Source organism: Priestia sp. FSL W8-0524 (genome assembly GCF_038005965.1).
Lineage (GTDB): Bacteria > Bacillota > Bacilli > Bacillales > Bacillaceae_H > Priestia > Priestia zanthoxyli.
On the sequence record NZ_JBBOUG010000001.1, the window covers coordinates 1,038,085 to 1,268,770 of the forward strand.

Genomic DNA, 230,686 nt, shown 5'->3' on the forward strand with positions numbered 1-230,686 from the left:
GGCATTTGGTGATTTTAAGGCTGTAGGATATACAAATAAACTTGATAATAAAGAACATGTGGCTCTTATCAAAGGTGATATCGATCATAATAGCCCCGTTCTCGTGCGTGTTCACTCCGAGTGTTTGACTGGAGATGTGTTTGGCTCTGAGCGCTGTGACTGCGGTCCTCAGCTTCACGCAGCTCTTACGCAAATTGAAGAAGAAGGACGCGGCATTCTGCTGTATATGCGTCAAGAGGGCAGAGGTATTGGCTTATTAAATAAGCTAAGAGCATATAAGCTGCAGGAAGAAGGATACGATACCGTAGAAGCGAATGAAAAACTCGGGTTTGCTGCGGATTTGCGAGAGTATGGAATCGGTGCTCAAATCTTAAAGGACCTTGGAGTCAAACAAATGAAGCTTTTAACGAACAATCCTCGCAAAATTACTGGGCTAAAAGGCTACGACCTTGAAGTGGTAGAGAGAGTGCCTCTTCAAATGCCGGCAGTGGATGCCAATAAAAAATACTTAGATACCAAAGCTAAAAAACTAGGTCATTTATTACATTTATAAGTTTACACTTTTTTTCGTTATAACAAATGAAGCTAATTCATGAAAAGAAATGTAAATAACTATATATTACTACTAGCAGGAGGAACAAGAGATGAATCATTTATATGAAGGAAATTTAGTTGGCACAGGATTAAAAATCGGAATCGTGGTAGGGCGTTTTAATGAATTTATTACAGGGCGTTTACTTAGTGGAGCAGAAGATGCGCTTAAACGTCACGGCGTAGCTGATGAAGATGTAGACGTGGCTTGGGTACCGGGCGCTTATGAAATTCCATTAATCGCTAAAAAATTAGCTGAATCTAAAAAATATGACGCGGTTATTACGCTAGGAACGGTTATTCGAGGAGCTACTCCACACTTTGATTTTGTATGTAATGAAGTAGCAAAAGGCGTTGCATCTCAAAGCTTACAAACAGGCGTACCAATTATCTTTGGTGTATTAACAACTGAAACAATTGAGCAAGCAATTGAACGTGCAGGAACAAAAGCAGGAAACAAAGGATGGGAAGCTGCAGCATCAGCTATCGAAATGGCCAACCTTTCAAAAATGATTGAAGGATAATAGAGGTCATTCCAGTTTTTGTAAGATAAAGAGTTAAAAGAGGCTGAAACAAAAGTATGGTAGTTGAAAGAAGATCCGAACGATGAATCGTTCGGATTTTTTCATGGTTAGGGTTACATTACAACATAGGTTTCCTGTATGTAGGCTTCTAACTGTTGAGTGGAGAGCAGGGCGAAGGCTCCTGTACGGAAAGCGAAGCCTTGCAGGGAAATCAACTGCAGTGCAGCAAGCGATCCATACTATCTCATGTATCCGATTTGTTCGCCTTTAGATTAGATTGATGTAGTATGTCTCAATCTCTTTTGAATAGCAGCTAGCTATGTATAATTTAGCTAAAACGTCTTACTCTAAGTAATAATTAGGTCGTAAAAGGGAGACGTCTATGCCTCATTATACTGCTTTTTTTGCATTGATTATTATCAGCACAGCCGTTTTGCTTACAGTCTTCATACGTAAAAAAGATAAAAAGCTAGTCGTTTTGCTTTTTTTTATCATTGGAATGGCTTATGTACTAGAGTATGTTGTATTTGTGTTGTTTGAAAGTTACGAGTACGATCCTGATTTTATGACCAATGAATATTTTGATAATTTGTTTGGGTCCTTAACTTCTCAAACGTTTGCTTTTCCAATCATGGCTATGGTGGTAGCTGCTTATCAATTAAAATTTCGCTATATTTTAATCATTTCGGCTATGTTTATGGGGATTGAAGAATTATTTTTACACTGGGATATTTATACACATCACTGGTGGAAAACAATTTATACAGGCGTTTTAATGACTATAGGCTTTAGTATTTCAAAGATTTGGTATGTATGGCTAACAGAACGGTATATGACATTTGTGCATTACGCTACATTTTTTCTGGGAATGCTCGCCATTACTTCTACTATTATGTTTCTGCTGTTAGCATACTTTCATAATAATTGGTTTTATACGGGATGGTTTGCGTCGGTTACTCATGATTCCGTAAATGCAACGATGATTTATGTTTGTATTGTTACGATTCTCCTCGTTTGGAGTGTAGTCAAAGAATTTTTTATTGGAGCTGGGATCATTATAGCGGGGCTGCGTATAGTAGATATTTTACTAATTCACTATGGGATTTTACTGGTATCTATTACCACTTCACTTGTTCTTTTTACGCTTTTACAAGCGGGTATATTCATTCTGAGCGTTATGCTTCAACATTTTATTATGAAAAATTGTTATGGGACGAGTAAAAAAGACGTTGCGTTTCCAGCGAAGAACTACTAAGATAATACGTAACTCAAATAGTTTAGTTCAATAATATTTGAAACAAAGAAAAATGAATTGACGGTTATGCGTATTATTTGTAAGATAGGAAAGCAAATAATAGAAAGCCGAAACAGGGGAGTGAAGGATTCGTGAAAGAGTCCTTTTTTGTAGAAAAGGTACTTAATAATAATGTATTAATTGCTAAACACCTTACCTATGATGAAGTTGTGCTAATTGGGAAAGGAATAGGGTTCAACAAGAAAAAAGGCGATGAAATCGATGCAAAAGCTGTGGAAAAAATGTTTTTGCTAAAGAGTGAAGAAGAGCAAGAACAGTACAAGCAGCTTTTAGCTCAGGTGGATGAAGATGTAATTGAAATGATGAATGATATTGTAACGCATATTCAAAAACGCGTTAATATCCCTTTGAATGAGCATATACACATTTCATTGACAGATCATATCGCCTTTGCGATAAAACGTTTTCAGCAGGGGATGGGTCTTAAAAATCCATTTTTACTTGAAACAAAAGCCTTATATCCAGAGGAATATACGATCGCATCTGAAGTGGTAGAGATCATTAGTCGTAAAATAGGCGTGCAGCTTCCGGTAGGAGAGATTGGTTTTATCGCGCTTCATATCCATAGTGCGCTGACTGAAAAAAACCTGTTAGAAGTGAATCAAGACTCGCAGCTTATTCAAACGATTATTAATGTGATTGAAGAATCGCTTCATCTGCAGGTAGACAAAGAATCTGTACACTATATGAGATTGATTCGTCATTTGCATTTTGCCATTGATCGAGTAAAAACAGGGGAAAAAATAGAAGAGCCAAAAAAAATTGCTTTGCTATTGAAAGAAGAATATCCTCTGTGTTACAATGTGTCTTGGAAAGTGATAAAAGTAATGCAGCAAGCGTTACATTTACCTGTGTATGAAGCAGAAGCAGTTTACTTAACGATGCATCTGCAGCGACTTATAACAAAAACGGATTTATAAAATCATTTCAATACGTGTTACTGATACGATCAGGCATGAGTGAGAAATGAAGCGATGTGTAATTGGATGAGTATATCCATTTGTCGTTTCTTTTTCCTCATGCCTTTTTTTGTTATAAGAAAGCGCAATCATTGAAGACTTCGCCTCATAACACCGGGAAATGTAATGAGTTTTCTAGTTAAAGAAAGCGTTTTATGAAAGCGCGTTAATGATTCACGTATCAAATAAATAGCTTGTTGCACACTAAATATATAAAAGGAGGTAAGCGCCATGTTTAAAAAACTTTTTGGAGTATTACAAAAAGTCGGAAAAGCGCTTATGCTACCGGTTGCGATTTTACCGGCAGCAGGGATTTTACTTGGAGTAGGGACAGCGCTTCAAAACCCTACATTGTTGGATGCAGTACCGGCACTTGGTGCAGACTGGGTTCAATTAGTTTCAAATGTTTTGTCGCAGGCGGGTCAAATCGTATTTGACAACTTATCGCTATTGTTTGCCGTTGGTGTTGCCGTTGGTTTAGCCGGTGGTGACGGTGTAGCAGGTATTGCTGCAATCGTAGGTTACTTAATTATGAACAAAACGATGAGCACAATCTTAGTGGCTACAGGACAACTAGATCCTGACAAAATGGGTGCTAATCCAGCTTACACTAGCATCTTAGGAATTCCTACGTTAGCTACGGGTGTATTCGGGGGTATCATAGTAGGTATTTTAGCTTCATCCATGTATAATCGTTATTTCAATATTGAATTACCATCTTACTTAGGGTTCTTTGCAGGAAAACGATTTGTACCAATTATTACTGGGGTATTTTCAATTCTTTTAGGTGTTATTATGATTTTCATTTGGCCGCCAATTCAAAGCGGATTAAATGCTTTCTCTACCAACATGATTGATGCAAACCCAACTTTATCAGCGTTTGTATTTGGATTAATTGAACGTTCATTAATTCCATTTGGACTTCATCACATCTTCTACTCTCCGTTCTGGTTTGAGTTTGGTGATTATGTCAATAAAGCAGGTCAACATATTCATGGTGACCAAAAGATTTTCTTTGCTCAATTAGCAGATGGCGTGCCTTTAACAGCAGGAACATTCCAAGTTGGTAAATTCCCGTTCATGATGTTCGGATTGCCAGCAGCCGCTCTTGCGATTTATCACGAAGCGCGTCCTGAAAACAAAAAATATGTAGCTGGTATCATGGGTTCAGCTGCTTTAACATCTTTCTTAACGGGTATTACAGAGCCGCTTGAGTTCTCGTTCTTATTCGTAGCACCAGTATTATTTGCGATTCACGCAGTATTTGCTGGTTTGTCGTTTATGGTTATGCAATTATTAAATGTTAAAATCGGTATGACATTCTCAGGTGGGGTTATCGATTACGTTCTATTTGGAGTTATGCAAAACCGCACAGCATGGTGGCTAGTTATTCCAGTAGGTTTAGTTCTAGCAGTTATCTACTACTTCGGTTTCCGCTTTGCAATCCGTAAATTTAACTTAAAAACACCGGGTCGTGAAGATAAAGAAGAAGGAGAAGAAGATGTAAAAGTAGAAGCAGCAGAGCTTCCGACAAATATTTTGGCTGCACTTGGCGGTAAAGAAAACATTACACATTTAGATGCTTGTATTACGCGTTTACGTGTTTCAGTAGATGATGTGGGTAACGTTGATAAAAACCGTTTGAAAAAACTTGGAGCAGCTGGTGTTCTTGAAGTTGGTAACAATATTCAAGCTATTTTCGGTCCGAAATCTGACACGTTAAAAGGTCAAATTCAAGACATTATGAATGGCAAAACACCGGTTGTCACAAAAGAAGAGACAAAAACAATTGAAAAACCTGTTGCAACATCTGAAGTAGGAAGCGATAATGGTAATGATATTGTTTCACCGATTGAGGGAGAATTGGTACCTTTATCGGAAGTACCAGATCAGGTATTTTCACAAAAATTAATGGGTGACGGTTTTGCGATTATTCCGAAAACAGGCACAGTAGTTGCACCAGTGGACGGAAAAATAGTAAACTTATTCCCGACGAAACATGCTTTAGGTATTGAATCAACGACTGGACGTGAAATTTTAATTCACGTTGGTATTGATACAGTTAATTTAAAAGGCGAAGGTTTTGAAGCTTTAGTTGCCCAAGGCGATGAAGTGAAAAAAGGACAGCCTCTATTGAAAATTGATTTAGACTTTGTAAAAGAAAATGCGCCATCGACGATTACGCCGATCATTTTCACGAATTTACAAGCTGATGAAAAAATTGATATCTTAAAGCAGGGCCAAGTTTCTCAACAAGAAGCAAATATTATTAACATTTCAAAGTAAAAAGGAGATTGATTTAACATGGCACAAAAAACATTTACAGTAACAGCAGACTCAGGAATTCACGCACGTCCAGCAACAACTTTAGTACAAGCAGCAAGCAAATTTGATTCTGACATCAACTTAGAATTCAACGGTAAAACTGTAAACTTAAAATCAATCATGGGCGTTATGTCTTTAGGTATTCAAAAAGGCGCTACAATCACTATCTCTGCAGAAGGTTCTGACGAAGCAGATGCACTTGCTGCTCTTGAAGATACAATGAGCAAAGAAGGATTAGGCGAATAATGACAAAGGAAATTCAAGGCATTGCCGCTTCTAGCGGCATTGCTATTGCTAAAGCATTTCGTCTAGAAAATCCAGAATTAACCGTTGAAAAAAAATCAGTAACTGAAGTTGAAGCAGAAGTAGCACGTCTAGAAGCTGCGCTAGAAAAATCAAAATCAGAACTTGAAATTATTAGAGAGCACGCTCGTAAAGAACTTGGAGATGACAAAGCAGAAATCTTTGAAGCTCACTTATTAGTTCTAAGCGATCCTGAACTTATTAATCCAATTAAAGATAAAATTACGAATGAAAATGTAAACGCTGAACATGCACTTGATGAAGTAGCGGCAATGTTTATTAATATGTTTGAGTCAATGGACAATGAATATATGAAAGAACGTGCTGCTGATATCCGTGACGTAACAAAACGTGTATTAGCTCATCTTTTAGGTGTAAACGTTTCAAATCCAAGCTTAATCTCAGAAGAAGTTGTCATTATCGCAGAAGATTTAACGCCGTCTGATACAGCACAGTTAAATCGTAAGTTCGTAAAAGGATTTACAACAGATATTGGCGGACGTACTTCTCACTCAGCAATTATGGCGCGTTCAATGGAGATCCCAGCTGTTGTAGGTACAAAAACAGTTATGGAAGACATTCAAAACGGCGTATTAGTAATTGTTGATGGTTTAGATGGCGAAGTTATCGTTGATCCAAGCGAAGAAACAGTAAAAGCTTACGAGAAAAAAGCCGCTGAGTATGCAGAACAAAAAGCTGAGTGGGCTAAGCTTGTAAATGAAAAAACGGTTTCAGCTGATGATCATCACGTTGAACTTGCAGCTAACATTGGTACACCAGAAGATGTAAAAGGCGTATTAGAAAACGGCGGCGAAGGCGTTGGCCTTTATCGTACAGAATTCTTATATATGGGCCGCGAAGATCTTCCGACGGAAGAAGAGCAGTTTACTTCTTATAAAACAGTTCTTGAACGTATGGAAGGCAAACCAGTGGTTGTTCGTACTCTTGACATCGGTGGAGACAAAGAGCTTCCTTATTTAAATCTACCAAAAGAAATGAACCCATTCTTAGGATTCCGTGCTATCCGCTTATGTCTAGAGATGCAAGACATGTTCCGTACACAGCTTCGTGCGCTTCTACGTGCAAGCGTATACGGTAATCTGAAAATTATGTTTCCTATGATTGCTACTGTTGATGAGTTCCGTCAAGCAAAAGCTATTCTTTTAGAAGAAAAAGCAAAACTTCAACAAGAAGGCGTACAAGTTTCGGAAGACATCGAAGTAGGGATGATGGTAGAGATTCCTTCTTCAGCGGTAATCGCAGATTTATTTGCTAAAGAAGTAGATTTCTTCTCTATCGGAACAAACGATTTAATTCAATATACGCTTGCTGCTGACCGCATGAATGAGCGCGTGTCTTATTTATACCAACCGTATAACCCAGCGATTCTTCGCTTAGTGAATATGGTAATCAAAGCGGCTCACAAAGAAGGTAAGTGGGTAGGCATGTGCGGAGAGATGGCAGGAGATGAGATTGCCATTCCAATTCTTTTAGGCTTAGGCTTAGATGAATTCTCAATGAGTGCAACGTCTATTCTGAAAGCTCGTTCTCAAATCCGTCAATTATCAAAAGCTGATATCGAACCTCGTTTAGATACAATTCTATCAATGTCTTCTACGGAAGAAGTTATTGAGTTCGTAAAATCAACTTTTCATATTGGATAATAAAAAGGTGTGATCATATATGATCACACCTTTTTTATCTTTTAAGAGAAAATAGTAGGCAAAAGCATATTTGCAAACAGCATTGTAAGAAGTGCTGCTACGATCATGCCAAGGCTAGAAAAAGTGCCTTCAATTTTTCCAAATTCAAAAGCTCTTGCTGTACCTGTCCCATGGGAAGCTACTCCTAAAAGAAGACCTCTTGCTAGAGAAGAATGCAGTGCGAGGAGCTTAATCAGTTTTGGAGCGACCATACATCCTACTACACCGGTTATAATCACAAACATAATGGTAATATTCGGATCTCCTCCTAGCGTCTGAGACACATTAACGGCAATAGGAATCGTAACCGATCTTGGAATCAAGCTATGAACCAGCGTTGATTGTAAATGAAACACTAATGCTAACAGCATGGAAGAAATCATGGCAGCAAACGTTCCGAGCCCTACGCTTAAGCTGATTTCAACACGATGTTTTTTGAGTAAATCAAAGTATTTAAACATAGGAACAGCAAAAGCAACAGTTGCTGGTCCAAGCATAAAGCTAATAGCACTGGCACCTTGCTTATAATGATCATAAGAGCCATTCGTTACTAATAAGATGCCAATTAAAAGAATGGGGGCTAGTAAAATAGGGGAAACTAGCATAGACTTATATTTTTTATAGAGCACTTTTGTGCCGACATAAACGAGCAGTGTAAGCGGAAGAGCAATCCATGTGAGTAATGTCATTTTAGCGAACCTTCCTTTCTTCTTGAAATATGTTCTGCAATGATTCCCGTTACAGACATCACAATAATCGTACTGATTGTGATAATAATCACAATCTGGATTCCAAAATGCATCAATACATCTCCATAATTGATGAGTCCAACGACGGCTGGTATGAAAAATAATAATAGTTCTCCCACTAACAGTGTTCCACCTTGTTCAACCCAGCTTAATTTAATTACTTTAAAGTACAGTAAGAAAAACAGTAAGAAAAATCCGATGATACTACCTGGCACTGGGAGGTCAAACCACTGTGAAATACTTTCTCCTATTAAAAACAGAGCCGTTAGTAATAAAATCTGTAAAATCACCATAATCAGTTTCATGATTAGCCTCCTTTATTTATGTTTTTATTCATTCATTCCTAGTTTGTTGAGACAATAATGGAGTCGTCTATGCTGAAAAGACGACTCCATCATGGGAAAAGAGAAACTATTTGGATTTTGCAAATGGGGATACAACTTAAGTAAATGAATGCTACACACTTATCTTACAAAAAAACGACTATAATATGAAATATATAATAACTATGATAACTATTCTTTTTAGTTATAGTCGCAAGAAATCTCTTTACAAATGCGTTGGTAACCTTTTCAAAAAAGCGTTTGTGAAATATAAGGTGTAATTATTTAATAAAAGGCAATCAAAAAAAGAAATTGTGACATGCCTACATCCATTCAATCTAAAGACGAACCAATGGGATAAATGATTTAGTATGAATGACTTGTTACACCGCCATGAAAAAAATCCGAACGAGTTTGATTCTTGATGGAGAATCAGGCTCGTTCGGATTTTTAATTAAACTACTTTTGTCTCAGCTTTGTTAAACTGTACTTTTAATATAATCAATAAAAGCCTGTGTAGCATAAGAGATATATCGATCTTTTTTAACGATTAAAGCAATTTCCCATGGAATAGCATTCTCGAGATTAATTACTTTCATATGCTCCAAATCAAGCTTTTCACATAATGAATAAGGGAAAAGAGCAATGCCGAGATTAGCAGCTACCAGCTCTCCAATGAAGTCCCACTGAGAGCTTTTAAAAGCAATATTAGGCGTAAATCCATTTTTTAAACATTCGTTATAGACCATTTCATGCATGGTGAAGTCTTCATGAAAGGAAATAAGAGTTTCGTCTTTTAACTCTTTTAATGAAATCGTAGAATGCTGAGCCAACGGATGAGATTTATGCACAACAAGCTGCAGCGTTTCTCGAGCTAAAGGAGTCGTAAAGAACATATTTTCATCAACTGGAAGTAAAACTACCCCCACGTCCACTTCTCCTTGTTCCACAAACTTTTGCATTCTTTTAGCGCCATATTCCACTAATTGAATATCAATCTCAGGGTATTGCTCTCGAAATGCTTTAATAATAGTAGGAAAAAACAATGTACCAATAATAGGGGGAATGCCTATTTTGATGGTTCCTCTTTTTAAATGCATTAAATCATAGAGGGAATCCGATAAATCTCGGAGAGAAGATAAAATGCTTTCAGCTTGCTCGTACACAATTATTCCTGCATCGGTAAGCTGCACTTGTTTGCCAGCGCGATCAAACAAAGGTGTGCCGAGCTCTTCTTCTAATGATTTAACCATTTTACTGAGAGAAGGTTGAGAAATATGCAGCGCTTCAGAAGCTCTTGTGAAATTTTTATGTTTAGCCACTTCTGTTAAGTAATGCAAATGGCGAACATCCATTTTGTATACCTCCGTGTTCATACATGCTAATTAATAAGATACACACATTCTACCACATTCACGATCAGCTCTATACCTTTCTTTCCTATCCAATAAAATGATCAGTAGAAGGGGGAGTGAATACAAAAGAAATTGCCAACAATATATATTTACACATTGTTTATTTTAGAAGTATAATATATAAATCAGTAGAACGGTTACATATCGATCACAGAATCAATCAATAAGGTGGTTAGAACGGTTGAGTAAAGCAGATGAAATAAGAGATATCGTTTATATTAATGGCCATGTAAATAAAAAATGCTTTATTACATATGGAATTGAATTTAAAGAGTTTTATCATTCCCTTCCTACGCCGCTTGCAAATATATTATTGTTAAAGCACGGTTTTGAAGACAGTGATTACCATTACCAAACCCATATGGACTATGTAGAAGAAGAACAAATTCATCTTTTAGCAGAGGATGATGTTTATAATTATGGCGATTTTTGTTGGATTGATTTTGAGGATATATCTTCGTTGGATTTGTTAGAACCTCAAGATATTGCAGCGCTGCTGTATTTAGGTCATTTAAAAAAACCGCTCAATTCGCCATTTAATAATAAACTCGGTAATCAATTTGTTTATTTAGCTCACGATGATGGATTTTATAACAAAATCTATTTTCGAGACGTGTATGATATGAAGCACATTTTAAGTCGAATCATTCCGTTAAAAATGTCAGCAATTAAGCAAAAAAGATTTGTATTTAGAAGGAAGAAGTTAGAATATCCGATTTTGCCGCTCGTGTTAGCAAATACGCTTCTTACTTTAACGAATGACGGTTTGTTTATTGATTTTGAACATATGGTTCAATCCCGTAAAGATATTAAAATTCCTTTGTATACAATCGGTGATTTTGACGATATGAATGAAATGTATAATGATCGGTTTGAGCACAAAGAGATGAGTAAATTGCAGGCGCATCTTGTTCTGACTCATAAAGAACTGGAGTGGAGCATTGAAGAAGTTCAATAATCTAAAAAGAAGTTGAGACATAACGTAATGAATCCAATCAACTGCTAGAAGGAACGAGACAGATAAAACTATATTCACCATCACAAAAAAACGAACCACTAATCAAACATGTTGATTAATGGTTCGTTTTTCACTTGGGCTAAAATGCTTTTGTCCCAGCCTCTTTTTGAATAGACGTATAAAATGGATTTTTCCATTCCATTAGTACGGCGTAGTTGTGTGAATCTTCATCTTCAATATAATTTGCTGCGAGGCCAATAGGCGTTCTGCCACAGCGCATCAAAAAGGTCATAACGGGGTCGTAGAGAGTTCCGGCTGATACAAGGTTCATATATTCAACGGGCGTGTACAAGGAAGACACTGGTGCGTATCCAGGGATGCGGCACCCGCCGAGCAGCCTTTCTAACTTGTAATGAATCACCACTTCATATAAAGACTGCAACAGCAGCTTCCCAAGCCCCATTGATCGATGCGAAGGAGTGACGCACACGTCCACTACATAAAGCGTATTACCAGAAGGGTCGTGCGTATGAATATATCCGCTTCCTGTTACTTCATCCCATGTGTGAGCCGCATTTCCTTCCACTGAAACAATCGCGCTTGTGATAGATCCGCATATTGTCCCGTCTATCTCCACACATAGCGCTCCATCCGGAAAAAGGGAAACATGGTTATTTAACTGATCTTTACTCCATAATAATTCAGAAGGGAAAGGAGGGGGAAAACTTTCTTCTTGAATCCGAATCAACTCATCAAAATCATTGGATGTATATGATCGTACCGTACATATTACAGGCTTATTTTGATGAAAGACAAAGCATTGCTTTTTATACACTGCTTTTTTGCCTCCTTTAAGAAATAATTTTCAGATAATTATACCATATGGAAAAAAGAAATTATTTCATATTTATTGAAGAATTTGACGAGAACGTGATAAAGTTAAAAAGATTCGAACTATTAGACGAGGTGAAAGAAATGGATGTTGAATTAAAAGGAAAAACAGCGCTTGTATTTGCAGCCAGCCAAGGGCTTGGCAAAGCGATTGCTGCTAGACTCGCAGAAGAAGGCGCAAACGTTATGATTGCAAGTCGTTCAGAAGAGAAACTAGCCCAAGTAGCAGAAGAGATTTCATACCTTGGAAGCGGACAAGTGTTACATAAAACGGCAGACGTTACAAAAACAGAGGACATTCAAGATGTTATTCAATATACAGTAGATACGTTTGGAACTATTGATATTTTAATTAATAATACAGGAGGTCCTAAAGCTGGGAACTTCCTTTCGTTAACAGATGATGATTGGAAGCAGGCATTTGAGTTAAATCTCCTCAGCTATATTCGTATTATTCGTGAGGTAGTGCCCTTTATGAAAAAGAGCGGAGGACGTATTGTCAATATTGCTTCTTCTTCCATTAAAGAGCCAATTGCTGGACTTATTCTGTCAAATACCTTCCGTACAGGAATCGTGGGACTTACGAAAACACTTGCTTCAGAACTAGCAGAGGACGGTATCTTAATTAACACGGTTGCGCCAGGAAGAATTGCAACAGACCGAGTGAAAGAGCTAGATACCATTCGTGCTGAAAAAATGGGAGTAGACGTTTTAGAAGTTGAAGAAGAGATGAGAAACCAAATTCCTCTTAAGCGCTACGGTCAGCCTGAAGAGTTTGCTAAAGCCGTTGCTTTCTTTGTTTCGGGAGCGAATTCATATATGACAGGCCAGTCGTTTCTAATCGACGGAGGCATGGTGAAATCCATTTAGTTACATAGAAAAACCCTGCAGCTGCAGGGTTTTTTGTTAAATCCAAGTTGTAACTTGATCTAATGGTAAACGATCGCTAGCATGTGCTTCTTTAGCTGCTTTTCCAACTGAAATAAGCATAACTGGAATGTATCGATCCTCAATTTTAAACTCTTCTACAAATTTTTGTGCGTTAAATCCGCCCATTGAACATGTGTCATATCCTTTTGCTTTTGCTGCAAGCATGAATGTCATAGATGCAAGCGAAGCATTTGTAAACGCGGCATCGCGGGCGAAAGCACCGTTTTTATAAGCGCCGTTAATTTGTCCTGACAAAATGTTTTTTACGTCTTCTGTCATGTGACCTGCTTCGACTAGTGGGTTGTAAACGTCATCTACATTTTTATTGGCTTCTAAATCACCTAACACAGCTACTACAGCGCCTGCTTCTGTAATTTGTTTTTGGTTGTAAGCAATTGGAAGTAGACGTTCTTTCGCATCTTGGTCTGTAATAACAACGAAATGCCAGTGCTGTAAGTTCCAAGCTGATGGTGACTTCACTGTTGCTTCTAAAAGTTCCGTTAATTCTTCTTTGCTTAATTTAGCTGAAGAGTCATATTCTCGAATCGATGTACGTTCATTTACCACATCAAAAAAATCTTTTGTCATAATAAAAACCTCCGTTAAAAGTATGTATTTCTTTAGTGAATCGATGCACATTTTATAATGATACACTATTGAAGTCAATTTATATGCTTCTAGTATACCCGCTCTTATGTGCTATCACTCACAAAAAAATGCATACACTTCTTACCATCGGTTTAACGTGATTGACGAGATGTAAGATAAGCTTCAATTCGATCACAGGCTTCACGCAGCGTGTTCATGGAATACGCATACGACAGGCGTACATATCCTTCACCGTGGGAAGAAAAAGCGCTGCCGGGTACTAGTGCAACACCCGCTTCTTTGACTAACTCCAGGGCAAAATCAAATGAATTACTGTGGAAGTTCTGGATAGAAGGGAAGATATAAAAAGCACCAGTCGGCTTTTCTACGTCAAATCCCATGTTTACTAGTCGGTCATACACATAATTCAGTCTTTGTTCGTATTCTTTTTTCATATCCACCGCATCGTTTTTACCTGCTGTCAGTGCCTCGAGTGCAGCTGCTTGAGAGACAGAAGAAGCACAGCTCACGTTGTATTGATGAACTTTTAAAATATGTTTGGCTAAATAAGAAGGAGCAAATAAAAGACCAATTCGCCAGCCCGTCATGGAGTGAGACTTTGATACTCCGTTAATAACAATTGTTTTCTCTCTCATAGATGAAATGGAGGCAATGGACTGATGTTTTTTATCAAAAACGAGCTCGCTGTATATTTCATCAGATAGTACAAAAATATTTTTATCGCTTAAAAGAGCGGAAATTTCTTCTAATTCTTGCTGTGACAACGTCACGCCTGTAGGATTAGACGGATAAGGTAAGATGACGCATCTTGTTTTAGAGGTCAAATGTTGTTCGATTAAATCCGCAGTTAGTCGAAATCCTGTTTCGGTTGTATCAATATGTACAGGTTTAGCCCCGTTTAACCGGATAAGCGGTTCGTATCCTGGATAAACAGGTCCAGGCAAGATAACTTCGGAATCTTCTTCTAAAATGGTGCGAAGAGCAATATCAATTGCTTGACTAGCTCCAATGGTCACAATTACTTCATCCGCTGGGTTATAGTGCAAGTCATATTTTTCTTTGACAAATTGAGCTGCTGCCTCGCGCAGTTCGATTGTTCCAGCATTGTGGGTATAAGAAGTTTGGTTACCATCAATTGCAGATTTTGCCGCTTCTTTTACATGCTGTGGTGTTAAGAAGTCAGGTTGTCCAATTGTGAGGGATAAAACATCTTGGTATTGTGAGACCATATTATAAAATGTACGTATTCCTGATAGTTCAATTTCTTTGACACGTTTATTGATTAAGTGCTCCATGGTTTCAAATCCTTCCGCGTATTTTCAACTCATTTTATCACAATGAAAATAGGTAAAAAACCACTATTTGCGCATTTTGCAAATAGTGGTTTTAAGTTAGGTGTTATATAGCTTATTATAAGCAGTTGTTAGTTCATAAAATTGTTCTTCATCTCTGTTATCTAACGCATCGTCGATAAGAGATTTCAAATGCTGTTTATTAAAGTTTGTACTCATAGTCGTTAAAATACGATCAGCTTCTTTTGCGTAATAGTGTTGGTAAGGTGTGTACTGAGATGAGTGAGGATAGTGATTCATATTTTTTCGATAAGAACTCATAACATAAACCTCCTTTTTTAAAATAAAACGCAGCTTCTATTACTTGAAATGTACCCTTTCTATATAGTTGTTAACCCTGTTTTTAACTGCGAATGTGCTAAGGTATGTGTTAGGAAATCAGAGGTTCCTTGCTTCACGTTCAATTCTAGATTCAAAAAAATAAGTGCATAAAAAGACCTGCATATATATGCAGGTCTTGTATATTAGTCAGTGTGTATTTGGCCTTCACGCCAATAAACGGGGGAAACGTAGCCAAAATCAACTTCATGATCGTCCAATGTGACAACGCAGTGATCAGAGCCTTCTTGTTCTTTAATATCTTGATATACAGCTTCTTCTACGTTTTCAATAATGGTCATTTCATTATCGTCATTAAAAAGAATGACGGAGCCTTTCATATTACGAACACCTTCTTTTAAGATTATTCATTCACTTTGTGTAGTATAAACCGTTTTGGCTGTAGAGTCCACAGCTATCTTCGATTTCTTGTTAAAAATTTGTGAACAGGCTTTTAGGAATGAATAAGAAACCCTCTAAATAGAAGAGTAACCGACTTGTCTATTCTTTCTTGAAGGGTAGCAGAGTCGGGTTGGTTAGTACACCAGTAGAGAAGGGTGCCAAAAAAATTAAGTATAGCAATAGAAGCCATTTCTTCGGCAGGGATATCGACTATAAGTTCACCTCGGTCTTGTCCTGTTTGAAAAACTTTTGTAAAATGAGCGCGCATTTTTTCAATTTGAAGAATTTCAGATTGTTGAAAGGAACTGTTGGTAATAGCAATATGAAACCAAGAACGGATTAGGTGAGGGTTCGCTTCTTCGTTTGATTGTGCTAGTAATAAAAACAGTTGTTTAACAATGGCAGCAGTTGATTCTTCAGTTTGAAGGAGCTGTTCTAATTTATAGGAGATACGGTTTGTGAAATTAATTCCAAGGTAGTGAAGAACTTCTTCTTTTGTTTTGAAGTAATTAAAAAATGTTCCCTTTGCTACACCCGCTTCATGCGTAATTTGAGACACAGTCGTTTTTTGATATCCCTGCTGTTGGAATAAAGAGATAGCTGCTTTTTGAATGCGTTTTTTTGTTTCTTCTTTTTGTAATCCTCTGTTCATAAATTACACCTCATTTGAATAGGAGTGGTCGTTTGACTCAAGTTCATAAGCTAGTATAGAGAAGTAAAGTAGAGCAAGTAAAAAACTGAGCAGAGGATAAGGCGAAAGGGATCAACGCTCATGTTTTTATATAGTATATAATATTCTGTTAATTCGTAAAACAATATTTTATGTATATGTTTTAGGGAAAAAGGATAATAAAATAAGAAAATTTTTCTTTACGGATATAAGAGGTGGTCACTATAATAGGAAATATGGACTATTAGATAAGCGGGTGAGATGAGAGGAGTAAGTGATATGAATCAAGATAAAGGAATACTGTTAGAAAGTGGTACAAACGAACTGGAAATTGTCGAATTTGAGATAGGAAATGTTTTATTTGGCATCAATGTAGTAAAAGTTAGAGAGATTATTAATCCTGTATCTATTACACCTGTTCCAAATGCGCATTCTTACATAGAAGGTATTATAGAGCTAAGAGGAGAAGTTCTTCCTGTCGTTGACATAGCAAAAGCGTTAAAAATGGAACCTTCAAATACGCCGGAAAAAGATAAGTTAATCGTCACAGAGTTCAATCAGCAAAAAATAGTCTTTCACACACACGCAGTAACGCAAATTCACCGTATTTCTTGGAAAGAAATTGAGAAGCCTTCAGATTTGTATCAAGGTTTGGAAACGCAGATTACTGGAGTGGTAAAATTAAACGGGCAAATGCTTCTGCTGTTAGACTTCGAAAAGTTGATTTCTGATGTGAACCCTGATGCGGGTATTAATCAGTCGAAAATAAAAAAGCTAGGGGCTAGAGAACGTTCTAATAAAAAGATTGTCGTGGCTGAAGACTCGCCGCTGCTGCGCCGAATGATTGAAGATACTCTTGCACAAGCAGGTTATGAGAACACGGAATTTTTCGAGAACGGTGAGGAAGCATGGAACTATCTAAGCTCAGTGATCGATGAAGGAGTGGAAATCAGTGATCAAGTCCAGCTGCTTATTACAGATATAGAAATGCCGCAAATGGATGGTCATCATTTAACTAAAAAAGTGAAAGAAAATCCTCAGCTTTCTATCCTTCCAGTTATTATTTTCTCTTCTCTTATCACAGAAGATTTACGTCACAAGGGAAAAATGGTAGGAGCGGAAGGACAAGTAAGTAAGCCGGAAATCGGAGAGCTTGTTGAGTTGATTGATCTCTATATTTTGTAGGAAGACAAAAAAGTGCCTGAAAGCAGATTGCTCCACTTCAGGCACTTTTTTTAAAAATAACTTTTACCCAGCGGTTTAAACACAGGTGCTTGCCGTTTTCTTGGAGTCGAAACAGGGCTTTTAGCCGGCTGTACGAGATGACCCGTATATTTAGATAATAAGCGCTTCGCATAAGATAATGACATAGTCGTTTTGGGATTTCGATACTGATGGTTTAAATGGCCGAGGTGTGATAACTCTTTGAAGTCTTCTTTCTTTGGAGGCATATGGAAAAAGTAGTCTCCAACTGATACAAGTACATCTGATTTTTGCTGACTTTTACCAGGGTTTGGCGAAAAGTGAAGTCCTTCTTTTTTTGCTTTTCCTTCTAAAATTAGTTGATCTAATGCAATTTTCTTTAACGTATATAACTGCTTAGGATCAGGAGCAGCTTTTGCGTGACGATTTACAGTGAAAATAGCTTGTGCAATCTCAGATACAGACGGGGTCAAAGAGCCTTGTCCATTTGCTTGAGACATACGTTCACTCCCTTTCTATCATATCAGCTGTTCAACCTATAAGGTGAAAGCTGATACGTTCATTATAGCGTGTCTTGTCCCATTTGAAAATAATTACACGAAGAAGTATTTTGGTAATTAATGAAATTTCCTATGTATAGGGTTTGTTTTGTTACGCTTCCTTATACAAGTAAAGTGGAACAGCACGCCATACTTTCTATTTTTAAAAAATGCTGCTCGCACAGTTAAACAATCATTGATTAGTAAATCCCGAACTATTGAGCCATTCGTCGAGAGGGTCGAATATAAACACCAGTACCATTTGGCACAATTTGAGCTAGCTCATTTACTTGGGCATTATACATACGAATGCATCCTTTGGATACGGCTTTTCCAATAGAACTTGGATCATTTGTTCCGTGAATGCCATATGACTTTTTAGACAAGCTTAGCCACATTGTACCAAAAGGCCCCCCGGGGTTTGGTTCCCGGTTAACGATAACAAAGTCTCCAGTAGGCGTTGCGCTCAGCATTTTTCCTGCTGCAATGGGATAGACTTTTTGTATGATATTATTTCTTCGTAATTCAAGCTGTTTTTCAGCAATAAACACGTGGATCGTGTAAGGAATGAGCTCTTTATCGGGGAGGTTTGGAATGATGATTACTTGCCCAGGCTTCAGCGCATGATGGCTTACAAAAGGATTAGCCATCCACAGGTCTTCAACCGGAATCCGGTAGTCACCTGAAACGCTTTGCCAGGTTTCACCGCGCTTTACTATATATCTCATTAACTTCGCTCCTTTGATATATGACTATGCTGTAACAGTATACGATTGAAAAAAGTAAAAGTGACTTTTGTGAGTATAAAGTTATTTTGAAAAAGGTGTTGAAATTACATTGACTTATAAGCATGGACTGATTGATATAGGTTCAAATACAATACGCCTTGTTATTTATGAATACAAAAAAGGCAGAGGATTTAAGCAAATTGAAAACGTGAAAGTAGCTGCACGGCTTCGAAATTATTTAGATAAAGAAGGAGTGTTAACGGCTAAAGGAATATATACCTTGCTTGATACGCTTAAAACGTTTGGAGTTATTATCAAGCATCAGCAACTGCCGCACGTTACCTGTGTGGCCACAGCTACCATCCGTCAAGCGGCTAATGCAAAAGAAGTTCTAGCGCTTGTAAAAAAAGAAACGGGCTTTTCTATTCAACTATTGTCTGAATATGAAGAAGCGTATTACGGCTTTGTTGCCGTTATTCATTCCACTTCGATCGAAGAAGCCATTACAATTGACATTGGCGGGGGAAGTACGGAAGTTACGTATTTTCGCAATCGAGAGTTAGTGCAGTACCACAGCTTTCCGTTCGGTGCCTTATCTCTACGTCTGCAGTTCGTCAAAGGCAATATTCCCACTGCAGAAGAAAAAGTAAAAATCCGCGATTTCGTGATCCGGTATTTCCATACTGTCCCGTGGCTTTTAAATCGCCAAGTTCCGATTGTAGCAATTGGAGGAAGTGCAAGAAGTATGGTGCAACTGCATCAAGGTTTTATCCACTATCCTCTGGCGGGGTTGCATCAATATGAAATGAATTTAGCTGATATATTGCATGTGAAATCTGCTATAGGCTCATTGTCTTATCACAATCTTCAAAAGCTAGACCGTTTGTCAAACGATCGTGCGGATACAATTTTGCCAGCGATTGAAGTATTTCAATCAGTATATGAAACAGTGAACGCGACTCGCTTCATCCTAAGCCGCAAAGGCTTGAGAGAAGGGGTGTTATTTAAAGAAGCATCTGATGCTAATATCCAGCCAATGTACCCCGATGTCATACAGCAAAGTTTTCAAGAAATAATGGAAGAGTTTGAAGTAAGTAAAGATTACGTCAAACAGCTTACGCGCACAGCTAGTATGATGTTTCAGCATCTTAGGGAGCAGGGACCGGTTGAGTTAAAAGAGGATGACTTAGCGCTTCTTATAAAAGCTGCGCAAGTGTATGATATAGGAAAGTATATTGATGCAGAATCAAGCAGCCAGCATACGTTTTATGTGCTTGCTAATCGTACAATAGATGGAATTTCACATAGAGAACGTTTAAAGCTGGCACTTGTTTCTTCATATAAAGGGAAGTCTTCTTTTAGGCAATATGTTGCTCCTTTTAAAAAGTGGTTAACAAAAGACGAACAAAAAAAAGTTCAGCTGCTCGGTGCACTTTTAAAAATAGCCGATGGCTTACATGCAACAAAGCGAAATGTTGTTCAACATATTGATGTGAAAAGCGATGAAAACACAGTGACGATTAAACTATTATGTACAAAAACCTTTCTTCCTGAACAATATCAGGCTGAAAAACAGAAAAAGCATCTAGAAAAAGTAGTAAAAAAAAATATTGTTCTTGAATTTACTAAGCTTTAGAATAACGCTGGATCGGTTAGAATATTCAGTATAGCTAACTAGATTAAATTCATTATCCTGGAAGGTGAGGCTAATGTTAGAAAGTAATCGCACTTATAAGCAAACCATACAAGTGGCTGATTCAGCTTATTACAATAATCGTGAATTGAGCTGGCTGGCCTTTAACAAGCGGGTGCTGGAAGAAGCTGTAGATACGAAAAACCCTTTGCTTGAGCGATTTAAATTTCTAGGGATTTTCAGTTCGAATCTGGATGAGTTTTTTATGATTCGGGTAGCGGGGTTAAAAGATCAGGTGAAGGCTGGATTTAACAAACCCGAAAACAAAGCAGGCTTAACTCCTACACAGCAGCTATTCTCTATCTCCAAACAAAACCACGAGCTTGTCAAGCAGCGGTATGATACGTATATTCACACACTTCTTCCCGAATTACAGAAATACGGTGTGGAAATCATTTCGGTTGAAAAGCTGGAGAAATCAAATCTAGATAAGCTTGAACAGTATTTTGACGAGCAAATCTTTCCCGTATTAACTCCTATGGCTATTGATACATACCGGCCGTTTCCTATGTTGATGAATAAAAGCTTGAACTTAGCAGTTGTCCTTTCAGAAAAGTTAAATGATGAGCAGCAAATTGCCGAGATAAAAAGAAGACTAGCCATCGTTCAAGTACCTTCGATGCTAACGCGCTATATTGAAATAGCTACGTCAGATTCTACCCGTCTATTTGTATTGCTAGAGGATGTGATTGCCTATTTTATTAAAAAGTTGTTTAAGGGATACTGCGTTTCTTCCGTTTCCCAATTTCGAATTACCCGCAACGCAGATATGACTATTCACGAAGAAGACGCTCAAGATTTATTAAAAGAGATTGAAGAAGAGTTGCGGAAGCGAAAATGGGGAGCGGCTGTTCGGCTTGAGATTAAGAGTCCATACGATCAGGGTGTACTAGCGTATTTAAAGTCAGTCCTTGAAATTGACGATGAAGATGTGTATGAGATCAAAGAACAGTTGGATTTAACCAGTTTATTTTCGTTTTATAGATTACTTAAATCTACGCATGAAGAGCTCGCTGAAAAAGCCTTTATTCCTAAGGTTACAACACAGTTACACCCGGATCAAAATGTTTTCGATCAAATGATTCAAAGAGACATTTTGCTTCACCATCCTTATGAATCGTTTAAGCCGGTGCTTGACTTTGTTAACTGTGCAGCAGACGATGAAAATGTGCTTGCTATTAAGCAAACGTTATATAGGGTAAGCGGAGATTCTCCCGTTATTAAAGCATTAAAACGAGCGGCTGCAAAAGGTAAACAAGTGACGGTACTAGTTGAACTAAAAGCAAGGTTTGATGAAGAGAATAATGTGCAATGGGCTAAAGAGTTAGAGCGGGCAGGATGCCACGTGATATATGGAATGACGCATTTAAAAACGCATGGTAAAATTACGCTCGTGGTGAGAAGAGAAGGAGAGCATATTAAGCGATTTGTTCATCTTGGTACTGGGAATTACAACGATGCGACGGCAAAGATCTATACGGATATAAGTCTTTTTACTGTCAACCAAAACATCGGGATAGATGCGGCCAATTGTTTTAATTACTTAAGTGGCTATACGCAAAAACCAGTATATCATCATTTATCCGTTGCACCATTTGATATAAGAAACGATTTTTTGCATCTCATTGATCAGGAAATACAGTATCACAGACGGTATGGCAATGGAAGAATCATTGGGAAAATGAACTCATTGACGGATAAAATTTTAATTATGAAGCTATATGAAGCTTCTATAGCGGGTGTGACAATCGAACTCATTGTTAGAGGAGCGTGCTGCTTGCGCCCTCAAATTCAAGGCGTTAGCGAGAATATAAGAGTAAGAAGCATTGTGGGACGATTTTTAGAACATAGCCGAATTTATTATTTTCATCATAATAAACAGGAAAAGTTTTTCTTTTCATCTGCAGATATGATGACAAGAAATATGGTGAAACGAGTAGAAATTTTATTTCCTATCTTGGATACACATTTGAAAAAAAAAGTGTGGAAGTGGCTTGAAGTTATGCTTGCTGATAATGTAAAAGCACGAGAACAAGATCAAGAAGGGAATTATCATTACGTCATAAAAAAAGAACATGAGCTCTCTATTAATAGCCAAGAGATCTTTTGTCAATATGCTCTTTGCGACGATCAAGAATAACACAAAAAAAGCCGAGTGCTCGGCTTTTTAGTCATGTTATTATCTAGGAATGGGACCAACAGGACCGTATCCAGGTCCATAGTATGTGTTATAAACAGGGGCACCGCCTCCATAGCCGGCACCGGGGTAGCCTCCTCCAGGAAATCCACCGCCGTAAAACGGAACGGGATAAGGATAAGGTGGTGGACAGCACCCAGGTCTGCCTCCGAAACCGCCAACAGCTAGTCCGCCAAGCAGCCCACCAGCTAAGCCAGCAACAAAAGGAAATCCAAAAAAGCGCTCGTCACCATTTGGAATATTACGATATCCTGTATAGGGATATTGATAGTACATAATTTAACCTCCTTGTCAGTTGTCTTTGTAGTGTATGGCTGAACGGAAGTTTTTGAGCCTGGTTTATTTCTTTAAGACTAGAATTAGGCGGTCATGATCAGCTAAAAAAAGACAAAAAACATAAAAACGCCCTGTAAGGGCGTTTTTATGTTGATTGCAAGGTGAAAAGCGTAATTTCAGGCGTAGCTAAAAAACGAAAAGGAATGCGCGTGGTTCCTAAGCCTCTATTCACATAAAGCTTCATTTTAGAATCTCCAACTTCGTACATTCCTTCAGGGTAAACCGTCCCAAAGGGCGGTGTAATCAAAGGACCGTAAAAAGGAATTTGAATTTGGCCTCCATGACTGTGGCCGGAGAGCTGAAGATCCACTGGAAAAGGAGCTGCTTTGACAGCAACGTCAGGTTCATGAATCATAGCAATAGAAAAGATATCCGGCTGTAATTGTCCTAGCGTTCCCTCATATTGTGGATTCCCAAGCATAATATCATCGAGTCCACAAATATGAATGTAGCTTTTATCGGGCATGGAAACCGTGTCAACTTCATTTACTAGAAGTCTAAATCCTGCGTCTTCAATGGCTTGTTTGTAGATATTTGTTCCATACCCTCCATGATCATGGTTTCCATATATTGCGTATTTTCCAAGAGGAGCCTGAAGCCTCTGTAAAATCGGGGGAATTCTTTCTGGATGCGGGTATTCATTAGGTACATCCATTAAATCTCCAGTAAATAATATAATAGTAGGCTTCAAATTATTTATGGTTACCATAAGCTGTTCTAGTTGTAATAAATCATAAGAGAGTCCAAGGTGAATATCACTAAATTGTAAAATTTTTATTCCGTTAAAGCTTTTCGGAATGTTTTTAGAAGTAATTGTATGACGAACAATTTGCAGACGTCTAGGCTCAATATATTTGGCATATGTATACCCAAAAGACGTGGTGAGCAAAGACCCTAACGAAATAGACGCTAGTCCTTTCAAAAAAGATCGTCTTGTATACGTCTTTTTCATGCAAAATCAACCTATTCCTTATAGTTTTCAAGTTTTCATTATAGCATTGTTTTTTTTATCATCACAACGAGAAGTCTGCTTTTAAGTTAAATAGATAAAAATTTCACTTTATTCAGAAAAAATAGTAAAATAATAGTTGTAAAACACTTATGTTTTGGGGAGGAAGATAAATTGAAGAACAAGGTCGTAATTGTTACTGGCGGTTCAAGTGGAATGGGAAAACATATGGCGAAGCGATTTGCAGAACAAGGTGCTCATGTGGTAATCACAGGTAGGTCAGCCGATCGATTACAAGAGACAGAAAAGGAAATTAAAACGTTTGATGGACAGGTACTTTCCGTGGTGATGGATGTACGCAATCCAGAAGATGTGGAACGAATGGTTCAAGAAACAGACAAGGCATTTGGACAAATTGATTTTTTAGTTAATAATGCTGCAGGGAATTTTATATGTGCAGCTGAAGACTTATCCGTTAACGGATGGAACAGCGTCATTAATATTGTATTAAATGGTACATTTTATTGCAGTTCCGCAGTAGGGAAATATTGGATCGATAAAGGTGCAAAAGGAGCCATTACAAACATTGTGGCTACATATGCGTGGAACGCAGGAGCAGGTGTTATTCATTCAGCTTGTGCCAAGTCAGGAGTTTTAACCATGACGCGCACGCTCGCAGTAGAGTGGGGAAAGAAATACGGTATACGGGTGAATGCGATTGCGCCGGGGCCGATCGAGCGAACAGGAGGAGCCGATAAGTTATTTGAGTCAGAAAAAATGAAAGCGCGTACATTGAATTCTGTACCATTAGGACGCCTTGGAACTCCTGAGGAAATAGCAGGATTAGCTAGTTTCTTATTCTCCGATGAAGCATCTTATATCAATGGGGAATGCATCACAATGGACGGGGGACAGTGGCTAAATCAGCATCCTTTTTAAGGTTGGATACGCACTAAAAAGTACAAAGCAAACCTAGAAGGACTAGCAAAATTATGCTATTCGTATTATACTAACGTAAAGTGAACAAGGAGAGGGGAGAGTTGAGTGGACCCGTTAGATGTATTAACAAACATAGAGAAAACTCTTCCGTATTATCAAGCAATTTTTAGTGCAGATGGACATAGAGTAATTGGCTATGAAGTGTTGGCGAGGTTTCAAAATGAAGGGGAAATTGAAAGTCTCGGCCCATTCTTTCATGATGATGCGATTCCGGATGAATATCGCATAGAAGTTGATTATGCTGTTTTAACACAAGCGCTCGAGCATATGTTGACCCAGGAAGAACAATTTTTAATTTTTATTAATCAGAACCCTAATTTATTAATGAACGATCATGGAGAATCCTTGCTAGAATTATTGCAACTTTTCGAAAATAAAGGATTATCGCTTGATCGAATTGTTCTCGAAATTACAGAACACAATTTTAGTGGAGATTTGGAATCGCTTCAACACTTACTAAAGTATTATCAAACATATGGTATTAAGATTGCAATTGATAATATAGGAAAAGAAAGTAGTAATCTAGACAGAATTGGGTTGCTGTCACCAGATATCTTAAAAGTAGATTTACATATTCTAAGACAAACGGACATGGCGCAGTCGTATCAAGACGTATTGTATTCTTTATCTCTTTTAGCAAGAAAAATGGGTGCTACGCTTCTATATGAAGATATAGAAGCCTCCTATCAGCTGCAGTATGCATGGAGAAACGGAGGCAGATATTTTCAAGGTTATTATTTACATAAGCCGGCTGCTGAACTTGTCGATCCGAACATCTTAAAGGATAAACTAAAGGAACGTTTCGAAATGTATATCGCTCATGAAAAGAAAAAGCTGCTTGCTGTTTACCAGCTGACGGAACGCTTTCAAGATAAAATGCAGCAGGTAATGACAAAGTGCAGAAAGCTAGAAACGTATGACGATATGCTGCCTGTTATTGCAGAAGAACTATCCAACGTGTGTTTTCGCCTTTACATCTGCGATGAAAATGGATTTCAAAAGTCTTCTAACTATGTAAAGAAAAACGAGGATTGGATTCTTGAGCCTGAATATGTAAAGAAAAATTGGAGCTGGCGCCCATATTTTCTTGAGAATATTATTCGAATGAGCTATGAAAAAAAAGGCATATTATCAGATTTGTATAATGATATTGAAACAGGTGAGAATATCCGGACTTTTTCGTATCCGATTGATAATATGCACTATATATTCCTTGATATTTCATATTCTTTTTTATATGAAAGAGACGTTTTGTAGAGAATATATAAGTTGAAGTTAAACCGGCAATCAGCAAAAGTGGTTGCCGGTTTTTTATGTTTTTTTAGAGGGGAACGACAGTCGGTTATAGAGATATGCATAGGCAGGGGAAATTTCGGAATTCTAATAAAAAAGAAGCGAAGGAGCTGAGTTAAGTTGAAGAAAATATGCTTACTTGTCTTTTTGATGATGATCTTGTACTCAGGAAAATCTGTTCATGCAGAAGTGTCAGGAGAGATTAGGCATGAAATCTTTATAAATTTGCAGGACGCTTATCAGGCTCAGCTAAGAGCTGCGTCTGCCCATGCTAATCAAGATGCTGCTCGTGAGCTGAAATTATTTTTAGATGATGAGTATGCATCCGTATTTTTTAATGAGGCTCTCTTACAAAAAGCTCAAGGATATGTCGGAGAGGGACCTGAATATTTAACACACTACATCCCTTTCTTTTCTTTCGATGAACAGACGAAGGTAGCTCTTCATTCCGACCAAAACAAAGCTTATGTCTATCAATTTTTTCCGGCTGTGCATAATGAACGAGTAAAATACCAAGATCATTATGAAATGATCACTTTAGTAAAAAAACAGGGGAAATGGAAGGTGCAAAAGCTTATATATAGTAAGAAACACTCAAAATAGCCGAGAAAAGCTTATTTTGAGTGTTTCTGTTACCCAATGTTCAGAAGCTTCTCAAGCGCTTGAAGGTCAAACCCTCTGATAATTTCCTGATCAACACGAATAGTCGGAGTGGAATAAGACTCTAACTCAGTAGTCATTCGTTTTCGAGCAGAAGCATCTTTAGATACGTCAAATTCTTTATAGGAAACGTGGTGATGCTGTAAAAACTGTTTAACAATTTCGCAAGGTGGGCAAGCTGGTTGTGTGTACAGCTCTATAGATCTCAATGAAAGCACCTCCCTATATCAAAATGAATGGTGTTAAAGTAGAATGAAGTTTTGGATGATACATAGTATATCGCTATGTTATTATAATAAAAAACGACATATATCGCTATAATAAGGCATTTTCTTATGAAAAATCACGTAAAGTACTTGTGTTTTTTTAGTATGTGGCATATAGTGAAATGGTGTCTTTTAAGTATTAGTTTAGATAAAGTACTTATTTGAATTGATATTGTAGAAAAGTCGAATGCGTAATGATGTAATAGGTGAAAGGAGAGATTATATGTCACAATTACAAGGTATTTTAACTCGTCTTGTGAATCTCCGTGAGCAAGCAAGTGGAAGTGAAGCGCCACAACGCTTCTTCGAAGTAGAGGGAAAAAGAATTTGCAGCGTGAAATATCATGCAAAAACTGAAACATACGAACTTGAAGTATATCAAGATGGTGAAAAGCCAGCTGTTTATCAATTTGATAACGTTGATATGATTGCAATTGAAATTTTTGAACTTATTCATTAAGGGATAAAGCAAAACGAATGCCGCAAAGGATTTTATACTTTGCGGCATTTTTTTGTTACTGCGTATGGAGTTTTTGCGGTGGCTTCTGTCCTATTTTCCCGAGAAATACCGACAAAGTGATAGCGGATTTTCTGATAAATGGAAGGAAAGGGTCGAATGCTGTAAAAAAAGCAAAATAAAAAATTCAGATAATTATGAACTTTCGTTGACACTTGTTTTAAAAAAATCTAGACTTAACATATAAGGGAGAACATCGAGTGTGTCTGCTTCTATTCCCTCTTAAAGGTTCGCATTTACGTAAGCAAGCTATTTTCATTTTGTAGCTTGTTCTTTTTCTCTTTACACACGTGGAAGTTATGAGAAATGGAAGGAGAATGTATAAATGATTGATATTGATCACAATCAGTTAAATCAAATTGAACTTCGAGATTTGCTTGTCACTTCTGATAAAGTTGCTCATGTTCAAGTGGGAAATAATTTAGAACATGCTTTGCTTGTGTTAACAAAGACTGGCTATACGTCCATTCCCGTATTAAATCCAAGGTTTCAGCTGCAGGGGTTCGTGAGCATGACTCTTATTTTAGATTCGATTTTAGGGTTAAAGCGCATTGAATTTGAACGATTAGAAACCATGAAAGTAGAAGAAGTTATGAATCAAAATGTTCCTCGTGTCTCCATGAAAAAATCCGTATTAAAAGTCATAAATGCCATGATTAACCATCCTTTTTTGTGCGTAGAGAATGAAGATGGTATTTTTGAAGGGATTTTAACGCGAAGAAATTTGTTAAAGTCATTAAGAAGGCAGTCCATCATTCTCCCGAAAGAGTCATTTCAATAATTTTTTTAAGAAATCGTGTTTCAGCCTATCTTTCTCCGTTTTTTTCTTATATGATAAAGGTAAAATGAAAGTAAAAAGAGGCTTGAAAGGAATAACTGAATGCAATTAATAGAATGTCGAATGCTCGTTGTATTAGCTCAAGAATTAAATATGAGAAAAGCTGCAGAGAGATTATTTGTATCGCAACCAGCTTTATCACAGAGGCTGCAAACCATTGAAAAAGCATGGGATACACAAATCTTCATTCGTTCGCAAAAAGGACTGTCATTAACGCCTGCTGGAGAAAAGATTGTTCAATTTGCAAAAGAAGTAGTAGAAAAAGAAGATCGGGTTCGCGAGGACTTGCATCATTTAGATAATGAAGTATATGGTACACTCAAATTAGCGGTGGCTTCGATTATTGGACAGCACTGGCTGCCGGCGGTGTTAAAACGCTATATGGATCGTTACCCACATGCTAAAATCTCTCTTGTAACCGGCTGGAGCAGTGAAATGCTTCGCTATCTGTACGAAGATGAGGTACATATTGGAATCATACGCGGAAATCCGGATTGGAAAGGCGTCAAAGAACATTTGTTTACAGATCCTCTTTACCTAGTTGATTCAGAAATTGAAAGGGCAGCGGAAGTAGTAAATACTCATCGACCATTTATTCAATTTAAAAGTGACTCAACGTATTATCAAGAAATTTTAGAATGGTGGCATCGAGAGTTTCATACTACACCGAAGCGTACGATTGTAGTGGATCAGATTGAGACGTGTAAACAAATGGCTTTAAATGGTCTTGGTTTCGCTATTTTACCATCGATTGCTATCAAAGAAGCTGGAAGCCATATTCATCGGACGCCGCTTCTAAAAGCAAATGGAGAGCCAATTACACGAGACACTTCTTTAGTTGGATATGAATCAGCGTTTAAACTGAAGCAAGTTCGAGCATTTGTTGATATTGTACGTGAATACGTAAGAGAAACGGTCTAAAGCGAGCTCAGGTGCTCGCTTTTTTTATTTGCAATCGTTATCTTTTTATTAAAACGATAATGATGCTTGTCATTGTGAAAGCATTTTGTTACATTAAATGAGACATTGCTTACTTAGGAGGAATACATAATGAAAATGATGGATGCTAATGAGATTATCTCATTTATTCAAAACAGTACAAAATCAACACCGGTAAAAGTTTACGTAAAAGGTGAAGTAGAAGGAATTGACTTTGGTTCATCTTCTAAAACATTTGTAACGGGCAACACAGGTGTAGTATTTGGTGAATGGAAAGACATCAAAGCTGCTATTGAAGCAAACGAAGGAAAAATTGAAGACTACGTAATTGAAAACGATCGCCGCAACTCTGCGATTCCTTTATTAGATATGAAAGGAATTAAAGCCCGTATTGAGCCAGGCGCTATTATTCGCGATCAAGTTGAAATCGGCGACAACGCTGTTATTATGATGGGTGCATCGATTAACATCGGTTCTGTAATCGGTGAAGGAACAATGATCGACATGAACGTAGTACTTGGTGGTCGTGCAACAGTAGGTAAAAATTGTCATATCGGCGCAGGTTCTGTATTAGCTGGTGTTATTGAGCCACCTTCTGCAAAACCAGTTGTAGTAGAAGATGATGTAGTAATCGGTGCTAATGCTGTTGTTCTTGAAGGGGTAACAGTAGGTAAAGGTGCCGTAGTTGCTGCAGGTGCAATTGTGGTCGAAGATGTAGCTCCTTATACAGTAGTAGCAGGTACGCCAGCACGCGTTATTAAAGAAATTGACGAAAAAACAAAGTCTAAAACAGAAATCAAGCAAGAATTGCGTCAATTAAACGAAGAATAAGAAAAACGATCAGTTTGCGCTTTTTCTTTGCTGAATTAATAGGTTTTAGCGATTGGGATACTGAATCCTTAAACGTATCATATGGACAAGTTGGAAGCGTGGGCAACCACGCTTTCTTCTTTATTTCGTGAGGAGGACATACACATGGCTGAAAATGAATTTGTGAAAATAAGAAGAGAGCTACATAAAATTCCTGAATTAGGGTTTCAAGAGGTGAAAACACAGCGTTTTTTGCTTGATTATATTAACACTCTTCCGCAAGAGCGCTTAGAAGTAAAGACGTGGAAAACGGGACTCTTTGTTAAAGTACATGGTACAAACCCAACTAAAACAATAGGCTACCGAGCAGATATTGACGGTCTTCCTATCACGGAAGAAACGAATTATTCTTTTCAATCACAGCATGAAGGACTCATGCATGCCTGCGGACATGATATGCATATGGCCATTGGGCTAGGCGTACTGACTTACTTTGCTCAGCATGAAATCAAAGATAACGTACTGTTCATCTTTCAGCCTGCAGAAGAAGGTCCAGGAGGAGCACAGCCAATGCTCCAAAGCGATATCATGAAAGAATGGCTTCCAGATTTCATCTTTGCCCTTCACGTAGCTCCTGAATATCCGGTTGGGTCGATTGCGCTGAAGGAAGGGTTACTATTTGCTAACACGTCTGAGCTATTTATTGATTTAAAAGGAAAAGGCGGGCATGCTGCTTATCCACATACAACAAATGATATGGTAGTCGCTGCATGTCAGCTCGTTTCACAGCTTCAAACGATTGTTGCTCGCAACGTTGATCCGCTAGACAGCGCTGTAATTACAGTAGGAAAAATTCAAGGGGGGACGGTTCAAAATATTATTGCGGAGCGAGCTCGCATAGAAGGAACCATTCGCACGCTATCTCCTGAATCAATGACGCGTGTTAAAGAACGAATTGAAGCGATTGTTAAAGGAGTAGAAGTAGGGTATCAGTGTGAAACAGCCATTGATTATGGATGTATGTATCATCAAGTATATAATCACCATGAAGTCACGCGAGAGTTTATGGAATTTGCCAAAGCGCAAACCGACGTGGATGTCATTGAGTGCAAAGAAGCAATGACAGGAGAAGATTTTGGCTATATGCTAAAAGATATTCCTGGATTTATGTTTTGGCTTGGCGTTCAGTCTGAATATGGGCTTCATCATGCAAAGCTGCAGCCTCATGAAGGCGCAATAGATACGGCGATTTCACTTATTACAAAATATTTTGAACATAAAGGCAATCAATAAATCGTATAATCATTTTTCCTTATGGCTAAATTAATACCATGAGGAGGTGGGCAACGATGGCACGAATTGGTGTAGAATACGGTTTAACAGATGTACAGGCTGCACTTCAGCAGCTCGGACATGAAGTGGTACAATTACGCAACGAAAGTGATGCACAAGGGTGCGATTGCTGTGTTGTAACAGGACAGGATTCAAACGTAATGGGGATTTCTGATGCAGTAACGCAAGGCTCAGTTATTACAGCTAGCGGATTAACGGCAGAAGAAATTTGTCAGCAAGTAGGCAACAAGGTACAAGGATAAAAGAAAGCCGAAGGAATAAATCCTTCGGCTATTTTTATGCATGCTGAGGCTGCTTGGCATCCTCAGGCTGCTTTTTATCAATATTTACTTGATGAGGGAACGGAATATCAATACCGTTTGCGTCAAATGCTTCTTTAAACTCTTTGCGAAGCTGACGTTCAACCCCCCACTGCTCACCGTTTTTAGCTTTGCCAACTACACGAAGCACAACGTCCGATGCGCCTAGACCTTGAACTCCTATCACGCTTGGTCCTTCTACAATGTTTTCATTTGTTGCAGCAACGCGCTCACATACTTTTTCTAGTACGGAAATTGCTTTGTCAATATCATCATCATACGAAATGCCAATATCAATCAACGCGCGCATATTGCCTCGGGAATGATTGCTTAAGCTTGTAATTTCACGGTTAGGCACATAGTGTAAAGTTCCATCAAATCCGCGAATTTGAGTAGTACGCAGACCTACTGATTCGACAATTCCTGAAAAACTTCCGGTTGTTACATAGTCGTCAACATCCAGCTGTTTTTCAAGAAGTAAAAAGAAACCTGTTACAACGTCGCTAACTAGTCCTTGAGCACCGAACCCGATTGCTAGACCCACAACTCCGGCACCGGCTAATAGAGCTGTCGCATGGATATTTACTGCTTCAAGCAGCATGACGACAAAAATAAAAATAAGTACATATGAAAACACATTAACGGTTAAACTTTTGAGTGTGAGCATGCGTCCGCGCGTAGTATTTTCGCGCTCGCTCATTTTTTCAAAGGAACGCTCAATAACTTTTTTACCAATTGCTCGTACAAGTAAAAATACAATGGTAATGGCAATAAGTTTTAACACAATAACTCCAGCATTGGTAAGAAGCTGTTCCCAGTTGATGTCTTGCATCTTAAACATTCGTTGTTCATCCTTCCTATGTTCTGTTTCAATATTAATAAGTGGGAATGTATTCTGTGGAAAAGATTTTGTAAGAGTATGAGCACATTTGTTTATTCCCGATATTAGACATGCTAAACTGAGAAGGTAAATAAATGCAACCCTTTTATAGCATTTTTTTGCTGAAGTCAGGGTTTAATTTGCCCTAAAGGCGGGCATAACAACTATGTTACCATTATAAGATGTTGTTTAAATTCATTCTTAATTAATATTGACTAAAAAAACAATATCCATTATAATGAAAACCGTTATAACAGTACATAAGTGAGAATGTTTTATACATTTTCTCATTTAATAATTATTTGGAGGGATCATGTATGCCAGAACGTATGGTAGGTAAACAAGCTCCACGCTTTGAAATGGAAGCTGTATTATCAAACAAAGAATTCGGTAAAGTTAGCTTAGAAGAAAATATTAAAAATGACAAATGGACAGTATTATTCTTCTATCCAATGGACTTTACATTTGTATGTCCAACAGAAATCACTGCACTTTCTGACCGTTATGATGAGTTTGAAGATCTTGACGCAGAAGTAATCGGTGTTTCTACAGACACAATCCATACACACTTAGCTTGGATCAACACTGATCGTAAAGATAATGGTTTAGGTGATCTTAAATATCCATTAGCAGCTGATACAAATCACGTTGTTTCTCGTGAGTACGGCGTTTTAATTGAAGAAGAAGGTGTAGCACTTCGCGGTTTATTCATCATCAGCCCAGAAGGCGAATTACAATATTCAGTTGTAAACCACAACAATATTGGCCGTGACGTTGATGAAACTTTACGTGTTCTTCAAGCGTTACAAACTGGCGGACTTTGCCCAGCTAACTGGAAACCAGGTCAAGCTACTTTAAACGCGTAAGCACAACGTTTAAAAGGTCTAACGTCCACGTTAGGCCTTTTTTTCATCGGATAATAAAGAACATATAGTCAATAATAGTGAAAACAAGGGAGGCTTTTATTCATGAAATTACGTCAGCCAATGCCTGAGTTAACGGGCGCTACAGAATGGTTAAACGGAGAGGTTACAAAAGAGCAGCTAATTGGCGAAAAGCCAACGCTTATTCATTTTTGGTCAGTAAGCTGTCATCTATGTAAAGAAGCAATGCCTCAAGTAAATGAATTTCGCGACCAATATAAAGAACAACTAAACGTAGTAGCCGTTCATATGCCGCGCTCTGAAGATGATTTAGACTTAACAAAAATTAAAGAAGTAGCAGCAGAACACGATATTACGCAGCCAATTTTTGTAGACAGTGAACATAAATTAACGGATGCATTTGAAAATCAATATGTACCGGCATATTATGTATTTGACAAAACAGGTCAGCTACGCCACTTCCAAGCTGGTGGAAGCGGTATGAAAATGCTTGAAAAGCGCGTGAATCGTGTATTAGGCGAGAACGAATAAATACAGGCAGTTGTAACAGGTGAAAAGCATTCGATGCTTAGTAGAACTTGCATCGAATGTTTTTCTTTTTTGTGTGTAGGAAGTAACTGATAAAGGAAATATAAAAATGTGGATTTTTTCTTGTGAGTTTACACCATACTAACACTAACAACATGATACGAAACTTACTATTGGAGGTAATTTACATATGAAATTAGGTATGATTGGCTTAGGGAAAATGGGAGCAAACTTAGTATTGAATTTACTAGATCATAACCATTCTGTGGTAGCATTCGATGTGAACAACGAAGCCGTACAGAAAGTATCAGAAAAGGGAGCAGAAGGCGCTTCTTCCATTCAAGAATTAGTAAGCAAATTAGAAAAACCACGCATTGCTTGGGTAATGGTTCCAGCCGGAGAGCTCACAGAAAAAGTAATTTCTGAGCTTCAAGAATTACTTGAAGAAGGAGATATGATTATCGAAGGCGGTAATTCTAAGTATAAAGATTCCGTACGACGTGCCGCAGCTTCTGCTGAAAAAGGAATTCACTACTTCGATGTTGGAACGAGCGGCGGAATGGAAGGTGCCCGAAACGGCGCTTGTATGATGATTGGCGGAGATAAAGAAGCATTTGCTACAATCGAACCTATTTTCCGCGACATCAACGTAGAAAACGGCTATCTTTATTCAGGTGCAGCAGGAAGCGGCCACTTCTTGAAAATGGTTCATAACGGAATTGAGTACGGCATGATGCAAGCAATTGCTGAAGGTTTTGATGTGTTAGAGAAAAGTGAATTTGACTATGACTACGAAGCTGTAGCCCGCGTATGGAACAATGGCTCTGTTATTCGCTCATGGTTAATCGAATTAATGGAACGTGCATTTTCAAAAGATGCAAAACTTGACAGTATTAAAGGAGTTATGCATTCTTCCGGTGAAGGGAAATGGACGGTTGAATCAGCTTTAGATTTACAAGTGCCAACGCCAGTTATTGCTTTATCTTTAATGATGCGCTATCGCTCACTTGAAGATGATACGTTTACAGGTAAAGTAGTTGCCGCTCTTCGCAATGAGTTCGGCGGACATGCAGTGGAAAAACAATAAAAAAAGAAGCTGGGACAAAAGTATTTTAGACGAAGTGAAAAACAAACCATTGATCAATATGTTTGATTAGTGGTTCGTTTTTTTGTTTGGGTGAATAGTTTCGTCTTTAGATGAAATTCATTTAGCTATATCCCAACCTCTTTTTTATGACTATTTACCTTTTTTTGAAAAAATATCTAAAAATTATGGTAATTTATTTCGGGAACCGATATATTTAAAGATATATTTAAATATGTTTGCCACATCTTAGCTAAGGGAAAGGACGGGGTATATGGGAACGTTTAAAAAACTAAAAGATTTTTATTTGCCGTACCGAATGTACTTTTTTTATTCTGCTATTTGCTTGTTATTTGTAACCTCCATCACTGTGATTTACCCGATTGTGCTGCAATATACGATTGATCATATCGTGTTAGGAAAACAATATCAGCTAGTCGATAATGTAGCATTTATTTTTATTGGACTGATGATCATCAAAGGAATCTTTACATATATTCAGCAATATTACGGCGACTTATTTGGAATTAAGTCCGTGTATACTCTTCGCAATAAACTTTACCGCAAACTTCAGTATTTACCGTTTTCTTATTATGACAATGCTAAAACAGGGGACTTGATGTCCAGGTTGACAGCTGATGTAGAAGGATTTCGTTTTTTTCTATCTTTTGGCTTCTCAGAATTAATTCGCTTCGTCATTTTACTTACTGCCAGCTTTTCCGTTATGTTCTATTACTCTATTTCACTCACTCTTGTCACAATCTGCCTGCTGCCTTTTTTGGGGGTAGCTGTTTATCGTTTTGATAAACGCGTTCATCCAGCGTTTCGCTTAATTCGCCAATCGTTTGGAGAACTTAATACAAATGTTCAAGAAAATATAAGCGGCATACAGACGGTCAAATCATTATCAAGAGAAAAATTTCAAACCTCTAAATTTAACGATTCCAACGGAGTTTATAAAAATCGAAACATTGAAACAGCGAATGTGTGGGCAACTTATTTCCCCTTAATGGAGTTTATAGGGAATTTATCTATTGTTGGTCTCCTTGCTTACGGAGGAGCGCTTGTTATGAACGGAAGCGTACGTCCTGGAGAGCTTGTTGCTTTCTTTAGCTTAACCTCTTATTTAATGTGGCCGATTATGAATCTAGGGTTTGTTATCAATATGTTTTCACAGTCTAAAGCTTCAGGTGAAAGGCTGCTAGAAATTTTAGAAGAAGAAGAAAAAGTCCATGAGAATGCCGGAAGTTTTTCTATTAATGGAACAGTCGAGTTTCAGCATGTTAGCTTATCCTATCCAAACGAGGATAAAAAATCGCTTGAGAACATATCGTTTTCTGCTTCTAAAGGGAAAGTAGTAGGTTTAATCGGTGCAACTGGAGCCGGCAAAACAAGCTTAACACAGCTGCTCACGAGGTTTTATGAACCGACTTCAGGACAGATCTTAGTTAACCATCGTCCGATTAAAGAGTATCCGCTCTCTGTTCTTCGGAAAGAAATTAGCTTTGTACTTCAAGAAACGTTTTTGTTCTCAAGCAGCATAGGAACCAACATCTCTTATGGCGTGCCGGGTATTTCTAGAGAAGACATTATTGATGCTGCAAAACGAGCGCAGGCGCATGATTTTATTATGGAGCTTCCAGATGGATATGATACGATGCTGGGAGAGAGAGGACTGGGGTTATCAGGCGGGCAAAAGCAGCGTATTGCAATTGCACGAGCGCTTATCTTAAATCCTAGTATTCTAGTATTAGATGATGCCACCAGTGCCGTTGATATGAAAACAGAAAGAGAAATTCTATTGGCTTTAAAAGAAGTGATGAAAAATCGTACGACGTTTATTATCGCGCACCGCCTTTCTTCTTTGCGACATGCCGATGAAATCTTGGTCTTACATGAAGGTCGTATAAAAGAGAGAGGAAGCCATGAAACGCTCATTCAAAAGCAAGGGATTTATAAAAACATTTACGACATTCAATATGAAAGCAGTACGTCGGTGATGAACGTATAACAAGGGAGGAATAGAATGGCAGGCGAAAAAAATAAAGTTGTGCGAGAGCGCTTTTATTATCAAACAGATCAAATCATTGATAAGACGTTTAACTGGAAGCAAATGGCCCGCTTGTTTCGTTATCTTCATCCATATCGAAAAAACTTGCTTCCTTTCTCGTTTCTTATGGTCATTATCACGACGGTCATTAGACTCGCTATTCCTATTTTGATAGGTGTCTATACGCTTGATCATGCTGTAAAAGATAAGAATAGCACGCTGCTCATGCAGTTAGTTTTCATCATTTTTAGCTTGTATATCCTATCTTATATTGCGAATGTCTTTCGGATTAAATGGATGAATCAACTCGGGCAGCACGTAATATATGATTTAAGAAAACATTTATTTACGCATGTTCAAGGGCTGTCGCACCGGTTTTTTGATACGCGTTCAGGAGGCTCTATTCTTGTAAGGATTATGAATGATATTAACTCTCTTCAAGATTTATTTACCAACGGGGTAGTTAACCTATTTATGGACCTCTTATTGTTAGTGGGAATTGTGGTTATATTATTTTCTCTCAGTCCTGCTTTGACATGTGCTGTTTTAGTCATTTTACCGATTATGTTTTTGATTTCTACAAAGCTGAGAAGAAGAATCCGCCGGTCATGGCAAGTTGTTCGTATGAAGCAGTCAGTATTAAATTCACATTTAAATGAGAGTATTCAAGGCATTCGCGTTACTCAATCATTTGCTCAAGAACAAGAAAATATGCTGTTTTTTGATCGCATAAACAGTGAAAATTACGAGAGCTGGAGGCAAGCTACTCGAAAAAATGCCATGTTTCGACCGTTTGTAGAACTCACAAATGCTGTCGGAACGGCCATTTTAATTTGGTTCGGTGCTGCACTTATTCAAGATGAGCGGCTAACAATTGGTATTTTTGTATCATTTGCTTTTTATCTCGGGATGTTTTGGGAACCGATTTCTCGTTTAGGGCAAGTGTACAATCAATTATTAATGGGAATGGCTTCATCCGAGCGCATTTTTGAATTTCTAGATGAAAAACCTCTCGTCGCAGATTTGGAAACCGCTACGTCTTTAGAGAATATGAAGGGGAAAGTTGAGTTCAAGCACGTCTCATTTTCTTATGATGGGAAGCGTAAAGCTCTAAACAACGTATCAATTGAAATAAAAGAAGGACAGACGGTTGCTTTAGTGGGGCATACTGGATCTGGAAAAACGTCCATTGCTAATTTAATCACACGTTTTTATGATGTGAACAAAGGGCAGATTTTAATTGATAATATGCCTATTCAAGATATTACGTTAGCGAGTTTACGAGCACAAATTAGTATTGTGCTGCAAGAAACCTTTATTTTTTCAGGAACCATCACGGAGAATATTCGGTTTGGAAAACCGGATGCTACCGATGATGAAGTGATTAAGGCCGCAGAAGCGGTAGGGGCTGCAGATTTTATAAAGCGTCTGAAAAAAGGCTATGATACGGAAGTAGAAGAGCGAGGAAACGTTTTATCGGTGGGAGAGCGTCAATTGATTTCATTTGCTCGAACGCTGTTGGCTGATCCTCGTATTATCATTTTAGATGAAGCGACAGCAAGCATCGATACAGAAACAGAAGTGAAGATTCAACAAGCGCTTAAAACGCTGTTAAATAACAGAACGGCCATCATGATTGCTCATCGGCTATCGACTATACGAGAAGCAGATAACATCATTGTGTTAGACCACGGAAGCATTATTGAAACAGGCAATCACGGGGAACTTATGCAGCAAAAAGGCGTATATTATTACCTTGTTCAAACCCATGCTACAGCTTAAAAAACAGAAGGAGCTGATCCTTCTGTTTTTCTATGAGAAATAGTAAAGACATATAAGCGTTGTTAACGGGAAAATGAGGTTGATACAAAAGAATTGTGGTAAAATAACGGTAGTTCAGATTTTTTCCTGTACATAATGGAGGAATTCAAATGAAAAAAGAATTTGCAGTCATCGGATTAGGTAGATTTGGTGGAAGTATTTGTAAAACATTAAGCGATCAAGGAATGGAAGTTCTAGCGATTGACATTGATGAAGAAAAGGTAAATGAGTATGCTAACGTTGCTTCGCATGCAGTAGTAGGCGATTCAATGGATGAAGGGGTTCTAAAAAGTTTAGGAATTCGTAATTTTGATCACGTTATCGTAGCTATTGGCGACAATATTCAGGCAAGTATTTTGACGACCCTTATACTAAAAGAGCTGGGCGTTGAAAAAATAACGGTAAAAGCGCAAAATGATTATCATGCCAAAGTATTATCAAAAATTGGCGCCAATTTTATCGTGCATCCCGAACGAGATATGGGACGAAGAATTGCCAATAACATGATTTCAAACAGCGTGCTGGATTATTTGGAGCTATCTGAAGAACACAGCATTGTCGAATTAGTAGCAAGCAAAAGAATGGCTGGCAATACGCTGATTGAGTTAGACATTCGTGCGAAATATGGTATTAACATTGTAGCCATTAAGCGTGATCGAGATATCATCGTTTCTCCTCAGGCGTCCGAAACGATACAAGAAGGAGACGTGTTAATTGTTATTGGAGCAGACGCAGATATCAACCGCTTCGAAAATAAATTTGCCAGTTCCTAATAAAAAAGAGCAGATGCAATCGCATCTGCTCTTTTTCTTTTATTAAACCTCCATAATGATTGGTAAAATCATTGGACGGCGCTTTGTTTTTTCGTAAAGGAATGGAGCCAATGTGTCTGTGATTTCATTTTTAATCTCAGACCATTGTGACGTACGACGTTCCATCACTTTGTTCAAGTGTTTTGTAATGAGGGACTGTGCATCATTAATTAAGTCGCCAGATTCGCGCATATAAACAAAACCGCGAGAGATAATGTCTGGACCAGCAGCGATCTTGAAGTCTTTCATATTGATGCTTACAACGACAATAACAAGTCCTTCTTCAGATAAAATACGGCGGTCACGAAGTACGATATTTCCAATGTCACCAATTCCGCTTCCGTCAATATATACAGAGCCTGAAGGGATTTTTCCAGCTACTGAAGCTTCACTGTCGCTTAAAGCTAGCACCTCTCCATTATCCATAATGAAGCAGTTTTCTTCAGGAACTCCACAGTCTGTTGCAAGTTTGATGTGCATCTTCTGCATGCGATACTCACCGTGAATTGGCATAAAGTATTTTGGTTTCATCAAACGAAGCATTAATTTTTGCTCTTCCTGTCCGCCGTGTCCAGAAGTATGGATATCGTTTAGAGCACCGTGAATAACCTCTGCTCCTGCACGGAATAGCATATCAATTGTTTTGCTAACACTTACTGTATTTCCTGGAATAGGTGAAGATGAGAACACAACCGTATCTCCAGGGATAATTTGAATTTGGCGGTGAGTACCGTTTGCAATTCTAGATAGCGCTGCCATCGGTTCACCTTGGCTGCCTGTACATAAAATAGTCACGCGGTTAGCTGGAATTCGGTTAATTTGAGAAGGCTCAATGAACGTATCTTTTGGACATGAAATATATCCAAGCTGTTGGCCAATCTCAATAGCTGCTTCCATACTGCGTCCGAATACAGCAACTTTGCGGTTATGCAATACGGCTGCTTCCACTACTTGCTGTAAGCGGTGAATATTTGAAGCAAACGTTGCAAAAATAATACGGCCGTCTACTTTACGGAAAATGTCATGAATGCTGTCACCTACGCGGCGCTCAGACATCGTAAAGTTAGGAATTTCACTGTTTGTACTGTCTGAAAGCAAGCATAGAACGCCTTCTTTACCGATTTCAGCCATTTTTGTTAAGTTAGCCGGTTCGCCCACTGGTGTAAAATCAAACTTGAAATCTCCTGTATGTACGATTTGTCCGTTTGGTGTTTTTACCACAATTCCGTAAGAATCAGGAATACTGTGAGTTGTACGGAAGAACGTTACCGATGTTTTACGGAATTTAATTACGTCATCTTCAGTAATTTCATGAAGCTGAGCTGTACGAAGCAACCCGTGCTCGTCTAATTTGTTGCGAAGAAGTCCAAGGGCTAATTTTCCTGCATAAATAGGAATGTTTAATTCTCTTAATAAGTAAGGAATTCCGCCGATGTGATCTTCATGACCATGTGTAACGAAAAGGCCGCGGATTTTATCTGCATTTTTTACCAAATAACTGTAGTCAGGAATAACATAGTCAATTCCTAAAAGCTCATCTTCAGGGAATTTAATTCCTGCATCAATAAGAATAATTTCATCTTGAAACTGTACGGCATACGTATTTTTACCAATTTCGCCTAGTCCACCCAGGGCGAAAACTGCCGTTTGATTATTTTTTACAAATTTCATTTTCATCATATCTCCAATACTTTAAAATCTTCATGCTGTTGTTCATATTCTAGATAGTCTCCAGTCACTGCTTGAACAAACTCAATATTAATTGAACGCGCTTTTAACTTTTGACGAACGTCACGCTCAGAATCTGCGTTCACATACACTGTTTTTGTATTTTCACGTACAGCTACTTCACTCATTTTTTCTTGAAAATAAACTTTAAAAATCATAACAAAAATCTCTCCTTAATTCCGAAATTCAAATAACTTATTTTATTATATTATAAAATGTGTATGTATTTCATGTATTTTCTAAAGAAACTTGCTTTCACTACATTTTAGTCATCTAAATATAACAAGTCAATTAATTATAGAATAATATTAATAGGAAACGGATACAAGACTATATTTTCCGGGCGTATAAAAAATAAGGGCTATTCCATTGTACGATGCAGACACACACTCTGCAAATTTTACAACAGAAAGCCCTAAAAAAATCGATTATGCCATCGTTTTTTTACGCAATAATTCATTCCAGCGTTTTAGCAGCCTTTTTCGAAAATCTTTTAACATGATTTTTCAGCTCCTTTGTTTTTTTGCGATACCTGCCTGTCTCTCTCTGTACTTTTATTATATGATGAAAAGGGAGAGGTTTCTCGTGGTTAAATATGGAAAAATTGTAAATAGGAACGTCCATTTATAGAGAAATCAGTGCTTGTTTGGTATAATTGGAAAGGCTTAACAAAGAGATAAAAAATTATAAAAAATAAGGTGATAAACGTGGAACGAAAGATTATTTTTTTTGATATTGATGGAACGTTATTGGATCATGATAAAAAACTGCCTGCTTCTACAAAAAAAGCTGTCCAGCTGTTAAAAGAGCAGGGGCATGAAGTGGCAATTGCAACTGGAAGGGCTCCTTTTATGTTTAAAGATCTGCGTGAAGAGTTGGATATTCAAACATATATTAGCTTTAATGGTCAGTACATTGTCTTAAATGGAGAAGTTCTTTACAAAAAGCCGTTAAATAAAGAAGAGCTTCAGGATTTAACGGCTTTTGCTGTTGAGCATGATCATCCTGTCGTATACATGGATCATGAAGATATGAAATCAAACATTGAATTTCATGATTATATCGAATCCAGCATCAGCACGCTGAAAATTGGATTTACCCACCCTCACCACGATCCTGCTTATTTCAAAGGGCGTGAAATTTATCAATCCCTCTTATTCTGTACAGCGGGAGAAGAAGCTCCTTATGAAGAAAAATTTAAGAAATTTGACTTTATTCGCTGGCATGAATTTTCAACTGATGTTCTCCCAAAAGGTGGATCAAAAGCGCGAGGAATTGAGACCATGATTGAAAAGCTTGGCTTTGATAAAAAAGATGTATATGCATTCGGAGACGGCTTAAACGATATCGAAATGCTTGAGTTTGTCGGAAATGGCGTAGCGATGGGAAATGCGGAAGAAGTCGTGAAAGAAGTGGCTGATCTTGTTACAAAAGATGTAGCAGAAGGTGGTATTCTCCACGGATTAGAGCTAGTAGGATTGTTAAAATAAGAAAAAACGCGAGCTCTAGCTCGCGTTTTTTAGCGTTCATATGGAAAAGCATTTTCAGGTTCTTGAAATGGGTTTTCTTTATTGATGTAATCATAAAACATAATTCCGTCTAAATGATCAATCTCGTGCTGAAATACGACAGCAGGAAGGCCTTTCAAACGAATTTTCACTTCTTCGCCTTCAAGCGTTGTGCCTTTTACTGTGATGCGTGCATATCGAGGAACAAATCCTGGGATATCTTGATCGACAGACAAGCAGCCTTCACCGCCTGTAAGATATGTCTTTTCAACTGAGTGGCTAATGATCTTAGGGTTAAATAATGCATAGCTGTATAGCTTGCCTTTTTCATCCGTAACGTGTACCCCAATCATTCGTTTTGATACATTAATTTGAGGAGCGGCAAGTCCGATACCAGATCGCAGTCCATATTTAGCAGCAATTTCAGGGTCTTGGCTGTTTTTTACATATTCTAATAAGCTATGTAAAATCTTTTTGTCTTCTTCAGAAGCAGGTAACGGTACTTCTTTTGCTACTTCTCGCAGCGTTGGGTGTCCGTCTTGGATAATATCGTTCATTGTAATCAACTTTCACATCTCCCTAGGCTATTTTATAGGTATAAAGTGTACCAAATCCGTATAAAAAAGTCATTACCTCGACCTTGACCACATAAATGTTTCTACTAATTATATGTATCAAACATTTGGAAAAACATGCATAAGAAAACATAAAAGCGGCAGTTAGCCGCTTTTATTGTATAATTACCAGCCGCCACAGCTGCAGCCGATAATAACTAATAAAATGAACAGTACGATTAATAACACGAAACCTTTATTAGAACCGCCGCAGCCATATCCACCATAACCCAACATAATGTAACCTCCCGTAGTTATCAATCCCAAGGTAAAAAGTAATAAACTCCCTTTTTTTTCACGATTGGGTTAGTATAATATATTAAAAGGTGGAAAAAGGGTGTAGATAAATTGCCAATTTCCTACAAAAATTGTATAATGACCCATGAATAAGGGAGGATTTACCAAATATGAAATGCGTCGGAAGATATATAGTTATTGGCATTGCTGCTATGTCACTAGCAGGCTGTGCAGAGGGCTCATCGCCTGAACTTGAGGTATATAATGGATTAGAAAAAGTGGTAGCACAAGAAAAGCAATTTGCTGATCAGCAAAAACCGTTAGCTGATTTAGAACAGCAAGAAAATGCGATATACGACCAAATTATTGAGCTAGGGATTAAAGATAAAAAGAAAATAAAAAATAAAGCACAAAAAGCGCAGCAGTTATTAGATGAGCGTGAAAATAAATTACAAAAAGAAGAAAAAAGCATCAGCGCTTCGCAAAAACAGTTTGAAGCGACAGAGCCAAAGATCCAAAAGCTAGAGGACGGCAAAGCAAAAGAAGAGGCGCTTGAACTATCTTCGTTAATGAAGAAGCGTTATAAGGCCTACCAGTCCTTACATGATGCCTATCTTCATTCCATTGAATTAGATCGTCAGCTATATACGCTCTTTGAAAAAGACAATGTGAAATTAGAGAATCTTGAAACACAAATCGCTTCGATCAATGCTACTTATAAAGAAGTTGAAAAGAAAAAAGAAACGTTTAACACACTAACAGCTGACTATAACAAAGCCAAAGAAGATTTTTATAACAAAACGAAGTTAAAGGTGAAAAATAGCGAGGATAAATAAGAAGGCCTGTGAAGTTTACAGGTCTTTTTTTTTGGCTGAAAAGGAAGGTTTTCTGAAATAAAGAAAGAGTTTCGACACGATTCAAGTAAAAATTACAAAAGGTTATTGTTTTAAAAAATCGTTTATTTGTGGCAAGATAGGAGATGTGCAGACGTAAAAAAAGAGAAGGTTATTATAAAACATATAATACAGTTTGTATCTGTGTAATAGTACAGCATGTCTTTTTTATGTGTTTTATTTCACAAACTAAAAAAGCGTAATTTCTTGATGTAAATGCATTGACGAACTGTTTTAGTGTATTGTAAACTAGGTAGCGTAGTAAGTGTTGTATTAATCATTTTTGCAAAATAATTAATACAGTTTAACGAAACGCTCGTTTCGCTTAAACTTTCCTTTTACGTAAATGTTTGCACAGAATTCGCTGGGGAATACATAGAAATGTTAAGGATTAGCGAATTCAAAAAGCTACTCGACAAAATATGACTTTTACTTGTCCATTTGGGACATTCTAAAAGCGTGTATGTTTGTTTGATTAGTAAAATGAATTTATACGGCTTAAATGAAAGGAAGAGGTGACTTAGATGGCTGCTAAAACTAAAAAGGCTATTATTGATGTATCAAAGCAACTTGATAAAATCGCTGAGCAGTACCAAACGTTCCAAATTCTTAATGAAGAGGGCGAAGTAGTAAATAAATCAGCGTTGCCAGATTTATCTGACGAAAAATTAAAAGAGTTAATGACTCGCATGGTATACACTCGTATTCTTGATCAACGTTCAATTTCATTGAACCGTCAAGGTCGTTTAGGTTTCTATGCACCAACTGCTGGGCAAGAAGCTTCTCAAATCGCTTCACATTTCGCATTAGAAAAAGAAGACTTCATTTTACCTGGGTACCGTGATGTGCCTCAGTTAATTTGGCATGGTCTTCCACTATATCAAGCGTTCTTATTCTCTCGTGGTCATTTCCACGGTAACCAAGCGCCAGAAGGTGTAGATGTACTTTCTCCACAAATCATCATCGGTGCACAAATCGTGCAAACTGCTGGTGTGGCACTAGGTCTTAAAAAGCGCGGTAAAAAAGCAGTAGCGATCACTTATACAGGTGACGGTGGAGCTTCACAAGGTGACTTCTACGAAGGTATGAACTTCGCAGGTGCATTCAAAGCTCCAGCAATCTTTGTTGTACAAAACAACCGCTTTGCAATTTCAACACCAGTTGAAAAGCAATCTGCAGCACGTACAATCGCTCAAAAAGCAGCGGCTGTTGGTATCCCAGGCGTTCAAGTAGACGGTATGGATGCACTAGCAGTATACGTTGCAGTAAGCGAAGCTCGTGAGCGTGCAGTAAACGGTGAAGGTCCAACTTTAATTGAAACATTAACTTACCGTTATGGTCCACATACAATGGCTGGTGACGATCCAACTCGTTATCGTACAGCTGAGCTTGACACTGAGTGGGAAAAGAAAGATCCACTTGTTCGCTTCCGTAAATTCTTAGAAGCTAAAGGCATCTGGAATGAAGAAGAAGAAAACAAAGTAATCGAGCAAGCTAAAGAAGATATCAAACAAGCTATTAAGAAGGCTGACGATTATCCAAAACAAAAAGTTACAGATTTAATGGAAATCATGTACGAAACTATGCCTTCAAACTTACAAGAGCAATATGAAATCTACAAAGAGAAGGAGTCGAAGTAAGCCATGGCGCAAATGACAATGATTCAAGCGATTACTGATGCGTTACGCACAGAAATGAAAAACGACGAAAACGTATTAGTTTTTGGTGAAGACGTTGGCGTAAACGGTGGAGTATTCCGTGCGACTGAAGGTCTTCAACAAGAATTCGGCGAAGATCGCGTATTCGATACGCCATTAGCTGAATCTGGTATCGGTGGTCTTGCTGTGGGTCTATCGACTCAAGGTTTCCGTCCGGTTCCTGAAATTCAATTCTTTGGTTTCGTATACGAAGTACTTGATTCTGTATCAGGTCAAGCTGCACGTATGCGCTACCGTTCTGGCGGTCGCTGGAATGCACCAATCACATTCCGTTCACCATTTGGTGGAGGCGTTCATACACCAGAACTTCACGCTGATAGCTTAGAAGGTATCGTAGCATCTCAACCTGGTCTAAAAGTTGTAATTCCTTCAACTCCATACGATGCAAAAGGTCTTTTAATTTCATCAATCCGTGATAACGATCCGGTTGTATACTTAGAGCACATGAAGCTTTACCGTTCATTCCGTCAAGAAGTACCTGAAGAATCATACACTATTGACTTAGGTACAGCTGATGTGAAACGTGAAGGTACAGACGTAACGCTTATCGCTTACGGTGCAATGGTACACTCATCGTTAAAAGCAGCTGAAGAACTAGAAAAAGAAGGTATCTCTGCTGAAGTAGTGGACTTACGTACAGTTCAACCTTTAGATATCGATACAATTCTTGCATCAGTTGAAAAAACTGGTCGCGTAGTAGTAGTTCAAGAAGCTCAAAAACAAGCTGGTATCGCAGCTAACGTTGTAGCTGAAATTAACGATCGTGCAATCTTAAGCTTAGAAGCACCGGTATTACGTGTAACAGCACCGGATACTGTGTTCCCATTCTCTCAAGCTGAGGGCGTATGGTTACCAGACCACAAAGACATCGTTGAAACAGCTAAGAAAGTACTTGAATTTTAATTAGCATTTTACTGTGATAGAAATCAGCTTTGTGCTGATTTCTGTCTTAGATAAAATAAACACTAACAAATTGAACGCAACTAACTAGGAGGGTGAAGACACGTGGCATTTGAATTTAAACTGCCGGATATCGGTGAAGGTATCCACGAAGGTGAAATTGTAAAATGGTTCGTAAAAGCTGGAGATGAAATTGATGAGGATGATGTACTAGCAGAAGTACAAAATGACAAAGCTGTTGTTGAAATCCCATCTCCTGTAAAAGGTAAAGTATTAGAAGTAAAAGTTGACGAAGGTACAGTAGCTACTGTAGGACAAGTTATCGTTACTTTTGATGCTCCTGGATACGAAGACTTAAAATTCAAAGGTGACGATCATGATGATGCACCAGCAGAAGAAGCTAAAGAAGAAGCTTCAACTGAAGAAGTGACTGAAGAAGCAACAGCTCCTGCAGCACAAGCTGATGTTGATCCTAACCGTAAAGTAATTGCTATGCCTTCAGTGCGCAAATATGCTCGTGAAAAAGGTATAGACATTAAAGCTGTTCCTGGTTCAGGTAAAAACGGACGTATTGTTAAAGATGACATCGATAGCTTCTTATCTGGTGGCTCTACAGCTACAGCAACTGCTGAAGCTCCAGCTAAAGAGGAAACTGCTTCAGCTGAACCAAAATCAGCTGCAGCACAAGCTATTCCTGAAGGCGATCTACCAGAAACTCGCGAGAAAATGAGTGGTATCCGTCGTGCAATCGCAAAAGCTATGGTTAACTCTAAACACACTGCTCCACACGTAACATTAATGGATGAAATCGATGTAACAGCTCTTGTTGCTCATCGTAAAAAATTCAAAACAGTTGCAGCAGATCAAGGTATTAAATTAACATTCTTACCTTACGTGGTAAAAGCGTTAACTTCAGCACTTAAGAAGTTCCCAGCTCTTAACACTTCAATTGATGATTCTACAGATGAAGTAATTCAAAAACATTACTACAACATCGGTATCGCTGCTGACACTGAAAAAGGTCTTTTAGTACCAGTTGTGAAAAATGCTGATCGTAAATCTGTATTCGAAATTTCGGATCAAATTAACGACCTTGCTGGAAAAGCACGTGATGGTAAATTAGCTCCTGCTGAAATGAAAGGCGCTTCTTGTACAATTACAAACATCGGTTCTGCTGGTGGACAATGGTTTACTCCAGTTATCAACCACCCAGAAGTTGCAATTCTAGGTATCGGACGTATCGCTGAAAAACCAGTTGTACGCGACGGTGAAATTGTAATTGCTCCAGTATTAGCATTATCACTAAGCTTTGACCACCGTATTATCGATGGCGCAACAGCTCAAAACGCTCTTAACCAAATCAAGCGTTTATTAAATGATCCAGAATTATTATTAATGGAGGCGTAATAAATGGTAGTAGGAGATTTCCCAATCGAAACTGATACTCTTGTCATTGGTGCTGGCCCTGGTGGCTACGTTGCAGCAATTCGTGCAGCTCAATTAGGTCAAAAAGTTACAATCGTAGAAAAAGGTAATCTTGGAGGCGTATGCTTAAACGTTGGTTGTATTCCTTCAAAAGCATTAATCGCTGCAGGTCACCGTTTCGAACATGCTAAACATTCTGAAGACATGGGGATTATCGCTGAGAACGTAACAGTTGATTTCTCTAAAGTTCAAGAATTCAAAAACGGCGTTGTAAACAAACTTACTGGCGGTGTTGAAGGCCTTCTTAAAGGTAACAAAGTTGACATCGTAAAAGGTGAAGCTTACTTCGTTGACAGCGAAACTGTACGTGTAATGGATGAAAATTCAGCACAAACGTACAAATTCAAAAATGCAATCCTTGCAACTGGTTCTCGTCCAATCGAGATCCCTGGATTCAAATTCTCTGAGCGCGTAATCAACTCTACAGGTGCATTAGCGCTTAAAGAAGTTCCTAAAAAATTAGTTGTAATCGGCGGAGGTTACATCGGTACTGAGCTTGGTACTGCTTTTGCTAACTTCGGTACAGAAGTTACATTTGTAGAAGCTGCTGATGAAATTCTAGCTGGTTTTGAAAAACAAATGAGCTCTCTTGTTAAACGTAACCTTAAGAAAAAAGGAAACGTTGAAATCTATACAAAAGCAATGGCTAAAGGTGTTGAAGAAACTGCTGACGGCGTACAAGTTACGTTTGAAGTAGGCGGAGAGTCAAAAGTAATCGATGCTGACTACGTATTAGTTACTGTAGGTCGCCGTCCTAACACTGATGAGCTTGGTCTTGAGCAAGTTGGCGTTAAAATGACTGACCGTGGTCTTATCGAAATCGATAACCAAACTCGTACATCTGTAAGCAACATCTTTGCAATTGGTGATATCGTAACTGGACCACCACTTGCACACAAAGCTTCTTACGAAGGTAAAATCGCTGCTGAAGTAATTGCTGGCGAACCTGCTGAAATTGACTACTTAGGAATTCCAGCAGTTGTATTCTCTGAGCCTGAGCTTGCATCTGTAGGTTATACTGAAGCACAAGCGAAAGAAGAAGGATTAGCTGTTAAAGCTTCTAAATTCCCATTCGCTGCTAACGGACGTGCGCTTGCACTTAACGCTGCAGAAGGCTTCTTGAAGCTTATCACTCGTAAAGAAGACGGAGTAGTTGTTGGTGCTCAAATCGCTGGACCTAGCGCATCTGACATGATCGCTGAACTTGGTCTTGCTATCGAAGCTGGCGTAACAGCTGAAGATATCGCATTAACAATTCACGCTCACCCAACATTAGGTGAAATCACAATGGAAGCTGCTGAAGTAGCTATTGGAAGCCCAATTCACATTGTAAAATAATGTTTTTAAAAAGCTGATGCGTATGCATCAGCTTTTTTTTGAAGAAAACGGTTTTCATAAAGTATCAGATGCTTGTCAGACAGTTTTTGTTGCTGATGAGTATATTCCTTTGGGAGAAACGTGTAAAAAGCGCTGAGACAGTCTTAAATGAGCTCTAGATGCATACATATGAAGTGGGACGTGCTTTGCTTATAGTTGGATACAAAATTGCTTCTTTGAATAACGAATGAAAAGGCGGCGAAGGAGCTATGAAGACATATTTCGTTTGGAGCTTGCACATTGTTATTTGGATGGGTTATTCACTGGTTGAATTATTATCAAAACGTGATCAATTGACATCTAAAATTATTTTATTTTTAGTATTTGCTTATTTAGCTTACGGTATAGCAGAAATGAACGTCAAATCTAAAAGACTGGCGCTTATGATGACGGGCACAACGTCAGCTATCTGCTTGACATGTTATCAACTAATTTTATTTTGCACGGCATAAGAGTGCATAAAAAAAGCGTTAGCTTATATAAGCTAACGCTTTTTTTGTCTTACACAGATTTGTTTTCTCTTTTTAACGCGCCTTCTTCTTTAAATGCTTTCATTAATGAGAAGACCGTTAGCACCAGCACAATTGAGAATGGAAGTGCTGCTATAATCGCAGCTGTTTGGAGCGCATCCAAACCACCTGTCCAAAGCAGAATGATTGCTGTTAACGATTGAATTAAGCCCCACGTAAGCTTAATAGAGCCTGAAGGATTTAGATCACCGTTTGTTGTCTGCATTCCTAAAACAAATGTAGCTGAGTCAGCTGATGTAATGAAGAATGTAGCAATTAAGCAAATAGCAACAATGGACATGAACGTACCAAATGGAAACTGTTCAAGTACGTAGAATAAAGCAACTTCTGTTCCTTTATTATTGATAACATCCATAACAGGAAGATCCTTAAAAAAGTCTAAATAAACCCCAGAACCTCCGAATACAGCAAACCATAATCCGCCAAATACGGTCGGAACAGCTAGTACACCAATTAAAAATTCTCGAATGGTTCTACCTCGTGAAATACGAGCAATAAACGTACCAACGAACGGTGCCCAGGCGATCCACCATGCCCAGTAGAAAATTGTCCAATCTTGAACCCAGGTGCTGTTATCAAACGGGCTCAATCGAAAACTCATCGACGGCAAGTTTTGAATGTAGCTGCCAATTGTTGTAACGAATAAGTCCATAATAAAGTTGGTTGGACCTGCAAATAACAAGAATAGCATTAACAGAATAGCTAAAACAATATTAATGTTACTCAAATACTTAATACCTTTGTTCAGACCTGTCTGTGCTGACAGCATGAACAAGAACGTTACGATAATAATAACAATTAATTGAGTCGTGAAATTATTATCAATACTTGGCGATAAGTAAGAGGCTCCACCAGTAATTTGAATAGCGCCAAGTCCTAGAGATGTTGCTACCCCAAAGACAGTTGCAAATACGGCGATGACGTTTATGATCGTTCCAAGAGGTCCATCCACACGTTTTCCTAGTAGTGGACGTAAAATATTACTGATGATGAACGGGTAACCTTTTCTAAATTGAAAATATGCAAGGGCAAGTGCAAGAACGGAATAAATAGCCCAAGGATGTAAACCCCAGTGGAAAAACGAATAACGTAGAGCTGCACGAGCTGATTCTGCTGTACCGCCTTCACCAGAAGGTGGAGTATGAAAATGATTGATTGGTTCTGAGACACCCCAAAATACAAGACCAATTCCCATACCAGCACTAAATAACATGGCAAACCATGAGACATAACCATACTGAGGTTTTTCGTCAGGCTTCCCTAGTTTAATGTTTCCGTACTTCGAAAAAATTAAGTACAGCGTAAAAACTAAGAATAATGTAGCTGCTAGTAAGTAATACCAGCCAAATTTCTCGATGATAAAACTATGTATTGCCGACGTGACAGGTGTAAGCCCCGCGCTTCCTAGTGTAGATTCGGGAATAACACCCCATACGATAAATACTGCAGCAATAATAACCGAAATGATAAAAACGGGAGTCAGTTTTTTCATCGATTAACACTCCTTTCCTATTCTATTTTACATAACATAGTGTTTCATATAGCCTTTTCAGCTATACATGAAACCACATGGTTATACATTCTAGTAAAGTTTGTATGAAATGTCTACCCTATTGGTAAGAAAAAAAGGCAAGATATCAAATTCTTATTTTTCATAATTATTTTAAAGTGCCGAAATAGATATGAAATTAGACATAGTTTTTTTATATAAATAGAGATGATGCTAAGGGGTCAGTTTTTTGAAAACAAATATAACATTTATGAGAAAAATATTTTTAATGTGACATACTAATTAGTTGTTGACATATTTAATGTGACATAATAATATAATATCAAGAGTTGTAAAACGCTTACAAAAAAAGACGGTTAAAGGGGAGTTTACAAAATGGGAACAATCGTATGTCAAACATGTAACTGCACAATTGATCATTTCGAAGATGAGAAAGTGACGCGATTATACTCAACATGTAAAAGCGGAGAATGTCAAAAAGCAGATGAAGATTTAGATTAATTCAATAAAAAAAAGGTGCGGAATTCCGCACCTTTTTTTTATTGAATTGCTTTATGTTCTTTAATGACACGAAATGTCTTTAATTCAAAATCTTCCGGACCCTGCACTGGTAAACCTGCCTCTAAGTTTGTTTCAATGTAGGTTAAATTTTCCTCAGTGATGATTTCCCCAGGAATAAAAATAGGAATACCAGGAGGATAGACCATTACAAATTCTGCAATAATACGACCTGCTGACTCATGAAAAGGTACCACTTCGGTTTCAGCGTAAAAAGCATCACGAGGTGTTAAAGCCAATACAGGAATATCAGGTAATAAAATAGCCGGTTTTGCCGTTGTCTCAGAAAGGTTATGGAATTTTGCGGATAACTCACGCAGAGCTGTGACAAGACGTGAAAGATCTTCTTCTGTATCTCCGGGCGTGATAATACATAGAATATTATAAAGGTCAGACATTTCCACTTCGATATTATGAGCTTCACGCATCCATTTTTCTACGTCATAGCCCGTAATTCCTAAATCTGAAACAGAAATAATTAATTTAGTAGGGTCTAAATCATACGTAGCTTTTGTGCCTAAAATTTCTCTGCCTATACATCGGATATGCTCAATTGTATTAATTTCTTTTCGTGCTTTTTCAGCAAGAGAAATTGCACGTTCAGCCAGCTCTTTTCCTTCTGTAGCTAGACGTTTTCGTGCAACATCTAAAGAAGCCAGCAGCAGATAAGAGGTTGATGTTGTTGTCAGCATGCTTAAAATAGACTGTACGCGTTTTGGAGAAATTAAGCCTTCGCGTATGTTTAAAATGGAACTTTGCGTCATAGAACCGCCTAATTTATGCACGCTTGTTGCTGCCATATCTGCACCGGCCTGCATAGCAGACAGAGGCAAATCATCATGGAAATGAATGTGAACGCCGTGAGCTTCATCAACAAGTACAGGCACTTGATACGAGTGGGCAATTTCTACGATTTTACGAAGGTCTCCGGAAATTCCAAAGTAAGTTGGATTGATAACAAGCACTGCTTTTGCTTCAGGGTGCTGCTTTAAGGCTTTTTCTACAGAGTCTGATGTAATACCGTGAGAAATGCCAAGATTTTCGTCAATTTCAGGATGAATAAAAATAGGCGTAGCTCCTGAAAAAACAATCGCACTCATAACAGATTTATGCACGTTTCTAGGAACGATAATTTTATCTCCAGGTCCACATGTCGCCATAACCATTGCCATAATTGCTCCGCTCGTTCCTTGAACAGAGAAAAAAGTATGATCAGCACCAAATGCTTCTGCAGCTAAATCCTGCGCTTGTTTGATAATGCCTTTTGGCTGGTGAAGATCATCAAGGGGACCGATATTAATTAAATCAATGGATAAAGCATCATCGCCAATAAATGAGCGGAATTCAGGATCCATTCCATTTCCTTTTTTATGTCCAGGGATATGGAATTGTGTTGGGTTTTTCTTAGCGTGATTAACTAATCCAGTAAATAATGGAGTTGAAAATTGAGAAGACAACTTTGCTATACACCTCTTTTATCATAAATTGTCAGTCCCTCTAAGCAAAGCTTAGAGGGACTTTGATTGTTTTTTTATCAAATTACAGCATTCAATTTTATATACCAAAAACTAATGGCTGTTGAATTATACATATTAAAATATCAGATCTTTTTTCTACAAAAGAAATTCAACAGAAATTCTACTCCGCAGTTTTCTTGATTTTGACCATTATATAAATGAATGAAACGCGTATGTTTACTACTGTTTGATAATATAAATACAATTTTTAGTTAAAAAAATACAAGTAATTGTAAACTGCTTATTACTTATTATTTTATAGTTCTTTATGTTTTGAAAATCCCCATAAAACAAAAGAATTATAGCACTTATTAACCTATTTGCAAAGATATTTTAAAGAGAAAATAAAAAGAAAAAAAAGGAGAAATTCTTTTGGGTGAAAAGAGAATAAATTTTGTGTACATTATAGATTGTGATAGAGTTAAGAATATAGATATACATAGAATGAAGAAATAAATGGAGTGATGAGAAGTGGAATATCAATACCCTATCTCCCTTGATTGGAGTACAGAAGAAATTATTGATGTAGTGAAGTTTTTTGAAAGTATTGAACGAGCTTATGAAAAAGGTATTGAGCGTGATCACCTAATGGCAGTCTATCGCCGATTTAAAGAAATTGTGCCAAGTAAAGCAGAAGAAAAAACAATCTGTAACGATTTTGAAGACCAAAGCAAATACTCTTCTTATCGAACGATTCAAAAAGCAAAGGCTGCTTCTTCTGGAGATATCATAAAAATGTAAAAAATGAGACTGGGACAAAAGTAGTTTAGCCGAAGTAAAAAACGAATCATTAATCAAATTGTTTGATTAATGATTCGTTTTTTTTGTTACGGTGAACATAGAGTTTATCTGTTTCGTTTCTTCTAACAGTTGATTGGAAGGCAAGGCGAAGACTCCTGCGGGGAAAGCGGAACAGGCGAGACCCCGCAGGAGCGCAAGCGACGAGGAGGCTCACCGGCCGCCCGCGGAAAGCGAAGCCTTGCAGGGAAATCAACTGCGGTGTCACAAGCGTTTCAGCTTATGTATCCCATTTGTTGGTCTTTCGATGAGCTTCCTTTCGTTATGTCTCACCCTCATTTTTTTTATATCAATTCGTTAAAATTATGCATATGCTTTTTTAGTTAGTTCATATAATGGAGTTACCGTATGAAATGTTTGTTCAATACGAGCCATCCATTCTTCGCCGTTCATTGCAATCGCTTCTTCTTTTGGAATTGTAATGCCGCATAGGATCTCAGCTTTTTTAACCGTCTCTAGACGTTCAAACAAACTCTCTAAGTCTTCAGAAGATAAGTCGCCCATTTTTTTACTATCAGGTTTTGTATGATCTTTCGACCAAACAAACGAGTCTGGGATATTTTGACGAATCTCCTCCATGTTTTGTTTTAGCAGCTTTCCAAATTGTTCTTTAATAGGTGATTCGTAAATGACGGCAAACCACACAAAGACGTGTGTTTCCCAAAGGCCAATTTGAAAATGAGGGAGCTTTTTATACCCGCGTTTACTGTTAGCAAAGGCTACCCACGTATCTGCTGGCGGGTTAACTGTTCTTCGTGCATGTTTGGCAATATGTACGAACATTTCATCTCCACAAAGTGAAGAAAGAGTAGGAGCAAAATGATTGCTCAATTGTTCGAATTTTGGGCGTATCGTTGTCTTGATGGCTTCCATACGTGCATCAAGCCCCTCGATACGGAATACGTTAAAGTCATCTTGTGAAAATCCTGAGAATGCCATGTGAAACCTCCGTTTTTTTAGTGAATATGTATAGCTGCTGTGCATCTATGCAAGTAAGTATGATTTACGCGAAGATTCTACCACATGAAAAGCATAAACACCAATTAATTCGCATATGCTTGTCAAAACGTGTCTATCATTTTTTTATAGGTAATCACACAATTTAGTTGCATGAGATTAGGTTTCGACATAGACTATATCAATCAAAATATCTGAAAATTTAGTTTTCTATAAGTGGGTTCAATAATTTGAGAGGGGTGTTTGAAACATGAAACAAGTGGTGAATATGTATAAGAAGAATGATGGACAAAAAAGATTAGGTGTAATTCGGTTGGAGTTAGATTACGAGTTAGCGACGTTATATGAAGCCATGATGGAAAATAATGAGGAACAAAAACAAAAATGTAAGCGAAAGCTCGAGAAACTTCGTGAAGAAATGATATCTCTTCAGTAGCAGACACGGGAATAAAATAGAACAAATACGGGTAAACTGTAAAAAAGGATTAAACTGAATGAGCAGATTCATAAGTGGTAACAGAGCACGTGGGAGAAGAAGCGGCAGTTCTTCTCCCACGTGCTCTGTTAATTGACATCTTGCAGAGGTTTTTTTAAGCTTAAATAAGAGACGTATTTTTGAGGAGGAATTGAGATGACACAACGCTGGAAAGAAATTGATACATACGTTAAAGAGTGGCTAAAAGAAGCTGGACAAAAAATTCAACAGTCGTTTAGTAAAGAACTTCTCATTCAAACGAAATCGAATCCAAATGATTTAGTAACAAATATGGATAAAGAAATTGAACAGTTTTTTATCTCAAAAATCAATGAAACCTTTCCGGAACATCATATTCTCGGAGAAGAAGGATATGGGGAAGAGCTTGAATCAGAAGAAGGAACGATTTGGATTATCGATCCGATCGACGGTACGATGAACTTTGTTCATCAGCAGCGAAATTTTGCTATTTCCATCGGTATATTCGAAAATGGTGTAGGACAAGCAGGTTATATTTATGATGTTATTCATAATGAGCTGTATCATGCTTTAAAAGGACAGGGCGCGTTTATGAATGACATCCAATTGCCGAAACTTGAACCTGTACTAGTTGAAGAAGCTATTATTAGCTTAAATGCAACGTGGGTGACGGAGAACCGCCGTATTGATCCTTCCGTATTAAGTCCGCTTGTGCGTAAAGTAAGAGGGACCCGTTCATATGGATCCGCAGCTATTGAGCTTGCTTACGTAGCGGCTGGACGCTTGGATGGATACATTACTTTACGTTTGGCTCCATGGGACTTTGCTGCCGGTAAAGTGTTGATTGAAGAAGTTGGAGGAGTCATGACGGATTTAGAAGGGAAGCCGTTAGAGATTCTTGAAAAAAGCAGTGTATTTGTAAGCAAACCAACATTACATGACGAAATCTTTCGTACGTACCTTGAAGGAAAGTGGAATAAATAAAATAGAAGTGAAGACTTACATGTAGTCAAAGAATTTTGTGATGAAAAAACGTCATGAACCATTTTGATGTTGCAAATGGCCATGACGCTTTCAATCATCGCAAAAAATTACAGCTGCCCTTTTTCTCGCATTTTTTTCTTAGTCGTAAAGCCAAGACCCATTACAACAATTAAAGCTACGATAGCTAAAATGACCCCGAGAGCGCTTCCTTCTCCGATAAATATGCCAATTGACATAATAGCTGCAGTTGCGATGAATGCATATAAAACAAATACCCACTTAATGTTTCTCATGTTGATTCCTCCCATTTGTAACGGATATTTATAGTGTACAACAAAATCATTCTGCAATTCTAGAGTTAGTGTGATATAATAGCTTAGTTATTACAAGCATAGGAGTGAAATGCGTGAACATTCGTAAAGATTTACGTAATATTGCCATTATTGCCCATGTAGACCATGGGAAAACAACGTTAGTAGATAAATTATTACATCAGTCCGGAACATTCCGTACTAATGAGCATGTTGAAGAACGTGCGATGGATTCAAATGACCTTGAGCGTGAGCGTGGAATTACAATTTTAGCGAAAAACACAGCTATTAATTATAAAGATACGCGTATCAACATTATGGATACGCCAGGACATGCTGACTTCGGTGGAGAAGTTGAGCGTATTATGAAAATGGTAGACGGTGTTCTACTTGTAGTAGACGCATACGAAGGATGTATGCCTCAAACGCGCTTTGTATTGAAAAAAGCATTAGAGCAAAACTTAACGCCGATTGTTGTTGTTAACAAAATTGACCGTGACTTTGCTCGTCCAACTGAAGTAGTTGATGAAGTAATTGACTTATTTATTGAACTAGGTGCAAGTGAGGAACAAATTGAGTTCCCTGTTGTTTATGCTTCAGCAATCAACGGAACGGCTAGCACGAACCCTGAAAAGCAAGATGAGAACATGTCATCTCTATTTGACTCAATCATCGAGCACATTCCAGCACCAGTAGACAACAGCGACGAACCACTTCAATTCCAAGTGGCAATGCTTGACTACAATGACTATCTTGGTCGTATCGGTGTAGGGCGCGTATTCCGCGGAACAATGAAAGTAGGCCAGCAAGTTGCATTAATGAAGCTTGACGGTACGGTAAAACAATTCCGCGTAACAAAATTATTCGGTTTCCTAGGCTTAAAGCGTGTTGAAATCGAAGAAGCAAAAGCAGGAGACCTGATCGCTGTATCAGGAATGGAAGACATCAACGTAGGTGAAACAGTATGTCCGTTTGACCACCAAGATGCACTGCCAATTTTACGTATTGATGAACCTACTTTACAAATGACGTTCTTAGTAAACAATTCACCGTTTGCTGGTCGTGAAGGTAAATTTGTTACATCTCGTAAAATTGAAGAGCGCTTAATGTCTGAACTTGAGACAGATGTAAGTTTACGCGTGGAAAATACTGATTCACCGGATGTATGGGTCGTTTCAGGACGTGGAGAACTTCATTTATCTATTTTAATTGAAAATATGCGTCGTGAAGGATATGAGATTCAAGTATCAAAACCTGAAGTAATCGTTCGTGAAATTGATGGCGTTCGCTGTGAGCCAGTTGAACGTGTGCAAATCGACGTACCTGAAGAACATACGGGTTCTATTATGGAATCAATGGGTGCTCGTAAAGGTGAAATGGTTGATATGATTAACAACGGCAGCGGTCAAGTTCGTCTGATCTTTATGGTTCCTGCACGTGGTTTAATCGGTTATACAACTGAGTTCTTATCGTTAACTCGTGGATTCGGTATCATTAACCATTCATTTGATAGCTACCAACCAATGCAGCAAGGTCAAGTTGGAGGTCGCCGTCAAGGTGTGCTTGTTTCTATGGAAAGCGGTAAATCATCTACTTATGGAATCCAAGGCGTAGAAGACCGCGGTACAATTTTCGTGGAGCCAGGTACAGAAGTATACGAAGGTATGATCGTAGGAGAACACACTCGTGAAAATGATATCGTTGTTAACATCTGTAAAATGAAGCAAATGACGAATATGCGTTCTGCTAACAAAGATCAAACAACAGGTATGAAAAAACCTCGTATTATGTCTTTAGAGCAATCACTTGAATATTTAAACGAAGATGAATATTGTGAAATCACACCAGAATCTATTCGTCTACGTAAAAAAATTCTTGATAAAAATGAACGTGAAAAAGCAGCGAAAAAGAAAAAATACGCTGACACGAAATAATAAAAAAAGGAAGTCGTTAGCTTTATTTGCTAGCGGCTTGTTTTTTATCAATTATATCAGAATTTTCTATTTTTTGAAAGCGTTTTATAAAGAGAGAATTTGGAAAGGAAAAAGGTGGCTTATATCGAATAATGTAAAGTAAGGAATAGGGGGAAGGAAGATGGATGTAAAAGAACACCTTTCATTTTTTGCTGCTTTGTATCAAGTAGATGAACATGCAAAAATAGGAATGTGGCTGTTATACTTTACTATTTTAGGGCTATCTGTTCTCGTGTACAAACTCGGGTTTGCAAAGAAGCTGCCGCTTTTAAAATCTGTGGTTATTTATCTATTTTTAGCTTTTGGATGTACGATTTTAACGTTTTTAGGCATTTTTTTACCTGTAGCTGAAGGGCTAGTGGTTGCAGCGCTTGTATTAATTATTTATAAAATACGGCTGTATCAGGCTAAAAAGCAAAACTCCACGTTGGGTTCATAACAGACTACATAAAAAGACGCTTGTAGCTACAAGCGTCTTTTTAGTATGATATAGCCGAAGACAAGAGCGGCTGCGAAAATTAAATGGCCAGCTGTCCAATAAAAAATTGCTACTGCATCATCCACTGCAGGCGTAGGCTTAAGCGCAAGCAGCGTCAACGGAAAATACAAAGGAATGGTTGGAAGTGTTAATAAAAAAGAACACAATACGATTTTTCGAATAGACATATTGTTTAATTTACCTACTATGTAAACAAAAACGATCCCAATTGCAACGGCAATGAATAAATGAAAAACAAACTCCACCCATTCAGGCCATTGAATAGGGCCAATGATAGGAATAAAATCAACATTTAATAAAAGGGTATAAACTTGTTTGCCGGTTAGCCATTCTATCCATTTCAAACATAACCCAAGGATAATCCCGCTGAACATGCCGATACTTATTCCTAAACGGAGCACCTTACCAATCCTCCTCTGTCTTTTTCGACTCATATAGTTTAAAGTTACCAGTAGCTATGCGTTCTTTTGTTCGTTTTTCAATCCGTTCAGAACATTCATTGCACATATATGTATGGATAGGACGGTTGCGCAGTCGTTTTGCCACGAGCGTTTCATCCTCAATTGTTTCAATTTTATCGCACATGACACATTGTACTCTCATTTCTATCACCTCAACTTCTCTATACATCATTCTAGCCGAAAATTCTTGTTTTATAAAGTTTTTTTGCGGTGCTATCTCTCAGGAGAAAAGGAACGATAGGAAAACATTCCTAAAGAAGCAGGTAATTTTGCTTGTTAGCTCGAAGATAGTAACTAGTAAGTACATAAACAGTAGGAGGGATGAAAATGGCCAACGAAGTCGAGACTCAATTAGTAGATGCATTATACGATGAGCTACAGACAGAGAGATTTGCAACCATTTCAACTATTGATTTTGAAACAAACGCTCCAAATGTTAGTGCCATTTCGTGGTTAGTAGCTCCGACTAAACAAAAAATTCGATTTGCCGTAGATGTCAAATCGAGGATTGTAGAAAACATTAAACATACGAATAAAGCAGTGGTAAATATTCTTGCTAATGAATCATGCTACTCAATCAGCGGAATAGCTGAGGTAGTGCAAGAAAAGTTAGACGGAGTAGCTTTAAAGCTGACGCTAATTGAACTAGATATTAATGAAGTAAGAGATGTCATGTTCTATGGCTCTAAGATTTCAGTAAACCCTTCATATGAAAAGACCTATGATCCAGTAGCAGCCGCTAAACTCGATAAGCAAGTAATTGAAGCGATAAAAAAAGCTTAGCAGCAGCCTGCCGCTAAGCGACTTTCTTATTCATTTTTTTGAAGATGATTATTAGATTGTTTTTCCTGCTCATTCTTTAAATTTTGCTCTTGTTTATTATTTAATTTTTGATTGTTTGTATCTGTTGAACTAGGATTTCGGCGGATTTCTTCTGCAAATTCAGGCATCACTCGGTTTACAATGGCTGCTAATTCATCTAAAAATCCTGTAACCGGCCGACCTTTGCGAATTTCATTTCCAATTTGTTTTAGCCGAGCGACCGTATCAGGATCTGCAATAACAACAGAGTTAGCGCCGTACGGATCAGCTTTCAGACCTTCAGCAACTGTATATTTGATTGAACTTACTTCTGAACGATCAATATCTTTGCCGACGTCAATGCCTACGATTGCATACTTGCCGAGCACAATGGCGGTAGCATCATTTACATTCGGAACGCTTGAAGCCAGTTCAACTAAATGGGCTGATATTTCATTAGCAGTACGCTTGTGAGAGCGTTCAGGAGATGAATTTTTGACCTGTACAATTCGATCTGTTTTTTGTCCTTCTTCAACGTCTGCTTGATTATTGTTGCAGCCGGTTAGTGTAATAAAACATAAGCTAATGGATAGAAAAAATTTGTTCATGTGGGAGACTCCTCCTTATGAATGACTCATTTTTTGTAGTAATTTGTATTTAGTTTCTAATAGTTCTTCTATCTTTATACACGTGTTCATATATTTAAAGAAAATGGTCCGTCCATTTAAGGTCACTTCACACATGTGCGTTACATAGTATATAAATGGATGGGTGCCTTGTTTCACTCCTTACAGGAAAAACAATCGGAGTAGGAGGCTGAATTATTGGGAAAAATTTATGTATTAGATACGAATGTTTTATTACAAGATCCGCATTCAATTTTTTCATTTGATGATAACGAAGTAGTGATTCCAGCCGTTGTACTAGAAGAAGTTGATTCGAAAAAAAGAAATATGGATGAAGTCGGACGAAATGCAAGGCAGGTATCCAAACTCATTGATAACTTGAGACAACATGGAAAGTTATATGAGAAAATCCCGTTAGAAAATGGGGGCCATTTGCGAATTGAACTCAATCATCGCTCTTTTCAGCAGCTTCAAGAAATCTTTGTGGAAAAAACAAATGATAATCGAATTTTAGCTGTTGCTAAAAATTTATCCCTTGAAGAGGAAACAAAAGAAGATGGACGTGAAGTGATACTAGTAAGTAAAGATGTGTTGGTACGTGTGAAGGCTGACGCAATCGGTTTAAGAGCAGAAGATTTTTTAAGTGATCGAGTAGTGGAATTCAATAGTATTTATACAGGCTTTTCAGAAGTCTATATTGCAAAAGAGCTGCTGAGTCAATTTTACGAAAAAGGAGAGCTGCTAACGTCTCAAATTGCGAACCACTCCTTTTTTGCAAATCAATTCTTAGTGATGAAAGATGCATTTGGAGGATCCGGATCAGCCATCGGCATTGTCGATCAAACAACAACGAAAGTAAAAAAACTGTTATTTGAATATGATCATATCTGGGGAATCAAACCTCGAAATGTTCAGCAAATTATGGCGTTAGAACTTCTTCTTAGAGACGACGTTCAACTGGTCACGTTAATTGGGAAGGCAGGTACGGGTAAAACGCTGCTTGCTTTAGCTTCAGGACTTATGCAGACGGAAGATCTAGGGTGTTTTAAAAAGCTGCTTGTAGCTCGTCCAATTGTTCCTTTAGGGAAAGATATTGGGTTCTTGCCAGGAGAAAAGCAGGAGAAGCTTCGTCCATGGATGCAACCAATTTATGATAACCTAGAGTACTTATTCAACACTAAAAAACCTGGAGAACTGGATGCGATTCTAGCGGGGCTGAGTTCAATAGAAGTGGAAGCCTTGACGTATATAAGAGGCCGAAGCATTCCGGAACAGTTTATTATTATTGATGAAGCACAAAATTTAACGAAGCATGAAATTAAAACAATTTTAACAAGGGTAGGGGAAAAGAGTAAAATTGTGCTTATGGGAGATCCGGCTCAAATTGATCATCCTTATTTAGATGAGTATAACAACGGATTAACGTACGTAGTTGAAAAGTTTAAAGAGCAAAAAGTATCGGGCCACGTTCGGTTAATCAAAGGAGAGCGCTCCGGGCTAGCACAATTAGCAGCTGATATTCTTTAAAAAAGGTGGGGTTCCTTTTGGAACCCCACCTTTTTTTATTATGTAACGATGATTTCTTCCACATATTTAATAGGGTTATTTCGGTTAGATCCATCCGGTAAATAGACATAGATAGGCCCGTCTTCTCTAAGAGGCTTTCCGTCTTGGCTGAAACCAAAGATTAGTTTTTGCGCTTCTTCTAATGAAAAAGAAATCAGCGCGTCTTTTGTTTTAAATGAAACGTTGGTAGCGTCTTCAGTAGGTGAAGCGTTTGCTAGAAAAGGTGCAAATAAAATCCCAAATGTTCCATTTACTAGCTCTTGTTTTTTGAATTTCTTTTCGGTTTTTAACGTAGGAGGAAAGACGGCTCCTTCTTGAATTTCACGGTCCCAATGCTTAGAAACAGCTTTTGTGTACGCTTCTGTCTCGTCTTTTTGCTCCGGTGGATGTTCAAAGAAAACGTCCATATCGAGCTTGCGGTCATCGAAAATCCACACGCTTGGGTCGAGTGTCAGCGTATATTTTACTTTTCCTTTTAACATAATAATTGAATTCATCATAAATGCCCCCTTGCTAAAAGTATAAGCGCTTTCTCCTTATTTGTCACTTTGATGAAAAAATTTAGTTGAGAGTGATTCTCGTATGATATAATGTAAGAGTCAACGAAAGTGCGAAATTTCCTACATCTATGGTAATGGTTTTGAGAAAGTAACAGTATAAAAAAGACGGCCAGCCTCACGGACATGTTTATCCTTGCTTTTTTGGAGCATAGCCTTTAAAATTGAGAGATAGATTAGGTAATCGCTCGCGAACGGAGGGATTGAGTTTGACGCCTGAGACAATGATAGATCATCGTGAAAAAGCGTATGCGTTGTTAAAAGCTGATGCAGATAAGATTTTGCAATTAATTCAAGTTCAAATGGATAACTTAACAATGCCACAATGTCCTCTTTATGAAGAGGTTTTAGATACACAAATGTTTGGTTTATCAAGAGAAATTGATTTTGCAGTTCGTCTTGGTTTAATTGATGAACGTGTTGGAAAAACATTGCTAGACCGCCTCGAGCGTGAACTTTCTGCACTGCATGAAGCGTTTACAAAAAAATAAAAATCACGCGATCGAAACTCAAACTATATACAAACGTAGTTTGAGTTTTTTATTACAGGTGGTTGAAATTTCCTAATTTACTCAAATTTGTACATAAAAAATGAAACGAAACAGAAACACGTCATTTTTAAAGGAAGAGGGTTATGGTAAAAAAAATATTTAGGCATTTTGACTATTCAATTGTAATTCCAGTGCTGCTTCTTTGTGCGGTTGGACTAGTTATGGTTTACAGTTCAAGTATGATTGTAAGTATTACAAGATATCATACGTCAAGTGATTTCTTTTACAACAGACAAAAAATGTGGCTTGCTTTTACGCTTGTATTGTTCATTTTAACAATGCTAACACCTTACAAGCTGTATCCTAAAATACTGCCTTATGCGATTCTGGGCATTTTTGTACTGCTTTTGCTTGTGTTTGTAATGGGGCATACGAGTAACAATGCGCAAAGTTGGCTGCAGCTTGGCGGAGCAAACATGCAGCCGGCTGAGTATGCCAAGCTTGTTGTCATTTTATACTTATCTTATGTTTTGTCTAAAAGGCAAGAGTATATTGACAACATCAAAAAAGCTTTTTTTGGACCTATGGGTCTTGTATTTCTAATATTAGGTTTTGTAGCGATTCAGCCTGACCTTGGAACGGGATCAATTATTTTTGCGATTGCCGTTACCATTATGCTATGTTCGGGAATCTCTAAAAAAACCTTTTTCCGCATGCTAGCACTAGGTATTATTTTGCTTACGGTCATTATTACGATTGGTTTTTTTACAGGTCAGTTTACTGCCAATCGAATCGGCCGTTTTACCGGTGCGTCAGATCCGTTTGCTAATGCTCAAGGAACCGGTTATCAGCTGGTTAATTCATATTTAGCAATAGGTACAGGAGGCTTAAAAGGCCTTGGTTTAGGAGAAAGTGTACAAAAGTATGGTTATCTTCCTGAGCCCCATACCGATTTCATTATGGCCATTATTGCAGAAGAATTAGGATTCTTTGGAGTTATGCTCGTGCTGGGCCTTTTAGGCTTCTTAATTTTCAGGATTTTAATGCTGGCTAAAAAATCTCAGGATCCGTTTGCTAGCATGATTTGTATTGGAGTAGCCAGTATGATAGGTATTCAAACAGGCATTAACCTTGGAGGGCTTACGGGACTCATTCCGATTACCGGCGTCACGCTTCCGTTTATCAGTTACGGAGGGTCTTCGCTGCTAACGCTTATGGTGTCTATGGGAATTATTGTAAATATTTCGTTTTTCGTAAATTATCAAAATAAAAAACAGAAAAATACGGAAAATATTGTGCTACATCCGAACAATACATCAACAACAAGTGATTGATTTTCGTAAAAAAATTGTGTAAAAAAAGCAAAAATTTATTGGAATTTTATTATTTTCCATTGATTTTTGCTTTTCTTTTATCCAATTTTGCTATATATTGAAGTTTATACGAAATTGAGAGGAGATTAGCAACATGAGTTTTGTAACTAAAAAAATCAAAAAAGTATTAGTAGCAAACCGAGGAGAAATTGCGATTCGTGTATTTCGAGCATGTACTGAACTGAATATTCGGACTGTTGCAATTTATTCGAAGGAAGACGCAGGTTCTTATCACCGTTACAAAGCGGATGAAGCCTATTTAGTAGGAGCGGAGAAAAAGCCGATTGATGCTTATTTAGATATAGAAGGCATCATCGACATTGCTAAGTCTCATGATGTAGATGCTATTCACCCTGGCTATGGTTTTTTGTCAGAAAATATCCAATTTGCAAAACGTTGCGAAGAAGAAGGCATTATTTTCATTGGCCCAAAATCCAAGCATCTTGATATGTTTGGCGATAAAGTAAAAGCACGTCATCAGGCTATTCAAGCAGATATTCCCGTTATTCCTGGTACAGATGGTCCTATTGATTCAATTGACGAAGCAAAAGAATTTGCTAATCAGCATGGATATCCTCTAATGATCAAAGCAGCTTTGGGAGGAGGCGGTCGAGGCATGCGTATCGTTCGCGATGCAGACAGCCTGAATGAATCTTATGATCGTGCCAAATCAGAAGCAAAAGCGGCTTTTGGTAATGATGAAGTATACGTCGAGAAACTAGTTGAAAATCCAAAACATATTGAAGTGCAAATTTTAGGTGATGAACAAGGAAATGTTGTGCACCTTTACGAACGCGACTGTTCAGTGCAGCGTCGTCACCAAAAAGTAGTAGAAGTAGCACCAAGTGTTTCTATAGATGAAGACTTACGTCTCCGCATTTGTGAAGCAGCTGTGCAGCTGATGGAAAAAGTGCAGTACATAAATGCTGGTACAGTAGAATTTTTAGTATCAGGAAACGATTTTTATTTTATTGAAGTAAATCCACGTGTTCAAGTAGAGCACACAATTACTGAAATGATTACAGGTATTGATATCGTTCAATCGCAAATTTTAATTGCGGACGGCTACGCACTTCACAGCAAGGAAGTGTCTATTCCTGCACAAGACCAAATTCACGTACATGGATATGCAATTCAATCTCGTGTAACGACAGAAGACCCGTTAAATAACTTTATGCCGGATACGGGTAAGATTATGGCTTATCGTTCTGGTGGCGGTTTTGGCGTACGTTTAGATACGGGAAACAGCTTCCAAGGTGCTGTCATTACGCCGTATTATGATTCACTGTTAGTAAAAGTAACAACATGGGCCTTAACATTCGATCAAGCCGCATCAAAAATGGTACGGAACTTAAAAGAGTTTCGTATTCGTGGAATTAAAACCAATATTCCATTTCTTGAAAATGTAGTAAAGCATGATAAGTTCTTAACAGGTGCTTATGATACATCATTTATTGATACAACGCCTGAACTTTTTGTCTTCCCTAAGCGAAAAGACCGCGGAACTAAAATGCTTACATACATTGGGAATGTTACGGTAAACGGATTCCCGGGTGTATCGGAAAAGAAAAAGCCAATCTTTACGAAACCGCGTGTTCCTAATGTCGATATAAAACAACCAATTCCAAACGGAACAAAGCAGATTTTAGATGAAAAAGGCGCTGAAGGGCTAGTAAATTGGGTGAAAGAACGCAAGGAAGTGCTATTAACGGATACAACCTTCCGTGACGGCCATCAGTCTCTTTTAGCTACGCGTATTCGTACAAACGACTTAAAACAAGTAGCTAACCCAACTGCTCGCTTGCTTCCGGATTTATTTTCTATGGAAATGTGGGGAGGAGCAACGTTTGATGTCGCTTATCGATTCTTAAAAGAAGATCCGTGGGATCGCTTGCTTACTTTACGTCAACAAGCGCCAAACGTTCTTTTCCAAATGCTTCTTCGCGCGTCAAATGCGGTTGGATATAAAAACTATCCTGATAATGTAATCAAGGAATTTGTTGAAAAATCAGCTTATGCAGGTATTGATGTTTTCCGTATCTTTGACAGCTTAAACTGGGTGCAAGGAATGACTCTTGCAATTGACTCCGTTCGTCAAACAGGGAAGATTGCAGAAGCAGCGATGTGTTATACAGGTGATATTTTAGATCCGACGCGCCGTAAGTATGATTTGGATTACTACAAGAACTTAGCAAAAGAGCTTGAGCAGTCTGGAGCACATATCCTGGGCATTAAAGATATGGCGGGTCTTTTAAAACCACAGGCAGCTTATGATTTAGTATCGGCTCTAAAAGAAACGGTTGATATTCCAATTCACCTTCATACGCATGATACAAGCGGAAACGGTGTATACACGTACGCAAAAGCAATTGAAGCAGGTGTAGACATTGTAGACGTAGCCGTAAGCTCAATGGCAGGCTTAACGTCTCAGCCGAGCGCTAACTCTCTTTATTACGCATTAGAAGGTGCGGACCGCAGACCAAATCTGGATATTAAAAATCTAGAAGAGCTTTCTTACTATTGGGAAGACGTGCGAAAATATTACCAAGACTTCGAAAGCGGGATGAATGCTCCTCATACGGAAGTGTACGAGCATGAAATGCCAGGCGGTCAATATAGCAACTTACAGCAACAAGCAAAAGCAGTTGGTTTAGGAAACCGCTGGGATGAAGTAAAAGATATGTATTCACGCGTGAATTTGTTATTTGGTGATATTGTAAAAGTTACGCCATCATCAAAAGTAGTTGGAGACATGGCATTGTTTATGGTTCAAAACAATTTGACAGAAGAAACGCTGTTTGAGCGCGGTGAAACGCTTGACTTCCCGGATTCCGTTATTGAATTGTTTGAAGGGTATTTAGGACAGCCTCACGGGGGATTCCCTAAAGAGCTTCAGCGCATCATTCTAAAAGGCAGAAAACCTATTACAGTTCGTCCTGGAGAACTGTTAGAAGATGTGGACTTCGATGCAGTGAAAGAAAAGCTATTTAAAGACTTAAATCGTCAAGTGACGAGTTTTGACGCCATTGCTTATGCACTGTATCCAAAAGTATTTATGGATTATCACAAAGCAGTCGAACAATACGGAGACATCTCTGTTCTTGATACACCGACTTTCCTATACGGCATGCGTTTAGGAGAAGAGGCTGAAATTGAGATTGAAAAAGGAAAAACCTTAATCGTTCGCCTTGTATCCATTGGAGAACCGCAGGCAGACGGTACGCGAACAGTATACTTTGAATTAAACGGTCAGCCTCGTGAAGTCGTGATTAAAGACGAAAGTGTCAAAACAACCGTTACGGCAAAACAAAAAGCCGACCAAGGAAATCCGGCCCACATTGGCGCTTCAATGCCTGGAACCGTTATTCGAGTAGTAGTAGAAAAAGGCGATAAAGTCTCAAAAGGTGATCACTTAATGATCACAGAAGCAATGAAAATGGAAACAACCGTGCAAGCACCATTTGACGGCGTGATTAAACAAGTACACGTATCGAATGGAGATGGCATCCAGCCGGGAGATTTATTAATTGAATTAGAAAGCTAATCAAAAAAGGTACGAGCTCAGAGCTCGTACCTTTTTTGATTAATTATGTGTATGACGCGTTGCAAGTAAGGTCAAGTAGCTTAATACACCGAATAGGAAAGAGATAATTAAAGAATGAGCAAGCGCGAGCTCTAGCTGCAGACGTGTGACAACAACAAGCATACCGGAAACCGCCTGAAAAATAACTAGAATGAGAGCAGCTAACCATCCGTAAAAAATATTTTTTTGATGACGATAATATTTAACTGCATGGATAAAGGCAGCTAAAATCCATACAAACGTTAAAACAGCAGCGGATCGATGCCCCAGTTGAATCCACTGATTCAAATCAACGGGTAGCCAACCGTTTCCGTTTGAACAAAATGGAACGTCTGGACAGGCTAAGCTAGCTTCTTTATGGCGAACAAGCGCGCCCGTGTACACAACGGCATATGTGTATAAGATAACCCCGTAAATATGTTTTTTCATTTTAGAGCCTAGCTGCATATTAGCTGTGTCGAGCTTTTGATCCACTTCAAAGATGATAAGTGTTAACAGCAGTACAGAAGCAAACGAAATAAGGGAAATACCAAAATGAAGAGCAAGCACCGCATCTGATTGCCCCCACATAACGGCAGCGGCCCCAATTAATGCTTGCAGTACTAGGAAGAAAAAAGAGATAAACGCTAAAGGTCTAACTTCTTTTATATGTCCTAGTGAAATCCACGCCCATACGCATAAAGCGAGTACAAGAAAGCCCGACACGCCAGAAACTAAGCGGTGGCTTAATTCAACAACGGTTTCAAATGTTAAAGGGTCGGGAATGAGCTGTCCGTTACACAGAGGCCAAGAATCTCCGCACCCGTCTGCTGAACCAGTTTTCGTAACAAGAGCACCGCCAAGTAGAATAAGTAACATGGCTATGCTCGTCACAACGGATAAAAACTTTAATCCAAGTCGCACAATAATCACCATCCTAAAAGCAAAGTAAGTAATATAACGAGCTAAACATTTTATCCTAATCTTTTTGTATATTAAACATAAATTTCATTTATTCTCCATAAACTTGATTGAATTTGTTATAATGGTAGAAAGTGTAAGGTTTGTTCATGAGTTTGACTCTGCAGATATGTAAAAGGTACCGTACAGAAAACTATTTTACTTGCAGAAATATCTTTTAACAAGTGACAGCGACATGCATTTAGCTCATGACAAAAAAAATCCATATTTTTTTCAAGAATTCTTCACAAAGTAACGGCAAAATATGGTTTAATAAACATGAGAAATAGATAATTCTCTACTATTTTATCGTTTACATGTGAAGCTTTTAAGTAGTTTCGGTGAGAGGAATATGACTTCTTTGTGAACAAAGAGGAGATTTTTGTAAAAATATGTTGAAAACGCCTTCATTTATAGACTCTTTATTTACTAGATAAAAGTCTGTGGATGAGTAAAGGAGGAAGCGCCATGGAAGATTCAAAAATGGTGGAAGATTCAACGCTTTCTGCATCGCCTAACACAGCTCATGTAAGCGAAAATAGTTCCATTTGGTCAGATTTTTTAGCTACGATTAAAATCGGAATAGTCAACTCAAATTTCATCACCACCTTTACTGGTTTTTGGCTAGCTCTTTTCTTCAACGAACAACACTTCTTAGAAAACCTGGATAAAGCATTTTTTACTTTAATAGGTTCTTCACTTATCATCGCCGGTTCATGCAGTTTGAATAATTACATAGATCGTGACATTGACCCTCTAATGGAACGAACAAAGGGACGACCTACAGTGACAGGAAGTTTTACACCTTTGACGGTCCTTGGGATTGGAATCGGTTTGACGTTAACCGGCTTGCTTATGCTACTAGTTGTTTCTTCCGTAGCCGCTCTCATCGGATTAGCAGGAATACTTACATATGTAGTTCTTTACACCATGTGGTCCAAAAGACTATACACAATTAATACAGTAATCGGAAGTATATCAGGCGCTGTCCCGCCATTAATTGGATGGGCCGCTATCGATCCCAATTTACACGTAGTGGCTTGGGTATTATTTTTAATCATGTTTATTTGGCAGCCGCCTCATTTTCTAGCTCTTGCTATGCGAAGATGTGAAGAATATCGAGCAGCGGGAATCCCTATGCTGCCTGTTGTACATGGTTTTGAGCTTACAAAACGACAGATTCTCATTTGGATTGCTTGTTTGTTGCCATTACCTCTTTATTTATACGAATTAGGCATTCCATTTCTAATTTTGGCCACTGTTTTAAACATAGGATGGCTATTTTTAGGATTTGCTCAATACAATAAACAAGAAGACACAAAGTGGGCTAGCATGATGTTTGTCTACTCACTAAACTATTTAACTATTTTATTTGTCTCAATGATTGTCGCAACGCTTTTTGCCTAGATAAAATCTTTCACTGAATGCGACGCTGCACAAGGGGGATTTCTTCTACATGTAGAATTCATTATAGAAGGAATAAGTTTTATGCTCAAGAGGGCATAGATGAAATCACGTCAATGAAAGAGAGGTTGGGGAATGGTATGAAAAAATGGCGATTGAACTTTCGTGTTTTGTCGTTATTTACGCTGCTTGCATTCGTGTTATCGGCCTGTGGAAAACCGTTTTTGTCAACACTTAAGCCTGCAGGTGAGGTAGCTGAAGAACAATATTCGCTTATGCTTCTTAGTACAGCCATCATGGTTTTAGTTATTATTGTGGTCACCATTATCTTTATATTTGTTATTCTGCGCTTTCGCCGTCGTAAAGGCGAAGAAAACGTGATTCCAAAGCAAGTGGAAGGAAGCAGAAAGTTAGAAATTATATGGACAGTGATTCCTATCTTGCTGCTCATTATTTTGACTGTTCCAACGGTCATCTCAACATTTAAGCTAGCGGACGTAAAAGGAATGAAGGACAAAGATGCTGTCGTAGTAAATGTGCGTGCTAACTTGTACTGGTGGGAATTTGAGTATCCTAATCAAAAAATTATTACATCCCAAGATCTAGTTGTTCCAACGGATAAAAAAGTCTACTTTAATATTAAAGCTTCTGACGTCAAGCACTCATTCTGGATTCCTTCAGTTGGAGGAAAGCTCGATGCTAACACAGAAAATGATAATAAATTCTGGCTAGTGTTTGATTCTAAAAAATCGAAGGAAGCTAACGGGGTTTTCTACGGAAAATGTGCTGAGCTTTGCGGTCCATCTCATTCTCTTATGGACTTTAAAGTAAGGGCTGTATCAAGCAATGAATTTGATACGTGGGCAAAAGATTTGAAAAAGGCAAAGCCTGATGTAGAAACAGCATCCGCAAAAGCGGGTCAAGAGGTCTTTAATGAAAGCTGTATCGGATGCCATGCTGTTGATGTCAAAGACAATCGTCCAGAGCAAGCTCGTCAAGCACCAAACTTAGCCGGTTTTTCTGAACGTGAGCGTGTAGCCGGAGTGCTTCCTCACAACAAGGAAAATATCAAAAAATGGTTAAAAAACCCTGAGAAAGTTAAGCCGGGTAATAAGATGAGTGGTACATATCCTGACTTAACTGATGAACAAGTAAATGAGCTAGCAGACTATTTAATGAGTTTAAAAGAAAAATAAACGTCCAGTCGTTTTTAAAAGGGGAGGTTTAGCGATGAGTACACTCAGTCAAAAGAAGGGTGTAGGTGGAACAATTTGGGACTTTATGACAACCGTGGATCATAAGAAAATCGCCATTCTTTATTTAATTGCCGGCGGTATCTTTTTTCTAGTCGGAGGAGTGGAAGCGCTATTTATACGTATTCAGCTGGCTATACCAAGCAATGACTTTGTTAGTGCAGGAACGTATAATGAAATTTTAACAATGCATGGAACAACGATGATTTTCTTAGCTGCCATGCCGCTTCTTTTTGCTATGATGAATGCAGTTGTTCCGCTGCAAATCGGAGCTCGAGATGTAGCATTTCCATTTTTAAATTTGTTAGGTTTTTGGTTGTTTGCCTTTGGGGGACTCTTTTTAAATCTAAGCTGGTTTTTAGGAGGAGCACCTGATGCAGGTTGGACATCATATGCTTCGCTGTCTATTGCATCGCCTGGTCACGGAATTGATTTTTATGCGATAGGTTTGCAGATTTCCGGAGCCGGGACATTGATTTCAGGTATCAACTTTCTCGTAACAATCATTAACATGAGGGCGCCAGGTATGACTTATATGCGTATGCCGCTGTTTACGTGGACGACGTTTGTTGCATCAGCTCTTATTTTGTTTGCGTTTCCAGCACTGACGGTTGGATTGTTTTTAATGATTTTTGACCGCTTGTTCGGTGGAAACTTTTTTGACGCCACAATGGGTGGAAATACGATTATCTGGGAACATCTTTTCTGGATATTCGGTCATCCGGAAGTATATATTTTAATTCTTCCAGCGTTTGGTGTTTTCTCAGAAATTTTACCTACTTTTTCAAGAAAGAGATTATTCGGATACTCGTCGATGGTTTTTGCTACCGTATTAATCGGATTTTTAGGGTTCATGGTGTGGGCTCACCACATGTTTACAACCGGACTTGGTCCGATTGCAAATGCCATTTTTGCTGTCGCTACGATGGCCATCGCCGTTCCAACTGGAATTAAAATTTTTAACTGGCTGTTTACGCTTTGGGGAGGAAGTATTGAGTTTACGTCTCCAATGCTTTACGCTGTCGCCTTTATTCCGTCATTTGTTATCGGGGGAGTAACAGGAGTTATGGCAGCTGTAGCACCTGCAGATTATCAATTTCAAGATTCTTATTTTATCGTTGCTCACTTCCATTACGTTATCGTAGGCGGTGTCGTATACGCTATATTAGCAGGTGTCACATACTGGTGGCCAAAAATGTTTGGCAAGATGTTAGATGAAAAGTTAAGTAAAGCAACGTTCTGGCTCTTTTTGATTGGTTTCCACTTAACGTTCTTTATTCAGCATTTCTTAGGTCTAATGGGGATGCCTCGCCGCGTATGGACGTTCTTGCCTAATCAAGGTCTCGACCTTGGGAATGCAATCAGTTCATCAGGAGCTGCTTTCATGGCGGTTGCTACGCTCATTTTACTTGTTAACATTATAAAAACCACTGCCAAAGGACAAAAGGTAGGAGGAGATCCTTGGGGAGACGGACGTACATTAGAATGGGCTATTTCATCTCCGCCACCAGAGTATAACTTTAAACAAACGCCGCTTGTACGCGGGTTAGATGCATATTGGATTGAAAAAATGGCAGGAAATAAAGAAATGACGCCAGCCGAACCTCTTGGTGATATTCATATGCCAAACTCATCGTTTATTCCATTTATGATATCGCTTGGGATGTTTATTGCAGGGATTGGCTTTTTGTATCGAAATGATCATGCGTGGGGAGATGTTGTAGGGATTATCGGAATGATCGTCATGTTTTTATCGATGTTCTTCCGTTCATGGATTGATGATCACGGCTTTCATATTCACAAAGAAGACTTAGTTGATGATGACAAGGAGGCGAAGATGTAATGGAGACTGAACAAAAGCTAACCGCTGAAACTTTCCCTGCTTCGCCTGAAAAAGCAACGCTTGAAGGGAAAAATAAATTTACCGGCTTTTGGCTCTTTTTAGGCGGGGAGACGGTTTTGTTTGCTTCACTTTTTGCTACTTATTTAGCTTTGCGCAATTCAACGATGTCAGGACCTAAGCCGGAAGAATTGTTTGATATTAAGCTTGTTTTTGCAGCAACCATGATTTTATTAACAAGTTCACTAACGAGCGTATATGCTATGTATCATATGAAAAATTTTGAGTTTAAAAAGATGCAGCTATGGTTAGGCGTTACGTGGCTTTTAGGTTTAGCGTTTTTAGGGCTAGAAATCTATGAGTTCAGGCATTATGTTCATGAAGGGCATACGTTTACAAGCAGCGCATTTGGTTCTTCTTTCTACGCGCTGGTTGGGACACACGGAGCTCACGTAACGTTCGGACTGCTTTGGATTGGTTCTTTGATGATTCGAAATGCGAAGCGGGGGCTAAACTTATATAACGCTCCTAAATATTATGTCGCAAGTTTATACTGGCACTTTATCGATGTTGTGTGGGTCTTTATTTTCACGGTTGTATATTTAATGGGAATGGTGGGATAAGCTGATGACGACAAATCAATCAAACTCAGATAACCCAAGGCTCAATTTAGAATATCGTAAAAAAAGAAACGCAGAAGATATGAAGATGCAAGTTATCTCTTTTGCAATGATGTTGTTTTTAACACTAATTGCTTTTTTTGCGGTTTATCAAGAGTTTAGCGGATGGTACATTATGCCGGTGATTGTGCTCTTGGCGGTTGTTCAAGTCATCTTTCAACTTTATTATTTCATGCATATGAACCACAAAGGACATACCATACCAGCATTTTTCTTGTATTCAGGCGTATTGGTAGCTCTTTTAACCATTTTAGCTTTTGTAACCATTATTTGGTGGTAAAGAAAAGGGCTGGCATGCGCCAGTCCTTTTCATCATCTGTAGAAGGAGGAATAGACGTTGATTAACAATTTGCAGATGTTTGGTTTTGAAGCACTTTGGAGTCCTTACTATTTTTTAACCATTTGTCTGGTGACCGTCTTATATTTTTTCATCGTTGGTAGATGGAGAGGGAATTTTATAGGAGCGGCGGCCGTAGACAGAAAAACAAAAGCGTATTTTGTTATCAGCATGGTTCTTTTGTATATATGTAAAGGAGGACCTGTAGATTTACTAGGGCACTTTATGTTTAGTGCTCATATGACGCAAATGGCAATTGTTTACTTGGTGATTCCCCCGCTTTTTATTTTAGGAATTCCACCGTGGTTAGCTCGTTCTGTTATTTATGTAAGAGGGGTTAAACCTGTTTTTAAATTTTTTACAAAGCCCTTAATTGCTTTACTATTATTCAATGGGTTATTTTCTTTGTATCATATTCCGCTGCTTTTTGATGTTATTAAAACGGATATGACGCTTCACGGAATCGTGAGTGTTGTATTATTTATCGCTGCATTTTGTATGTGGTGGCCACTCATTAATCAGCTAGAAGAAGAACAAACGCTAAGTTCTTTAAAAAAGCTTGGATACATTTTTGCAGATGGCGTACTTCTTACTCCAGCGTGCGCGCTGATTATTTTTGCAAACCATTCTTTGTATGCGACGTATACAGACTCAAGCGCTTGGGTACAAGCTCTTTCCCTTTGTGTACCGCCTTCTATGATTGCAAGTTTAGGTCAGCTTGCTCCTGAGATGTTTAATACGCTGCCACCCGTGGAAGACCAGCAGCTAGGCGGCGTTATTATGAAGATCATTCAAGAAATTGTGTATGGAACGGTTTTAGGCTTTATTTTTTTTCAGTGGGCTCGAAAAGAACGAGAGAAAGATACGTACATGCCTGATTTTACTGAATCTCAAGATATAAAACCAAAGGAATTTCCGTCTACTCCTCCTTTGAATTAAAAAAAGCGCAGTCTGATTACTGCGCTTTTTCTAATTCTATAGCTGAACGGTTTCAAGCTGTGATTTGATTTGTGTTAATATCTTTTCACACTGTTCTACAAGGGATGGCGGGAAATATTCTCCGTCTCCATATTCTACACCGTGAGGATAATAATGTTTGCCTAATAGAGGTGTCATAAGGTGAATAACAGCATGCCTGCCCCCTACATCGCCTGAAATAGCATGTCCTTGGACTCGCAAATAGAAGGTATCTCGCTGAAACTCGAATTTTCGATCGTACGTGACGCGTTCATAATCCCATTGTCCGGCGCGGACCAGGCCAAATTGATGCATAATCTCATCTAATAAATCTAAATCTACCTTTAATGAATCAAACTTTGCATATTCAAATTTCATATGAACTCCCTCCCAAAACAGATATACCCCAACTAAATCATAAGCCGAATGGATAAAACTTGCAATATCTAATAAGGAAAAATGTAAACGTTATCTATTTTTATTTAAACGTTTTAAATGCGAAAGTTTACTAAAAAGTTGGTCACACTATAAAGCGAACACACTATGTAAAGGAGGATAAAACAATGAAAACTGTACAAGAGGTAATGACAGCTGATACGGAAACATGCACCACGCTCGATAACGTATATGAAGTGGCAGTGAAAATGAAGGAATGGAATGTAGGCGCAATTCCAATTGTCGATAGAGATCAGTTAGTAGGAATGATTACAGATCGAGACTTAGTTATAAAAGGCATTGCAGAAAAGAAGCCAAATTCAAGTAAAGTAACGGATGTTATGAGTGAAGAGCTTATAACTATTACAGCGGAAGCCTCTGTAGAAGAAGCTTCTAAGCTTATGGCTCAACATCAAATCCGTCGTCTTCCTGTTGTGGAAAATCAAAAGCTAGTCGGGATTGTTTCGCTAGGTGATTTATCAACGTTTCGCTATGCAAATGAACGTGCAGGAGAAGCGCTCTCAGACATTTCAGAACATACGCATTAAAAAGCGAAAGCCAACTGTTTGCAGGATATTCGTAAATAGTTGGCTTTTTCTTTTGTTTCCTTCATACCGATAGCTATTTTTTTTTGAATGCATGTATAATAGAGATAAAAATAAGTTAAACAGGTAAAGAAAACAGGTGTAAGGAGAGGAAGAAAAGCTGAAAAAAGTTATTTTTATTCTCGTATTAATAGTGGCATTTGTATACGCGGAGGATTATTTACCTCAGCTAGAAAAATATCTAACGGGTCAAAATATTGAGCAAAACCAAACGGATTCCAAAAGTCAGCCCACCCAAGAAGTGGCTTCTTATGAAAAACAAAGTGAAAATATGATGAGGCTCATTGGAGATCATTCAGAACAGTTAATTGGAATGCTTGGAGAGCCGGATCGTATTGATTCTTCTGCATATGGCTATGACTGGTGGATTTACAAAAAGAATCGTCAAACGTATGCGCAGGTAGGAGTAGAAAATAATCAAGTCGTATCCGTATACGTCATTGGTTCAAAAACAAATACAGATCCTTTTGAGATTGGTGAGAAGCGAGAAGAAGTGGAAAAAAGAGTTTCACTTTCATCCGAACTCACGCTTCAAAAAGACGGAAATGAATACCGATTTCGTCTGAGTGAAGAGGATATGAAAATGCGTCCAATTATTAAATATGGAGATGTATACGTCCAACTATATTTTGATCAGTTCCTTAATACAATCTCAAGTATTCGAATTATGGATATGGACACGCTATTAAAACAGCGTCCGTACGAAATTGTTTATCGCGGCGAGCTTCCAACAGCTCCGTCATTGACAGCAGAGGAGTGGAAAAGTGTCCAAGAAGGAGAAGAGCAGCAAATTATCGATATTACAAATGTAATTCGAGACCGTTTTCAGCTGTCACCTTTAGCTTGGGACGAAGCCACTGCCGGAGTAGCTTATTTACACAGCAAAGAAATGAGTGACTTAAACTATTTCTCTCACGTTTCACCAGCACAAGGTGATTTAGGCAACCGTCTGCAAAAAGGTGATGTAGTATACCGTATCGCGGGCGAAAATATTGCCTCGAATTATCAGGATGGAATCGCTGCGGTTGAAGGGTGGCTTAATAGTGAGGGACATCGTAAGGCTTTACTCAATAAAGAGTTTACGCGTCTTGGTGTAGGTGTATATGAGAAGTATTATACGCAAAACTTTATCACTCCGATGAATGAATAGTAAGATTAAAACTTCCTTTTGAAAATAGGTCTACTCTTGTCCTCTTTCTCATAAGTTTTAGTAGAGGTTAGAGGAGGGACGAGAATGAAAGGAAGAATAGTAGGAATATTGCTCGTACTTTTCTTTGCATATACGACTACTGTACATGCAGCTGAAGGGCAGTGGGAAAAGCTTGATAACTTATCTGATCAAACGCTATCGCTTGTAGAGCAAAAGGAGTATAAAGCAGCCCAACATTTGTTCAGAAATTTTTCGAATGAATTTACCAGTCTCAATACAGCTTCTTTGGGCGTATCGGCCGAAGATATACGTATTTTAACTCTTTGTTATGAACAGGTAGAAAGGTCTCTTTTATCTTCTGATTCCAGTGATGAAGAACGTCTTCAAAAAGCTACTCAATTTCGATTATTAGTCGATGCGCTGCACAGCAAGCATCAGCCTATGTGGACTGAACTCGAAGGCAGTATGCTAGCAACATTTAAAGAGATGCGAAATGAAGCAGTAAAAGGAGAACAGGCGGCTTATGAAGCGCAGCTTAAGCAATTTTTAAAGGAATATGATATGATCTTACCGAGCGCGCAGGTAGACGTGTCGTCTCCCTACGTACAGCGTGTGAGCGCAGACGTTCACTTTTTACAAAGTGAAGGAACGCTAAGTGAGATTAACGATGACCAGTTCAACCAAATGGAACAAAATTTAAAAGATTTTTTTGAACAAGTAAAAGAAAATCGTACGGACCCGTCTTTTATTTGGGTTACAATCACCACCGGAAGTATTATTATTGCTACACTTTTTTATGTAGGAGCGCGAAAGTATTTCGCTGACCAGAAAAGAAAGTCAGCCAGAGGGCGTAATGATTGACGTAAAAGCGCAGAATTGTCTAAAATAAAAGAGTAGTCAAACACATAATGAAAGGTGTGGGTAAATGAGCTTTTTGATTTATTTTCTCATTATTATCCTTGTGCCAATTTGGGCACAGTTTAAGGTGAGAAGTGCTTACAAAAAATATTCACAAGTAAGCAACTCATCAGGAATGACAGGCGCAGAAGTAGCAAGAAAAATTTTGGATGAAAACGGATTGTACAACGTTCACGTAGAGCCTGTAGGCGGATTTTTATCCGATCACTACGATCCTCGCTCAAAAGTCATTCGTTTGTCAGAAGACAACTATTACGGAACGTCTGTCGCAGGCGCTGCCGTTGCGGCTCACGAAGTGGGACACGCGATTCAAGACAAAGAAAACTATTCGTTTTTACGCCTTCGCCACTCGCTTGTGCCGGTGGCAAGCCTTGGATCAAACGCTTCTTGGATTTTAATTATGATTGGAATTATCGCGTCGATTAAGCCGTTGCTATTGTTAGGTATTATCTTCATGGCAGCAGCGGTCGTATTCCAAGTTGTAACACTGCCTGTTGAATTTAACGCTTCAAGCCGAGCGATGACGCAAATCGTCTCAGTCGGAGCGATTCGAAATGACGAAGAGCGCGAGACGCGCAAAGTGCTTAACGCAGCGGCTTTAACATACGTAGCAGCCGCAGCAGTAGCAGTTCTTGAGTTGGTTCGTTTAATCATGATTTATACAGGAATGAATAACGACGACTAATAAAAAAATACCGCATTAGCGGTATTTTTTTATCTTTCAAGCGGTTTTTTATTTTCATCAAGGGTAAATCCTTCACCTAAGACATCATGAACATCCGTAACTGCAACGAAGGCGTGTGGATCTACAGAAGTAATAACTTGCTTTAAACGGAAAATTTCATTTTTACTAACAACGCAGTATAGCACGTTGGTATCTTGCTTAGAAAAAGAACCCTGTCCTTTTAAAATCGTCACGCCTCGATCCATTTCTTTCATAATTTTATCCGATATGGCTTCGTTATGATTCGAAATGATGGTTGCGCCTTTGGCCGCATACGCACCGTCTTGCATAAAGTCAATAACCCGTGCAGCGACAAAGACTGCAACAAGTGTGTACATAGCTTCTCGGTAGGATAAATAAATGAGAGACGCACTAATCACAATAAAGTCAAAAAGAAACATCGTTTTCCCCATATTCCACCCGATATATTTTTGAACAACACGGGCAATGATATCGACTCCTCCTGTTGTTCCTCCAAACCTGAAAATAATGCCAAGACCCACTCCAATAAAAACACCGGCAAAAAGAGCTGCTAGAGTCATATCATGGCGCAGGGGCATATTCACCGGAAAGCGCTGGAATATCCATAAAAATAGCGATAAGCTAACAACTCCGAGCATGGTATAAATAAATGCTGTTCTCCCTAATAGTTTCCACCCTACAAAAAACAAAGGAATATTTAACACTAAGTTAGAATAAGAGGGATCAATGTTAAATAAGAAAAATAAAAGCAGGGTAATGCCTGTGAATCCACCTTCAGCTAAATTGTTTTGCATGTTAAAATTAACAAGTCCAAACGCAAATATAGCAGAACCAAGCAGTATAAAAATAATATTTTTTAATCTGAGACCTTTCATACTTACAAACCTCCTATGACCGTTTTTGCACTACCTTATCATAAAGGAATATATTTCATTTCGTAAATAACTATCGAAAAGATTTTTGAAAATAGTAAAAAGTGATGATGTTTCTTCTAGTGCTATGTATTAGTAGTATCCTCAATTCGTAAAATATAGACAGATTTTTGAGAATTAAGGGAAACGTGAGGAATATTGTGAAAGAGCATCTGACAAAGGCGTGGTAAGAAGAAGTAATTACACTAAATAATTTGAAGTAAAGATGTTATAATAGTAAGCTGAGTGTACTTCTAAAAGAGGTGAAATAAAAAGATGTCAAAAAAAACGATGGAGCAAATGCAGCAAGAAGTTGATGCATATATTAGCCAATTTAAAGAAGGATATTTTAGTCCTCTTGCTATGCTTGCGAGAATGTCGGAAGAAGTGGGCGAATTATCGCGCGAAATTAACCACTATTATGGTGAAAAGCCGAAGAAAACGACTGAAGCAGAACGTACGGTCGAAGAAGAAATGGGCGACATTTTATTTGTATTAATTTGCTTTGCAAATTCATTAAATATTGATTTACAAGAAGCGCATGATCGCGTTATGAATAAATTTAATACGCGTGACAAAGATCGCTGGACGAAAAAAGAAGACTAAGGAGAGAAAAAGAATGGACAAAATTCGAATTGTACTTGCAGGACCAAGAGGTCGTATGGGAAAAGAAGCTGTATTATTAATAGAAGAAACAGAGCATTTTGAATTAGTAGCAGCGGTGGATCGTATCAATGAAGGAAAATACATAAGTGATATTGAAGGAATGCCAAATGTACAAGCGCCGATCTACACGGATATTGAAAAATGTTTTCAAGACGTTAAGGCAGATGTTTTAGTTGATTTGACAACACCTGAAATTGGACGCGTTCATACTAAAACAGCTTTAACATATGGAGTACGACCTGTTGTAGGAACAACTGGCTTTTCAGAAGAAGATTTAAAAGAATTAAAGCAGCTTGCTGAAGAGAAGGAACTTGGCTGTATTATTGCACCTAATTTTGCGATTGGCGCTATTTTAATGATGAAGTTTTCACAAATGGCAGCTAAATACTTTGATGATGTAGAAATCATTGAAATGCATCATGATCAAAAGTTAGATGCACCATCAGGAACAGGCTTAAAAACAGCGGAGCTGATCAGTGAAGTTCGTGAAGCAAAAAAACAGGGCCACCCTGAGGAAAAAGAATTACTAGAGGGCGCACGCGGTGCAGATTATGAAGGAATCCGCCTACATAGCGTACGTTTGCCAGGACTGATTGCTCACCAAGAAGTGATGTTCGGAGGATTTGGACAAACGTTAAAAATTCGTCATGATTCATACAACCGCGCTTCTTTTATGTCAGGTGTGAAGCTAGCTGTTGACACAGTTATGAACGTAGACACACTTGTATATGGGTTAGAAAATATTATTGACTAAGGAGCGAGAAAAATGAAAATCGCCTTAATTGCACATGATAAAAAGAAAAATGATATGGTACAATTCACAACAGCCTATCAAGCGATTTTACAGGAACATTCGCTGTTCGCAACAGGAACAACAGGAACGCGTATTTCAGAAGCAACAGGTTTGCAGGTTCACCGCTTTCAATCAGGACCGCTTGGAGGAGATCAGGAGATAGGAGCTTTAATTGCTCAAAATGAAATGGATATGGTTATTTTTTTCCGCGATCCGTTAACAGCTCAGCCTCATGAACCTGATATTTCAGCTCTGATGCGTCTATGTGACGTCTATGCGGTTCCTCTTGCAACGAATATGGGAACAGCAGAGATTTTAATTCATGGACTTGAACGAGGCGATTTGCATTGGCGTTCAATTATAAAAAAATAGGGTGAAGATAATGAAAGAAACAATAGATATCCTTGCCTTTGGTGCTCATGCCGATGATGTAGAAATCGGCATGGGTGGAACCATTGCAAGAATGAGTGAACAAGGTTTGAAGGTAGTTATTTGCGATTTGACGCAAGCTGAACTTTCTTCAAACGGAACGGTTGAAATTCGAAAACAAGAAGCGTCTAAAGCAGCTGAAGTCTTAGATGTTCATGAGCGAATTCATCTGCATTTGCCAGACAGAGGTTTGTTTTTAAAGCCAGAATATATAGCTGAAATTGCATCAGTCATTCGCACGTATCAACCAAGGATTATATTTGCTCCTTATTTTGAAGATCGTCATCCTGATCATGGAAATTGTGCAAAGCTTGTAGAAGAGGCCATGTTTTCCGCTGGCGTTAAAAATTATATAGATGATAAGAAGCAAAAAGCTCATCGTGCGGAGTCTCTATATTTCTATATGATAAATGGATTTCATAAGCCAGATTTTATCGTAGATGTATCAAGCACGTTTCAAAAGAAAGTAGCTAGTCTAGAGGCTTATGAAAGTCAATTTATAAAAACAGCAGATACGTTTGATACGCCGCTCGTAAACGGATATATTGAAACGGTAGAGAGCAGAGAGCGGTTATTTGGCAAAGAAGTCGGGATAGCTTACGGTGAAGGTTTTTTATCTAAAAAACCGATTTTGATGTACGACGATTTAGTAGGTGGAAAATAAATGAAGTTAAAAATTGGTATTACATGTTATGCTTCCGTTGGAGGTTCAGGAGTGGTAGCAACGGAGCTAGGGAAGCTGCTGGCTGAAAAGGGGCACGAAATTCATTTTATTTCCTCTAGCATGCCTTTTAGATTGACGAAAGTATATCCAAATATTTATTTTCACGAAGTAGATGTAAATCAATACTCCGTCTTTAAATACCCTCCGTATGATCTCGCTTTATCCAGTAAAATGGCTGAAGTGGCTAAAAGAGAAAAGCTTGATATTATTCATACGCACTATGCAATCCCCCATGCCGTTTGCGGGATTTTAGCTAAACAAATGGTAGAGCACGAAGTGAAAATTGTGACGACTCTTCATGGAACAGATATTACGGTTCTAGGAGAGGATCCATCGTTAAAAGACTTAATTAAATTTGGAATTGAGAAATCAGATGCAGTGACGGCTGTATCTCAGTCACTTGTTGATCAAACTCACCATTTAATTAGTCCAGATAAAGAAATTGAAACGATGTATAATTTTATTGATGAACGAGTTTATCATAAAAAAGAAGTTCAGTATTTAAAAGCGGAGTATGGCATATTAGAAAATGAAAAAGTCGTTATTCATATTTCAAACTTTCGTCAAGTCAAACGAGTTACAGATATAGTCAAAACATTTGCTATTATTAATGAAAAGCTTCAGTCTAAGCTGCTGCTTGTAGGAGACGGCCCTGAAATGACGGTTGTGTCTCAATTGGTAAAAGAGCTAAATCTTCAAGATTCTGTGTTATTTCTTGGGAAACAAGAAAATGTAGCAGAATTATATTCGATTAGCGATTTAAAACTGTTATTATCTGAAAAAGAAAGCTTTGGGCTTGTACTTTTAGAAGCTATGGCTTGTGGTGTTCCATGCATCGGAACAAATATAGGCGGAATTCCCGAAGTAATTGAACACGAAAAAACAGGATATATTTGCGAAGTTGGAGACGTCGAAGAGGCAGCGAGCAAAGCAATTCAGCTACTTGAAAATGAACAGCTGCATCACCAAATGAGGGAAGCGTCTCTAAGCGCAGTTAATCATAAATTTCATTCAACAGAGATTGTGAGTCAATATGAAAAACTTTATTATAAATTGGTACAGGGTTGAAGAATGGAGGACGTTATGAAAGAACCGTTCATTCATCCGCTTTATATTATTGAAAAACTGGAGACAGCCGGTTACGAAGCGTATTTTGTTGGAGGAGCGGTCCGGGATCTCATTTTAAATCGGACGATTGGAGATATTGATATCGCTACGTCAGCTAGGCCGGAACAAGTGATGGAACTCTTTCCTAAGACGATTCATGTAGGAATCGAGCATGGTACGGTTGTCGTTGTCCATGAGAACGAGACCTATGAGGTGACCACTTTTCGCTCTGAGGGAGAATATGATGATTTTCGTCGTCCCTCGTCCGTTACGTTTATTTCGTCTTTGATAGAAGATTTGCAGCGTCGCGATTTTACAATTAATGCAATGGCTATGAATGCAAAAGGAGAAATTATTGATCCATTTAATGGAAGGGAAGATTTACGAAACCAGTTAATTCGTACTGTCGGAAATGCTAAAGAACGCTTTCATGAAGATGCTCTTCGTATGATGAGAGCCGTTCGCTTTGTCAGTCAGCTGGCGTTTTCGCTGTCTGATCAAACTAAAAGAGCCATTCAGCAATACGGTGAACTACTGAGGCATGTTTCTATTGAACGCATTACAGTTGAATTCGAAAAAATGCTGAGCGGAAAGCGGCCGTCTTTAGCATTAGCACTTGTAGCAGATACGGAGCTGTATCGCTACTTGCCCGAATTGAATGTAGATCCGCAAAAATTCCGATCTGTTTGTGCACACGATTGGATGATGCTTCAGCGAGTATCGGAGTCGTGGACACTTCTTGTACATCTGCTCGACATTCAAGACAAGCAGGCATTTTTTAAAAGCTGGAAATTATCTAATAAGCAAATTAAAGATATTCAGCTTCAGTCTATTGGTCTTCGGGACGTTTTGGAAAATGGATGGTCAAAACGCATCATGTATACAATTGGAGAGCAGGCCAGCGTGAGCGTGAATCGTATTTTACAACTTCTTCGAAGCAATGAGTATATGAATGAACATGAGCTTCTTTACATCTATAGCGAGCTGCCTATTCATTCTTTAAAAGATTTAGATATAAATGGTCAAGATCTTTTAGTATGGACAGGTAAAAAGGGTGGTCCATGGGTGTCTCAACTATTAAAAGAAATTGAGGAAAAAGTTCTATACAATGAGTTAATGAACACGAAATCTTCAATAAGAAAGTGGGTGCAGTCTTGCAGTCAGATATAAGAAGAACGCTGCTTGAAATGTTTACGAACGCAGATGGGGACTATGTGTCCGGCCAAAAGATCAGCGATTTATTAGGCTGTTCAAGAACAGCTGTATGGAAGCATATCGAAGAGCTGCGAAAAGACGGCTATGAACTTGAAGCTGTTCGTAAAAAAGGCTATCGCATTGTTGGGAAGCCGAACAAAGTAAGCAGCAACGAGCTTTTATTAGGACTTCAAACAACAAAAATCGGCCAGTATATTCACTATGAGGAAAGCGTGCATTCTACTCAAAAAATTGCTCATCGAATTGCTCAAGAAGGAGCAAAAGAAGGAACGGTCGTAGTTGCTGAAGAGCAAACGGCAGGAAGAGGAAGACTTGATAGAGCGTGGTACTCCCCAAAATATACTGGTGCCTGGATGAGTATTATACTGCGTCCTTCTATCCCTCCGCAGCAGGCTCCTCAGCTGACTTTACTATCAGCAGTCGCTGTTGTACAGGCTATTCAAGAAGTGACGAACCTTTCTCCAGACATTAAATGGCCGAATGATGTTTTATTAAATGGGAAGAAGCTAGTTGGGATTTTAACGGAAATGCAGGCTGATTTTGACCGGATTCATTCGGTCATCATTGGAATCGGCATTAATGTGAATCAGCAGGAAACGGATTTTAATGAACAAATCAAACACATTGCCACATCTTTACGTATTGAAAAAGGTGAAGAAATTAATCGTGCCGCTTTGATGCAAGCGTTTTTCTTAAAGTTAGAAACCCTTTATGAAGAATACTTAAAAAATGGCTTTGGTTTAATTAAAGTTCTTTGGGAAACGTATGCAATCAGCATTGGAAAGCGAATTATAGCACGGACGATGACAGCCAACATTGAAGGCTTCGCAAAAGGTATAACAGATGAAGGCGTTTTATTGATTGAAGACGATGAAGGTGTTATACACCGAATTCATTCTGCAGATATTGAGCTCTCTGCTAAAAAATAGTAGAAAAATAAAGAAATTTTTATTATAATACGAGTATCAAGGTAGTATCGAAAGAACTTCACTTGATACTCGTTTGTTTATTTTTAATACGACAATAAATCTGCCTTGATCCATTAAGGACTAGGACAGAGGGATGACGCGTAGGTAAGCACATTAGGTAAAGTGTGCTTTTTATAGATGAAGTCTGTCAAAGTCCTTCTTCCTTTTATAGGTAGAAGGGCTTTTTTGTGTGCAGACGTGCGCTCATCTCCTCTGAGAAGGAGGAGAAAGTTAGTGAAAACAAAATTAGATTTTTTACGTATGAAACAAAACAATGAACCAATTGTGATGCTGACTGCGTACGATTATCCGTCAGCTAAGTACGCTGAAGAAGCAGGCGTAGACATGATTTTAGTAGGCGACTCTCTAGGAATGGTCGTTTTAGGATATGACTCTACGATTCCTGTAACGGTAGATGATATGATTCATCATACAAAAGCGGTTAAAAGAGGGGCTAGTGATACATTTATCGTCACCGACATGCCGTTTATGTCCTATCACGTGTCGAAAGAAGACACGATGAAAAATGCTGCTCGCATTATGCAGGAAAGCGGAGCTCATGCTTTAAAAGTAGAAGGTGCAAACGATGTTCTCTATACAATTTCAGAATTGACGCAAGCTGGTATTCCGGCTGTTGCACATCTCGGGTTAACACCTCAGTCTGTCGGTGTTCTGGGCGGTTATAAAGTACAAGGGAAAGAAGCGAAAGAAGCCAAACAGCTAATCCAAGACGCAATCAAGTGTGAGCAGGCGGGAGCTATTGCTGTTGTATTAGAGTGTGTTCCTAAACAAGTAGCAAAACAAGTAGCTGAACGCTTAAGCATTCCAACAATCGGAATCGGAGCAGGAGCTGACACGGATGGTCAAGTACTTGTATACCACGATGTATTAACGTACGGCGTAGAGCGTGTGCCCAAATTTGTTCAGTCATTTGCGAAAATAAATGAGCCTATTTTACAAGGGCTTTCTCAGTATGTAAGTGAAGTGAAAAAAAGAGAGTTTCCGAAAGAAGCACATACTTTTTCAATGAAAGAAGAGCAGTTAACGGCACTGTACGGAGGGAAATAAGATGAAAGTCATTACAACAATTAAAGACATGCAGCAGGAGATGAAAAAAGAAAAGCAGCTTGGACGTTCAATTGGATTTGTCCCGACGATGGGCTATTTGCATGAAGGCCATGCTACTCTGCTTGGAGCAGCTCGCACAGAAAATGAAGTAGTGGCGCTAAGTATTTTTGTGAACCCGACTCAATTTGGACCAAATGAAGATTTTGATACGTATCCAAGAGATTTTGAGCGCGATGAGCGCGTGGCAAAAGAAGCTAACGTCGACTATTTATTTTATCCTTCAGTAGAGGAAATGTATAAGTCAAGCCGTTCAGTTGCTATAACCGTGAGAGATCGTGTAGACGTATTGTGTGGACAGAAGCGCCCTGGTCATTTTGACGGAGTAGCCACGGTACTAACAAAGCTTTTTCACATTGTAACCCCAGATCGTGCATACTTTGGTAAAAAAGATGCGCAGCAAGTTGCTGTAGTAGATGGTTTAATTGAAGATTTTAATTTCCCGGTGGAGCTTAGAGCAGTAGATACGGTGAGAGAAGCAGATGGATTAGCTAAAAGTTCTCGTAACGTATATTTAACAGATAAAGAAAGAGAAGAGGCACCTGTTTTATTTAAGAGTTTACAAAGCGCTCTGCAGCTTCTTGAAGGCGGAGAGAAGCAAGTAGAAATCATTAAAGGGACCATTCGAAAAGAAATTGAGCAACATACGAGCGGTAAAGTGGATTATATCGAGGTTTATACGTATCCAGAGCTAAAACCAATTAAGAAAGCCGCTGGAAAAATCATTATCGCTTTAGCTGTTCAATTCTCTAAAGCTCGTTTAATTGATAATGTAATTGTAGACGTACAGGGGGATAACTAAATGTTTCGCACGATGATGAACGCTAAAATACACAGAGCTCATGTCACTGAAGCCAACTTAAATTATGTTGGCAGCATCACCATTGATGAAGATATTATCGACGCAGTAGGAATCGCAGCAAACGAAAAAGTCCAAATTGTAAACAATAATAACGGAGCTCGCTTGGAAACGTACGTGATTCCCGGCGAACGAGGGAGCGGCGTAGTTTGTTTAAATGGAGCTGCTGCAAGACTCGTGCAGCCTGGAGATATCGTCATCATTATCTCTTATGCGCTCGTAGCAAATGAAGAAGTAGCTCACCATCATCCAACCGTAGCGATTATGAATGAGCAGAATAAAATCCAACAATTGCTTAAACAAGAACCAGCTGGTACAATTCTATAAGAACAGTCCCCCTTTATGAGGGGGATTTTTATTTGAATACATACGCTAGTAAGTGAACGGTATAAACCTCTATACACACTAAAGTAAAACTTCTATGTATGAAAGCCTCTCTGTTTTTCACGAGAAGGAGTTGCGCTTTTAAAGCATATAGAGCAGGCTTTCACTTTATACTATAAAAAGACAGACTTGCGAGGTGTTGACCGTGAATAAACGCTTTGTTGTGGTAGATCTTGAAACGACGGGACATTCTCCAAAACAAGGAGATAAAATGATTCAATTTGCTGCTGTCATAGTAGAAGACGGCAAAATTGTTGAACGTTTTTCTAGTTTTTTAAATCCTGGTATGGATATTCCGCCTTTTATTACACAACTAACTAACATTCAAAATGATATGGTGAAAGATGCGCCTTTATTTGAAGAAATTTCACCTAAAATTATAGAATTGCTAGATGATGCTTATTTTGTTGCACATAATGTGGCATTTGATTTAACTTTTTTACAAGAAGAACTCTATCAGTGCGGGATGGAGACGCTTTATAATTCAACCGTGGATACCGTCGAACTGGCCCGGATTCTGCTGCCTACAGTTGATGGGTACAAACTTAGTCAATTAGCTGAGTATTTACATATTGAACATGAAAACCCTCATCAAGCAGATAGTGATGCAGAAGTAACGGCACGTATTTTACTTTTACTAATTGAAAAATTAAAGAAGCTCCCTTTAACAACCTTGAAGCAGCTATACGCGCTAAGCTTACACTTTAAAAGTGAAATTGGAGAACTGATTCAACAAGTTATAGATGATAAAAGTTATGCCGAGGATGATTCTTATGAATTCATACACGGCATTGCGCTAAACAAATATCAGCCGCATTCAGCTAATGAAAAGCAGCACTCTCATACTTACGAAATATTTGAAACTGAAAAGCAAAAGCTGTTCCATCAGGCTCTGCCATTGTTTGAAGAACGAAAAGGGCAGTGGGAGATGATGAACTTTGTACAAGAGTGCTTTGCAGGCAACGAGCATGCTTTAATTGAAGCGGGGACCGGTATTGGTAAAACCTACGCTTATTTAGTTCCTGCCGTGTTTTATGCTTCTGTTCATCACCACCCAGTCATTATCTCAACTAACACGGTAACGCTTCAGCAGCAAATCATCGAAAAAGATGTGCCCATTTTAGAAAAGATTGTGCCGTTTCCTGTCACAGCAGCTGTTTTAAAAGGAAGAGAACATTACATTAGTATAAGAAAATTCATTCAGCTCTTAAAAGAACGAAATAATAATTACGATGCGATCCTCACAAAAGCGAAGCTGCTTATTTGGCTGACCGAAACGGAAACGGGCGACAGCGATGAAATAAACCTGCCTTCTGGGGGTAAACTTTTTTGGGAACAGCTAAATGAAAGCAATCCGTCTCCAAGTGACTTTAAGCATCCTTGGAAGCTTTATTCTTTTTATGAACGAGCGCAGAACAGAGCGCAAAATGCCCATATAGTAGTGACAAATCATCGCTTACTGTTGATGGATGTGATGAGTAATCATGAGCTGCTACCTGATTATGAACAAATTATTATTGACGAGGCTCATCACTTAGAAGACATTGCCGGAGAAGAACTGGGAGAGCGCTTAGATTATTTTGCGGTTCATGCGCTATTAAACCGAATCGGAACCATTCAAGACAAAGGGCTGTTAAAAAAAGTTCACCATACGCTTGTAAAATATAGCATCGAGCTTAACACTGAATTTCTTCAAAATCTGTTTGTGCAGCTTCATTCGGAGTGCGATGACTTATTTCGTTTGATTCATTCTTTTGTTCAAAAAAGAACAGGCAATCAGCAGGGCGAGATTGGAAGGAGCAGCTATCGGTATAAAGTGGAAAAAGAGCATGGGCATTACTGGACGGCTATTCAAGAAGCAGCGTCGCGCATTCGTTTTTTAATTCACGATCTTTTTACATGGAATGATGGGGCAAGACATTCCTTTGACGATCTATATGACAAAGCCACAAAAAATGAACAGTCATCTCTTCATGAATTTCAAACGGCTGTTAAAGGATTTGAGCATATATCTCAGCAAATAGAAAAGCTTTTGTTCAAACAGCAGAGCAATTACGTAACGTGGTTTGAAATTGAGCCAAAAGGAGCAGCAAATGCTACGTATATCTATAGTCAGCCTACTTCCATTGCCGATACGCTGGCTGATGAATTTTTCGCTAAGAAACAAAGCGTTATTTTAACATCGGCTACATTGACGGTGAATGGAACATTTGATTATTTAATTCAAGAGCTAGGGTTATATGACTTTCAGCCTGCTCAACTCATTCTTCCTTCCGAGTTTGATTACGAGAAGCAAGCTAGAGTCTATATTCCTCAGGATATGCCTGCTGTTAACGAAGTATCATTATATGAGTATAGCGCTATGATGGCAGAAAGTATTCTTGACGTAGCCAAAGTAACAAATGGCCGTATGCTGGTGCTTTTTACTTCATATGACATGTTGAAAGCTACATATGGTTATTTGAAAGAGTTAAACGATCTTGAAGAGTTTGTCCTGCTTGGTCAAGGAGTCACAACTAGAAATCGCAATAGACTGTTAAAAGACTTCAGTCAATTTGAGCATTCCATTCTTTTGGGTACAAACAGTCTGTGGGAAGGAATTGATTTGCCAGGAGATTTATTATCATGTCTCGTAATAGTCAGACTTCCTTTTTCATCTCCAAATCAACCTCTGTTGACAGCTAAATTTGAGCAGATGAAAAAAGAAGGGAAAAGTCCCTTTATGAATTATTCACTTCCTCAAGCCGTTATCCGTTTTAAACAAGGATTTGGACGGTTGATTCGTTCAAAAAGTGACCGGGGAGCTATATTTATTTTTGATAATCGTATTACGCGAACAGCATATGGATACCATTTCCTTCACTCGCTTCCAAAAGTCCAGGTTGTTCAAAAAACGTTTTCAAATATCTTACTGGACTACAAAGAATGGTGGAATGAAAAGACTTGAGCATAGCTTAAGTCTTTTTTTATGCATACTGTTTCTTCACTTGAGAGACGATAGTAATATACTATGATAAGCAAATGAGGACAGTGTATGATTAAAATATTGCTAAGTGCTGTACTGTTTTTTAGTTTTATGACCTGTTCGGTTTCAGCAGCCGTCATTAAAAACGTAGATTTTGGTTTGCAAGCTGATGAAGTAGTGATCACCTTTCTGCCTCTTTCAGATGGAGAAGCAAGTCTGATTCAAGATGGAAGCGGTGAGGCGATTTTAGTAAATACCGGGAGTGCATCTTCCTATCCGGAGCTAAACAAGTGGCTGCAGCGATATAAAGTAAAAAAAATCAACCAATTAATAATTACGAAACAGCAAAAGTACTATGATTCAAATGTTCAGCGAGCTGTGAAGGATTATCATATAGAGCGTATTATTGTGCCGGCTCAGTACCAGGCGGAATTTCAAACAGAGAAGTGGAAAGAAAATGATTTATTTCAGTTAACGGATAATATACACGTTGATGTCTTGCATGCATCGAAGCAAAAAACAGCGGCTATGGATCTATTATTTACGATTGGAGAGCACCGAGTTCTATATGCCATGAGCGGCTCAGATGAAGTAGAGGAAAAGTTTTTACGCATTCCCCTTACTCATGTAGATATATTGAAAATTCCTAATTTTGGAGAGGGAACGTTTTTTTCGAATACATTTTTGAAGCAATTAGATATACAGCTTGCCGTTGCGTTTACGAAACCAGGGCGTTCCTATTCCCCTCGACTGCTTTCAAATTTAACAGCTGAATGGATTGAATTATATGACGTAAGAGAGGGGAGCGCTTACTCTATTAAAATGTCGCTAAAATCCTATGATGTGATGAAATTTTCTGCAAAATAAACAAATTTCCTTTTGCAAAAAGAGGTAAATTCCTTATAATATTATATATGTTTACTTATTTATTCGGTTTTTACGCAAAACGTACGGGCTGGATTGATGAGTGAAAAAGATGACGATGGTTTTTGATACCTGTTATAATACGGATATCGTCATTTTTGCGTCGTGATAGACGAGCTAGGAGGTTTACAATGGAAAGCAGGATTGAAGTATTATCAACTGTCCGCGTGGAAAATTCCTCGGATTTATATAAAATTGTTGATAGTTTGAATCGCACGTTGAAAAAGCAAGATTTGATGTTCGGATTAGCGTTAGATGAAGAAGATCAAAGCAAAGCTGTATTTACAATTTATCGTACATAAGTAGGGATTTTATGAAAAAGTTAATTATTGTAGCGGTAGCTGCTGTGCTTTTAATTATCGGAGGCATTTCTTTTAGCATTTATCACTCGTCTGTGAAGGATGTTCAGTCTGCTGAGGAAAAAGCAGCATCCCAAGCAAAAAAAGAATTTAATTTGAAATCTGTCACAAGCACCCAGCCATATTTCGGCAATCATGCATTTTATGTAGTAGAAGGTACAAACCGAAGCAATCAAAAGGTAATTGCTTGGGTGCCTAAAAGCAAAAAACAAACAGCTGTTTTAAAGAAAGCAAGCAGCGGGATCACAAAAGAGAAAGCCATTTCCATTGTGAAAAATGATAAAAATCCGCAGGAAATTAAGTCGGTGCGCCTAGGCATTGAAAATAAAAAGCCGCTGTGGGAAGTAACATATGTGGATAAAGATAAGAAACATTTAACATACTATTATCTTGATTTCTCTAGCGGTGAATTTATAAAACGATACAGCTTATCTCAATCATAAATCGTTTATACCATATGAAATGTCATATGTGTCATAATATAAGATTTCAGCGCTTTATGAAAATGAAGCCAATTTTTTATCTATAATCAGCCTGCGGGCTGATTATAGCTTTAGTTCATAGGGGGAGATTTTAGTGAAGTTAGCAAAACGTGTATCAGCATTAACGCCATCATCAACATTAGCGATTACAGCAAAAGCGAAAGAATTGAAAGCGGCTGGTCATGATGTGATTGGACTTGGAGCAGGGGAACCTGATTTTAATACGCCGCAGCACATTTTAGAAGCGGCTGTTACAGCAATGAATGATGGTCAGACAAAATATACGCCAGCAGGCGGTCTTGCACCATTAAAAGAAGCGGTAATTGAAAAATTCAAACGCGATCAAGGCCTGACGTATTCACCTTCTGAAATTATTGTTTGTACAGGTGCTAAGCACGCACTGTATACGTTATTTCAAGTTCTGTTAGACGAAGGTGACGAAGTAATTATCCCAACTCCTTACTGGGTAAGTTATCCTGAGCAAGTAAAGTTAGCAGAAGGTACACCCGTATTCGTTGAAGGTTCTGAAAATAACGAATTTAAAATCACACCTGAACAATTAGCAGCGGCTATTACTGCTAAAACTAAAGCTGTTATTATCAATTCACCAAGCAACCCAACGGGTATGATTTACACAAGAGAAGAGCTTCAAGCTTTAGGAGAAGTTTGCTTGAAGCACGATATTTTTATCGTATCAGATGAAATTTATGAAAAGCTTGTGTATGGTCAAAATGAACATGTATCGATTGCACAGCTTTCACCAGCGTTAAAAGAAAAAACAATTATCATTAACGGTGTTTCTAAGTCACATTCCATGACGGGCTGGCGCATTGGATATGCAGCTGGTGATGCTACAGTTATTAAAGCGATGACAAACCTAGCGAGTCACAGCACGTCAAATCCAACATCTATTGCTCAATATGCAACAATTGCTGCTTATAACGGCACTCAGGAGCCGGTGGAAATGATGCGACAAGCTTTTGAAGAGCGTCTAAACGTAATTCATGAAAAGCTGATTAACATTCCAGGGTTCTCATGCTTAAAACCACAGGGTGCTTTCTACTTATTCCCTAATGCAATTGAAGCTGCAAAGTTAACTGGCTTTGATACAGTTGATGCATGGGTAGAAGCTATTTTAGAAGAAGAGAAGGTAGCGCTAGTGCCTGGATCAGGATTCGGTTCACCTGAAAACGTACGTCTTTCTTATGCTACATCACTAGATCTGCTAGAAAAGGCATTGGAACGAATTCAATCATTCATGACTCGTCATATGAAATAAAAAAGATTATATTTAAAAACAAAAGAGCCTTTTAGCACAAATCACACGTGTTAGAAGGCTCTTTTTGTTTGTTACTTGTTATTATGTTTGTCGAAATGTATAATAGGATGGCATACATAATTACGAAATGTAAGTTTTTTGGAGGGATATTAATCGTGAAAATTACGATTTCAGAAGCAAACAAGCATGTAGGAAAAGAAGTAACAATTGGTGCTTGGTTAGCGAATAAACGTTCAAGTGGTAAAATTGCCTTTTTACAGCTGCGCGATGGATCAGGATTCATGCAAGGGGTAGTTGTAAAAGCTGAAGTAGAAGAAGAAACTTTTAAATTAGCTAAATCTATGACGCAAGAATCATCACTATATGTAACAGGTGTGGTACGCGAAGATGAGCGCTCACCGTTTGGCTATGAGTTAACAGTTACAAGCCTTGAAGTTATTCATGAAGCTGTTGATTACCCAATTACGCCAAAAGAACATGGAACAGAGTTCTTAATGGATAACCGTCATTTATGGCTGCGTTCTAAACGTCAACATGCTGTTATGAAGGTTCGTAACGAAATCATTCGTGCAACGTATGAATTCTTTAACGAAAACGGGTTTACAAAAGTAGATCCTCCAATCCTAACAGGAAGTGCTCCTGAAGGAACAACAGAATTATTCCACACGAAATATTTTGACGAAGATGCATATCTTTCTCAAAGTGGACAGCTTTATATGGAAGCAGCGGCAATGGCGCTTGGAAAAGTATTTTCATTCGGTCCAACGTTCCGCGCTGAAAAATCTAAAACACGCCGTCATTTAATTGAGTTTTGGATGATTGAACCAGAGATGGCTTTCTACCAATTCGAAGATAACTTGAAAGTACAGGAAGAGTATGTGTCTCATGTCGTACAGTCTGTTTTAACAAACTGTAAGTTAGAGTTAAATGTACTAGGCCGTGATACATCTAAGTTAGAACAAATTAAAGCGCCATTCCCTCGTATTTCGTACGATGAGGCTCTTAAATTCTTACATGAAAAAGGATTTACAGACATTCAATGGGGAGATGACTTTGGAGCACCGCATGAAACGGCTATCGCAGAAAGCTATGACAAGCCGGTATTCATTACACACTATCCAACGTCATTAAAACCATTTTATATGCAGCCAGATCCAACAAATGAAGACGTAGTATTATGTGCAGACTTAATCGCACCAGAAGGCTACGGAGAAATCATTGGAGGCTCTGAACGTATTCATGATCAAGAGCTTTTAGCTCAGCGTGTAGAAGAGCACAAATTAGATACAGAAACATACAAGTGGTATTTAGAGCTTCGTAAGTATGGCTCAGTTCCACATTCAGGATTTGGTTTAGGCCTTGAGCGTACAGTAGCATGGATTAGCGGCGTAGAACACGTTCGTGAAACGATTCCATTCCCACGCTTATTAAACCGTTTATACCCGTAAGGAAGTGAAAAAGTATTCTGACTCCTGTAGTCAGGATACTTTTTTAGCTTTTTTTATGAATCATAAAAAGAAAAGAAAAACGAGGTTTTTACTTATATCACAAGGAAACAACGGCAAACATAGAAGAGAGTCTAACTTAAAAGGGAGTTGCAATTCTCGAAAAAATAAGTTAGTGTAATATTCTTGGAAGGAAGTCATCGTTCGTATATATTTTATATGTGCAGAGCAATGGTACGGTTTCAGCGGAAAGTTTTACATAGAAGCTTTTTAGCTTCGAATAATTATTACTTTGACTATAAACTTCATGATATACTAACTACTGAGGTGTTCGGATATGAAAAAAGAAACGTTAATTGAATGGTTTGAACAAGGCACAGTTTCAATTCCGAAGCTGCTGTTTAATCACTATAGCGATTTGGGAATGAACGAAACGGAATTCATGACGTTAATGCATATTTATGTTTCCATTGAAGGCGGTGAAGGTTTCCCGACACCTAACGAATTGGCGGCAAAAATGAGTATTTCAAGTGCTGTGTGTATGGATACGCTGCGAGCATTAATTCAGCGCGGCTTTTTATCTATTGAGCAAGATCAACAGCAAAACGCCCTTATTTGTGAACGTTATTCATTAAAACCGCTTTGGGAAAAGCTTATTCATCATATGATGCAAGAAACAAGAGAAGTAGAAAAAAGCGAAGAAGAACAAGAAGAGCTTAATTTATATACAATGTTTGAAAAAGAGTTTGGCAGAGCATTGTCTCCGTTTGAATGCGAAACGCTAGCGATGTGGATTGATCAAGATCATCATGACCCCATTATTATTAAAGCGGCACTAAGAGAGTCGGTGATGTCTGGAAAATTAAACTTCCGGTATATTGATCGTATTTTATTCGAATGGAAGAAAAATGGCATTCAGACCATTGATCAAGCCCGCAAGCATAGCCAAAAATTTCGTCAAAATCAACAGCCCAAAAAACTATCTTCTGTTAACCCTTCTCAGTCTACATCAGCCATTCCTTTTTTTAACTGGCTAGAGCAATGACAGGATAAAAAGCTGCTTCAAGATCCAAGTAATTGAATCTTGAAGCAGCTTTTTTAAAAGAATGTGGACAAAAGTAGCATTTGACAAGAACCCTATTGTAAAATAGGGGGGAACTACCTGTAAGAAGAAGGAGAACTAGTATGTTAACGTTAAAACAAATCAGACAGTGCCTAGATGCTATGGCAGAAATGTTTCCTGACGCTCACTGTGAGTTAAATCATCGGAATCCCTTTGATTTAGTCATTGCTGTGGCGCTATCTGCTCAGTGCACAGATGCTTTAGTCAACCGCGTAACAGCGGATTTATTCAAGAAATATCAAACGCCTGAAGACTATTTAGCCGTTTCGTTGGAAGAGCTGCAGCAAGATATTAGATCAATCGGCTTATATAGAAATAAAGCTAAAAACATTCAAAAGCTCTGCCGTATGCTCATTGATGAATACGGAGGAGAAGTTCCGAAAGATCGTGATGAGCTGACCAATCTTCCAGGAGTAGGGCGTAAGACGGCTAATGTTGTTGTATCCGTAGCTTTTGGAGTACCGTCAATAGCCGTAGACACGCATGTAGAACGTGTAAGTAAACGCCTTGGAATTTGCAGGTGGAAAGATTCCGTTTTGGAAGTAGAAAAAACGCTGATGAGAAAAATTCCGAAAGATGAATGGTCCGTTACGCATCATCGACTTATCTTCTTTGGACGCTATCACTGTAAAGCACAGTCTCCTCAATGTCATGTCTGCCCGCTTCTTGATCTTTGCCGAGAAGGAAAGAAACGAATGAAAGGAAAAGAGAAGAAGACAGATGTTACCGATTGAAGTGCCGTCACATTTCATATGCGAACCATTTTATTCAAAAGAAGATCGGGTTCTTGAATTAGATACAAAAAATGGAATAAATTATTTTACTTATGATATTTTATACGATGTACATAAAGAAACGAAAACACCTTGGAGGGATGTTCAAAAGAACATACGGCCATTTTTTGAAAAGTGGGAAACTCAAAGGGAAGAACTGCATACGCTTTTTTCTCAGCGAAAAGCAAAAGAAGCAGCGCCTTGTATGAAACAAGCTGCTGCTATGTATATTAGTTTACTGTTTTGGATTAATGGACAGCCCGTTCGGCGTTTAAACCGGCTGCAAGAAGACATAGCGGACCTAACCTATAAGCCTATTAACTGTGCTGAGAGACTTATGTTTTTGCTGCAGCGAGTTTCTTCTTATCAAGCGTATATTCAGCTGACAGAATTATTTAATGAGCTGCGTAAGCAGTATGCAAAAATGCTTATTCTTCACAAGAAATAAAGCCCCTACACGTGTAGGGGCTTTTTACTGCTACGTTAATTTTCAGTTGTTGGCTCTTGCTGCGGTGTAGCAGGTGTTGACGGCGTCGATGGTGTAGCAGGAGTTTGTGGTGTTTGACTTCCTGAGTCACTTCCACCGTTGTCTGCTGGAGGAGGAGTTGTGCCTCCGTTATTATTGTTGTTATTACCATCGTTAGTATTGCCGCTATCGTTATTGTTATTATCGGTATTGCCGTTATTACCGCTATTGCTACCGTCACTATTGCTGCCATTATTGCTGTTTTGGTTATCATCCGGCTTAGTAGATGAATCGTCACCTTGATCAGAGCCGTTGTTTTGATCAGTGTTGCTATTGTCTTCATTTTGATTATCGTCCGTTGTTCCGTCATCTTCAGGCTTAGTAGAATTATCTTCGGTAGCTTGATCTGATGAATCAGGGACTTTTACAGAAGAACTAGCGCTTTCGCCCGTATTTGTTGTTACGGTGAAACTATACGTTGCGCCTGCTGCTGGATTGGAAATTGTTTTTCCACCGGCTCCTGCGCCAGATGCGAGTTGTTCAGAACCGTTAGGAGATGACATTGTGACTGTAAAGGTCGTATCACTGGCTGCGTTTGACGCTGACCAGTTAACTGAAATTGCTCCTCCGCTATACGAAGCAGTAATTTTGGGCTTCACATCTTTATTGTCTTTTTTCTCTTTTTTGTCCTCTTTTTTATCTTCTTTCTTTTCTTCTTTTTCTTTCTTCACAAACGTTTGAGATACTTTTGTCGGTGCAGTACCGCGCACAAAGTATTCTTTCGTAATTAGGCTCGAAGGAGTAGAGCCGCTTGGGCGTTTTAAGTCTTTGCCCGTTGGTTTTTCCACGGAACGTTCAACTACGCTGTCCGGCTGCTTGAAACTTCCTTTAGGTTTGCCTTCAGAAATATGAGTAATAACATGCTTAAAGATATTTTTTGCCATGCCTGTTTCGTTAGGACTTAAAATATAGCCGTCTTTAGCAGTTTCATAGCCTGTCCATACGGAAATCGTATAGTTTGGCGTAAATCCATTAAACCAAACGTCTTTTTCACCAGCGTCTGGAATATTGTATCGTTGCTTTTCTGCAGCACTAAAGTTCGAAGTTCCCGTTTTACCCGCAATTTCTAATCCTGGTGTACGAACAGCACGAGCTGTACCATATGATTCGTTTACAACAGATTTCATCATGTCCGTCATCATAAATGCCGTGTAATCTTGCATTGCGCGTTTTGGTTTTGGCGTTAAATCAATTTCTGTTCCATCAGGGAATTTTACCTTTGTCACCGTATGCGGTGCATTGTACATACCTTCATTTGCAAAAGCACTATAGGCTCCAGCCATTTGTAGAGGTGTAACACCTGTACGGAAGCCTCCGATAGAATAAGATTCAGAATAAGCTTCGCCGTCTTCTTCATCTAATTTTAGCCCAAGGCCTGTAGCGAACTCTTTTGCTTTGTCCGCACCGGTTGCTTGGAACGCTTTTAAAGCAGGGATGTTCAGTGAACGTCCTAAAGCTTCACGCGCTGAAACCCAACCTTTATAGTTGCGTCCAAAATTTCGGATTGGCGTGCCGTTTGAATAATGATATTCTTCATCTTTTAGCGGTTGTCCAGTAGACCACTTTAAGTTCTCAATCGCTGGACCGTAATCTAAGATCGGCTTAATTGTTGAGCCGGGCTGACGTCTCATATTTGTTGCAAAGTTTAAGCCGCCTGATACACGATTACGTCCGCCTCCAATTGCTTGAATACCGCCTGTTTCATTATCTACAACGACAAGACCTGCTTGGAATTTATCGTTCGGGAAGTTGACTACTTTGTTATTCATCACATCATCCACATAGTCCTGAGCATTCGTGTCAAGCGTTGTATAAATTTCTAAGCCCGCAGAAAATGGATCCGCGTCTGTTTTCTTTTTTACTTCCTCGATTACTTGATCAATAAATACATCGTACTTAGATGTTGATTCAGTTTGTTTAGCTAAGTGAGCCTGTACATCTACTTGTTTTGCTTTGTCGGCCTCGGCTTGTGTAATGAAGCCGTTTTTAGCCATTAAGTTTAATACTGTGTTACGGCGTTTAGTAGCATTCTCTGGGTTTGTAACTGGGTTATAAGTAGTTGGCGCTTTTGGTAAGCCTGCCAACATAGCAGCTTCATCAAGAGTTAAATCTTTTACGCTTTTAACTCCGTAAAATTTCTCAGCTGCTCGTTCAATACCGTATACTTCACCTGATGCGAAATATATTTTGTTTAAATACATTTCAAGAATTTGTTGTTTCGAATATTTGCGCTCAAGCTGGTAAGCTAACCACATTTCTTGTACTTTACGTTTAACCGTCTTCTTTGGTGATAAGAACGAATTCTTTACCACTTGCTGAGTAATCGTACTACCGCCCTCAGCACCGAAGCCGTCTTTAAAGTTCGCCATTAATGCTCCACCAATACGGTAAAAGTCGACGCCGTGATGTTTATAAAAACGAACGTCTTCCGTAGCGATAAATGCGTTTTTGACGACTTGAGGGATTTCATCGTATTGCACATATGTACGTTTTTGAGCTCCAATTTCTTTTACAACTGTCTTTCCATCGTTTGCATATACTTTAGATGAAAAAGAGTTTTTTAATACCGAGTCATCAACTTTTGGAGCATCGCTTATCATAGCAAAAAAAGTTCCCACTCCGGCAATGAGCCCGATGATTCCTATCAGTAAAACTGCGGCAACAATTTTACGAAATAGGCCTCCTTTTTTCTTCTTTTTCGGTTTTCCTTGAGATTTACCTTCTGGTTTGTTGTCATTCATAGCTCTTCGTCGTTCTTCACGAGAGCGATAATTATCTGACATAAAAACTCCTACCTTTCAACGCATTGTAAGAGAATGATTTCCGTAAACATATATATCATACTCTTAAAAGTATAATTTATCTATAGTTTTTATGTAATCGATTCTCGGATGGTAACCAAGTTCGATGAAATGTCCTTTTTTTTCAATATCTGCCTTAGGGATTGATTTTCGTCCATCTTTTTTCATGGAATCCCAGTAAGGAAAAAGGAACTGTGCTTCGAACAAGTATATTTCTTGTAAAGTAGAGAACATTAATATAACGAAACAAACCCCGTTTTGTTTCACAATTTGCTTCATATGTTCAATTTGATGTTCATGAAAATTACGCAGAGGAAATGAGGTTTTATTTCTCGTTTCTTTTGCTTCAAAGTCAAGGTGTTTTCCTTTATAGACGCCATTATAATCTGTAGTAGAAGCCTGTTTAAAATAAGCTTCTTTGATAACAGCGGCACTTCTCTTCGGATAGTCTACTTTTACAATTTGAACAGGGGTTGGTTTTTTGTGAACAATGGCAATTCCTTTTGAAACATAGTATTCGTTTGTTTCGTTTAAATCGTCCTCCAGCGTCATACCACGATTGCTATAGCTAGGTTCTAGCTTTTTAGGGGAAGGACTGCTGGTATTCAATGGCTTATAGGCCTTTCCGTTAGGATAGCGAATCATAACCATCACTCCTTTAGTGTAAATCTATTAAACAAACAAATTCTATTATACCAAATCCTACAAATAAAAATAGATGAAAGAAGATGAAGAGATGTCACTCAATAGTTCGGAACAAGCGCTGTTGACGGCGATTAAAAAAACAACAGACAAGCTGAATATTGATAATATATCAAGAACCCAAGCTTATGCAACTTTTTATCATAGATATCCTGAAGTAAAGTGGGCATTTCTCGCAAGTATGGTATCCCGAAACGCAGGGTGGAATATGTGTGATTTGCAAGGGGAAATCATGAAAAAAGCGTTATCAAAGCAAACGCGCAATTTATTATTTTTGACGTATGAAAGAGCAAATTGGCTTATTTTCAAAGATGCCTTCCCGCAATTACTATTGTATGCTGTTTCGCGTAAAAAACATGTCTCTTACCTTCATTTACTTCCCTATTTAAATGTTTCATCTTTTATCGAAGGAAAGTGGAGGCAATTTATGCAGAAACCTTGTGAACTGGAGCTTATTTATGCGTTAATCGTGAATGAGCAGCACGTTATTCAAAAGCCTGTCATTGAACAGCCTTTTTATCAAGATAAAGTATTTAAAAGTATGCTGTTTTTTTTTCAAGATATATTCCACTTTAGCTCCGTCCTTTTTCCTACTACAAAAGGGGAGCTATACGGTTGTTCTGTTCATGATTTTACAAAAGTAAATAACCGGATTGGTTTGGGGAAGAAATTAGCGGCTTTATTATTTCATGAAAAGTATTATCCCTTGTTTTATGAATTTTCTTTGAAAACAAAGCATACGGGGTCGAGATACGATTATGAGCAGTATTTTGTGGATGAAACCAGTTGTACACCTGCACTTCGAAAGGTGTATCCGGTTATTAGACATCATGAAAAAAAGAGAGAAAAGTGGTTTTTAACAAAAAAAGAGGAACAAAAGCTCATGAAAAAGCCGCATTTTCCAAAGAAAGTTCATTTTACAAAGTGGTATCTTCAAAAGCAAAAGCAGCTGCATATATTAATGAAAGTAGCGCAAGTAGTTAATGTAAATAAAAACGGTCACAAGTGACCGTTTTGTTCTTAAGTAGAAGGCTGGTTAGGACCGTTTAACTTTTTAGGATCACCGTAGGTTTTTGTTTCAGGCTTATTTTTAGGCTGTGATTTTTGCTGTTTGTTGGCCATATCTAGGCACCTCCTATCATGTTGTAATGAACGTTCAGCAGCAGAATGTATCTCCTTAGCTGAAATGTCTATACTAGTGTTTTCAATATGTTCTCTTTCGATTCACCATAAATGAAAATGTCGAAAACATCTTTCTTTGACGAATAGAAACTAGTTTTGTCATGTGTGAAGGGACATTGAATAAAAAAGAGAATACGTTATGCAAAGGAAAATTTGGAGGGATGGCGATGAAACAAAGTATGGTTAAAACAAGCGAAATGATGACTTTATTAGATAGCTTACTAGAGCAAGTAGATCTAGTGGATAAAACGATGTCTACATCTATAAATGAAGCATTTACACATTGTGAAGAAACATATATGGAACAAGTTCATCGCATTGACCAATCGCTGCAAGAAATTGAAGTAGCTGTGTATGAAAGCATGCCTTCCGAAACAGAATGGAGTAGAAGACGAAGAGAAATGGTTCTTCATACAGTATAAAGATTGTTTATGTTACAATAGTCATCGTAGAGGTGACGAATAACGATGAATGAAGATGTGAAAAAAAGTACGGAGATCATGTTTCAATATAATGAAGTAGCTGTAGAACGATTAGCGTCTATTCAACAGGAAGAAAATTATGAAGTGAAATTTTTTGAAGAAGTAAAGCCTTATGGAGACATTTTCTTCAAAGAACTTGATGAATGGGCTAGTCTCGTAACGGAATGGCTGAAGAAAGAGCGACCAAAATATATTCATGTTAATCAAGTAGAGACGTTAAAAGAAAATTTACAAAACGTTGTACTACAGTCATTTTATCCCGAGACGCGAGAAAAGCGATTTAAAAAGATGTATCACTCAAATAAGTATGTGCTCGAGTCGATATTGAATAATTAATCCCGGCCTTCCGTTGAGACTTATAAGGTGGGGATTTTCTATGTATGCCTAAAGAGAAAACTCTTTAGGCATTTTATCATGATCAATAAAAAGTTAATCAAAATCTTTTTGTGATTGGATAGAAACAGCTGGGTGATCTTGTGAAGCAACTGTATCGATATGATAATCAACTTTTTCGGTATGTTTAGAAGCAACGGCGTTATTTGTTTTATTTACTGCACTTTGTCCTTGTTTTTTATGATCAAAATGTTTTCCACGACTCATGAAATAAACCTCCTTTATTGAATACTACGTTAAAGCCTTTATAGTATAAACAAGTCAAAAAAGAAGTATGTGTCCACTTTATAGGAAACAAAGAAACCACCGATTTCTCAGTGGTAGTAAAAAAATTAATCATCTTGTGCACTAAAATCAGGCTTAGTAGCTCCAATTTGTTCGAGTTCACGTACAGCGGCTTTGTAATTCATAGGAGTTAAAAAACCTTTTAAATACTGCTGCTGAGCAAAATCGAGTAATTCATTACTTGACTGCGGCTCATATTGTTTCACCGCAATAAAAGCTTCTTGAAGTTCGTTCACATACATGTAAATTCCCTCCTAATCCCCATTTGTGCCACTACGTATAGGTAGTATCACTTGTTCTTATCGTACCATATATTTAAATAATCTCGTTTTTTTGAAAAATTTAAACTTTCGACAGAAACCTACATATTTTTGAATGCGTTCCCCAAAAGTACAAGTAGACGAACGTCACCTCTTATTTCTGCATACATACTATATATTATGTAATATTAAAAAGGAGGTATTGATTTTGCATGTATACAAGTAAGCACTATCCGTATTATGAGCAACATCAACCAGAACGTTTTGATTTAAGTCAGGTACATCCATTTCCACAGTATCACCAGCAGCCATGGACGGAAGCTTATATGCCGCAACATCCGTACGCTCAGCAACAAATGCCTTTTGGCCCTCAGCAAATTCCCTATATGAACGGAATGTACCAGCAGCCCATGTACAACAATGCAGGTGCGCCTTTTAATCCATATCCTAAAGGTCAGCAGCAAAAGCCTCAGCCATCTCAATTTCAGTCACTAATGTCTCAGTTTAAATCGAGTGATGGCAATTACGATATGAACAAAATGATGAATACTGCGGGACAGATGATGGGAGCCATGAACCAATTAACATCCTTAGTAAAAGGGTTTTCCGGGATTTTCAAAGTATAAGGACTAGAAGTTATTTTCTAGTCCCAGCTTATTATTTTTTCTGTTGATTTTTCAAATAGTTTTCTCCAAGAAGTGCAAATACTTCATTGTAGGTTAGTCCAGACTGCGCATTTAAACGTTTGATCTCTTCGACATCTGTTGTTGATGAAGTTGAAATTTGATGTTTGTTTTTTTTCATAAAACCTCTCCTTTTCTATGTAAAATGAATAACGCTCCATCTTAGTATATTTCCAAATGTTCCTCTTCTATAAGTGGAAAAAAACGCCGAAGACACTCATGGCTCTTCGGCGTTTTTTTTTCAATAAAGATGAGTGTTTAGGGAAATTAAGAACGGCGAGAACGACGAGAGCGGCGAGTAGAACGACGAGAGCGGCGAGTAGAACGACGAGAGCGGCGAGTAGAACGACGAGAGCGGCGAGTAGAACGGCGAGAACGGCGAGAACGGCGAGTAGAACGACGAGAGCGACGAGTAGAACGACGAGTAGAACGGCGAGTGCCGCGAGAAGAGCGACGAGTACCGCGAGTAGAACGGCGGCTACTGCGGCCAGTGCTACGAGAAGAGCGACGCTTTCTTGTTAGTGGACCAGCAGTTGGCTCTTGAAACATAAAAGATTTCAGTTCTGTACATTCTAGGGCTTCAGCAGCCTCTTTAATTTTTTCAGGTGTAATATGCAATACAAAAACCTCCTTGTCAATTGGACTAGGTCTTGCATTAATAGAATACGCGCTGATGCTTGTCCTTGATATGAGTCAAAAGTGGAGTTTGCGGAAATAGTTGATGCTGCGGGGTATCATGGAGAATTTACCCTTCATATACTTTAATAATTGAAGAAAGGTGGTCGAATCATGAAGCAAAAAGAAGTCCCTCAATACGCTCTGTTTGTGAATGTAAAAGATTTAAAGGAAATGCAAAGAGATATTTGGTCAGAAGAAGCGGTTCAGGCAACGATGAAGTTTAACAAAAAACGCTACGATATTGATTTGCTCCTAAGAGGCTCCCATATTCGGAAGATGAAGAAAAAGTCATATTATATTGAATTTTATTCTCCGAAAATATTTCAGCGCGCCAAAGAAATACACCTAAACGCTGAATACAAAGATCCATCGCTTATGCGTAACAAATTGTCCCTCGATTTTTTCTCTTCTTTAGATGTTTTATCTCCCCACTCTCAGTTTGTCACTCTTAAGATTAATGGGAAAAATGAAGGAATATATCTTCAGCTCGAATCGGTAGATGAACTATTTTTGAAAAAAAGAAATTTAGCGGATGGATCTATATTTTATGCAGTAGACGGAGATGCTAATTTTTCTTTGATGAGCGATTTGGATAAAAAGCCAAAAACAACTTTGTTATCTGGATATGAAGATAAAGCAGTGAGAGAAGGAGACGAGGAAAAATTAGAAAAGTTTATATTTAATCTTAATACATGGACAAATACGGAATTCGAACAGAATATTGAGAAGTACCTGAACGTCGACCGCTACTTATCTTGGTTAGTCGGTATTATTTGTATGCAGAATTACGACGGTTTTGTCCATAACTATGCGCTCTATCTAAATCATGAAAGCGGGCGCTTTGAACTGATTCCATGGGATTATGATGCAACTTGGGGAAGAGATGTAAATGGAAAAGTAATGGAAGGAGACTATGTCCGTGCACAAGGATTTAATACGCTTACAGCTCGCTTACTGGCGGTGAACAGCATTAAAAAGCGATATATTCAAAAAATGAACAATGTTCTAAATAATCAATTTACAATAGAATACATGAAACCAATCATTTATCAACTGCATGAGTATATTGCTCCATATGTATTAAAAGATCCTTACGTAAAAGATAACTTGGAGCAATTCCATAAGGAACCAGACCTTATGCTTTCTTTCGTAAAAGACCGAACAGCGTACATTAAAAGTCATCTTTTTGATTTTTGAATTTTACTAGACTGATAGGCAAAAGTGGAATTTAAGAATAATAGGCAAATGCAGGAAGACAATAGCTGTACATGATACGTATATATACATTATGAATGACCAATAAGGACAATTAATAAGGAGGAAAAATAATGAGTAACTATTACTACGACCAAAATCAAGACCAAACTCAAAATGCCAATCGTAGTCGCGCTCGTAAAGTTCAACAATCTGAAAGCACGGGCTACTCTGCCCACTTTAAACCATTAAAAGGGAGAGTAGTAACTGTCTATCGCGGGGGGCCTGAATCTAAAACGGGATATTTAATCGACGTTCAATCAGATTATTTAACACTTGCTCTTGAAACAAAACAAAATAACAATCAGCAAAATAATCAACCGGCGCAGCTTATTCCACAACAGCAATATACATTTATTTATTACCAGCTCGCTCATGTTAAAAGCATTACAGAGGATACAAAGTCTAATTCCGCGCAAACATTTTCTGGATTTAATAGTGAAGTAGAACTGCACAGAGCCAACACATTTGCAGGCACTTTATTATTGATGAAAGATAAACAAGTGCAAATAAATCAAGGAGGGCCAGAGAAAAAATTGGGTAAGATCCTTGATGTATTAGGCTCATTTGAATCTGCGTATGTCGTATTACTAACAGAAGATGACGGCGTCGTTTATATCAATGTAGAGCACATAAAGAGTGTAAGTGAAGTTGTAAGCAAAAATACGCCTGTTGTTCCGCAAAACCCATTATTAGTTGAAGAGACACCTGAGTATATTAAAGCGAAAAGTTTCAATGAACTGTTTGAAGAGTTTTCGCATAGATGGGTAGCTATTAACGGCGGAGGGCCAGAGGCTGTAGAAGGTGTGTTAGTTCAAAGTCGCAATGGAAACTTTACTCTTGTACAAAATAATCAAGTTCTACGTTTACAACCAAGACACGTAAAAACCATTGCCTTAGGATCAAAAGGATCTTTCAAGCAAAATGAAGAAAATTCTGAGCAAAATGGAGATACAAATGAAGAAGATTCTGTGCAAGAATCAACTACTGTAGATAGAACCGGAGGTCGCACGGATGGCCGTACTGGAGACCGTACCGGAAGACGTACAGGAGGTCGCACAGACGATCGCTCGGGAGGTCGCCGTACGGGTTCACGCTCTTCAACACCAGGTGAAAAAGTTATTAAAACGAAAAATTATCGTTGGAAAGCATGATGAACTGGAACATAAAAGGTGCTTATAAAGCACCTTTTCTATCATATAGGAAAAAGGAGGAGAATGAGTATGAGTATGAATCATTATATTGATAAAATTGTTGAAGTCGATATATCAGGTAAAACAACGTTTGTAGGAAAACTTGTTGATCTCGGGTTAGATGTAATGGTTTTATATAATGGACATGATTATTTGTATATTCCTCTTTTACACATACATCGCTTACGAGAGGTTTCAGAAGAAGATTATACACCTTTACGAACCATAGAAGAGAACTTAATAGAAGAAAGTCAGCGGATTTCTTATCGTAATATTTTACAGCAGGCAAAAGGGAAATTTATTGAAATTTATGTAACAGGAGGAAAATCATTGCATGGCTATATTACAAGCGTGCTGAATGATTATCTTGTGTTTTATTCTCCAGTGTATAAAAATGTCTTTGTTTCTCTACATCATTTGAAATGGCTTACCCCTTATAGTAATGAGTTAACCCCTTATTCTTTAAGTGACAAAGAGCTCCCAGTAAGGCCTGCCTCTGCACCTTTTGTCAGAAACTTTGAAGAGCAGCTTAAAAAATATGAAAATCAACTGGTCGTATTAGATTTAGGGGATCAATCAGAAAAAATTGGCGTACTTAAAGAAGTTTCTAATAATATTGTTGAACTAATTACGGCAAATGGAGAAAGTATGTATTGGAAGTTAGCTCACGTAAAATCTGTGCACTTGCCTTAGAAAAAGAGACCTCGGTGTCGTCTCTTTTTTTATGTACTTATCAGGACAAGTATATTGAATAAACAAATGAGATGATTTAAATTTTTTAGAAAATTATGTTGACAATAAAGAAAATCTTTATTAAAGTTAGTAACAACAAACGTTAACCACCAACAATTATATAGAACTCTTATCAAGAGTGGCGGAGGGACTGGCCCTGCGATGCCCGGCAACCATCAAATGAAACATTCATTTGAACGGTGCTAATTCCTGTGGAACATCAGTATTGTTCTAACAGATGAGAGAAATCGTGTATAAACGAACACTCTTCCATCTGTGAAGAGTGTTTTTTATTTTGAGTTAAGGAGAGAAATAGATGAAAATTGAAACTTTATTAGTTCGTTCAGGAGTAGGTCGTGACCCTTCAACAGGTTCTATTACAACACCCATTTACCAAGCATCAACATTTGCTCATCCTGCTTTAGGGCAAAGTACAGGATTTGACTATGCACGTACGGCAAATCCTACTCGTACGGCATTGGAAGAAGCAATTGCTGCTTTAGAAAAAGGCGAAGTAGGAGTAGCATTCGCTTCAGGAATGGCGGGTGTAATGTCAGTTTTAGCGCTATTTAAAAACGGAGATCATTTAATTGTATCAGAGGATTTATACGGAGGAACGTACCGAGTACTAAATGAAATCTTTTCAGAGCAAGGAATTACTGTTTCGTACGTCAACACAGCCCATCTCGAGCAAGTAAAAGATGCGCTTCGTCCCAACACGAAAGCTTTATTCATTGAAACACCTACAAATCCAATGATGCACGTGACTGATTTGCCAGAAGCAATTGCGTTAGCTAAACAGCATGATTTGCTTACTATCATTGACAATACATTCATGTCCCCTTACTATCAGCGTCCTTTAGAGCTTGGAGCAGATATTGTGATACATAGTGCAAGCAAATACATTGGGGGTCATAATGATGTAGTTGCTGGTCTTGTAGTCGCTCGATGTAGTAGCTTAGGAGAAAAAATTCGTTTTTATCAAAATGCAGCTGGGGCAATCTTAGGTCCACAAGATAGCTGGCTGTTATTGCGCGGTATTAAGACGCTAGCGCTTCGTATGGAAAAACATAACGAAAACGCACTGAAAATTGCAAATTGGCTTACTGCTCATGATCTCGTGGAAAAAGTGTATTACCCTGGTCTTGAAACACATCCGGGCTATGAAATCATGAAGAAACAAGCAACTGGATTTGGAGGCATGATTTCTTTTGCTGTCTCACACCCTGACATCGTGTCAGTACTTTTAGAAAATGTTAAAGTTATTACATTTGCAGAAAGCTTAGGAGGCGTGGAAAGTTTAATGACATTCCCAGCTCGTCAAACACACGCTGACATTCCGGAGGAAATTCGAAATCGTGTCGGAGTAACAAACTGTTTACTTCGATTATCAGTTGGAATTGAGCACGCAGATGATTTAATTAAAGATTTGAAGGAGGCATTTGATGCATACCAACAATAATAAACATAGATTTGGTACGAACTTAATTCATGCAAATACAGGAATTGACGGTCATTTTGGAGCGGTTAACGTACCTATTTATCAAGTATCTACATTTAACCAAGAAGATGAGACGAACAACGGTCGCTATGACTATTCTCGTTCAGGAAACCCAACGCGTGAGGCTTTAGAAAACACTATTGCTCAGCTAGAAAATGGATACGCTGGTTTTGCTTTTTCATCAGGTATGGCTGCTATTTCATCGGTGTTATCTATTTTTGAATCAGGGGATGAAATTTTAGTTTCACACGATACGTACGGCGGGACATATCGTGTATTAACACGATTATTTTCAAAGTTTGGTATCAAAACAACTTTTGTTGATACAACGAAGGTTGAGAAAGTAGAAGAAGCTATCACAAAAGATACGAAGGCTATCTATATCGAAAGCCCTTCAAATCCATTTTTACAGGTAACGGATATTAAAGCAGTAGCAAGTTTGGCGAAGGAGCACAATCTCCTTACAATTGTGGATAACACGTTTTTAACACCTTATCTACAGCAGCCGATTGACCTTGGTGTAAATATTGTCATTCATAGTGCTACAAAATATATCAGCGGCCACAGTGACGTCATTGGCGGTTTAGTTGTAGTAAGCGATGAAAAGCTAGCGGAAGAAGTAAAGTTTGTACAAAATGCTTTTGGTGCTATCTTGGGGCCACAGGATTGTTTTTTACTGCTTCGAGGCATTAAGACATTAAAAGTTCGTTTAGATCAGCAGTTAAAAACAGCGCTGCAGTTTGCAAAGTGGCTTGAAGAACAATCTCTAGTGAGCCGTGTATACTACCCAGGCTTAAAAAGTCATCCGGACCACAAACTCATTTCAGAACAAGCAAATGGATACGGAGCTATGATTTCTTTCCAAGTGCAGGATGAAAAAGTAGCACGACATATTTTACAAGGAGTCAAATTAGCTGCAATTGGCGTTAGTCTAGGTGCAGTTGAATCCATTCTCACGCATCCTGCAACAATGTCTCATGCAAGTATCCCAAAAGAAGTACGTGAAGAAAAAGGAATTACTGATTCACTTCTTCGCCTTTCAGTAGGGTTAGAGGAATTCGAGGATTTGAAGCAAGACTTTAACGCTGTTTTTCAAAGCTTAGAAGAAAAAGCGTTAATTAAATAAAAAAAGGACTTCCATTAAGGGAGTCCTTTTTTTGTTATATACAGCTATCTAAAAGGTTTGTGTATAGGGACGTAAGCGCAACTTTTTCATCAGAGGAAAGACTGCTGTTTAGAATTCTTTTTATGCCAAGATGATATTTTACATACGGTGTTTGCCGAACTCGTGGATGAGTCATTTCATCTTTTAAATCTTTCAGAATGGCTTCGTGAAGCTGATCTTCACTTGTCAGGGCTTGTTTAGAAGCGAAAGAACGGTTCAACCATAGGGTCTGATAAGCTGCTAGTAAATGTTCAGAAGTCATTGTGCAAAGAGCTCCTTTAGATTAGTTTCTTCATTATAATAATCTATAGTTTATCATAAGTATTAATACGTGTACGTAACTTTTACAGAAGCGGATACAGTCAAGGACTGAGCTTGGATAGGGGGAGAGGCTGCTAATAACTTAGGCGAGGAGCCAGATGACTGATAGACGGGGCCTTCTTCGATTAAAATGGGGATTTGGTTAATAGGGAGCTGCAGCGTGTTGGCAATGGTAAAGGCCTTTTCTTTAGCGTTAAGCAAAGCTTTACTTATCGCTTCTTGTTCATATTTATCATCATTTGTAACGTGAAATTGAAGATCTTGCGCTACGTTGGCTCCGCTTGAAAACGTAGCGTTATAAACATCGCCAGCTTGTTTTACATCTTGTACTCTTACTCTAAACAAATGCTGTACTTCGTATCCCGTAAGAGTCGATTTTCCATCGCTGTAATCATATTTAGGATTTATAGTGAATGAAGCTGTTTCAATTTGCTGGTCGTTGATTCCAAGTTTTTTCATCTCTTGCAGCAGAGTATTTGAAACAGCTGAATTTTCTTTTAAGGCTTCTTGAACGTCTCGGTTTTCCGTGCGCGTTCCAATCGTCATGGAAATTTCATTTGGAATGGCTGAAGCAGTTCCTTCACCAGTTACTTTAATTTCTCTATTTTGTGTATCTACGCGCAGTGGCTGTGTAGGTTCGTAAGGGAAATAAGAATGTTGCATGTAAAAACCCTCCTTAATCCGTCTTTAGTACATATATATGACTGCAGGGCTTGCATTAAAAGCAAAAAGTACACAAGTCGTAACTTGTGTACTTTTTTTACTATTTTGTATGCTGTTCTAATACGCTTTCCATGTTTCTAAATTGATCTTCTACAGCTTCTGAAGGCTTTTTTGTTAACAGACTTACTACAATAACAGCCAGCAAGCTTAAGAAAAATCCAGGAATCATTTCGTAAAGGGCATCTTTCAATGGAGTATTTACCCAAATTAATACTGTAGCTGCACCTACAATCATTCCTGCAAGGGCTCCCCATCTAGTCATACGCTTCCAGTAAAGACTTAGTAAAATGGCCGGGCCAAATGCAGAACCAAATCCGGCCCATGCGTATCCGACAAGTCCTAAAATCGTATCACTAGGCTTTAAAGAAAGCAAAATACCAATAATTGCAACACCTAAAACCGCAGCTCTTCCGACTGTTACAAGCTCTTTGTCAGAGGCTTTACGTCGGAAAAATGTTTTATAAAAATCTTCTGTAACAGAGCTTGCCGTTACAAGCAGCTGAGAAGAAATAGTACTCATAATCGCTGCCAATAAAGCTGCATATAAAAATCCAGTAATTAATGGATTAAATAAAACATCAGCAAATTTAATAAAGATTGTTTCAGGATCCCCAAGTTTCATCCCAGTTTGATCCACATAAGCAATTCCAACAAGACCCGTTAACATAGCGCCAATGATTGATAGAATCATCCAGCTCATACCGATACGACGGGCAGGCTTTAATTCTTTAATAGAAGAGATCGCCATAAAGCGAACGATAATATGAGGTTGACCAAAATAGCCAAGTCCCCAGGCTAAAAAAGAAATAATCCCTACTACGGTTGTACCTTTAAATAAATCAAGGTAAGTTGGATCGATATTTTTTACAATATCCATTGTTGTTCCAACGCCGCCTAAGTCAGTAAAGGCTACAATAGGCACTAAAACAAGGGCAATGAACATAATAACGCCTTGCACAAAATCTGTTAAACTAACGGCTAAGAAACCGCCGAACAGAGTATAGGCAATAACGACAGCAGCCGTTACAAATAGTCCTATTTGGTAATTTAAACCAAATGCCGATTCGAATAATCTTCCGCCTGATACCATACCAGCTGAAGTGTAAAGAGTGAAGAAAATAAAGATAACAATCGCTGATACTGTTCGAAGAACCTTGGCATGGTCCCCAAAGCGATTTTCAAAAAAGTCCGGAATTGTAATGGAGTCATTCGCTACTTCCGTATAAGTGCGAAGACGCGGAGCGAGGATTAAATAATTTAAATAAGCACCAATAGATAAACCTACTGCAAGCCATAAACTTGAAAGACCTGTCACGTACATGGATCCAGGAAGGCCCATTAACATCCATCCGCTCATATCTGAAGCACCTGCTGAAAGCGCAGTAACAGCCGGACCTAGTCCGCGTCCGCCTAGCATGTAACCCGATACGTCTTGAGTTGTTTTTGTGTAGGCATACCATCCTATTCCGAGCATTCCTACAAAATAAATGCCCAGTGAAATATAAACACCAATATCCACCAAATCTCCCCTTTATGCATTTTTTATGCATGAAACGAGCACTACTCGCCATGCAAACATCTTATGGTTTCTAAAACTAACAAACTTTTCCCTTACTATCAACCCACAAAACCGTAAAATACATGAGGCGAAAATCCCCTATCCCCCTATAACAAAGAAATGAAAACGTTTTCAAAATAAAATAAAATAAAAATATTCAGAAACTTATAAGTGCATTTTTTATGCAATATTTTATGCAATGGGTAAAATAAAAAGAGCATTTTATAAAATGCTCTTTTGACATTCATGTATATTAGCGTGAATTTGGAAACACGCGGCGAACAATTTCTGAAAACTCGTCAAACAGTCCAGAGACTGGTTTACCCGTTTGAAGCTTGTCTACATATCCATTCATACGGTTTACAAAGTCGGGGTTTGTTGATACAAACACTCGATGAACACTGCCGTCGGCTTTTCGTACTTCGTGTGCGATCTTATGCTCCATATCTTTTGTGAGATTGCCTTCTTTGTTATCGTCTAATACAGCTGCTACATAAGCTGTATGGTCGGTTACGATTACGTTAGCATCTTTTACATTTTTTAACGCTACGATACGATCAGCTGCCACATCGGCTACTCTCATTCCGCCGGACTGATTGTACTGTTCTTTCTCATTACGCTGTACGTCTTGCGTATTATTTACGTCATTCATTTTCGTTTTATTGTTTCCATTTTCATATGTGACGTTGCGGACTGTATTATCGTCAATGACGCCATCTTTACCTTGATCTGCTGTGCTGCAGCCGAATAAAGAAAGGGTCGTCATGCAGCCTACAACAAACAAAAACGATTTCTTCATGATAGTATCACTCCTTATAAGTTTTAACCTTTCTTATAATTTGTTAAAAACGTGTGAAGCATACATGAAAAATATAAAAAAGCCTATACTATCGAAAAAGGAGGAATATGTATGAGTGAAATCCGACAAAGCATATTTGTGCTTCATACAAAAGAAGAAAACCATGAAGAAACAACAACGTTTGCGTTAACTTCAGAAGAAGCTAAGCTATTATTTGAAACTCTGCAAAATAAACGAAAAGAAATTATCGACGCCCATATTGATAACATATTGACGTAAGGAAGGTAAATATCTTGTAAAACAGATGAGCCATATGTTAAAGGTGGCCAAATATTTGCATTCTACATATAGGTATAGTATAATGTAAACGCAACCAAATATAATTAATACTATGTTTTGACCATATACTCGAATTAGATTTAGTGAAAATTCACTTGTTATAAAAGAGATCTACTTCGCGTAGGTCTCTTTTATAATATGTGAATTTTTTATTTACGGTATAAATGTAAATATAGAGTAACATATTAAAATTTTTACATTTTTTGGAGGTTTTTTTACATGGCTACTACAGGTACAGTAAAATGGTTTAACAGTGAAAAAGGCTTCGGTTTTATCGAAGTACCAGGCGAAAATGATGTATTTGTTCATTTTTCAGCTATCCAATCTGAAGGCTTCAAAACATTAGAAGAAGGCCAAAAAGTTGAATTTGAAATCGTTGAAGGCCAACGTGGACCTCAAGCGGAGAATGTTGTAAAATTATAATTCAACGCTACATATGAAAGCTGCCGATCGGCAGCTTTTTTTGTGCGAATTTGTTTTATTTGTATGATTAAGAAAATAGATTAAAGTAGGGGAGAAGGGAAGGCGTGAGTTCATTTCATTGCTGTGCCACATGTCAACATTTTCAAAGCATTAAATTGGATAAGGGAATGAAGTATCAATGCAAGAGACTAGGCTATGAAACTCGTCCTGCTTATCAGTTTACATGCTGGGAACCAAAAGAAGTAGTTAAAAAGCTAATGGAAAAACGAAATCAAAAAGATATTGATACATAACGAAATCGATCCCATCTAAAGACGAACAAATGGAATGGATTCTCTAGTATGAATTGCTTGTTACATAGCTGTTGGTTTCCGTGCAAGACTGCGCTTTCCGCGGGCGGGCGCTGAGCCTTGCCCTCCAATCAACAGCTATAAGCACCTACATACATGAAACCTAAGTTCACCATCACTACGAAAAAATCCGAACGAGTTGGATTCTCCATCAGGAATCTCAATTCATCGTTCGGATTTTTACTAAACTACTTTTGTTCCAGCCGCTTTTAATTATTCCTCTTTATCTGTCCCTTCCTCTGAAGGTAAATGCTTCCCGCAAAACTCTTTGACAGCTGCTTCTTCCTCTTCTTCTAGGTCGAAGTCTAATACTTTATTTGTTGAAACTTCGTAGAAATGAGTCTGGGCAATAGAAGTGTTATCTTCGCCTTTAATATATACTACGCGTAGTGCTAGGTCGCTGCCGGTATATAATTCATCCTCTTCTTCTACCTCAATGTATAAATGAAATTCATAGCGTTCACCTAGAAGGAGACCAAATGGATCCTGCAATTGTTCAGCTGTATATTCTTTAATTGTAAACATATGTACGTCCTTTCCATATATCAGTAAAATACTTGCATCATCTATTATAGTTTTTCTTTGCAAAGAAAGAAAGTGCATGCGTAATTCATGCACGGATTTATTCCTTGGTCATTCTATTTAGCGAATCTACTTGATGCGATGGCGCAAGGACTTCGATGATTTACTTAAAGATGGAAGAAACGCGCGTATGTTTTTGCTTATACATGGCAGCATCTGCTTTTTGAATTAATGTATCTAGGTTGGTGTCGTCTGAAGGCGCACATATAATAAACCCGTAACTCGCAGACAGTGCATATGGCTTCTTACATTCTTTCTTTTTATCTTCTAGCTGATTATTAATATTTTGCCATAGCTCGTGTACGTATTCTTCCGTTTGTTCAGGAGCAATTAATAAAAACTCATCACCTCCGTAGCGAAAGAGCGTATCATCCTTGCTAATATAACCACTAATTGATTCTGCTATTGTTTTAATAAGCCAGTCGCCTTCTCTATGACCGTATTGATCATTTACTAGTTTTAAGGAATTAATATCGATAAAACATAATACAAAAGATGTATCATTGGTTTTAGCTCTCAGCAGTTCCAGCTGCAGTTTTTCCATTCCGCTTCTTCGATTTAAAATTCCGGTTAGCATATCAGTTGAAGCGTGCAAGCTCAATTCATGCTCAACCGCTTTTAAATCGGTTATATCGGTAATACCTGCGAGTATGCAGCTTTCGCTTTGATACTCTAGTAATTCATAATTGATCATAACCCACTTAGAATCTCCATGTTCACGTGCTTCTAGGATGTAGTTTTTTACATGCTTTTTTTGTTGAAGACGTTTTAAAATCTCCTCTCGATCTTCATCAGTAGGGTAGATTATAAATCCGTCTAGTTGATCAAGATCTTGAGAAGCAAGATTGTAAAAATGAATAGCTTTATTGTTAATGAGCAGCACTTTGTGGTCGGATAATCTCGTTAATAGTAAAGGATAGGGATTAATTTTGAACAGCGTAAAAAAATTATGTTCGCTTTCTTTTAGCTTTAAATGATTCATATATTCTTTGTGACGGTATGTATAGAGAATATATGAGATAAGCAAAGCGATAGCAACTGCTGCAGTTGTATTGATCTGCTTTGAAATAAGAGAAAAAGAATCCGGTACATATCGTGATAAGCCATATAGTAAAAAAAGATGGTTAGGAATAAAAATAATGCACAGATGTTTTAATTTCATAGGACATAAAACAGCTGTGGAAATCAAAAGCATCATATAGACGTCTACGCGACCTGTGAAAAGCTGGCTGTTAATAGTAGAAAGTGCTGCAGCAAATACGTAATAAAATATATAGCCATATACCATGGTGCTTAAGTAGTTAGCAAATCGCTCTTTTCTTTTACTAAAATAATAGAAGAATAAATAAAGAGAAGAGAGAGCGAAACTAGTGAAATGAATACCAATTAGTGTATGTCTAAACTGAGATGTCCCCGCATGTTGAAGTAAAGAAAACCCTATATAAATATAAAGAGGGTAGGAAATGACAAGAGCAAGTGAAACTAGCTTGACTCTTTGTTGAAGCATTTCTGCATTCGTTTTATCGAACATTTTATCTTCATTAACTTCTCTTCCTGAAGGGAAACGAAATTTCTTCAGAAAGGAGAAAGGTAAAAGCGAAAGAAGAAATGACATGACCATCATCTCCATATCTTTTTTTAGGTATTTTAGCATGTTTGTATAAGAAAAGACATGAATTTTTTAGATGAAAATGTCTGCTTTTCCATCAAGAAAAAGCACTAAGAGTTATAGGAGTAAAGGTGAGACCAAAGGGCCCCACCTTTTTTTATTGAAGTTTATTTGATTCAGCATGCCGTACAAACATGGTTTCATCTTCTACTAAGCCGCAAGCTCCGCACTGAATGCGTTTTTGGGGTCCGTTATAAGCAGCGTGAAAGGCATCGAGCGTATCGTTTGTGTATTCTTCTACGACGTCTCCGCTTCTTGGGTCCATTTTTACAGGTTTTGCATTTTGTTCAATGATATTAAAGCGCGTTCGATTTGTTTTGCAGCTAGGGCAAAGATAAGGGCTTCCCATTTTTAACATCTCCTTGAAAAATTTACTGTATTAATACCATGTCCGATTCCACCAAAAACATACAAAAACTTATGGTTTTCTATCGAACGTTCATTCGTTAAAATAGAAGCAGGTGATGAAAATGAGAATACGAAAAAACTTACAAGAAGTAATAGATATCTTGCAAACGAATCCATCGTATCAGCAAAATATTGTTCATTGGCATACAATCGAAGAGAAAGAAGCTAAAACTGCGCCATTTCCAGCTTCTTTGCATACGAAACTGCGGGAAGCACTTGAAAAACGAGGAATTGGTTCGCTTTATACGCATCAAAAAACAGCGTTTGATTTGGCGACAGCTAAGAAGAATGTTGTGGCCGTTACGCCAACAGCCTCGGGGAAAACACTGTGCTACAACTTGCCGGTACTGCAAAGTATTATGGAAAACGATCAAGCTCGAGCTCTTTATTTGTTCCCAACAAAAGCGCTTGCCCAAGATCAAAAAAGTGAATTAAATGAAATCATTGAAGAAATGGAAGTGCCAATCAATAGCTACACGTATGATGGAGATACTCCGGCAAATATCCGCCAAAAGGTGAGAAAAGCAGGGCATATCGTTATTACGAATCCGGATATGCTTCATTCAGCTATTTTACCTCATCATACAAAATGGGTATCACTGTTTGAGAATCTGAAATACATTGTGATTGATGAACTTCATACGTACCGCGGTGTTTTTGGAAGCCACGTAGCCAACGTTATCCGCCGGTTAAAGCGAATTTGCCGCTACTATGGAAGCGATCCTATCTTTATTTGTACATCAGCGACCATCGCTAATCCAAGAGAACTCGCTGAACATTTAACGGGAGCTCATGTTATGTTAGTAGATAACAACGGAGCGCCTAGCGGCCGCAAACATTTTATTTTTTATAACCCGCCTATTTTGAATAAACCTTTAAACATTAGAAGAAGTGCTACGCTTGAAGTGCGAAATATTGCAGGAGAGTTTTTGAAAAATAAAATTCAAACGATTGTATTTGCACGAAGCCGAGTACGAGTGGAAATTATTTTAACGTATCTGCAGGAGCTCGTAAAAAACCAGCTTCAACATAAGTCTATTCAAGGGTATCGAGGAGGATATTTGCCGAAGCAGCGACGCGAAATAGAAAGAGGACTTCGAGAGGGAAGTATTTACGGGGTAGTCAGTACGAATGCTTTAGAGCTAGGAGTGGATATCGGGCAGCTGCAGGTGTGTGTAATGACAGGTTATCCAGGCACGGTTGCAAGCGCTTGGCAACAAGCAGGACGAGCAGGAAGACGTCATGGAGAAGCCGTCATTGTGATGGTCGCAAGTTCAAGTCCGCTTGATCAGTATATGATTCAGCATCCGGATTACTTTTTTAGCAGAAATCCAGAAACAGCTCGAATTAATCCTGATAATCTTGTTATTTTAGTCGATCATTTAAAATGTGCGTCCTATGAGCTGCCGTTTAAGCAGGGAGAAACATTTGATGGGGTAGAAATTGAAGACGTGCTGGAGTTTTTGCAAGAAGAACGAGTGATTCATTTTAGCGGAGATAAATGGTACTGGATGAATGATTCCTTCCCAGCTCATAATATCAGTCTGCGCTCTGCATCCCAAGAAAATGTTGTCATCATTGATCAATCGGACGTTGCAAATGTGAAAGTAATTGGAGAAATGGATCGCTTTAGTGCTATGACGCTTCTTCATGATGAGGCGATTTACTTGCATCAAGGCATTCAGTATCAAGTAGAATACTTGGACTGGGATGAGAAAAAAGCGTATGTTCGTGAAGTCGATGTAGATTATTTTACCGATGCAAACTTGGCGGTTAACTTGAAGGTTCTAGAAGCTGATAAAGAACGACTGGAAGGGACATATTCAATCAGTTATGGCGATGTAATGGTCAGCGCCATGGCGACGATATTTAAAAAAATAAAGTTTGAGACGCATGAAAACATAGGGTCAGGTCCCATTTCACTTCCGGAAGAAGAGCTTCATACAAATGCCGTGTGGCTAAGCTTTGAAAAAGAACAGTTTCACGAATCTGAAGAACGATTGGAACAAGCTCTTATTTCCGTGGCAAATGCCATTCAGTCAATTGCACCGCTTATGGTGATGTGCGATCCTTCTGATTTACATGTAGTGCCTCAGATAAAAGCGGTGCACAATGAACAGCCCACTATCTTCTTATATGACCGATACCCGGGAGGCATTGGCCTAAGCGATAAAGTATACGAACAAATGAATGATGTGCTAAGTCAAACTAATCAATTAATTGTAAATTGTTCTTGCGAAGGCGGCTGTCCGTCCTGTATTGGTATGGAAGCACAGGGAGAACACGCGAAAAGCGATGCGCTCGTACTGCTACAACAACTGCAAAGTAGGTGAACTCGTGTCTTTTAAAAATAAATTAAACCGTATGAAAAAGCATCTTCATGTTACAGAAGCGAAGCCTCCGGTTGAAAGTAACCCCCAGCGATCTAAGGGCGCGTCTATTCCCTATGAGCAGGAATGGAAGGGAAATCATGCTGCGCCTTACTTTGCCGAAGACAGCTACTGTATGATCAGAGAAGTGGTTTACCCGCTCTACTACAAGCATGGACATTATGAATTTAATGAGCTGAAAAAAGTAGTGGAAGTATGGAATCAGTCTACAGTTGCTCATCCGCTTTCATCAAAAGGCCACACATATTCAGATTTGTTTTTCTTTGATACGGAAACGACGGGGCTTAGTACAGGTACGGGAACGACTATCTTTTTGCTAGGATACGCAAGGGTGTTAAAAGATTCCGTCGTTTTTCGTCAGCATATATTAACCGAGCCAAGTGGAGAAGTAGCATTTTATGAAAGTTTTTTAAAAGAAGTAGACTACACGACGCTTGTGACTTATAATGGTAAATCTTTCGATTGGCCTCACGTCAAGACTCGCCATACGCTATTGAGAGATCATTTGCCCAAGCTGCCTAAGTTCGGTCACTTTGATTTACTGCATGCGTCAAGAAGGCTGTGGAAACATAAAATGGGTTCGGTTAAGCTTGCGAATGTCGAAAAAGAAATACTTGGAATTGAACGAGTTGATGATATTCCCGGTTTCTTAGCTCCCATGATTTATTTTGATTTTATTGAAACGAAAAATCCAAGAGGCTTATTCGACATTATGAAACATAATGAACATGATATTTTATCGCTTATTACCTTATACATTCATTTATCAAAACATCTCCTTACTAGTGAGGAGTTTACAGAAAAAGAAACATATGAAGTGGCAAGGTGGTATGAGCAGTTGGGGGAGAACAAGCACGCTTTCTCTCTTTATCAAGGCGTAGCGGAAAAAGAAAAAGAAGAGCATGAAAAAGCTCAGCTAGCGATGGCTTATCATTATAAAAAAGAGAAGAGTTGGAAAGAGGCAGTGGACATGTTTGAACCCTTGGTTCAAACATGTGAAGGTGACGTCGCTATAGAAGCACTGGTTGAGTTAGCTAAAATTTATGAGCATCGTCTCAAAGATGTTCATCAAGCACTTCTATATACTGAGCTAGCCTCGGAGAAGTGGAATCAACTCAGGGGAATGACGAAAAAAACGTCGAAGGAAGCGCTTGAAAAAAGACTTCTTAGATTAAAAAATAAATCAGCTAAAGGATAGGCTTCAGCTGATTTATTTTAAAATATTCAGAATTATTATTCTTTTGTTTTTGTAGACGTTTTATATTGTTCTATTTTTCAGTCATTGATAAAATTAGTCAATGTAAGACTGATTCTTACAGCTTAAAAACAGAACTTTGGTGAGATGGAGAGAGGCCTCATGAAAAATGTGATTTTAGTATCATTTTTCGCATTAATTTGTTTAACAGTAATTGTCTTAAGCAGTTTGAAAAATTCGTATAACTCCTTTATGTAGGTCAAAAATAGGTGTTTGTCTTAGTACATGTACATTACCCTTCACATATTGTAATAGTGTAATAACTAAACAGTGAAAGGGGAAAAAGGATATGTATCCAAGACCAACAAAATGTATGCCACCAATTGTGCATCCAACAAAATGCTGCACACAGTTTACTTCTCAGGAGGTAGTTGTACCTCACATTCATCCAAGTCATAATACATTGGTGAATCATACAAATGTGAAGCACGTGCATTACTTCCCGCAAACACAATCTGTTGTAAATGAAACTTCAAATCAACAGTTTTTTGGCGGTGCGCAGCAATATCCAACTCAAGTAGGTGGAGCAGGCTATCCAGGTCAAATGGGAGGCTACCCAGGTCAAGTAGCAGGTGCTGGTTACCCAGGTCAAGGAGGTTACCCAGGTCAAGTAGCAGGTGCTAGTTATCCAGGCCAAGGAGGCTACCCAGGTCAAGTAGGTGGAGCTGGTTTTCCAGGCCAAGGAGGTTACCCAGGTCAAGTAGCAGGCGCTAGTTATCCTGGACACAAAGGTTGCGGCCAAGGAAGCTGTCATACAAAAGGCGCGCATCAAGGACCTAATTCAGGGTATTTTAGATAATGTACGTTAATAGGAGCTGATTACATCAGTTCCTATTCTATTTTGTTACAAAGGAGTTATATAATGAAGGTGCTAACGGTTACTGGTTATAAGCCATTCGAACTTGGAATTTTTAATGAAAAACATCAAGGCATTACATACATAAAAAAAGCGCTCTATAAAAAATTACAGGAATTAGTAGAAGATGGATTAGAATGGGTATTGATTAGTGGCCAGCTAGGAGTAGAGATTTGGGCAGCAGAAGTGGTATTTGATCTGCAGCTCGATTATCCCGAGCTTCAGTTAGCTGTTTTAACACCATTTTTGGAGCAGGAAGAAAAATGGAATGACGTCAATAAAGAATTGTATGAATTCGTCTTAAGTCAAGCAGATTATGTAGATAGCATCACAAAAAAGAAATATGAAAGTCCAGCACAGTTTCGGTTGAAAAATCAATTTTTAGTAGAAAAAAGTGAAGGTATTTGTTTAGTTTACGACGAAGAGCACGAAGGAAGTCCTAAATATATGTTAGAAACGGCTAAAAAGCGTGCTGAACGAGAAGAATACCCTATTATAATGGTGACGTCTCACGACTTACAAGATATCGTGGATGAAGAAAAATTTTCGTCTTTTTAACGCCACTTGACGAAACATTTTAAAAGATAAATTGACATTTGAAGCTATTTTTGAAAAAATGAATTATAATAAAGATAAGGTTTATCGTATTCGAGGTGATAGAGATGTTAGCTGATAAAATTCGTTTAACGGCCAAAGAAATTTTAGAAAAAGAATTTAAAACAGGCATGAGAGGCTATAATCAAGAGGAAGTAGATAAGTATCTAGATTCTGTTATTAAAGATTATGAAGCATTTCATGAAGAAATTGAAGCATTACAAACTGAAAATTTACGCTTAAAAAAGCAAGTAGAAGAGTTATCTAAAAAGCCGCAACAACCTTCGTTTACCCCGCCGCCGGCTCAACAGCAGCAGCAAGCGGGTACGACAAACTTTGATATTTTAAAACGTTTGTCAAACTTAGAAAAACATGTGTTTGGAAGTAAATTATACGAATAACCTAAAAATAGGAGTTGCATTCAACTCCTATTTTTATTATACTAAGGAAAGTCGTTATCAATAACGTTCGGGTAATTGCTGCATCACATATGAGGATGTAGAGGAAAGTCCATGCTCGCACAGACTGCGATGTCTGTAGTGTTCGTGCCTAGCGAAGTCATAAGCTAGGGTAGCTGTTAAAAGCTAACGGCGGGGAAAAAGCCTAAGTCTTTTTAAGATATGGCTTGACTACTCTGAAAGTGCCACAGTGACGAAGTCTTATCAGAAATGATAAGAGTGGAACGAGGTAAACCCCTCGAGCGAGAAACCCAAATAATGGTAGGGGAACTTTCTGGAAGGAACTGAACGGAAGGAAGGACAAAATGGTTACATTTTGTAGATAGATAATTGCCACCGGAGTACGAGGTAGCTAGCCGCTTGCAGTACAATGGTACAAAACATGGCTTACAGAACGTTATTGAAAAGCAATCGACAATAGTTGTTATACACTATATTTTAATCCAACCCAGCTCTTCATATAACGGAAGAGCTTTTTTTATGTCAAAATGACAGCTTATCATAAGCTGTCATTTTTTTTGTACAATCAGGCTGAGCTTGTTGTCAGCCTCAGGTCTTAGGAGAAAATAAAGCTCTAGCTCGTTTTGAAAAAACGTTATCATCCTTAAACTAAGTATATAGAGAAGCGAAAGGAGGAAACAAAATGAAAAAAGTTGGTTTGTTTTTGATTGGAGCGGTAGCTGCTATCGTTCTTCTTGCAAATGCTGGCCCCATGGTAGGACTTGCGCTTGGCTTGGTTATTTTGTACGTAGCATTTAAAGGGTTTGTTAAAGCAGAGACCCCCTTTAAAAAATGGTTCTGGGGGTTTATTGGTGTCGTCGTACTCTTAACAACCGTTTCAAACCTTCCGGCTCTTGCTGGTATCATCGCAGCAGTAGTACTTTACATTGTATATAAAAAGTGGAACAGCAGCAGGCCTATAAAAATGGAAAAAGAAGATCCGTTTAAGCACTTTGAACGTCAGTGGGCTGACTTAAATCAAAAATAATAAAATTTCACTTTATTATCTAAGGAGATGAACAAAATGAGAAACTTATTTACTCGAATGAAAGAAACGATTTCTGCAGACCTTCATCAATTACTTGATCACAAAGAACAAAAAAATCCAATTGCTTCGTTAAATCACTATTTGCGCCAATGCGAGCAGGAGACTGAAAAGGTAAGGCAGCTTGTTGAGCGGCAGCACACGTTAAAAGAGCAGTTTAATCGCGAATACCATCTGGCACTTGACATGATGAAAAAACGTCATGAGCAAGCACAAGTGGCGCAAGCAGCTGAAGAAGCAGAATTACATGAATTTATTGTAAAAGAGCATGCTCACTACGAAGAGAGAGCAAAGCGTGTAAAAGAATCTTATGAAGATGCATCCAAGCAGTTAGAAGAGCTTGAACAAAAGTATGAAGAAATGAAGCATAAGGTAAAAGATATGCATATTCGCCGTATGGAACTAATGGGGCGCGAAAATATTGCCCGTGCGCACCATCGTATGAATTCAGTAATGAAAACGGAAGCATCTTATGCGTCCTACAGTCAGTTTGACGAAATGGAAACCTATATTGACCAGCTTGAAAATCAAATTAATACAAATTACTACAGACAAACGGTAGACAGCAAGATTGCTGAATTAGAAAAAAGAGTAAAATCATCGTAAAAAATCAGTGTTTCTGCATAAAACATGGTATTCTAAAAAAGGCGTAGGTTTCTGCGTCTTTTTAAGGTGAGAGAATAGATATCTGCAGCATCCAAAGAACGCTATGTCATCTACGAGGAGAAAGGAGAGGGAGCTGTGCAAAGCGTAAACAAAACAGAATCTCTTATGTTCATTTTTATTTGCAGCTTATTTGTCCTGTTTATTGAAATTATGTTTTTTCACAGCGGCTTGATCTTTTCTGTATTAATTGCCGGTGCGTTCATGTATATTGGGCGAAAAAAAATGAGAAGAAAATTAGGGCGTATGTTATTTTGGATTGGCGTTATTGGGCTTGTGTTGAATATATTTAATACGGTTGCCTTTAAGTTTTTAGTTATTGCTCTTTTCCTGTACTTTTTACTTAGATTTATTCAATTACGAAAGCATCCGGTTGAATTTAGACCAACTGACGAGTTGACACAGCAGCCAAACCAAAGTTTGGTGCAGGTCCGGCCGGTTTTGACGAATAAACTTCTTGGTAGTCAAAGAACCGAAGACTCCGTATACGAATGGGATGATATTAATATTCAAAGCGTATGGGGAGACATTGTGATTGATTTAAGCAATACTGTTCTGCCAAAAGGCGATGCGGTTATCTTTATTCGTCAAGTGTTTGGAAATATTAAAGTGCTCATTCCTTACGAAACAGAAGTATCTGTGAATCATTCTAAACTAGCAGGAAACGTAACGGTTTTTGGCCATCAGCGCGGCTTTTCGTTCAATGAAAATTTGTCTATCAAAACAGAGGAATTTGATCAATCTGCTCATAGGGTGAAGATTGTTACAACTGTTGTAATTGGAGATTTAGAGGTGCAAAGGATATGAGTATTCTTCAACGGCAGTTATTGTGGGGGATTTTCTTAAGTTTTTTTGTATTTGTATCCGTGCTCCTTACCGTGTTTTTGGCATATCCTGTTTTTCAACTTAGCGACTTATGGAAAACGAGCGTATTTGGCATGCCTTTTGTGCTGTTTTCCTTCAGTTTAAGCCTTACGATTGGAAGCGTGATTGGAGGAATCATGGGGTTTATGTGGAGACAGCAGTGGACATATGTTGAAAACCGATTATATGAAATAGAAAATGGCCACCGGCATATGCCGGCAAATGAACCGCTTATTCAAGAAACGTCTCGAATTATAAGCCGTTTAAACAAGGTAGATCATAAAATGATTTTTCAAGCGCAGCAATCTCAAAAGATGGCAACGGAAAAAGTGGAAAATCAGCAAAAGCAAGTGCAAGAAATTGTTTCTCAAGAACGAAATCGGCTTGCTAGAGAACTGCATGACTCCGTTAGTCAGCAGCTATTTGCCGCTTCGATGCTTATGTCTGCTATTACGGAATCCAATCTTACGCTACAAGACTCTGAAGCTAAGCAATTAAAGATGGTTGAAAAAATGATTAATCAATCACAGCTTGAAATGAGGGCTTTGCTTCTTCATCTTCGTCCTGCAGCATTAAAAGGAAAATCGCTACAGGCTGGAATGAAAGAACTGATGAATGAGCTTGCTCAAAAAGTACCGCTTGAATTAAATTGGAAAATAGAAGGGTTTGAACTTGATAAAGGCATTGAAGACCACTTGTTTAGAATTTTGCAAGAATCCGTATCAAATACGCTGCGTCATGCAAATGCAACAGCTTTAGACGTGCTGCTGATCAAACGTGACTTTTCCATTATTTTACGTATTGTGGATAACGGAGTTGGTTTTGATGTAGAAAAGGAGAAAGTCGGATCGTACGGTCTGCAAAATATGTATGAACGCGCAGTTGAAATTGGAGGCCTATTAAAAATTATTAGTTTGCCCGACAAAGGAACAAAGCTAGAAGTAAAAGTACCGTTAGTAGAAAGAGAGGAGAAGCAAAATGATTAATGTACTGTTAGTAGATGACCATGAAATGGTTCGTATTGGCGTAGGAGCGTATTTGTCGGCTCAAACAGACATTCATGTAATAGCTGAAGCAGCCAATGGCCAACAGGCCGTTGAATTAGGGCTTCAGCTGCGCCCGGATATTATTTTAATGGATTTAGTCATGGAAGAAATGGACGGGATTGAAGCAACAAAACAGCTCATTAAGCAGTGGCCGGAAGCAAAAGTAATTATTGTCACTAGCTTTCTAGATGACGAAAAAGTATATCCCGCTCTAGAGGCAGGGGCAACAAGCTACTTATTAAAAACGTCTAAAGCAGGAGAAATTGCAGCTGCTATTCGCCGTACATATGAGGGGGAATCTGTATTAGAGCCTGAAGTAACCGGTAAAATGATGTCTAAAATGAGAAAGCCGTCTTTACCTCATGAAGAACTCACAGCTCGTGAAATGGAAATTTTACTTTTAATGACACAAGGTAAAACAAATCAAGAGATTGCAGACGAATTATTTATTGCGCTAAAGACGGTAAAAACACATGTGAGCAATTTATTAAGTAAGCTGGATGTGCAGGACCGAACTCAAGCCGTCATTTATGCCTTTAAACACAAATTAGCGCAGTGAGAATCGTTATTCAAAAGAGAATAACGATTTTTTTTGTGAAAAACCTATTTTTTTGCATGTATTCATTATAAAATAGCGATATGCGTAAAGGCGAACGCTTACGTAAAAGCACTATTTTGAGGGGTTGAGCACATGGAAAAGAAATGGTGGAAAGAAGCTGTTGCGTATCAAATCTATCCGCGAAGCTTCATGGATTCAAACGGCGACGGAATTGGTGACATTCAAGGGGTTATTTCAAAATTAGACTATTTATCTGATCTTGGAATTGATGTCATTTGGATTTGCCCGATTTATCAGTCTCCTAACGACGATAATGGCTACGATATCAGTGATTATAAAGATATTATGAAAGATTTTGGAACAATGGAAGACTTTGATGAGCTGTTAGATGAAGTTCACCATCGCGGAATGAAGCTGATTATGGATTTAGTTATTAACCATACTTCAGATGAACACCCTTGGTTTTTAGAATCTAGGTCTGCTAAAGAGAATCCATATCGTGATTATTATATCTGGCACGAAGGTAAAGATGGAAAAGAGCCAAACAACTGGGAATCTATTTTTAGCGGATCAGCTTGGGAGTTCGACGAAAAGACAAAAGAATATTACATGCACGTATTTTCTAAAAAACAGCCCGATTTAAACTGGGAAAACGAAAAAGTACGTCATGAGCTTTATGAAATGGTTAACTGGTGGTTAGATAAAGGAATTGACGGCTTTCGTGTAGATGCTATTTCGCATATTAAGAAAGTGGCCGGCTTCCCAGATCTGCCGAACCCTGAAAAGCTAGATTATGTGCCATCGTTTGAAGGGCATATGAATCGACCGGGAATTCAAGAACATTTAAAAGAGCTAAAAGAAAAAACGTTTGCCAAATACGATATTATGACGGTTGGAGAGGCAAATGGTGTAACATCGGACAGCGCAGATGAGTGGGTAGCTGAAGATGGCGGAAACTTCAATATGATTTTTCAGTTCGAGCATATGGGACTGTGGGATAAAGGAGAAGAAAAACCGCTTGATTTAATCGAGTTAAAAACAATTTTAACTAATTGGCAAAATGGTTTAGAAAAAATTAACGGCTGGAACGCTTTATATTTAGAAAATCATGACCAAATTCGTTCTGTAAATAAATTCGGCAGCACAGCTTACCGAGTGGAAAGTGCAAAGTGCTTAGCTGCACTATACTTTTTAATGAAAGGAACACCGTTTATTTATCAAGGACAAGAACTTGGAATGACCAATGTTAAATTTGATTCTATTGATGATTATGATGATGTTGGGATGATTAACTACTACCGTATTCAGCGTGAAAAAGGCGATTCACATGACGAGATTATGAAAGTTATTTGGGAAACAGGCCGCGATAACTCAAGGACGCCAATGCAGTGGAATACAGAAAAAAATGCAGGATTTTCTACCGGAAACCCTTGGATGAAAGTGAACCCAAATTACGTAGACATTAACGTAGAAGAGCAGAAAAGTGATAAGAATTCGGTACTGAATTTTTACAAACAGCTCATTAAAATTAGAAAACAGCATGATGTGCTGGTGTATGGAACTTATAAGCTGTTGGCAGAAGAAGATTCCGCTATTTACGCGTATACGCGAACATTAGAAGGTAAAACCGCTGTTGTTATTTGTAATATGTCACCGAATAATCAAACGTTCGAGTTTCCTTCAGAGAGCTCATTTACAAACATAGAAGTGCTGATTCATAATTATCCGTTGGATAAAAACGAAACGCTTGAACAATGTACGCTGCACCCATATGAAACACGTGTATACTTACTTTCATAAACAAGTTGAGCAACCGATTGCGCAATTTTAAAATGGAAAGCTTTTAAAAACAAATCTATATGCGACATATGTAAAGAAACTGCTGGCTCTACCAAGAGCCAGCAGTTTCTGCATTTTGATAAAAAGACGGAGAAAGCTTTGACTACGGCGCATGTATATGGTACTTTTACACTTAGTGTAGATAATTAGAAACAAAATGAGGTTGAAAAATGGCGAAATATAAAATTATTGCAACAGCAGCAATGGGAATTGAAGCACTAGTCGCTAAAGAAGTGCGTGCTTTAGGATATGAATGTGAAGTAGATAATGGCAAGGTTATCTTTGAAGGAGACGAGCTTGCAATTGCTCGATGCAATTTATGGCTTCGTACAGCAGATCGAATTAAAGTACAGGTTGGACAGTTCAAAGCTCGTACGTTTGATGAGCTTTTTGAACAAACAAAAGCATTAAATTGGGGAGATTATTTGCCCGTAGATGCACAGTTTCCTGTATCGGGAAAATCAGTTAAATCTAAATTGTTCAGCGTATCAGATTGTCAAAGCATTGTAAAAAAAGCAATTGTTGACAGCATAAAAAAACATTATAACAAAACAACAGGCTGGCTCGAAGAAACGGGGTCAACGTTTAAAATTGAAGTAGCGTTATTAAAAGATGTTGCTACATTAACAATTGACGCAAGCGGTGCAGGACTTCATAAGCGCGGTTACCGCGTAGGACAAGGGGAAGCTCCTTTAAAAGAAACGCTGGCAGCTGCTTTAATTATGCTAACGCCGTGGAATGCGAATCGTCCGTTTGTCGATGTTTTCTGCGGTTCTGGTACAATTGCTATCGAAGCAGCGCTTATCGGTCAAAATATTGCACCAGGATTTAATCGTGACTTCTTATCAGAAGAGTGGCCGTGGATGTCAGCAAGCATTTGGGACAAAGCGCGCGAAGAAGCAGAAGACTTAGCGAACTATGACCAAGTGCTAGATATTGCTGGTCATGATATTGACCATCGTATGGTAAAAGTAGCGGAGCAAAATGCATTTGAAGCTGGACTTGGAGATTTAATTCAATTTAAGCAAATGCAAGTGCGCGATTTTACGACGCCGAAAGAATATGGAATCATTATTGGTAACCCTCCGTACGGCGAACGTTTAAGCGATCGTCCTTCTGTTGAAAAAATGTACGCTGAAATGGGCGAAGCGTTTTCTAAGCTTGATACGTGGTCGATTTATATGCTTACATCTCATGAACAGTTTGAACAGTACTACGGTAAAAAAGCGACGAAAAAACGTAAATTGTTTAACGGATTTATTAAAACAGACTACTATCAGTACTGGGGACCTCGTCCTCCACGCAACGATCAATAAATACAAAAAGCCAAGCGGTGTAAAAACAGCTTGGCTTTTTTACGTTATTTCTTTTTTAAACCGCGATAAGCTAGCATTCCAAACATGCCTATCCCGAGCACGACAATTAATAAAATAAACCAAAACGTAGCATTAAGCAGGTATTTATATAGTCCGTCATAATAATCATGCATGTACTCACCCCATTATGTTTTTTTATAGTATGGGCGAGTAGCAGGGCAATATATGTATTCATTTCTTTTCAATAGCAGGCTTAAAACGAGAAATGATTAGCTTATTTCTAACATATTTACGAAAGGGAAATCTCATACTAAAACCTAAGAGGTGATAAAATGAGAAAAAATCGATCAGCACGGGTTTTTGGCGGGATGATGCTTCTTTCATGGTTAACCATCCCTTTTATAGGACGACAGCATATTAAGCGCTATTTATCATCTACTATGTTTATTTCCTTTTTAATTATGGTTGAAAGCTATATTGCTGAAAAAAAGAAGTGGTGGATATTCCCTAATCCTCCTCATCCATATTTAACAGGTGAAGCTGCTTTACTTTTAGGTCCATTTTTAGCAGGTTCTTTATGGATTAAAAAGTTCACATATGGCCATTTTGGAAGGTATATGTTATTAAATGCAATCGTAGATACATTTTTTGTTTATCCTTTTCAACGAGCTATGAGCCGTGCAAAGCTTTTTAGGGTAGGCACATTTAAAGAGTACCATTTGCTAGGTATCTTTCTGTTAAAAGCTGCTTTAATGTACGTTTACCAACACCTAATAGTAGAGAAAACGAAACCTCAGCGTGCTTTAAAAAATAATCCTATAGAATAAAGGGGCAGGCAAGGAAGCGTGATTTTCTTGCCTGCTATTTTAATGCCCCAGAGGTCATTCCTGAAATGAAATGCTTTTGCAAAAACACGTACGCAATCAATAATGGAATAGAAGAAAGAACGACTGCTGAAAACAGCATAGGGTAATTGGTTAGAAATTCCCCTTGAAAGTCCAATAATGCAATAGGCAGCGTTTTTACTTCTTTAGATTTTAATAATAGCAAAGGGAATAACAGATCATTCCACACAATCACAAACGAAAAAATTCCTACTGTAGCCATTGAAGGTATGGAGAGTCGAAGAGCGATTTTTGAATATATTTTCCACTCTGACGCCCCGTCCATGCGAGCGGCTTCGAATAGTTCCTTTGGCAAAGTTTTCATAAACCCCGTTATAATAAACACACCGATAGGAAGCAAAAAACTTATGGAGACGATAATGACCCCTGTTAGCGTATTGACCAGTCCAAGCTTATTCATCAGCAAAAAGACAGGAATCATATTGACTTGAGTAGGGACAATCATTCCGCAAACAAAAAAGCCGTATACAATCCATCCAAGCTTTTGAGGTAGCTGAATAATAGCGTAAGCAATCATGCTTGAAAACCATAGAATAAAAAACGTGCTAAAGACGGTAACAATCACGCTGTTTTTAATATAGCCAAAGATGGGTTCATTGACGAGCAGCTGTTTATAATTTTCAATATTCCAGCCTGCTGGTAATCCAATTGGGTTGCTGTAAAGTTCAGGCGTTGTTTTAAAGGTTGTTAATAAAACCAAGCTTAAGGGCAACAGAATGATTAAACCGTATATCCCTAAAACCAGATGTCTGAATGGATTTTGTTTCATAAAAGAATCTCCTTTTACATTTTGGTCAGGCGAAGTACGCGAAATTGAAGAAACGTTAAAAGAGCAATCACAATCATAAATACAACGGAAATGGCAGAGGCATAGCCAAAACGAAAATTAATAAAAGCTTCGTGATAAAGAAGTGTCGAAAGAATTTCAGTTGAGTTGGAGGGACCTCCATTTGTCATTGCAATGATTAAATCAAATGCTTTAAAACTTTGTATGGTCGTATAAGCCACAACCATTGTCGTAGCTGGAGCTAAAAGAGGCCACGTAATGCGCTTGAATTTTTGCCATCGTGTTGCTCCATCAATACTAGCAGCTTCATATAACTCACTGGGAATAGCTTGAATTCCAGCTACAAAAATAATAAGCATTTGACCAGTATGTGCCCAAAATTGTACAAAAGCCAAGCTGTAAATGGCGATATGTCCATTTCCGATCCAAGACTGTGTCCAATGCTCAAGGCCTATTTTACTTAAAAATAGGTTAACTCCTCCAATGTTGGGGTCATACATAAAGTTCCACGTGAACGCAATCGACACGGATGAAATAATCGTCGGTACAAAAAAGAGTGAGCGATAAAATGTATTCCATGCAGAATTTCTATAAAGTAAAAGTGCAAATCCCAAGCTCAATAACGTTTGAAAGATCAGCACGCCAATTGTGAACTTTAAGTTGTTTGTAAGAGACTGTGTAAAAATAGCATCGTTTGTTAAAATTTCTTTGAAGTTTTGAAACCCTACAAATGAGAACTGAGAAGACAATCCATTCCAATCAGTTGTACTTAAAAATAAAGCAGAAAGCGTTGGCAATGCAAAGAAAACCGTATATATGACAAAACCAGGAAGCAAAAACAACCATAGATGCCTGCTTTTAGAGATATTTTTAAATGAAAAGAGAGGAAAAGAGAACGAAGGGGTTCTCTTTTCTTCCTCTTGAATAGACGTATTAGTTTTTAGCGACACGTTCTACCTCTCCTTGTGCTTTTTCAGCAGCTTTTTTCGCTGACATACCGGATAGTACGTCCTGTACAGATGTTTCAACAGCTTTTGATACGCGCTCATTTAAAATGGTAAATCGAGGTTGGAAGACCGTTTTTTTGTCTTTCCACTTTGCGCTTTCTTTGAGTTCAGGTGAATCATATTTCACGTCTTTGACCGTTAATAACTGGCCAGTAGCATTTGCATACTCAGAAGAAATCTTTGGATCTACAAGGAAAGTTAAAAATTTCTTAGCAGCTTCTTTGTGTTTTGATTTTTCAGCAACACCTAATAAGAATGTTGTGGTATGAACACCTTCGTATTTGGCTTTATCTTGATCCACTGTAATCGGTGCAAGCAAACCTTGATCAATCTTTGGATTTTGCTGTTTGACTGTAGCCATCATATAAGAACCTTGAGCAAGCATTGCGCCTTTTTCCTGAGCGAAAAGTGCTGCAGCACTTTCTTTTTTCGTACCAAGAGCATCTTTTTGGAAGTAACCTTTATCATTTAATTCTTTAATTTGAGATAGGGTTTTGATAAACCATTCATCAGTTAGCTTGCGCTTGCCCGTTTCTACTTCGTGAAGGGCGTTATTTGTAGGTTCGTTATTCATAATCATTGGGTTAATAAATTGAGAAGGACTTACGTCTCCTGAAAATAAAATCGGCGTGTAACCATTTTTCTTTAATGTTTCAGCTGTTTTTAAAAAGCTATTCCAGTCTTTAGGAACATCTAAATTTAGTTTTTCAAAAATGCCTTTGTTATAGACAGGGATGTTATAGACTAGCTGATAAGGAAGAGCATATTGCGTATTATCCGCTTTACCCGCTTGGATTAGCTTTTCGTCAAATTTGCTGAGTAAGTTTTGGTCGTCCAGCTTTGCAAAACCGTTTGCTTTGCGAATCGTTTCAAATTGACTTCCTGGAAAACTAGCAAATACATCGATGCCTTCTCCAGATAGTAGAGATCCTTGAATTTGTGATTGATATGAATCCGAAGGAAAGACGGTCATCTCCACATGAATATTTGGGTTTTTCTTTTCAAATTGCTCAATGATAGAATCAAAGGCTTTCGTATCTTCTCCTCGCCAATGCGTAAAGTTAATGGTTACTTTTTTTGAAGAATCGCTGCTGTCGCCGCTTGTTGAACTGTTTTTGCCGCAGCCGGCGATGATCACGGTGAGCATTGCTAACAGAATTAATAATTTTTTCATTTTAGTTCCCCCATTTATAGAATTCTTTTTAGATAGTTATTGGTCAATTTTGATACGATTGGTAGATGCTTGGTCAAAGAAATGAGCATGATTCATTTGAAAATGAAACGGAAAGTGCTGATGAACTTGAATATGTTCATCCCCAGGGATTTTAGCCACAAAGAGCTGCTCTCCTAAACTGCTGTATAGTATGTACTCTGCTCCTAATAACTCAGACACATCTACCGGTAATGAAATATGAGGAGCATCAGAAAAGGCACGCGTAATATGCTCGGGTCGAATTCCTACAGTAATGAATTGATTATTGTAGCCTTTTTCATGTAACGAATGCATTTGATTTTCTGTCAGTTGAAACTCATGTTCACTGATGTACAGTTTGCTGTTCACTACTTTTCCTGTGAAAAAGTTCATTCCCGGTGAGCCTATAAAACTGGCTACAAACGTATTCTCTGGAGCATTATACACTTGCATAGGTGAACCTATTTGCTGAATTTTTCCGTCTTTCATAACTACGATTCTGCTTGCCATCGTCATGGCTTCTGTTTGATCGTGGGTTACATAAATAATGGTCGTCTGCAGCCTCTGATGAAGCTTACTGATTTCAGCACGCATTTGTACGCGAAGCTTCGCATCAAGGTTAGACAAAGGCTCATCCATTAAAAAAATTTGGGCATTCCGTACAATGGCTCTTCCTAAAGCCACTCGCTGACGCTGACCTCCTGATAATGCTTTTGGCTTGCGTTTTAAATAGGGTTCTAAGTCCAAAATACGAGCCGCTTCACGAACGCGCTCATCAATTTCTTGTTTTGGGACTTTGCGGAGCTGCAAGCCAAATGCCATGTTGTCGTAAACCGTTAAATGAGGGTAAAGCGCGTAGTTTTGAAACACCATTGCAATATCCCGGTCCTTAGAAGGTAAATCGTTTGCACGATCTCCGTTAATAAGCAATTCTCCTTCTGTTATCGATTCAAGGCCGGCGATCATTCGAAGGGTAGTGGATTTGCCGCACCCTGAAGGTCCTACAAATACAATAAATTCTTTGTCTTGAATATGAAGATTAAAATTATCAACTGCAAGACTATCTTTTCCGTATTTTTTATACACATGCTGCAACTGCAGTTCTGCCATTTTTTTCTCCTCTCAGCAGGCTTTTAAAAAATAAAAGCCTCTAATTGCACAGACGGATTGTACGTGTATCTGGCAATTAGAGGCTATCGGTTGACCGGTAAGCCTGTAGTATGTAGTTTTGAGTGATTGAATCTGTAAGTAATTTTAAAATATATTATTCCTATATGTCAAGTGAGAATTAAAATATTTTAATAAGTTCGATTATTTTCTTAAATGAAAGAATCCATTTATTAAGCCAGAGATGCTGGTTTTGAGAATAAAATAAACAGCTGATGTATAGAATGATAGTATTCACTTTTATAGTAAGCACTACAGAGAGAGGATGTTTATAAATGGATAGAAACACGCAGTTCACTATGATTCGGCAAGCGTTGGAAAACAGCTATCATTTAATGCAGCAGGGAATAGAAGTTAGCGGAGAGACGCTTACTCAGCTGGAACAAGCAAAAGCCGAGTATGAAGCGGCCTTTTTATTGTCTCAGTCCACGGATTCCAAATTCCGCTGTAATTAATTTTTTAATAGCACTTATTCCGTTTGCGTTCTATACACCCAGCTTTTATACAAAAAGGTTCTGTCCTTACAGGCAGAACTTTTTTATGTTCAGCTCTTTTTATTGACATTTTAGATAAAGTAGTCAATAATTAAGTTTTGCTTACATGAGAAATTTACTAGATAAAAAGAAGTGAAGCTAATTTTTATTGATAGATATTTACATAAATAAAGGAGTCAGTATCGATGATGAGAGAGCGGTTGCCTTTTACAATTGAGCGGGATGAAAACTTTTTTGACAAATTAAATGAATGGATAGGTGATGTTTTTTATGATCATCTTCCAGACGCAGGATTAGAACTTCGGGATGAACAAATTTTTATGGCTTTTCAAATCGAACGAGCTTTTAAAGAAAAAAATGTAATCTTTGCAGAAGCAGGTGTAGGAACAGGGAAAACCATTGTGTATTTACTGTACGCTATTTGTTATGCAAGGTATATTGGCAAGCCGGCTATTATTGCCTGTGCGGATGAAACATTAATTGAACAGTTAGTAAAAGCCGAAGGAGACATTGCCAAGCTCTCTGGTATTTTAGATATTAACATGGATGTTCGCCTAGCAAAATCTCAAGATCAGTATCTGTGTTTAAAGAAATTAGATGCTGTGACAGCACGAACAGATAATGAAAACATTGAAGAAATTTACGATACGCTTCCTGATTTTGTTCATGATCATAGTGGTATGCAGTCGTTCTATCACTACGGAGACCGTAAAGAATATCCTCATTTAACGGATGAGGAATGGAATCAAATTAACTGGGATACGTTTCAAGATTGCTCTTCCTGTGAGCAGCGTCATAGATGTGGCTTAACGCTTTCACGCGAGCACTATAGAAAAGCACATGACTTAATTATTTGCTCTCACGATTTTTACATGGAACACATTTGGACATATGAAGCCCGCAAGCGTGAAGGACAGCTTCCGCTTCTTCCTGAAAGCAGCTGTGTTGTATTTGATGAAGGTCACCTGCTGGAATTTGCTGCACAAAAGGCTTTAACGTATCGCATTCAAGAAGATACGTTAGAAAACTTGTTAACGCGTCTATTAGAAAATGACGTGCGAGAAGAATTTGCTGTGAAGATCGAGCACGCTATCGATGTGTATGCAATGTTCTTTGACCGTTTAAGTGAAGCAAGCACAGAAATCGTTGGTTCTAGCCGTAAAGAAGTAGCCCGAACAAACGGATTACAAAGTGTAGGAAAAGAACTTTTATCGCTGCTTGAACATATCGGAAACGAGCTTGTGTTTGAGAGTGAGACCTATACAGTAGACGAATATACGCTGCGAATTGTAGATGAGTACCTAGATCAAATTGATTATTCGCTGCGCTTATTTATGGACAACGAAAATGCCATCTACTGGGTGGAAGAAAACAACTGGCAGCTGACGTTGGTTATTATGCCGCAAGCAGTAAAAGACGTCTTAAAAGAACGAGTATTTGCGAAGAAAATACCATACATTTTCACTTCTGCCACTCTTTCAGATAACCAATCGTTCGATTATTTAGCATATAGCTTAGGAATTGCAAAGCCGCTTTCTTTTTCAGTTGAATCGCCATTTGATTATGATGAGCAAATGAAAATTGCGGTGAAAAATGTTTCGGATGATCAAGAAGAAGCGTTTGCTGAAAAATTTGCCTTTGCTGTTGCTCAGCTCGAAAAAACGAACGGACGAGCACTTTTATTGTTTAACAGTAAAGAAGAACTAGAGATGTTCAAAGAAGTTTCCAAAGAGTTAAATCAGTACACATTTTTATTTGAAGGCGATCAAGAAATCAGTAAATTAGTGTCTCAGTTCCAAAGGGAAGAAGAAACGATTTTATGCGCTGTTCATTTGTGGGAAGGGTTGGATATTCCTGGACCTTCGTTATCGAATGTAATTATTTGGTCTCTGCCGTATCCGCCAAATGATCCGGTCTTTGAAGCAAAGCGCAATCAAGTAGTCGATCCATTTTGGGATGCAGATATGCCGTATATGCTTCTTCGCTTAAAGCAAGGAGTTGGAAGGCTGATTCGCTCTCATAATGATAAGGGTCTAATCACGATCTTTATGCCAAAAAGCACAGATTCAAAAGTGCGTTCAATCATTGAACAAAATGTTCCAACGAAAATAGAAAACGTATAAAAAAGCGCGGTGGCAGCCGCGCTTTTTTATATGCACAATAGATTGAATTTTCAGTTATATACACACCGTTACTATTATGATAAAATAATTTATGGTGAAATAAGGAAAGTAAGGAGGAAAAAACAATGAGAGAAGACATACAGAAAATTGAGAAACAGTTTTATGAATACATGAATAAAATCAAAAGTTATCACGAGGCAATCGGAGTGATGTACTGGGATTTGAGAACGGGTGCTCCAAAAAAAGGGGCGGATCAGCGTTCTGAAGTGATTGGCATGATGTCATCAGAAGCGTTCAATCTTTCCGTTTCTAATGAAATGGCAGGTTTTATTGAGAAATTAACGAACCCTGAGTCACAGCCTTACATAAACGATATTACGAAAAAAGCAGTGGAAGAATGTAAAAAAGAATATGACTTAAATAAAAAGATTCCTCCGCACGAATATAAAGAATACGTTACGTTAACTTCAAAAGCGGAGTCAATTTGGGAAGAAGCAAAAGAAAAAGCAGATTTTGCTTTATTTCAACCGTACCTTGAAAAAATTGTAGCGTTTAATCAGAAGTTTGTGGAGTATTGGGGGTATGAAGGAAACAAATATAACCGTTTATTAGACCTTTTTGAACCGGGAATGACGGTTGAAATTTTAGACGAGGTATTTGGAAAGCTGCGGGAGCATATTGTGCCTCTTGTTCAGCGAATCGCCGGGTCAAATACAAAGCCCAATACGGAATTTTTATTCCGTACTTTCCCAAAAGAAGCGCAAAAGCAATTTAGTCTAGACGTGTTAAAAACACTCGGCTATGATTTTGAAGCGGGGAGACTTGATGAAACCGTCCATCCTTTTGCTACTGGCTTAAACCCGGGAGATGTGCGCATCACCACTAAATATGCCGAGAACGATTTCCGAACGGCTATTTTTGGCACGATTCACGAATGTGGCCATGCTTTATATGAGCAGAATATTTCAAAGGATCTTGTTGGCACGGTTCTATGTGAAGGTACTTCAATGGGAATTCATGAATCACAGTCGCTGTTTTTTGAGCAGTTTGTCGGGAAAAATAAAGCATTTTGGCAGCATCATTACGACGTACTAAAAAAGCATGCGCCGGAACAATTTGACGATGTAGGTTTAGAAGATTTTTACCGAGGAGTAAATGAAGCAAAACCGTCTCTTATTCGTATTGAAGCAGATGAGTTAACGTATCCTCTTCATATTATGATTCGTTACGAAATTGAAAAAGGATTAATAAACGGGGAGTATAAAGTTGAGGATTTACCGGAAATTTGGAATGAGAAATACGAAGAATATTTAGGGGTTCGTCCAAGTCACGATGGAGAAGGAGTGCTTCAGGACGTACACTGGGCCGGCGGAAGCTTTGGGTACTTCCCTTCCTATGCTCTGGGCTATATGTACGCAGCGCAGTTTAAGCATACCATGTTAAAAGACTTGCCTAATTATGATGAACTCTTGGAAAAAGGAGAAATTTCGCCGATTACAAATTGGTTAACAGAACATATTCACCAGTACGGAAAAATGAAAAAACCTCTTGAAATTTTAAACGATGTGACGGGTGAAGGGCTAAATGTAGATTATTTAATTCAATATCTAGAAGAGAAATACGGACAAATTTATCACGTATAAAAAGTGCTATAACCGAATATTATGTTTTGTATTGCAAGTAAATGTTCGAAAATATCTTTTTTAGATATTTTCAAATAAAAGATTTGCTGATATAATACAAGTAACTCAATAACGCACTCATATAATGACGAGAATAAGGCTCGTAAGTATCTACCAAACTACCGTAAATAGTTTGACTATGGGTGAGCGATGAAGTTTGTTTTTCACTTTTGTGCGTAAAAGCTCAAAAACATTGCTCTACTCATATACGAGTGCAGCTATGTTTTTGAGCTTTTTTAATACAAACGTTGGAGGAACGAACTATGAAAGCTTTGCAAAACAAAATTTTAACAGATGGAATCGTATTATCGGACACGGTTTTAAAAGTAGACACATTTTTAAACCACCAAATGGATCCTGTACTGATGAAAGAAATTGGAGAAGAATTTGCTTCGCGCTTTGAAAATGCAGGAATTACGAAGATTTTAACGATTGAATCCTCAGGAATTGCTCCAGCGATTATGACCGCATTGAAGCTAAACGTTGAGATGGTGTTTGCCAGAAAAAGAAAATCTTTAACACTTCAAGACGGACTCATTACATCAAAAGTATATTCATTTACAAAAAAAGAAGAAAATGAAATTTCAGTTGCTGATAAATTTATTCGAGAAGATGACGTGATTTTAATTATTGATGACTTTTTAGCAAACGGCCAAGCTGCATTCGGCTTGATGGATATCGTGCAAAAAGCAGGTGCTAAAGTAGGCGGCATTGGTATTGTTATTGAAAAAGCGTTCCAAGATGGAGGAAAACAAATTCGTAAATCAGGCGTTAAAGTAGAATCATTAGCGCGCATTCAGTCTTTATCAAATGGTAAAGTTACATTTGCTGAAGATAAACCGACAGTGGAGGTTTAATATGAATAAAGGAAAAGTCTTTTCACTTGGTTTACAGCATGTTTTAGCTATGTACGGAGGTGCGATTGTTGTCCCGCTTATTGTTGGAGGAGCCATTGGCTTGACTCAGCAGCAGCTTACGTATTTAGTGGCGATTGACTTATTTATGTGCGGTGTGGCAACGTTACTGCAAGTATGGAAAAATCGTTTTTTCGGTATTGGTCTTCCAGTTGTATTAGGGTGTACGTTTACTGCCGTAGGGCCTATGATTTCAATTGGAGGTTCTTACGGCGTTTCCTCCATATATGGTTCTATTATCGTCGCCGGTTTACTCATTGTCCTTCTTTCTGCTTTTCTAGGTAAATTGGTTAAGTTTTTCCCTCCTTTAGTTACGGGTTCGGTTGTAACGATTATTGGAATTACGTTAATTCCTGTAGCGATTAAAGATTTAGCTGGAGGAGAAGGAAGTAAAGATTTTGGCAGCTTGAGCAATTTAGGTTTAGGTTTTGGCGTTTTGCTATTAATTATTGTTCTGTATCGATTTACAAAAGGATTTATGCGCTCCGTCTCTGTGTTATTAGGATTGGTTGTTGGAACAATTGTAGCGTCTTTTATGGGGAAAGTCGATTTTTCCGGCGTAAAAGAAGAAGCGTGGATTCATATGCCGCACGTGTTTTACTTTGGGATGCCAACGTTTAATATTATGGCCATCCTGACAATGTTCCTTGTTTTACTTGTTGGCATTGTCGAGTCCACAGGCGTTTATTTTGCCGTTAGTGATATTTGTAAAAAAGAAGTGGATGAGAAAGATTTATCTAAAGGCTATCGTGCAGAAGGATTGGCGATTTTATTAGGCGGATTTTTTAACGCATTTCCTTATACAGCGTATTCTCAAAATGTAGGACTTTTACAGTTGTCAGGTGTTCGCACAAGAAATGTTGTATTTGCAGCGAGTGGGATTTTAATCATTTTGGGCTTTCTACCTAAAATCGCAGCCGTGACGACAGTTATACCGAGCTCTGTACTTGGAGGAGCTATGGTAGCCATGTTTGGGATGGTCATCTCTTCAGGTATAAAAATCCTTAGTCAAGTTGATTTAGCAAAACAAGAAAACCTTCTTGTAATTGCATGTTCGGTTGGTATGGGTCTAGGAGTGACGGTTGTACCTGAACTCTTCAAAAACTTACCAGAAAGTCTTCAAGTTCTCACTGGAAGCGGTATTGTGATGGGGAGTTTTACAGCAATCTTTTTAAATATTGTCTTTAATATGATGAAATCACCACGTGCGCAAGTTGCAGAAACAAAGTTAACAAATGAAGTAATATCGAAATAAAAAGAGGCTGGCGCCAAAATATTTTAGTTGAAGAAGATCCGAACGATTAATCGTTCGGATCTTTTCAATGTCATAGGGAACATAGCTGTAACAAGCGATTCATAGTAGATTATTTGTCCAATTTGGTCGTCTTTCCTATTAAGACCGTGTTTTGAAAAACAGTGTATAAAGCATTTTCCCCACGTCAGGATTTTTTGCCACTAATGAAATTTCTCTTTTGAATTTGAAGTCTGTAATAGGCAATGCTTTAATGTTTGAGCTTTGTAAATGGCGCATGAAAATTTCAGGGAGAATTGAAATACCTAAATTAGCTGAAATAAATCCCATAATACTTTGAGCAAATTCAATTTCATTGGCAATGGAAATTTTTAAGTTATGACGATTGTACGCTTTTTCTACTAGTGTCCGAACATCGCACCCTGGAGGGAGAACTACAATGGGTTCTTCTTTGAAATCTTCAAATGATACGCTTTCTTTTTCGGCTAACGGGTGCTGATCATTCACAAATAAATAAAAGTCTTCTTTGAATAATAATTTTGACCAGTAAGTATGTTGAATCTCTCGATCATCAAATAAAGCCCCATCAATTTGATTACTTTCTAACTGCTCTAACAAATCATAATAGTGATGCGAGGTTTTTATATCAATATGGCGATTGTGATCTTTAGCAGAAGCCAGTTGATAAGGTAAGTAAAAAGCAGCCATACTTTGCCACGTTCCGATAGTTAAATCACAAGCTTCTTGCGTAGACACTAATTTTTTTTGAAGAGCATGAACGCTTGATAGTATGGATTCACCTTCTTGTAAAAGAATTTCACCTGCTGGGGTTAATTCTACTCCTGTAGCGGAGCGAATAAATAATGTTACTCCTAAATCTTCTTCTAGTTTTCTCATTTGCTTACTGAGCGCGGGCTGCGTCATATGCAGCTGTTCGCTTGCTTTGCTTAAGCTTTTTGTTTTGGCTGTTTCAATAAAAGACTCAAGCCATTCTGTTTTCATATTTATCACCTATAACCTTTTGTTATACCCATAGTATAGAAGGGAAGTTCTCATAAATCAACGAAGATGCTAGTGTATATAGTGTAGTTAACACAGCGCAAAGAAATTCACACAACTAGGAGGATGAATGATGTATCCAAACAAACTATATATTAACGGTGAATGGACAACAACAAAAGAGAAAATTGATGTGATTAATCCAGCAACAAAAGAAGTTATAGGACAAATTCCCAAGGCAGGCGCAAAGGAAGCAGCACTTGCCGCTGATGCAGCAGCGACAGCTTTTAAAACATGGTCGAAAAAAACCGCTCAAGAGCGCAGTGCTATTTTAATGAGATGGCATCAACTTATTGAAAATCATAAAGATGAACTAGCAGAAATTATGACAACGGAACAAGGCAAACCATTTGCAGAAGCAAAAGGTGAAGTGCAGTATGGCAATGATTATATTGCTTGGTTTGCTGAAGAAGGAAAGCGTGTATATGGTGAAACGATTCCAGCTCATCATACGCATAAACGTATTACGGTTAAAAAACAGCCTGTTGGCGTTGTAGCAGCTATTACGCCATGGAACTTCCCTGCAGCCATGATTACGCGTAAAGTGGCCCCAGCTCTTGCAGCAGGATGTACAATTGTTTTAAAACCATCTGAAGAAACACCATTTACAGCATTTCGTTTAGTAGAACTCGCAGAAGAAGCGGGCGTTCCAAAAGGTGTGATCAATGTTGTTACTGGAGATGCAGCAGCTATTGGCGACACATGGCAAAAAGACGGACGCATCCGAAAATTAACATTTACTGGTTCAACAGCGGTGGGTAAACATCTAATGCGGGGTGCTGCTGATACTGTGAAAAAATTATCGCTTGAATTAGGCGGTCATGCACCGTTTATCGTAACAGAAAATGCAGATTTAGACGCTGCTGTAAACGGCGTAATTGCTTCTAAGTTTGTCAATGCAGGTCAAACGTGCATCTGCACAAACCGCGTATACGTACAAGAATCCATTGCAGATGCTTTCGTTGAAAAATTTGCAGCAAAAGCGGCGGAATTAACAGTAGGAAACGGATTAGAAGAAGGTACACAAGTTGGACCGTTAATTAACGACAAAGCGGTTGAGAAAGTAAAAGCACAAATTGCGGATGCAAAAAGTAAAGGAGCTAAAGTTGTAGTTGGCGGACAAGCTATAACAACTAAAAACGGTTTCTTTATGGAGCCGACAATTATCACAAATGTAACTGATGACATGAATTGCATGTTTGAAGAAACGTTTGGACCATTGGCACCTGTAGCAACATTCAAAACAGTAGAAGAAGCCGTAGAACGAGCAAACAATAGCCCTTATGGTTTAGCAGCTTACGTATTTACAGAAAACATTAAAGAAGCAACATTTGTATCTGAAGAATTAGAATACGGCATTGTAGGAGTAAATGATGGCTCTCCATCTGCAGCTCAAGCTCCATTCGGCGGCTTTAAAGAAAGTGGTCTTGGACGTGAAGGAAGTCATTACGGCATTGAAGATTATTTAGAAGTAAAATATATCTCAATGGGACTTTAATAAAAAGTAGGACAAAAATAGTTTAGTCGAAGTGAAATACGAACTAGCAACTAATAATCAAAATTATTGGTTGTTAGTTCGTATTTTTTTATTGTTAAGATGGACGTAGCTTTCATGCGTTTCGTTGCTTCTAGCGGATTAATCCCATTTGTTCGTCTTTAGGTCGGAGTGATTTCGTTGTGTCCCAGCCTCTTTTTTATGCACTTTTGTAAAGAAAATTTGAAATAATAGTTCTTTAACGCAATTAATTGCATTTCTAGGATGTCTGTGCAAGAATAAATATTTCAAAAATGGTTTAGCTTTGTTTAAAGCGTGGGTAATACAACAAATGCACATGATTGCTTGTTAGATGAAATGAAAAGCAGAACTTTACCACTGATAAATTACGCAAGCTAGAACCAAAATAGTAGTACTGAATGGTGAAAAATATAGGAGTTGATATAGATGATTACAGCAGAGAAAAACATAGTGAAATTTAAAGCAAAAGACGGACGTGAAGTCACTATACGCCCTGCAAAGGCAAGTGATGCAGAGCATATTACAACAGCGGTAAGAGAAATTATTGAGGCCGGGGAATTTATTCAAAAAGATGAGCCGCGCACAGTCCAAGAAGAGCAAGATTTTATTGCATCAGTAGAAAAGAACAATCACATGTACGTTGTAGCTGAAGTCGAAGGTGAAGTGCTTGGAATCGCACGTGTTCTGAGAGGCGAAATTAAAATGAAGCGCCACACGGGGCTCTTCCGTACATGGCTTATTTCAAAAGCACAGGGAATGGGAATAGGAAAACAATTTATGAATTATACGCTAAACTGGTGCAAAGAAAATAATCTTCATAAACTTTCTTTAACTGTGTTTGCTTCTAATAAAGTGGCATACGAATTGTATAAAAAGGTAGGATTTGAACAAGAAGGTGTTATGAAAGAACAAGCTTATTTTAACAATGAATATGTAGATGAAATCTATATGTCCATTTTCTTTTCATAAAAAATAAGCACTTATTTTCGTCAATCCATAAATTGTATCTGTACATTCAGATTATTTGCGCTATAATAAAAGTGCACAACAAACATACACTTCTTCAAAACGTAGACTTTCCTGAGTTACAGGAAAGTTTTTTTATGTTTCACCTCCATTCCACTAAAAAAGAATTGAATAAATCCCCAGCTATTACAAATGTTAAATGTAACGCAATCAAAGAGGTGAAGTGTATGCCAAAAATTATCTCAGTTGGATTTGGAGTTCCCCCCTATGAATTAACTCAGCAAGACACGCTGCTATTTGCAAAAGAACTTTTTTCCGAGTCGTTTAAAGATATTAATCGTCTGCTGACCGTTTTTCAAAATGGTCAAATTGAAAAACGTAATTTTGCCAAAGACTTATCTTGGTTTCAAGAAGATCATACATTCGAAGAAAAAAATGATGCTTTTATAGAATGTGCTGTTGAATTAGGTACAAAAGCCATTGAAGAATGCTTAACAAATAAAGACTATGTAAGTACCCCTTTGCCGTGTGGAGAAATTGATGCTATTTTTTACGTTTCAACAAGCGGTGTAGCTACGCCTAGCATTGAAGCTCGAATTATGAATAAGCTTGCGTTTTCAGACCATACAAAAAGAATCCCTATATGGGGATTAGGGTGTGCCGGAGGAGCATCTGGACTTTCAAGGGCTTACGAATATTGCAAAGCCTTTCCGCGCGCTAAAGTTCTTGTATTATCCGTTGAGCTGTGCAGTTTGACTTTTCAGCGGAATGATCGTTCAAAAAGCAACTTAATCGGTACATCTTTATTTGCTGATGGAGTAGCAGCTGCTTTAGTCGCAGGTGACGAAGCAGATATCACTTTTTCCCGTTCAAAAAGCTTTCCTTACATTTTACATACACAATCGACGCTTATGCCAAATTCCGAAGACGTAATGGGATGGGAGATTAAAAATGATGGGTTATTTGTTGTCTTTTCAAAAGATATTCCCACTATTATCGATTCGTGGTTAGGCGGAGAAGTTGAGTCTTTTTTACAAACTCAGAATTTGACCAGTCGGGATTTAAAACATTTTGTTGCTCATCCTGGAGGGAAAAAAGTGCTTGAAGCATATGTATCAACGCTATCGCTAAACGAAAATATGATTGCTGATTCACTAGATGTACTTAAAAACCATGGAAACATGTCTTCGGCAACCGTTTTATATGTGCTAGACCGCTTTATGAAGAAAGAAATTCCGAGTAAAGAATACGGTTTATTAACAGCTCTTGGTCCTGGATTTAGTTCTGAAATGCTTCTATTAGAGTGGAGGTAAAGCGATTGTTTTTTTATAGTTTTTTTGTATTTATTATCTTACAGCGTCTATGTGAACTGGTGATTGCCAAAAGAAATGAAGCTTGGATGAAGAAGCAGGGAGCGTACGAAGCTGGTCAAAGTCACTACAAATGGATGGTAAGCATGCACGCCGCTTTTTTTGCTGCTCTTTTTACGGAAGTGTATGTGTTAAGCGGTGGAATGTATCACTTTTCTTTTTTGTTGTTTAGCTTTTTTGTGCTTGTGCAACTTGCAAGAGTATGGGCTATTTCTTCGTTAGGAAAGTATTGGAATACAAAAATTATCGTCTTGCCTAACGCGAAGGTTGTGCTAAGAGGTCCTTACCGGTTTATGAAGCACCCAAATTATACAGTTGTAGCGGCAGAATTGGTGTTAGTTCCGCTTATGTTTCAGGCATACTGGACGTTAGCTATTTTTTCTGTTTTCAATTTGTGTATATTAGCCGTTAGAATTCCTTTAGAAGAGCAAGCGCTAACGAATGAAACAAATTATGGCGAGGTCATGCAAAATACGGGACGTTTCTTTCCTGCAAAAAAATCTCAAAACTAATTGAAAATGATTATCTTTCATGATAAGATGAAATCAAATGATAAAGATTATCAATTTCATCAAGTAGAAACGGTGGTGGACGTAATGGTTAGTCTTTTTGTGATCGGAGCACTTGCTACATATGTTGGCGTCACAACGTATGTAATGAAAAATATTGAAAAAGCCCAAAAGGCGTAATATATACACGGTAAATAAATACAATGCAAAGCTGTCAAATTATTGACAGCTTTTTTTATTGTTTTTGTAACTAAAAATTCAGTTTTTTATGGGAAAACGTAGGTGAATCAAGTAAAATAGAGAAAGAATAAGCAGAAACAAAGATGGATAGAGAACATTTAAATACAGTCTTGAATGAGGCAAAAGGGGTAGAGTAATAATGGGTAAAGTGAGTGTGAAACATCAAGAAAATCTCCAATTGGAAGCATCTCTTTTTCATTTACATAAGCAATTTCAAGCAGCTGGAGATGAACAGCAGGCAGCAAAAGCAATACAGCTGTTAAAAAAGTGGGTGAACGGTGAATTTGTTGTAGCATTTTGCGGACATTTTTCGGCTGGGAAATCGAGTATGATTAACGAATTAATGGGGCAAGCAATTTTGCCTGCAAGTCCTATTCCGACAAGCGCAAACTTAGTATCAGTAAAGGCGGGGGATGAGCATGCAACCGTTTATTACCGCAAACAGCCGCCGGTGCGTTATGAAGCGCCTTATCAGTATGAACAAATTAAGCAGTTTGCTGTCGACGGAGATGAAGTAGAGTCCATTCATTTATCAATCGAGACAAACGCTATTCCTAAAAATGTTGTGGTGATGGACACACCGGGGATTGATTCAACAGATGATGCGCATCGTGTATCGACCGAGTCAGCTCTTCACTTAGCGGACGTTATTTTCTACGTGATGGATTATAATCATGTGCAGGCAGAATTAAATCTTCAATTTGCAAAACAGCTGCAAGAAGCTAATAAAACGCTTTATTTAATTGTAAATCAAATCGATAAACATCAAGAAGATCAGCTAACATTTCAAGCATTTAAAGAATCTGTAGAAACGTCATTTTTAAAGTGGAATGTTAGACCAGAAGGAATCTTCTATACGTCATTAAAAGAGCCAGCCAACCGTCATAATGACCTTTCGTACGTAAAATCTCTATTACTTGCTATGATGACGGAAAAAGAAAACCGACATCAGCATATTCAACATGCGATGCAAATGTTAATTGACGATCACCTTGCCTTTATTGAAGACCAAGAAGAAGAAAAGTTAACGATTCATGACGAGCTGCGCCATAAGCTGACGCTTGAGAACCATGAAATAAATAAGCAGCAAAAAGAGCAGCTTCTCGAAAAAGAAGCGGAAATAAAGCGTGCTGAAAAGCAGTTAGCAGAAACGTACCAACAAGAAACAGGCAAGATACTAAGCAACGCCAATTTAACACCATATGAAATGAGAGAAAAAGCTAGGCTGTTTTTAGAAACGACAAAGCCTGATTTCAAAGTCGGTCTTTTATTTGCTAAGAAAAAGACCGAGGAAGTAAAAAAAGAGCGGCTGACGTTATTTTTTGACGATATGAAAGAACGAACAGCCTCTCAGCTGCAGTGGCACTTGCAGCAATATGTGCAAGATCTGGTGAAAAATCAAAATCTTACTGACCCGGATCTTATACGCCAGGTTCAGCAGTTTGAAATTCCGTTAGAACCTCATGACTTAATTGAAACGGTAAAAGCAGGAGCTACGATTAATGGTGATTATGTTTTAACGTACGCAAAAGATGTAGCTGATCACATTAAGAAAAAAGCCACGCGATTGTTATACGAGCTCTATGCGCAAATCGAACAGAGCAAAATGGAGCAAGATGAAGTAAAGCGTGAGAATATTTCTCAACACTTGCAGGAATGTGAGGCATTTGAAGAAGCGTATACATCTCTTCAGGAAATGAAAGCAAAACTGGCACGTACAAAAGCGTTGCTTCAATCTTTACAGCAAACTGATGACGACCTAACGCTAGAAGATACAAACGAGTTGTCATATATGTTACAAGAAGAATATGAAACGGGCATCATGAAAGCTGAAGAAAAGCATGAAGCTGTGAGTGAGCAGCAGTTAGTTTCACAGCCTGAGGAAGCTGTGCATGAAACAGGAACAGAAAAGGTTCTTCAAGATGTATCAGCTGTTCTCGAACAGCTCCGTTCATTTGGAAAATTAGACCGCTTTATTAATAGGCTTCAAGAAAAACGTAAAAAGCTATCAAATCAAACGTTTACCGTAGCTTTATTCGGAGCATTCAGTGCCGGTAAGTCATCTTTTGCTAATGCGTTGATTGGAGAAAGATTACTTCCTGTATCTCCGAATCCAACAACAGCAACCATCAATAAAATTATGCCTCCAACAGAAAAACGGCCGCATAAAACAGCTGTTGTGCAAATGAAAACAAACGAGCAGATGATCCAAGATTTAAATGGTGCACTTAAGCTGTTTCATCATGAAGTAGAAACAATTGACGAAGCGCTAGCGATTATTCCGACCCTGCAGGCAACAGAAGAGCTGCAGCTGCATTTGTCGTTTTTACAGGCAGTAGAAAAAGGCTACGGCGAAGTCAAGCATCATATCGGTTCAGAAGTAGTAGTGGATACAGAAGGATTTCATGATTATGTAGCCAAGGAAGAAAAAGCGTGTTTTGTTCAATTTATTAACCTGTATTATGACTGTGAATTTACTCGCTTAGGCATTACGCTTGTTGATACACCTGGAGCTGATTCAATCAATGCGAGACACACGGGAGTAGCGTTTGAGTATATCAAAAATGCAGATGCCATTTTATTTGTAACGTATTATAATCATGCATTTTCAAAAGCTGACCGAGAATTTCTTATTCAGCTTGGCCGTGTAAAAGATGTATTTGCGCTTGATAAAATGTTTTTCTTAGTAAATGCAGCGGACTTAGCCAGCTCGGATACAGAGCTGCAGTTAGTTCAGACGTACGTAAAAGAGCAGCTTGAACAGTATGGTATACGCTTTCCGCGCTTATACCCGGTATCAAGCTTGCAAGCTTTGCAAAACCATGAGGATAAAATGTTTCTGCCATTCAAAAATGCGTTTTACCGCTTCATAAATTATGAATTACCAGAGCTTGCTATCCAAAGTGTCTATGCAGATTTCGAACAAATTTTAGCAGTTGCCAATGAAATGAAACAGGTGCAGACAAAATCAGAAGTCGATAAAAAGCGATACATTCAATCTCTTCACATAAAAAATGAGCAGGTAGCAGCAAAACTGCATGAAATTCATTTTGAATATGAACAACAGCAGTTTGACCGAGAATTAGAAGAGCTTTTATTTTATGTGAAAAAACGTCTGTTTGTGAGGTACGATGACTTCTTTAAAGAAGCATTCAGTCCGGCAAACTTAAGAGATGATCGAGGTGAAAAGCAAAAGCAGCTGCGCCTGTGTTTGCAGGAGTTGTTAACGTCTATTTCCTTCGACGCAACGCAAGAAGTGCGTGCGACCACTTTGCGAATCGAAAAATACATCGTAAAATTAATCGAAGACTGGCATCGAATGATCATCACAAAGCTACAGCGCTATGAACCGACGTTTACTCCAACGTTGAACTCGTTAGAGCCTCCAAATGGCAGCGAAGTTGTGACAAGTCATCAATTCGATAAGAATGAATCGTATCAAAAAGAGCTTTCACTGTATAAAAACAATAAAAGCTTTTTTGAAAAAAATGAGAAAGCAAAGCTCCACGCTGCTTTATTAGAACGTATTAAGCCGGATGTTAATCACTACATTGCGAAAGAAGAAGCTGCTCTTCATTCACACTATACCTATTTAGTGAATCAGTACGTTTTAGCGCATAAACAGTCTGTATCTGAAGAATGGTATGATTATTACAAACAGCTGCAAGCGGCCGTGTCTGAAGAATTTCCAATTCAAGAATTGGTAAGTACAATGACGGTGCTAGAACATGTATTGGAGGAAAGAAAGGGTCATTAATTTTTATGTCTACACACATAAATAAACGTTTACAGGAAATTGAAAAAGAATATAATGTAGAAATTTTGTTTGCATGTGAATCAGGGAGCCGTGCTTACGGACTCGACACGTTAGCGAGTGATTTTGACGTCCGCTTTATATATAAATATAAAGCATCACGCTATCTTCATCTCAATAGACCTCAAGAGGTCATTAATGTAGCAGAAGGCAATTATGATATGCAAGGGTGGGATTTGTACAAAACCATTTATTTGTTTACAAAATCAAACCCTTCGCTTTATGAGTGGCTATGGTCGCCTTTTGTTTATTATCAAAAGTCATCGTTTGCTGAGCCACTCCGGCAAATGATGGCTCAATCATATTCCTTAAAAGCATTGGGATATCATTATTTTAAAATTTTAACGATAAATAGTAAAAGAAATCTGACATCTTCTGTTACAATAGAGGATATAAAAGTGATGCTCCAACTGATTCGTGCATTTTTATCACTGAAAGTAGTAGTAAAGCAGCGCAGTTTCCCTGTCATTTTATTTGCCGATTTATGTAAGCAGGCAAATCTCGACGATAGGCAGCAATCCATCATTGAGCAATTTGTACAATGCAAGATAAGCGGGAAAGTCGCTTTTAATGAAAAGATGAAAAACTTTTTGGATAGCATTAAGAAAGAATCTGCAGCGATAGAAAAAAACTTAAAAGAATTACCGGAAAAGCAAATCAGTTATGAGGACATTAACTTATTTTTACTAACTCAGCATAATATAATGGAGGAACGAACATGAGTGTACATAAAGAAATTTCAGCCCATTCTAAAAAACAGCACGAATTAGTACGTGCTTTTGCCAGCTTAGAAGCTCGACGTGAGCAAGCTATTGAAGCAGCTGTGCTTCTCTGCAAAGAAGGGAAGCCCTTTTCTGTAGACGGTATTAACGCTGTAACAGCAGAAATTAATGAGCTGTCTCAAAAATATACCATCATTCCAGGCCGTAAAGTAGTGACGGAAGAAATGGTTAAAGAGTACGTAGCAAGAATATAAACGTGCTAAGCTCTGGTGTTTTTACCTTAATTTGAACAGGATATGACGTGCCGCTTGATCCATACTAATAGTGTACCAACGAGGTACAAATAGGAGGAGATAGCGATGGGTCGTCAAAAATTAGGTAATAAAAATGCGCAAGCGAATAACAATGCAAAGCATAATTATAACCAAGAGTTCTCTTCTGAGTTTAAAGCAAATCAGGCTCAAAAAGCAAAGCGTGCAAAAAGTGCAAATGACACTTATGCTGGGGAGTTTGCTTCTGAGTTCAACGTGCAACAAAACCAAAATAATTCTGTTAACAAGAAGTTAGAAGCTAATAAAAGTGCAAATAATCAATATGGACAAGAATTCGGCTCTTATGCTGAAGTTGAATCTGCCAAAATGAATAATGCTGCACAAAAAAAGCGTAAAAAATAACAGAACTGTTTCCAAAAACGCCGGGATTAGTCTGCTCTGTCAGCAGATTAGCCCGGCGTTTTTTGTTGGGCAATATTTGCTTGGGTACAAGATGTCAATCCATCGCAAACTATAGATGAGGTGAAGCAATATGAATAAAGGAATTGTCATTGCTCTTTCATCAATCGGTTTAGCACAAGCTTTAAAAATCCCAATTAAAAAGTATCAAACAGGAAAATGGGATATGCGGATGATTGCTGCGTCGGGTGGAATGCCAAGCTCTCATTCAGCCGGCGTATCTTCTTTGGCTACCTATGTAGCATTAAAAAGAGGTGTTTCTACGATTGACTTTGCGTTAGCATCTGTTTTTGGAATTATTGTGATGTACGATGCACAAGGAATTCGAAGGCAGACTGGCGAAATTACTATTAAAGTGAATACGTTAGATGAAGAAATTGAAAAGCTTGCGGGTCTTCCAGACGGAGGCTTTCACGATTTGACGGAACAGCGCTTGAAAGAAATGCTTGGTCATCAGCCAGAAGAAGTGATTGGCGGAGCCATTTTAGGAGTAGCACTTGGAGCAATTGGCTATTTTTTAGAAGGGAAATCATAGTCAAATAGCCAAAAGTAAGCTAAGATAAAGAAGAACCTTTGCAAAAGGATGGGACGAAAAAGTGACAAAAACAGCTCAAACCGTTGAAGAGTATCTTCTTTATCTTGAAGAAAAAGGCTTTCATTTAGCAGAAGATGCACGTGGATTTATTTCATTTGGTCAGCAGTATACGCGTGCAGCTGACGAGATGGTCATATTTACAATTGAATGGACACTAAAAGTACAAAAAGAATTTGACGGCAGTTTTTTTGTATCGCTCCTCGAGAATTTGACATCAAATCGTATTAGCAATCAAAAACAAGCCATTCAATATTTAAAGTCATCAGGTATGATTTAAGCAGGATTACATTCCTGCTTCTTTTTGATTAATGGCTTGTCTGGCCAGCTGATCAGCACCTGCATTTTGAGAGCTAGGGATCCACTTTATAAAAAATAAATCAAATTGACTGGACAATTTGAGGGCTTCTTCCAGTAAAGGAGCAAACGCTTTATTTTTAACGTATTCTTGGTTCATTGCGCGGTCTACTAGCTGAGAGTCTGTTCGAAAAGATACGCTCGTATACTTTTTTTCTAAACAAATTTTTAATGCATGAAGAAGTGCATGGTACTCTGCTTCATGATTTGTCATTGTCCCAAGAGCAATAGCGTAACGATGATGTTCACCATTTCCTTTAATTAAAATACCAGCTCCAGAAGGACCAGGATTGCCAGCAGTGGCTCCGTCTATATAAACTTCAATCATCATACAGCCTCCTTGTTAAAACAATATAAGCTTAAACCATGTTTTTTCATCAATAGTATTGTATCATAAGTACTTCAGCTATTTTATATTAGCACGTATAAACGCTAAAATCCGCTTATTAGGTAAGAAAACTGTCATGAAAAGACATAATAGAAGATAAAATACAAAAAAGCAGAAAAAGTGTTGAATTCAAAATTGCTGATGAAAGGAATGCTCGTTATGAATTTCCAAATTGAATGGCATTATAAATCCTCGAAACATAAACAGTTAATTTTCACATCCGATTTCACAGATGCGAATGAGGCGCTAATGATTGTGGGTGATTTAGAAAAAACAGGTCGAACGAAGGAAATTTTTCTACTTGATGAGCAGCAGCAAAAATGGACTGTAAAAGAAGCGAAAAAGCTCTTACAGGAAGTACAGACAGAGCCTCACGATATTGTGGCATATTTTGACGGAGGCTATGAGCATGATACGCTTTTAGCGGGGCTTGGGGCTGTGATTTATTTTAAACAGAACAACCAGTCTTACCGAATACGACGAAACTCAAGACTGCAAGAGATAGAATCAAATAATGAGGCAGAGTATGCTGCTTTTTATTATTTAATACAAGAGCTTGAGGAACTTGGTGTTCATCATATACCGGTAACGTTTAGAGGTGACTCTCAGGTTGTATTAAATCAGCTTGCAGGGGAGTGGCCCTGTTTCGAAGAAGAGTTTAATCGGTACTTAGATCGAATAGAAGATAAAATGCAGGAACTTGGTATCCGACCGGTATATGAGCCTATTTCAAGGAAGGAAAATGAAGAGGCCGACCAGCTTGCGACTCAAGCTCTTCAAGGGATACCAATTGCTAGCAGGAAGCAAGTGTAACACACAGAACGAAATGGAGATGAACGAGAGTGGAACGTAAACAATTATTAGAAGAAGTAACGGAGTTATTGGATTACTACTGTAGTGATTGTTTTGTAAAAAAAACGTTTAACAAAGAAAAGGGCAAAACATACGCTCAGACGTTTTGTATTAAAGAGTGTACCGTAGGAGAAAAGATTAAGCAGTATGGAGATTTGCTGACTAAAAAGTAAGCGTGTATAATTTGTCGGCAGCAGCTTCATTCTATCCATATGGAGGTGTTCTTTCAATGGATAAGTTTTCAAATGAAGAAGTAACAACAGGATATAATGATTTAAAGCAAGTAGAAGTGTCCATTCAATCTGCTCAAAAGATGATTGGGACAGCTACGATGAGTATGAGTCCTCAGCAGCTTGAAGAGGCAACGAATGCGCTTAATGATGCAAAAGCACAGCTTCAATCTGCCAAAGCTCATGGCACAGGAGTAGACGAGCAATTTCTTCAGCAGTGCATGCAGTCTATTCAAACATGTGACCAGCAGCTTACTGAGGCCAAACGCTAGGTATAACAAAAAAGAGACTCGGAAAAGAGTCTCTTTTACTATAAAATAAAAAGATCTATTTATGATAGCTTAGTGACATTAGCGGCTTGTGGGCCTCTATTGCCTTCTACAATTTCAAAAGATACCTCTTGTCCTTCTTCCAAGGATTTATAACCTTCGCTTTGGATGGCAGAAAAATGTACAAATACGTCGCTTCCGCCTTCAACTTCAATAAAGCCATAGCCTTTTTCATTGTTGAACCATTTTACTTTACCATTTTGCATAACTTGAATCCCCCTAGTACTGTGCAGCATCATGCTGCTGAAACTCGAATTATCATTTCCAATAGAGGTAAATGATTGTTTATATTATATAATAAGAAGAAATAAAATTTCAATATTAAAATTTAACTTTTCTGAAAATTAAATTTTATTTAACGTGGATATAGTCTATTTTTAATAAAAAAATTTCTTGTGAGATGAAAAATAACTGAAAATTTAGTTTATAATAAAAGTATAGTCAGCATAATTTTAACGCGGTGATAAGGAGTGGGTCGTGTATGTATCGTACACAAATAAATGGAAAAGAAATCATTTTGTTATTTTCAACGCTCGAAGCAGCAAAGAGCCGCAGCAGCCTAGAGAAAGAACAAATTTATAAGCGCGTATTGCATTTAAACGAGCAGCTGTTAATGTTTCAAAATGGAACAAGCTTCACCATTGGTGATCCGTTAGGATTAATTGTAGCTCAAGTGAAAAAAAGCGATTTGACAACCATATATATCGAACATATTATTGATAAACAGTTTATGTATGATGGAGATGGTCATCGAGGTGAAGTAGTGTAATAAGATGACGCCTATATATGAAGAAGCGTACGGAGATACTCGTACGCTTCTTCATATATGGGATTAAAAACATGTGTTTTTACAAGTATTAACAAGAATAAATAACAAAGTTCAATAAATTAAAGAAGAACAGTGAAACCATGAATAGCAATTACCTTTTTAGCTAAAAAATATAGATACACATCATCTTATGTAATGAGATAGTTAAGCTTTGAAATCAATGAACACGAGAAGTTTTATAAAGCTTAAATTGAAAAACGTGTGATTGTGACGTTAATTAGAAGTAAGGTTTGGAGGACGCTATGGAAAGTAGAAAAAAATTGGATTTACTTGCTCTTGCTTCTGTGCCACTTATCATGACCCTCGGAAATTCAATGTTAATTCCGGTGTTGCCGGTGATTGAAAAACGTCTACAGATAAGCTCGCTGCAGGTATCCATGATTATCACGGTCTACTCAATTTTCGCTATTTTTTTAATCCCGATTGCTGGTTATTTATCAGATCGATTTGGCCGCAAGAAAATTATTATTCCTAGTTTGCTGCTTGCTGCAGTAGGAGGGGCTTTAACAGGCTGGGCTTCATGGCAAATGGCCAATCCATTCTGGGTTATTTTAATTGGCCGCGCGATTCAAGGAATAGGTTCAGCAGGGGCTATGCCTGTTGTGATGCCTTGTGTAGGAGATATGTTCAAAGACGAGCAAGAAATTACAAAAGGACTAGGTTTAATTGAAACAGCCAATACGTTTGGGAAAGTACTAAGCCCAATACTGGGAGCTTTTTTAGCGGCTATGATTTGGTTTCTTCCTTTTTGGTTCATTCCTATTCTTTGCCTTATTTCGATTCTTTTAGTTATCTTTTTAGTAAAAGTTCCGAAAAATGATAGTTCTTCTGAATCTGAACAAAAAAAGAAAAGTATCACGCAGTTTTTGAAGGATTTGAAGAAGACGCTCAAAGAAAATATTGGATGGCTTATGGCTATTTTTATTTTAGGCGCCATTATTATGCTTGTATTATTCGGGGTTTTATTTTACCTATCGACCATACTAGAGGAGCGTTATCATATTGTGAATACGAAAAAAGGCTTGGTAATGGCTATTCCTTTGCTCGCTTTATCTATTTCTTCTTTTGTAGCGGGGAAAAAAGTTGGCAACAATAAAATCGTTATGAAGTGGTCTGCTTTTTTTGGCTTTTTATTGTTAACATGTTCTTTCATCATTTTATTTTTTAATACGTCTCTTTTTAGTATTTTACTCACTTTAGTGCTTGGTGGAATTGGAATTGGAGCAGCTCTTCCCAGTCTTGATGCACTTATTACAGAAGGAATTGAAAAGGAAGAGAGAGGAACCATTACGTCTCTTTACAGTTCGATGCGCTTTGTCGGAGTAGCAGCTGGGCCTCCTCTTTATACATTGCTTATGAAGTGGTCGGACATGGCTGTGTTCCAAACGTCTCTAGGGGTTAGTGCAGTAGGTGCCATTTTAGTTTTAAAAGCTATCAAACCAAAACCTGAAGGCGGCGTAAAACTGAAGAAAGCTGAAGTGTGATTTTACGGAGCTGTCTTATGATAAAAGACAGCTCTTTGCTATTTAAAGACCCGTCAATATGCTTAAATTTATATTGTGTCTAGAAAAAATCCTTGAAATTTCTTATACTTCAATTTATAGACAGCAGATGTAATAGTTCTTATTTTATTGAATAAGGTGGTTTTGAATTGAGTATAAATTATCAGAAATTAAAAAGCATGGTGGATCATTATCAAATATTTGATCTTGTAGCGTATATAACAGAAGAAGTACAAAGCCTTCAACCAAAGAGCCTTGCGGGGATTGTGAAAGAATGGTTGACACACTTACAAACAGAAGAAGAGCTGTACGAGCTTATCCGCTTTTGTGATGAGGCTTTATTAAATCGTTTAAGCCGAATGTTAACGACATATGGCTATCGTCGATTTGGCTCGATTCGAATGGTGACTCTTTATTGCGATGATCTCCTGCGCGAAGGCAAGATACTTGACGCTGATGATAGACTTTCTTTATTAATTTCTCAGCTGGATACGGAATCAGTTAAAAAGGAACAGCTTGAGAAAATCTATTTTTTAAAGGTAAGAATTCTTTTAGAAATGAAACAAGTGGATGAAGCTTCTAAGTGGATGAAACAAGTAACGTCACATAACCAAAAGGGTATGGCTGACAGATGGGGCTATTTTTATTTGCAGCTCAACGACAGAATGAAAGCTGAAGCCTGCTTAAAAGAAGGAACGGCATATAAGGAGAATGGAGATTTTTGCTATGCAATGCTAGCGGACTTATATGCGTACGAAGGGAAGCATGAACAAGCGCTTGAAACAATTAACGAGGCTATTGTTCGCTATCCACAGCTTCCGTCTTTATATATGGATAAAGTCATGCGATTAAAAGATTTAAAAGAGTATTCTCTCTTGCTTGAAACGATTGAATTTATCGACTCAAAGTTACCCTATCACGATTATCAAGATTTTTTTACGCTGCTGCGCGCCGACATTTATTTTGAACAGCAGCAGCAATCTCAGCTTATGCATCTGCTCTCGACCAAGCGATGTTTAAAAGATTCACCTTATCAAAAATTAATCGGAAAGCATACAGACGATAAATTCAGTACAATCAAGCTTCCGATTGTACCCATCGTTCAAAAAGATAATTATTGCGTGCCAGCCAGTATGAGTATGATGTTAAGGCTTTTACATACCGAAAAAACACAGGATGAGATTGGAACGCGTATTTACGGCGGCTTAGGATCCAAATTATCAACTGCGGTGAGCTACTTTGAATCTCTTGGCTTTGCAGCGATGTTTTTCACAGGCACAGTTGAACAGTTTAAAGAACTATTAGACAAAGGGCTGCCTATTTTGGTCAGTCTGGAATTTGAACAAGCTTCCCACGTTCAAGTTGTATTTGGCTACGATGATGAACTTGAAATTTTCCATGTACAAGATGCTAATTTTCTAAGTCCAACATATGTAGAATATAAAAATTTTGATCAGCATTACGCTAATTCGGGGTTTTTATCAATTGTTGCTTCTAAAGCGGCAGCGGATCTCGCTTCACTTTCTAAAGAGCAAGATGAGTTTATCCGTCAGCTGTATGACTTAATCGAACTAGTTGAAGCGGATGAAGAGGCCCACATTAACGATCTCGTTTCTTTATTAAAAGCAAATGAGCATGTTCCATTTTCCACTATTTACAGTATGAAGCATTTGTACAGAAAAGAGCATGAAGCCTATATTCGTACGTGTATTAATCATGTGTTAGAGAAATATAGCAATCATGATTATCTTAAGCTTCACGCCGCATATGCCTTTTTTAAACTTGACGACAGTAAGGGAGCATCTTCCTTGTTACACCACATAGATAACAAAAAGCATAGCTCTTTTTATCACTATCTTAAAGGAAGAATTGCGCTGGATGAAGAGAAATATGATGAGGCTGTTGAAGCACTGCGCAGCTCGCTGCAATTAGACGTAGAGCAGCATTTGAACTGGAGCTATCTAGCACTTGCATACATGTACCAGGGAAACCTCGAAAAGGCTTTTGAATGCTCGACTATTTCCTTAAATATGTATAGTGATGAATCTTATACACAAATCAATCACGGACTTATTTTAATGGAGAAAGAAAGATACGCAGAAGCCAGAAATCTTTTCGACGCGTTATTAAAGGAAAACCCAAAAGATGCGCACAGCTGGTTTGAAAGAGCCCGTTGTGATGAACATTTAAAAAAGTTTCGTAAAGCTTACCGGGGGTTTCAAGTAGCTAAACAGCTTTTGCCGACTGTTCCTTATCCATATCTTTCGATAGCTGATTTGCTACAATATCAACTAGAAAAAACGGACGAAGCTGAAAGCTATCTCAAAGAAGGCATGAAGCATCTACCGGGCGACATGACAATTCGAGGAAGACTAGGCGATTTATACGTCGCGAATCAAAGGTACGAAGAAGCTATTGCTCTGTATAAAGAAGGCTTAAAAATAGAGGAAGATGCCCTTATGTATTTGGGGTTATCTTATGCGTATTTAGAAACAGGTGAACATTTAACGGCCGTTGATACGCTCACGCTTATTGCGCAGAAGTTTTCATCGAACAGCGACGTCATGTTGGATGCAGGCAGCATGCTTTTAGATGCAGCAAAACAAAAGGAGCTAGACAATCAAACGTTAGAGTTTGGATTTGCTCTTTATGAAGAAGGAATTCATTTTGCTCAAACAGCGTTAGATGAAGTGTTAGAAGCATATACGGGTTATTTAGAAGACACGGCGTTATTGACTCGTGGAATTAAGTTTTTAACTGCAGAACATCAAGAGCACCCTAATGAGATTTTGTACATGTGCTATTTAGGCATATTATACGAACAGGTCAAGCAGCTAACAAAAAGTGAGAAGCTTTATCATCAAGCGCTTCGTATCAAGCAAGATGCTTTGCCATATTATCGGTTAGGTGAAATATATCAATCAATGAATCGCATCACTGAAGCAAAAGAGGCCTTCCAAAAGTGCTTAACTCTTGATAAAACATTTGAAGCCGCTTGTATGAAGCTTGCCGAAATGGCTTGTGAAGAACAAAATCGAACGGCTGAAAGAAATTGGCTGCTTCAATGGATACAGCTGAATCCTATGGAAGTAAACGTTGAGCACGTAGCTTCACTTTGTGAAACAGAGAAAGAGTATGAAGAGCTGTTAGAGGTATTAAAGAGCGTAGAGGAAATTGTGCTACCTCAATGGCTCGCTGACAGCCAGGCTCATGTGTATCGTCTAAAAGGAGACATTTCACAGGCTGAAGCGTATCTAGAGAAGGCTCTTGAACTAGATCCACAGAATCCTGCTATTCGCCATCATCAGGCAAAATGGCTCATCATGGAACAGAGATATGAAGAAGCTAGAAAAGTTCTTACAGAGTTGCTAAGTGAGGATCCGGAAGATTACGCTCTATTTCAAACATTCATGTCTAGCTTTCCAAATGGAAAAAAACTGTCCGGGCTTACGGCAGATTTAAAAAAGATAAAAATGGAAAAACAAAGCAAAAGTTTGTTATTTAAAAACGCAGCCGAGGCTTTAAATGAGTATGCCGATTCGGTCGTAGAAGAGCAGCAAGGATCTATCTTCAAACGAAGCTTAGCAAAATTCAAAGCAAAAGCAAAAACGGTTACGCTGCTTGGCTTAACGATTGAATTGTATGAACTTGCCATAAAAACGGATCGAAATAATAAAGAGGCTGTGCATGCATTTGCGGCTTTTTACGAAGAGAAAGGGTTGATTGAAGATAGCATCACCGTGCTGAAAAAATCGCTGCATCAAAGCTGGGATTTTGATGTTGCCTATCATTTAGCCAATATACTCGTTAATATCCAAGAAAATGAACAGGCTGCACATGAAGCGCTAAACTTAGTTCAAAAACTTCTCAAACAGCAGCCAAATCATATAGATTTGCAGATATACCGAGCATTTATTTTGAGTAACCTTGAAGAGGTAGAAAAATCAGAGGCTGCTTTTCAAGAATTACTTCAGCAGGAGATTTATCAGCCTGACATATATGCAGGACTAGCAAAACTGTATAATAAAACGGAACGTTATCATGAAACTGTTCAGCTTCTTCAAAAAGCAATTGAACAGCATCAAGAGTATGAAGGAATGTATACCGATTTAGGTATCGCGTATCATTTAGAAGGTGAAACAGAAGCAGCAGCTTCGCTTATGATAACCAGAGTAGAAAGTGGAGACGAAGATCTTTTTACTCGCTATAACTTGGCATGCTACCTAGCTGTTCTTGGAAAAACTGCCTCTGCTCAGGAAGAGTTGGATTATGTTTTAGCGCACGATGAAACGGGAGAATTTTATGAAATGGCTATGGAAGACGATGAACTAAAAGGATTAACGGTAAAAAGGTAAAAAAAGAAGCTGAGTTTCAGCTTCTTTTTTTTATCCCTCTTTTGCATCTTGTCTTTTCAACGAAAGTGATTCGAAAATTTCCAGTGCAAGAATGATAATGGTACCAAGAACTAATCCATTGCTTAAAAACGTAGTAACTAAAGGAGGAAGTGTTGAAAAAGCTTGAGAAGGCAAAAACATAACCCCTATCCCCGACAGCAGCGCAATACCTGCTTTTTTCATTGCTTTTTCGGGCTGTTTGGCATGCTTGAATTCTCCAATTCCAAGAGCCATCATACCTGTAAAAACAGGAAAGATTGCCGCGTATCCGACGGCAGGAGGAAGAGCGGACATAATGGATGTTAAAGGGGTAAAGATACTCAGAAAAAGCAAAAGACACGATGCTACAATAAAAGGAACTCGGCTATAAATATTTGTAGCTGAAATAAATCCACCGGAACCTGAAATAGGAACGGCACCGACACCTGAAAACAATCCTCCAAGCAGCTGGCTTATACCCGAAACCATCCCGGAACGTTTAATATTGTCTTTTTCAATTTTTTCTCCTTTGTGTTTATAAACAGACTCAACAACACGAATAGAAGCGAGCATGTTTGTAATTAAAATGAGTGTTACAAAAAAAGCAGTAACAACCATATTCCATTCAACGCGAGGAGCTCCGAATACAAACACTTTAGGTATGTAAAATAACTGCGCCTGAAATTCGATAGGTTTAGCTAACCCTAACATTGCAAATACTCCCCAGCCTACACCAATACTAATAATAATGCTGAGTTTATTTAACGTCCGGTGTGATAATAAATAAAAAGTCAGCAGCAAAATCGCAGCTGAAGTCAGCGCAATTGGAAGTTTAATAGCTGAATTCGTTTCTGTAATGCCAAACATTCCTTTTAAAAAGGAACCGCTGAGCTGCGTCACTAATAAAATTAAATATGTACCGGTAACCGTTGGAGTAAAGTATTTTGCTAGTTTATCAATGAGACCAAACAGGCTCATTAAAATAGCAATTATCCCGCTTATAAGAAGGGTGAACTGCAGCACGCGAAGCGTTTCGGAGTGAGAACCAAACAGAACGGTTCCAAGACTCGCATACAGAGAAAAGACGCCCCACCAAACGCCAGCTGGCCCTTCCATGATTGGGTATTTATGCCCTATAAATACCTGCAAGAGCCCGGATAAAGCCAAAATAAATAACGTTCGCTGTAAAAATTGAATAGAATCTGCTGCGTTTAAATGAAACTGAGAAGCAATTACAATAGGAACAATCATACTATTAGAAATCATAAATAAAAACCATTGTAGCGAAGCAATGGAAACTCGAAACATTCTTAACACCTCAATTAATGCCGACGAGCGGCTGAATGAACCAACAGGTTGCTCTATTATTTTACCATGGGATTTCCAATTTGTAAGCGATATCTTGTTAAAAGGATGACGAGTAAAATGTCAAAAGATTCAATATATTGTTGTAAAAAGAAGAAAGATAATTTATAATTTTCTTACAATTATAAATTATAAACATAAGAATAATTTATAATGAACTGACTAACAGTCAAGGAAGGGGGAGGGATAAGACAAATGAAACTATACCTGTCGGTTGATATGGAAGGAATTACGGGACTCGTCGATCACACAAATGTTCTGCGAGAGAAAGAGAATTATGAAAGAAGCCGCAAAATAATGACGGATGAAGCGAATGCAGTCATTTATGCAGGGTTTAGAGAAAAGTGCTCAGAAGTTGTGGTAAATGACAGTCATTCGAGTATGAATAATCTCCTTGTTGAACGGCTTCATCCAGAAACTCAGCTTATTTCAGGAAGCGTAAAACCATATTCAATGGTACAGGGATTAGATCAGACTTTTGATGGTGCTATATTTCTAGGGTATCATGCTAAAGCATCCATGCCTGGTGTCATGTCTCATTCAATGATATTTGGTGCTCGCAATATGTACATAGACGATATGAATATTGGAGAGTTAGGCTTCAACGCATACGTCGCAGGCTATTACGGCGTGCCAGTTTTAATGGTAGCTGGTGATGACCAAACGGCGCTGGAAGCACAGCAGCTTATTCCAAACGTGACGACTGCTATCGTCAAACAGGCCATTTCACGTTCTGCAGCCAAAACATTAACCCCTAAGAAAGCAGAACAATTACTTCAAGAAAAAACAGCCGCAGCTATTCAGCACAAACACCTTGTTAAACCTTTAATTCCACCTAAACACCCAACCTTACGAATAGAATTTGCAAATTATGGTCAAGCAGAGTGGGCGCATTTAATGCCGGGCACAGAAATTGAACCTGAAACGACGACCGTTCGGTTTCAAGCAAAAGATATTTTAGAAGCTTATCAGGCCATGCTTGTTATGACTGAATTAGCTACGCGCACAACATTCTGTTAGAAGGTGGGATAAAGGTGAAAAGTTATATTTTAAAGCGATTTTTATCCATGCTTGTTACGCTGTGGGTAATTGTGACCTTAACCTTCTTTTTAATGCATTCGATTCCTGGATCTCCATTTAATGAAGAACGAGCGACAAGCGATGCAGTTCAAAAAAACCTGGAATCATTTTATCACTTAGATGAGCCGCTAGTTGTGCAATATGTTCTTTATTTGAAATCCATTGTTACCTTTGACTTTGGTCCTTCTATTAAACAGCCGTCTCAAACGGTTAACGACCTTTTAGGAAGAGGGTTTCCCGTGTCATTTGAACTTGGAATGGTGACGTTAATTCTTGCGGTGATTTCCGGTATTACACTAGGCATTATCGCTGCTCTTAGAAGAAACGGAATAATTGATTACATTGCGATGAGCATAGCAGTTATCGGATTGTCGATTCCAAATTTTGTTATGGCCACGTTGTTAATTCAACAGCTTTCTGTTAATTTTAAAATTTTACCCGCTGCTACGTGGACGAGCCCTTTACATATGATTCTTCCGACTCTAGCTCTTGCCACAGGTCCTATGGCTATTATTGCACGTTTGACTCGCTCAAGCATGATAGAAGTACTGACTCAAGATTATATTCGAACAGCGCGTGCAAAAGGGCTTTCGCCAATGAAAATTGTATTTAAACACGCGCTTAGAAATGCTTTAATGCCTGTTATAACAGTTCTTGGAACGATTGCAGCCAGCGTATTAACTGGCACATTTGTTATTGAACAAGTCTTTGCTATTCCTGGCATGGGGAAATATTTTGTGGACAGTATTAATACGAGAGACTACCCCGTAATTATGGGCACTACGGTCTTTTACAGTTCGATTCTCATCATTATGCTTTTTTTAGTAGACATTGCTTACGGAATACTTGATCCACGAATCAAACTGTATAAGAAGGAGGGATAACGTGCTGGAAAAACAGGAGTATAAGCAAATTCCTGATGAGTGGTTTACGCCAAAGAAAAAAAAGAAATCTGAAGCCGAAGCAGTTGTAAGGCCGAGTCTTTCTTATTGGCATGATGCATGGCGCAGGCTTGTAAAAAACAAGTTGGCCATGCTGGGTCTCTTTTTTTTAGTCATCCTCGTTATGATGGCTATATTCGGTCCTATGTTTTCACCCTACAGCGTAACGAAAGCCTCTTTTACAGAGCAAAACCTTCCTCCTTCAGCTAGTCATTGGTTTGGAACGGATGACTTAGGCAGAGATATGTACACTCGGACATGGTACGGGGCTAGAATCTCTTTATTTGTAGGGCTGATGGCAGCGCTTATTGATTTTATCATCGGTGTCATTTACGGGGGCTTCTCAGGCTATAAAGGAGGAAAAACAGATAATGTCATGATGCGCGTAATTGAAATTTTATACGGTCTTCCTTATTTATTAGTGGTAATTTTACTAATGGTAGTCATGGGACCCGGGCTTTCTACGATTATTGTGGCACTTTCCGTTACAGGTTGGATCGGGATGGCGAGAATTGTACGGGGGCAAGTATTGCAAATAAAAAACTATGAATACGTGCTTGCATCCAAAACGTTTGGAACAAAAACAAGCCGTATCATTAAGCGAAACCTGCTTCCAAATACGATGGGACCGATTATCGTTCAAATGACACTAACCGTACCAACTGCCATTTTTGCTGAAGCTTTTTTAAGCTTTTTAGGGCTGGGTGTACAGGCTCCTTATGCGAGCTGGGGAGTAATGGCAAACGATGGTTTATCAACGATTCTATCAGGCTATTGGTGGCGTTTGTTTTTTCCCGCGTTTTTTATTTCTCTTACCATGTTTGCTTTTAATGTCCTTGGAGACGGACTGCAAGATGCACTTGATCCGAAATTAAGGAGGTAAGCAAATGGAAAAAATAATCCGAATCAAAAACTTACACGTACAGTTTTCAACTTACGGAGGGCAAGTTCAAGCTGTAAGAGGCGTTAGTTTTGATTTACATAAAGGAGAAACCCTAGCGATTGTAGGAGAGTCAGGTTGCGGAAAAAGCGTAACATCTCAAAGTATCATGAGGTTAATTCCAACACCTCCGGGCAGGATCACAAGCGGCTCTATTTTATTTAAAGACCAGGATTTAACAAAACTATCAGAAAAGAAAATGCGAGACATTCGAGGCGCTGATATTTCGATGATTTTTCAGGATCCTATGACTGCGCTTAATCCAACTCTTCGCGTAGGTGAGCAAATTGCAGAAAATATTATGCAACATGAAAACATTTCAAAAGAAAAAGCCAAAGAAAAAGCATTTGAAATGCTGGAGCTAGTCGGAATTCCAAATCCTAAAGAACGCCTAAAGCAATATCCTCATGAATTTAGCGGGGGAATGAGACAGCGTATTGTCATTGCAATGGCCCTTGTATGCAACCCCGAAGTGCTAATTGCTGATGAACCTACCACAGCCCTTGACGTCACGATACAGGCGCAGATTTTAGAATTATTTAAGGATATTCAGCAGAAAACGGATGTCTCCATTGTTTTAATTACCCATGATTTAGGTGTAGTTGCTCAGGTAGCTGACCGTGTTGCCGTAATGTATGCAGGAAAGATTGTAGAAATTGGAACAAGAAGAGACATCTTTTATACGCCGCAGCATCCGTATACAAAAGGATTGCTGCGTTCAGTTCCTCGGTTAGATCTATACGAAAGTGAGCTTGTGCCTATTGCAGGCTCACCTCCCGATTTATTTGCACCTCCATCTGGATGTTCGTTCGCACCTCGCTGTCCTTACGTAATGGAAGTGTGTGATCGCATGTATCCTACGTCGACAAAGCTGAAAGAAAGTCACCAAGTGCACTGCTGGCTTCAAGATGAGAGAGCCCAAAAATTTGTAACAACTATAAGCTAGATTTATAGATGAATAGCGAACTTATGAAAGAGGGGAAAATGATGAAAAAAATAGGGTCTTTACTAATGATGTGTGTACTTATATTTGCACTTGCTGCCTGTACGGCCACAAAAGATTCAGGCGCGGAGCCAGAAAAGAAAAGCAGTACAGCAAAAGAAGACGGTAAGGTCCTTTATATGAATAATGGCGCAGAACCTACGTCTTTTGATCCGCCTATTGGGTTTGATTCATATTCATGGAATATGCTTAATAACTTAATGGAGGGGCTGACTCGTTTAGGAAAAAGCGATGAGCCTGAAGGAGCAATGGCCGAGAAATGGGATATTTCTGACGATAAAAAAGTCTATACATTTCATTTGCGAAAAGATGCTAAATGGTCAAATGGAGATGACGTAAAAGCAAGTGATTTTGTGTTTGCATGGAAGAGGCTGTTAGATCCTAAGACTGGTTCTCCAGCGGCGTTTTTAGGCTATTTCATTCAAGGTGGAGAAGAATTTAATACGGGTAAAGGCAGTGCTGATCAAGTAGGAGTCAAAGCGCTAGATGACAAAACTTTTGAAGTTACGCTTAAAAGTCCGCAAGCCTATTTCTTAAGCGTAGTTTCCAATCCAGCGTTTTTTCCAATTAATGAAAAAATAGCAACAAAAAATCCGAAATGGTTTGCAGAAGCAGATTCGTTTGTTGCTAATGGTCCTTTCAAATTAACTCAATGGAAGCATAACAGTAATCTAGTAATGGAAAGAAACGATCAGTACTGGGATGCTAAAAATGTAAAGCTCGATAAGGTAAAATGGGCAATTGTTGAAAATACAAACACAGAATACCAAATGTATCAAAATGGAGAACTAGATGTTTCTGAAATTCCATCGGATTTAAGTGAAAAGCTGTTGAAAGATGGAGATGTTCATATCGAAGACCAAGCGGGAACTTACTTCTATCGCTTTAACTTAGATAAAGAGCCCTTTCAAAACAAAAATATCCGTAAAGCATTCGCAATGGCTGTAGATCAAGATCAAATTGTTAATTTTGTTACAAAAAATAAAGAAAAACCAGCTCGCGGGTTTGTATCATACGGATTTAAAGATGCAGATGGAAAGGATTTCCGTAAAACAGGCGGCGACTTACTAAAAACAGATGGCAAAGAAGCAAAAGCACTTCTGAAAAAAGGAATGAAAGAAGAAGGATATAAAAAGCTGCCAGCTATTACGCTAACATACAGTACAGACGATACACATAAAAAAATAGCAGAAGCACTTCAGCAAATGTTCAAAGAAAATCTAGGTGTAGATGTGAAGCTTGCCAATATGGAATGGAATGTTTTCCAAGAAGAACAAAAAGCGTTAAAGTTTCAGCTGTCACGAAGTTCGTTTTTAGCTGATTATGCAGATCCAATCAACTTTTTAGAGAGCTTCCAGACGGGTCATTCAATGAACCGTACAGCTTGGAGCAATAAAGAATATGATAAGTTAATTAAACAAGCTATGAATGAAACTGATAATAAAAAACGTTTTGAGCTTATGTATAAAGCAGAAGGTATTTTATTTGATGAGATGCCGATCATTCCTATTCATTTCTACAACTATGTGTTTTTAATAAAAGATAACGTATCTGGAATTGTTCGTCATCCTGTTGGCTATTTAGATTTGAAGTGGGCAGATAAACAGTAAAGTGGAACTTTTCGTCAGAGGGGATTTCAATTCCCTTCTGACCCAAGTTTCACTTTCTTCATTTCTTTACACAAAAGGAGTGTAGCAAATGATCAAACCAAAACGATTAAAAAAAGGTGATACAGTAGCTGTTATTGCACCTGCTAGTCCGCCTAATCAGCACAATCTAAAAAAAGGACTAGAATATTTGAAGGAAATAGGATTAAACGTAGTAACGGGTGCGCATTTATATAAAAAAAACGGGTACTTGGCAGGGACTGATGAACAGCGAGCAGCCGATATACATGCGATGTTTGCCAATAAGGAAGTAAAGGCAATTATCTGTGCATGCGGAGGGTACGGGACTGCTAGGCTTGCCTCGCAATTAAACTACAATTTAATTAAGCAAAACCCAAAGATTTTTTGGGGATATAGCGATATTACGTTTTTACATACCGCTATTCATCAGCGCACAGGTTTGGTTACCTTTCACGGGCCAATGCTTTCGTCGGATATCGGAAAAGAAGATGTTCATATAGAGACGAAGCAAGCTTTTTATCAATTATTTTCTCACCGTTCTTTTTACTATACGGATCAAATTAGCCCGCTCGACACTATTTGTGAAGGAGAAGCAACTGGTCAGCTGATAGGAGGAAATCTGACTTTGCTCGTGAGCACGCTTGGCACTCCATTTGAACTAGATACGAAAAATAAAATTTTATTTATTGAAGATATTGACGAAGAGCCGTATGAAATTGACCGCATGATGACACAGCTGTATATGGCCAATAAACTGCAGGATGCAGCGGGAATTCTTATCGGAGATTTCCATAACTGCTATCCTAAAAAACGTACAGAGTCGCTTTCACTAGAAGAGGCATTAACAAGTTACCTGACTTCTTTAAAAAAGCCTGTTATGAGAGGGTTTCGCATCGGGCATTGCTCGCCTCAAACAGCTGTGGGAATTGGAAGTTATGCCACGATGTCGACTTATGAACGAATGGTGGAATTTGAATCCGGTATTACATTACCAAAAGATAAAGTCGAACGCTGAAGGTTAAACCTGCAGGGAGGAGAAATAAGTGATGGATAAAAAAGCGTATTACGTTTGTGTAGCTGTGGCGACTGTTTGGACTTCCTATGACTCTAGCAGAGAAATAGATGACAATGCAACAAGTGTCCCAGTACAACTAGATAAATGGCTGGAGCAATTAACGTATACACGTCGGTTGGAGCTTTGTGAGAAAAATTTAGTTCAAACGCAGCTGTTACTAGGAGAAGAAGTATATGTAACGGAACTGAAAGGTAAATGGGCAAAAATCGTTATTCCTTCTCAGTTTTCTTCTAAAGATGAAAGAGGATATCCCGGGTGGGTTCCTTTCCACCAACTGATTTCCCAAGCTGAATATTCTCCATTAAATAAACCAACGGCAGTGGTATCAGCAGCGATTGCGACACTGCAGCTAGCGGAAGAAGCCTTGCAAATTAGTTATCAAACGCAGCTGCCTCTTTTAAAAGAAGATAAAGAATGGCTAGAGGTTCAAACACCGGTTGGCACTGGGAGAATAAAACGTCAAGATGCTGTTGTAATAGAGGATAGAAACCGTAAAACAACAAAAGGAACTGGAGATATGATTATTGCAGCAGGAGAACAGTTTTTGAATCTTCCATATTTATGGGGGGGTATGAGTGCTTGGGGATATGATTGTTCCGGGTTTGCCTATGCTACTCATAAAGCAAACGGCTATCTTATTCCAAGAGATGCCACCGATCAAGCAAGGAAAGGCAAAGAAGTAGGATTAGACTCTATTCAACCCGGAGATTTATTGTTTTTCGCTTATGAAAAAGGGAAGGGGTCTATCCACCATGTTGGTATTTGTTATGGCAGAGGAAAAATGCTTCATTCACCTAAAACGGGTAAAACCGTCGAACTGATTGAATTAAAAGGAACGCTTTATGAAGAAGAGCTGTGCGCAGCCCGGCGCTATTATTAGGAGGTGGCAGTTATGACAGCGAAGCATTTGTTAGAAGTAAAGCAGCTGAGCAAATATTTTTCAATTACGAACAAGCAGGTTTTGAAAGCAGTAGACGGCGTGTCTTTTTATATTTCAAAAGGAGAAACCTTTGGACTTGTTGGTGAATCCGGCTGCGGAAAATCCACTGCCGGGCGAACAATCATTGGATTGTATAACCGTACATCAGGAGAGGTGCTTTATAAAGGGAAAAACGTGCATGAGCTATCAGAGAAAGAGAAATTTGCTTTTCATCGTAATATGCAAATGATTTTTCAAGATCCATATGCTTCACTGAATCCTCGTTCTACCGTAAAGGAGATTATCTCAGAACCAATGGAGGTTCACGGACTTTATTCCAATAAAAAAGAAATGCTGAACCGGGTGTATGAGCTGCTAGAAGATGTGGGGCTAAATCGTGATCATGCCAACCGCTATCCTCATGAGTTCAGCGGCGGGCAGCGCCAGCGCATAGGGATTGCGAGAGCTTTAGCGTTAAATCCAGAATGCATTATTGCAGACGAACCTATTTCTGCTTTAGATGTATCTGTACAGGCTCAAGTAGTTAATTTATTAAAAAAACTCCAAAAAGAAAAAGGGTTAACTTATTTATTTATTGCACATGACTTGTCGATGGTAAAGCATATAAGCAATCGTATTGGAGTTATGTATTTAGGGCATTTAGTAGAATTAACAACAAGTTCGGAGCTGTATCAAAAACCGCTTCACCCATACACTCAAGCTCTACTGTCAGCTATTCCTATTCCTGATCCTGACGTTGAGGATAATCGGAAGCGGATTGTTCTTAAAGGAGAATTGCCAAGCCCCATTAACCCTCCCTCTGGCTGCGTATTTAATACACGCTGTCCTCTTGCAGTAGCAGCCTGTAAGACTCAAAAACCAGAGTGGCAGGAAGTTGAAGAAAATCATTTTGTGGCCTGTCACTTATACAATCAAAAGATAATGAGTACCAACTATATTGAAACAGCTGCGACAAAATGATGGAAAAAGCAAGAGTGAAAATAGAAGATGCAGTTACGAAATGGAAACGGAGTAATAATGGACTTATACGGATTCATATTGAAGGGAAAGAATCCATACAGATTAATTCTTTTATCCAACAACGAGCAGCAAGTACAATCAAGCTGCTGCTTGCAATAGAGGCGTTTCGTCAAATTGATGAGGGCATCTTGGCTTTAACATCTGTCATTCAAAGAATGGAAAAAAATACGGTTGGCGGAGCAGGTGTACTTAGAGCTCTTCCGCGGTTAACACATATTAAAGTGGAAGAGCTGCTTACCCTTATGATAATGGTTTCTGACAACACAGCTACAAATGAGCTCATTTCTTTAGTAGGATTTGAAAAAATTAACGAATGTGCTAAAAATCTAGGATTAAAGAAAACCGTTTTAAACCGCTATATGATGGACGAAACAGCTGTTAAACAAGGGATTGATAATTATACGTGTGCCTCTGACGTAGTAAAGTGCCTAAAGGAAATATGTGAAGGAAACTTTTTGCGAAAATCTAGTTGCGAAAAAATAATGAGAATGCTAGAAATGCAGCAGTTTCGGCATAAGCTTCCAGCACGTATAGGATCAGCGTTTCAAGCTGCGAATAAGACTGGAGAACTACAGGGAGCGGAACATGATAGTGCTATTCTCATGCGAGGTAACGAAACGTATTATGCCGTTGTTTTGATAGATGGACTAAGTGACAATGAACAGGGAAGGAGATTGATTACTGATATTGGATACCTTCTGTCATCTAACATCTAAAAATCTTTTGACCATTTCAATAAGCGGGGGTAGTTTGGTCTCTTTTTATTTAATGTCTTCCATCAAAGAAAAACTCACATGTACTAATAATAAATGCTTGTCTTCTCAGATTTTGGCGAGACCGTTGTTTGCAGTGCTGGATTTGTGCTAGTAATAGATAAACATGTTCTTTTTCATAAAATTTTATGAAAAAATAATGATAAATCATTCATCCTATACCAACTTATTCATATTTTTTATATAATAGAATAATAGTATATATTTTAAACGAATAGTGAATGTCTATGCCAATTAGCAAGGAGCATGAAATTATTCGATTCATAAATGGTGGTGTATGTATGGCAAACGAACATGTAATGATAGATATTATAAAAGCATTTAAACGCAATTCAACTGAATCCATTGCCATGGATTTAATTAAGGAAGTGCGAGGGACATTTAGTCCTTTACCTAAATATATAGCGGATTTAATTGATGAGCTGAGAAAATTAAATTTAAAAGACGAAGTGATCAGTGTAATCTTGTATCAATCTGTATATGTGGCGGATCATCAATTTAATATTAAAGATACCATTACCAATCGTCAGTTTGTAAAAGATACGATTGAAATGGGCAGAAGATGGGTGCATCAGTACGGCCGAATTGAAACAGTAGAAGAAGCAATTCATATTGCAGAGCAAGTGTCTACAAAAGAGGACTTGCCTCATCATTTGCAAACAGCAACAATTGACGAAAAAATTACGCTTGAGGTGCAGCTTGATCATCAAACGTATGAAATGTTAAAAAATATAGCGGTTTATTATGATCATCATTCCTATGAACAGTCAATGACTGTAGCAATTAATCGTTTATATACGCAGCTGCGCGATGCACAATCAAAAAATAGTTAAATGTCAAATCTCACATGTTCCGTGCACCATGTGAGATTTTTTAAGATGTGAAAGAGGCGCAGATGAAAATGTCTTGCTCCATCATTCATCAAAAGGAGGGAGAACATAGATGAGGGTATATTTATCTCCTCTTCAAGAAAAAGATGCTTCTAAAGTTTTTGCATATTGGTCGGATGAAGAGGTTACGAGATATATGAATATTGAGCCCTTTACGACGCTTTATCAAGCGGAAAGCATGATTGCACTTCTTCAAAGTTTGACGAAAGAAGGGAAAGCAACACGCTATGCTATTCGATTAAAGACTTCCGATGAGATTATTGGAACTTGCGGTCTAAACCGTATTGATTATGATAAAAAGCAAGCAGAGATTGGGTATGATTTAGGCAGACCTTTTTGGAAAAAAGGCCTCATGACAGAAGCGCTCTGCCTTTTGCTAGAAAAAGCTTTTGAAGAGTTTCATATACGGGAGATTGAAGCAAAAGTCGATCCTAATAATAAAGATTCAATTACGCTTTTAAAAAAATTCTCGTTTCAATTAAAAGAGGCGTATAAGTCAGATGATTGTACGTGTTTATACACCGTCAATAAAGAAAAAGTGAGCGCGATATTGTCAGGACGCTCAAAAAGTAAGAAGTAAATCCAACAGAAGTTCTTTTGAAATAGTAAATATTTTTAGGCCTTAACCGATAACAAAGAAAAGAACGAATTGAAGGAAGGTCATGAATGAATCATCATACACATTTACTAGAAGGGACGTACAATGAGTTACTCGTTACACTTTCTTTCCTTATCGCTATTACTGCGGCGTACGCTTCTTTTGGGTTAGCTAATCGTGTGAAAATTTCCCGGGCAAAATTTATTCAGTTTTGGTTAATCAGCGGGGCATTTACATTGGGAGTAGGCATTTGGTCCATGCATTTTATTGCCATGCTTGCTTTTCACTTGCCCGTAGATGTTTCATACAATTTATGGTTTGTTCTTCTCTCAATCTTGGGAGCGATAACAGGATGTTATATAGGCCTTTACCTCATTCACAAACAAAAGAAAAGCATGAAGGCACTCACCATTGCGGGGAGCTTTATGGGAGCTGGAATTGTTTTTATGCATTATTCCGGCATGATGGCAATGGAGCCCATTATGATTTCATATGATCCATTTGTCGTTTTTCTCTCTATTCTCATTGCTGTTGCTGCTTCTAATACAGCTTTGTGGCTTGGTTTTTACTCAAAGCTAAATGAAGGGAAGCTTACGGTTTTTGCTAAGCTTATTTGTTCTACTATTATGGGCATTGCTATTGCTGGTATGCACTATACGGGCATGCAGGCAGCTTCTTTTTCAGGAATGCGAATGCCTGAACAATCAAACGGTTTTGCTTTAAATCCACTATATTTATCCGCCGTTATTATTTTTTTTGTTGTCTGCCTATTTACGGCTGTGTTTTTAACCATTTTTATGGATCGACGCGTACAAAAACAAGAAGTTTTAAAATGGGCTTTTTTTGAATCTGCCCTGGATGCTATTTTGGTGATTGATGAAAAAAGACATGTTTTATCGCTCAATTATGCAGCAGAAACGCTTTTCTCTCTTAAAGCATCAGATGTAATCGGGAGTGATGTTGTTAAGCTGCTGCCCTTCTATAAATTTTCTTCTCTACAAGACGGACGGACTGAGCACTCCCTTTTGATAAGTAATAGAGAAGTTACGGTTGAGATAACGGTGATGGCGGTAGCGATTGAAGAGACGGTTGAGTATATGCTGTATATACGCAATATGACGCAAGAGCGTGAAGCGGAAAAAACGTTGATTGAAGCAAAAAATCGTTATGAAAACTTGTTTTACTCCTCTCCATTGGCAATTATGGTCCATCGAGAAGAAGAGGTCGTGTCCGTGAATGATGCTATGATTCAGCTTTTAGGAGTAACGGAAGACCAGCTCGTTGGGAAATCGTTATATGATTTCTTTTCATCTGAACAAGTTCCTGATATTAAAAAAGGATTGAAGGCAGTAAGAGATAGAAAAGATGAGCCAAGACCTCCATTAGCTCAGTTGAAAATGTTTAATGCGTTAGGTAAGGAACTCTTTTTAGAAGTAAAATCTACGCTCATTCAAATTAATGGAGAGACGCTTTTTCAGACAGTAACTAGAGATGTAACGGAGCAGAAAAAAGCTCAAGAATCGCTTCAATATATGGCTTTTCACGATATGCTAACAGATTTACCAAATCGAAGTATGTTTTCAAACATTGTAGAGAAATCCATTGATTCAGCAGCTGCTTCAGGAAAAAAGCTTCATTTCTTATTTTTAGACCTCGATCGTTTCAAACAGGTAAATGACACGCTTGGTCATCATGCTGGAGATCAGCTTATGCTTCAGGTGGTCGATCGAATGAAGAGCTGCCTAAGAAACCAAGATGTGCTTTCGCGTTTTGGAGGAGATGAGTTTTTAGTTTTACTGCATGATAGGACGGATGAAGAAGTGAGAAAAATCTGTCAATCATTAAATGACTGCTTATCCACTCCTTTTGTAGTGCTATCGAGAGATGTTTATTTAGGGGTAAGCATCGGAGTTAGTTTATTTCCTAAAGATGGAAAAACGCTTGAGGTGCTAGTTCGCCATGCTGATTTAGCGATGTACGAAGTCAAAAAACAAGGGCGTAATCATTATCTGTTTTATCAAAAAGAAATGCAGGTTCATACTACGCGACGAATGAGAATTGAAGATGGTTTACGAAAGGCTTTTGAGCTGGGCGAAATGGAGCTTCACTATCAGCCGAAAGTCAATATTCAAAGTGGCCATATTGTTGGAGTGGAGGCTTTGATCCGGTGGACTCACGCCGAGCTGGGCGTTATTTCTCCCGCAGAATTTATTCCGATTGCTGAAGAAACAGGCGTTATTGTTAGATTGACGAAATGGGTATTAAAAAAAGCGTGCCATCAAAATAAGTATTGGCAGCTGAAAGGACTTCCTCCCTTAAAAATGAGTGTGAACATATCAAGCGTGGATTTTGGTACAACTGATTTTGTTGATTATGTGTTAGATGTCTTGCGTGAAGTAGAGTTAGAATCACGATATTTAGAACTTGAAATTACGGAAAGTGTAACGATGAAGCATGTTGAGCAAACAATCGAAAAGCTACAAATTTTAAAAGATGCAGGAGTATTTATTTCGATTGATGATTTTGGCTCAGGATATTCCTCATTCAGCTATATTCAGAAGCTGCCTATTCATACGCTGAAAATTGACCGGTCTTTTATTAAAGATTTAGATCCTAATACAACGGAAGTATCGATTGTCAGAGCCATTATTACACTAGCCAAAAGTTTGCAGCTATCCGTCGTAGCAGAAGGTGTAGAAGAAGTTGAACAAGTAGAACTTCTTCATAAAGAAAAATGTGATGAAGTGCAGGGATACTATTTCTCCAAACCGATTTCAGCGCAGGAATTTTATGAGAAATTTCATAAAATCGAAGAAAAAATGGAATTTGTTCATTAATGTAAAAAGCCGTTCTTATTTAAAAGAACGGCTTTTTATTATTGGTTATTTCGATATACATAAGGGTCTTTTGGAGACTGCTCACGCTTTACTTTTGTTACTTTCACAACAGGGATGGTTTTTTTGAACGGCTGGTAATACATTGTACTAATTTTTCCTGTAACCGTTGCCCAGTCATCATTTTTAAAAGTAACATCATCTGGAAACTCAATAAGCATTCCAAACACCCCTGAATCTGCAATACAATGAATGATACCAAAGCGAAAGAGAAAATATTGATTCTTTTTTAATTCTTTCGTTTGATACATAAATCCTTTAAAAGAAATGGTTTTGTCAGTGAATTCACCAGGATATCGGTAAATAGTCTCCATTGCATTTAAAAATTCCTCGTCTTCTAAGTTGATATTTTCTCCTTTAGAAAACTTTTTAAGATCACGATGAATCATTTTGTCATAGGCTTCTTCTCCGTAAAAAGAACTTGTGTCAGGCTGTAAAAATTGATGAGAAGAATAAGGATCATTTTTGTCATAAATAGGAAAATGAAACCCTTTAGCTTTAACAATATTAGAATCAAGGGTTGCGACAGGTAAAAATAAGACCGTGAGTACAGGTAAAATATAAATTGGGTACCATACTCTTCGTTTCCATTTGCCATCTTGCTGATTATGGACGCATCCACAGCTACAATCATCATCATGTTTTTTAGGGCCTATCATGTAAAAGATTAATTCTGCAATGGTCAAGAACCAAAGGACAAAGATGGTGCAAAATGAAATCCAGGAATATTTCATATTGATATATTTTGAGATATCCCCAGTTGCATGAAGGTGCATGAAGATGAATGTAAACCCTATTAAAATTAAAATACGAATCATGCCAAATCCCTCCTTACTAATGAACAATTAAAATCGAAACAATAAGTACTAAAATGAAGACATACGCCAAAAGCGTAAAGACAAATTTAGTCTTAAACTGGCTTAGCATCATCAGCGTATTCTTGATATCAAACATTGGACCGAATACCAAGAATGAAACAATAGCACTATCTGTAAACGTACTGCGAAACGAGGAAGCGATAAACGCATCTGCAGAGGAACAAAGCGATAATACATAGGCAAGTCCCATCATTACCGCATTTGATGAAACATTTCCTTGTCCCAATGAAAGTAAAGTAGAGGTCTTCACGAACGTTTGCATGCCGGCGGCAATTAATCCGCCAATAATTAAAAATTTCCCAACAGAAAAAAACTCATCAATAGTATGACGAATCGATTGTGAAACTTTCTCACTCATTTTCTTGGGGGAAGTATGCAAATGAACCTCACGTTTTGTCTGAGGTGCTTTGAATTGAACACTTAAAATAAGACCTACAAGTAAGGAAACAATAAAAGCTACTCCTGCCCGATAAAATACTATTTTCCAATCATTTCCGAAAGCTACAAAGGTAGAAAATAAAACAACAGGATTAATAATAGGGCCTGTTAACATAAAAGGAATGGCAGCATAAAGGGGAACCCCTTTTGCCATTAAGCGCCTAGTAATAGGAACAATTCCACATTCACAGGCTGGAAAAAGAGCTCCAATCACACTAGCTAATATGACAGCACCTATTTTATTTTGAGGAATAACTCGAGCCATCATTTCATCCGTTACAAAAATTTGAATAATCCCTGAAATGATCACGCCTAATAATACAAAAGGAAGAGCTTCAATAAGAATACTAATAAATATAGTATTCATTTGTAATAGAGACGAATTCATTATTTTCACTCCAAAATTAAGTTTATCTAAAATGTATTAGTGCAATAAAGTTGTATTTGGTCAACTTATACATAGTGTATCGTAAAAAGGGAAGGGAATAAAGCTTTTTCAAAAAGAAGTGAAAGGATTTTTTTGTTATTTATTCAAAATATGTCCCGTATTATGAGAAAACTATTGACTCATCTTGAATTAACAGATAACATTGATGATAATGATTATCAGCGTCATCAAGAGTATATACATAGGAGGAAGCATTAAAATGAAGCAAGTTAAAAAGATTAGACTTCTCAGTATAGCTACTATTGTTGCTATTTTATTTGTTCTAGCAGGATGCGGGTCAAATCAAAATTCTTCAAAAGAAAATTCAGATAATAACCAAAAGGTGTCTGTTCAGCATGAGCTTGGAAAAACGAAAGTTCCTAAAAATCCTAAAAAAGTAGTTGTTCTTGAACTATCCTTTGTGGATGCTCTGCAAGGTTTAGGAATGAAGCCAATAGGGATTGCAGACGACAACAAAAAAGATATGATTAAAAAACTTGTAGGTGGAAAGATTGACTATACTTCAGTAGGAACACGTCAACAGCCGAATTTAGAAGTAATTAGTTCCCTGCAGCCGGACTTAATCATCGCCGATGTGCAGCGTCATAAAGCAATTTATAAAGAATTAAACAAAATTGCACCTACAATCGAATTAAAAAGTCGTGAATCTACATATGAAGAAAATATAGACTCATTTAAAACAATTGCAAAAGCAGTAGGAAAAGAAAAAAAAGCAGAGCAGCGATTAAATGAGCATGAAGAAACGATTTCGAAATTAAAAAATGAGTTAAAAGAAGAAAGTGGTCAGACAGTCTTACCAGCAGTTGTCAGAGATACTTCTTTCCAAGCGCATACGTCTTCTTCTTATGACGGAGAGTTTCTTGAAAAGCTAGGGTTGAAGAACGCTGTGCAGAACAAAGAAGCATATGCTGAAATGAATTTAGAACAGTTGTCAGACATTAATCCAGATATTTTAATCCTAGCAAATAATGAAGGCAAACTTGTAACGGATGAATGGAAAACAAATCCTCTTTGGGAAAATTTAAAAGCTGTTAAAAATGATAAAGTGTTTGTAGTAGACCGTGATTTATGGACAAGATTCCGAGGGGTAATTTCAGCTGAGGCAATTGGAAAAGATACGGTTAAGTTACTAAACAATAAGCAGCAGTAATATAACGGAATCTGACAAAGAGGCGAGAATAGTTATTCTATTCTTGCTTCTATTTGTTTAGAAAAGAAAACTGTAGAAAGTGTGTTGGAAATGACAAATCTTGTCCAAAAGCAAAAAATAAATAAATACATTGTGTTGGTAGCTAGTGTTTGTTTGTTAATCATCGGAATGATTTTACATGTCGCTGTGGGATCCTCTGCAGTTAGTTTTACAGAAGTAATTAAAGCAATTTTTGCTCCTGATGACTCTAAGCAGACAACGATCGTACAGACGCTCAGGTTGCCAAGAGCCGTGCTGGCAGCTCTTATTGGAGCCAGCTTGGCAGCTGCTGGAGCATTGATGCAAGCTATTACACGAAATTCGCTTGCTTCACCCCAAGTGTTTGGGGTAAATGCAGGTGCTTCATTAGCGATTGTAATAGCTTTTATTCTATTTCCTGATTTTACCTCTCAATCAACTGTTTATATTGCCTTTTTAGGAGCAGCTTTAGGAGGAATAACGGTTTATTTGTTCGCATCGGGCGGAAAGACAACTCATGTGAAACTAGCACTTGCCGGAATGGCCGTGCATTTATTTTTATCGTCGCTTACTCAAGGAGTGATTGTGTTAAATGAACAAGCTACGGACGTTTTGTATTGGCTTGTAGGTTCTATTAACGGGAAAGACTGGACTCATGTAAAAATTTTGTTACCTTGGTCATTTCTAGGTCTTCTTCTAGCTTTTGTATCATCTCGTTCTATATCGATTCTAGTGTTAGGAGAGAATATGGCAACAGGTTTAGGCGAAAAGGTAAAATGGATTCGCTTTTTTGCAGGTATACTAGTCATTATGCTTGCAGGTGCATCTGTTGCCGTTGCGGGGCCAATTGGGTTCGTAGGTCTCATTGTACCTCACATAGCTAGAAAATTAGTAGGAGGAGACTACCAGCGAATCCTGCCATTTTCAGCTCTATTAGGAGCCATTTTGCTTGTCTATGCCGATGTACTTTCTCGTTTCATTGCCTATCCTTTTGAGTCGCCAGTAGGGATTGTAACAGCTCTTATCGGAGCTCCTTTCTTTTTATATCTTGCTAGAAAAGGGAGGAATATTAAGCAATGAAAAGAAAACACCCTTATCAAATATTAAGTATCTTATTGCTATGTTTAATCATCACGGTTGTAATTAGCTTAGGAGTAGGAGCCGTTTATATTTCCCCTGCAGAAATCTTTCAGCAAATAGTAGGTAGTTCCCAAGGTAGTTCCTTTATTTTAACAAATTATCGCATTCCACGTACCCTCATTGCTATTGTGGTCGGTGCGGCTTTAGCGGTAGCAGGAGCTATTTTGCAGGGGATATTAAAAAACCCGCTTGCTTCTCCTGATGTTATCGGTGTAACAAAAGGAGCAGGGTTATTCGCCGTTTTTATTTTAATTGTATTTCCAGCTGCTTCTATGCTTCTGCTGCCGCTTTCAGCTTTTTTAGGAGCATCGGTCATCGCCGTTATACTCATGGTGTTTTCTTATTCTCAAGGAGCTAAAACTCATACGCTGGCTTTAGTGGGTGTAGCTTTAGGAGCTATTTGCCAGGCTGGAATTCAGTATTTTATGATTAAGTTTCCAGATGACGTGAATACAACTCTTCTTTGGCTTACAGGAAGTTTATGGGGAAGAGGCTGGAGTGAGCTTTTGATGTTAATTCCTTGCGTCGTACTTGTTCCTTTTATTATTATATTTGCATCTAAGCTCGATATTTTAAACTTAGGAGATGAGATTGCAGTTGGCCTAGGAGAGCGAACAAAGTACGTTCGTTATACACTATTGAGTATGGCTGTGATATTAACCGGTTTATCTGTAGCTGTAGTTGGGTCAATTGGATTTATTGGTTTAATTGCTCCTCATATTAGTAGGAGGTTAGTAGGGAGTCGGTCGAAGTTCTTGTTACCAGTTTCAGCAGCAGTAGGTGCTTTATTCCTGATAATTGCTGACAGTCTCGGAAGAGGGGTTGTGCCGCCCATTGAGATTCCTGCTGGAATCGTAACATCCGTTATTGGTGCCCCTTATTTTCTATATTTACTGCGGCGTGAACAGAAAAAATAGGAGAAAGGAGGAAGAGTAATGACAAAGTTAACTGCGGAAAAACTTTCGCTATCATATGATTCAACTTCAGTTATTCGCGATATTGACCTTCACATTCCAGAAGGAAAGATAAGCATAATCATTGGATCAAATGGCTGCGGAAAATCAACAATCCTTCGTTCATTGGCGCGTTTATTAAAGCCGACAGAAGGAAATATTTATTTAAACGGAAAAGATATTCATCAACATTCATCAAAAGAAGTAGCAAAAAAACTGGCTATTTTGCCTCAAGCTCCTGAAGCTCCTGAAGATTTAACAGTAAAAGAGCTATGCTATTATGGTCGTCACCCTCATAAAGGCTTATTTGCTCGCTATTCTGCTGAAGATCATCAAATTGTAGAGGAGGCTTTACAAGCAACTAAACTGTCTAATTTAAGTCATCGCACACTGGATGCGCTCTCTGGAGGACAGCGTCAAAGGGCCTGGATTGCAATGGCATTAGCACAGGGTACGGAGCTTCTGCTTTTGGACGAGCCTACCACATATTTAGATTTAGCTCATCAGATTGAAGTGCTTGAACTTCTTCGTTTCTTAAACCAAAAGAGAAATTGTACAATTGTGATGGTCTTGCACGATTTAAACCAAGCAGCTCGCTATGCAGATCATTTAATCAGTATTTCAAACGGTCAGATTTACAAAGAAGGTTCTCCTGCTCAAGTATTTACAGAAGAAATGATAAGGGATGTGTTTAATTTATCATCAACTATCATTCAAAATCCAGTTGATGGTTCACCTCTATGTATACCAACTGGAATCATAAAATAAACTGCACTTAAAAAAACAGCGTACTATTTTCACATAGTACGCTGTTTTACATTTAAGGTCAGAGCTAACAGTTTATACAATACATAGATTCCAAGGTATGCACCGGTTAATAAAAAAGCTGAATTTAAAAAGATTGCATGAATGCTCGTCATAAAAACAGTATGATTTTTTAAGATACGATAGATAGAAGCAGCGGCTATATTTCCAAATACTAGCGCTGAAAGAAGGGCTAGCGTATTAAAAACTAGTTCTGCTCCTTTCCACTTTAGTGAGAAAAAAAGCATGATAATAGGAACAATAATACTTGCAGAAACCAACAGGAAAATCAATGGACCATCTCCAATACGTTATCTTATTACAGTTACATAGGATAATGTTTTTACTTATTTTTAGATAGTCTTCCCTTTTTATAGTCTGTTAAGCTTTTTTCTTCCATTTTTTACTTATATAAAAAAGTAAAGTAATGGATAAAACCACTAAGATGATTTTTCCTTGCATAGATCCTTGTGAAATATGATAAACCGAATAAACTTCAATAAAAAGCGCTGGAATTTTTCCAAGTGCGCTAGCAGAAATGAATACCGCAAAGGAGCCTTTTCCTACAGCACTGAAGAATGTAATGAGGCCTGATGGAACAAAGGGAAGTAATCGCAAAGAAAGAATGAATATAAAACTCTCTTTCCCTTGTACGCGCAGCAGCTTTAGCCACTTGGAGTGAGAAGGTGTTTTGGTATGAACAAGTGTACGGAAACCTTTTCGGTACAGCCAAAAAGAGAGAGCTACACCTAAAACTTCTCCAATAAAAGAAAGTAAAAATCCATTCCAAAAACCAAATAATTTTACGTTTACGAACGTAAGGGGCGCGCTTGGAAATACGCCCGTAATGCTAATAAGGATGTTCAAGAGAACACTAATAAGCTCTGCTGCTTCTAAATGTTCAAGCAGAAATGTTTGAAGATAGTCAGTCATGGTTATACTCCCGTTTATGTTTTATATGTAGGGCTAATTTAAGCTCATTTTCTACTATTATATAATTTTTGGCATGAAATAAGCAGTCAGCAGTTTATAAAAAACGAAACAGGGTAACTACTTACTAATGAAAGACGATTTACTGATTTGAAGGGATGGACAACTCATGTTGAAATTTTTGCTTGTTATTGTGGTTGTATTATTAATTATTATGATTTTTAAACGCATTATCCGAAAATAAAAATGCTAACTAAGCAGCTCGTGAGACCTTTCTCACGAGCTCTTTTGCGGAGCTATTCGGCAGCTCAACAATACACTTTTTACTGTGATGAATATCACTGCAGCTAAAGAAATGAAGGGGTAAGATAGAAATGGGAGGGAGGTATATGGAGCTAATATTCTATCTCAGCACTTATTTATCAGGGGGAGCTATCGCATTATGGCTAATTAATGCAGCGTTTAATGGATTATTAAAATAACAGAGGGAGAGAAAATGAACGATTCTAAAGGTATATTTAACAATAAAGAAAGAAAGCTTGCTCGCTATTTGGAGACGTACACAACCGAGCAAATTTTAAACGAAGCAGGTATGTCTTCGTCTGCTGCGTTATATGAGTTGAAAAAAATAAGATTACCGCGGGCAGTTGCTAATACGATTGTTTATTACGTACTGGCAACCAATAATCAAAAGCTGGTTATGTACAAACTGCTCATGTTAGCGGGCGTTTGTAAAAAGCTTGGCATTCAAGATGCACAGGCAGCCCTCACTTTTATCAAAAAATATTACGTTTGTCATCAGCATTTACACTAAAAAGTACATCTTTCTGAGGGGGGAAAGAGATGAATATTGTCCCGTTTAAGCAGCGTTCATCTGTGGAAATTTATCAAGGTAGCGAACAGCCGTTTCAGTGTTTCATTGAGGGAGATCGATTTCAGTTAGATTTGTATATGACATATTTATTTCATTGCTGCCATTCTAGCAGGTATAGATATAGCCGTGCTAACAGAAAGGGTAGGATGTAATGATAAGATACCAGTGGTAAACGGCTTCATTTTTCCTCATGGAATAATGAAGCCGTTTGTTGTGTTAGAAAGAATGATTTACTATGATGTAGTTAATGATAAAAGAAAAAGGAAGGGAAGGAACGTAATGGACGTACATAAGTGGGAATATTGGATTTCAAAGCTCGAGCTGCAGCCTCATCCAGAAGGAGGCTTTTATAAGCAAACCTACCGCTCCAATGATGAAATTTCTGATAAAGAAGTGTCATCGCAGTTTGAGGATAAACGATTTCTATATACGAGTATTTATTTTTTATTACGGTCTCAAGATGTATCGCATTTCCACCGGCTGCAATCAGATGAATTATGGTACTATCATGGGGGAAGTCCTTTAACCATTCATATTATCTACCGCGACGGAACCTATCAAGAAGTAAAACTAGGTACAAACTTAGAAAATGGAGAAGTTCCTCAATTTTTAGTTCCAAGAGATACCATTTTCGGTTCCTCGGTCGCAAATGAGAATACGTTTTCCCTAGTAGGATGTATGGTCGCACCAGGCTTTGATTTCCGCGACTTTGAATTATTCACAAAACAGCAACTGCTTGATGAATTCCCCGAGCATGTCGTGCTCATCGACAAATTAGGGTACGATAAATTGCCAAATGATTAAAAAGCATGCATCTCGTTTTGATGCATGCTTTTTTCATTTGAACCAGCCTTTTTCCTTAAAGCGAGTAATGGCTTCAATGCGGTTCTTTACTTCGAGTTTGTCCAGAATGGTAGAAATATAGTTGCGCACTGTTCCAGTCTTAATAGATAGTTCATCAGCAATTTCTTTTGTGTTTTTTCCATCAGCTACTAGAGCTAATACTTCTTTCTCTCTTGCTGTAAGAGGACTGGTAGATTCACTATATAAGTCATCCACTAATTCTGGAGCATAGAGGCGCCTGCCTGCCATTACGCTTCGAATTGAATTTGCGAGTTCTTCACTTGGACTATCTTTTAGTAAGTATCCGCTCACGCCTGCTTTCAAAGCTCTTTGAAAATAGCCGGAGCGAGCGAACGTTGTCAAAATGATGACTTTGCAGTTTAAATCTTTCAGTTCCTCTGCAGCTTCAAGCCCAGTTTTAAGAGGCATCTCGATATCCATTACGCATATATCTGGCTGATGCTGCTTAGCAAGTGATACCGCTTGTTCCCCATTTGAAGCTTTTCCCACAACTTCCATGTCATCTTCTAAATTTAACAAAGAGCCTAAAGCTCCTAACATCATTTGCTGATCTTCGGCAATGACAATTCGAATCATAATTGTTCCTCCTTAATATGTTTGACGATGTTTGGAACTGTAATATGAATAATCGTCCCCCCTTGACTGGAGATATCAAGATGGCCGTTTACAAACTCCAACCGCTCTTTCATTCCTAAAAGACCGTTTCCTTCCCAGCAGGTTTTTTTCGTATTAATACCCACTCCATTGTCTTCTACCGTTATGCCTACTTCTTTTGCAGACTGGTGTAAAGTAATCGTGCAAACGGTGGCTTGACTATGTTTGACCACATTGGTTACTGCTTCTTTTAAGCACATGCTAAGGATATTTTCAATTAGCAAAGACACATTCTCTAATGAAATAGCCTTTTCTCCTACAAACGTAATTTCGGCAGCTTCTAAAAGCTCTTGAACGCGTTTTAGTTCTTCGCTAAGGCGGATTCCACGCATTTGGGAAACCATTTTTCTCACTTCATTAAGAGCCGTGCGCGCTGTTTGCTGGACATCTTTTAATTCTGATTTTGCTTTTTCAGGATCTTTTACAATAAGTTTTCTTGCTAAATCACTTTTTAGACCGATAAGAGACAGCTTTTGCCCTAACGTATCGTGCAGGTCGCGAGCTATACGCTGGCGCTCTTCCTGTTTTACAAGCTCAGAAATACGTTTATTTGCATCTTCAAGCTGTTCTTCCAGTCGGTCTCGCTTCTTCCGGTTATAAATGCTAAATGGCAGTACAATCACACTGATGGAAATTACAAAAATGAAAGGCAGCTGTTTTAAAAAGATCTCTTCTTGCATAACAACGTTAAAGTTTACCGAAATAACGGTGCTGATCAAATGAACAGCATACAAAGTGAAGAAAGCGAGCCGTTTTTGGATATTTCCAATAAAATAAGCGATAAAAAAAGCGAAGTAAAAGGCAAAGTAAATATAATTAAAAATCGTTGTTAGTGCTAAGGAAATGACGATTAATAAAGCCGTCCATACGTAAACGGACTTGTCTGTTGAAACAAATGCAAAACGATAGAAAATAAAAAATAAGATGGTTAGTAAAGAGCCAAGAATAATGTGATTCATGGATGAAGACTGTAAGATAAAATAAAATGGTAAAATGGCAAATACCGTCCATATGTAAGGAGATAGCCCAGTGATTTTTTGGAAAAACGTATATTTTTTCATAAAGAACCTCATTTGTTTGTTAAAATACACTATTAGTTTACCACAAAGTAGAATGAAATAAGTTTAGGCGAATAGATAAAACAGTCAAGCTTTTGAAAGCTTGACTGTTTTATTAAAGTTCTGCTTTTGTTTGAGAAGAAATTCTGCTTGCTTTTGGTGCAGCTGAGCGTTTTTTTATTTCTTTAAAGCTCACAAACATTTTGTTTTCTTCATCCCATAAACGGAATCGAAGAGAGCGAAGGCTTGTTGCGAGTGTAATGGTTGGTACATTTTGAAGAGGCTGTGTGTGTTGATGAACAGCTTCAAGCTTATAGTTGGGCACTCTTGGGCTTAAATGATGTACGTGGTGAAACCCGATATTGCCTGTTAGCCATTGCAAAAGTTTTGGAAGCTTGTAAAATGAACTTCCTTCAACGGCTGCTTTTACATAATCCCAGTGCTCATCTTCTTCAAAATAAGAATCTTCAAACTGATGCTGTACATAAAAAAGCCAAATTCCAATTGAACCTGAAATGAAGAAAATCGGTCCTTGAATTAATACAAACGCCTGCCAACCTACCAACCAGCAGGTCGCTGCTGCTAATGCAACAATCAATACATTTGTAAGATACGTGTTCATTCTCTCTTTTTTCTTCGCATTTTTTCGATTGAATCGGTTTGTAATCAAAAATACATATATAGGTCCCACGCCGAACATAACGAACGGGTTGCGATAGATACGATAAGCGATTTTTTTCCAAATAGAAGCTTCTTTATATTCCGTTACGGTTAACACCCAAATGTCACCCGTACCTCTTTTATCTAAGTTGCTGCTTGTTGCATGGTGAATGGCATGGCTATGTCCCCATTGACTGTAAGGAAACATCGTTAACACACCGGTAATTGTTCCGAGAATTTTATTGTGTTGTCTACTCTTAAAGAAAGAGTAGTGACAACAGTCATGAAAAATAATGAATATTCTTACTAAAAACCCTGCTGCGATAACAGTTAGCGGAAATGCTAAAAAATAAGAAATTGAAAGGCTCTCATAAGCGAGAAACCATAGTGTGAAAAAAGGTAAAAAAGTATTAATCAATTGTCTTATGCTGTCTTTCATTACTGCTTTTTCAAAGGGTGCAACTTGTTTTCGTAAATTCTTTTGTTTTTGTATAGTCATATGAAATTCCTTTCATCACCGTATATTATCCTCAGTATAAAGGGATTTTTCTGACTATTTAAGACATACGTGTCATATAGAAACTATGACACTTGTCATATATACATAGGGGGAAGCTGTAAAAAATGAAAAAAAGAGGTATTTAACAGTTTGCGGTTCTGATAAAATTATACAGTGAAGGCTTATTGTGACGGAGCATTTAAGAAAAAGGAGTTTGAAATGAATAAAAGAAATAGATGGGTATACCTGCTTCTAGCTATTGTTGTCATGGGAGCAGGCCTCTTATCAAGAAAACTTACTGCGTATCTTCCTCACATCATAAATATATATGCGGGAGATTCGTTATGGGCCTTAATGATTTTTGTCAGTGCGGGTTTTTTGTTTCCTACATGGAAGACAAAAATGATTGGTATGTTTGCTATAGTTTTTTGTTACTTCATTGAATTTACACAGCTGTATCACGCTCCGTGGATTGATGACATAAGAAAGACTGCGCTAGGAGGGCTCATTTTGGGGTATGGCTTCTTATGGAGCGATATACTAGCCTATTCGATTGGAGTCGCGGTAGGAATGAGCTGGGAGTATTATAGATATCGATTTAAAAGACCCGCCTAGCAAATACGTTTCAATGAATCTTAGAACTCAGCTGAGGATGGAATAAGCCGTAGGGTTATGAAGCAGGATGTATATACATAAAAATAAACTTATGCATAAAATTTTTTATTTAAAACCTATTATCTATTCGTTGAACGAGAGGAAGAGAGGGGATTATTTGAATTTAATAGCCTGGATGATTATTGCATGTGAAATCGCTTTTTGGATAGTCATCATTTTAGGATTAGCAACAAGGTATATGTTTAAAAAACAAAAGCTCAGTTTTTTTATTTTAGCTTTAACACCTGTTGTTGATTTTTTTCTTCTGATTGTGACGAGCATAGACCTTTACGGAGGTGCTACAGCGACTTATGCTCACGCTATTGCAGCCGTGTATATTGGAATTTCGATCGCTTTTGGAAAAAGTATGATTCAATGGGCAGATGAACGCTTTCAATATTATGTGATGAAAAGTGCAGAAAAACCTCATAAGCGCTATGGAAAAGAATATGCAAAGCATTATTTTAAATCATGGATACAGCATCTTCTTGCTTATGCTATTGGGGCAGCTCTTTTAGCGGCGATGATGTATATAGTACCAAATGGAAAAACTAACGTGCTGCAAAATGTAGTGGAAGTTTGGACAGTTATTGTAGGAATTGATTTCTTATTATCTCTTTCTAATTTCGTTTGGCCTAAAAAAGAAAAAGAGTCTGGTTATACTAACTCATAAAAAGGCATCGATGCTTGAAAAGCCAGTGAAAAAACCTCCCTGTAAGGAGGTTTTTTGTTTTACCATCCAGGGTATAGGTATATGAATGATGCTTGTCTGAGGTAGTTCAGTTTAGTTGCTTAAGCGGCTAAACTGCTTTTTGTGCAAATATATGTACATTTTATGTAGCATGCATGATAAGAATTCTGTGTATTCCATATACTACCTCATATGAAAGGTAGGCAAGTGATACAATACAGTTTGTTTTTAGGAGAGCTTTTATGAAAAAACGCCGGTTGGACTTTATTTTTTTATTTATTATTTTACTTTCAATTTATGCTTTCTTTTTTACCTCTATTGATATTCATTGGAAGTATGCCTTAGTTGGATTATATGGTGTCATCATTTTCATTTGTATGTATTCACTTATGCTTGAAAATCGAACGCCTGAAAGTACGTTGGTTTGGATGTATGTCCTCTTTTTCTTCCCTGTTGCAGGCTTTTTCTTTTATTTGTATTCAGGACAGCTCTATTTAAAGGGGCATATGTTCAAAAAAAAGCGTATGCATAACCGAGAGATGCTTAGAAAGATGGCAGATAAAGAAACGACGCCTGATCTATCAACGCTTCAATCTCATCAGCGTTACTTTGCTCAGTATCTTCAATGTGTATCTTTGACAAAGATGAATGTTCATACAAAAACCTACGTCCTTAAGAACGGGCAAGAAACGTTTAACGAAATCAAAAAGCATTTGCAGTCAGCCAAACATTTTATTCATATGGAATACTACATGTTTCACTCAGATTCGTTAGGAAAAGAAATCATTGATATTTTAATTAAAAAAGCAAGCGAAGGTGTAGAAGTGCGCTTTACGTTTGATACAATGGGAAGCTTTACATTATCGGGTTCAGATATTAAGCGAATGAAGAAAGCGAATGTTAAAGTGCATCCTTTCTTACCTATTAAGTATGGATTTTTTAATCAAAAATTTAACTTTCGAAACCACCGTAAAATAGTTGTAATTGACGGGGAAGTAGGTTTTGTAGGAGGACTAAATGTAGGAGATGAGTACTTAGGGAAAAATAAAAAAATCGGTTTTTGGCGAGATACCCACCTGATGTTAAGAGGTGAATCTGTTCAAACGCTGCACTCAATTTTTATGTTTGACTGGGAATACGTTTCTGGAGAATGCTTAATTCATAATGAAGCGTATACAAAACCTCATCGTGTTGAAGGAGAAGGGTTCGTTCAGGTAGTGGCGACGGGGCCAGATACGCAGGAAAATATGAGCGACTATTATTATACAATGATTACAAGCGCGACGAAGTCAATTTGGATTTCTACCCCCTATTTTGTTCCAAACGAAGCTATAAGAACTGCTCTTCGTATTGCGGCTAGAAAAGGTGTAGAAGTACGAATTATGGTGCCGGAAATTAATGATGGCTTTCTGACTCAATATGGAACAAGATCATATTTTGCCGAACTTCTTCGATGTGGAATTGAAGTATATTCGTATAGAAAAGGATTTTTGCATCAAAAAATTGTGATTATCGACGGAGATATGGCTTCGGTCGGTACCGCAAATATGGATATGAGAAGTTTTCATCTGAACTTTGAAGTGAATGCATTTTTAATTGAGGGAGAGACGATTCAAACGCTCATTAAAAATTACGAAGAAGATATGGAAGACAGTCATTTGATCAAACCAGTAGCATTTTACAAGCGAAGTTTAGTAGAACGTTCGAAAGAGTCATTTGCTCGCTTATTTTCAGGTGTTTTATAAAATAAAGTTTGTTTTCAAAAAGCAGGAGGAAACGTATGGGTGAATCTCCATTTGTTAAAAAAGATACGTTTGGTCGAAAGTTACATCGCTTAAAAGAACGCACTAAGCCGTTTGTCGTGCGTTTTTCACGGTTTGGTCATGTAGCTCAAGGTGTGGTCTATTTTGTCATCGGTATATTAGCGATTCAGACAGCTTTCGGATTAAAAGGCGATTTAGTTACTTCTCAAGGGGCCCTACACACAATTGCAAAGCAGCCGTTTGGATTTTTAATTTTAATCGTTTTGGCAGTAGGTTTAAGTGGATATGCGTTTTGGCAAATCATTTCTGCTATTTTTGACCCTCACCACGTTGGGCATGGTGTAAAAGGCGCTTTTACTCGTTTAGGCTATTTAGTTGTAGCCACGTTTTATATTAGTCTTTGTGTGAGTTCGATAAAAATTTTGCTTCATGCTCACGTTCATACGTCAGGTAAGCATTATCAAACGGTATCAGCCAAGCTGTTATCTTATCCCTTTGGGCAAACCATCATTGCGCTTACAGGTATCGGCGTTATTATCTTTGGGATTGGACAAGTATATTGGGCTCTTTCAGGACGCTTCCTAAAAAAACTAAAGAAAAACGAAATGTCAAAAGAAGAGTGGCGATGGAGCGGGCATATTGGAAAAGCGGGTATTATTGCTCGAAGTATCGTCTTTGGGATTATTGGCTTCTTTCTTATTCGCACGGCTCTTCAAGCGGATCCAGACGAAACGAAAGGGTTAGATGGAGCCCTTGCTGAAGTAGCGCAGCGTCCTTTTGGGTCTGTACTGCTGGCTATCGTATCAATCGGGCTTATGGCATACGGAGTATATATGTTTGCAGAATCAAGGTATAAACGAATTGATCCTTAATAAAATTTAAAAGATGAAAAAGCTACTTTTTAGCCTTCTGCTCATATCATATAGCAGATAGATAGTGAACAGGAGGAGAGGCAGATGCCATCGGTAGTAGGAGCCGTAAATATCTCGAATGTATTGGTTTCATCTTCAGTGGAGTTTGGTGATTGTCTGGCTATTAAGCCAAAGAGTACAGCTTTTACAACAGTCGGTTCTGGTAGCGGGAACACAGGAAACTTTATGAATATTACAAGCAGTGCCAGTACCGCCAATACAATTGATATGGATATTAACGATCAAAATGTAGTGGGAAATGCATAAGAAACGAAAGCTTATCGTCATCGGACGGTAAGCTTTTTTATTTGAGTTTGACGTATACCCAAACGTTTCTTTACCACAATGTACCTCTAGGATTCTATCTTATAGGAGTAGTAAACTAGACAGGTGATGTCAAAAAGTGGGGAGGCGAGATTATCAAATGAAGAAAATATGTATGAGCCTACTTATTCTCTGTCTTTTCAGTGGAGGATTGGCCCCAATAAGTAAAGGAGACGCTGCTTCTTCAGTAGGCACTGTCAAAGGTGATAATGTAAATGTGTATCGTTCTCCATCTTTGCATTCTTCGATTGTTCAGACAGTGAAAAAAGGAGAAGAGTTTCCTGCTATTTCATCTGAAGCGGGAGATGCAGCTCAAGTTATCACCCATAAAGTAGTGCCAGGAAATACACTATGGCTACTAGCTAAACAATATGGTGTAACAGTCAGCGAGCTAATAAAACAAAATCAGCTAAAAACGACGGAGCTAACTCCGGGGCAAACGCTGAAAATACCACCAAAAGGCTTGTTACATAAAGTAGTATCAGGAGATACGCTTTGGAAAATCTCTGTAAAGTACGGTGTAAAAGCGACTGAATTAACAAAGTTAAATCAGCTATCATCAACAAATATTAAGCCTGGACAAATGCTTATTATTCCTGATTACTATGTACAAGTACAGCTTTTGGAAGGGAAAAAGGGCTGGATCAAAAAATCTGATTTAGCACAAAAGAAGCATCAGCCAGTAGTTATGGGCTGGAGCTTTAATGAAAAAACAGCAGGCTATGCAGAATCGATGAAACAAAAGAACTTAGACGTTGTTTCACCACGCTGGTTTACGCTAACGCGGAGTGACAAAGTTGTTTCATCTTCTATAAATCCATCATATGTTCAAACGGCTCACAAAAACGGCAAAAAAGTCTGGCCGCTCATCGGTAACAATTTCGATGATGTGCTGACAAGTGACGTCCTAGGCAATAAAGCAAAGCGGCAAAAGCTTGTATCGTCAGTCGAAAGTTCGCTTGTGAAAACAAACAGTGACGGTATTAACGTTGACTTTGAAAATATTAATATCAAAAACAAACAAGATTTTGTTTTATTTATTAAAGAATTAAAAGCAGCGTTAAAGCCTCATGGTATGACCGTTTCAGTAGACGTAACACGAGAGAATAATGATCCGTTTTGGTCAGGAAGCTTTGATCGAAAACAGATTGGTCAAGTGGCAGATTACGTCATTATGATGGGTTATGAAGAACACTGGGGAGGAAGTCAGGTTCCAGGGTCTGTGGCTTCGCTGCCTTGGGTGAAAGAAGGAACAGAACTTCTTATGAAAGATGTACCTGCACACAAAATCCTGCTGGGAGTTCCTTTTTATACGCGAGAATGGAAAACGGATCTATCTACCAAAAAAGTTGTCACAAAAGACTTAACGATGAAAGAAGCCGAAGCAATTATCTCTTCTAAAAAGTTAACTAAAAAATGGGACAGCCAAGCCTCTCAGTACTATGTAGAATACACCGAAAATGGTACGAAGCATCAAATATGGCTCGAAGACAAAGCATCTATGCAGCGCCGGGTTAAATTAATTAATGACTATCATTTAGGCGGGGCGGCAGCTTGGTATATTGGTTCAGAAACATCAGATATATGGGAGTTATATAACTTTTAAATAAAAAACGCACCTTTTGCTTGATTTAGCGAGGTGCGTTTTTCATTTGCATCATAATGAAGCGCATACATCTATTTACAAACAAGATAAATTTTACAATATTTGTTTTTCTTGAGTTAATTTATAACTATATTCCAAAATGAGCCTATTTAACCTTTTTTTAGTTGGAAACGCTTAATGACTTTACGATAAAGATAATTTATAGTAAATTCAGTTTCTATACAATAAATTTACCAAATGAATAATTAAGTGATTTAATTATTAACTAAGTGAAAGGAATGGATGTTATGGGAAATGTATTAGTAATAGGCTTTCCAGGTGAAGGACATGTGAACCCTTCTTTAGGAATTGTAAAAGAATTAATGGCTCAAGGGGAGAAGGTCGTCTATTACGGCATTGAAGACTATGCTGAAAAAATCCGAAAAGCAGGAGCGGAATTTCGTGAATACGAAGATTTTCGTCCAAGTCTTGATATGAGCAACCGTATGACCAAAGAAGAGTCTTATGACCGCTATGAAATAATGAATTTGTTTTTAAATGAATCTGAAAATATTATTACTAAAATTATGAGTGAAACGAAACATGAAACATATGATTATGTACTTTATGATTATCACCTTTTAGCAGGTTCCGCTGTGGCCGACCTTCTTCAGCTTCCAAAGGTTTCTCTTTGTACGACGTTTGCGTTAAATAAGGAGTTAGCAACTTGTATGATGCCAAGTGGTCAAACAGAACCTGACCAATCTTCCTTTTATCCTCAATTCGAAAAATCATTAAATAAGTTCAACAGCCAATATAATACGGAGTTAAAAGACTCCATGGACATTATGTCAAATCCAGGGGATATTACGTTAATATTTACGTCAGAATTCTTTCAGCCGCACGTATCTGAATTTACGAGTGAGTACAAGTTTATTGGTCCTTCAATTGTTAAACGATTAGATATTGAAGATCCTTCTTACTTACAAAATGAAAATGAAAAAATTATTTTTGTTTCTATGGGAACTATTTTTAATCAGCAGCTAGAAATCTATAACTTATGTATAGAAGCATTAAAAGATTTTGAGGGTAAAGTTATTTTATCTATTGGTAAAAATACAAAACCTGAAGAATTAGCACACATTCCAGAAAACTTCGTTGTAAAACAATACGTACCGCAGCTAGAAATTTTAAAACGTGCGGATTTATTTATTACTCACGGCGGAATGAACAGCAGCAGTGAAGGATTATACTACGATACACCGCTTGTCGTTATTCCAATGGCAGTGGATCAATTTATGGTGGGCGATCGCGTGCAGGAGTTAGGAGCAGGCGTGAAATTAGATAAAAATAATGTATCTGCTGAGCTAATCAAAAATACAGTTAACGACGTTTTAACTACTCACACATATAAACAGCATGCACAACAAATCGGAGAATCACTTCGCTCAGCGGGAGGATACAAGCAAGGTGTGAAAGAAATTTTCAAGATGGTGCCTGTTAAAGCGTAATAGATGTAAGACAGCTAGATAACTAACAGAGAGGAGTAAATCATATGCAGACTATAAAAAAAGCAGTTATACCAGCAGCAGGGTTAGGTACTCGTTTTTTACCCGTTACAAAATCTATCCCAAAAGAAATGCTTCCAATTGTAAATAAGCCCGTCATTCAATTTATTGTGGAAGAAGCCTTAAAATCAGGCATCGAAGATATTTTAATTGTTACAGGAAACGGAAAACAAGCGATTGAAAATCATTTTGACCATAATATTCAATTAGAACACTTGCTTCATCAAAAAGGAAAGACCGAACTATTAGAGGAAATGGAGCATATCTCTGAACTAGCGAATATTCATTACGTTCGTCAAAAAGAAATGAAGGGCCTTGGCCATGCGATTGGCTGTGCTCGACAATTTATTGGAAACGAACCGTTTGCAGTTTTACTTGGAGATGACTTAACAGACCCAGATCAGCCTTGTTTAAAACAGCTGATTGACCAGTATACCCAAACGGGATCGTCGGTTATCGGCGTGCAGCGCGTAGAGGAAGAAGCCGTTCATCGTTACGGGATTATAGATCCAAAAGCAAATAAAAACCGATTATACGAAGTGAATGGTTTTGTAGAAAAACCATCAGTCGAAGAAGCTCCGTCTAATTTAGGAATTATTGGACGCTATGTATTTACACCTGACATTTTTGATTATCTTGAAACGCAGGAAGCTGGAAAAGGTGGGGAGATTCAGCTAACGGATGCTATTCAGCGTATGAATATAGACCGTTCTATTTATGCTTACGAATTCGAAGGCGAACGTTATGATGCAGGGGAAAAATTAGATTTTATTTTTACGACCCTTGCTTTTGCGTTAAAAGATGAAGAATTAAAAGCACCTCTTTTAACTAAATTCAAAGAGCTGATCAACAAGGAAGAACAAAAAGAAAAAATTGCTGTACAAATTGGAAAATAACCTTCATTTACACACCTTTCTTCTACTGTTTCTTGAAGAAAGGTGCGTTTTTTTGCGAAAATGGAACGTTTGACAGCTGGATAGAACTGGATAGAAAGGGTTGAAATGAGTTTATGTCGAAAGCAGAAAATTCGTTTGTATCAGGCATAAAGATTGTATTTACAGACCGGGATTTTCGAACGATTTTTATTTCATTATTTATTATTGGGTTGTCTGTTGGCGGCTTTATGCCTTATTTAACGGTTTGGGCAACAAATACATTGCACGCCACTTCGTTTCAAGCAGGATTTTTATTTGTCCCAATGAGCATTCTTGGTTTAATCGTCTCGTTTTATTTGGCTTCTTTATCAGACAAATGGGGAAAACGAAAGCCATTTATTATTTGGGCCTTACTGATTGGAACCATTTCAAGAGTTCCCTTAGCGTTTACGCATTCTTATACAATAGCACTCATTTTACTTGCTATAGGAGGGTTTAATGCGTTTTCTTTTTTCTTTGCTCTGCTGAATGATTTTATTGTTAAAAAGGAAGAAAGTAAATCGCAGGCAGGTACGATTACCGGTACTGTGCGAATGGCATTTTCACAAGGCTATATTTTTGGACCGATGCTCGGAGCTTTAATCATTGACCACGGAGGGTATACTCTTTTATTTTTACTATCAGGGTTGTTATCGCTGGCAACTTTAGTGTGGGTTCTTTTTGCGCTTAAAGAAGACAGTATGCCTCAACCTTCAGCACATGCATCTTCAAAAGCGCCAGCTGGTATACCTTCTGTATTAATAGCTGTATTCGTAGCGGCTCTTTTCATTTTTGCGGGTGATTCCGGACGTTCTATGTATTTGCCGCTGTATATAACGGATACGTTAAAGCAATCCGTTTCGATTGTAGGAATTCTTTTTACCGTTACGTCTGTTTTTGAACTAATATTTATGCCGTTAGGAGGCTATTTTTCTGATAAAATCGGAGTCAAACGCTTCTTTGTTATCGGCATAGCTTGCCAAGTGCTTTATTTTGTTTTAACAAGCCTTCATTTACCGCTGAGTGGATTGATTGCGCTTCAAGTATTTTATGCTTTCATTCTATCCGCTACAATGGGAGTTGGCATGGTGTATGCTCAGTCACTGGCCCCGCGTCAAATTGGACTAGCCACGACGGCATATATGACAGCTATACAAACTTCAGCAGTTGTCAGCAGCTTAGCTATGGGGTCACTAGTTAGTGTGATTCCGTTGCCTTCTACTTTTTACATTTTAGCTGTTTTTGCGGTTATTTCAGGTGTAATGTTTCTATTGATGAAGCAAAAATCAGCTGAGGAAGTGAGCTGAAAAGTTAAGAAGAGGTTGAGATATTACCAAATTAATCTAATCTAAAGACAAACAAATAGTATGCATGAGCTGCACTGCTTGTGACACAGCAGTTGATTTCCGTGCAAGTCTTCGCCTTGCCCTCCAATCAACTGCTAGAAGGACCTAAAGAAATGACACATACGTTCACCATAACAAAAAACGAACCATTCATTAATGGTTCGTTTTTTTTACTTTCTCTAAAATACTTTTGCCCCAGCCTCTTTTTTATGAGGCTGTTTCTTGAATTTGTTCGCGGGGCTTTTTATTTAAAATTTTGCGGTAGCGGTAATTAACAAAAGCCGCCGCCGCCATACCTACTACTGAAAGCATCGCATCAAAGATAAAGATAATTGAAATATGTCCCGTTTTAGACATGAGCCCTGTTGCTAAAGGCAATAAAATTGCAGCTAATCCAGCAGCGGTCGCTACAATTCCTGTAACCGTTCCTTTTTTGTTCCAGAAAAGCTCGGTCATAACGGTAATCGCTAATTGAAAGACCCCAGCCGTAGAAAATCCCATGAAAAAAGCAGCTGCAATTGCAATAGCAGGTACTTTAACAAATAGAAGCGTAAGTACAGCGATAAGGGTAATCATCGGGTAAACGAGAATAACCGTTACAGGACGAAGCACTTTGCTTAATAATACGGCTAATACTAAAACAGAGATTAAAGCTCCGATGCTGTAGTAGCTTAAAAGGCGAACCGAGCTGCTTTCAGCCATACCTAATACTTGTTGACCATAAGTAGGAAGCCAAATTTGAGCCACTGTAAACAGAGCTGTAGAAGTAAATCCAATCACAATAAGAGCGATTCCTTCTTGTTTCATGTTAGGAGGAGAGATAAATTTATTCTCTTCTGTACTTTGCTGTTGAACTGTATTCTGTTCGCGTTTATGATTGGGAAAAGGCAGTTTGAACATAAAGATCATATTTAGTAAATAAATAAGAGCGGGAAGGAAAAAAGCATACCCATAAAACAAATCACGATCCGCAAAAAAGGCAATCATAAACGGCAGAAGCGCTGCTCCAGCTGATATAAATGCTTTTACAAGAACACTGGCTGAACCTGAAGATTTAGGAAAAACTTCAATCAAAGCAGGGTATGTTCCAGCGTCCATAGCAGAGTTTGCAATACCAGCAATAATGGCAAAGATAAAGGCTGTTTGATAATTTGGCGATAATGGAATGCCAATTAAGAAAATAGCCATCGTCAGAGACGAAACAATAATCAAAGGTTTTCGTCCGACTTTATCAGACAAGATGCCTGATAGAGAATATGAAAGCAATTTTCCAATTCCGATAGCAGAAATGATATAGCTGATTCCAGCACCGTCGGTATTTAATTGTTTTGTCAAAAATGACATATTTGATGCAAGCATGATATTGACCATGCCAAGTAGAAAATAGTTAATATACATACCTGAAGCTGACAGCATGTACTTATTTTTCATCGTTTACACATCCTTACGTAAAAAAGCTTATATGAAATGGGTAAAAGCAATCACCCAGCCCTCCTTTTTTCATCGTTATTTATAAACCTACTTCCATGATAAGTTTATGAAGACATTACCTTTACCTTTTATCATTGGATTTATTCAGTTCTTTTTAGTATGCGACTAAATGCGTGCATCTAGTGCTTCAAATCAATATGAAATCTATTCTAACATGTTTTTAGCGCTTTAAACCAAAAAAGTGATATTTTATAAAAAAATCCTATCTTCTTTCGCGGCTTCACAAAAGAAACTCCACAAAAAATGTTCGCTTTAAAGCCAGGCTGCACAAGAAGTACCTCTTAATGATGGTTATTAAAAATGAGAAAAGGGTATTTATAAACTAAGGAAAAAGAAATAAGGGAAGAAAGGTGGAAACAATGAAGCACAAAGTATTTTTTGATGCGGAATGTCCTTTATGTTACAACGTAAAAAAAATAATTAAAGCGCTGGACTGGACGAACCAAATCCAGTGGATTCCAGTTCAATACATTGAGCGAACGGAGTATAGCTACTTAAAAGAAGAAGGAAGAGACTTATATGATCAAATTCATATGGTCACCAAAAAAGGGGAAGTATTAGCAGGATTTGAAACGGTCAGACGGCTTTTAGCTGTTTTGCCTCTTACATGTCCAATCGGCGTGCTTCTGCATTTACCATTAATGAAAAAAGCGTTTAGTCCGCTATACAAATGGATATCCACAAACAGGTACGACTGGTTTGGGCGCTACGATTCGCCGCGAACCACATAAACATATAAAAAGGACAAGCTTTTAAAAAGCTTGTCCCTTTTGTTTTGAAAACATTATAATTTATACATACTTTAATTTCTAAAAACGTATGTGACCGAGACGCGTAAATTCTAGAAAAGCAGCTATAGCTGAAAGGGAGAACTTTATATGAAAACAAAATGGACAGCTGAACGAATGCCTGATCTAACGGGGAAAACTGCCCTTATAACGGGAGGAAACAGCGGTATTGGGTTTGAAGCTGCAAAGGCTCTAGCAGCTCGCGGAGCAGAAATCATTCTTGCTGTGCGTAATGAAGCAAAAGGGAAAGAAGCTAAGAAAAGAATTAAAGCGGATAACGGAAATGCTAAAGTGACTATTATGTCATTAGATCTTAGTGACTTGAGCTCTATTCGGCATTTTGCCAATCAATTTCTTCAACAATACTCGTCTTTGGATCTTCTCATTAATAATGCAGGCGTGATGGTGCCGCCTCACAGCAAAACGAAAGACGGATTTGAACTGCAGTTTGGCTGTAATCATTTAGGACATTTTGCACTTACGGGCTTGCTGCTTCCTTTACTAACGGCCACTCCACATTCACGTGTCGTAACGGTAAGCAGTATAGCCGCTAATTCTGGAGAAATCTATTTTGATAATCTCGACGGAGAAAAAGGCTACAGTCCAATGAAGTTCTATAGACAAAGCAAACTCGCCAACCTATTGTTTGCCAAAGAATTGCAAATTCGCTTAGAAGCAGCCGGATCAACGACAATTAGTGCCGCTGTACATCCGGGTATTTCAAATACAAACCTATTATCACGCGGTTCAGGAAAAGAACCAAACGGCTTGTTGAAATTTTTAGTCAAGCTATTTAGTCAATCTGCAGAAATGGGCGCGCTGCCTACTCTTTATGCAGCCACTGAATCAATAGAAGGCGGTACATATATTGGGCCAGACGGAAAAGATGCTAAAAAAGGATATCCTGTAAAAGATATGATGGGAGATGTTTTATTTAAACCGGACGTAGCGGAAAAACTATGGAGCGTATCTGAGGACTTAACAGGTGTTGAGTACTCGTTTCGTGCTTAAGATAAAAAACAGTTCTGTAAGTGCGGAGCTGTTTTTTTGTTGCTCAAAAACTATAGATCAGCGGGTTAAATAAAAAAAAGAATGTTGGATAGCATAATGGTAAGTAAACGTACAATGAGTATGTTCTCTTTTGAGCGATAAAAGCACTCAACAAAGCTCAAGAAGCGGAGGAAAGTAACAGTGCCTGACAAACCTAGTATTACCTCAAGTGAAATTGGAACGCTGTGGATGACATATCAGCAGAAAACGTTAATCATTTGCTTGTTGGATTATATGATTGAACATGCAGACGATGAAGATGCTAAAACAATTATGACAGATTTGCGTGAGCAGCTTATTATATACATACGAAAGATAAAAACAATATTTGAAAAAGAAGGAGCCGTAGTGCCAACCGGGCTTTCATCTCAAGACGTAAACATACAGGCTCCAAAACTATTTACTAATGGATTTGATATTATGTTTCTTCGTGTTATTAAAGAAATTAGTATGGGGATGTATACATTAAGTTTAGGTAAGGCCTACAGAGAAGATGTGGTGAAATTTTATCAAGATTTAACAAAGATTACGCAACATTGTTATGATTCCTGTACGCAGTATTTACTGAAAAAAGGGATTTTATCACGTCCACCCTATATTCCGATGCCAACCACCGTTGAGTTTGTTTCTGACAGAAAATATTTGAGCGGCTTAAATGTATTTGCGGATAAAAGAGTATTAAATACGATAGAGCTAGCTCAGCTTTATCACGGGGTCGAAACAAACATTGTGGGGATGAAGTTAATGAAGGCTTTTTCTCAAACGGCTAAAGATACCGAAGTCAAAAAGCATTTTTTGAAAGGAAAAGAGCTCAGTAAAAAGATTATTACGCGTCTAGAAGAAATAATTATACAAGACGATATTTCACCTTCTGTTGCCTCAACAGGAAGCATCACGACTTCTGAAACGCCTGCTTTTTCTGATCGTTTGATGCTGACATGCGATATTTTACTAAGTAATTTTAGTATTGGAAGTCAGGCATTTGGAGCAGCATTTAGTTTTCGAAGAGATATTGTTGCTAAAATGATGCTGATAGGAGAAGATGCGTTTCAATATGCAAGCGAAGCGACGGAAATTATGATTAAAAAAGGCTGGCTTGAAGTTCCACCAAGTATTGATTAGCTAATATGAAAATACGTATTTACATGATGATCTTTTAAAAGCAATGAATTTAAAATAAGTGAGATAAAAACACGGTGCTGATTCAATACACTTAGTATGTAAATCAACACCGTGTTTTTTGCTTTGTTTGAGCAAGTTATGATGGAAATTATTCAAAGGTATGCTACGATAAGAATTATCTTGAATTGAAGAGGTGTCACGATGAAAATAGAAGTTTGGTCAGATTTTGTCTGTCCTTTTTGTTATATTGGAAAGCGTCGATTAGAGCAAGCGCTTCAGCAGTTTGCACACAAAGATGACGTGCAGGTTGAATTTAAAAGCTTTGAGCTAGATCCAAATGCTTCAGTTAATACTGGTAAAACGATTAATGAAGCTCTTGCTGCTAAATATGGAATGACCATTGAACAAGCGAAGCAAGCAAATGAAGGGATCGGACAGCAGGCAGCTGGTGTGGGATTATCCTTTAATTTTGACGATATGAAGCCAACTAATACGTTTGACGCTCATCGTTTAGCAAAATTTGCAAAAGCTCAAGGAAAAGAAGCAGCTATTACAGAAAAACTCTTATATGCATATTTTACTGAATCAAAACATCTAGGTGAAGAAGCGACGCTGATTGCTCTTGCTGAAGATGCAGGTCTTGATCGAGAAGAAGCACGTCAAATTCTTGCAGATAAAAACGCATATGCAAATGAAGTGCGCAGTGATGAAGCAACGGCTCAGCAATATGGCATTAGCGGCGTTCCGTATTTTGTTATTAATCAAAAATATGCGATTTCAGGTGCACAGCCAGTCGAAACATTTGTAGGAGCTCTCCAACAAGTATGGGAAGAAGAAAATCCGACTCCCGCTTTGAAGAGTTTGTCTCCAGAAGGCGCAGATGATGCCTTTTGTGCAGATGGTCAATGTGCCGTGCCTGATTCTTCTAAAGACCAACAATAAAAGAAAGCAGAGGCGGAAATTTCGCTTCTGCTTTTTGTTTATTTTTTAAAAAAAAATCACAAAAACACAAACGTGTGTTCTGTTTTTGTGTTATAATAAGTTTAGAAGCAACAAACCTCGATGAGTGAACTCCAAAAATAAGCGATTAAAAGTGATCCCACCATGAACTAGCTTCCATTTAATCCTGCAGGGGGAATCTAAATGAAGAACAAAGTGCGCATTATCCCATTTCAAGTAGTTGAACAATTAAGTCAATTTAATGAAGTCCCACAAGGAGTGGCTCTAATTGGAGCAGAGGAAGTATGGAAGCAAACAAAAGGACAGGGAATAACCGTAGCGGTTTTGGATACTGGCTGTGAGGTTACACACCCAGATTTGCAGGAGCGAATTATTGGAGGAAGAAATTTTACGCACGATGATCAGCAAAATCCTGATGTTTATCAAGACTATAATGGTCACGGTACTCACGTAGCAGGCACAATTGCAGCAGCTCATAATGGAGCGGGCGTTGTAGGAGTGGCTCCTGAGGTGAATTTACTTATTCTGAAAGTACTTGATGGGAATGGTTCAGGTCAATATGAATGGATTATTCAAGGTATTACCTACGCCATCCAGCAAAAAGTAGATATCATTTCAATGTCACTTGGAGGTCCGGCCGATGTACCTGAACTGCATGAAGCGATTCAGGATGCTGTTGATCAGAATATTTTAGTTGTCTGCGCAGCGGGAAATGAAGGAGATGGAGAAAGCTCCACAGATGAGTTTGCATACCCAGGCTCATATAATGAAGTGATTAGCGTAGGAGCGGTTGATCTAAAGAAACGTTCTTCGATATTTTCCAACTCAAACAATGAAGTGGACGTAGTGGCTCCGGGGGAGAAGATCATATCAACCTACTTGAATGGAAAGTATGCCGCACTGAGCGGAACTTCTATGGCCACGCCTCACGTGGCGGGAGCTTTGGCATTGATAAAAGTTCTTTCAAATGAAACGTTTGGAAGAGAACTTACAGAACCAGAGCTTTACGCACAGTTAATCAGAAGAACACTTCCATTAAATGAATCACCAAGAGAAGTAGGAAACGGGTTTGTGCACTTGACCATTGTTGAAAAGCTATTGCGTGAAATTCAACGTCAAATGACTTCAGAGGTGATGGGATGAAAAGCAGTTTAGATATATTAATGGTGGAAAAACAGCAGGCAAAAGCCCTTTATCACGAATACGTAAACAAACGAAGCTATTATGATGAAAAGACGGATGAAGAGAGTAAAAATCTTTATTATCGAGGTACTCTCTTTGAAAGAGAAGCCATGCAAGCTTTGTTAACGGAAACGCATCAGCATTTGCTGAGTTATTCGCCGCATAAATATGTATATCCATGGGTGGATCTACAGGAGAATGGAGAGCTGAAGAGTCTGTATTCAGGGAAAGGTATGGATCCGTTAGAAGCGATACAGCAAGATATTGATGCACTTCAGTCGCTTAGTCACTCATCTGTTTCAAGCAATGATATATTGCTAAACTGTGAGCACGTTGTCCCGCAATCTTGGTTTGGAAAACAAGAGCCTATGAGAGGCGATTTGCATCATTTGTTTGCGTGTGAACCTTCTTGTAACAGCCGAAGAGGTAATTCCTCTTATATTGACTTCCCGGATTATACACCGGAAGTTAAGCAATCAGATGTGAAAGAAGGGTGCGGCAAATCAGAAAAAGGTAAGTTTGAACCCGAATATGGAAAAGGAATTGTCGCTCGAGCTACGCTTTATTTTTTAATTCGCTATCATAATAAAATTGACTCTTCACGAGTAGATCTTCCTCTTTTACTAAAATGGCATGAAGAATTTACCGTTTCACTTTATGAAAAACATCGCAATGCAGCAATTTTTGAATTGCAAGGCAACCGAAATCCTTTTATCGATTTTCCTGACAAAGCAGCTACATTAATGAATTCGGCTCTCTAAAATAAAAAAGGAGCTCCGTTTCTATTCGAAACGGAGCTCCTTTAGGTATCCTAATAAGAAAATCCATATTTATCGCTCAAAAGGGCATCCATTTTATTTAACAAGCGAAAATATTCTTCTTGTTCTTCTACAGTTAGAGCTGCTAGCATATCTTTTAAAAATACATTTCGCTTCTCTGTAATCATTGAAACAAGCTGTTTGGATTCATCGGTCAATGAAACCCACACGACTCTCCGGTCTTTTTCGTCTCGCACGCGCTGAATGAGAGATTCTTCTTCCAATTGATTTAATAAGCTAGTTGTAGCGCCCGAGGTTAAGTGAAGTTTATTTGAAATATCTGCCACCATATACTTTGTACCGCTGGCAATGTAGTTTAAGATATAAAATTTAGTGGGTGTTAAGTGATAAGGCTGCGTTTTTAATGTTTCTTCGACTAAATGTCGCATATATTGAAAAAAAGATGTGTTAATTTGATAAAGGTGTTCAATTTTTGATTCTACATTGTTATCCATGCTAGCTTCCATCTCCTTGTACACTACGGACATATATAAACTAACTCTAAAATAAAATGAAACAATTGTAAAGGATGGAAACGATTATCTTTAACCCCCATTATTATTTTTAAATTAATATCTTTACGAAAAAATATCTTTATGATAAAGTTATTTAGGTAGTTAACCAAATGGATGATTATAAAGAAACATATCTCCTAATAGATGGAGATAATATCTTTATGAAAAAGCTATATCAAAAAGTAATTTTATTAGTGAAGTATTAAGGAGGAGTAATGAATGTCTAGAAGTCGCTTAATGGTAACAAATTTTATTGGAATCATCGTTATTTTAGCTTTATTAATTGGAGGAGGATATTATTACGTTCAAAAATCCAACTATATTACAACGGATAACGCTAAAGTATCTGGAGATGTATACAACGTAGTTGCACCTGCAGCAGGTAAGGTAGCAAGCTGGACAGTGGAAGAAGGAAATGATGTATCAAAAGATGCTGAAATTGCTAAGATTCAAGCTGAAAAAGGCTCTGTAGCTGCTACAGTACCAGCAGATGGAAAAATTATTCAAACAAATGTAAAAGAAAATCAAATGGTTCAAGCTGGACAGCAAATTGCAACCGAAGTAGATATGAAAGATCTATTTATCGTAGCGAATATCAAAGAGGATCAGCTTAAGGATATTAAAGAGGGCGACGATGTAGATGTAACAGTAGATGGAGACAGTAGTACAAAAATTGACGGTAAAGTTGAAGAAGTGGGATATGCAACTAATTCACTTTCATCTTTAACATCGAACTCAAGCTCAGATGGAAACTACACAAAAGTATCTCAAACGGTTCCTGTAAAAATCTCTATTTCTAATTATTCAGAGCATGTGCTACCAGGAATGAACGCTGAAGTAAAAATTTCAAAAGACTAATTCTTACTACAACAGTTCAAGAAGGGAGGAAATATGATGACAGCCAGTATAGAAAACACAAGTGATGGATCCATCAAAAAGCATATTCCGCTATTGATTGTTTTAATGCTTGGTTTGTTTCTTGCAATATTAAATCAAACGTTACTAAACGTAGCCATCCCGCATTTAATTACTGAGTTTGGCGTAACCGCAAATACAGCTCAGTGGTTGTTAACTGGATATATGCTTGTGAACGGGGCGTTAATTCCGCTTTCAGCTTTTTTAATTGAACGATTTGGTGTGCGTCGCTTGTTCTTATTTGCAATGGTTTGTTTTACAGTAGGGTCATTGATTTGCGGAATTGCACCTACATTTTCGATTATGCTTACCGGCCGTTTAATTCAAGCTATTGGCGGAGGTGTCTTATCGCCTCTTGTTATGACCATTATTGTGTTTATTTTCCCTCCTCACATGCGAGGAAAAGGGATGGGTATTTTTGGATTAGCCATGATGTTCGCACCGGCTATTGGTCCAACATTATCTGGATGGGTTATTCAAAACTATGATTGGCACATCCTTTTTAACGGCATGGTGCCATTAGGTGCGATTGTATTAATTATTGCTTTCTTTCAATTAAAAGACATTCAGCCTCCAAAGGATGTAAAAGTTCACATGCCTTCAGTTGTGACATCACTTGCAGGTATGGGATTATTGCTTTACGGATTTAGTGAAGCTGGAAATGACGGCTGGACGGATTCAGTTGTTCTTTCTACAATCATTGGTGGGGCAGTTCTTTTAATTATATTTGTTCTTCAACAAATTAAATCTGAAAAGCCGCTATTGGATATGCGCGTGTTTAAATATAATATTTTTTCACTATCAAATATTATTAGTATTGCGATTACAATCAGTATGTACGCAGGTATGTTCTTGCTTCCAATTTACTTGCAAAATATCCGCGGATATTCTGCTTTTGATTCAGGACTGCTGTTGCTTCCTGGCGCACTTGTTATGCTGGTTATGTCGCCGATTTCAGGTACATTGTTTGATAAAGTGGGACCTCGTCCGCTAGCAATCGTTGGTATGTTTATTACATCTATTTCAACGTTTGAATTTACGAAGCTGACGATGGATACACCGTTTAATCATATTTTAGCGATTTATATTATCCGCTCGTTTGGTATGTCACTTTTAATGATGCCAATTATGACAGCCGGTTTGAATCAGCTTCCGCAGAGACTAAGCAGTCACGGAACGTCAATGTCTAATACGCTTCGTCAAGTAAGTGGTTCAATTGGTATTAGTTTAATGACGACCATTTTTACAAACCGTACAACGTATCATGTAAATGAAATCAGCAGTTCCATGAATACGTCTGATCCATTCTTTATGAATAGCTTTCATTTATTTGTACAAAAAGTAGCTGCTACTTTGCATTTATCACAAGATCAAGCTCAGCAGCAAGCGCTGACGATTTTATCTGGAAAAATGACGCAGCAAGGTACGATTCAAGGTATTAACGATGCTTTTTATTGGGCAACAGCGATTTCTGTTATCGGTTTAATTTTAAGTTTCTTCCTTCGTGACGTACGTAAAGATAAAGTAGTCGAAGAAAAGAAATCAAAAGCTCAAGAGGAAGATATTCGTATGCTTCCAGCTCCAAAAAGTATAAATTCATAAAGTGCTATAGAATCAAAAGTTCATCATAAAACATGTTGGAGAGAAAGGGGCGGTGAGGTGGATGGATCCATTGATATTTGGTGAAGAAATTCAAAGAATTTCAATATCTTTAAACAAAAAAGTAATGACAAATGTAAAAAGCCTTTTACAGCATTACAGAATTACCCCTTTTCAATATCATATTTTACTGACTGTTGAACGTGCACGTACAATGCCTGTGACCAAAGTGGCAGACGAAATGAAGGCGAGCCCAAGCGTTATCACAGCATCAATTACACGTTTGTATGAACTGAATCTTGTGGAGCGCTACCATTCAAAAGAAGATCGGCGTAAAGTTATGGTTGAGCTTACAAGCAAGGGAAAACAAGTGATTCAAGCGGCTGAGAAAGACATGCAGCAAAGGGTTGAAAAACTGTTTGCATGCTACAAAGAAGAAGAGCAGCAGCAATTTCTTACGCTCTGTCGGCAGCTAGATGAACATGTGACTTGAAGAGGAATAAAAAAAGTATATTGAGTTATGCGGAGTGAGTGTAAATGGATAAAGAGATGGTAAAAAACATTCGAAAAAACTACAATATGAATCAGCGAAACTTCGCTCAAGCAGTGAACTGCAGTTTTTCTTTAATCGCCCTGGTTGAAGTTGGGAAGAGAAGAGTAACAAAAAACTTAGAAGACAAAATTAAGCAAGCATTTCAATTGAACGATCATGATTTAAAATCACTGCAGGGCTAATAAAAAAAGTAGGTGTGAAACGAGCGCACCTACTTTTTTTCGTGTTGTTTTTTTGTAAGCGGATCTACGGTATGTTTATAATCATAAGCTTTTGAGGTGGTAACTACGCACAGCAGTAAAATAACAAATACAATGATAATAGAGAGCGTAATAATGATGATCATATAAAACGTCCTTTCTTTTTCTTATTACGTATGCTTTCGGTCTTATTGGTAAAATTCCTTCTTTCTCCACATAGTGCAGAAACGACAAACGCATACTAATAACAGTCTAGAATAAAGGAGTGTTCATTATGAATGAAAAAGAGTTGAAGAAACAATTAAAAAAGGTAGCAGATTATCCTGCATCTAAAGCAGATGGAGTGGACGAAGAGTTTTCGCGTGAATTAGCAGACCAAGACGATTTAGAAGCACAGGCTAGAGCGAACGCTGCAGATGAAAGACAAAAAAAATAATAACTAGACGCGCTTTCTGAAAAAGCGCGTCTGCTTATTATTTTTTCAAAAGCAAATAAACAAAATAAGGAGCACCGATTACGGCGGCAATAATTCCTGCCGGTATACCGTTAGGATTGGCAATGTTATGTCCTATCGTATCTGCAATCAGCAAAAGCCAACCGCCAAGTAGAATAGCAACGGGAATAAAAAGCTGACTTCTCGGTCCTACTAAGCCTTTAGCAATATGAGGAGCAAGAAGTCCAATAAAAGCCACGCCGCCCGTCACTGAAACCGCGGCTGCCGCTAATGCCACCGCGGCTAAAAGCAATGTTACACGTTCTTTCTCCAGAGAAATTCCGACTCCAATAGCTGCAGCTTCATTTAAATTAAAAATGTTTAATGAGTTTGCTTTGTACAATATAAAAGGAATCAAGACAAGAAGCCAAGGTAGAAGAGCCCATATAAAAGGCCAGTCTGTCCCCCAGATGCTCCCTGCAATCCATTTAGCAATAAAATCAACTTTAACCCGATCAGCTGATGACATAATCACCACCATCATTCCAGAAAGAGCCATTGAAAAACCTACGCCTGTTAAAATCAACTTTACAGGCTGCAGTCCTTGGCTTTTACTATATGCACAAAGATAGATAAGACCAGCTGTCAACAAGGCGCCGATAAAGCCTACCAGCGGAAGGGCATAAACGAAAGAGCCTGCTTCAATTGGGGAAAATAAAAAGAACACAGCAATTGCGGCTCCTGCTCCTGAATTAATTCCTATAATCCCAGGTTCCGCTAAATCATTGCGCGTAACACCTTGTAAGATAGCTCCTGATAAAGCTAGAGCCATTCCTGCTAGAAGCGTAATGATAATCCGCGGAAGTCGAATTGAAAAAAGGACGAACTCATCTGTAAAATTCCCTTTGCCAAAAAGAGTAGGAAACACTTTATTGTAAGGAAGGGGTGCATCACCGAGTCCCATTCCTATCACAACCGTTCCAAGAATCAAAACAGTGAGCAGCATCATAATTATTCGTTGTTTTCTAATAAGCGCTGGGTGAATCATGAGAATGCTTTTCCTCCTTTACGAACAATGACTAAAAAGAAAGGTAAACCAATCATCGATACAACTGCTGCTATCGGTGTTTCATAAGGAGCACTGACCGTTCGAGCCAATGTATCAGCGAGCAGCATAAACGCTGCGCCAGTGATAGCGGACATAGGGATAATAAAACGATAGTCAGTTCCTACAATTCCTCGTACAATATGAGGAATCATCAAGCCGATAAACACCATGTTTCCCACTAGCGCAACAGAAGCACCCGCAAGAAGAATCATGATGACAAATAAAATGGTTTTGACTTTTGTCGTTTGCTGGCCCAATCCTACAGCCACTTCTTCATTTAAACTCAGAATAGTAAGCTGCCGAGAAAGCAAAAGGGCAATGAATATACCTCCGAGAATAAAAGGAACAATGATTTGAAGCTGTTCCCAAGAAGTGCCTACCATTCCCCCAGCAGTCCACATCGATATATCTTTTGAAATTTTGAAATAAATACCAACGCCTTCTCCAATGGCATAAAGAAATGCTGAAACGGCAGCTCCCGCTAGTACAATTCGAAGCGGAGAAAATCCTCCTCTTTTTAGAGCAGCAATCCCAAACACTAGGATTGCGCCAACCCCGGCTCCTATAAAGCAAGCAATCGTAATACCCAAATAATTTATAGCAGGGGTCAAGGCAATTGTTACAGCTAAAGCCGCATTTGCGCCAGACGTTAACCCTAAAAGTCCTGGATCTGCAAGTGGGTTTCTTGTCATACCTTGCATAATAGCCCCTGATACTGATAAAGCAGCCCCCACAAAAACAGCGGCGATTTCACGAGGTAAACGAATATCTCTGATGATCGAAATCTGTTCGTTTACACTGCTTGATGAAAGTGCTAGCCATACATCTTTTATCGATATGTCAGCAGCGCCAAAAACCATTGAAGAAACAAACATTATGATGAATACGAGCAGCATACCTATTAATTTGTATAAAAAAGGAATGAAACGCTGATTGTCTTTTTTCATAACACACCCATCTTTTCATGTAAGAATAAATTTAGTAAAACAAAGTAAGAGGAATTCTAAAAAGAATTCCTCTTGAATGAATTACTTGCCAAGAAATTTTTGAGTAAAGAAATCTAGTTGATAATCTAATGTGATTGGATCATTAAAATAAAATTCTTTTGCATTTGCTTCAAATACGTGATTATTCTTTACAGCAGGAATATTTTTGTACGTATCTGTTTTCTCAAATGATGTATCTCCATCTTGGTTTTTGCTAAAGATTAAATAATCTCCGGCATATTCAGGAAGAACTTCTGGCGAAATCGCATAGTATCCATCTTTCAAAGCCATTTTCTTTACTTTCTCCGGCATTTTTAATTTCATTTCTTGATAAAGAATCTCCGTTCCGCGTCCCCAGTTATCCCCAAACACATAAAGCTGCTTGTCAAAGTTCTCAATAACTGAAACCGTGCTATCTTCGCCAATTTTAGCTTTGATATCAGAACCAGCTTTTGCCGCACGCTTTTTAAAGTCGTCTACCCATGATTGTGCTTCTTTTTCTTTATTTAATAGCTTTCCAATTTCTACATGCTGAGTAAGGTAATCTACTTTATCGTATGTATACGTGACAGTAGGGGCAATTTTTTTCAATTTATCAATATTTTTTGTAGTAGATAAGCCAATAATTAAGTCAGGCTTTAATTCAATGATCTTTTCTAAATTTTCGTCTGATACTTCTTCCACGCCTTTTAATTTCTTTTCAAAGCGGGGATTCATTTTAGACCATGAGTCTACTCCGACAATGTTAACACCTAAAGAAAGTACGTTACCTGCATAGGAACCTAACACAACAACACGTTTCGGATTAGCCGGAACTTTTACAGGGCCGTCTTCAGATTGATATGTGATCGTCTTGGATTCGCTGTTTTTGCTAGAATCATTTTTGCTTTCAGTTGAACCGCTGCTGCAGGCACTAATAAGTAATACGAATATAAGCATGAATGGAAGCAATAATTTTTTCATTTAGTTATCTCCTCTTAATAAGTTATACGTGATGCACATTGGTTTATTTGTTCTCGGATCTCGTCCAATTTCAGCGTCGATATGAAACACTTTTTTTAGAACGTCCTGCGTAATGACTTCTTCACATTTTCCGGCTTTGACAATTTCACCATTTTTTAAAGCGATAATATAATCCGCAAAGCGAGCGGCTTGATTTAGATCATGAAGCACCATTACAACTGTACGTCCCTGCTCTTTGTTTAATTTTTGAAGCAGCTCAAGCACTTCTAACTGATGAGCCATATCCAAGTAGGTAGTCGGCTCATCAAGAAATATAATATCGGTTTCTTGAGCTAAAGCCATCGCAATCCACACTCGCTGGCGCTGACCGCCTGAAAGAGAATCTACAGGACGAAACTTGTAATCTTTTGTTCCGGTTACTTCAAGCGCCCAGTCAATCGTTTGATAATCTTCTTTTGATAGACGCCCAAACCCCTTTTGATAGGGAAATCGCCCATAAGATACAAGTTCTCCCACCGTTAAGCCTTTAGCACTTTCAGGGGTTTGAGGGAGAATAGCCATTTTTTTAGCGAGTGCTTTTGTATGTTCTGTTGAAATGTTTTCGCCGTCTAAAATAACGGAACCGGATTGATGAGAAATAATGCGGGTAATGGCTTTCAAAAGCGTTGATTTGCCGCATCCGTTTGAACCAATAATTGTAGTAATCTTTTTGTCTGGAATGTTAACGCTTAAATTCTTTACTATTAGACGTTCACCATAACTAATATGTAATTTCTCTGTATATAGGCGAACCATATCTGACCCTCCGTTTACATTTAATACAACAAATACTTGATAATGATTATCAGTATCGTTTACTTTACATACTATAATTCGAACGTTTCCGGATGTCAATAGTTATTTTTATTGTCAAAACGTTGAAGAAGATGTATATTTAAATGAGAATGATAATCAATGACAATTGATTACGAGGAGTGAACGTGCATGATACACAATGAACTTTTTGATGTGACAATTATAGGCGGGGGACCGGCTGGCCTTTATTCTGCCTTTTATAGCGGGCTAAGGGAAATGAAAACAAAGCTGATTGAATATCAGCCAAAACTAGGCGGAAAACTTCACGTTTATCCTGAAAAAATGATTTGGGATGTAGGGGGCCAAACGCCTATTTCCGGTGCGAAGCTTATTGAACAGCTTGTGGAACAAGGACTGACGTTTGATCCGACTGTTGTTTTAGATGAGAAGATTGAATCCATTTCTCGCTTGAAAGATGGTATTTTCCAGCTGACGGGTTCTTCAGGTGAACATCATTACTCTAAAACCATTATCCTTGCTGTTGGAGGAGGTATTTTAAATCCGCAAAAGCTCAAAATTGAAGGAGCAGAACGATTTGAAATATCAAACTTAAACTATACGGTTAAATCTCTGCAGCATTTTAAAAATAAAACGGTGATTGTTTCCGGGGGAGGCAATTCAGCCATTGATTGGGCAAATGAGCTAGAGCCCGTTGCTAAAAAGGTATATATTACGTACCGAAACAGTGAACTAAACGGTCATGAAGCACAAGTAAGACAATTAATAAACAGTTCGGCTCGGTGTCTGCTTAACACATCTATTACAAAATTAGTGGCTGATGCGACGCATGAATTTATTGAAAAAGTTGAGCTGACTAATCATCAAACCGGTGAGGTTTCTTATTTATCGATTGACGAAGTTATCATTAATCACGGTTATAAAAGAGATACAGAGCTGTTAAAAAACAGCGAACTACATATCAAAACCATTGATGACTATTACGTTGCAGGTAATGCAGCAAGCGAAACGTCTGTAGAAGGTGTATATGCAGCTGGAGATATTCTCATGCACGAAGGAAAAGTCCATCTGATTACCGGCGCTTTTCAAGATGCTGCTAATGCCGTAAACAAAGCAAAACAATTCGTTCAGCCCTCTGCTGCTAAGACAGCTATGGTTTCTTCTCATAATGAAGTATTTAAAAAGCGTAATTCAATACTAATTAAACAAATGATGAAGTAAAGCGAGATGCAGTGTGCATGTCGCTTCCTTCTCTACGGTGGAATTATCTACATAGATAGGCAGGGAACGAAAAAAGAAAAGAGAAATATAATAAAAGAAAACGCTTACAATTTTAAAAATGACACAGCGCTTGTTTTCATAAGGGGGAAGCTGTATGAACGAAAAAAAGAAATATCAGTTTGAAACAAAAGCCATTCACGCAGGGTACGAATCAAAACATCATTTTGATAGTTTAGCTCCACCTATTTATCAAACGTCTACATTTACATTTTCATCTCTAGAACAAGGTGCAAACCGATTTAGCGGAGAAGAAAATGGTTATGTATATTCTCGGTTATCTAATCCAACGGTCACCATTTTAGAAGAGCGTATGGCACAGCTTGAAGAAGGCGAAGCCGCTTTGGCATTTGGATCAGGAATGGCTGCAGTATCGGCTGTATTGATTGGACTTACAAAAGCAGGCGATCATATTTTATGTTCTAAAGGAGTGTATGGATGCACGTTTGGTTTACTGGAAATGCTTGAGGAAAAATATCAAATCCATCATTCTTTTTCCAACTTGGAAACTGAGGAAGAAATTCTTGCTGCTATCAAAGAAGATACAGCATGTATTTATATTGAAACACCGATTAACCCGACTATGACTTTAGTAGATTTAGAGTTAGTGACTTGTATCGCCAAACAAAAAGGAATTCCCGTGGTAGTAGACAATACCTTTTCAACTCCTTATTTGCAGCAGCCGCTGAAGCTTGGATGCGACTTAGTTATTCATAGCGCAACTAAATTTATTGGTGGACACGGAGATGTTGTGGCAGGAATTGTAGTAGGGGACAAAGAGGTTATTTCCGTACTGCGCAAAACGACGCAAAAAGATATTGGAGGTATTCTTTCACCATTTGATGCGTGGCTGTTACTCCGAGGCTTAAAAACACTGGCCGTTCGAATGGATCGCCACTGTGAGAATGCTGAACATATCGCAAAACAATTAAGTCTCCATCCCAAGGTAAAAGCCGTTTATTATCCAGGGGATAAAAACAGCACTGCTCATTCTCTCACGAAAAAGCAAATGAAAAAAGGAGGGGGGCTTCTCTCTTTTGAAGTGGAAGGCGGTTATAAAGAAACCGTAAAAGTGGTGAATCAGCTTAAGCTCATTTCCATCGCGGTGAGTCTTGGCGATGCTGAAACACTTATTCAGCATCCTGCCTCGATGACGCATGCAGTTGTGCCGGAAGAAGCTCGAAAAGAAATGGGCATCTCAAATGAACTTCTTCGTTTATCAGTTGGGCTGGAAGCTTGGGAAGATATTATGAGAGATTTACAGCAGGCATTAGATAGTATATAAAAAAACAGCGCTTGGAGGAATTTCAAGCGCTGTTTTTTATGTTAACCGTATGTAGTTGTAGTTACTCATACCTCCTTCTTTGCCAGTGGAACTTTATCTGCATCTCTAGACAAATGTCCTAGACAGAAGGGGTGCCTTTCAATAGACTAGAGGTTATCTGTGAAAATACAATATTTAAGTAAGGAAGGTGCTCTGCTATTATGCTTCATAATCCAACTGGAAAAAAACGTCTAGGATTAGCGTTTCTTCTCAGCACGCTTGCGATATTAGGTCCGCTTAATATCGATATGTATTTGCCAAGTTTTCCTGCTATTGCTGATCATTTAGATGCGCGAGCTTCACTTGTACAGCTTAGCTTAACATCGTGTTTACTAGGACTTGCCGTTGGTCAAATCGTGATTGGTCCAATCAGTGATGCAAAGGGACGAAAAGGACCTTTACTCATCTCCATCTCTTTATTTATGTTATCGTCATTGCTCTGTGCACTGGCTCCTACTATCACGGCTTTAGTTATCGCACGCTTTTTGCAGGGGTTTACGGCTTCGGCAGGAGTTGTTCTTTCTCGCGCCATTGTCAGAGACGTTTTTAGCGGAAGAGAACTTACGAAGTTTTTTGCTCTGTTAATGGTTATCAATGCCTTTGCACCAATGATAGCACCAATGGCCGGAGGTGCTATTTTACTTCTTCCTTTTGCAAGCTGGCATACTATTTTCTTGTTTTTAAGTTTAATAGGTCTTTTAATTGTTTTAACAATCTCAATGCGTTTAAAAGAAACTTTGCCCATTGAAAATAGAACACCAAGTTCAATTGGTCATTCTGTTAGCACAATGGGCAGTTTATTACAAGACCGTTCTTTTATTGGGTATGCCCTAATTATCGGACTGGTCCATGGAGGAAGCTTTGCTTATGTATCAGGCACTCCATTTGTCTATCAAGGGATATACCATGTTTCTCCGCAAGTTTTTAGCATTTTGTTTGGTATTAACGGCTTGGCTATTGTGACTGGAAGCTTTATTATTGGGCGCTTTAGCGGAATTATCCATGAAAGAAGCCTGCTTCGCATTGCCGTGATTACGGCTGTAAGTGCTACTAGCGTACTTCTTATCATGACTATGCTTAAAGGACCGCTTGCTACGATTGTTATTCCCATTTTTATTTACATGATCTCTATAGGAATGACGATCACAGGCTCGGTGACATTGGCAATGAAAAATCAAGGACATAGAGCAGGGAGTGCGAGTGCCGTGTTAGGTATGCTTCCATTAACTTTAGGATCAATTGTTTCTCCTTTAGTAGGGATTAACGAAACAACAGCGATTCCGATGGCTGCTATCTTATTTAGTACGGCGCTTTTAGGTTTTGTAGCTTTCTTTACGTTAACTAAAAACAAGAAAGAAGCAGAAAAGTGCGAAGTTAACGAGTTTAAAACGGAGGTTTCTCCGTAATCGCTTTTTGGATTGTTTTAAAAGCATCACTCCTTTGTGAAAAGGAGTGATGCAAATTTATTCAAGTATTGGATAATATATGCTAACCTTAGGGCATGATCGAAAGGAGTGGATAATAATGAGTAAAGTAATTCCTGAAATAACCCTTAATGACGGGGTAACCTTGCCTGCTATAGGTTTTGGTACATACAAGCTTAACGGAAATGAAGGAGTCAACGCTATAACGAGTGCGATTGATGTAGGGTATCGTTTAATCGATACTGCTTATAATTACGAAAATGAAGGCACTGTGGGGCAAGCTCTCCGAAAAACACCGGTTTCTAGACAAGAACTATTTGTTACCTCTAAACTCCCAGGGCGATACCATACGTATGACAAAGCAATTCCTACCATTCAAGAATCTTTATATCGGGCGAATTTAGACTATTACGATTTGTATCTTATTCATTGGCCTAATCCTAAACAAGATCATTATGTAGAAGCTTGGCAAGCACTGATTGATGCGAAGCGCTGGGGCTTGATTCGTTCAATTGGTGTTTGTAATTTTCTTCCCGAGCATATTGAGCGCTTGGAAAAAGAGACCGGCATTTTACCAAGCATCAATCAAATAGAACTGCATCCTTTTTTTAATCAACATCAATATCGAAATTGGTATCAAGAGAAAAATATTCAAATTGAATCTTGGAGTCCACTAGGACGAGCGAGTGCTGTTTTAGAAAATGAAACAATTAAACAAATTGCAGACCGTCATAATAAGACAGTTTCACAAGTGATTTTGCGATGGCATTATCAGCTAGGCGCCATTTCAATCCCAAAATCGTCATCTCGCAAGCGGCAGCTTGAAAACATATCGATTTTTTCATTTTCTTTAGATGAAACGGAGATGAATATTCTTTCAAAATTGAACCGCGAAGATGGAAGACTTAATAATCAAGACCCCGCTGTCTATGAAGAATTTTAACGATAAGGCCTCACTTATTTTTTAAGTGAGGCTTTTCTTCTAAGATTTTTAGTTATGTAAGCTTGAAAATAGTCCGTTTAGTTCTAACGATTGTAAGAGAAAATGTGTTAAAATATTCCGAAAAAAGGAGTGGTGAACCATGGAAAAAGTAGTAAAAGCGATTCAAGACGAATATCCGGATGATTTTGCATGGTGTTACGGCTGCGGCCGATTAAATCAAGACGGCTATCATTTTCGGACAGGATGGCTAGGAGAAAAAACAATTACCCTTTATACACCTAAGCCTGAACATACAGCTATACCAGGATTTGTATATGGCGGACTTCTTGCATCACTGATTGATTGTCATGGAACAGGCTCTGCATCTCTTGCTCTATACCGTAAAAATGGCTGCGAAATAGGAGATTCAGCAGAGCCGCCGCGGTTTGTTACCGGTTCTCTCCACGTAGATTTTAAAAAACCAACGCCACAGGGTGAAGTACTAAAAGCGATAGGAACGGTTGAAGAAATTCACCCGAAGAAATGGAAAGTTAAAACAGAAGTATACGCGAATGATATCGTTGTTGCGACTGGAGAAGTTGTGGCAGTGGTGATGCCAAATACGTTTAAACGAAAAGAAGACTAAAAAATGCAAAACAGTTACATAAAAGGGGAGGAAAAGGTATGGGTAAATGTAATTTAGACCACTCGGTAGAAGATGTACAGCAGAAGTTTAACGCGCAGTCACAGTGGCTGCCAGAAGATATTCGTTCATTATTTCATGAGTTTCTCGTGCGAAACCCTTCGCAAACAACATTAAACGAGATGTTTCATTTGCTGAAGAAATATGATTTGGTTGATGAACAAGAAAGAAAAGAGCGAGATCGAAAAATCAAATGGCTGATATTAAATAAAGAAGATACGAAGATTTAATTTTTTAAGTGACATAGATTTAGCCAGGTGAAGTTATTTGAAACATGTACAAAAAGAGGATGGAACACGAATGTTTTAGTTAAAGGAAGGTCCGAACAATGTATCATTCGGATCTTTCCATTGTTTTAGTTATGTCTCAATCTCTTTTTATAGATTAGAAATAATCTAGGGTAATTATAAAACTACCACCACTTAAACCCATCTTCTTCTAACAAATGCTTTGAAGCTGTTGGTCCCATTGTACCAGCAGAGTAAAAATGAAGAGGAAAGCCCTCATTGTTAAAAGCTTCTAAAATAGGCTGCACCCATTTCCAAGATAATTCAACTTCTTCCCAATGAGCAAAAAATGTGGAGTCTCCCTGTAGAGCATCAAATAACAGCAGTTCATAAGCTTCTGGTACTTCTTTTTGATTTGTGGAGAAATTGATAAAAATAGGTTCGATTTTATTGCCATTCAAAGGATTTTTGCTGTTTAATTGCAGCGAAATACCTTCATTTGGGCTGATTTCGACAACTAAAAGGTTAGGAATGATTTCATCGGCTGTATAAACCTCCTTTAAAGGATGTTTAAATTCAATGACGATACGCGTGCATTTTTTACTCATTCTTTTTCCCGTGCGAAGATAGAAAGGCACTCCTTTCCAAAGCTCATGATCAATCCATACCCGGACTGCTATAAATGTGTCATTGACGGAAGCAGCATTGATGCCGGGCTCTTCTTTATATCCTATAACGGAACGATTTTGGATTTTTCCCGCTTCGTATTGACCTCTTATGACGTTCGAATGGATAACCTCTTTTTGTAGAGGGCGAAGGCTTTTCATAATTTTTATCTTTTGTTGGCGAGTCTTTGCGATGTTAAGTGTCTTTGGCAGCTGCATGGCAGTCATCATAAGCATTTGAAGCATATGGTTTTGGAACATATCCCTAATTGCACCGGACTGATCATAGTAAGGCGCTCTTTCTTCTACACCAACTGTTTCACTAGCTGTAATTTGGACATTTGCAACGTAGTGATGATTCCATAGTGCTTGTAAAATAGGGTTTGCAGCTGCTAGAGCCTCCAAATTTTGAATCATTGGTTTTCCCAGATAGTGGTCGATACGATAAATCTCTTCTTCATTGAACGTTTCAGTAAGCTTTTGATTTAACACTTGAGCAGATTGTAAATCGTGTCCGAAAGGCTTTTCGATAATAAGACGTTTCCAGCCTTTTGTAGATCCTAATCCGCCGCTATTTATATTTGAAGCAATAACGTCTACAAATTCAGGAGCCACTGATAAATAGAAAAGACGATTTTCAGGAATATTTAATTCTGCTTCACCTTCTTGAATAGCATGCAGCAACTGGTCATATCCATCACTGTTGGTAACATCCATTTTATGATAGCGAACTGTCTTAAGAAATTCTTTTATCTTGGATTCACCTTGGCTAAAGCGCCTTGAAAAAGTCTTTACGGATTCTCCTACATATATTTGAAAGGCATCATTAGACCAGTTGCTTCTACCCGTACCAACAATAGAAAAGGAAGAAGGCAGCTTTTTATCTAAAAATAAATTATATAACGCAGGAAAAATTTTTCTTTTAGCTAAATCTCCTGTTGCTCCAAATAAGATAAAGGTCATGGAATCCACTTCTAACGCTTGTGGTAAATGAGACTTGAGACAATTATCACGTGAACGAGCTACGCTGTCCAATTGATCTCCTCCTTTATTTTAACGGTCTATTGCAGTGAATATAGTCTTTTACCATCTTTACAGATTACAGTATAGCAGGTACAATTTTCCTTTATAAGTAGACACTTTATTTTCATATAGTGTCTAAAACTATACTATTACGCATAAAAAGGGAGGAAAAAGGATTGAGCAGACTTTTTAGCAAAACGTTTAACTGTGAAAAGGAATTAACGTTGACGATTATTGGAGGCAAGTGGAAAATGTTGATTATGTGGCATCTAGGAAAAGAAGGAACAAAGCGATTTGGTGAGTTAAAATCTATGATGCCGGGAATTACTCAGCGAATGTTAGTAAGTCAGCTGCGAGAATTAGAAGAAGATCAAATCGTTCACCGAAAAGTCTATCCGGTTGTACCTCCAAAAGTTGAATATTCCTTGACTGAGCACGGGAGAAGCTTGATGCCCATTCTTGAAAGCATGGACGAGTGGGGAAAAAATTATATGGAAACCTTTATAGAACCTGAAATGAATAACTCCACACATATGGGATAAAATCTTTTCTTGAGAAGGTTACAAAAACGCCTTTATTATTCAGAATTTTCTAAAATAAATACAAGTGATAAGATACACCGAAGCATCCATAGTATATTTTTAGTGACTATATGTTTTAAAAGTGCCTACTTTTTTTTTGAAAGTAACGGTTTTACAATGAATTCATGCTAGGCAACCCCATTTAATGAAGGAGTGAAGCAGGTATGGAACTTCAATTAGCATTGGATCTTGTAAATATTTCAGAGGCAAAAGAAGTAGTGCAGGAGGTTCAAGAGTATATCGATATTGTAGAAATTGGTACTCCGGTTGTGATTAACGAAGGGCTAAAAGCAGTCAAAGAAATCAAGGAAGCATTTCCGTCTTTAAAGGTATTAGCTGATTTAAAAATTATGGATGCAGGTGCTTATGAAGTCATGAAAGCTTCTGAAGCGGGTGCTAGTATTATTACCATACTTGGCGCTACTAACGATTCGACTATAAAAGGCGCTGTAGAAGAGGCCAAAAAACAAGGAACACAAATTCTTGTCGATATGATTAATGTAAAAAACCTTGAACAACGTGCAAAAGAAGTCGATGCACTCGGTGTTGACTATATTTGTGTACACACAGGGTATGATCTTCAAGCTGAAGGAGAGACTCCGTTTGAGCAGCTTCAAACGATTAAACGAGTTGTGAAAAATGCAAAAACAGCGGTGGCAGGAGGTATTAAACTAAATACACTTCCTGAAGTCGTGCAGTCACAGCCGGATCTTGTGATTGTAGGCGGGGGGATTACAAGTGAAAAAGACAAAAGAAACGTTGCAGAAGAAATGAAAAAAGTAGTCAAACAAGCAACTTTGGTCTAAAAATAAGCAAAAGTATTTAAGCCTTCAAAATTAATTAATCGGTAAATGGTTTAAAAAGAAGATAGCTAAGTTATTTTAGCTATCTTCTTTCCGTCATTTTTGGTATAACCATTCATTGATAAGTGTCATTTTGACAGATAGATAGTTTCTTTAAAATTCGTTATTCGAAAGAAAAAAACGGCGATTTTTCTGGGATTTTAAAGTTAAGAAAGCGTTATCCGAACATTAGCGGAAGAAAGTGCAAAAAAAAATCTATGTCACACTTTTTAACAAAATACTTTGAAAATTAAGAAAATTAAAAATATAATTAACTATCGACAATATTTAACACCTTCAAACCAAAAAAGGAGGGAGATATGAAGTGATGGAACATAAGAAAATAGTAGTGATAGGAGCTGGAATTGTCGGGTGCAGCATTGCCTACTATTTAAGTAAAATGGGGCAACGAAACATAACAGTGATTGAGCAAGGCCCTTTGCTAGAAACAGGAGGATCTACCTCTCACGCTCCGGGGCTTGTATTTCAGCTTAGCTTTTCAAAAATCCTGACAACACTAGCTTCTCAAACAGTCGAGACCTTTAAAGAGTTGAGTACAGATGAACAGCGCTCGTTTTATCCTGTCGGCAGTTTAGAAGTTGCCCGTACACCAGAGCGATTAGAAGATCTAAAGAGAAAGGCTGGTGTTGCCAGCTCATGGGGAATCGAAGCTTTTCTTCTTTCACCGCAGGAATGCGCGGAAAAAAATTCGTTGATTTGTCCTGATCGTATTTGCGGAGGTCTCTATGTTCCGTCAGACGGTATTGCTAAACCTTTGCATGCCGTTGATAAAATGACTCGTTTTTCTAAAGAGTGCGGAGTAGAGTTTTACGGTCATACAGAAGTGACGGATATTGAAGTGACAAAGGGTCAAGTAAAAGCAGTGTACACAAGTGTCGGGAAATTCGAAGCAGATGTAATCGTATGCTGTGCTGGATTTTGGGGACCTCGCATCGGAGAAATGGTCGGTGTAACGATCCCTCTTCAGCCAATGGCTCATCAATATGTGTTTACAAATGATTTACTTGAGTTGAACGGAGAAACGGAAGAAGCCGCCACTCCTCTTATTCGAGATCAAGATAATTCAATTTATTTTCGTCAAGTAGAAAAAGGGCTTGGGATTGGATCATATCAGCATGAGCCGTTTCCAGTCGAACTCAGTGATATTACAAAATACGGAGAAACAAAAGAAATGCCTTCTGTTAAACCTTTTACACCAAAAGATTTTGGAAAACCGTGGGAAGATTCAATAGAGTTAATTCCGGCATTAAAACAAACGGGAATAAAAAAAGGAATGAACGGCATTTTTTCATTCACGCCCGATGGTATGCCGCTGCTTGGTGAATCACAAACGGTACAGGGATTTTGGGTAGCAGAAGCTATATGGGTAACGCACTCTGCAGGTGTCGCAAAACAAATGGCTGAATGGATGATGAATGGTGCGCCGACTGTGGATTTAGAGCTATGCGACATTAATCGTTTCGATACGTATGCATGCAGCCCTGCTTATTACAAACAGCGGTCTATTGAAGAGTATGAAGAGGTTTATAGTATTCACCATCCATTTATGCAGCGAAAAGTATCGCGAAACATGCGCGTGAGTCCATTTTATATGCGTCAACAAGAACTGAAAGCTTATTTTAATGAAAAAGCAGGATGGGAGCAGCCCCAGTGGTATGAAGCTAACTATCCGCTTATATCTACTTATGAAAAGATGATGGTAATAAGAAATGGATGGGCTGCTGAACATTGGTCACCAATTATTGAAGCTGAACATTTGCATACTCGTCAGCACGCAGCTCTTTACGATACAACGGCAGCAAAGAAAAGGTTAGAAATTAAAGGAGAAGGAGCTCTCCAGTTTTTACAGAAGCTAACGACAGGAAATATAGACATTGCAGTAGGTCAAAGCATACGCACGTGTATGTTGCATGAGCGAGGCGGCATAAAAGATCAAATAACGGTTATTCGCAAAAATATATCCACTTTCTTGATTGTTTGTACGGGAGCTGTAGAAGCAAGCTGGATTCAAAAACACGTGCCACACAGCGATCAAGTTGTTTTTCAAGATGTAACGTCAGGGACATGCAGTTTAGCATTAATTGGCCCTAAAGCTACAGGAGTAATGAAGTCCATGGTTCAACGCTCAGACCTTGGCAACACTTGGATTGAAGGGCAAGCGAAAACGCTGTTTATCGAAAATGTTTCAGTCCTTGCTCTGCGTGATTCCTGCGGGGGAATGGAGAGCTGGGAATTAATTACGACTTCCGATCAAGGTCTGAATTTATGGGATTTATTAATGGAAGAAGGACAGCCTTATCAGCTGATTGCTGGGGGAGACCGAGCTCTTGAAAACCTTCGAATTGAATCTTTTTCGTTAAAAAGCGGGAAAGACTTTTGGAGCGAACATCATCCATATGAAGTCGACCTTCATGAAATGGTTGATTTAACAAAACCAGTTTTTATTGGAAAAGAGGCATTGCTTGATCGTCAGCGAAAAGATTCTGAAACAGTATTAGCGACGCTCGTATTAGATGATCCTTCAGCGATAGTAATGGGATATGAACCGGTCTTTTATGGAGAAACGGCCCTCGGATTTGTGACAAGTGCTGGCTATTCATACAGCTTAGGCAAAGGAATTGTACACACCTTATTATCTCAAGCTGTACATGAAGAAATGGTTTTAGAAGTTGAATACTTTGGTCAGCGTTATAAAGCAGCAATGATGACACACTCCCCAGCGGTAGTTTAATTGATCAATCGAAAGGCAGGAGAAATGCAGATGTCAACACATTATGATGTCATTATTATCGGATTAGGAGCTATGGGGAGTACGGCTGCTTATCAGCTCGCCAAAAAAGGGCAGCGGGTATTGGGGTTAGAACAATACGGTCCTGCTCATGATCTAGGATCGAGTCACGGCGGTTCTAGAATTATTCGGCAGTCGTATTTTGAAGACCCTGCTTATGTTCCATTGTTGCTTCGCGCCTACGAATTGTGGAATGAAATTGAAAGAGAAAGCGGTCAAGAAATTCTTACGGTTACCGGTGGACTTATGATGGGACCTCCTGATAGCTTGACGGTTTCTGGAAGCATCGAAAGCTCTAAACAGTGGAATCTTGCGTATGAGATTCTAGAAGCAAAGGATATTTACAAACGGTTTCCGGTATTTACACCTTCACCTGCTACGGTTGCTCTATATGAAGAAAAAGCTGGATTCGTTAGGCCGGAAGCAAGCGTATATACTCACCTTCTTCAAGCAGAAAAATACGGAGCTGAGCTTCATTTTTTTGAAGAAGTGGTGTCGTGGGAAGCCCATCCTTCTGGTGAAGGCGTGCGTGTTGTAACAGCTAATGGAATATATGAAGCTGGAAAAATCATTATTTCTGCAGGCGCCTGGGCACCCGATTTATTACGGGAATTAGGTGTTAGCTTACAAGTAGAGCGTCATGTGCAAATGTTTTTTGAACCAACACAAGGAATAGACGTTTTTTCAGTGGGAAAACAGCCGATTTATATTTGGGAAGCAGATGATTATGTACAGTTGTATGGTTTCCCTTCTTTTGGATTAAAGGCTGAAGGAGCAAAAGTGGCGTTTTTCCGAAAAGGAACGGCGTGTACGCCGGAAACGATTGATCGAAATATATATGAAGATGAAGTGAACATGATGCGGCACTATCTAGCTCAAGGTCTTCCGCAGCTCAACGGTCGGTTTTTACAAGGGAAAACGTGCATGTATACCAATACACCAGATGAACATTTTGTCATTTCGCTGCATCCTGAATATCCTCAAGTAGCAATTGCAGCGGGATTTTCCGGACATGGTTTTAAGTTTGCAAGCGTAGTAGGAGAGATTTTAGCAGATTTAGTGACAGAGGGAAAAACCAATCACCCAATTGATTTGTTTGCTCCGCAGCGATTTGCGGCGAACAAAATAGTATAAATCGTCGTCAGCTCTTGCGAATGGTTCTATTTAAATGTTTCTAAAGAAGCGAAGGAGGAATAGCAGATGGTTATGGAACATGGTTTAGTAAATGATAATGGGAGACTTGAGCCCACGTTGAAAGGAGAGCTGTATACATCTTCGGACATTTTTAAGTTAGAAAAAGATCATATATTTTCTAAATCATGGAGTTTAGTTGCATTTGAATACGAAATAGCAGAACCAGGACAATATATTACAACGAGAGTTGAAGGCGAAAATATTTTAATTACTAGAGGAAAAGACCATATACTGCGAGGATTTTTAAACGTATGTCGGCATCGAGGAGCTAAGCTGTGCAGCCAAGCATCCGGTAAAGCAGGGGTCATTCGCTGTCCGTATCATTCGTGGAGCTATAGCTTAGATGGTGATT

General features: G+C 38.2%; 239 protein-coding genes, 1 other RNA gene and 2 riboswitches (2 of these 242 running past the window's edge). Of the genes, 172 read left to right on the forward strand and 68 right to left on the reverse strand.

Features of this window, described 5'->3' with window-relative positions; translation table 11 throughout:
* From NST66_RS05110 to ptsP, 7 genes are all read left to right on the forward strand, one after another.
* A protein-coding gene (locus NST66_RS05110) for a bifunctional 3,4-dihydroxy-2-butanone-4-phosphate synthase/GTP cyclohydrolase II (protein ID WP_028414135.1) crosses the window boundary here: on the forward strand, positions 1-553 show its 3' portion. The gene continues 641 nt to the left of window position 1, outside the view; only the last 553 of its 1,194 coding nucleotides appear in the window; the start codon falls outside the window, past its left edge; the stop codon is at positions 551-553.
* A 91-nt stretch (positions 554-644) separates the two neighbouring features.
* Positions 645-1,115 carry a 6,7-dimethyl-8-ribityllumazine synthase gene (gene ribH, locus NST66_RS05115; RefSeq protein WP_013056007.1) on the forward strand — a complete coding sequence of 157 codons (471 nt, stop codon included), beginning with the start codon at positions 645-647 and terminating at the stop codon, positions 1,113-1,115.
* Between the two features lie 382 nt (positions 1,116-1,497).
* Entirely contained in the window at positions 1,498-2,370 is an 873-nt protein-coding gene (locus tag NST66_RS05120; protein WP_033578393.1) for a hypothetical protein, read from the forward strand.
* 131 nt (positions 2,371-2,501) lie between these two features.
* Complete coding sequence (glcT, locus tag NST66_RS05125; RefSeq protein WP_013056009.1) at positions 2,502-3,350, forward strand: glucose PTS transporter transcription antiterminator GlcT; 849 nt, start codon at positions 2,502-2,504, stop codon at positions 3,348-3,350.
* A 270-nt stretch (positions 3,351-3,620) separates the two neighbouring features.
* Positions 3,621-5,675 (forward strand): glucose-specific PTS transporter subunit IIBC, encoded by a 2,055-nt coding sequence (gene ptsG / locus NST66_RS05130; protein WP_028414132.1) that lies wholly within the window; start codon positions 3,621-3,623, stop codon positions 5,673-5,675.
* 18 nt (positions 5,676-5,693) lie between these two features.
* Positions 5,694-5,960 carry a phosphocarrier protein HPr gene (locus tag NST66_RS05135; protein ID WP_013056011.1) on the forward strand — a complete coding sequence of 89 codons (267 nt, stop codon included), beginning with the start codon at positions 5,694-5,696 and terminating at the stop codon, positions 5,958-5,960.
* Positions 5,960-7,681 carry a phosphoenolpyruvate--protein phosphotransferase gene (ptsP, locus tag NST66_RS05140; RefSeq protein ID WP_340843181.1) on the forward strand — a complete coding sequence of 574 codons (1,722 nt, stop codon included), beginning with the start codon at positions 5,960-5,962 and terminating at the stop codon, positions 7,679-7,681. Before NST66_RS05135 ends, ptsP begins: the two co-directional genes overlap by 1 nt.
* Positions 7,682-7,722: 41 nt before the next feature.
* Here ptsP and NST66_RS05145 read toward each other — a convergent pair whose 3' ends face one another.
* The 3 genes from NST66_RS05145 to NST66_RS05155 all read right to left on the reverse strand — a co-directional run bounded on the left by NST66_RS05145 (position 7,723) and on the right by NST66_RS05155 (position 10,147).
* On the reverse strand, positions 7,723-8,409 hold the full coding sequence (locus tag NST66_RS05145; RefSeq protein ID WP_033578394.1) for an LrgB family protein: 687 nt from the start codon (positions 8,407-8,409) through the stop codon (positions 7,723-7,725).
* Positions 8,406-8,774, reverse strand: coding sequence for a CidA/LrgA family holin-like protein (locus tag NST66_RS05150; RefSeq protein ID WP_014461029.1), 369 nt, complete (start codon positions 8,772-8,774; stop codon positions 8,406-8,408). Before NST66_RS05150 ends, NST66_RS05145 begins: the two co-directional genes overlap by 4 nt.
* Positions 8,775-9,271: 497 nt before the next feature.
* Positions 9,272-10,147: a LysR family transcriptional regulator gene (locus NST66_RS05155; RefSeq protein WP_033578395.1), complete on the reverse strand. Its 876-nt coding sequence runs from the start codon at positions 10,145-10,147 to the stop codon at positions 9,272-9,274.
* A gap of 241 nt (positions 10,148-10,388) precedes the next feature.
* Between NST66_RS05155 and NST66_RS05160 the strand changes: the two genes are divergently transcribed.
* Positions 10,389-11,165 carry a hypothetical protein gene (locus NST66_RS05160; RefSeq protein ID WP_033578396.1) on the forward strand — a complete coding sequence of 259 codons (777 nt, stop codon included), beginning with the start codon at positions 10,389-10,391 and terminating at the stop codon, positions 11,163-11,165.
* A gap of 139 nt (positions 11,166-11,304) precedes the next feature.
* Here NST66_RS05160 and NST66_RS05165 read toward each other — a convergent pair whose 3' ends face one another.
* A complete protein-coding gene (locus NST66_RS05165) occupies positions 11,305-12,000 on the reverse strand; it encodes a GNAT family N-acetyltransferase (protein WP_033578397.1) in 696 nt (231 codons plus the stop codon).
* A gap of 140 nt (positions 12,001-12,140) precedes the next feature.
* On the opposite strand from NST66_RS05165, the gene NST66_RS05170 reads away from it, so the two are divergent.
* On the forward strand, positions 12,141-12,926 hold the full coding sequence (locus NST66_RS05170; protein WP_028414127.1) for an SDR family oxidoreductase: 786 nt from the start codon (positions 12,141-12,143) through the stop codon (positions 12,924-12,926).
* Between the two features lie 36 nt (positions 12,927-12,962).
* On the opposite strand, the gene NST66_RS05175 is transcribed toward NST66_RS05170, so the two are convergent.
* The 5 genes from NST66_RS05175 to NST66_RS05195 all read right to left on the reverse strand — a co-directional run bounded on the left by NST66_RS05175 (position 12,963) and on the right by NST66_RS05195 (position 16,319).
* Complete coding sequence (locus NST66_RS05175) at positions 12,963-13,574, reverse strand: nitroreductase family protein (RefSeq protein ID WP_014461024.1); 612 nt, start codon at positions 13,572-13,574, stop codon at positions 12,963-12,965.
* A 152-nt stretch (positions 13,575-13,726) separates the two neighbouring features.
* A complete protein-coding gene (locus tag NST66_RS05180) occupies positions 13,727-14,890 on the reverse strand; it encodes an aminotransferase A (protein ID WP_033578399.1) in 1,164 nt (387 codons plus the stop codon).
* A gap of 96 nt (positions 14,891-14,986) precedes the next feature.
* Positions 14,987-15,208: an IDEAL domain-containing protein gene (locus tag NST66_RS05185; RefSeq protein WP_013056021.1), complete on the reverse strand. Its 222-nt coding sequence runs from the start codon at positions 15,206-15,208 to the stop codon at positions 14,987-14,989.
* 203 nt (positions 15,209-15,411) lie between these two features.
* On the reverse strand, positions 15,412-15,606 hold the full coding sequence (locus NST66_RS05190) for a hypothetical protein (RefSeq protein ID WP_013056022.1): 195 nt from the start codon (positions 15,604-15,606) through the stop codon (positions 15,412-15,414).
* A 113-nt stretch (positions 15,607-15,719) separates the two neighbouring features.
* Positions 15,720-16,319 carry a TetR/AcrR family transcriptional regulator gene (locus NST66_RS05195; protein ID WP_013082269.1) on the reverse strand — a complete coding sequence of 200 codons (600 nt, stop codon included), beginning with the start codon at positions 16,317-16,319 and terminating at the stop codon, positions 15,720-15,722.
* Between the two features lie 297 nt (positions 16,320-16,616).
* Here NST66_RS05195 and NST66_RS05200 point away from each other — a divergent pair, with 297 nt between their 5' ends.
* Positions 16,617-17,522 (forward strand): chemotaxis protein, encoded by a 906-nt coding sequence (locus NST66_RS05200; protein ID WP_048020021.1) that lies wholly within the window; start codon positions 16,617-16,619, stop codon positions 17,520-17,522.
* A gap of 50 nt (positions 17,523-17,572) precedes the next feature.
* On the opposite strand, the gene NST66_RS05205 is transcribed toward NST66_RS05200, so the two are convergent.
* Both NST66_RS05205 and NST66_RS05210 read right to left on the reverse strand, forming a co-directional pair.
* Positions 17,573-18,040 carry a YkyB family protein gene (locus NST66_RS05205; protein WP_013056025.1) on the reverse strand — a complete coding sequence of 156 codons (468 nt, stop codon included), beginning with the start codon at positions 18,038-18,040 and terminating at the stop codon, positions 17,573-17,575.
* A gap of 254 nt (positions 18,041-18,294) precedes the next feature.
* Positions 18,295-18,807: a L,D-transpeptidase family protein gene (locus NST66_RS05210; protein ID WP_028414122.1), complete on the reverse strand. Its 513-nt coding sequence runs from the start codon at positions 18,805-18,807 to the stop codon at positions 18,295-18,297.
* A gap of 109 nt (positions 18,808-18,916) precedes the next feature.
* Here NST66_RS05210 and NST66_RS05215 point away from each other — a divergent pair, with 109 nt between their 5' ends.
* Both NST66_RS05215 and NST66_RS05220 read left to right on the forward strand, forming a co-directional pair.
* The gene (locus tag NST66_RS05215; RefSeq protein WP_154991547.1) at positions 18,917-20,443 is read left to right on the forward strand and encodes a Ppx/GppA family phosphatase; all 1,527 of its coding nucleotides are present in this window, start codon (positions 18,917-18,919) and stop codon (positions 20,441-20,443) included.
* Positions 20,444-20,516: 73 nt separating this feature from the next.
* Positions 20,517-22,640, forward strand: coding sequence for an RNA degradosome polyphosphate kinase (locus tag NST66_RS05220; RefSeq protein ID WP_340843182.1), 2,124 nt, complete (start codon positions 20,517-20,519; stop codon positions 22,638-22,640).
* A gap of 39 nt (positions 22,641-22,679) precedes the next feature.
* Here NST66_RS05220 and NST66_RS05225 read toward each other — a convergent pair whose 3' ends face one another.
* Together NST66_RS05225 and NST66_RS05230 are read right to left on the reverse strand one after the other, a co-directional pair.
* The gene (locus NST66_RS05225; protein ID WP_013082274.1) at positions 22,680-22,973 is read right to left on the reverse strand and encodes a hypothetical protein; all 294 of its coding nucleotides are present in this window, start codon (positions 22,971-22,973) and stop codon (positions 22,680-22,682) included.
* Positions 22,974-23,118: 145 nt separating this feature from the next.
* The gene (locus NST66_RS05230) at positions 23,119-23,985 is read right to left on the reverse strand and encodes a metallophosphoesterase (protein ID WP_013082275.1); all 867 of its coding nucleotides are present in this window, start codon (positions 23,983-23,985) and stop codon (positions 23,119-23,121) included.
* A 171-nt stretch (positions 23,986-24,156) separates the two neighbouring features.
* On the opposite strand from NST66_RS05230, the gene fadH reads away from it, so the two are divergent.
* From fadH to NST66_RS05245, 3 genes are all read left to right on the forward strand, one after another.
* Positions 24,157-24,921 (forward strand): 2,4-dienoyl-CoA reductase, encoded by a 765-nt coding sequence (fadH, locus tag NST66_RS05235; protein ID WP_340843183.1) that lies wholly within the window; start codon positions 24,157-24,159, stop codon positions 24,919-24,921.
* Between the two features lie 105 nt (positions 24,922-25,026).
* Positions 25,027-26,238 (forward strand): EAL domain-containing protein, encoded by a 1,212-nt coding sequence (locus tag NST66_RS05240; protein WP_013056032.1) that lies wholly within the window; start codon positions 25,027-25,029, stop codon positions 26,236-26,238.
* Positions 26,239-26,394: 156 nt separating this feature from the next.
* The gene (locus NST66_RS05245) at positions 26,395-26,877 is read left to right on the forward strand and encodes a DUF3993 domain-containing protein (RefSeq protein ID WP_033578404.1); all 483 of its coding nucleotides are present in this window, start codon (positions 26,395-26,397) and stop codon (positions 26,875-26,877) included.
* A gap of 29 nt (positions 26,878-26,906) precedes the next feature.
* Here NST66_RS05245 and NST66_RS05250 read toward each other — a convergent pair whose 3' ends face one another.
* Positions 26,907-27,143: a glutaredoxin domain-containing protein gene (locus NST66_RS05250; RefSeq protein WP_013056034.1), complete on the reverse strand. Its 237-nt coding sequence runs from the start codon at positions 27,141-27,143 to the stop codon at positions 26,907-26,909.
* Between the two features lie 280 nt (positions 27,144-27,423).
* Here NST66_RS05250 and NST66_RS05255 point away from each other — a divergent pair, with 280 nt between their 5' ends.
* From NST66_RS05255 to NST66_RS05280, 6 genes are all read left to right on the forward strand, one after another.
* Entirely contained in the window at positions 27,424-27,660 is a 237-nt protein-coding gene (locus NST66_RS05255; RefSeq protein ID WP_013056035.1) for a YkuJ family protein, read from the forward strand.
* Positions 27,661-28,042: 382 nt separating this feature from the next.
* Entirely contained in the window at positions 28,043-28,498 is a 456-nt protein-coding gene (cbpB, locus tag NST66_RS05260; protein ID WP_013056036.1) for a cyclic-di-AMP-binding protein CbpB, read from the forward strand.
* A 99-nt stretch (positions 28,499-28,597) separates the two neighbouring features.
* Entirely contained in the window at positions 28,598-29,476 is an 879-nt protein-coding gene (locus NST66_RS05265) for a LysR family transcriptional regulator (protein ID WP_013056037.1), read from the forward strand.
* A 129-nt stretch (positions 29,477-29,605) separates the two neighbouring features.
* Complete coding sequence (dapD, locus tag NST66_RS05270; protein ID WP_098112880.1) at positions 29,606-30,325, forward strand: 2,3,4,5-tetrahydropyridine-2,6-dicarboxylate N-acetyltransferase; 720 nt, start codon at positions 29,606-29,608, stop codon at positions 30,323-30,325.
* Positions 30,326-30,469: 144 nt separating this feature from the next.
* Entirely contained in the window at positions 30,470-31,597 is a 1,128-nt protein-coding gene (locus NST66_RS05275; protein ID WP_014461009.1) for an N-acetyldiaminopimelate deacetylase, read from the forward strand.
* Between the two features lie 56 nt (positions 31,598-31,653).
* Positions 31,654-31,899 (forward strand): YkuS family protein, encoded by a 246-nt coding sequence (locus NST66_RS05280; protein ID WP_013056040.1) that lies wholly within the window; start codon positions 31,654-31,656, stop codon positions 31,897-31,899.
* A gap of 34 nt (positions 31,900-31,933) precedes the next feature.
* Here the strand turns inward: NST66_RS05280 and NST66_RS05285 are convergent, their stop codons facing one another.
* Positions 31,934-32,797, reverse strand: a complete 864-nt coding sequence (locus tag NST66_RS05285; protein WP_014461007.1) for a mechanosensitive ion channel family protein — start codon at positions 32,795-32,797, stop codon at positions 31,934-31,936.
* A 356-nt stretch (positions 32,798-33,153) separates the two neighbouring features.
* On the opposite strand from NST66_RS05285, the gene NST66_RS05290 reads away from it, so the two are divergent.
* The 6 genes from NST66_RS05290 to NST66_RS05315 all read left to right on the forward strand — a co-directional run bounded on the left by NST66_RS05290 (position 33,154) and on the right by NST66_RS05315 (position 39,976).
* Positions 33,154-33,702: a peroxiredoxin gene (locus NST66_RS05290; RefSeq protein WP_014461006.1), complete on the forward strand. Its 549-nt coding sequence runs from the start codon at positions 33,154-33,156 to the stop codon at positions 33,700-33,702.
* Positions 33,703-33,804: 102 nt separating this feature from the next.
* The gene (locus NST66_RS05295; RefSeq protein WP_028414116.1) at positions 33,805-34,251 is read left to right on the forward strand and encodes a TlpA family protein disulfide reductase; all 447 of its coding nucleotides are present in this window, start codon (positions 33,805-33,807) and stop codon (positions 34,249-34,251) included.
* A 187-nt stretch (positions 34,252-34,438) separates the two neighbouring features.
* Complete coding sequence (gene gnd, locus NST66_RS05300) at positions 34,439-35,335, forward strand: phosphogluconate dehydrogenase (NAD(+)-dependent, decarboxylating) (RefSeq protein ID WP_025749395.1); 897 nt, start codon at positions 34,439-34,441, stop codon at positions 35,333-35,335.
* Between the two features lie 271 nt (positions 35,336-35,606).
* Positions 35,607-37,343: an ABC transporter ATP-binding protein gene (locus NST66_RS05305; RefSeq protein WP_340843184.1), complete on the forward strand. Its 1,737-nt coding sequence runs from the start codon at positions 35,607-35,609 to the stop codon at positions 37,341-37,343.
* Positions 37,344-37,358: 15 nt separating this feature from the next.
* Positions 37,359-39,164, forward strand: a complete 1,806-nt coding sequence (locus tag NST66_RS05310; RefSeq protein ID WP_028414114.1) for an ABC transporter ATP-binding protein — start codon at positions 37,359-37,361, stop codon at positions 39,162-39,164.
* Between the two features lie 149 nt (positions 39,165-39,313).
* Positions 39,314-39,976, forward strand: a complete 663-nt coding sequence (locus NST66_RS05315; protein WP_028414113.1) for a potassium channel family protein — start codon at positions 39,314-39,316, stop codon at positions 39,974-39,976.
* A 42-nt stretch (positions 39,977-40,018) separates the two neighbouring features.
* Here the strand turns inward: NST66_RS05315 and rnjA are convergent, their stop codons facing one another.
* Positions 40,019-41,686 (reverse strand): ribonuclease J1, encoded by a 1,668-nt coding sequence (gene rnjA, locus NST66_RS05320; RefSeq protein ID WP_013056048.1) that lies wholly within the window; start codon positions 41,684-41,686, stop codon positions 40,019-40,021.
* Positions 41,687-41,691: 5 nt separating this feature from the next.
* On the reverse strand, positions 41,692-41,901 hold the full coding sequence (locus NST66_RS05325) for a DNA-dependent RNA polymerase subunit epsilon (protein WP_013082289.1): 210 nt from the start codon (positions 41,899-41,901) through the stop codon (positions 41,692-41,694).
* A gap of 549 nt (positions 41,902-42,450) precedes the next feature.
* On the opposite strand from NST66_RS05325, the gene NST66_RS05330 reads away from it, so the two are divergent.
* Positions 42,451-43,233 (forward strand): Cof-type HAD-IIB family hydrolase, encoded by a 783-nt coding sequence (locus tag NST66_RS05330; protein WP_028414112.1) that lies wholly within the window; start codon positions 42,451-42,453, stop codon positions 43,231-43,233.
* A 29-nt stretch (positions 43,234-43,262) separates the two neighbouring features.
* Here the strand turns inward: NST66_RS05330 and def are convergent, their stop codons facing one another.
* Positions 43,263-43,817 carry a peptide deformylase gene (gene def / locus NST66_RS05335; protein ID WP_013056051.1) on the reverse strand — a complete coding sequence of 185 codons (555 nt, stop codon included), beginning with the start codon at positions 43,815-43,817 and terminating at the stop codon, positions 43,263-43,265.
* Positions 43,818-43,991: 174 nt separating this feature from the next.
* Entirely contained in the window at positions 43,992-44,102 is a 111-nt protein-coding gene (locus NST66_RS05340; protein WP_016763434.1) for a YjcZ family sporulation protein, read from the reverse strand.
* Between the two features lie 170 nt (positions 44,103-44,272).
* Here NST66_RS05340 and NST66_RS05345 point away from each other — a divergent pair, with 170 nt between their 5' ends.
* From NST66_RS05345 to NST66_RS05370, 6 genes are all read left to right on the forward strand, one after another.
* On the forward strand, positions 44,273-44,938 hold the full coding sequence (locus tag NST66_RS05345; RefSeq protein ID WP_028407940.1) for a YkyA family protein: 666 nt from the start codon (positions 44,273-44,275) through the stop codon (positions 44,936-44,938).
* 581 nt (positions 44,939-45,519) lie between these two features.
* Positions 45,520-46,635 (forward strand): pyruvate dehydrogenase (acetyl-transferring) E1 component subunit alpha, encoded by a 1,116-nt coding sequence (pdhA, locus tag NST66_RS05350; RefSeq protein ID WP_013056054.1) that lies wholly within the window; start codon positions 45,520-45,522, stop codon positions 46,633-46,635.
* A gap of 3 nt (positions 46,636-46,638) precedes the next feature.
* Positions 46,639-47,616 (forward strand): alpha-ketoacid dehydrogenase subunit beta, encoded by a 978-nt coding sequence (locus NST66_RS05355; protein ID WP_013056055.1) that lies wholly within the window; start codon positions 46,639-46,641, stop codon positions 47,614-47,616.
* Positions 47,617-47,718: 102 nt separating this feature from the next.
* Positions 47,719-49,020 (forward strand): dihydrolipoamide acetyltransferase family protein, encoded by a 1,302-nt coding sequence (locus NST66_RS05360; RefSeq protein WP_340843185.1) that lies wholly within the window; start codon positions 47,719-47,721, stop codon positions 49,018-49,020.
* Between the two features lie 3 nt (positions 49,021-49,023).
* Complete coding sequence (lpdA, locus tag NST66_RS05365; protein WP_013082295.1) at positions 49,024-50,436, forward strand: dihydrolipoyl dehydrogenase; 1,413 nt, start codon at positions 49,024-49,026, stop codon at positions 50,434-50,436.
* Positions 50,437-50,684: 248 nt separating this feature from the next.
* Positions 50,685-50,927: a hypothetical protein gene (locus NST66_RS05370; protein WP_033578408.1), complete on the forward strand. Its 243-nt coding sequence runs from the start codon at positions 50,685-50,687 to the stop codon at positions 50,925-50,927.
* Between the two features lie 49 nt (positions 50,928-50,976).
* Here NST66_RS05370 and NST66_RS05375 read toward each other — a convergent pair whose 3' ends face one another.
* Positions 50,977-52,497, reverse strand: coding sequence for a glycine betaine uptake BCCT transporter (locus NST66_RS05375; RefSeq protein ID WP_340843186.1), 1,521 nt, complete (start codon positions 52,495-52,497; stop codon positions 50,977-50,979).
* Between the two features lie 393 nt (positions 52,498-52,890).
* On the opposite strand from NST66_RS05375, the gene NST66_RS05380 reads away from it, so the two are divergent.
* Positions 52,891-53,016, forward strand: coding sequence for a GapA-binding peptide SR1P (locus tag NST66_RS05380; protein ID WP_013056059.1), 126 nt, complete (start codon positions 52,891-52,893; stop codon positions 53,014-53,016).
* Positions 53,017-53,054: 38 nt separating this feature from the next.
* Here NST66_RS05380 and NST66_RS05385 read toward each other — a convergent pair whose 3' ends face one another.
* The gene (locus NST66_RS05385) at positions 53,055-54,530 is read right to left on the reverse strand and encodes an aminotransferase class I/II-fold pyridoxal phosphate-dependent enzyme (RefSeq protein WP_028414107.1); all 1,476 of its coding nucleotides are present in this window, start codon (positions 54,528-54,530) and stop codon (positions 53,055-53,057) included.
* Positions 54,531-55,061: 531 nt separating this feature from the next.
* Here NST66_RS05385 and NST66_RS05390 point away from each other — a divergent pair.
* The gene (locus NST66_RS05390) at positions 55,062-55,331 is read left to right on the forward strand and encodes a UPF0223 family protein (protein ID WP_013056061.1); all 270 of its coding nucleotides are present in this window, start codon (positions 55,062-55,064) and stop codon (positions 55,329-55,331) included.
* A 129-nt stretch (positions 55,332-55,460) separates the two neighbouring features.
* Positions 55,461-55,715 (forward strand): hypothetical protein, encoded by a 255-nt coding sequence (locus NST66_RS05395; RefSeq protein ID WP_340843187.1) that lies wholly within the window; start codon positions 55,461-55,463, stop codon positions 55,713-55,715.
* On the opposite strand, the gene NST66_RS05400 is transcribed toward NST66_RS05395, so the two are convergent.
* Positions 55,692-56,327, reverse strand: coding sequence for a YktB family protein (locus NST66_RS05400; RefSeq protein ID WP_034266818.1), 636 nt, complete (start codon positions 56,325-56,327; stop codon positions 55,692-55,694). The two genes, NST66_RS05395 and NST66_RS05400, sit on opposite strands and share 24 nt — an antisense overlap.
* A 268-nt stretch (positions 56,328-56,595) precedes the next feature.
* Here NST66_RS05400 and NST66_RS05405 point away from each other — a divergent pair, with 268 nt between their 5' ends.
* Entirely contained in the window at positions 56,596-56,781 is a 186-nt protein-coding gene (locus NST66_RS05405; RefSeq protein ID WP_013056063.1) for a hypothetical protein, read from the forward strand.
* Positions 56,782-56,976: 195 nt separating this feature from the next.
* Entirely contained in the window at positions 56,977-57,783 is an 807-nt protein-coding gene (locus NST66_RS05410; protein WP_340843188.1) for an inositol monophosphatase family protein, read from the forward strand.
* 107 nt (positions 57,784-57,890) lie between these two features.
* Here the strand turns inward: NST66_RS05410 and NST66_RS05415 are convergent, their stop codons facing one another.
* Positions 57,891-58,076, reverse strand: a complete 186-nt coding sequence (locus NST66_RS05415) for a YlaF family protein (protein WP_028414104.1) — start codon at positions 58,074-58,076, stop codon at positions 57,891-57,893.
* 113 nt (positions 58,077-58,189) lie between these two features.
* Here NST66_RS05415 and typA point away from each other — a divergent pair, with 113 nt between their 5' ends.
* Both typA and NST66_RS05425 read left to right on the forward strand, forming a co-directional pair.
* The gene (gene typA, locus NST66_RS05420; RefSeq protein WP_013056066.1) at positions 58,190-60,028 is read left to right on the forward strand and encodes a translational GTPase TypA; all 1,839 of its coding nucleotides are present in this window, start codon (positions 58,190-58,192) and stop codon (positions 60,026-60,028) included.
* Between the two features lie 160 nt (positions 60,029-60,188).
* The gene (locus tag NST66_RS05425) at positions 60,189-60,506 is read left to right on the forward strand and encodes a YlaH-like family protein (protein WP_013056067.1); all 318 of its coding nucleotides are present in this window, start codon (positions 60,189-60,191) and stop codon (positions 60,504-60,506) included.
* Positions 60,507-60,532: 26 nt separating this feature from the next.
* Here NST66_RS05425 and NST66_RS05430 read toward each other — a convergent pair whose 3' ends face one another.
* Together NST66_RS05430 and NST66_RS05435 are read right to left on the reverse strand one after the other, a co-directional pair.
* Complete coding sequence (locus tag NST66_RS05430; RefSeq protein ID WP_033578411.1) at positions 60,533-60,967, reverse strand: hypothetical protein; 435 nt, start codon at positions 60,965-60,967, stop codon at positions 60,533-60,535.
* A 1-nt stretch (position 60,968) separates the two neighbouring features.
* Positions 60,969-61,169 carry a YlaI family protein gene (locus NST66_RS05435; protein WP_013056069.1) on the reverse strand — a complete coding sequence of 67 codons (201 nt, stop codon included), beginning with the start codon at positions 61,167-61,169 and terminating at the stop codon, positions 60,969-60,971.
* 185 nt (positions 61,170-61,354) lie between these two features.
* Here NST66_RS05435 and NST66_RS05440 point away from each other — a divergent pair, with 185 nt between their 5' ends.
* A complete protein-coding gene (locus NST66_RS05440) occupies positions 61,355-61,810 on the forward strand; it encodes a pyridoxamine 5'-phosphate oxidase family protein (protein WP_033578412.1) in 456 nt (151 codons plus the stop codon).
* Between the two features lie 26 nt (positions 61,811-61,836).
* On the opposite strand, the gene NST66_RS05445 is transcribed toward NST66_RS05440, so the two are convergent.
* Entirely contained in the window at positions 61,837-62,436 is a 600-nt protein-coding gene (locus NST66_RS05445; RefSeq protein ID WP_013056071.1) for a YhcN/YlaJ family sporulation lipoprotein, read from the reverse strand.
* Between the two features lie 216 nt (positions 62,437-62,652).
* Here NST66_RS05445 and NST66_RS05450 point away from each other — a divergent pair, with 216 nt between their 5' ends.
* Positions 62,653-63,981: a PhoH family protein gene (locus tag NST66_RS05450; RefSeq protein WP_013056072.1), complete on the forward strand. Its 1,329-nt coding sequence runs from the start codon at positions 62,653-62,655 to the stop codon at positions 63,979-63,981.
* Between the two features lie 38 nt (positions 63,982-64,019).
* On the opposite strand, the gene NST66_RS05455 is transcribed toward NST66_RS05450, so the two are convergent.
* Positions 64,020-64,520 carry a hypothetical protein gene (locus tag NST66_RS05455; protein ID WP_014460988.1) on the reverse strand — a complete coding sequence of 167 codons (501 nt, stop codon included), beginning with the start codon at positions 64,518-64,520 and terminating at the stop codon, positions 64,020-64,022.
* A gap of 281 nt (positions 64,521-64,801) precedes the next feature.
* Between NST66_RS05455 and NST66_RS05460 the strand changes: the two genes are divergently transcribed.
* The 3 genes from NST66_RS05460 to pyc all read left to right on the forward strand — a co-directional run bounded on the left by NST66_RS05460 (position 64,802) and on the right by pyc (position 69,985).
* Positions 64,802-65,068, forward strand: a complete 267-nt coding sequence (locus NST66_RS05460) for a YlaN family protein (protein WP_370506486.1) — start codon at positions 64,802-64,804, stop codon at positions 65,066-65,068.
* A 143-nt stretch (positions 65,069-65,211) separates the two neighbouring features.
* Positions 65,212-66,402: an FtsW/RodA/SpoVE family cell cycle protein gene (locus NST66_RS05465; RefSeq protein ID WP_014460986.1), complete on the forward strand. Its 1,191-nt coding sequence runs from the start codon at positions 65,212-65,214 to the stop codon at positions 66,400-66,402.
* Positions 66,403-66,535: 133 nt separating this feature from the next.
* Positions 66,536-69,985, forward strand: coding sequence for a pyruvate carboxylase (gene pyc / locus NST66_RS05470; RefSeq protein WP_033578413.1), 3,450 nt, complete (start codon positions 66,536-66,538; stop codon positions 69,983-69,985).
* A 39-nt stretch (positions 69,986-70,024) separates the two neighbouring features.
* Here pyc and NST66_RS05475 read toward each other — a convergent pair whose 3' ends face one another.
* A complete protein-coding gene (locus tag NST66_RS05475; RefSeq protein ID WP_340843189.1) occupies positions 70,025-70,927 on the reverse strand; it encodes a COX15/CtaA family protein in 903 nt (300 codons plus the stop codon).
* Between the two features lie 504 nt (positions 70,928-71,431).
* Between NST66_RS05475 and cyoE the strand changes: the two genes are divergently transcribed.
* The 6 genes from cyoE (at position 71,432) to ctaG (ending at position 77,416) form a co-directional block, all read left to right on the forward strand.
* On the forward strand, positions 71,432-72,370 hold the full coding sequence (gene cyoE / locus NST66_RS05480) for a heme o synthase (protein WP_028414097.1): 939 nt from the start codon (positions 71,432-71,434) through the stop codon (positions 72,368-72,370).
* A 137-nt stretch (positions 72,371-72,507) separates the two neighbouring features.
* Complete coding sequence (coxB, locus tag NST66_RS05485) at positions 72,508-73,563, forward strand: cytochrome c oxidase subunit II (RefSeq protein WP_028414096.1); 1,056 nt, start codon at positions 72,508-72,510, stop codon at positions 73,561-73,563.
* A 34-nt stretch (positions 73,564-73,597) separates the two neighbouring features.
* Positions 73,598-75,463, forward strand: a complete 1,866-nt coding sequence (gene ctaD / locus NST66_RS05490; RefSeq protein ID WP_033578414.1) for a cytochrome c oxidase subunit I — start codon at positions 73,598-73,600, stop codon at positions 75,461-75,463.
* A complete protein-coding gene (gene ctaE, locus NST66_RS05495; protein ID WP_013056081.1) occupies positions 75,463-76,083 on the forward strand; it encodes a cytochrome c oxidase subunit III in 621 nt (206 codons plus the stop codon). The genes ctaD and ctaE overlap by 1 nt, the downstream gene beginning before the upstream one ends.
* 4 nt (positions 76,084-76,087) lie before the next feature.
* Positions 76,088-76,420 (forward strand): cytochrome c oxidase subunit IVB, encoded by a 333-nt coding sequence (gene ctaF / locus NST66_RS05500; protein WP_014460982.1) that lies wholly within the window; start codon positions 76,088-76,090, stop codon positions 76,418-76,420.
* A 57-nt stretch (positions 76,421-76,477) separates the two neighbouring features.
* The gene (gene ctaG / locus NST66_RS05505) at positions 76,478-77,416 is read left to right on the forward strand and encodes a cytochrome c oxidase assembly factor CtaG (protein ID WP_047751379.1); all 939 of its coding nucleotides are present in this window, start codon (positions 76,478-76,480) and stop codon (positions 77,414-77,416) included.
* A gap of 36 nt (positions 77,417-77,452) precedes the next feature.
* On the opposite strand, the gene NST66_RS05510 is transcribed toward ctaG, so the two are convergent.
* Positions 77,453-77,812, reverse strand: a complete 360-nt coding sequence (locus tag NST66_RS05510) for a YugN family protein (protein WP_013056084.1) — start codon at positions 77,810-77,812, stop codon at positions 77,453-77,455.
* A gap of 185 nt (positions 77,813-77,997) precedes the next feature.
* On the opposite strand from NST66_RS05510, the gene NST66_RS05515 reads away from it, so the two are divergent.
* The 4 genes from NST66_RS05515 to NST66_RS05530 all read left to right on the forward strand — a co-directional run bounded on the left by NST66_RS05515 (position 77,998) and on the right by NST66_RS05530 (position 81,227).
* Positions 77,998-78,417, forward strand: a complete 420-nt coding sequence (locus NST66_RS05515) for a CBS domain-containing protein (protein WP_028414093.1) — start codon at positions 77,998-78,000, stop codon at positions 78,415-78,417.
* Between the two features lie 190 nt (positions 78,418-78,607).
* Positions 78,608-79,624 carry a CAP domain-containing protein gene (locus NST66_RS05520; protein WP_028414092.1) on the forward strand — a complete coding sequence of 339 codons (1,017 nt, stop codon included), beginning with the start codon at positions 78,608-78,610 and terminating at the stop codon, positions 79,622-79,624.
* A gap of 84 nt (positions 79,625-79,708) precedes the next feature.
* On the forward strand, positions 79,709-80,485 hold the full coding sequence (locus NST66_RS05525) for a sporulation protein YpjB (protein ID WP_034266841.1): 777 nt from the start codon (positions 79,709-79,711) through the stop codon (positions 80,483-80,485).
* 64 nt (positions 80,486-80,549) lie between these two features.
* Positions 80,550-81,227, forward strand: coding sequence for a zinc metallopeptidase (locus NST66_RS05530; protein WP_013056088.1), 678 nt, complete (start codon positions 80,550-80,552; stop codon positions 81,225-81,227).
* A gap of 29 nt (positions 81,228-81,256) precedes the next feature.
* Here NST66_RS05530 and NST66_RS05535 read toward each other — a convergent pair whose 3' ends face one another.
* Positions 81,257-82,123 (reverse strand): YitT family protein, encoded by an 867-nt coding sequence (locus NST66_RS05535; RefSeq protein ID WP_028414090.1) that lies wholly within the window; start codon positions 82,121-82,123, stop codon positions 81,257-81,259.
* A 312-nt stretch (positions 82,124-82,435) separates the two neighbouring features.
* Between NST66_RS05535 and NST66_RS05540 the strand changes: the two genes are divergently transcribed.
* The 19 genes from NST66_RS05540 (at position 82,436) to NST66_RS05630 (ending at position 100,227) form a co-directional block, all read left to right on the forward strand.
* A complete protein-coding gene (locus NST66_RS05540) occupies positions 82,436-82,765 on the forward strand; it encodes a nucleotide pyrophosphohydrolase (protein WP_013056090.1) in 330 nt (109 codons plus the stop codon).
* A gap of 13 nt (positions 82,766-82,778) precedes the next feature.
* Positions 82,779-83,579 (forward strand): 4-hydroxy-tetrahydrodipicolinate reductase, encoded by an 801-nt coding sequence (dapB, locus tag NST66_RS05545; protein WP_013056091.1) that lies wholly within the window; start codon positions 82,779-82,781, stop codon positions 83,577-83,579.
* A 12-nt stretch (positions 83,580-83,591) separates the two neighbouring features.
* A complete protein-coding gene (gene mgsA / locus NST66_RS05550) occupies positions 83,592-83,990 on the forward strand; it encodes a methylglyoxal synthase (RefSeq protein WP_033578417.1) in 399 nt (132 codons plus the stop codon).
* A gap of 10 nt (positions 83,991-84,000) precedes the next feature.
* Positions 84,001-84,711, forward strand: coding sequence for a bacillithiol biosynthesis deacetylase BshB1 (gene bshB1, locus NST66_RS05555; RefSeq protein WP_340843190.1), 711 nt, complete (start codon positions 84,001-84,003; stop codon positions 84,709-84,711).
* Positions 84,712-85,839: an N-acetyl-alpha-D-glucosaminyl L-malate synthase BshA gene (bshA, locus tag NST66_RS05560; protein WP_028414087.1), complete on the forward strand. Its 1,128-nt coding sequence runs from the start codon at positions 84,712-84,714 to the stop codon at positions 85,837-85,839. It begins immediately after the preceding gene.
* A gap of 15 nt (positions 85,840-85,854) precedes the next feature.
* Positions 85,855-87,048 carry a CCA tRNA nucleotidyltransferase gene (locus NST66_RS05565; RefSeq protein ID WP_033578418.1) on the forward strand — a complete coding sequence of 398 codons (1,194 nt, stop codon included), beginning with the start codon at positions 85,855-85,857 and terminating at the stop codon, positions 87,046-87,048.
* Positions 87,033-88,022 (forward strand): bifunctional biotin--[acetyl-CoA-carboxylase] synthetase/biotin operon repressor, encoded by a 990-nt coding sequence (locus NST66_RS05570; RefSeq protein ID WP_013056096.1) that lies wholly within the window; start codon positions 87,033-87,035, stop codon positions 88,020-88,022. Before NST66_RS05565 ends, NST66_RS05570 begins: the two co-directional genes overlap by 16 nt.
* 273 nt (positions 88,023-88,295) lie before the next feature.
* Positions 88,296-89,129 carry a 3-methyl-2-oxobutanoate hydroxymethyltransferase gene (gene panB / locus NST66_RS05575; protein WP_033578419.1) on the forward strand — a complete coding sequence of 278 codons (834 nt, stop codon included), beginning with the start codon at positions 88,296-88,298 and terminating at the stop codon, positions 89,127-89,129.
* Between the two features lies 1 nt (position 89,130).
* Positions 89,131-89,988, forward strand: a complete 858-nt coding sequence (panC, locus tag NST66_RS05580; protein WP_033578420.1) for a pantoate--beta-alanine ligase — start codon at positions 89,131-89,133, stop codon at positions 89,986-89,988.
* Positions 89,989-90,372, forward strand: a complete 384-nt coding sequence (gene panD / locus NST66_RS05585; protein WP_028407965.1) for an aspartate 1-decarboxylase — start codon at positions 89,989-89,991, stop codon at positions 90,370-90,372. It begins immediately after the preceding gene.
* Between the two features lie 202 nt (positions 90,373-90,574).
* Positions 90,575-93,376 carry an ATP-dependent DNA helicase DinG gene (dinG, locus tag NST66_RS05590; protein ID WP_033578421.1) on the forward strand — a complete coding sequence of 934 codons (2,802 nt, stop codon included), beginning with the start codon at positions 90,575-90,577 and terminating at the stop codon, positions 93,374-93,376.
* A gap of 87 nt (positions 93,377-93,463) precedes the next feature.
* Complete coding sequence (locus NST66_RS05595; RefSeq protein ID WP_047751376.1) at positions 93,464-94,261, forward strand: hydrolase; 798 nt, start codon at positions 93,464-93,466, stop codon at positions 94,259-94,261.
* Positions 94,262-94,449: 188 nt separating this feature from the next.
* Entirely contained in the window at positions 94,450-94,620 is a 171-nt protein-coding gene (locus NST66_RS05600; protein ID WP_013056102.1) for a YpmA family protein, read from the forward strand.
* An 11-nt stretch (positions 94,621-94,631) separates the two neighbouring features.
* Positions 94,632-95,120 (forward strand): cell wall elongation regulator TseB-like domain-containing protein, encoded by a 489-nt coding sequence (locus NST66_RS05605; RefSeq protein ID WP_034266853.1) that lies wholly within the window; start codon positions 94,632-94,634, stop codon positions 95,118-95,120.
* Positions 95,121-95,253: 133 nt separating this feature from the next.
* The gene (locus tag NST66_RS05610; RefSeq protein WP_033578422.1) at positions 95,254-96,438 is read left to right on the forward strand and encodes a pyridoxal phosphate-dependent aminotransferase; all 1,185 of its coding nucleotides are present in this window, start codon (positions 95,254-95,256) and stop codon (positions 96,436-96,438) included.
* Between the two features lie 155 nt (positions 96,439-96,593).
* Positions 96,594-97,886 carry an asparagine--tRNA ligase gene (gene asnS / locus NST66_RS05615; protein WP_033578423.1) on the forward strand — a complete coding sequence of 431 codons (1,293 nt, stop codon included), beginning with the start codon at positions 96,594-96,596 and terminating at the stop codon, positions 97,884-97,886.
* 334 nt (positions 97,887-98,220) lie between these two features.
* On the forward strand, positions 98,221-98,928 hold the full coding sequence (locus tag NST66_RS05620; protein ID WP_016763459.1) for a DnaD domain-containing protein: 708 nt from the start codon (positions 98,221-98,223) through the stop codon (positions 98,926-98,928).
* 140 nt (positions 98,929-99,068) lie between these two features.
* A complete protein-coding gene (gene nth / locus NST66_RS05625) occupies positions 99,069-99,740 on the forward strand; it encodes an endonuclease III (RefSeq protein ID WP_028414079.1) in 672 nt (223 codons plus the stop codon).
* A complete protein-coding gene (locus NST66_RS05630; RefSeq protein WP_340843191.1) occupies positions 99,727-100,227 on the forward strand; it encodes a YpoC family protein in 501 nt (166 codons plus the stop codon). Before nth ends, NST66_RS05630 begins: the two co-directional genes overlap by 14 nt.
* A gap of 35 nt (positions 100,228-100,262) precedes the next feature.
* Here NST66_RS05630 and NST66_RS05635 read toward each other — a convergent pair whose 3' ends face one another.
* Both NST66_RS05635 and recU read right to left on the reverse strand, forming a co-directional pair.
* Complete coding sequence (locus tag NST66_RS05635) at positions 100,263-103,088, reverse strand: transglycosylase domain-containing protein (RefSeq protein WP_028414077.1); 2,826 nt, start codon at positions 103,086-103,088, stop codon at positions 100,263-100,265.
* 63 nt (positions 103,089-103,151) lie between these two features.
* The gene (gene recU, locus NST66_RS05640; protein ID WP_028414076.1) at positions 103,152-103,751 is read right to left on the reverse strand and encodes a Holliday junction resolvase RecU; all 600 of its coding nucleotides are present in this window, start codon (positions 103,749-103,751) and stop codon (positions 103,152-103,154) included.
* A 73-nt stretch (positions 103,752-103,824) separates the two neighbouring features.
* On the opposite strand from recU, the gene NST66_RS05645 reads away from it, so the two are divergent.
* Positions 103,825-104,817, forward strand: a complete 993-nt coding sequence (locus tag NST66_RS05645; RefSeq protein WP_340843193.1) for a DUF2515 family protein — start codon at positions 103,825-103,827, stop codon at positions 104,815-104,817.
* Between the two features lie 11 nt (positions 104,818-104,828).
* Here the strand turns inward: NST66_RS05645 and NST66_RS29270 are convergent, their stop codons facing one another.
* A complete protein-coding gene (locus tag NST66_RS29270) occupies positions 104,829-104,930 on the reverse strand; it encodes a hypothetical protein (protein WP_016763465.1) in 102 nt (33 codons plus the stop codon).
* A 227-nt stretch (positions 104,931-105,157) separates the two neighbouring features.
* On the opposite strand from NST66_RS29270, the gene NST66_RS05650 reads away from it, so the two are divergent.
* Both NST66_RS05650 and NST66_RS05655 read left to right on the forward strand, forming a co-directional pair.
* Positions 105,158-105,412, forward strand: a complete 255-nt coding sequence (locus NST66_RS05650) for a hypothetical protein (protein ID WP_033578427.1) — start codon at positions 105,158-105,160, stop codon at positions 105,410-105,412.
* Between the two features lie 45 nt (positions 105,413-105,457).
* On the forward strand, positions 105,458-105,808 hold the full coding sequence (locus tag NST66_RS05655) for a YppE family protein (protein ID WP_013056113.1): 351 nt from the start codon (positions 105,458-105,460) through the stop codon (positions 105,806-105,808).
* 93 nt (positions 105,809-105,901) lie between these two features.
* On the opposite strand, the gene NST66_RS05660 is transcribed toward NST66_RS05655, so the two are convergent.
* Together NST66_RS05660 and NST66_RS05665 are read right to left on the reverse strand one after the other, a co-directional pair.
* Complete coding sequence (locus NST66_RS05660) at positions 105,902-106,072, reverse strand: hypothetical protein (protein WP_165573332.1); 171 nt, start codon at positions 106,070-106,072, stop codon at positions 105,902-105,904.
* A gap of 125 nt (positions 106,073-106,197) precedes the next feature.
* The gene (locus NST66_RS05665) at positions 106,198-106,392 is read right to left on the reverse strand and encodes a YppF family protein (protein ID WP_013056115.1); all 195 of its coding nucleotides are present in this window, start codon (positions 106,390-106,392) and stop codon (positions 106,198-106,200) included.
* 230 nt (positions 106,393-106,622) lie between these two features.
* Between NST66_RS05665 and NST66_RS05670 the strand changes: the two genes are divergently transcribed.
* The gene (locus tag NST66_RS05670) at positions 106,623-107,036 is read left to right on the forward strand and encodes a YppG family protein (RefSeq protein ID WP_028414073.1); all 414 of its coding nucleotides are present in this window, start codon (positions 106,623-106,625) and stop codon (positions 107,034-107,036) included.
* Between the two features lie 31 nt (positions 107,037-107,067).
* On the opposite strand, the gene NST66_RS05675 is transcribed toward NST66_RS05670, so the two are convergent.
* Complete coding sequence (locus NST66_RS05675) at positions 107,068-107,214, reverse strand: hypothetical protein (protein WP_165573333.1); 147 nt, start codon at positions 107,212-107,214, stop codon at positions 107,068-107,070.
* Positions 107,215-107,360: 146 nt separating this feature from the next.
* Complete coding sequence (locus NST66_RS05680; RefSeq protein ID WP_340843194.1) at positions 107,361-107,711, reverse strand: CotG/ExsB N-terminal domain-containing protein; 351 nt, start codon at positions 107,709-107,711, stop codon at positions 107,361-107,363.
* Positions 107,712-107,882: 171 nt separating this feature from the next.
* On the opposite strand from NST66_RS05680, the gene NST66_RS05685 reads away from it, so the two are divergent.
* The 5 genes from NST66_RS05685 to NST66_RS05705 all read left to right on the forward strand — a co-directional run bounded on the left by NST66_RS05685 (position 107,883) and on the right by NST66_RS05705 (position 113,577).
* Positions 107,883-108,968, forward strand: coding sequence for a CotH kinase family protein (locus NST66_RS05685; protein ID WP_049163639.1), 1,086 nt, complete (start codon positions 107,883-107,885; stop codon positions 108,966-108,968).
* A gap of 131 nt (positions 108,969-109,099) precedes the next feature.
* The gene (locus NST66_RS05690) at positions 109,100-110,179 is read left to right on the forward strand and encodes a hypothetical protein (RefSeq protein WP_033578430.1); all 1,080 of its coding nucleotides are present in this window, start codon (positions 109,100-109,102) and stop codon (positions 110,177-110,179) included.
* Between the two features lie 69 nt (positions 110,180-110,248).
* Positions 110,249-110,911, forward strand: coding sequence for a hypothetical protein (locus NST66_RS05695; protein ID WP_033578431.1), 663 nt, complete (start codon positions 110,249-110,251; stop codon positions 110,909-110,911).
* Between the two features lie 166 nt (positions 110,912-111,077).
* A riboswitch (SAM riboswitch) is annotated at positions 111,078-111,195 on the forward strand.
* 71 nt (positions 111,196-111,266) lie between these two features.
* Positions 111,267-112,412 carry a trans-sulfuration enzyme family protein gene (locus tag NST66_RS05700; RefSeq protein WP_033578432.1) on the forward strand — a complete coding sequence of 382 codons (1,146 nt, stop codon included), beginning with the start codon at positions 111,267-111,269 and terminating at the stop codon, positions 112,410-112,412.
* Positions 112,396-113,577, forward strand: coding sequence for a trans-sulfuration enzyme family protein (locus NST66_RS05705; RefSeq protein WP_340843195.1), 1,182 nt, complete (start codon positions 112,396-112,398; stop codon positions 113,575-113,577). Before NST66_RS05700 ends, NST66_RS05705 begins: the two co-directional genes overlap by 17 nt.
* Before the next feature lie 34 nt (positions 113,578-113,611).
* Here NST66_RS05705 and NST66_RS05710 read toward each other — a convergent pair whose 3' ends face one another.
* The 4 genes from NST66_RS05710 to NST66_RS05725 all read right to left on the reverse strand — a co-directional run bounded on the left by NST66_RS05710 (position 113,612) and on the right by NST66_RS05725 (position 117,017).
* Positions 113,612-113,878 (reverse strand): hypothetical protein, encoded by a 267-nt coding sequence (locus NST66_RS05710; protein ID WP_028414066.1) that lies wholly within the window; start codon positions 113,876-113,878, stop codon positions 113,612-113,614.
* 62 nt (positions 113,879-113,940) lie between these two features.
* The gene (locus tag NST66_RS05715) at positions 113,941-114,600 is read right to left on the reverse strand and encodes an SIMPL domain-containing protein (protein ID WP_154989268.1); all 660 of its coding nucleotides are present in this window, start codon (positions 114,598-114,600) and stop codon (positions 113,941-113,943) included.
* 100 nt (positions 114,601-114,700) lie between these two features.
* Entirely contained in the window at positions 114,701-116,179 is a 1,479-nt protein-coding gene (gene putP, locus NST66_RS05720; RefSeq protein ID WP_028414064.1) for a sodium/proline symporter PutP, read from the reverse strand.
* A gap of 292 nt (positions 116,180-116,471) precedes the next feature.
* Positions 116,472-117,017 (reverse strand): YhcN/YlaJ family sporulation lipoprotein, encoded by a 546-nt coding sequence (locus NST66_RS05725; RefSeq protein ID WP_340843196.1) that lies wholly within the window; start codon positions 117,015-117,017, stop codon positions 116,472-116,474.
* 111 nt (positions 117,018-117,128) lie between these two features.
* Between NST66_RS05725 and NST66_RS05730 the strand changes: the two genes are divergently transcribed.
* From NST66_RS05730 to NST66_RS05740, 3 genes are all read left to right on the forward strand, one after another.
* Complete coding sequence (locus NST66_RS05730; RefSeq protein ID WP_340843197.1) at positions 117,129-117,296, forward strand: hypothetical protein; 168 nt, start codon at positions 117,129-117,131, stop codon at positions 117,294-117,296.
* A 279-nt stretch (positions 117,297-117,575) separates the two neighbouring features.
* Complete coding sequence (locus NST66_RS05735) at positions 117,576-117,779, forward strand: cold-shock protein (protein ID WP_013056130.1); 204 nt, start codon at positions 117,576-117,578, stop codon at positions 117,777-117,779.
* A 104-nt stretch (positions 117,780-117,883) separates the two neighbouring features.
* Positions 117,884-118,072, forward strand: coding sequence for a hypothetical protein (locus tag NST66_RS05740; RefSeq protein ID WP_028414062.1), 189 nt, complete (start codon positions 117,884-117,886; stop codon positions 118,070-118,072).
* Between the two features lie 270 nt (positions 118,073-118,342).
* Here NST66_RS05740 and NST66_RS05745 read toward each other — a convergent pair whose 3' ends face one another.
* The 3 genes from NST66_RS05745 to NST66_RS05755 all read right to left on the reverse strand — a co-directional run bounded on the left by NST66_RS05745 (position 118,343) and on the right by NST66_RS05755 (position 120,729).
* A complete protein-coding gene (locus NST66_RS05745; protein WP_028414061.1) occupies positions 118,343-118,654 on the reverse strand; it encodes a DUF6509 family protein in 312 nt (103 codons plus the stop codon).
* A 160-nt stretch (positions 118,655-118,814) separates the two neighbouring features.
* Positions 118,815-120,326 carry a sensor domain-containing diguanylate cyclase gene (locus tag NST66_RS05750; protein ID WP_340843198.1) on the reverse strand — a complete coding sequence of 504 codons (1,512 nt, stop codon included), beginning with the start codon at positions 120,324-120,326 and terminating at the stop codon, positions 118,815-118,817.
* Between the two features lie 151 nt (positions 120,327-120,477).
* Positions 120,478-120,729, reverse strand: a complete 252-nt coding sequence (locus tag NST66_RS05755; RefSeq protein WP_013056134.1) for a hypothetical protein — start codon at positions 120,727-120,729, stop codon at positions 120,478-120,480.
* 121 nt (positions 120,730-120,850) lie between these two features.
* Here NST66_RS05755 and NST66_RS05760 point away from each other — a divergent pair, with 121 nt between their 5' ends.
* The 13 genes from NST66_RS05760 (at position 120,851) to NST66_RS05820 (ending at position 133,673) form a co-directional block, all read left to right on the forward strand.
* On the forward strand, positions 120,851-123,121 hold the full coding sequence (locus NST66_RS05760) for a DEAD/DEAH box helicase (protein ID WP_340843199.1): 2,271 nt from the start codon (positions 120,851-120,853) through the stop codon (positions 123,119-123,121).
* Between the two features lie 4 nt (positions 123,122-123,125).
* A complete protein-coding gene (locus NST66_RS05765) occupies positions 123,126-124,376 on the forward strand; it encodes a ribonuclease H-like domain-containing protein (protein ID WP_340843200.1) in 1,251 nt (416 codons plus the stop codon).
* A gap of 346 nt (positions 124,377-124,722) precedes the next feature.
* A complete protein-coding gene (locus NST66_RS05770; protein WP_034266527.1) occupies positions 124,723-125,232 on the forward strand; it encodes a spore coat protein in 510 nt (169 codons plus the stop codon).
* A 63-nt stretch (positions 125,233-125,295) separates the two neighbouring features.
* Positions 125,296-125,847, forward strand: coding sequence for a DUF1273 domain-containing protein (locus NST66_RS05775; RefSeq protein WP_028414057.1), 552 nt, complete (start codon positions 125,296-125,298; stop codon positions 125,845-125,847).
* A gap of 104 nt (positions 125,848-125,951) precedes the next feature.
* Entirely contained in the window at positions 125,952-126,284 is a 333-nt protein-coding gene (gpsB, locus tag NST66_RS05780; RefSeq protein WP_013056140.1) for a cell division regulator GpsB, read from the forward strand.
* A gap of 63 nt (positions 126,285-126,347) precedes the next feature.
* Positions 126,348-126,736, forward strand: an RNA gene (rnpB, locus tag NST66_RS05785) — RNase P RNA component class B.
* 248 nt (positions 126,737-126,984) lie between these two features.
* On the forward strand, positions 126,985-127,329 hold the full coding sequence (locus tag NST66_RS05790; RefSeq protein ID WP_028414056.1) for a lmo0954 family membrane protein: 345 nt from the start codon (positions 126,985-126,987) through the stop codon (positions 127,327-127,329).
* Between the two features lie 36 nt (positions 127,330-127,365).
* Entirely contained in the window at positions 127,366-127,992 is a 627-nt protein-coding gene (locus NST66_RS05795) for a PspA/IM30 family protein (protein ID WP_028414055.1), read from the forward strand.
* Positions 127,993-128,127: 135 nt separating this feature from the next.
* Complete coding sequence (gene liaF, locus NST66_RS05800; protein ID WP_028414054.1) at positions 128,128-128,856, forward strand: cell wall-active antibiotics response protein LiaF; 729 nt, start codon at positions 128,128-128,130, stop codon at positions 128,854-128,856.
* The gene (locus NST66_RS05805; RefSeq protein ID WP_311265142.1) at positions 128,853-129,899 is read left to right on the forward strand and encodes a sensor histidine kinase; all 1,047 of its coding nucleotides are present in this window, start codon (positions 128,853-128,855) and stop codon (positions 129,897-129,899) included. The genes liaF and NST66_RS05805 overlap by 4 nt, the downstream gene beginning before the upstream one ends.
* Positions 129,892-130,518 carry a response regulator gene (locus NST66_RS05810; protein WP_028414052.1) on the forward strand — a complete coding sequence of 209 codons (627 nt, stop codon included), beginning with the start codon at positions 129,892-129,894 and terminating at the stop codon, positions 130,516-130,518. Before NST66_RS05805 ends, NST66_RS05810 begins: the two co-directional genes overlap by 8 nt.
* Before the next feature lie 132 nt (positions 130,519-130,650).
* Positions 130,651-132,318 carry a glycoside hydrolase family 13 protein gene (locus tag NST66_RS05815; RefSeq protein ID WP_028414051.1) on the forward strand — a complete coding sequence of 556 codons (1,668 nt, stop codon included), beginning with the start codon at positions 130,651-130,653 and terminating at the stop codon, positions 132,316-132,318.
* Positions 132,319-132,527: 209 nt separating this feature from the next.
* The gene (locus tag NST66_RS05820; RefSeq protein ID WP_340843201.1) at positions 132,528-133,673 is read left to right on the forward strand and encodes a THUMP domain-containing class I SAM-dependent RNA methyltransferase; all 1,146 of its coding nucleotides are present in this window, start codon (positions 132,528-132,530) and stop codon (positions 133,671-133,673) included.
* 44 nt (positions 133,674-133,717) lie between these two features.
* Here NST66_RS05820 and NST66_RS05825 read toward each other — a convergent pair whose 3' ends face one another.
* Positions 133,718-133,846, reverse strand: a complete 129-nt coding sequence (locus tag NST66_RS05825) for a hypothetical protein (protein WP_013056148.1) — start codon at positions 133,844-133,846, stop codon at positions 133,718-133,720.
* Between the two features lie 159 nt (positions 133,847-134,005).
* On the opposite strand from NST66_RS05825, the gene NST66_RS05830 reads away from it, so the two are divergent.
* A complete protein-coding gene (locus NST66_RS05830) occupies positions 134,006-134,500 on the forward strand; it encodes a hypothetical protein (protein ID WP_033578441.1) in 495 nt (164 codons plus the stop codon).
* Between the two features lie 34 nt (positions 134,501-134,534).
* Here NST66_RS05830 and NST66_RS05835 read toward each other — a convergent pair whose 3' ends face one another.
* From NST66_RS05835 to NST66_RS05850, 4 genes are read right to left on the reverse strand one after another with little or no spacing between them, the layout of a single operon-like run.
* Positions 134,535-135,347 (reverse strand): carbohydrate ABC transporter permease, encoded by an 813-nt coding sequence (locus NST66_RS05835; protein WP_049163666.1) that lies wholly within the window; start codon positions 135,345-135,347, stop codon positions 134,535-134,537.
* 14 nt (positions 135,348-135,361) lie between these two features.
* Positions 135,362-136,315, reverse strand: a complete 954-nt coding sequence (locus NST66_RS05840) for a carbohydrate ABC transporter permease (protein ID WP_028414047.1) — start codon at positions 136,313-136,315, stop codon at positions 135,362-135,364.
* A complete protein-coding gene (locus NST66_RS05845) occupies positions 136,299-137,546 on the reverse strand; it encodes an ABC transporter substrate-binding protein (protein ID WP_049163670.1) in 1,248 nt (415 codons plus the stop codon). The genes NST66_RS05840 and NST66_RS05845 overlap by 17 nt, the downstream gene beginning before the upstream one ends.
* Before the next feature lie 36 nt (positions 137,547-137,582).
* Positions 137,583-138,674, reverse strand: coding sequence for an ABC transporter ATP-binding protein (locus NST66_RS05850; protein ID WP_033578445.1), 1,092 nt, complete (start codon positions 138,672-138,674; stop codon positions 137,583-137,585).
* Between the two features lie 332 nt (positions 138,675-139,006).
* Between NST66_RS05850 and NST66_RS05855 the strand changes: the two genes are divergently transcribed.
* The 5 genes from NST66_RS05855 (at position 139,007) to NST66_RS05875 (ending at position 145,199) form a co-directional block, all read left to right on the forward strand.
* Complete coding sequence (locus tag NST66_RS05855; RefSeq protein WP_013056154.1) at positions 139,007-139,186, forward strand: hypothetical protein; 180 nt, start codon at positions 139,007-139,009, stop codon at positions 139,184-139,186.
* A 224-nt stretch (positions 139,187-139,410) separates the two neighbouring features.
* On the forward strand, positions 139,411-141,348 hold the full coding sequence (locus tag NST66_RS05860) for an ATP-dependent DNA helicase (protein WP_013056155.1): 1,938 nt from the start codon (positions 139,411-139,413) through the stop codon (positions 141,346-141,348).
* A gap of 125 nt (positions 141,349-141,473) precedes the next feature.
* Entirely contained in the window at positions 141,474-142,991 is a 1,518-nt protein-coding gene (locus NST66_RS05865) for a carboxypeptidase M32 (RefSeq protein WP_028414043.1), read from the forward strand.
* Between the two features lie 97 nt (positions 142,992-143,088).
* A riboswitch (purine riboswitch) is annotated at positions 143,089-143,190 on the forward strand.
* Between the two features lie 103 nt (positions 143,191-143,293).
* Complete coding sequence (locus NST66_RS05870; RefSeq protein ID WP_028414042.1) at positions 143,294-143,887, forward strand: xanthine phosphoribosyltransferase; 594 nt, start codon at positions 143,294-143,296, stop codon at positions 143,885-143,887.
* A gap of 1 nt (position 143,888) precedes the next feature.
* A complete protein-coding gene (locus NST66_RS05875) occupies positions 143,889-145,199 on the forward strand; it encodes a nucleobase:cation symporter-2 family protein (RefSeq protein WP_049163674.1) in 1,311 nt (436 codons plus the stop codon).
* A gap of 138 nt (positions 145,200-145,337) precedes the next feature.
* Here NST66_RS05875 and NST66_RS05880 read toward each other — a convergent pair whose 3' ends face one another.
* A complete protein-coding gene (locus NST66_RS05880; RefSeq protein WP_049163677.1) occupies positions 145,338-146,198 on the reverse strand; it encodes a LysR family transcriptional regulator in 861 nt (286 codons plus the stop codon).
* Between the two features lie 130 nt (positions 146,199-146,328).
* Here NST66_RS05880 and NST66_RS05885 point away from each other — a divergent pair, with 130 nt between their 5' ends.
* From NST66_RS05885 to NST66_RS05935, 11 genes are all read left to right on the forward strand, one after another.
* Positions 146,329-147,753, forward strand: coding sequence for an NAD-dependent succinate-semialdehyde dehydrogenase (locus NST66_RS05885; protein WP_176344359.1), 1,425 nt, complete (start codon positions 146,329-146,331; stop codon positions 147,751-147,753).
* Between the two features lie 444 nt (positions 147,754-148,197).
* A complete protein-coding gene (locus tag NST66_RS05890; RefSeq protein WP_028414038.1) occupies positions 148,198-148,740 on the forward strand; it encodes a GNAT family N-acetyltransferase in 543 nt (180 codons plus the stop codon).
* A 224-nt stretch (positions 148,741-148,964) separates the two neighbouring features.
* Positions 148,965-150,050, forward strand: coding sequence for a type III polyketide synthase (locus tag NST66_RS05895; protein ID WP_028414037.1), 1,086 nt, complete (start codon positions 148,965-148,967; stop codon positions 150,048-150,050).
* 5 nt (positions 150,051-150,055) lie between these two features.
* On the forward strand, positions 150,056-150,619 hold the full coding sequence (locus NST66_RS05900; protein ID WP_182029434.1) for an isoprenylcysteine carboxyl methyltransferase family protein: 564 nt from the start codon (positions 150,056-150,058) through the stop codon (positions 150,617-150,619).
* Between the two features lie 6 nt (positions 150,620-150,625).
* Positions 150,626-150,796: a hypothetical protein gene (locus tag NST66_RS05905; RefSeq protein ID WP_155017140.1), complete on the forward strand. Its 171-nt coding sequence runs from the start codon at positions 150,626-150,628 to the stop codon at positions 150,794-150,796.
* A 199-nt stretch (positions 150,797-150,995) separates the two neighbouring features.
* A complete protein-coding gene (locus NST66_RS05910; protein ID WP_154991533.1) occupies positions 150,996-154,613 on the forward strand; it encodes a dynamin family protein in 3,618 nt (1,205 codons plus the stop codon).
* A 5-nt stretch (positions 154,614-154,618) separates the two neighbouring features.
* Positions 154,619-155,392 carry a nucleotidyltransferase domain-containing protein gene (locus NST66_RS05915; protein ID WP_033578452.1) on the forward strand — a complete coding sequence of 258 codons (774 nt, stop codon included), beginning with the start codon at positions 154,619-154,621 and terminating at the stop codon, positions 155,390-155,392.
* The gene (locus tag NST66_RS05920) at positions 155,389-155,646 is read left to right on the forward strand and encodes a DUF2533 family protein (protein ID WP_013082381.1); all 258 of its coding nucleotides are present in this window, start codon (positions 155,389-155,391) and stop codon (positions 155,644-155,646) included. Before NST66_RS05915 ends, NST66_RS05920 begins: the two co-directional genes overlap by 4 nt.
* Positions 155,647-155,751: 105 nt before the next feature.
* Positions 155,752-156,066, forward strand: coding sequence for a hypothetical protein (locus NST66_RS05925; RefSeq protein WP_013056168.1), 315 nt, complete (start codon positions 155,752-155,754; stop codon positions 156,064-156,066).
* Positions 156,067-156,196: 130 nt separating this feature from the next.
* Complete coding sequence (locus tag NST66_RS05930) at positions 156,197-156,658, forward strand: divergent PAP2 family protein (RefSeq protein ID WP_013056169.1); 462 nt, start codon at positions 156,197-156,199, stop codon at positions 156,656-156,658.
* A 61-nt stretch (positions 156,659-156,719) separates the two neighbouring features.
* The gene (locus NST66_RS05935; protein ID WP_013082383.1) at positions 156,720-156,995 is read left to right on the forward strand and encodes a DUF6123 family protein; all 276 of its coding nucleotides are present in this window, start codon (positions 156,720-156,722) and stop codon (positions 156,993-156,995) included.
* Positions 156,996-157,001: 6 nt separating this feature from the next.
* On the opposite strand, the gene NST66_RS05940 is transcribed toward NST66_RS05935, so the two are convergent.
* On the reverse strand, positions 157,002-157,400 hold the full coding sequence (locus NST66_RS05940) for a reverse transcriptase-like protein (RefSeq protein WP_033578453.1): 399 nt from the start codon (positions 157,398-157,400) through the stop codon (positions 157,002-157,004).
* Between the two features lie 219 nt (positions 157,401-157,619).
* Here NST66_RS05940 and NST66_RS05945 point away from each other — a divergent pair, with 219 nt between their 5' ends.
* The 3 genes from NST66_RS05945 to NST66_RS05955 are packed head-to-tail and all read left to right on the forward strand — an operon-like array spanning position 157,620 to position 158,814.
* Positions 157,620-158,273 carry a ribonuclease H family protein gene (locus NST66_RS05945; RefSeq protein ID WP_034266558.1) on the forward strand — a complete coding sequence of 218 codons (654 nt, stop codon included), beginning with the start codon at positions 157,620-157,622 and terminating at the stop codon, positions 158,271-158,273.
* A gap of 29 nt (positions 158,274-158,302) precedes the next feature.
* Positions 158,303-158,485, forward strand: coding sequence for a zinc-finger domain-containing protein (locus tag NST66_RS05950; RefSeq protein ID WP_013056173.1), 183 nt, complete (start codon positions 158,303-158,305; stop codon positions 158,483-158,485).
* 56 nt (positions 158,486-158,541) lie between these two features.
* Positions 158,542-158,814 (forward strand): DUF2564 family protein, encoded by a 273-nt coding sequence (locus NST66_RS05955; protein ID WP_028414030.1) that lies wholly within the window; start codon positions 158,542-158,544, stop codon positions 158,812-158,814.
* 59 nt (positions 158,815-158,873) lie between these two features.
* On the opposite strand, the gene cspD is transcribed toward NST66_RS05955, so the two are convergent.
* Positions 158,874-159,077, reverse strand: coding sequence for a cold-shock protein CspD (cspD, locus tag NST66_RS05960; protein ID WP_013056175.1), 204 nt, complete (start codon positions 159,075-159,077; stop codon positions 158,874-158,876).
* A gap of 275 nt (positions 159,078-159,352) precedes the next feature.
* Here cspD and NST66_RS05965 point away from each other — a divergent pair, with 275 nt between their 5' ends.
* From NST66_RS05965 to NST66_RS05975, 3 genes are all read left to right on the forward strand, one after another.
* A complete protein-coding gene (locus NST66_RS05965; protein WP_028414029.1) occupies positions 159,353-159,640 on the forward strand; it encodes a hypothetical protein in 288 nt (95 codons plus the stop codon).
* 302 nt (positions 159,641-159,942) lie between these two features.
* Positions 159,943-161,184 (forward strand): MFS transporter, encoded by a 1,242-nt coding sequence (locus NST66_RS05970; RefSeq protein WP_028414028.1) that lies wholly within the window; start codon positions 159,943-159,945, stop codon positions 161,182-161,184.
* A 167-nt stretch (positions 161,185-161,351) separates the two neighbouring features.
* Positions 161,352-165,557, forward strand: a complete 4,206-nt coding sequence (locus NST66_RS05975) for a tetratricopeptide repeat protein (protein ID WP_340843202.1) — start codon at positions 161,352-161,354, stop codon at positions 165,555-165,557.
* Positions 165,558-165,587: 30 nt separating this feature from the next.
* On the opposite strand, the gene NST66_RS05980 is transcribed toward NST66_RS05975, so the two are convergent.
* Positions 165,588-166,883: a purine/pyrimidine permease gene (locus NST66_RS05980; RefSeq protein WP_034266563.1), complete on the reverse strand. Its 1,296-nt coding sequence runs from the start codon at positions 166,881-166,883 to the stop codon at positions 165,588-165,590.
* A 252-nt stretch (positions 166,884-167,135) separates the two neighbouring features.
* Here NST66_RS05980 and NST66_RS05985 point away from each other — a divergent pair, with 252 nt between their 5' ends.
* The 12 genes from NST66_RS05985 to NST66_RS06040 all read left to right on the forward strand — a co-directional run bounded on the left by NST66_RS05985 (position 167,136) and on the right by NST66_RS06040 (position 180,665).
* Entirely contained in the window at positions 167,136-167,960 is an 825-nt protein-coding gene (locus NST66_RS05985; RefSeq protein ID WP_049163694.1) for a M55 family metallopeptidase, read from the forward strand.
* A 14-nt stretch (positions 167,961-167,974) separates the two neighbouring features.
* Positions 167,975-168,904: an ABC transporter permease gene (locus NST66_RS05990; protein ID WP_080963405.1), complete on the forward strand. Its 930-nt coding sequence runs from the start codon at positions 167,975-167,977 to the stop codon at positions 168,902-168,904.
* The gene (locus NST66_RS05995; RefSeq protein WP_340843756.1) at positions 168,888-169,844 is read left to right on the forward strand and encodes an ABC transporter permease; all 957 of its coding nucleotides are present in this window, start codon (positions 168,888-168,890) and stop codon (positions 169,842-169,844) included. Before NST66_RS05990 ends, NST66_RS05995 begins: the two co-directional genes overlap by 17 nt.
* Positions 169,845-169,848: 4 nt before the next feature.
* Positions 169,849-170,847 (forward strand): ABC transporter ATP-binding protein, encoded by a 999-nt coding sequence (locus NST66_RS06000; RefSeq protein ID WP_028414022.1) that lies wholly within the window; start codon positions 169,849-169,851, stop codon positions 170,845-170,847.
* A 23-nt stretch (positions 170,848-170,870) separates the two neighbouring features.
* The gene (locus tag NST66_RS06005) at positions 170,871-172,514 is read left to right on the forward strand and encodes a peptide ABC transporter substrate-binding protein (RefSeq protein ID WP_182029472.1); all 1,644 of its coding nucleotides are present in this window, start codon (positions 170,871-170,873) and stop codon (positions 172,512-172,514) included.
* An 88-nt stretch (positions 172,515-172,602) separates the two neighbouring features.
* Positions 172,603-173,547, forward strand: a complete 945-nt coding sequence (locus tag NST66_RS06010; RefSeq protein ID WP_034266565.1) for a S66 peptidase family protein — start codon at positions 172,603-172,605, stop codon at positions 173,545-173,547.
* 31 nt (positions 173,548-173,578) lie between these two features.
* On the forward strand, positions 173,579-174,487 hold the full coding sequence (locus tag NST66_RS06015) for a C40 family peptidase (RefSeq protein ID WP_340843203.1): 909 nt from the start codon (positions 173,579-173,581) through the stop codon (positions 174,485-174,487).
* A 12-nt stretch (positions 174,488-174,499) separates the two neighbouring features.
* A complete protein-coding gene (locus tag NST66_RS06020) occupies positions 174,500-175,507 on the forward strand; it encodes an ABC transporter ATP-binding protein (protein ID WP_028414018.1) in 1,008 nt (335 codons plus the stop codon).
* Entirely contained in the window at positions 175,507-176,283 is a 777-nt protein-coding gene (locus NST66_RS06025; protein WP_260506360.1) for a serine hydrolase, read from the forward strand. The genes NST66_RS06020 and NST66_RS06025 overlap by 1 nt, the downstream gene beginning before the upstream one ends.
* 338 nt (positions 176,284-176,621) lie before the next feature.
* Positions 176,622-177,173: a hypothetical protein gene (locus tag NST66_RS06030; RefSeq protein WP_013056190.1), complete on the forward strand. Its 552-nt coding sequence runs from the start codon at positions 176,622-176,624 to the stop codon at positions 177,171-177,173.
* 109 nt (positions 177,174-177,282) lie between these two features.
* Positions 177,283-177,810: a GNAT family N-acetyltransferase gene (locus NST66_RS06035; RefSeq protein ID WP_034266572.1), complete on the forward strand. Its 528-nt coding sequence runs from the start codon at positions 177,283-177,285 to the stop codon at positions 177,808-177,810.
* Positions 177,811-177,896: 86 nt separating this feature from the next.
* Positions 177,897-180,665 (forward strand): EAL domain-containing protein, encoded by a 2,769-nt coding sequence (locus tag NST66_RS06040; protein WP_182029448.1) that lies wholly within the window; start codon positions 177,897-177,899, stop codon positions 180,663-180,665.
* Between the two features lie 38 nt (positions 180,666-180,703).
* Here the strand turns inward: NST66_RS06040 and NST66_RS06045 are convergent, their stop codons facing one another.
* Together NST66_RS06045 and NST66_RS06050 are read right to left on the reverse strand one after the other, a co-directional pair.
* Positions 180,704-181,540 (reverse strand): TIGR03943 family putative permease subunit, encoded by an 837-nt coding sequence (locus tag NST66_RS06045; RefSeq protein ID WP_182029450.1) that lies wholly within the window; start codon positions 181,538-181,540, stop codon positions 180,704-180,706.
* A gap of 16 nt (positions 181,541-181,556) precedes the next feature.
* Complete coding sequence (locus NST66_RS06050; RefSeq protein WP_033578462.1) at positions 181,557-182,426, reverse strand: permease; 870 nt, start codon at positions 182,424-182,426, stop codon at positions 181,557-181,559.
* A 259-nt stretch (positions 182,427-182,685) separates the two neighbouring features.
* Between NST66_RS06050 and NST66_RS06055 the strand changes: the two genes are divergently transcribed.
* The 4 genes from NST66_RS06055 to NST66_RS06070 all read left to right on the forward strand — a co-directional run bounded on the left by NST66_RS06055 (position 182,686) and on the right by NST66_RS06070 (position 186,515).
* Entirely contained in the window at positions 182,686-183,636 is a 951-nt protein-coding gene (locus NST66_RS06055) for an ABC transporter substrate-binding protein (RefSeq protein WP_028414012.1), read from the forward strand.
* A gap of 90 nt (positions 183,637-183,726) precedes the next feature.
* Positions 183,727-184,734 carry a FecCD family ABC transporter permease gene (locus NST66_RS06060; protein WP_028414011.1) on the forward strand — a complete coding sequence of 336 codons (1,008 nt, stop codon included), beginning with the start codon at positions 183,727-183,729 and terminating at the stop codon, positions 184,732-184,734.
* Positions 184,731-185,711 carry a FecCD family ABC transporter permease gene (locus NST66_RS06065; protein WP_028414010.1) on the forward strand — a complete coding sequence of 327 codons (981 nt, stop codon included), beginning with the start codon at positions 184,731-184,733 and terminating at the stop codon, positions 185,709-185,711. The genes NST66_RS06060 and NST66_RS06065 overlap by 4 nt, the downstream gene beginning before the upstream one ends.
* Before the next feature lie 18 nt (positions 185,712-185,729).
* The gene (locus NST66_RS06070; RefSeq protein ID WP_028414009.1) at positions 185,730-186,515 is read left to right on the forward strand and encodes an ABC transporter ATP-binding protein; all 786 of its coding nucleotides are present in this window, start codon (positions 185,730-185,732) and stop codon (positions 186,513-186,515) included.
* 29 nt (positions 186,516-186,544) lie between these two features.
* Here the strand turns inward: NST66_RS06070 and NST66_RS06075 are convergent, their stop codons facing one another.
* Together NST66_RS06075 and NST66_RS06080 are read right to left on the reverse strand one after the other, a co-directional pair.
* The gene (locus tag NST66_RS06075; protein ID WP_028414008.1) at positions 186,545-186,844 is read right to left on the reverse strand and encodes a hypothetical protein; all 300 of its coding nucleotides are present in this window, start codon (positions 186,842-186,844) and stop codon (positions 186,545-186,547) included.
* A gap of 88 nt (positions 186,845-186,932) precedes the next feature.
* A complete protein-coding gene (locus NST66_RS06080; protein ID WP_028414007.1) occupies positions 186,933-187,484 on the reverse strand; it encodes a TVP38/TMEM64 family protein in 552 nt (183 codons plus the stop codon).
* 493 nt (positions 187,485-187,977) lie between these two features.
* On the opposite strand from NST66_RS06080, the gene NST66_RS06085 reads away from it, so the two are divergent.
* The gene (locus NST66_RS06085) at positions 187,978-188,295 is read left to right on the forward strand and encodes a hypothetical protein (RefSeq protein ID WP_028414006.1); all 318 of its coding nucleotides are present in this window, start codon (positions 187,978-187,980) and stop codon (positions 188,293-188,295) included.
* Positions 188,296-188,634: 339 nt separating this feature from the next.
* A complete protein-coding gene (locus NST66_RS06090; protein ID WP_221778682.1) occupies positions 188,635-189,159 on the forward strand; it encodes a cupin domain-containing protein in 525 nt (174 codons plus the stop codon).
* 33 nt (positions 189,160-189,192) lie between these two features.
* Here the strand turns inward: NST66_RS06090 and NST66_RS06095 are convergent, their stop codons facing one another.
* The 3 genes from NST66_RS06095 to NST66_RS06105 all read right to left on the reverse strand — a co-directional run bounded on the left by NST66_RS06095 (position 189,193) and on the right by NST66_RS06105 (position 192,090).
* Positions 189,193-189,795, reverse strand: coding sequence for a response regulator transcription factor (locus NST66_RS06095; protein WP_013056197.1), 603 nt, complete (start codon positions 189,793-189,795; stop codon positions 189,193-189,195).
* Positions 189,792-190,934 (reverse strand): sensor histidine kinase, encoded by a 1,143-nt coding sequence (locus tag NST66_RS06100; protein WP_071276022.1) that lies wholly within the window; start codon positions 190,932-190,934, stop codon positions 189,792-189,794. Before NST66_RS06100 ends, NST66_RS06095 begins: the two co-directional genes overlap by 4 nt.
* Positions 190,935-191,046: 112 nt before the next feature.
* Positions 191,047-192,090, reverse strand: coding sequence for a fatty acid desaturase (locus NST66_RS06105; RefSeq protein ID WP_028414002.1), 1,044 nt, complete (start codon positions 192,088-192,090; stop codon positions 191,047-191,049).
* A gap of 219 nt (positions 192,091-192,309) precedes the next feature.
* Between NST66_RS06105 and NST66_RS06110 the strand changes: the two genes are divergently transcribed.
* From NST66_RS06110 to NST66_RS06150, 9 genes are all read left to right on the forward strand, one after another.
* Entirely contained in the window at positions 192,310-192,705 is a 396-nt protein-coding gene (locus NST66_RS06110; RefSeq protein ID WP_034266581.1) for a ribosomal maturation YjgA family protein, read from the forward strand.
* 157 nt (positions 192,706-192,862) lie between these two features.
* Positions 192,863-193,417, forward strand: a complete 555-nt coding sequence (locus tag NST66_RS06115; RefSeq protein WP_340843204.1) for a hypothetical protein — start codon at positions 192,863-192,865, stop codon at positions 193,415-193,417.
* Positions 193,418-193,677: 260 nt separating this feature from the next.
* Entirely contained in the window at positions 193,678-195,180 is a 1,503-nt protein-coding gene (gene cls, locus NST66_RS06120; RefSeq protein WP_033578467.1) for a cardiolipin synthase, read from the forward strand.
* 35 nt (positions 195,181-195,215) lie between these two features.
* Entirely contained in the window at positions 195,216-196,070 is an 855-nt protein-coding gene (locus NST66_RS06125) for a DUF1206 domain-containing protein (protein ID WP_033578468.1), read from the forward strand.
* An 84-nt stretch (positions 196,071-196,154) separates the two neighbouring features.
* Positions 196,155-196,376, forward strand: a complete 222-nt coding sequence (locus tag NST66_RS06130; RefSeq protein ID WP_028413997.1) for a spore germination protein — start codon at positions 196,155-196,157, stop codon at positions 196,374-196,376.
* A gap of 157 nt (positions 196,377-196,533) precedes the next feature.
* Positions 196,534-198,039, forward strand: coding sequence for a LysM peptidoglycan-binding domain-containing protein (locus tag NST66_RS06135; protein ID WP_230624615.1), 1,506 nt, complete (start codon positions 196,534-196,536; stop codon positions 198,037-198,039).
* A gap of 287 nt (positions 198,040-198,326) precedes the next feature.
* The gene (locus NST66_RS06140; RefSeq protein WP_033578469.1) at positions 198,327-199,529 is read left to right on the forward strand and encodes a macrolide family glycosyltransferase; all 1,203 of its coding nucleotides are present in this window, start codon (positions 198,327-198,329) and stop codon (positions 199,527-199,529) included.
* Between the two features lie 44 nt (positions 199,530-199,573).
* Entirely contained in the window at positions 199,574-200,482 is a 909-nt protein-coding gene (gene galU, locus NST66_RS06145; protein ID WP_028413994.1) for a UTP--glucose-1-phosphate uridylyltransferase GalU, read from the forward strand.
* Between the two features lie 113 nt (positions 200,483-200,595).
* Positions 200,596-201,807, forward strand: a complete 1,212-nt coding sequence (locus tag NST66_RS06150; protein ID WP_033578470.1) for an MFS transporter — start codon at positions 200,596-200,598, stop codon at positions 201,805-201,807.
* 246 nt (positions 201,808-202,053) lie between these two features.
* On the opposite strand, the gene NST66_RS06155 is transcribed toward NST66_RS06150, so the two are convergent.
* A complete protein-coding gene (locus NST66_RS06155; RefSeq protein WP_028413992.1) occupies positions 202,054-203,277 on the reverse strand; it encodes an MFS transporter in 1,224 nt (407 codons plus the stop codon).
* A 419-nt stretch (positions 203,278-203,696) separates the two neighbouring features.
* On the opposite strand from NST66_RS06155, the gene NST66_RS06160 reads away from it, so the two are divergent.
* The 6 genes from NST66_RS06160 (at position 203,697) to NST66_RS06185 (ending at position 209,200) form a co-directional block, all read left to right on the forward strand.
* Positions 203,697-204,068: a thiol-disulfide oxidoreductase DCC family protein gene (locus NST66_RS06160; protein WP_028413991.1), complete on the forward strand. Its 372-nt coding sequence runs from the start codon at positions 203,697-203,699 to the stop codon at positions 204,066-204,068.
* Between the two features lie 147 nt (positions 204,069-204,215).
* A complete protein-coding gene (locus tag NST66_RS06165; protein WP_034266589.1) occupies positions 204,216-205,136 on the forward strand; it encodes an oxidoreductase in 921 nt (306 codons plus the stop codon).
* 180 nt (positions 205,137-205,316) lie between these two features.
* A complete protein-coding gene (locus NST66_RS06170; RefSeq protein ID WP_098113442.1) occupies positions 205,317-206,297 on the forward strand; it encodes a DUF3231 family protein in 981 nt (326 codons plus the stop codon).
* A gap of 201 nt (positions 206,298-206,498) precedes the next feature.
* Positions 206,499-207,239 carry a DsbA family oxidoreductase gene (locus NST66_RS06175; protein WP_028413989.1) on the forward strand — a complete coding sequence of 247 codons (741 nt, stop codon included), beginning with the start codon at positions 206,499-206,501 and terminating at the stop codon, positions 207,237-207,239.
* Between the two features lie 201 nt (positions 207,240-207,440).
* Positions 207,441-208,400: a S8 family peptidase gene (locus NST66_RS06180; RefSeq protein WP_033578474.1), complete on the forward strand. Its 960-nt coding sequence runs from the start codon at positions 207,441-207,443 to the stop codon at positions 208,398-208,400.
* Positions 208,397-209,200, forward strand: coding sequence for an endonuclease I family protein (locus NST66_RS06185; RefSeq protein WP_033578475.1), 804 nt, complete (start codon positions 208,397-208,399; stop codon positions 209,198-209,200). The genes NST66_RS06180 and NST66_RS06185 overlap by 4 nt, the downstream gene beginning before the upstream one ends.
* A 50-nt stretch (positions 209,201-209,250) precedes the next feature.
* Here NST66_RS06185 and NST66_RS06190 read toward each other — a convergent pair whose 3' ends face one another.
* Positions 209,251-209,712 carry a MarR family winged helix-turn-helix transcriptional regulator gene (locus tag NST66_RS06190; protein WP_033578476.1) on the reverse strand — a complete coding sequence of 154 codons (462 nt, stop codon included), beginning with the start codon at positions 209,710-209,712 and terminating at the stop codon, positions 209,251-209,253.
* Positions 209,713-209,991: 279 nt separating this feature from the next.
* Here NST66_RS06190 and NST66_RS06195 point away from each other — a divergent pair, with 279 nt between their 5' ends.
* The 4 genes from NST66_RS06195 to NST66_RS06210 all read left to right on the forward strand — a co-directional run bounded on the left by NST66_RS06195 (position 209,992) and on the right by NST66_RS06210 (position 213,021).
* Positions 209,992-210,630, forward strand: a complete 639-nt coding sequence (locus NST66_RS06195; protein WP_028413985.1) for an HlyD family efflux transporter periplasmic adaptor subunit — start codon at positions 209,992-209,994, stop codon at positions 210,628-210,630.
* A gap of 33 nt (positions 210,631-210,663) precedes the next feature.
* Entirely contained in the window at positions 210,664-212,289 is a 1,626-nt protein-coding gene (locus NST66_RS06200) for a DHA2 family efflux MFS transporter permease subunit (protein WP_033578477.1), read from the forward strand.
* Between the two features lie 61 nt (positions 212,290-212,350).
* Positions 212,351-212,779, forward strand: a complete 429-nt coding sequence (locus tag NST66_RS06205) for a MarR family winged helix-turn-helix transcriptional regulator (protein WP_033578478.1) — start codon at positions 212,351-212,353, stop codon at positions 212,777-212,779.
* Positions 212,780-212,823: 44 nt separating this feature from the next.
* Positions 212,824-213,021: a helix-turn-helix domain-containing protein gene (locus tag NST66_RS06210; protein WP_028413982.1), complete on the forward strand. Its 198-nt coding sequence runs from the start codon at positions 212,824-212,826 to the stop codon at positions 213,019-213,021.
* Positions 213,022-213,050: 29 nt separating this feature from the next.
* On the opposite strand, the gene ytzI is transcribed toward NST66_RS06210, so the two are convergent.
* Complete coding sequence (gene ytzI / locus NST66_RS06215; RefSeq protein WP_080754395.1) at positions 213,051-213,185, reverse strand: YtzI protein; 135 nt, start codon at positions 213,183-213,185, stop codon at positions 213,051-213,053.
* A 128-nt stretch (positions 213,186-213,313) separates the two neighbouring features.
* On the opposite strand from ytzI, the gene NST66_RS06220 reads away from it, so the two are divergent.
* A complete protein-coding gene (locus tag NST66_RS06220; RefSeq protein ID WP_074894520.1) occupies positions 213,314-213,475 on the forward strand; it encodes a YfhD family protein in 162 nt (53 codons plus the stop codon).
* A gap of 37 nt (positions 213,476-213,512) precedes the next feature.
* On the opposite strand, the gene NST66_RS06225 is transcribed toward NST66_RS06220, so the two are convergent.
* The 4 genes from NST66_RS06225 to NST66_RS06240 all read right to left on the reverse strand — a co-directional run bounded on the left by NST66_RS06225 (position 213,513) and on the right by NST66_RS06240 (position 217,324).
* Positions 213,513-214,520, reverse strand: coding sequence for a FecCD family ABC transporter permease (locus tag NST66_RS06225; RefSeq protein WP_028413981.1), 1,008 nt, complete (start codon positions 214,518-214,520; stop codon positions 213,513-213,515).
* Entirely contained in the window at positions 214,517-215,527 is a 1,011-nt protein-coding gene (locus NST66_RS06230; protein WP_154991520.1) for a FecCD family ABC transporter permease, read from the reverse strand. The genes NST66_RS06225 and NST66_RS06230 overlap by 4 nt, the downstream gene beginning before the upstream one ends.
* 81 nt (positions 215,528-215,608) lie before the next feature.
* Positions 215,609-216,529: an iron-hydroxamate ABC transporter substrate-binding protein gene (locus NST66_RS06235; RefSeq protein WP_028413979.1), complete on the reverse strand. Its 921-nt coding sequence runs from the start codon at positions 216,527-216,529 to the stop codon at positions 215,609-215,611.
* Positions 216,530-217,324: an ABC transporter ATP-binding protein gene (locus tag NST66_RS06240; RefSeq protein WP_028413978.1), complete on the reverse strand. Its 795-nt coding sequence runs from the start codon at positions 217,322-217,324 to the stop codon at positions 216,530-216,532.
* Between the two features lie 189 nt (positions 217,325-217,513).
* Between NST66_RS06240 and NST66_RS06245 the strand changes: the two genes are divergently transcribed.
* The 6 genes from NST66_RS06245 to NST66_RS06270 all read left to right on the forward strand — a co-directional run bounded on the left by NST66_RS06245 (position 217,514) and on the right by NST66_RS06270 (position 223,223).
* Positions 217,514-218,563 (forward strand): NAD(P)/FAD-dependent oxidoreductase, encoded by a 1,050-nt coding sequence (locus NST66_RS06245; protein WP_028413977.1) that lies wholly within the window; start codon positions 217,514-217,516, stop codon positions 218,561-218,563.
* A gap of 154 nt (positions 218,564-218,717) precedes the next feature.
* Positions 218,718-219,905 carry a methionine gamma-lyase gene (gene megL, locus NST66_RS06250; protein ID WP_340843205.1) on the forward strand — a complete coding sequence of 396 codons (1,188 nt, stop codon included), beginning with the start codon at positions 218,718-218,720 and terminating at the stop codon, positions 219,903-219,905.
* 200 nt (positions 219,906-220,105) lie between these two features.
* Entirely contained in the window at positions 220,106-221,350 is a 1,245-nt protein-coding gene (locus tag NST66_RS06255) for a Bcr/CflA family efflux MFS transporter (RefSeq protein ID WP_328132594.1), read from the forward strand.
* Between the two features lie 118 nt (positions 221,351-221,468).
* Positions 221,469-222,311, forward strand: a complete 843-nt coding sequence (locus NST66_RS06260) for an aldo/keto reductase (protein ID WP_049163729.1) — start codon at positions 221,469-221,471, stop codon at positions 222,309-222,311.
* Positions 222,312-222,450: 139 nt separating this feature from the next.
* On the forward strand, positions 222,451-222,936 hold the full coding sequence (locus NST66_RS06265) for a PaaI family thioesterase (protein ID WP_034266606.1): 486 nt from the start codon (positions 222,451-222,453) through the stop codon (positions 222,934-222,936).
* Between the two features lie 38 nt (positions 222,937-222,974).
* Positions 222,975-223,223: a hypothetical protein gene (locus NST66_RS06270; RefSeq protein ID WP_049163732.1), complete on the forward strand. Its 249-nt coding sequence runs from the start codon at positions 222,975-222,977 to the stop codon at positions 223,221-223,223.
* A gap of 182 nt (positions 223,224-223,405) precedes the next feature.
* Here the strand turns inward: NST66_RS06270 and zwf are convergent, their stop codons facing one another.
* Positions 223,406-224,920: a glucose-6-phosphate dehydrogenase gene (gene zwf, locus NST66_RS06275; protein WP_080974242.1), complete on the reverse strand. Its 1,515-nt coding sequence runs from the start codon at positions 224,918-224,920 to the stop codon at positions 223,406-223,408.
* A gap of 164 nt (positions 224,921-225,084) precedes the next feature.
* On the opposite strand from zwf, the gene NST66_RS06280 reads away from it, so the two are divergent.
* The 5 genes from NST66_RS06280 to NST66_RS06300 form a co-directional block, all read left to right on the forward strand.
* A complete protein-coding gene (locus tag NST66_RS06280) occupies positions 225,085-225,450 on the forward strand; it encodes a winged helix-turn-helix transcriptional regulator (RefSeq protein WP_014460848.1) in 366 nt (121 codons plus the stop codon).
* Between the two features lie 203 nt (positions 225,451-225,653).
* A complete protein-coding gene (gene hxlA, locus NST66_RS06285; RefSeq protein WP_034266616.1) occupies positions 225,654-226,295 on the forward strand; it encodes a 3-hexulose-6-phosphate synthase in 642 nt (213 codons plus the stop codon).
* Between the two features lie 364 nt (positions 226,296-226,659).
* Entirely contained in the window at positions 226,660-229,083 is a 2,424-nt protein-coding gene (locus NST66_RS06290) for a GcvT family protein (protein WP_340843757.1), read from the forward strand.
* 30 nt (positions 229,084-229,113) lie between these two features.
* A complete protein-coding gene (gene solA, locus NST66_RS06295; protein ID WP_028413969.1) occupies positions 229,114-230,274 on the forward strand; it encodes an N-methyl-L-tryptophan oxidase in 1,161 nt (386 codons plus the stop codon).
* 66 nt (positions 230,275-230,340) lie between these two features.
* Positions 230,341-230,686, forward strand: the start of a protein-coding gene (locus NST66_RS06300) for an aromatic ring-hydroxylating oxygenase subunit alpha (protein WP_047751332.1). Its footprint extends 803 nt past the window's final position; only the first 346 of its 1,149 coding nucleotides appear in the window; the start codon lies at positions 230,341-230,343; its stop codon lies beyond the right edge, outside the window.

Excerpts from the sequence above, each read along its gene's own strand:
- ribH (WP_013056007.1), top strand. The coding sequence starts at position 645 with ATGAATCATTTATATGAAGGAAATTTAGTTGGCACAGGATTAAAAATC.
- NST66_RS05120 (WP_033578393.1), top strand. The coding sequence starts at position 1,498 with ATGCCTCATTATACTGCTTTTTTTGCATTGATTATTATCAGCACAGCC.
- ptsG (WP_028414132.1), top strand. The coding sequence starts at position 3,621 with ATGTTTAAAAAACTTTTTGGAGTATTACAAAAAGTCGGAAAAGCGCTT.
- NST66_RS05135 (WP_013056011.1), top strand. The coding sequence starts at position 5,694 with ATGGCACAAAAAACATTTACAGTAACAGCAGACTCAGGAATTCACGCA.
- ptsP (WP_340843181.1), top strand. The coding sequence starts at position 5,960 with ATGACAAAGGAAATTCAAGGCATTGCCGCTTCTAGCGGCATTGCTATT.
- NST66_RS05145 (WP_033578394.1), bottom strand. The coding sequence starts at position 8,409 with ATGACATTACTCACATGGATTGCTCTTCCGCTTACACTGCTCGTTTAT.
- NST66_RS05150 (WP_014461029.1), bottom strand. The coding sequence starts at position 8,774 with ATGAAACTGATTATGGTGATTTTACAGATTTTATTACTAACGGCTCTG.
- NST66_RS05155 (WP_033578395.1), bottom strand. The coding sequence starts at position 10,147 with ATGGATGTTCGCCATTTGCATTACTTAACAGAAGTGGCTAAACATAAA.
- NST66_RS05170 (WP_028414127.1), top strand. The coding sequence starts at position 12,141 with ATGGATGTTGAATTAAAAGGAAAAACAGCGCTTGTATTTGCAGCCAGC.
- NST66_RS05175 (WP_014461024.1), bottom strand. The coding sequence starts at position 13,574 with ATGACAAAAGATTTTTTTGATGTGGTAAATGAACGTACATCGATTCGA.
- NST66_RS05180 (WP_033578399.1), bottom strand. The coding sequence starts at position 14,890 with ATGGAGCACTTAATCAATAAACGTGTCAAAGAAATTGAACTATCAGGA.
- NST66_RS05185 (WP_013056021.1), bottom strand. The coding sequence starts at position 15,208 with ATGAGTTCTTATCGAAAAAATATGAATCACTATCCTCACTCATCTCAG.
- NST66_RS05190 (WP_013056022.1), bottom strand. The coding sequence starts at position 15,606 with ATGAAAGGCTCCGTCATTCTTTTTAATGACGATAATGAAATGACCATT.
- NST66_RS05195 (WP_013082269.1), bottom strand. The coding sequence starts at position 16,319 with ATGAACAGAGGATTACAAAAAGAAGAAACAAAAAAACGCATTCAAAAA.
- NST66_RS05200 (WP_048020021.1), top strand. The coding sequence starts at position 16,617 with ATGAATCAAGATAAAGGAATACTGTTAGAAAGTGGTACAAACGAACTG.
- NST66_RS05205 (WP_013056025.1), bottom strand. The coding sequence starts at position 18,040 with ATGTCTCAAGCAAATGGACAAGGCTCTTTGACCCCGTCTGTATCTGAG.
- NST66_RS05210 (WP_028414122.1), bottom strand. The coding sequence starts at position 18,807 with ATGAGATATATAGTAAAGCGCGGTGAAACCTGGCAAAGCGTTTCAGGT.
- NST66_RS05220 (WP_340843182.1), top strand. The coding sequence starts at position 20,517 with ATGTTAGAAAGTAATCGCACTTATAAGCAAACCATACAAGTGGCTGAT.
- NST66_RS05225 (WP_013082274.1), bottom strand. The coding sequence starts at position 22,973 with ATGTACTATCAATATCCCTATACAGGATATCGTAATATTCCAAATGGT.
- NST66_RS05230 (WP_013082275.1), bottom strand. The coding sequence starts at position 23,985 with ATGAAAAAGACGTATACAAGACGATCTTTTTTGAAAGGACTAGCGTCT.
- NST66_RS05255 (WP_013056035.1), top strand. The coding sequence starts at position 27,424 with ATGTCACAATTACAAGGTATTTTAACTCGTCTTGTGAATCTCCGTGAG.
- cbpB (WP_013056036.1), top strand. The coding sequence starts at position 28,043 with ATGATTGATATTGATCACAATCAGTTAAATCAAATTGAACTTCGAGAT.
- NST66_RS05265 (WP_013056037.1), top strand. The coding sequence starts at position 28,598 with ATGCAATTAATAGAATGTCGAATGCTCGTTGTATTAGCTCAAGAATTA.
- dapD (WP_098112880.1), top strand. The coding sequence starts at position 29,606 with ATGAAAATGATGGATGCTAATGAGATTATCTCATTTATTCAAAACAGT.
- NST66_RS05275 (WP_014461009.1), top strand. The coding sequence starts at position 30,470 with ATGGCTGAAAATGAATTTGTGAAAATAAGAAGAGAGCTACATAAAATT.
- NST66_RS05280 (WP_013056040.1), top strand. The coding sequence starts at position 31,654 with ATGGCACGAATTGGTGTAGAATACGGTTTAACAGATGTACAGGCTGCA.
- NST66_RS05285 (WP_014461007.1), bottom strand. The coding sequence starts at position 32,797 with ATGTTTAAGATGCAAGACATCAACTGGGAACAGCTTCTTACCAATGCT.
- NST66_RS05290 (WP_014461006.1), top strand. The coding sequence starts at position 33,154 with ATGCCAGAACGTATGGTAGGTAAACAAGCTCCACGCTTTGAAATGGAA.
- NST66_RS05295 (WP_028414116.1), top strand. The coding sequence starts at position 33,805 with ATGAAATTACGTCAGCCAATGCCTGAGTTAACGGGCGCTACAGAATGG.
- gnd (WP_025749395.1), top strand. The coding sequence starts at position 34,439 with ATGAAATTAGGTATGATTGGCTTAGGGAAAATGGGAGCAAACTTAGTA.
- NST66_RS05305 (WP_340843184.1), top strand. The coding sequence starts at position 35,607 with ATGGGAACGTTTAAAAAACTAAAAGATTTTTATTTGCCGTACCGAATG.
- NST66_RS05310 (WP_028414114.1), top strand. The coding sequence starts at position 37,359 with ATGGCAGGCGAAAAAAATAAAGTTGTGCGAGAGCGCTTTTATTATCAA.
- NST66_RS05315 (WP_028414113.1), top strand. The coding sequence starts at position 39,314 with ATGAAAAAAGAATTTGCAGTCATCGGATTAGGTAGATTTGGTGGAAGT.
- rnjA (WP_013056048.1), bottom strand. The coding sequence starts at position 41,686 with ATGAAATTTGTAAAAAATAATCAAACGGCAGTTTTCGCCCTGGGTGGA.
- NST66_RS05325 (WP_013082289.1), bottom strand. The coding sequence starts at position 41,901 with ATGATTTTTAAAGTTTATTTTCAAGAAAAAATGAGTGAAGTAGCTGTA.
- NST66_RS05340 (WP_016763434.1), bottom strand. The coding sequence starts at position 44,102 with ATGTTGGGTTATGGTGGATATGGCTGCGGCGGTTCTAATAAAGGTTTC.
- NST66_RS05345 (WP_028407940.1), top strand. The coding sequence starts at position 44,273 with ATGAAATGCGTCGGAAGATATATAGTTATTGGCATTGCTGCTATGTCA.
- pdhA (WP_013056054.1), top strand. The coding sequence starts at position 45,520 with ATGGCTGCTAAAACTAAAAAGGCTATTATTGATGTATCAAAGCAACTT.
- NST66_RS05355 (WP_013056055.1), top strand. The coding sequence starts at position 46,639 with ATGGCGCAAATGACAATGATTCAAGCGATTACTGATGCGTTACGCACA.
- lpdA (WP_013082295.1), top strand. The coding sequence starts at position 49,024 with ATGGTAGTAGGAGATTTCCCAATCGAAACTGATACTCTTGTCATTGGT.
- NST66_RS05370 (WP_033578408.1), top strand. The coding sequence starts at position 50,685 with ATGAAGACATATTTCGTTTGGAGCTTGCACATTGTTATTTGGATGGGT.
- NST66_RS05375 (WP_340843186.1), bottom strand. The coding sequence starts at position 52,497 with ATGAAAAAACTGACTCCCGTTTTTATCATTTCGGTTATTATTGCTGCA.
- NST66_RS05380 (WP_013056059.1), top strand. The coding sequence starts at position 52,891 with ATGGGAACAATCGTATGTCAAACATGTAACTGCACAATTGATCATTTC.
- NST66_RS05400 (WP_034266818.1), bottom strand. The coding sequence starts at position 56,327 with ATGGCATTCTCAGGATTTTCACAAGATGACTTTAACGTATTCCGTATC.
- NST66_RS05405 (WP_013056063.1), top strand. The coding sequence starts at position 56,596 with ATGAAACAAGTGGTGAATATGTATAAGAAGAATGATGGACAAAAAAGA.
- NST66_RS05410 (WP_340843188.1), top strand. The coding sequence starts at position 56,977 with ATGACACAACGCTGGAAAGAAATTGATACATACGTTAAAGAGTGGCTA.
- NST66_RS05415 (WP_028414104.1), bottom strand. The coding sequence starts at position 58,076 with ATGAGAAACATTAAGTGGGTATTTGTTTTATATGCATTCATCGCAACT.
- NST66_RS05425 (WP_013056067.1), top strand. The coding sequence starts at position 60,189 with ATGGATGTAAAAGAACACCTTTCATTTTTTGCTGCTTTGTATCAAGTA.
- NST66_RS05435 (WP_013056069.1), bottom strand. The coding sequence starts at position 61,169 with ATGAGAGTACAATGTGTCATGTGCGATAAAATTGAAACAATTGAGGAT.
- NST66_RS05440 (WP_033578412.1), top strand. The coding sequence starts at position 61,355 with ATGGCCAACGAAGTCGAGACTCAATTAGTAGATGCATTATACGATGAG.
- NST66_RS05445 (WP_013056071.1), bottom strand. The coding sequence starts at position 62,436 with ATGAACAAATTTTTTCTATCCATTAGCTTATGTTTTATTACACTAACC.
- NST66_RS05455 (WP_014460988.1), bottom strand. The coding sequence starts at position 64,520 with ATGATGAATTCAATTATTATGTTAAAAGGAAAAGTAAAATATACGCTG.
- NST66_RS05460 (WP_370506486.1), top strand. The coding sequence starts at position 64,802 with ATGATAGATCATCGTGAAAAAGCGTATGCGTTGTTAAAAGCTGATGCA.
- NST66_RS05465 (WP_014460986.1), top strand. The coding sequence starts at position 65,212 with ATGGTAAAAAAAATATTTAGGCATTTTGACTATTCAATTGTAATTCCA.
- pyc (WP_033578413.1), top strand. The coding sequence starts at position 66,536 with ATGAGTTTTGTAACTAAAAAAATCAAAAAAGTATTAGTAGCAAACCGA.
- cyoE (WP_028414097.1), top strand. The coding sequence starts at position 71,432 with ATGGAAGATTCAAAAATGGTGGAAGATTCAACGCTTTCTGCATCGCCT.
- coxB (WP_028414096.1), top strand. The coding sequence starts at position 72,508 with ATGAAAAAATGGCGATTGAACTTTCGTGTTTTGTCGTTATTTACGCTG.
- ctaD (WP_033578414.1), top strand. The coding sequence starts at position 73,598 with ATGAGTACACTCAGTCAAAAGAAGGGTGTAGGTGGAACAATTTGGGAC.
- ctaE (WP_013056081.1), top strand. The coding sequence starts at position 75,463 with ATGGAGACTGAACAAAAGCTAACCGCTGAAACTTTCCCTGCTTCGCCT.
- ctaF (WP_014460982.1), top strand. The coding sequence starts at position 76,088 with ATGACGACAAATCAATCAAACTCAGATAACCCAAGGCTCAATTTAGAA.
- NST66_RS05510 (WP_013056084.1), bottom strand. The coding sequence starts at position 77,812 with ATGAAATTTGAATATGCAAAGTTTGATTCATTAAAGGTAGATTTAGAT.
- NST66_RS05515 (WP_028414093.1), top strand. The coding sequence starts at position 77,998 with ATGAAAACTGTACAAGAGGTAATGACAGCTGATACGGAAACATGCACC.
- NST66_RS05525 (WP_034266841.1), top strand. The coding sequence starts at position 79,709 with ATGAAAGGAAGAATAGTAGGAATATTGCTCGTACTTTTCTTTGCATAT.
- NST66_RS05530 (WP_013056088.1), top strand. The coding sequence starts at position 80,550 with ATGAGCTTTTTGATTTATTTTCTCATTATTATCCTTGTGCCAATTTGG.
- NST66_RS05535 (WP_028414090.1), bottom strand. The coding sequence starts at position 82,123 with ATGAAAGGTCTCAGATTAAAAAATATTATTTTTATACTGCTTGGTTCT.
- NST66_RS05540 (WP_013056090.1), top strand. The coding sequence starts at position 82,436 with ATGTCAAAAAAAACGATGGAGCAAATGCAGCAAGAAGTTGATGCATAT.
- dapB (WP_013056091.1), top strand. The coding sequence starts at position 82,779 with ATGGACAAAATTCGAATTGTACTTGCAGGACCAAGAGGTCGTATGGGA.
- mgsA (WP_033578417.1), top strand. The coding sequence starts at position 83,592 with ATGAAAATCGCCTTAATTGCACATGATAAAAAGAAAAATGATATGGTA.
- bshB1 (WP_340843190.1), top strand. The coding sequence starts at position 84,001 with ATGAAAGAAACAATAGATATCCTTGCCTTTGGTGCTCATGCCGATGAT.
- bshA (WP_028414087.1), top strand. The coding sequence starts at position 84,712 with ATGAAGTTAAAAATTGGTATTACATGTTATGCTTCCGTTGGAGGTTCA.
- NST66_RS05565 (WP_033578418.1), top strand. The coding sequence starts at position 85,855 with ATGAAAGAACCGTTCATTCATCCGCTTTATATTATTGAAAAACTGGAG.
- panC (WP_033578420.1), top strand. The coding sequence starts at position 89,131 with ATGAAAGTCATTACAACAATTAAAGACATGCAGCAGGAGATGAAAAAA.
- panD (WP_028407965.1), top strand. The coding sequence starts at position 89,989 with ATGTTTCGCACGATGATGAACGCTAAAATACACAGAGCTCATGTCACT.
- NST66_RS05595 (WP_047751376.1), top strand. The coding sequence starts at position 93,464 with ATGATTAAAATATTGCTAAGTGCTGTACTGTTTTTTAGTTTTATGACC.
- NST66_RS05600 (WP_013056102.1), top strand. The coding sequence starts at position 94,450 with ATGGAAAGCAGGATTGAAGTATTATCAACTGTCCGCGTGGAAAATTCC.
- NST66_RS05605 (WP_034266853.1), top strand. The coding sequence starts at position 94,632 with ATGAAAAAGTTAATTATTGTAGCGGTAGCTGCTGTGCTTTTAATTATC.
- NST66_RS05620 (WP_016763459.1), top strand. The coding sequence starts at position 98,221 with ATGAAAAAAGAAACGTTAATTGAATGGTTTGAACAAGGCACAGTTTCA.
- nth (WP_028414079.1), top strand. The coding sequence starts at position 99,069 with ATGTTAACGTTAAAACAAATCAGACAGTGCCTAGATGCTATGGCAGAA.
- NST66_RS05630 (WP_340843191.1), top strand. The coding sequence starts at position 99,727 with ATGTTACCGATTGAAGTGCCGTCACATTTCATATGCGAACCATTTTAT.
- NST66_RS05635 (WP_028414077.1), bottom strand. The coding sequence starts at position 103,088 with ATGTCAGATAATTATCGCTCTCGTGAAGAACGACGAAGAGCTATGAAT.
- recU (WP_028414076.1), bottom strand. The coding sequence starts at position 103,751 with ATGATTCGCTATCCTAACGGAAAGGCCTATAAGCCATTGAATACCAGC.
- NST66_RS05645 (WP_340843193.1), top strand. The coding sequence starts at position 103,825 with ATGAAAGAAGATGAAGAGATGTCACTCAATAGTTCGGAACAAGCGCTG.
- NST66_RS29270 (WP_016763465.1), bottom strand. The coding sequence starts at position 104,930 with ATGGCCAACAAACAGCAAAAATCACAGCCTAAAAATAAGCCTGAAACA.
- NST66_RS05650 (WP_033578427.1), top strand. The coding sequence starts at position 105,158 with ATGAAACAAAGTATGGTTAAAACAAGCGAAATGATGACTTTATTAGAT.
- NST66_RS05655 (WP_013056113.1), top strand. The coding sequence starts at position 105,458 with ATGAATGAAGATGTGAAAAAAAGTACGGAGATCATGTTTCAATATAAT.
- NST66_RS05660 (WP_165573332.1), bottom strand. The coding sequence starts at position 106,072 with ATGAGTCGTGGAAAACATTTTGATCATAAAAAACAAGGACAAAGTGCA.
- NST66_RS05665 (WP_013056115.1), bottom strand. The coding sequence starts at position 106,392 with ATGTATGTGAACGAACTTCAAGAAGCTTTTATTGCGGTGAAACAATAT.
- NST66_RS05670 (WP_028414073.1), top strand. The coding sequence starts at position 106,623 with ATGTATACAAGTAAGCACTATCCGTATTATGAGCAACATCAACCAGAA.
- NST66_RS05675 (WP_165573333.1), bottom strand. The coding sequence starts at position 107,214 with ATGAAAAAAAACAAACATCAAATTTCAACTTCATCAACAACAGATGTC.
- NST66_RS05685 (WP_049163639.1), top strand. The coding sequence starts at position 107,883 with ATGAAGCAAAAAGAAGTCCCTCAATACGCTCTGTTTGTGAATGTAAAA.
- NST66_RS05690 (WP_033578430.1), top strand. The coding sequence starts at position 109,100 with ATGAGTAACTATTACTACGACCAAAATCAAGACCAAACTCAAAATGCC.
- NST66_RS05695 (WP_033578431.1), top strand. The coding sequence starts at position 110,249 with ATGAGTATGAATCATTATATTGATAAAATTGTTGAAGTCGATATATCA.
- NST66_RS05700 (WP_033578432.1), top strand. The coding sequence starts at position 111,267 with ATGAAAATTGAAACTTTATTAGTTCGTTCAGGAGTAGGTCGTGACCCT.
- NST66_RS05705 (WP_340843195.1), top strand. The coding sequence starts at position 112,396 with ATGCATACCAACAATAATAAACATAGATTTGGTACGAACTTAATTCAT.
- NST66_RS05710 (WP_028414066.1), bottom strand. The coding sequence starts at position 113,878 with ATGACTTCTGAACATTTACTAGCAGCTTATCAGACCCTATGGTTGAAC.
- NST66_RS05715 (WP_154989268.1), bottom strand. The coding sequence starts at position 114,600 with ATGCAACATTCTTATTTCCCTTACGAACCTACACAGCCACTGCGCGTA.
- NST66_RS05725 (WP_340843196.1), bottom strand. The coding sequence starts at position 117,017 with ATGAAGAAATCGTTTTTGTTTGTTGTAGGCTGCATGACGACCCTTTCT.
- NST66_RS05730 (WP_340843197.1), top strand. The coding sequence starts at position 117,129 with ATGAGTGAAATCCGACAAAGCATATTTGTGCTTCATACAAAAGAAGAA.
- NST66_RS05735 (WP_013056130.1), top strand. The coding sequence starts at position 117,576 with ATGGCTACTACAGGTACAGTAAAATGGTTTAACAGTGAAAAAGGCTTC.
- NST66_RS05745 (WP_028414061.1), bottom strand. The coding sequence starts at position 118,654 with ATGTTTACAATTAAAGAATATACAGCTGAACAATTGCAGGATCCATTT.
- NST66_RS05750 (WP_340843198.1), bottom strand. The coding sequence starts at position 120,326 with ATGTCATTTCTTCTTTCGCTTTTACCTTTCTCCTTTCTGAAGAAATTT.
- NST66_RS05755 (WP_013056134.1), bottom strand. The coding sequence starts at position 120,729 with ATGGGAAGCCCTTATCTTTGCCCTAGCTGCAAAACAAATCGAACGCGC.
- NST66_RS05760 (WP_340843199.1), top strand. The coding sequence starts at position 120,851 with ATGAGAATACGAAAAAACTTACAAGAAGTAATAGATATCTTGCAAACG.
- NST66_RS05770 (WP_034266527.1), top strand. The coding sequence starts at position 124,723 with ATGTATCCAAGACCAACAAAATGTATGCCACCAATTGTGCATCCAACA.
- NST66_RS05775 (WP_028414057.1), top strand. The coding sequence starts at position 125,296 with ATGAAGGTGCTAACGGTTACTGGTTATAAGCCATTCGAACTTGGAATT.
- gpsB (WP_013056140.1), top strand. The coding sequence starts at position 125,952 with ATGTTAGCTGATAAAATTCGTTTAACGGCCAAAGAAATTTTAGAAAAA.
- NST66_RS05790 (WP_028414056.1), top strand. The coding sequence starts at position 126,985 with ATGAAAAAAGTTGGTTTGTTTTTGATTGGAGCGGTAGCTGCTATCGTT.
- NST66_RS05795 (WP_028414055.1), top strand. The coding sequence starts at position 127,366 with ATGAGAAACTTATTTACTCGAATGAAAGAAACGATTTCTGCAGACCTT.
- NST66_RS05805 (WP_311265142.1), top strand. The coding sequence starts at position 128,853 with ATGAGTATTCTTCAACGGCAGTTATTGTGGGGGATTTTCTTAAGTTTT.
- NST66_RS05810 (WP_028414052.1), top strand. The coding sequence starts at position 129,892 with ATGATTAATGTACTGTTAGTAGATGACCATGAAATGGTTCGTATTGGC.
- NST66_RS05815 (WP_028414051.1), top strand. The coding sequence starts at position 130,651 with ATGGAAAAGAAATGGTGGAAAGAAGCTGTTGCGTATCAAATCTATCCG.
- NST66_RS05820 (WP_340843201.1), top strand. The coding sequence starts at position 132,528 with ATGGCGAAATATAAAATTATTGCAACAGCAGCAATGGGAATTGAAGCA.
- NST66_RS05825 (WP_013056148.1), bottom strand. The coding sequence starts at position 133,846 with ATGCATGATTATTATGACGGACTATATAAATACCTGCTTAATGCTACG.
- NST66_RS05830 (WP_033578441.1), top strand. The coding sequence starts at position 134,006 with ATGAGAAAAAATCGATCAGCACGGGTTTTTGGCGGGATGATGCTTCTT.
- NST66_RS05835 (WP_049163666.1), bottom strand. The coding sequence starts at position 135,347 with ATGAAACAAAATCCATTCAGACATCTGGTTTTAGGGATATACGGTTTA.
- NST66_RS05845 (WP_049163670.1), bottom strand. The coding sequence starts at position 137,546 with ATGAAAAAATTATTAATTCTGTTAGCAATGCTCACCGTGATCATCGCC.
- NST66_RS05850 (WP_033578445.1), bottom strand. The coding sequence starts at position 138,674 with ATGGCAGAACTGCAGTTGCAGCATGTGTATAAAAAATACGGAAAAGAT.
- NST66_RS05855 (WP_013056154.1), top strand. The coding sequence starts at position 139,007 with ATGGATAGAAACACGCAGTTCACTATGATTCGGCAAGCGTTGGAAAAC.
- NST66_RS05860 (WP_013056155.1), top strand. The coding sequence starts at position 139,411 with ATGATGAGAGAGCGGTTGCCTTTTACAATTGAGCGGGATGAAAACTTT.
- NST66_RS05865 (WP_028414043.1), top strand. The coding sequence starts at position 141,474 with ATGAGAGAAGACATACAGAAAATTGAGAAACAGTTTTATGAATACATG.
- NST66_RS05870 (WP_028414042.1), top strand. The coding sequence starts at position 143,294 with ATGAAAGCTTTGCAAAACAAAATTTTAACAGATGGAATCGTATTATCG.
- NST66_RS05875 (WP_049163674.1), top strand. The coding sequence starts at position 143,889 with ATGAATAAAGGAAAAGTCTTTTCACTTGGTTTACAGCATGTTTTAGCT.
- NST66_RS05880 (WP_049163677.1), bottom strand. The coding sequence starts at position 146,198 with ATGAAAACAGAATGGCTTGAGTCTTTTATTGAAACAGCCAAAACAAAA.
- NST66_RS05885 (WP_176344359.1), top strand. The coding sequence starts at position 146,329 with ATGTATCCAAACAAACTATATATTAACGGTGAATGGACAACAACAAAA.
- NST66_RS05890 (WP_028414038.1), top strand. The coding sequence starts at position 148,198 with ATGATTACAGCAGAGAAAAACATAGTGAAATTTAAAGCAAAAGACGGA.
- NST66_RS05895 (WP_028414037.1), top strand. The coding sequence starts at position 148,965 with ATGCCAAAAATTATCTCAGTTGGATTTGGAGTTCCCCCCTATGAATTA.
- NST66_RS05905 (WP_155017140.1), top strand. The coding sequence starts at position 150,626 with ATGATTATCTTTCATGATAAGATGAAATCAAATGATAAAGATTATCAA.
- NST66_RS05910 (WP_154991533.1), top strand. The coding sequence starts at position 150,996 with ATGGGTAAAGTGAGTGTGAAACATCAAGAAAATCTCCAATTGGAAGCA.
- NST66_RS05915 (WP_033578452.1), top strand. The coding sequence starts at position 154,619 with ATGTCTACACACATAAATAAACGTTTACAGGAAATTGAAAAAGAATAT.
- NST66_RS05920 (WP_013082381.1), top strand. The coding sequence starts at position 155,389 with ATGAGTGTACATAAAGAAATTTCAGCCCATTCTAAAAAACAGCACGAA.
- NST66_RS05925 (WP_013056168.1), top strand. The coding sequence starts at position 155,752 with ATGGGTCGTCAAAAATTAGGTAATAAAAATGCGCAAGCGAATAACAAT.
- NST66_RS05930 (WP_013056169.1), top strand. The coding sequence starts at position 156,197 with ATGAATAAAGGAATTGTCATTGCTCTTTCATCAATCGGTTTAGCACAA.
- NST66_RS05940 (WP_033578453.1), bottom strand. The coding sequence starts at position 157,400 with ATGATTGAAGTTTATATAGACGGAGCCACTGCTGGCAATCCTGGTCCT.
- NST66_RS05945 (WP_034266558.1), top strand. The coding sequence starts at position 157,620 with ATGAATTTCCAAATTGAATGGCATTATAAATCCTCGAAACATAAACAG.
- NST66_RS05955 (WP_028414030.1), top strand. The coding sequence starts at position 158,542 with ATGGATAAGTTTTCAAATGAAGAAGTAACAACAGGATATAATGATTTA.
- cspD (WP_013056175.1), bottom strand. The coding sequence starts at position 159,077 with ATGCAAAATGGTAAAGTAAAATGGTTCAACAATGAAAAAGGCTATGGC.
- NST66_RS05965 (WP_028414029.1), top strand. The coding sequence starts at position 159,353 with ATGTATCGTACACAAATAAATGGAAAAGAAATCATTTTGTTATTTTCA.
- NST66_RS05970 (WP_028414028.1), top strand. The coding sequence starts at position 159,943 with ATGGAAAGTAGAAAAAAATTGGATTTACTTGCTCTTGCTTCTGTGCCA.
- NST66_RS05980 (WP_034266563.1), bottom strand. The coding sequence starts at position 166,883 with ATGTTTCGAGTTTCCATTGCTTCGCTACAATGGTTTTTATTTATGATT.
- NST66_RS05985 (WP_049163694.1), top strand. The coding sequence starts at position 167,136 with ATGAAACTATACCTGTCGGTTGATATGGAAGGAATTACGGGACTCGTC.
- NST66_RS06000 (WP_028414022.1), top strand. The coding sequence starts at position 169,849 with ATGGAAAAAATAATCCGAATCAAAAACTTACACGTACAGTTTTCAACT.
- NST66_RS06005 (WP_182029472.1), top strand. The coding sequence starts at position 170,871 with ATGAAAGAGGGGAAAATGATGAAAAAAATAGGGTCTTTACTAATGATG.
- NST66_RS06010 (WP_034266565.1), top strand. The coding sequence starts at position 172,603 with ATGATCAAACCAAAACGATTAAAAAAAGGTGATACAGTAGCTGTTATT.
- NST66_RS06015 (WP_340843203.1), top strand. The coding sequence starts at position 173,579 with ATGGATAAAAAAGCGTATTACGTTTGTGTAGCTGTGGCGACTGTTTGG.
- NST66_RS06020 (WP_028414018.1), top strand. The coding sequence starts at position 174,500 with ATGACAGCGAAGCATTTGTTAGAAGTAAAGCAGCTGAGCAAATATTTT.
- NST66_RS06025 (WP_260506360.1), top strand. The coding sequence starts at position 175,507 with ATGGAAAAAGCAAGAGTGAAAATAGAAGATGCAGTTACGAAATGGAAA.
- NST66_RS06030 (WP_013056190.1), top strand. The coding sequence starts at position 176,622 with ATGGCAAACGAACATGTAATGATAGATATTATAAAAGCATTTAAACGC.
- NST66_RS06035 (WP_034266572.1), top strand. The coding sequence starts at position 177,283 with ATGAGGGTATATTTATCTCCTCTTCAAGAAAAAGATGCTTCTAAAGTT.
- NST66_RS06040 (WP_182029448.1), top strand. The coding sequence starts at position 177,897 with ATGAATCATCATACACATTTACTAGAAGGGACGTACAATGAGTTACTC.
- NST66_RS06045 (WP_182029450.1), bottom strand. The coding sequence starts at position 181,540 with ATGATTCGTATTTTAATTTTAATAGGGTTTACATTCATCTTCATGCAC.
- NST66_RS06050 (WP_033578462.1), bottom strand. The coding sequence starts at position 182,426 with ATGAATTCGTCTCTATTACAAATGAATACTATATTTATTAGTATTCTT.
- NST66_RS06055 (WP_028414012.1), top strand. The coding sequence starts at position 182,686 with ATGAAGCAAGTTAAAAAGATTAGACTTCTCAGTATAGCTACTATTGTT.
- NST66_RS06060 (WP_028414011.1), top strand. The coding sequence starts at position 183,727 with ATGACAAATCTTGTCCAAAAGCAAAAAATAAATAAATACATTGTGTTG.
- NST66_RS06065 (WP_028414010.1), top strand. The coding sequence starts at position 184,731 with ATGAAAAGAAAACACCCTTATCAAATATTAAGTATCTTATTGCTATGT.
- NST66_RS06070 (WP_028414009.1), top strand. The coding sequence starts at position 185,730 with ATGACAAAGTTAACTGCGGAAAAACTTTCGCTATCATATGATTCAACT.
- NST66_RS06080 (WP_028414007.1), bottom strand. The coding sequence starts at position 187,484 with ATGACTGACTATCTTCAAACATTTCTGCTTGAACATTTAGAAGCAGCA.
- NST66_RS06085 (WP_028414006.1), top strand. The coding sequence starts at position 187,978 with ATGAACGATTCTAAAGGTATATTTAACAATAAAGAAAGAAAGCTTGCT.
- NST66_RS06090 (WP_221778682.1), top strand. The coding sequence starts at position 188,635 with ATGGACGTACATAAGTGGGAATATTGGATTTCAAAGCTCGAGCTGCAG.
- NST66_RS06095 (WP_013056197.1), bottom strand. The coding sequence starts at position 189,795 with ATGATTCGAATTGTCATTGCCGAAGATCAGCAAATGATGTTAGGAGCT.
- NST66_RS06100 (WP_071276022.1), bottom strand. The coding sequence starts at position 190,934 with ATGAAAAAATATACGTTTTTCCAAAAAATCACTGGGCTATCTCCTTAC.
- NST66_RS06105 (WP_028414002.1), bottom strand. The coding sequence starts at position 192,090 with ATGACTATACAAAAACAAAAGAATTTACGAAAACAAGTTGCACCCTTT.
- NST66_RS06110 (WP_034266581.1), top strand. The coding sequence starts at position 192,310 with ATGAATAAAAGAAATAGATGGGTATACCTGCTTCTAGCTATTGTTGTC.
- cls (WP_033578467.1), top strand. The coding sequence starts at position 193,678 with ATGAAAAAACGCCGGTTGGACTTTATTTTTTTATTTATTATTTTACTT.
- NST66_RS06125 (WP_033578468.1), top strand. The coding sequence starts at position 195,216 with ATGGGTGAATCTCCATTTGTTAAAAAAGATACGTTTGGTCGAAAGTTA.
- NST66_RS06130 (WP_028413997.1), top strand. The coding sequence starts at position 196,155 with ATGCCATCGGTAGTAGGAGCCGTAAATATCTCGAATGTATTGGTTTCA.
- NST66_RS06135 (WP_230624615.1), top strand. The coding sequence starts at position 196,534 with ATGAAGAAAATATGTATGAGCCTACTTATTCTCTGTCTTTTCAGTGGA.
- NST66_RS06140 (WP_033578469.1), top strand. The coding sequence starts at position 198,327 with ATGGGAAATGTATTAGTAATAGGCTTTCCAGGTGAAGGACATGTGAAC.
- galU (WP_028413994.1), top strand. The coding sequence starts at position 199,574 with ATGCAGACTATAAAAAAAGCAGTTATACCAGCAGCAGGGTTAGGTACT.
- NST66_RS06150 (WP_033578470.1), top strand. The coding sequence starts at position 200,596 with ATGTCGAAAGCAGAAAATTCGTTTGTATCAGGCATAAAGATTGTATTT.
- NST66_RS06155 (WP_028413992.1), bottom strand. The coding sequence starts at position 203,277 with ATGAAAAATAAGTACATGCTGTCAGCTTCAGGTATGTATATTAACTAT.
- NST66_RS06160 (WP_028413991.1), top strand. The coding sequence starts at position 203,697 with ATGAAGCACAAAGTATTTTTTGATGCGGAATGTCCTTTATGTTACAAC.
- NST66_RS06165 (WP_034266589.1), top strand. The coding sequence starts at position 204,216 with ATGAAAACAAAATGGACAGCTGAACGAATGCCTGATCTAACGGGGAAA.
- NST66_RS06175 (WP_028413989.1), top strand. The coding sequence starts at position 206,499 with ATGAAAATAGAAGTTTGGTCAGATTTTGTCTGTCCTTTTTGTTATATT.
- NST66_RS06180 (WP_033578474.1), top strand. The coding sequence starts at position 207,441 with ATGAAGAACAAAGTGCGCATTATCCCATTTCAAGTAGTTGAACAATTA.
- NST66_RS06185 (WP_033578475.1), top strand. The coding sequence starts at position 208,397 with ATGAAAAGCAGTTTAGATATATTAATGGTGGAAAAACAGCAGGCAAAA.
- NST66_RS06190 (WP_033578476.1), bottom strand. The coding sequence starts at position 209,712 with ATGGATAACAATGTAGAATCAAAAATTGAACACCTTTATCAAATTAAC.
- NST66_RS06195 (WP_028413985.1), top strand. The coding sequence starts at position 209,992 with ATGTCTAGAAGTCGCTTAATGGTAACAAATTTTATTGGAATCATCGTT.
- NST66_RS06200 (WP_033578477.1), top strand. The coding sequence starts at position 210,664 with ATGATGACAGCCAGTATAGAAAACACAAGTGATGGATCCATCAAAAAG.
- NST66_RS06205 (WP_033578478.1), top strand. The coding sequence starts at position 212,351 with ATGGATCCATTGATATTTGGTGAAGAAATTCAAAGAATTTCAATATCT.
- NST66_RS06210 (WP_028413982.1), top strand. The coding sequence starts at position 212,824 with ATGGATAAAGAGATGGTAAAAAACATTCGAAAAAACTACAATATGAAT.
- ytzI (WP_080754395.1), bottom strand. The coding sequence starts at position 213,185 with ATGATCATCATTATTACGCTCTCTATTATCATTGTATTTGTTATTTTA.
- NST66_RS06220 (WP_074894520.1), top strand. The coding sequence starts at position 213,314 with ATGAATGAAAAAGAGTTGAAGAAACAATTAAAAAAGGTAGCAGATTAT.
- NST66_RS06225 (WP_028413981.1), bottom strand. The coding sequence starts at position 214,520 with ATGATTCACCCAGCGCTTATTAGAAAACAACGAATAATTATGATGCTG.
- NST66_RS06230 (WP_154991520.1), bottom strand. The coding sequence starts at position 215,527 with ATGAAAAAAGACAATCAGCGTTTCATTCCTTTTTTATACAAATTAATA.
- NST66_RS06235 (WP_028413979.1), bottom strand. The coding sequence starts at position 216,529 with ATGAAAAAATTATTGCTTCCATTCATGCTTATATTCGTATTACTTATT.
- NST66_RS06240 (WP_028413978.1), bottom strand. The coding sequence starts at position 217,324 with ATGGTTCGCCTATATACAGAGAAATTACATATTAGTTATGGTGAACGT.
- NST66_RS06245 (WP_028413977.1), top strand. The coding sequence starts at position 217,514 with ATGATACACAATGAACTTTTTGATGTGACAATTATAGGCGGGGGACCG.
- megL (WP_340843205.1), top strand. The coding sequence starts at position 218,718 with ATGAACGAAAAAAAGAAATATCAGTTTGAAACAAAAGCCATTCACGCA.
- NST66_RS06255 (WP_328132594.1), top strand. The coding sequence starts at position 220,106 with ATGCTTCATAATCCAACTGGAAAAAAACGTCTAGGATTAGCGTTTCTT.
- NST66_RS06260 (WP_049163729.1), top strand. The coding sequence starts at position 221,469 with ATGAGTAAAGTAATTCCTGAAATAACCCTTAATGACGGGGTAACCTTG.
- NST66_RS06265 (WP_034266606.1), top strand. The coding sequence starts at position 222,451 with ATGGAAAAAGTAGTAAAAGCGATTCAAGACGAATATCCGGATGATTTT.
- NST66_RS06270 (WP_049163732.1), top strand. The coding sequence starts at position 222,975 with ATGGGTAAATGTAATTTAGACCACTCGGTAGAAGATGTACAGCAGAAG.
- hxlA (WP_034266616.1), top strand. The coding sequence starts at position 225,654 with ATGGAACTTCAATTAGCATTGGATCTTGTAAATATTTCAGAGGCAAAA.
- NST66_RS06290 (WP_340843757.1), top strand. The coding sequence starts at position 226,660 with ATGGAACATAAGAAAATAGTAGTGATAGGAGCTGGAATTGTCGGGTGC.
- solA (WP_028413969.1), top strand. The coding sequence starts at position 229,114 with ATGTCAACACATTATGATGTCATTATTATCGGATTAGGAGCTATGGGG.